The 228644-nt window shown below is 72.3% G+C and carries 205 protein-coding genes, 11 tRNA genes and 3 pseudogenes (2 of these 219 cut by a window edge); 127 read left to right on the top strand and 92 right to left on the bottom strand.

The features are described 5' to 3' along the window. The 6 genes and pseudogenes from AB0I72_RS14160 to AB0I72_RS14135 form a co-directional block, all read left to right on the top strand. Positions 1-672, top strand: the 3' portion of a protein-coding gene (locus AB0I72_RS14160) for a ScbA/BarX family gamma-butyrolactone biosynthesis protein (RefSeq protein ID WP_358567339.1). Its footprint begins 423 nt before the window's first position; 672 of the gene's 1095 nt are visible here — the last part of the coding sequence; its start codon lies off the left edge, out of view; it ends in the stop codon at positions 670-672. 48 nt (positions 673-720) lie between these two features. Then, the gene (locus AB0I72_RS14155; protein WP_358567336.1) at positions 721-1452 is read left to right on the top strand and encodes an HAD-IB family hydrolase; all 732 of its coding nucleotides are present in this window, start codon (positions 721-723) and stop codon (positions 1450-1452) included. Between the two features lie 78 nt (positions 1453-1530). After that, positions 1531-2619, top strand: a complete 1089-nt coding sequence (locus tag AB0I72_RS14150; RefSeq protein ID WP_358567334.1) for a cyclase family protein — start codon at positions 1531-1533, stop codon at positions 2617-2619. Between the two features lie 56 nt (positions 2620-2675). After that, positions 2676-3725, top strand: coding sequence for a beta-ketoacyl-ACP synthase III (locus AB0I72_RS14145; RefSeq protein WP_358567331.1), 1050 nt, complete (start codon positions 2676-2678; stop codon positions 3723-3725). Then, positions 3725-3895 (top strand): annotated as a pseudogene (locus AB0I72_RS14140) (methylmalonyl-CoA carboxyltransferase); the annotation flags it as partial. The gene AB0I72_RS14145 and the pseudogene AB0I72_RS14140, both read left to right, overlap by 1 nt. A gap of 8 nt (positions 3896-3903) precedes the next feature. After that, positions 3904-4128 (top strand): hypothetical protein, encoded by a 225-nt coding sequence (locus AB0I72_RS14135; RefSeq protein WP_358567329.1) that lies wholly within the window; start codon positions 3904-3906, stop codon positions 4126-4128. Between the two features lie 88 nt (positions 4129-4216). On the opposite strand, the pseudogene tnpA reads toward AB0I72_RS14135, so the two are convergent. The 4 genes and pseudogenes from tnpA to AB0I72_RS14115 form a co-directional block, all read right to left on the bottom strand. Continuing rightward, positions 4217-4573: pseudogene (gene tnpA, locus AB0I72_RS14130) on the bottom strand (IS200/IS605 family transposase); the annotation flags it as partial. Positions 4574-4715: 142 nt separating this feature from the next. Beyond that, complete coding sequence (locus AB0I72_RS14125) at positions 4716-5180, bottom strand: MarR family transcriptional regulator (RefSeq protein WP_358567326.1); 465 nt, start codon at positions 5178-5180, stop codon at positions 4716-4718. Positions 5181-5298: 118 nt separating this feature from the next. Further along, a complete protein-coding gene (locus AB0I72_RS14120) occupies positions 5299-6264 on the bottom strand; it encodes an aldo/keto reductase (protein WP_358567323.1) in 966 nt (321 codons plus the stop codon). Between the two features lie 107 nt (positions 6265-6371). Then, the gene (locus AB0I72_RS14115) at positions 6372-7580 is read right to left on the bottom strand and encodes an AMP-dependent synthetase (protein WP_358567320.1); all 1209 of its coding nucleotides are present in this window, start codon (positions 7578-7580) and stop codon (positions 6372-6374) included. A 589-nt stretch (positions 7581-8169) separates the two neighbouring features. On the opposite strand from AB0I72_RS14115, the gene AB0I72_RS14110 reads away from it, so the two are divergent. The 5 genes from AB0I72_RS14110 to AB0I72_RS14090 all read left to right on the top strand — a co-directional run bounded on the left by AB0I72_RS14110 (position 8170) and on the right by AB0I72_RS14090 (position 12909). Beyond that, positions 8170-9444: a glutamate-5-semialdehyde dehydrogenase gene (locus tag AB0I72_RS14110; protein ID WP_358567317.1), complete on the top strand. Its 1275-nt coding sequence runs from the start codon at positions 8170-8172 to the stop codon at positions 9442-9444. 301 nt (positions 9445-9745) lie between these two features. Further along, entirely contained in the window at positions 9746-10717 is a 972-nt protein-coding gene (locus AB0I72_RS14105) for a hypothetical protein (RefSeq protein ID WP_358567314.1), read from the top strand. Between the two features lie 163 nt (positions 10718-10880). Next, positions 10881-11645, top strand: a complete 765-nt coding sequence (locus AB0I72_RS14100; RefSeq protein ID WP_358567311.1) for an SDR family oxidoreductase — start codon at positions 10881-10883, stop codon at positions 11643-11645. After that, on the top strand, positions 11642-12469 hold the full coding sequence (locus AB0I72_RS14095; RefSeq protein WP_358567309.1) for an enoyl-CoA hydratase family protein: 828 nt from the start codon (positions 11642-11644) through the stop codon (positions 12467-12469). The genes AB0I72_RS14100 and AB0I72_RS14095 overlap by 4 nt, the downstream gene beginning before the upstream one ends. After that, a complete protein-coding gene (locus AB0I72_RS14090) occupies positions 12469-12909 on the top strand; it encodes a RidA family protein (RefSeq protein ID WP_358567306.1) in 441 nt (146 codons plus the stop codon). The genes AB0I72_RS14095 and AB0I72_RS14090 overlap by 1 nt, the downstream gene beginning before the upstream one ends. Here the strand turns inward: AB0I72_RS14090 and AB0I72_RS14085 are convergent, their stop codons facing one another. Continuing rightward, complete coding sequence (locus AB0I72_RS14085) at positions 12910-13794, bottom strand: PaaX family transcriptional regulator C-terminal domain-containing protein (RefSeq protein ID WP_358567303.1); 885 nt, start codon at positions 13792-13794, stop codon at positions 12910-12912. 161 nt (positions 13795-13955) lie between these two features. Here AB0I72_RS14085 and AB0I72_RS14080 point away from each other — a divergent pair, with 161 nt between their 5' ends. The 4 genes from AB0I72_RS14080 to AB0I72_RS14065 are packed head-to-tail and all read left to right on the top strand — an operon-like array spanning position 13956 to position 19933. After that, on the top strand, positions 13956-15122 hold the full coding sequence (locus AB0I72_RS14080; RefSeq protein WP_358567300.1) for an acyl-CoA dehydrogenase family protein: 1167 nt from the start codon (positions 13956-13958) through the stop codon (positions 15120-15122). A gap of 22 nt (positions 15123-15144) precedes the next feature. Further along, positions 15145-16770, top strand: a complete 1626-nt coding sequence (locus tag AB0I72_RS14075; RefSeq protein ID WP_358567297.1) for an AMP-binding protein — start codon at positions 15145-15147, stop codon at positions 16768-16770. Positions 16771-16820: 50 nt separating this feature from the next. Beyond that, the gene (locus AB0I72_RS14070) at positions 16821-19184 is read left to right on the top strand and encodes a bifunctional salicylyl-CoA 5-hydroxylase/oxidoreductase (RefSeq protein WP_358567294.1); all 2364 of its coding nucleotides are present in this window, start codon (positions 16821-16823) and stop codon (positions 19182-19184) included. A 20-nt stretch (positions 19185-19204) separates the two neighbouring features. Then, positions 19205-19933: an alpha/beta hydrolase gene (locus AB0I72_RS14065; protein ID WP_358567291.1), complete on the top strand. Its 729-nt coding sequence runs from the start codon at positions 19205-19207 to the stop codon at positions 19931-19933. Between the two features lie 12 nt (positions 19934-19945). On the opposite strand, the gene AB0I72_RS14060 is transcribed toward AB0I72_RS14065, so the two are convergent. Then, entirely contained in the window at positions 19946-21010 is a 1065-nt protein-coding gene (locus tag AB0I72_RS14060; RefSeq protein ID WP_358567288.1) for a M48 family metallopeptidase, read from the bottom strand. A gap of 290 nt (positions 21011-21300) precedes the next feature. Here AB0I72_RS14060 and nadD point away from each other — a divergent pair, with 290 nt between their 5' ends. The 4 genes from nadD (at position 21301) to AB0I72_RS14040 (ending at position 23089) form a co-directional block, all read left to right on the top strand. Further along, positions 21301-21873 carry a nicotinate-nucleotide adenylyltransferase gene (gene nadD, locus AB0I72_RS14055; protein ID WP_358567622.1) on the top strand — a complete coding sequence of 191 codons (573 nt, stop codon included), beginning with the start codon at positions 21301-21303 and terminating at the stop codon, positions 21871-21873. Between the two features lie 17 nt (positions 21874-21890). Beyond that, the gene (gene rsfS / locus AB0I72_RS14050; protein ID WP_358567285.1) at positions 21891-22283 is read left to right on the top strand and encodes a ribosome silencing factor; all 393 of its coding nucleotides are present in this window, start codon (positions 21891-21893) and stop codon (positions 22281-22283) included. Positions 22284-22310: 27 nt separating this feature from the next. After that, positions 22311-22937 (top strand): histidine phosphatase family protein, encoded by a 627-nt coding sequence (locus tag AB0I72_RS14045; RefSeq protein ID WP_358567282.1) that lies wholly within the window; start codon positions 22311-22313, stop codon positions 22935-22937. Between the two features lie 79 nt (positions 22938-23016). After that, positions 23017-23089, top strand: a tRNA-Ala gene (locus AB0I72_RS14040). A 206-nt stretch (positions 23090-23295) separates the two neighbouring features. Here the strand turns inward: AB0I72_RS14040 and AB0I72_RS14035 are convergent. Then, the gene (locus tag AB0I72_RS14035; RefSeq protein WP_358567279.1) at positions 23296-23946 is read right to left on the bottom strand and encodes a metalloregulator ArsR/SmtB family transcription factor; all 651 of its coding nucleotides are present in this window, start codon (positions 23944-23946) and stop codon (positions 23296-23298) included. A gap of 3 nt (positions 23947-23949) precedes the next feature. Further along, positions 23950-24807 (bottom strand): MBL fold metallo-hydrolase, encoded by an 858-nt coding sequence (locus AB0I72_RS14030; RefSeq protein WP_358567276.1) that lies wholly within the window; start codon positions 24805-24807, stop codon positions 23950-23952. 179 nt (positions 24808-24986) lie between these two features. Here AB0I72_RS14030 and AB0I72_RS14025 point away from each other — a divergent pair, with 179 nt between their 5' ends. Further along, a complete protein-coding gene (locus AB0I72_RS14025; protein ID WP_358567273.1) occupies positions 24987-25637 on the top strand; it encodes a dihydrofolate reductase family protein in 651 nt (216 codons plus the stop codon). 16 nt (positions 25638-25653) lie between these two features. On the opposite strand, the gene AB0I72_RS14020 is transcribed toward AB0I72_RS14025, so the two are convergent. Continuing rightward, entirely contained in the window at positions 25654-27282 is a 1629-nt protein-coding gene (locus AB0I72_RS14020; RefSeq protein ID WP_358567270.1) for an alpha-amylase family glycosyl hydrolase, read from the bottom strand. Positions 27283-27309: 27 nt separating this feature from the next. Next, complete coding sequence (locus tag AB0I72_RS14015; RefSeq protein WP_358567267.1) at positions 27310-28332, bottom strand: LacI family DNA-binding transcriptional regulator; 1023 nt, start codon at positions 28330-28332, stop codon at positions 27310-27312. A 216-nt stretch (positions 28333-28548) separates the two neighbouring features. On the opposite strand from AB0I72_RS14015, the gene AB0I72_RS14010 reads away from it, so the two are divergent. The 3 genes from AB0I72_RS14010 to AB0I72_RS14000 are packed head-to-tail and all read left to right on the top strand — an operon-like array spanning position 28549 to position 31659. After that, positions 28549-29859 (top strand): ABC transporter substrate-binding protein, encoded by a 1311-nt coding sequence (locus AB0I72_RS14010; protein ID WP_358567264.1) that lies wholly within the window; start codon positions 28549-28551, stop codon positions 29857-29859. Positions 29860-29914: 55 nt separating this feature from the next. Next, positions 29915-30763, top strand: a complete 849-nt coding sequence (locus tag AB0I72_RS14005; RefSeq protein ID WP_358567619.1) for a sugar ABC transporter permease — start codon at positions 29915-29917, stop codon at positions 30761-30763. Further along, positions 30760-31659, top strand: coding sequence for a carbohydrate ABC transporter permease (locus tag AB0I72_RS14000; protein WP_358567262.1), 900 nt, complete (start codon positions 30760-30762; stop codon positions 31657-31659). The genes AB0I72_RS14005 and AB0I72_RS14000 overlap by 4 nt, the downstream gene beginning before the upstream one ends. Before the next feature lie 79 nt (positions 31660-31738). Here AB0I72_RS14000 and AB0I72_RS13995 read toward each other — a convergent pair whose 3' ends face one another. Beyond that, on the bottom strand, positions 31739-33493 hold the full coding sequence (locus AB0I72_RS13995; protein ID WP_358567616.1) for an ABC transporter ATP-binding protein: 1755 nt from the start codon (positions 33491-33493) through the stop codon (positions 31739-31741). Positions 33494-33635: 142 nt separating this feature from the next. Between AB0I72_RS13995 and AB0I72_RS13990 the strand changes: the two genes are divergently transcribed. Continuing rightward, positions 33636-34223, top strand: a complete 588-nt coding sequence (locus tag AB0I72_RS13990) for a TetR family transcriptional regulator (RefSeq protein WP_358567259.1) — start codon at positions 33636-33638, stop codon at positions 34221-34223. Positions 34224-34265: 42 nt separating this feature from the next. Here AB0I72_RS13990 and AB0I72_RS13985 read toward each other — a convergent pair whose 3' ends face one another. Beyond that, positions 34266-34559 (bottom strand): co-chaperone GroES, encoded by a 294-nt coding sequence (locus tag AB0I72_RS13985; protein ID WP_017597826.1) that lies wholly within the window; start codon positions 34557-34559, stop codon positions 34266-34268. Between the two features lie 151 nt (positions 34560-34710). On the opposite strand from AB0I72_RS13985, the gene AB0I72_RS13980 reads away from it, so the two are divergent. Beyond that, positions 34711-34783 (top strand) — tRNA-Ala (locus AB0I72_RS13980). A gap of 378 nt (positions 34784-35161) precedes the next feature. Here AB0I72_RS13980 and AB0I72_RS13975 read toward each other — a convergent pair. Then, complete coding sequence (locus AB0I72_RS13975) at positions 35162-36139, bottom strand: LacI family DNA-binding transcriptional regulator (protein WP_358567256.1); 978 nt, start codon at positions 36137-36139, stop codon at positions 35162-35164. 212 nt (positions 36140-36351) lie between these two features. On the opposite strand from AB0I72_RS13975, the gene AB0I72_RS13970 reads away from it, so the two are divergent. Genes AB0I72_RS13970 through AB0I72_RS13955 form a run of 4 tightly spaced genes read left to right on the top strand, consistent with a single transcriptional unit; the run spans position 36352 to position 41515 of the window. Then, on the top strand, positions 36352-37995 hold the full coding sequence (locus tag AB0I72_RS13970) for an HAD family hydrolase (RefSeq protein ID WP_358567254.1): 1644 nt from the start codon (positions 36352-36354) through the stop codon (positions 37993-37995). A gap of 10 nt (positions 37996-38005) precedes the next feature. Continuing rightward, positions 38006-38938, top strand: a complete 933-nt coding sequence (locus tag AB0I72_RS13965; protein ID WP_358567251.1) for a cell division protein FtsQ — start codon at positions 38006-38008, stop codon at positions 38936-38938. Beyond that, a complete protein-coding gene (locus tag AB0I72_RS13960) occupies positions 38935-40692 on the top strand; it encodes an ATP-binding cassette domain-containing protein (protein WP_358567249.1) in 1758 nt (585 codons plus the stop codon). Before AB0I72_RS13965 ends, AB0I72_RS13960 begins: the two co-directional genes overlap by 4 nt. Continuing rightward, positions 40685-41515 carry an energy-coupling factor transporter transmembrane component T gene (locus AB0I72_RS13955; protein WP_358567247.1) on the top strand — a complete coding sequence of 277 codons (831 nt, stop codon included), beginning with the start codon at positions 40685-40687 and terminating at the stop codon, positions 41513-41515. The genes AB0I72_RS13960 and AB0I72_RS13955 overlap by 8 nt, the downstream gene beginning before the upstream one ends. 61 nt (positions 41516-41576) lie before the next feature. Here the strand turns inward: AB0I72_RS13955 and AB0I72_RS13950 are convergent, their stop codons facing one another. Then, positions 41577-42947, bottom strand: a complete 1371-nt coding sequence (locus tag AB0I72_RS13950; RefSeq protein WP_358567244.1) for a serine hydrolase domain-containing protein — start codon at positions 42945-42947, stop codon at positions 41577-41579. Between the two features lie 60 nt (positions 42948-43007). Further along, positions 43008-43490 carry a hypothetical protein gene (locus tag AB0I72_RS13945; RefSeq protein WP_358567241.1) on the bottom strand — a complete coding sequence of 161 codons (483 nt, stop codon included), beginning with the start codon at positions 43488-43490 and terminating at the stop codon, positions 43008-43010. A gap of 122 nt (positions 43491-43612) precedes the next feature. Here AB0I72_RS13945 and AB0I72_RS13940 point away from each other — a divergent pair. Next, positions 43613-43685, top strand: a tRNA-Ala gene (locus tag AB0I72_RS13940). Positions 43686-43966: 281 nt separating this feature from the next. Here the strand turns inward: AB0I72_RS13940 and AB0I72_RS13935 are convergent. After that, positions 43967-45172, bottom strand: coding sequence for a DUF418 domain-containing protein (locus AB0I72_RS13935; RefSeq protein ID WP_358567239.1), 1206 nt, complete (start codon positions 45170-45172; stop codon positions 43967-43969). A gap of 141 nt (positions 45173-45313) precedes the next feature. On the opposite strand from AB0I72_RS13935, the gene AB0I72_RS13930 reads away from it, so the two are divergent. Both AB0I72_RS13930 and AB0I72_RS13925 read left to right on the top strand, forming a co-directional pair. Then, positions 45314-45742: a hypothetical protein gene (locus AB0I72_RS13930; protein WP_358567236.1), complete on the top strand. Its 429-nt coding sequence runs from the start codon at positions 45314-45316 to the stop codon at positions 45740-45742. A gap of 91 nt (positions 45743-45833) precedes the next feature. After that, on the top strand, positions 45834-47915 hold the full coding sequence (locus AB0I72_RS13925; RefSeq protein WP_358567233.1) for an ATP-dependent DNA helicase: 2082 nt from the start codon (positions 45834-45836) through the stop codon (positions 47913-47915). A 205-nt stretch (positions 47916-48120) separates the two neighbouring features. On the opposite strand, the gene AB0I72_RS13920 is transcribed toward AB0I72_RS13925, so the two are convergent. Next, positions 48121-48645 (bottom strand): DUF6315 family protein, encoded by a 525-nt coding sequence (locus tag AB0I72_RS13920; RefSeq protein WP_358567230.1) that lies wholly within the window; start codon positions 48643-48645, stop codon positions 48121-48123. A gap of 155 nt (positions 48646-48800) precedes the next feature. Then, entirely contained in the window at positions 48801-49148 is a 348-nt protein-coding gene (locus AB0I72_RS13915) for a hypothetical protein (RefSeq protein WP_358567227.1), read from the bottom strand. A 215-nt stretch (positions 49149-49363) separates the two neighbouring features. On the opposite strand from AB0I72_RS13915, the gene AB0I72_RS13910 reads away from it, so the two are divergent. Then, entirely contained in the window at positions 49364-50899 is a 1536-nt protein-coding gene (locus tag AB0I72_RS13910; RefSeq protein WP_358567224.1) for a hypothetical protein, read from the top strand. Here AB0I72_RS13910 and AB0I72_RS13905 read toward each other — a convergent pair. Further along, entirely contained in the window at positions 50842-51633 is a 792-nt protein-coding gene (locus tag AB0I72_RS13905; RefSeq protein ID WP_358567221.1) for an aspartate/glutamate racemase family protein, read from the bottom strand. The genes AB0I72_RS13910 and AB0I72_RS13905 overlap by 58 nt on opposite strands. Before the next feature lie 235 nt (positions 51634-51868). Between AB0I72_RS13905 and AB0I72_RS13900 the strand changes: the two genes are divergently transcribed. The 5 genes from AB0I72_RS13900 (at position 51869) to AB0I72_RS13880 (ending at position 57718) form a co-directional block, all read left to right on the top strand. Further along, the gene (locus tag AB0I72_RS13900; RefSeq protein ID WP_358567218.1) at positions 51869-53314 is read left to right on the top strand and encodes an FAD-binding oxidoreductase; all 1446 of its coding nucleotides are present in this window, start codon (positions 51869-51871) and stop codon (positions 53312-53314) included. Between the two features lie 59 nt (positions 53315-53373). Continuing rightward, entirely contained in the window at positions 53374-54660 is a 1287-nt protein-coding gene (locus AB0I72_RS13895; protein ID WP_358567215.1) for a cyclopropane-fatty-acyl-phospholipid synthase family protein, read from the top strand. A gap of 126 nt (positions 54661-54786) precedes the next feature. Beyond that, a complete protein-coding gene (locus tag AB0I72_RS13890) occupies positions 54787-55275 on the top strand; it encodes a hypothetical protein (protein WP_358567212.1) in 489 nt (162 codons plus the stop codon). A gap of 143 nt (positions 55276-55418) precedes the next feature. Continuing rightward, positions 55419-56702 carry a sugar ABC transporter substrate-binding protein gene (locus AB0I72_RS13885; protein WP_358567209.1) on the top strand — a complete coding sequence of 428 codons (1284 nt, stop codon included), beginning with the start codon at positions 55419-55421 and terminating at the stop codon, positions 56700-56702. Positions 56703-56839: 137 nt separating this feature from the next. Then, complete coding sequence (locus AB0I72_RS13880; RefSeq protein ID WP_358567613.1) at positions 56840-57718, top strand: sugar ABC transporter permease; 879 nt, start codon at positions 56840-56842, stop codon at positions 57716-57718. Between the two features lie 41 nt (positions 57719-57759). Here the strand turns inward: AB0I72_RS13880 and AB0I72_RS13875 are convergent, their stop codons facing one another. Then, complete coding sequence (locus AB0I72_RS13875) at positions 57760-58047, bottom strand: hypothetical protein (RefSeq protein WP_358567207.1); 288 nt, start codon at positions 58045-58047, stop codon at positions 57760-57762. A 257-nt stretch (positions 58048-58304) separates the two neighbouring features. Here AB0I72_RS13875 and AB0I72_RS13870 point away from each other — a divergent pair, with 257 nt between their 5' ends. Next, complete coding sequence (locus AB0I72_RS13870; RefSeq protein ID WP_358567610.1) at positions 58305-59045, top strand: carbohydrate ABC transporter permease; 741 nt, start codon at positions 58305-58307, stop codon at positions 59043-59045. Positions 59046-59109: 64 nt separating this feature from the next. Here AB0I72_RS13870 and AB0I72_RS13865 read toward each other — a convergent pair whose 3' ends face one another. Next, positions 59110-60666: an AMP-binding protein gene (locus tag AB0I72_RS13865; protein ID WP_358567204.1), complete on the bottom strand. Its 1557-nt coding sequence runs from the start codon at positions 60664-60666 to the stop codon at positions 59110-59112. Positions 60667-61041: 375 nt separating this feature from the next. Between AB0I72_RS13865 and leuS the strand changes: the two genes are divergently transcribed. The 3 genes from leuS to AB0I72_RS13850 all read left to right on the top strand — a co-directional run bounded on the left by leuS (position 61042) and on the right by AB0I72_RS13850 (position 64876). Then, positions 61042-63537 carry a leucine--tRNA ligase gene (leuS, locus tag AB0I72_RS13860; RefSeq protein ID WP_358567201.1) on the top strand — a complete coding sequence of 832 codons (2496 nt, stop codon included), beginning with the start codon at positions 61042-61044 and terminating at the stop codon, positions 63535-63537. Between the two features lie 92 nt (positions 63538-63629). Next, positions 63630-64241: a hypothetical protein gene (locus tag AB0I72_RS13855; RefSeq protein WP_358567198.1), complete on the top strand. Its 612-nt coding sequence runs from the start codon at positions 63630-63632 to the stop codon at positions 64239-64241. After that, entirely contained in the window at positions 64238-64876 is a 639-nt protein-coding gene (locus tag AB0I72_RS13850; protein WP_358567195.1) for a hypothetical protein, read from the top strand. The genes AB0I72_RS13855 and AB0I72_RS13850 overlap by 4 nt, the downstream gene beginning before the upstream one ends. A gap of 5 nt (positions 64877-64881) precedes the next feature. On the opposite strand, the gene AB0I72_RS13845 is transcribed toward AB0I72_RS13850, so the two are convergent. Next, positions 64882-65955 (bottom strand): alpha/beta fold hydrolase, encoded by a 1074-nt coding sequence (locus tag AB0I72_RS13845; protein ID WP_358567192.1) that lies wholly within the window; start codon positions 65953-65955, stop codon positions 64882-64884. A gap of 63 nt (positions 65956-66018) precedes the next feature. Then, positions 66019-66693 carry a transcriptional repressor LexA gene (gene lexA / locus AB0I72_RS13840; protein WP_358567607.1) on the bottom strand — a complete coding sequence of 225 codons (675 nt, stop codon included), beginning with the start codon at positions 66691-66693 and terminating at the stop codon, positions 66019-66021. 678 nt (positions 66694-67371) lie between these two features. Between lexA and nrdR the strand changes: the two genes are divergently transcribed. The 5 genes from nrdR (at position 67372) to AB0I72_RS13815 (ending at position 72228) form a co-directional block, all read left to right on the top strand. Continuing rightward, a complete protein-coding gene (nrdR, locus tag AB0I72_RS13835) occupies positions 67372-67845 on the top strand; it encodes a transcriptional regulator NrdR (RefSeq protein ID WP_358567189.1) in 474 nt (157 codons plus the stop codon). A 35-nt stretch (positions 67846-67880) separates the two neighbouring features. Beyond that, on the top strand, positions 67881-70700 hold the full coding sequence (locus AB0I72_RS13830) for a vitamin B12-dependent ribonucleotide reductase (protein WP_358567186.1): 2820 nt from the start codon (positions 67881-67883) through the stop codon (positions 70698-70700). A gap of 112 nt (positions 70701-70812) precedes the next feature. Beyond that, positions 70813-71238, top strand: coding sequence for a hypothetical protein (locus tag AB0I72_RS13825; protein WP_358567183.1), 426 nt, complete (start codon positions 70813-70815; stop codon positions 71236-71238). Beyond that, entirely contained in the window at positions 71235-71654 is a 420-nt protein-coding gene (locus tag AB0I72_RS13820) for a PIN domain-containing protein (protein WP_358567180.1), read from the top strand. The genes AB0I72_RS13825 and AB0I72_RS13820 overlap by 4 nt, the downstream gene beginning before the upstream one ends. 139 nt (positions 71655-71793) lie before the next feature. After that, positions 71794-72228, top strand: a complete 435-nt coding sequence (locus AB0I72_RS13815; protein WP_358567177.1) for a CBS domain-containing protein — start codon at positions 71794-71796, stop codon at positions 72226-72228. 34 nt (positions 72229-72262) lie between these two features. On the opposite strand, the gene AB0I72_RS13810 is transcribed toward AB0I72_RS13815, so the two are convergent. Then, positions 72263-72568 carry a hypothetical protein gene (locus AB0I72_RS13810; RefSeq protein ID WP_358567174.1) on the bottom strand — a complete coding sequence of 102 codons (306 nt, stop codon included), beginning with the start codon at positions 72566-72568 and terminating at the stop codon, positions 72263-72265. 313 nt (positions 72569-72881) lie between these two features. Between AB0I72_RS13810 and AB0I72_RS13805 the strand changes: the two genes are divergently transcribed. Both AB0I72_RS13805 and AB0I72_RS13800 read left to right on the top strand, forming a co-directional pair. Then, positions 72882-74687: an SPFH domain-containing protein gene (locus AB0I72_RS13805; protein WP_358567171.1), complete on the top strand. Its 1806-nt coding sequence runs from the start codon at positions 72882-72884 to the stop codon at positions 74685-74687. Next, the gene (locus AB0I72_RS13800; protein WP_358567168.1) at positions 74688-76139 is read left to right on the top strand and encodes an SPFH domain-containing protein; all 1452 of its coding nucleotides are present in this window, start codon (positions 74688-74690) and stop codon (positions 76137-76139) included. It begins immediately after the preceding gene. Positions 76140-76235: 96 nt separating this feature from the next. Here the strand turns inward: AB0I72_RS13800 and AB0I72_RS13795 are convergent, their stop codons facing one another. The 3 genes from AB0I72_RS13795 to AB0I72_RS13785 all read right to left on the bottom strand — a co-directional run bounded on the left by AB0I72_RS13795 (position 76236) and on the right by AB0I72_RS13785 (position 77898). Continuing rightward, positions 76236-76427, bottom strand: coding sequence for a hypothetical protein (locus tag AB0I72_RS13795; RefSeq protein ID WP_358567165.1), 192 nt, complete (start codon positions 76425-76427; stop codon positions 76236-76238). A 166-nt stretch (positions 76428-76593) separates the two neighbouring features. Next, positions 76594-77253, bottom strand: coding sequence for a hypothetical protein (locus AB0I72_RS13790; RefSeq protein ID WP_358567162.1), 660 nt, complete (start codon positions 77251-77253; stop codon positions 76594-76596). A 69-nt stretch (positions 77254-77322) separates the two neighbouring features. Next, positions 77323-77898: a DoxX family protein gene (locus AB0I72_RS13785; protein WP_358567159.1), complete on the bottom strand. Its 576-nt coding sequence runs from the start codon at positions 77896-77898 to the stop codon at positions 77323-77325. Positions 77899-78049: 151 nt separating this feature from the next. On the opposite strand from AB0I72_RS13785, the gene AB0I72_RS13780 reads away from it, so the two are divergent. From AB0I72_RS13780 to AB0I72_RS13765, 4 genes are all read left to right on the top strand, one after another. Continuing rightward, entirely contained in the window at positions 78050-78784 is a 735-nt protein-coding gene (locus AB0I72_RS13780; protein WP_358567156.1) for a ribonuclease HII, read from the top strand. Between the two features lie 225 nt (positions 78785-79009). Then, the gene (locus AB0I72_RS13775) at positions 79010-81463 is read left to right on the top strand and encodes an AAA family ATPase (RefSeq protein ID WP_358567153.1); all 2454 of its coding nucleotides are present in this window, start codon (positions 79010-79012) and stop codon (positions 81461-81463) included. A 47-nt stretch (positions 81464-81510) separates the two neighbouring features. Beyond that, positions 81511-82251, top strand: a complete 741-nt coding sequence (locus tag AB0I72_RS13770; protein WP_358567150.1) for a nucleotidyltransferase family protein — start codon at positions 81511-81513, stop codon at positions 82249-82251. A 50-nt stretch (positions 82252-82301) separates the two neighbouring features. Further along, positions 82302-83099, top strand: a complete 798-nt coding sequence (locus AB0I72_RS13765) for a tyrosine-protein phosphatase (protein WP_358567147.1) — start codon at positions 82302-82304, stop codon at positions 83097-83099. Between the two features lie 25 nt (positions 83100-83124). On the opposite strand, the gene AB0I72_RS13760 is transcribed toward AB0I72_RS13765, so the two are convergent. Continuing rightward, positions 83125-84768 (bottom strand): hypothetical protein, encoded by a 1644-nt coding sequence (locus tag AB0I72_RS13760; RefSeq protein WP_358567604.1) that lies wholly within the window; start codon positions 84766-84768, stop codon positions 83125-83127. Between the two features lie 145 nt (positions 84769-84913). Beyond that, positions 84914-85186 carry a hypothetical protein gene (locus AB0I72_RS13755; protein WP_358567144.1) on the bottom strand — a complete coding sequence of 91 codons (273 nt, stop codon included), beginning with the start codon at positions 85184-85186 and terminating at the stop codon, positions 84914-84916. A 565-nt stretch (positions 85187-85751) separates the two neighbouring features. Between AB0I72_RS13755 and AB0I72_RS13750 the strand changes: the two genes are divergently transcribed. Both AB0I72_RS13750 and AB0I72_RS13745 read left to right on the top strand, forming a co-directional pair. Then, the gene (locus AB0I72_RS13750) at positions 85752-87809 is read left to right on the top strand and encodes a SpoIIE family protein phosphatase (protein WP_358567142.1); all 2058 of its coding nucleotides are present in this window, start codon (positions 85752-85754) and stop codon (positions 87807-87809) included. Positions 87810-88046: 237 nt separating this feature from the next. Continuing rightward, complete coding sequence (locus AB0I72_RS13745; RefSeq protein WP_358567139.1) at positions 88047-89720, top strand: RNA polymerase sigma factor; 1674 nt, start codon at positions 88047-88049, stop codon at positions 89718-89720. A 327-nt stretch (positions 89721-90047) separates the two neighbouring features. On the opposite strand, the gene yaaA is transcribed toward AB0I72_RS13745, so the two are convergent. Beyond that, positions 90048-90845, bottom strand: coding sequence for a peroxide stress protein YaaA (yaaA, locus tag AB0I72_RS13740; protein WP_358567136.1), 798 nt, complete (start codon positions 90843-90845; stop codon positions 90048-90050). 48 nt (positions 90846-90893) lie between these two features. On the opposite strand from yaaA, the gene AB0I72_RS13735 reads away from it, so the two are divergent. After that, positions 90894-91217: a hypothetical protein gene (locus AB0I72_RS13735; RefSeq protein ID WP_358567133.1), complete on the top strand. Its 324-nt coding sequence runs from the start codon at positions 90894-90896 to the stop codon at positions 91215-91217. Here the strand turns inward: AB0I72_RS13735 and AB0I72_RS13730 are convergent. Then, positions 91214-91438: a hypothetical protein gene (locus tag AB0I72_RS13730; RefSeq protein ID WP_358567130.1), complete on the bottom strand. Its 225-nt coding sequence runs from the start codon at positions 91436-91438 to the stop codon at positions 91214-91216. The two genes, AB0I72_RS13735 and AB0I72_RS13730, sit on opposite strands and share 4 nt — an antisense overlap. Before the next feature lie 459 nt (positions 91439-91897). Between AB0I72_RS13730 and AB0I72_RS13725 the strand changes: the two genes are divergently transcribed. Beyond that, positions 91898-94003 (top strand): DNA topoisomerase IV subunit B, encoded by a 2106-nt coding sequence (locus AB0I72_RS13725; RefSeq protein ID WP_358567127.1) that lies wholly within the window; start codon positions 91898-91900, stop codon positions 94001-94003. A 156-nt stretch (positions 94004-94159) separates the two neighbouring features. Then, positions 94160-94702: a dihydrofolate reductase family protein gene (locus tag AB0I72_RS13720; protein ID WP_358567124.1), complete on the top strand. Its 543-nt coding sequence runs from the start codon at positions 94160-94162 to the stop codon at positions 94700-94702. Positions 94703-94735: 33 nt separating this feature from the next. Here AB0I72_RS13720 and AB0I72_RS13715 read toward each other — a convergent pair whose 3' ends face one another. From AB0I72_RS13715 to AB0I72_RS13700, 4 genes are all read right to left on the bottom strand, one after another. Next, complete coding sequence (locus AB0I72_RS13715; RefSeq protein WP_358567121.1) at positions 94736-95881, bottom strand: PLP-dependent cysteine synthase family protein; 1146 nt, start codon at positions 95879-95881, stop codon at positions 94736-94738. Between the two features lie 128 nt (positions 95882-96009). After that, the gene (locus tag AB0I72_RS13710; protein ID WP_358567118.1) at positions 96010-96336 is read right to left on the bottom strand and encodes a hypothetical protein; all 327 of its coding nucleotides are present in this window, start codon (positions 96334-96336) and stop codon (positions 96010-96012) included. A gap of 213 nt (positions 96337-96549) precedes the next feature. Further along, positions 96550-97080 (bottom strand): carbonic anhydrase, encoded by a 531-nt coding sequence (locus AB0I72_RS13705; RefSeq protein ID WP_358567115.1) that lies wholly within the window; start codon positions 97078-97080, stop codon positions 96550-96552. 79 nt (positions 97081-97159) lie between these two features. Further along, entirely contained in the window at positions 97160-99646 is a 2487-nt protein-coding gene (locus AB0I72_RS13700) for a DNA topoisomerase IV subunit A (RefSeq protein WP_358567112.1), read from the bottom strand. Positions 99647-99914: 268 nt separating this feature from the next. On the opposite strand from AB0I72_RS13700, the gene AB0I72_RS13695 reads away from it, so the two are divergent. After that, positions 99915-102134, top strand: a complete 2220-nt coding sequence (locus AB0I72_RS13695) for a RecQ family ATP-dependent DNA helicase (RefSeq protein ID WP_358567109.1) — start codon at positions 99915-99917, stop codon at positions 102132-102134. A 133-nt stretch (positions 102135-102267) separates the two neighbouring features. Here AB0I72_RS13695 and AB0I72_RS13690 read toward each other — a convergent pair whose 3' ends face one another. After that, a complete protein-coding gene (locus tag AB0I72_RS13690; protein WP_358567106.1) occupies positions 102268-103203 on the bottom strand; it encodes a sugar kinase in 936 nt (311 codons plus the stop codon). Between the two features lie 249 nt (positions 103204-103452). Between AB0I72_RS13690 and AB0I72_RS13685 the strand changes: the two genes are divergently transcribed. The 4 genes from AB0I72_RS13685 (at position 103453) to AB0I72_RS13670 (ending at position 108675) form a co-directional block, all read left to right on the top strand. Next, a complete protein-coding gene (locus AB0I72_RS13685) occupies positions 103453-106170 on the top strand; it encodes a GNAT family N-acetyltransferase (protein WP_358567103.1) in 2718 nt (905 codons plus the stop codon). 86 nt (positions 106171-106256) lie between these two features. Beyond that, positions 106257-106832 carry a DUF5998 family protein gene (locus tag AB0I72_RS13680; RefSeq protein ID WP_358567602.1) on the top strand — a complete coding sequence of 192 codons (576 nt, stop codon included), beginning with the start codon at positions 106257-106259 and terminating at the stop codon, positions 106830-106832. Positions 106833-107064: 232 nt separating this feature from the next. Then, positions 107065-107886 carry an enoyl-CoA hydratase-related protein gene (locus AB0I72_RS13675; protein WP_358567100.1) on the top strand — a complete coding sequence of 274 codons (822 nt, stop codon included), beginning with the start codon at positions 107065-107067 and terminating at the stop codon, positions 107884-107886. Between the two features lie 135 nt (positions 107887-108021). Continuing rightward, on the top strand, positions 108022-108675 hold the full coding sequence (locus tag AB0I72_RS13670) for an MBL fold metallo-hydrolase (RefSeq protein WP_358567097.1): 654 nt from the start codon (positions 108022-108024) through the stop codon (positions 108673-108675). A 75-nt stretch (positions 108676-108750) separates the two neighbouring features. On the opposite strand, the gene AB0I72_RS13665 is transcribed toward AB0I72_RS13670, so the two are convergent. The 3 genes from AB0I72_RS13665 to AB0I72_RS13655 form a co-directional block, all read right to left on the bottom strand. Further along, positions 108751-110835, bottom strand: coding sequence for a CHAT domain-containing protein (locus AB0I72_RS13665; RefSeq protein WP_358567094.1), 2085 nt, complete (start codon positions 110833-110835; stop codon positions 108751-108753). 196 nt (positions 110836-111031) lie between these two features. After that, positions 111032-111454: a hypothetical protein gene (locus AB0I72_RS13660; protein ID WP_358567091.1), complete on the bottom strand. Its 423-nt coding sequence runs from the start codon at positions 111452-111454 to the stop codon at positions 111032-111034. After that, positions 111451-112014, bottom strand: coding sequence for a sigma-70 family RNA polymerase sigma factor (locus tag AB0I72_RS13655; RefSeq protein WP_358567088.1), 564 nt, complete (start codon positions 112012-112014; stop codon positions 111451-111453). The genes AB0I72_RS13660 and AB0I72_RS13655 overlap by 4 nt, the downstream gene beginning before the upstream one ends. A 311-nt stretch (positions 112015-112325) precedes the next feature. Between AB0I72_RS13655 and AB0I72_RS13650 the strand changes: the two genes are divergently transcribed. Then, entirely contained in the window at positions 112326-112820 is a 495-nt protein-coding gene (locus tag AB0I72_RS13650; RefSeq protein WP_358567085.1) for a DUF3145 domain-containing protein, read from the top strand. A gap of 230 nt (positions 112821-113050) precedes the next feature. On the opposite strand, the gene AB0I72_RS13645 is transcribed toward AB0I72_RS13650, so the two are convergent. The 4 genes from AB0I72_RS13645 to AB0I72_RS13630 all read right to left on the bottom strand — a co-directional run bounded on the left by AB0I72_RS13645 (position 113051) and on the right by AB0I72_RS13630 (position 116199). After that, entirely contained in the window at positions 113051-113521 is a 471-nt protein-coding gene (locus AB0I72_RS13645) for a DUF1707 domain-containing protein (RefSeq protein ID WP_358567599.1), read from the bottom strand. A gap of 127 nt (positions 113522-113648) precedes the next feature. Continuing rightward, positions 113649-114440, bottom strand: coding sequence for an inositol monophosphatase family protein (locus AB0I72_RS13640; protein ID WP_358567082.1), 792 nt, complete (start codon positions 114438-114440; stop codon positions 113649-113651). Next, positions 114437-115423 carry an ATP-grasp domain-containing protein gene (locus tag AB0I72_RS13635; RefSeq protein WP_358567597.1) on the bottom strand — a complete coding sequence of 329 codons (987 nt, stop codon included), beginning with the start codon at positions 115421-115423 and terminating at the stop codon, positions 114437-114439. The genes AB0I72_RS13640 and AB0I72_RS13635 overlap by 4 nt, the downstream gene beginning before the upstream one ends. A 245-nt stretch (positions 115424-115668) precedes the next feature. Continuing rightward, positions 115669-116199, bottom strand: a complete 531-nt coding sequence (locus AB0I72_RS13630) for a YbhB/YbcL family Raf kinase inhibitor-like protein (RefSeq protein ID WP_358567079.1) — start codon at positions 116197-116199, stop codon at positions 115669-115671. Positions 116200-116462: 263 nt separating this feature from the next. On the opposite strand from AB0I72_RS13630, the gene AB0I72_RS13625 reads away from it, so the two are divergent. Continuing rightward, on the top strand, positions 116463-117431 hold the full coding sequence (locus AB0I72_RS13625; RefSeq protein ID WP_358567076.1) for an LLM class F420-dependent oxidoreductase: 969 nt from the start codon (positions 116463-116465) through the stop codon (positions 117429-117431). Between the two features lie 24 nt (positions 117432-117455). Here AB0I72_RS13625 and AB0I72_RS13620 read toward each other — a convergent pair whose 3' ends face one another. Continuing rightward, complete coding sequence (locus AB0I72_RS13620; protein WP_358567073.1) at positions 117456-118667, bottom strand: helix-turn-helix domain-containing protein; 1212 nt, start codon at positions 118665-118667, stop codon at positions 117456-117458. 202 nt (positions 118668-118869) lie between these two features. Continuing rightward, a complete protein-coding gene (locus AB0I72_RS13615; protein WP_358567595.1) occupies positions 118870-119766 on the bottom strand; it encodes a LysR family transcriptional regulator ArgP in 897 nt (298 codons plus the stop codon). A gap of 72 nt (positions 119767-119838) precedes the next feature. Between AB0I72_RS13615 and AB0I72_RS13610 the strand changes: the two genes are divergently transcribed. Both AB0I72_RS13610 and AB0I72_RS13605 read left to right on the top strand, forming a co-directional pair. Further along, entirely contained in the window at positions 119839-120462 is a 624-nt protein-coding gene (locus AB0I72_RS13610) for a LysE/ArgO family amino acid transporter (RefSeq protein ID WP_358567070.1), read from the top strand. A 112-nt stretch (positions 120463-120574) separates the two neighbouring features. Continuing rightward, entirely contained in the window at positions 120575-121024 is a 450-nt protein-coding gene (locus AB0I72_RS13605) for a hypothetical protein (protein WP_358567068.1), read from the top strand. Positions 121025-121086: 62 nt separating this feature from the next. Here the strand turns inward: AB0I72_RS13605 and rpsN are convergent, their stop codons facing one another. The 5 genes from rpsN to AB0I72_RS13580 all read right to left on the bottom strand — a co-directional run bounded on the left by rpsN (position 121087) and on the right by AB0I72_RS13580 (position 123761). Next, on the bottom strand, positions 121087-121392 hold the full coding sequence (gene rpsN / locus AB0I72_RS13600) for a 30S ribosomal protein S14 (protein ID WP_358567065.1): 306 nt from the start codon (positions 121390-121392) through the stop codon (positions 121087-121089). A gap of 1 nt (position 121393) precedes the next feature. After that, entirely contained in the window at positions 121394-121630 is a 237-nt protein-coding gene (gene rpmB / locus AB0I72_RS13595) for a 50S ribosomal protein L28 (protein WP_358567062.1), read from the bottom strand. An 84-nt stretch (positions 121631-121714) separates the two neighbouring features. Continuing rightward, positions 121715-121975 carry a 30S ribosomal protein S18 gene (gene rpsR, locus AB0I72_RS13590; RefSeq protein ID WP_358567059.1) on the bottom strand — a complete coding sequence of 87 codons (261 nt, stop codon included), beginning with the start codon at positions 121973-121975 and terminating at the stop codon, positions 121715-121717. A gap of 13 nt (positions 121976-121988) precedes the next feature. After that, positions 121989-123083: a GTP-binding protein gene (locus tag AB0I72_RS13585; protein WP_358567593.1), complete on the bottom strand. Its 1095-nt coding sequence runs from the start codon at positions 123081-123083 to the stop codon at positions 121989-121991. Positions 123084-123338: 255 nt separating this feature from the next. Continuing rightward, on the bottom strand, positions 123339-123761 hold the full coding sequence (locus AB0I72_RS13580) for a CBS domain-containing protein (RefSeq protein ID WP_358567056.1): 423 nt from the start codon (positions 123759-123761) through the stop codon (positions 123339-123341). 256 nt (positions 123762-124017) lie between these two features. Here AB0I72_RS13580 and AB0I72_RS13575 point away from each other — a divergent pair, with 256 nt between their 5' ends. The 7 genes from AB0I72_RS13575 (at position 124018) to AB0I72_RS13545 (ending at position 131779) form a co-directional block, all read left to right on the top strand. Continuing rightward, complete coding sequence (locus AB0I72_RS13575; RefSeq protein ID WP_358567590.1) at positions 124018-125010, top strand: LacI family DNA-binding transcriptional regulator; 993 nt, start codon at positions 124018-124020, stop codon at positions 125008-125010. Between the two features lie 177 nt (positions 125011-125187). Then, complete coding sequence (locus tag AB0I72_RS13570) at positions 125188-126414, top strand: MFS transporter (protein WP_358567053.1); 1227 nt, start codon at positions 125188-125190, stop codon at positions 126412-126414. Beyond that, entirely contained in the window at positions 126411-126782 is a 372-nt protein-coding gene (locus AB0I72_RS13565) for a cyclophilin-like fold protein (RefSeq protein WP_358567051.1), read from the top strand. The genes AB0I72_RS13570 and AB0I72_RS13565 overlap by 4 nt, the downstream gene beginning before the upstream one ends. A 157-nt stretch (positions 126783-126939) precedes the next feature. Beyond that, positions 126940-127728 carry an SAM-dependent methyltransferase gene (locus tag AB0I72_RS13560; protein ID WP_358567048.1) on the top strand — a complete coding sequence of 263 codons (789 nt, stop codon included), beginning with the start codon at positions 126940-126942 and terminating at the stop codon, positions 127726-127728. Positions 127729-127959: 231 nt separating this feature from the next. Continuing rightward, complete coding sequence (locus tag AB0I72_RS13555) at positions 127960-128535, top strand: (2Fe-2S)-binding protein (RefSeq protein WP_358567045.1); 576 nt, start codon at positions 127960-127962, stop codon at positions 128533-128535. After that, positions 128535-129533 (top strand): xanthine dehydrogenase family protein subunit M, encoded by a 999-nt coding sequence (locus AB0I72_RS13550; protein WP_358567043.1) that lies wholly within the window; start codon positions 128535-128537, stop codon positions 129531-129533. Before AB0I72_RS13555 ends, AB0I72_RS13550 begins: the two co-directional genes overlap by 1 nt. Next, on the top strand, positions 129530-131779 hold the full coding sequence (locus tag AB0I72_RS13545) for a xanthine dehydrogenase family protein molybdopterin-binding subunit (RefSeq protein ID WP_358567040.1): 2250 nt from the start codon (positions 129530-129532) through the stop codon (positions 131777-131779). Before AB0I72_RS13550 ends, AB0I72_RS13545 begins: the two co-directional genes overlap by 4 nt. Positions 131780-131920: 141 nt before the next feature. On the opposite strand, the gene AB0I72_RS13540 is transcribed toward AB0I72_RS13545, so the two are convergent. The 5 genes from AB0I72_RS13540 to AB0I72_RS13520 form a co-directional block, all read right to left on the bottom strand. Then, on the bottom strand, positions 131921-133633 hold the full coding sequence (locus AB0I72_RS13540) for a dihydroxyacetone kinase family protein (protein WP_358567037.1): 1713 nt from the start codon (positions 133631-133633) through the stop codon (positions 131921-131923). Between the two features lie 75 nt (positions 133634-133708). After that, positions 133709-134332 carry a dihydroxyacetone kinase subunit DhaL gene (dhaL, locus tag AB0I72_RS13535; RefSeq protein WP_358567034.1) on the bottom strand — a complete coding sequence of 208 codons (624 nt, stop codon included), beginning with the start codon at positions 134330-134332 and terminating at the stop codon, positions 133709-133711. Between the two features lie 45 nt (positions 134333-134377). After that, the gene (gene dhaK / locus AB0I72_RS13530; protein WP_358567031.1) at positions 134378-135376 is read right to left on the bottom strand and encodes a dihydroxyacetone kinase subunit DhaK; all 999 of its coding nucleotides are present in this window, start codon (positions 135374-135376) and stop codon (positions 134378-134380) included. Beyond that, on the bottom strand, positions 135373-136131 hold the full coding sequence (locus AB0I72_RS13525; RefSeq protein WP_358567028.1) for an MIP/aquaporin family protein: 759 nt from the start codon (positions 136129-136131) through the stop codon (positions 135373-135375). Before AB0I72_RS13525 ends, dhaK begins: the two co-directional genes overlap by 4 nt. A gap of 241 nt (positions 136132-136372) precedes the next feature. Then, complete coding sequence (locus AB0I72_RS13520; RefSeq protein WP_358567025.1) at positions 136373-137152, bottom strand: IclR family transcriptional regulator; 780 nt, start codon at positions 137150-137152, stop codon at positions 136373-136375. Between the two features lie 56 nt (positions 137153-137208). Between AB0I72_RS13520 and dhaM the strand changes: the two genes are divergently transcribed. Beyond that, on the top strand, positions 137209-137601 hold the full coding sequence (dhaM, locus tag AB0I72_RS13515) for a dihydroxyacetone kinase phosphoryl donor subunit DhaM (protein WP_358567022.1): 393 nt from the start codon (positions 137209-137211) through the stop codon (positions 137599-137601). A gap of 479 nt (positions 137602-138080) precedes the next feature. On the opposite strand, the gene AB0I72_RS13510 is transcribed toward dhaM, so the two are convergent. The 3 genes from AB0I72_RS13510 to AB0I72_RS13500 all read right to left on the bottom strand — a co-directional run bounded on the left by AB0I72_RS13510 (position 138081) and on the right by AB0I72_RS13500 (position 138351). Continuing rightward, positions 138081-138154: transfer RNA gene (locus AB0I72_RS13510), tRNA-Val, on the bottom strand. A gap of 14 nt (positions 138155-138168) precedes the next feature. Beyond that, positions 138169-138239 (bottom strand) — tRNA-Cys (locus AB0I72_RS13505). A 39-nt stretch (positions 138240-138278) separates the two neighbouring features. Then, positions 138279-138351: transfer RNA gene (locus tag AB0I72_RS13500), tRNA-Gly, on the bottom strand. Between the two features lie 213 nt (positions 138352-138564). On the opposite strand from AB0I72_RS13500, the gene AB0I72_RS13495 reads away from it, so the two are divergent. Next, positions 138565-139761, top strand: coding sequence for a molybdopterin molybdotransferase MoeA (locus AB0I72_RS13495; RefSeq protein WP_358567019.1), 1197 nt, complete (start codon positions 138565-138567; stop codon positions 139759-139761). A 55-nt stretch (positions 139762-139816) separates the two neighbouring features. Here AB0I72_RS13495 and AB0I72_RS13490 read toward each other — a convergent pair whose 3' ends face one another. After that, positions 139817-141448, bottom strand: a complete 1632-nt coding sequence (locus AB0I72_RS13490; RefSeq protein ID WP_358567017.1) for an MFS transporter — start codon at positions 141446-141448, stop codon at positions 139817-139819. 173 nt (positions 141449-141621) lie between these two features. Between AB0I72_RS13490 and AB0I72_RS13485 the strand changes: the two genes are divergently transcribed. From AB0I72_RS13485 to AB0I72_RS13475, 3 genes are all read left to right on the top strand, one after another. After that, positions 141622-142173 (top strand): TetR/AcrR family transcriptional regulator, encoded by a 552-nt coding sequence (locus tag AB0I72_RS13485; RefSeq protein WP_358567014.1) that lies wholly within the window; start codon positions 141622-141624, stop codon positions 142171-142173. Positions 142174-142514: 341 nt separating this feature from the next. Beyond that, the gene (manA, locus tag AB0I72_RS13480) at positions 142515-143705 is read left to right on the top strand and encodes a mannose-6-phosphate isomerase, class I (protein ID WP_358567011.1); all 1191 of its coding nucleotides are present in this window, start codon (positions 142515-142517) and stop codon (positions 143703-143705) included. 110 nt (positions 143706-143815) lie between these two features. After that, positions 143816-144187: an FKBP-type peptidyl-prolyl cis-trans isomerase gene (locus tag AB0I72_RS13475; RefSeq protein WP_358567009.1), complete on the top strand. Its 372-nt coding sequence runs from the start codon at positions 143816-143818 to the stop codon at positions 144185-144187. A 102-nt stretch (positions 144188-144289) separates the two neighbouring features. Here AB0I72_RS13475 and AB0I72_RS13470 read toward each other — a convergent pair whose 3' ends face one another. Beyond that, positions 144290-145465, bottom strand: coding sequence for an acyl-CoA dehydrogenase family protein (locus AB0I72_RS13470; protein WP_358567006.1), 1176 nt, complete (start codon positions 145463-145465; stop codon positions 144290-144292). Between the two features lie 164 nt (positions 145466-145629). On the opposite strand from AB0I72_RS13470, the gene AB0I72_RS13465 reads away from it, so the two are divergent. The 3 genes from AB0I72_RS13465 (at position 145630) to AB0I72_RS13455 (ending at position 148750) form a co-directional block, all read left to right on the top strand. Further along, positions 145630-146265 (top strand): TetR/AcrR family transcriptional regulator C-terminal domain-containing protein, encoded by a 636-nt coding sequence (locus AB0I72_RS13465; RefSeq protein ID WP_358567003.1) that lies wholly within the window; start codon positions 145630-145632, stop codon positions 146263-146265. A gap of 122 nt (positions 146266-146387) precedes the next feature. Then, positions 146388-146834, top strand: coding sequence for a carboxymuconolactone decarboxylase family protein (locus tag AB0I72_RS13460; protein WP_358567000.1), 447 nt, complete (start codon positions 146388-146390; stop codon positions 146832-146834). Between the two features lie 107 nt (positions 146835-146941). Next, positions 146942-148750 (top strand): AMP-binding protein, encoded by a 1809-nt coding sequence (locus tag AB0I72_RS13455; protein ID WP_358566997.1) that lies wholly within the window; start codon positions 146942-146944, stop codon positions 148748-148750. A gap of 86 nt (positions 148751-148836) precedes the next feature. Here AB0I72_RS13455 and AB0I72_RS13450 read toward each other — a convergent pair whose 3' ends face one another. Together AB0I72_RS13450 and AB0I72_RS13445 are read right to left on the bottom strand one after the other, a co-directional pair. Beyond that, positions 148837-149349, bottom strand: coding sequence for a hypothetical protein (locus AB0I72_RS13450; RefSeq protein WP_358566994.1), 513 nt, complete (start codon positions 149347-149349; stop codon positions 148837-148839). A 209-nt stretch (positions 149350-149558) separates the two neighbouring features. Beyond that, positions 149559-150515 (bottom strand): SDR family NAD(P)-dependent oxidoreductase, encoded by a 957-nt coding sequence (locus AB0I72_RS13445; RefSeq protein WP_358566991.1) that lies wholly within the window; start codon positions 150513-150515, stop codon positions 149559-149561. A gap of 202 nt (positions 150516-150717) precedes the next feature. Between AB0I72_RS13445 and AB0I72_RS13440 the strand changes: the two genes are divergently transcribed. Both AB0I72_RS13440 and AB0I72_RS13435 read left to right on the top strand, forming a co-directional pair. Continuing rightward, the gene (locus AB0I72_RS13440; protein ID WP_358566988.1) at positions 150718-152082 is read left to right on the top strand and encodes a potassium transporter TrkG; all 1365 of its coding nucleotides are present in this window, start codon (positions 150718-150720) and stop codon (positions 152080-152082) included. Between the two features lie 118 nt (positions 152083-152200). Then, positions 152201-153088 carry a hypothetical protein gene (locus AB0I72_RS13435; RefSeq protein ID WP_358566985.1) on the top strand — a complete coding sequence of 296 codons (888 nt, stop codon included), beginning with the start codon at positions 152201-152203 and terminating at the stop codon, positions 153086-153088. Positions 153089-153181: 93 nt separating this feature from the next. On the opposite strand, the gene sph is transcribed toward AB0I72_RS13435, so the two are convergent. Next, positions 153182-154105, bottom strand: a complete 924-nt coding sequence (gene sph, locus AB0I72_RS13430) for a sphingomyelin phosphodiesterase (protein ID WP_358566982.1) — start codon at positions 154103-154105, stop codon at positions 153182-153184. Positions 154106-154359: 254 nt separating this feature from the next. Between sph and AB0I72_RS13425 the strand changes: the two genes are divergently transcribed. Both AB0I72_RS13425 and AB0I72_RS13420 read left to right on the top strand, forming a co-directional pair. Further along, complete coding sequence (locus AB0I72_RS13425; RefSeq protein WP_358566979.1) at positions 154360-156129, top strand: Na+/H+ antiporter NhaC family protein; 1770 nt, start codon at positions 154360-154362, stop codon at positions 156127-156129. Positions 156130-156195: 66 nt separating this feature from the next. Continuing rightward, on the top strand, positions 156196-157089 hold the full coding sequence (locus AB0I72_RS13420) for an alpha/beta hydrolase (RefSeq protein ID WP_358566976.1): 894 nt from the start codon (positions 156196-156198) through the stop codon (positions 157087-157089). Between the two features lie 220 nt (positions 157090-157309). On the opposite strand, the gene AB0I72_RS13415 is transcribed toward AB0I72_RS13420, so the two are convergent. The 5 genes from AB0I72_RS13415 to AB0I72_RS13395 form a co-directional block, all read right to left on the bottom strand. Next, a tRNA-Val gene (locus tag AB0I72_RS13415) sits at positions 157310-157383 on the bottom strand. A 21-nt stretch (positions 157384-157404) separates the two neighbouring features. Continuing rightward, positions 157405-157479, bottom strand: a tRNA-Cys gene (locus AB0I72_RS13410). Between the two features lie 46 nt (positions 157480-157525). Beyond that, positions 157526-157598 (bottom strand) — tRNA-Gly (locus AB0I72_RS13405). Positions 157599-157661: 63 nt separating this feature from the next. Further along, a tRNA-Gly gene (locus AB0I72_RS13400) sits at positions 157662-157734 on the bottom strand. Between the two features lie 166 nt (positions 157735-157900). After that, positions 157901-158332, bottom strand: coding sequence for a roadblock/LC7 domain-containing protein (locus AB0I72_RS13395; RefSeq protein ID WP_357759277.1), 432 nt, complete (start codon positions 158330-158332; stop codon positions 157901-157903). A gap of 391 nt (positions 158333-158723) precedes the next feature. Between AB0I72_RS13395 and AB0I72_RS13390 the strand changes: the two genes are divergently transcribed. Next, positions 158724-159566 (top strand): aminotransferase class IV, encoded by an 843-nt coding sequence (locus AB0I72_RS13390; protein WP_358566973.1) that lies wholly within the window; start codon positions 158724-158726, stop codon positions 159564-159566. Between the two features lie 70 nt (positions 159567-159636). On the opposite strand, the gene AB0I72_RS13385 is transcribed toward AB0I72_RS13390, so the two are convergent. Continuing rightward, positions 159637-160059 (bottom strand): SsgA family sporulation/cell division regulator, encoded by a 423-nt coding sequence (locus tag AB0I72_RS13385; RefSeq protein ID WP_358566970.1) that lies wholly within the window; start codon positions 160057-160059, stop codon positions 159637-159639. A 476-nt stretch (positions 160060-160535) separates the two neighbouring features. Between AB0I72_RS13385 and AB0I72_RS13380 the strand changes: the two genes are divergently transcribed. Beyond that, positions 160536-160609: transfer RNA gene (locus AB0I72_RS13380), tRNA-Val, on the top strand. Between the two features lie 154 nt (positions 160610-160763). Here the strand turns inward: AB0I72_RS13380 and AB0I72_RS13375 are convergent. Continuing rightward, positions 160764-161063: a PGPGW domain-containing protein gene (locus AB0I72_RS13375; RefSeq protein ID WP_358566967.1), complete on the bottom strand. Its 300-nt coding sequence runs from the start codon at positions 161061-161063 to the stop codon at positions 160764-160766. Positions 161064-161678: 615 nt separating this feature from the next. Here AB0I72_RS13375 and thrS point away from each other — a divergent pair. After that, positions 161679-163655 (top strand): threonine--tRNA ligase, encoded by a 1977-nt coding sequence (thrS, locus tag AB0I72_RS13370; protein WP_358566965.1) that lies wholly within the window; start codon positions 161679-161681, stop codon positions 163653-163655. A gap of 222 nt (positions 163656-163877) precedes the next feature. On the opposite strand, the gene AB0I72_RS13365 is transcribed toward thrS, so the two are convergent. The 5 genes from AB0I72_RS13365 to AB0I72_RS13345 all read right to left on the bottom strand — a co-directional run bounded on the left by AB0I72_RS13365 (position 163878) and on the right by AB0I72_RS13345 (position 170094). Then, positions 163878-164036: a hypothetical protein gene (locus tag AB0I72_RS13365; RefSeq protein ID WP_358566962.1), complete on the bottom strand. Its 159-nt coding sequence runs from the start codon at positions 164034-164036 to the stop codon at positions 163878-163880. 109 nt (positions 164037-164145) lie between these two features. Continuing rightward, on the bottom strand, positions 164146-164826 hold the full coding sequence (locus AB0I72_RS13360) for a hypothetical protein (protein ID WP_358566959.1): 681 nt from the start codon (positions 164824-164826) through the stop codon (positions 164146-164148). Between the two features lie 345 nt (positions 164827-165171). Then, positions 165172-166329, bottom strand: a complete 1158-nt coding sequence (locus AB0I72_RS13355; protein WP_358566956.1) for an acyl-CoA dehydrogenase family protein — start codon at positions 166327-166329, stop codon at positions 165172-165174. Next, complete coding sequence (locus AB0I72_RS13350) at positions 166326-168395, bottom strand: biotin carboxylase N-terminal domain-containing protein (protein WP_358567587.1); 2070 nt, start codon at positions 168393-168395, stop codon at positions 166326-166328. Before AB0I72_RS13350 ends, AB0I72_RS13355 begins: the two co-directional genes overlap by 4 nt. A gap of 88 nt (positions 168396-168483) precedes the next feature. Then, positions 168484-170094 carry a carboxyl transferase domain-containing protein gene (locus AB0I72_RS13345; protein ID WP_358567584.1) on the bottom strand — a complete coding sequence of 537 codons (1611 nt, stop codon included), beginning with the start codon at positions 170092-170094 and terminating at the stop codon, positions 168484-168486. 134 nt (positions 170095-170228) lie between these two features. On the opposite strand from AB0I72_RS13345, the gene AB0I72_RS13340 reads away from it, so the two are divergent. Then, the gene (locus tag AB0I72_RS13340) at positions 170229-170849 is read left to right on the top strand and encodes a TetR/AcrR family transcriptional regulator (protein ID WP_358566953.1); all 621 of its coding nucleotides are present in this window, start codon (positions 170229-170231) and stop codon (positions 170847-170849) included. 45 nt (positions 170850-170894) lie between these two features. Here AB0I72_RS13340 and AB0I72_RS13335 read toward each other — a convergent pair whose 3' ends face one another. Beyond that, a complete protein-coding gene (locus tag AB0I72_RS13335) occupies positions 170895-171920 on the bottom strand; it encodes an alpha/beta hydrolase (protein ID WP_358566950.1) in 1026 nt (341 codons plus the stop codon). An 87-nt stretch (positions 171921-172007) separates the two neighbouring features. Then, positions 172008-172427: a hypothetical protein gene (locus AB0I72_RS13330; RefSeq protein WP_358566947.1), complete on the bottom strand. Its 420-nt coding sequence runs from the start codon at positions 172425-172427 to the stop codon at positions 172008-172010. Positions 172428-172692: 265 nt separating this feature from the next. Here AB0I72_RS13330 and AB0I72_RS13325 point away from each other — a divergent pair, with 265 nt between their 5' ends. Further along, complete coding sequence (locus AB0I72_RS13325) at positions 172693-174069, top strand: NAD(P)/FAD-dependent oxidoreductase (RefSeq protein ID WP_358566944.1); 1377 nt, start codon at positions 172693-172695, stop codon at positions 174067-174069. A gap of 4 nt (positions 174070-174073) precedes the next feature. On the opposite strand, the gene AB0I72_RS13320 is transcribed toward AB0I72_RS13325, so the two are convergent. Then, on the bottom strand, positions 174074-174364 hold the full coding sequence (locus AB0I72_RS13320) for a metal-sensitive transcriptional regulator (RefSeq protein ID WP_358566941.1): 291 nt from the start codon (positions 174362-174364) through the stop codon (positions 174074-174076). 266 nt (positions 174365-174630) lie between these two features. On the opposite strand from AB0I72_RS13320, the gene AB0I72_RS13315 reads away from it, so the two are divergent. The 5 genes from AB0I72_RS13315 (at position 174631) to AB0I72_RS13295 (ending at position 180491) form a co-directional block, all read left to right on the top strand. Beyond that, on the top strand, positions 174631-175704 hold the full coding sequence (locus AB0I72_RS13315) for a hypothetical protein (protein WP_358566939.1): 1074 nt from the start codon (positions 174631-174633) through the stop codon (positions 175702-175704). 108 nt (positions 175705-175812) lie between these two features. Beyond that, positions 175813-176415, top strand: a complete 603-nt coding sequence (locus AB0I72_RS13310) for a DUF4126 domain-containing protein (RefSeq protein ID WP_358566936.1) — start codon at positions 175813-175815, stop codon at positions 176413-176415. 59 nt (positions 176416-176474) lie between these two features. Further along, positions 176475-177149, top strand: a complete 675-nt coding sequence (locus AB0I72_RS13305) for an HAD family hydrolase (RefSeq protein ID WP_358566933.1) — start codon at positions 176475-176477, stop codon at positions 177147-177149. A 212-nt stretch (positions 177150-177361) separates the two neighbouring features. Continuing rightward, on the top strand, positions 177362-179347 hold the full coding sequence (locus AB0I72_RS13300) for an acetoacetate--CoA ligase (RefSeq protein WP_358566930.1): 1986 nt from the start codon (positions 177362-177364) through the stop codon (positions 179345-179347). 10 nt (positions 179348-179357) lie between these two features. Further along, a complete protein-coding gene (locus tag AB0I72_RS13295; RefSeq protein ID WP_358566927.1) occupies positions 179358-180491 on the top strand; it encodes a heparan-alpha-glucosaminide N-acetyltransferase domain-containing protein in 1134 nt (377 codons plus the stop codon). A 982-nt stretch (positions 180492-181473) separates the two neighbouring features. Here AB0I72_RS13295 and AB0I72_RS13290 read toward each other — a convergent pair. Next, positions 181474-182169: a hypothetical protein gene (locus AB0I72_RS13290; protein WP_358566924.1), complete on the bottom strand. Its 696-nt coding sequence runs from the start codon at positions 182167-182169 to the stop codon at positions 181474-181476. Between the two features lie 618 nt (positions 182170-182787). On the opposite strand from AB0I72_RS13290, the gene deoC reads away from it, so the two are divergent. The 6 genes and pseudogenes from deoC (at position 182788) to AB0I72_RS13260 (ending at position 190017) form a co-directional block, all read left to right on the top strand. Then, positions 182788-183855 carry a deoxyribose-phosphate aldolase gene (gene deoC / locus AB0I72_RS13285; RefSeq protein ID WP_358566922.1) on the top strand — a complete coding sequence of 356 codons (1068 nt, stop codon included), beginning with the start codon at positions 182788-182790 and terminating at the stop codon, positions 183853-183855. A 4-nt stretch (positions 183856-183859) separates the two neighbouring features. Then, positions 183860-185290 carry an aldehyde dehydrogenase family protein gene (locus AB0I72_RS13280; protein ID WP_358566921.1) on the top strand — a complete coding sequence of 477 codons (1431 nt, stop codon included), beginning with the start codon at positions 183860-183862 and terminating at the stop codon, positions 185288-185290. Continuing rightward, positions 185283-186353, top strand: a complete 1071-nt coding sequence (locus AB0I72_RS13275; protein ID WP_358566919.1) for an aldehyde dehydrogenase family protein — start codon at positions 185283-185285, stop codon at positions 186351-186353. The genes AB0I72_RS13280 and AB0I72_RS13275 overlap by 8 nt, the downstream gene beginning before the upstream one ends. 256 nt (positions 186354-186609) lie before the next feature. After that, a pseudogene (locus tag AB0I72_RS13270) lies at positions 186610-187161 on the top strand (GNAT family N-acetyltransferase); the annotation flags it as partial. Between the two features lie 184 nt (positions 187162-187345). After that, positions 187346-188143: a purine-nucleoside phosphorylase gene (locus AB0I72_RS13265; RefSeq protein WP_358566917.1), complete on the top strand. Its 798-nt coding sequence runs from the start codon at positions 187346-187348 to the stop codon at positions 188141-188143. Between the two features lie 188 nt (positions 188144-188331). Continuing rightward, complete coding sequence (locus AB0I72_RS13260) at positions 188332-190017, top strand: phospho-sugar mutase (protein WP_358566915.1); 1686 nt, start codon at positions 188332-188334, stop codon at positions 190015-190017. 207 nt (positions 190018-190224) lie between these two features. On the opposite strand, the gene AB0I72_RS13255 is transcribed toward AB0I72_RS13260, so the two are convergent. Then, positions 190225-190716 carry an Lrp/AsnC family transcriptional regulator gene (locus AB0I72_RS13255; protein ID WP_358567581.1) on the bottom strand — a complete coding sequence of 164 codons (492 nt, stop codon included), beginning with the start codon at positions 190714-190716 and terminating at the stop codon, positions 190225-190227. 1016 nt (positions 190717-191732) lie between these two features. Between AB0I72_RS13255 and AB0I72_RS13250 the strand changes: the two genes are divergently transcribed. From AB0I72_RS13250 to AB0I72_RS13205, 10 genes are all read left to right on the top strand, one after another. Beyond that, positions 191733-192731, top strand: coding sequence for a thiamine pyrophosphate-dependent enzyme (locus AB0I72_RS13250; RefSeq protein ID WP_358566913.1), 999 nt, complete (start codon positions 191733-191735; stop codon positions 192729-192731). After that, positions 192728-193747 carry an alpha-ketoacid dehydrogenase subunit beta gene (locus AB0I72_RS13245; protein WP_358566911.1) on the top strand — a complete coding sequence of 340 codons (1020 nt, stop codon included), beginning with the start codon at positions 192728-192730 and terminating at the stop codon, positions 193745-193747. The genes AB0I72_RS13250 and AB0I72_RS13245 overlap by 4 nt, the downstream gene beginning before the upstream one ends. A gap of 6 nt (positions 193748-193753) precedes the next feature. Next, positions 193754-194098: a biotin/lipoyl-containing protein gene (locus tag AB0I72_RS13240; RefSeq protein WP_358566908.1), complete on the top strand. Its 345-nt coding sequence runs from the start codon at positions 193754-193756 to the stop codon at positions 194096-194098. A 139-nt stretch (positions 194099-194237) separates the two neighbouring features. Continuing rightward, complete coding sequence (locus AB0I72_RS13235) at positions 194238-194969, top strand: alpha/beta fold hydrolase (protein WP_358566905.1); 732 nt, start codon at positions 194238-194240, stop codon at positions 194967-194969. A 329-nt stretch (positions 194970-195298) separates the two neighbouring features. Next, positions 195299-196348 carry a BMP family ABC transporter substrate-binding protein gene (locus AB0I72_RS13230; RefSeq protein ID WP_358566902.1) on the top strand — a complete coding sequence of 350 codons (1050 nt, stop codon included), beginning with the start codon at positions 195299-195301 and terminating at the stop codon, positions 196346-196348. 162 nt (positions 196349-196510) lie between these two features. Further along, entirely contained in the window at positions 196511-198121 is a 1611-nt protein-coding gene (locus tag AB0I72_RS13225; RefSeq protein ID WP_358566899.1) for an ABC transporter ATP-binding protein, read from the top strand. After that, on the top strand, positions 198118-199674 hold the full coding sequence (locus tag AB0I72_RS13220; RefSeq protein ID WP_358566896.1) for an ABC transporter permease: 1557 nt from the start codon (positions 198118-198120) through the stop codon (positions 199672-199674). The genes AB0I72_RS13225 and AB0I72_RS13220 overlap by 4 nt, the downstream gene beginning before the upstream one ends. Beyond that, entirely contained in the window at positions 199671-200933 is a 1263-nt protein-coding gene (locus AB0I72_RS13215; RefSeq protein WP_358566893.1) for an ABC transporter permease, read from the top strand. Before AB0I72_RS13220 ends, AB0I72_RS13215 begins: the two co-directional genes overlap by 4 nt. After that, positions 200912-201343, top strand: coding sequence for a cytidine deaminase (locus AB0I72_RS13210; RefSeq protein WP_358566890.1), 432 nt, complete (start codon positions 200912-200914; stop codon positions 201341-201343). The genes AB0I72_RS13215 and AB0I72_RS13210 overlap by 22 nt, the downstream gene beginning before the upstream one ends. 83 nt (positions 201344-201426) lie before the next feature. Then, positions 201427-202716 (top strand): thymidine phosphorylase, encoded by a 1290-nt coding sequence (locus tag AB0I72_RS13205; protein ID WP_358566887.1) that lies wholly within the window; start codon positions 201427-201429, stop codon positions 202714-202716. 72 nt (positions 202717-202788) lie between these two features. Here AB0I72_RS13205 and AB0I72_RS13200 read toward each other — a convergent pair whose 3' ends face one another. Then, positions 202789-203208, bottom strand: coding sequence for a hypothetical protein (locus AB0I72_RS13200; protein WP_358566884.1), 420 nt, complete (start codon positions 203206-203208; stop codon positions 202789-202791). Next, positions 203205-203711, bottom strand: a complete 507-nt coding sequence (locus tag AB0I72_RS13195) for an ATP-binding protein (RefSeq protein WP_358566882.1) — start codon at positions 203709-203711, stop codon at positions 203205-203207. The genes AB0I72_RS13200 and AB0I72_RS13195 overlap by 4 nt, the downstream gene beginning before the upstream one ends. Positions 203712-203984: 273 nt before the next feature. Between AB0I72_RS13195 and AB0I72_RS13190 the strand changes: the two genes are divergently transcribed. From AB0I72_RS13190 to AB0I72_RS13180, 3 genes are read left to right on the top strand one after another with little or no spacing between them, the layout of a single operon-like run. Then, on the top strand, positions 203985-204848 hold the full coding sequence (locus AB0I72_RS13190; protein ID WP_358566879.1) for a helix-turn-helix transcriptional regulator: 864 nt from the start codon (positions 203985-203987) through the stop codon (positions 204846-204848). Continuing rightward, on the top strand, positions 204845-205051 hold the full coding sequence (locus tag AB0I72_RS13185) for a DUF397 domain-containing protein (RefSeq protein WP_358566877.1): 207 nt from the start codon (positions 204845-204847) through the stop codon (positions 205049-205051). Before AB0I72_RS13190 ends, AB0I72_RS13185 begins: the two co-directional genes overlap by 4 nt. 49 nt (positions 205052-205100) lie before the next feature. Then, positions 205101-205361, top strand: coding sequence for a DUF397 domain-containing protein (locus tag AB0I72_RS13180; RefSeq protein ID WP_358566874.1), 261 nt, complete (start codon positions 205101-205103; stop codon positions 205359-205361). Between the two features lie 76 nt (positions 205362-205437). Here AB0I72_RS13180 and AB0I72_RS13175 read toward each other — a convergent pair whose 3' ends face one another. The 3 genes from AB0I72_RS13175 to AB0I72_RS13165 are packed head-to-tail and all read right to left on the bottom strand — an operon-like array spanning position 205438 to position 207399. Then, positions 205438-206073 carry a DUF6879 family protein gene (locus tag AB0I72_RS13175; protein WP_358566871.1) on the bottom strand — a complete coding sequence of 212 codons (636 nt, stop codon included), beginning with the start codon at positions 206071-206073 and terminating at the stop codon, positions 205438-205440. Next, on the bottom strand, positions 206058-206888 hold the full coding sequence (locus tag AB0I72_RS13170; RefSeq protein ID WP_358566868.1) for a helix-turn-helix transcriptional regulator: 831 nt from the start codon (positions 206886-206888) through the stop codon (positions 206058-206060). Before AB0I72_RS13170 ends, AB0I72_RS13175 begins: the two co-directional genes overlap by 16 nt. Beyond that, positions 206872-207399 (bottom strand): DUF6879 family protein, encoded by a 528-nt coding sequence (locus tag AB0I72_RS13165; RefSeq protein ID WP_358566865.1) that lies wholly within the window; start codon positions 207397-207399, stop codon positions 206872-206874. The genes AB0I72_RS13170 and AB0I72_RS13165 overlap by 17 nt, the downstream gene beginning before the upstream one ends. Before the next feature lie 487 nt (positions 207400-207886). Here AB0I72_RS13165 and AB0I72_RS13160 point away from each other — a divergent pair, with 487 nt between their 5' ends. The 4 genes from AB0I72_RS13160 (at position 207887) to AB0I72_RS13145 (ending at position 211887) form a co-directional block, all read left to right on the top strand. Continuing rightward, positions 207887-208144: a hypothetical protein gene (locus AB0I72_RS13160; protein WP_358566862.1), complete on the top strand. Its 258-nt coding sequence runs from the start codon at positions 207887-207889 to the stop codon at positions 208142-208144. A 19-nt stretch (positions 208145-208163) separates the two neighbouring features. Further along, positions 208164-209123, top strand: a complete 960-nt coding sequence (tgmB, locus tag AB0I72_RS13155) for an ATP-grasp ribosomal peptide maturase (RefSeq protein WP_358566859.1) — start codon at positions 208164-208166, stop codon at positions 209121-209123. Next, entirely contained in the window at positions 209120-210277 is a 1158-nt protein-coding gene (locus tag AB0I72_RS13150) for a methyltransferase domain-containing protein (protein WP_358566856.1), read from the top strand. The genes tgmB and AB0I72_RS13150 overlap by 4 nt, the downstream gene beginning before the upstream one ends. 473 nt (positions 210278-210750) lie before the next feature. Further along, positions 210751-211887, top strand: a complete 1137-nt coding sequence (locus AB0I72_RS13145; protein WP_358566852.1) for a vanadium-dependent haloperoxidase — start codon at positions 210751-210753, stop codon at positions 211885-211887. A gap of 70 nt (positions 211888-211957) precedes the next feature. On the opposite strand, the gene AB0I72_RS13140 is transcribed toward AB0I72_RS13145, so the two are convergent. After that, positions 211958-213244 (bottom strand): DUF6596 domain-containing protein, encoded by a 1287-nt coding sequence (locus AB0I72_RS13140; RefSeq protein WP_358566849.1) that lies wholly within the window; start codon positions 213242-213244, stop codon positions 211958-211960. 19 nt (positions 213245-213263) lie between these two features. Next, complete coding sequence (locus AB0I72_RS13135) at positions 213264-213683, bottom strand: YciI family protein (protein ID WP_358566846.1); 420 nt, start codon at positions 213681-213683, stop codon at positions 213264-213266. A 223-nt stretch (positions 213684-213906) separates the two neighbouring features. Here AB0I72_RS13135 and AB0I72_RS13130 point away from each other — a divergent pair, with 223 nt between their 5' ends. Next, positions 213907-214668, top strand: coding sequence for an MBL fold metallo-hydrolase (locus tag AB0I72_RS13130; RefSeq protein ID WP_358566843.1), 762 nt, complete (start codon positions 213907-213909; stop codon positions 214666-214668). 22 nt (positions 214669-214690) lie between these two features. Here the strand turns inward: AB0I72_RS13130 and AB0I72_RS13125 are convergent, their stop codons facing one another. Continuing rightward, positions 214691-215230, bottom strand: coding sequence for a hypothetical protein (locus tag AB0I72_RS13125; RefSeq protein WP_358566841.1), 540 nt, complete (start codon positions 215228-215230; stop codon positions 214691-214693). 152 nt (positions 215231-215382) lie between these two features. Between AB0I72_RS13125 and AB0I72_RS13120 the strand changes: the two genes are divergently transcribed. From AB0I72_RS13120 to AB0I72_RS13095, 6 genes are all read left to right on the top strand, one after another. Next, positions 215383-217125: an acyclic terpene utilization AtuA family protein gene (locus tag AB0I72_RS13120; protein ID WP_358566838.1), complete on the top strand. Its 1743-nt coding sequence runs from the start codon at positions 215383-215385 to the stop codon at positions 217123-217125. 149 nt (positions 217126-217274) lie between these two features. After that, positions 217275-218810 (top strand): carboxyl transferase domain-containing protein, encoded by a 1536-nt coding sequence (locus AB0I72_RS13115; protein WP_358567578.1) that lies wholly within the window; start codon positions 217275-217277, stop codon positions 218808-218810. Positions 218811-218829: 19 nt separating this feature from the next. After that, the gene (locus AB0I72_RS13110) at positions 218830-220923 is read left to right on the top strand and encodes a biotin carboxylase N-terminal domain-containing protein (RefSeq protein WP_358566836.1); all 2094 of its coding nucleotides are present in this window, start codon (positions 218830-218832) and stop codon (positions 220921-220923) included. Beyond that, entirely contained in the window at positions 220920-222092 is a 1173-nt protein-coding gene (locus tag AB0I72_RS13105) for an acyl-CoA dehydrogenase family protein (protein ID WP_358566833.1), read from the top strand. The genes AB0I72_RS13110 and AB0I72_RS13105 overlap by 4 nt, the downstream gene beginning before the upstream one ends. Before the next feature lie 77 nt (positions 222093-222169). Beyond that, the gene (locus AB0I72_RS13100; protein ID WP_358566830.1) at positions 222170-222784 is read left to right on the top strand and encodes a TetR/AcrR family transcriptional regulator; all 615 of its coding nucleotides are present in this window, start codon (positions 222170-222172) and stop codon (positions 222782-222784) included. A gap of 106 nt (positions 222785-222890) precedes the next feature. Then, the gene (locus AB0I72_RS13095; RefSeq protein WP_358566827.1) at positions 222891-223463 is read left to right on the top strand and encodes a hypothetical protein; all 573 of its coding nucleotides are present in this window, start codon (positions 222891-222893) and stop codon (positions 223461-223463) included. A gap of 27 nt (positions 223464-223490) precedes the next feature. On the opposite strand, the gene AB0I72_RS13090 is transcribed toward AB0I72_RS13095, so the two are convergent. Next, entirely contained in the window at positions 223491-224813 is a 1323-nt protein-coding gene (locus tag AB0I72_RS13090; RefSeq protein ID WP_358566824.1) for a GH1 family beta-glucosidase, read from the bottom strand. 29 nt (positions 224814-224842) lie between these two features. Continuing rightward, positions 224843-226147, bottom strand: coding sequence for an MFS transporter (locus tag AB0I72_RS13085; protein WP_358566821.1), 1305 nt, complete (start codon positions 226145-226147; stop codon positions 224843-224845). A gap of 422 nt (positions 226148-226569) precedes the next feature. Here AB0I72_RS13085 and AB0I72_RS13080 point away from each other — a divergent pair, with 422 nt between their 5' ends. Continuing rightward, entirely contained in the window at positions 226570-227394 is an 825-nt protein-coding gene (locus tag AB0I72_RS13080; protein ID WP_358566818.1) for a glyoxalase, read from the top strand. A gap of 12 nt (positions 227395-227406) precedes the next feature. On the opposite strand, the gene AB0I72_RS13075 is transcribed toward AB0I72_RS13080, so the two are convergent. Continuing rightward, on the bottom strand, positions 227407-228006 hold the full coding sequence (locus AB0I72_RS13075; RefSeq protein WP_358566815.1) for a PadR family transcriptional regulator: 600 nt from the start codon (positions 228004-228006) through the stop codon (positions 227407-227409). Between the two features lie 14 nt (positions 228007-228020). After that, positions 228021-228644, bottom strand: the 3' portion of a protein-coding gene (locus AB0I72_RS13070) for an acyl-CoA dehydrogenase (protein ID WP_358566812.1). The gene runs 1347 nt beyond the window's last position; 624 of the gene's 1971 nt are visible here — the last part of the coding sequence; the start codon falls outside the window, past its right edge — the gene reads right to left on this strand; its stop codon occupies positions 228021-228023.

The raw sequence follows: 228644 nt of genomic DNA, 5'->3' as shown, positions 1-228644 counted from the left end.
GAGGACAAGCGGATCAAGGAGGGGCGCGTGGTCGGCTACGACGCCCGCTTCCGCCTCTTCGTCGACGACGCCGAGGTCGGCACCGCCGTCGTCGGACTGCGCTTCAAGTCGCCGGAGAGCTACCAGCGTCTGCGCTCCAGCAACCGCTCCGGCGCCCCGCTGCCCTCCACCGCGCGCTTCGAGTTCACCGTCCCCGGCGAGGTCCCCGCTCCCTACCTGGTCGGCCGGTCCGGGAACGAGAACGTCGTCCTGGCCGGGCTGCGCACGGACGCCGACGTCACCTCCGCCTCCATGCGCGTGCTCCCCGAGCACCCCAGCATGTTCGACCACGCCCAGGACCACATCCCGGGCATGGTCCTGGCCGAGGCCGCCCGGCAGATCGCGCTCAACGCCCTCCTGGAGGCCCAGGGCACCTCGCCCGCCAAGGCCTACGCCGCCGAGATCACCGCCACGTTCACCGCCTTCGGTGAGCTGGAGCCGCGCACCGACCTGCTGGCCCGCGTCCTGCCCGCGGGGGAGAACGCCCGGGACGGCGACGTCTACTACACCCAGGGCGGCACGGTCGAGTACCCGTCGGACCCCGCCGCGACGACCTCCGTCGAGGTGGACGTGCGCCAGGAGGACGTGTCCATCTGCCGCCTGGACGTCGGTCTCGTCCGCATCCCGTCCTGACCCCCGGCCCGCCGGAACGCACCCACCGCACAGTCAGGAGAAACACCCATGACGGCACCAGGCGACGTGCACGGCACGGGAGCCCGCACACCCGCCATCGCCTTCTTCGACGTGGACGAGACGCTCATCGGCCCCAAGAGCATGTTCTCGTTCCTGGAGTTCCGGTTCGCCAGTGACGGGCACGACCCCTCGGCCTACGAGCGGGCGGTGGCCGACCTGCGCGCGATGGCGGCGCGGGGAGCGCCCCGGCAGGACGTCAACCGGGCCTACTACCGGCTCATGGCCGGGGAGACCACCGACCGCCTGCGCGGTCTGGGGCGGGCGTGGTTCGAGACCACCTCGACCCGGGCCGGGTTCTGGCACCCGCCGGTCGTGGAGCGGCTGCGCCGCCACCGCGACCGGGGCGACCTCGTCGTCCTGCTGTCGGGCTCCTTCTTCGCCTGCCTGGAGCCGATCGCCGAGGCCGTCGGCGCGAACTGGGCCCTGGGCACCCGCCCCGTCGAGCGCGACGGGCGGACCACGGGCGAGGTCGTGGTCCCGATGATCGGCGCGACCAAGGGCACGGCCGCGCGCGCGGCCGCCGCCGTGCGCGGCGTCCCGCTCGCCGACTGCACCGCCTACGGCGACCACTCCAGCGACCTGTCCCTCCTGTCGGCGGTCGGCCACCCGGTGGTCGTCGGCGACGACGCGGCGCTCGGCGAACACGCCGACCGGCACGGCTGGGAGCGGATCAGGGACGCCTCGGCTCCCGCGGCGGCCGCCACGGCCGTCGCGGGCTGAGGGGCCGCCCGCCCCGGCCCGCGGGCGGCCCCATCCATCACCACCCGCATCCCCCGCATCCCCCAGAGGAGATCCACCATGTGTTCACCCGCCATGGTCATGGCAGCCATCCGCGGTGAGGGCCAGCATGTCTGCTCGCACCACCCCGCCCCCGCCACGGGCGACACCACCGCCGCCTCCACGGCGACCGACACCGTCACGACCGGCGAGCGCCCCGTCCAGCGAGGGCGCGTCGTCCGGAGCGCCACGCGCCCCGGGAGCCCCCGTGCCTCCTCCCGCCCCGGCCCGGAGGCTCCCGGCGAGCCCGTCCGGTCCGGCGGAGCCACCTCCCGCCGGGGCGCGCTGCGCGCCGCGCTGGCCGGAGGCCTGGGCGTGGCCGGCGCGGGCCTGGTCGCGGGCGAGGCGTCGGCCGCCGCGGCGCCCACGGGCCGGTACAACCCGATCCACCGCCTTCCCGCGATGATCGCCCGGGGCCGCGTCCGGATGAAGGACCTCACCCATGAGCTGCACGAGGACTTCCCCGTCTTCGCGGCCTTCGTCCGCGCGCCGGAGCAGGTCCAGGTGATGTTCGAGGACGAGGTCGGCTTCAACACCGCGGAGTGGACCTTCAACGAGCACTCGGGGACGCACATCGACGTGCCCGCCCACTGGCAGGACGGGATGCCCACCGTCGACGAGATCCGTCTGGAGGACCTGGTCGCGCCGCTCGCGGTGATCCGCATCGCCGACCGTGCCGCCGAGGACAACGTCACCGGGGTCACCGTCCGCGACATCCGGCGCTGGGAGCGCCGCCACGGCCGCCTGCCGGAGCGCGCGTTCGTCGCGATGGACAGCGGCTGGGCCGCCCGCGTCGGCAGCGCCGAGGACTTCCTCAACATCGACCCGGTCACCGGGGCCGCGCGGTTCCCCGGCTTCACCCCGGAGGCCGCCGACTTCCTGGTCGGCGAGCGCGGCGTCGTCGGGTTGGGCGTGGACACCCCCAGCCTCGACATCGGCGCGGACCCCGACCCGCAGACCCACCACATCCTCCTGACCTCGGGCCACTACGGCCTGGAGAACATGGCCGCACTCGACCAGGTGCCCGACTCGGGCGCCACGCTCATGGTCGGCGTACCTCGGCTGAAGGGCGGCTTCGGCGCTCCGGTCCGCGCCATGGCGCTGGTCTGACCGGGCGCCGCCACTCACGCGGCGCTCCAGAGTTCAGTACGTAAGGAGACAGCACGATGACGATCGCCATCCTTGGAACGGGCTCCTACCTGCCGGCCGAAGTGGTCGGCAACGACGAGATCGGACGCACGACCGGTGTGACCGACGAGTGGATCCGCCGCAAGACGGGGATCCGTGAGCGCAGGCGCGCCGCTCCCGGCGAGGCCACCTCCGACCTCGCCGCCGAGGCGGGCCGCCGGGCACTGGCCCAGGCGGGCGTCCCGGCGGAGCGGCTCAGCTACATCATCGTCGCCACGTCCACGCCGGACCACCCGCAGCCGGCGACGGCCAGCATCACCCAGCACCTGCTCGGCGCCGAGCGGGCGGCCGCCTTCGACGTGAACTCCGTGTGCAGCGGGTTCGTCTACGCCCTGTCCGTGGCCGAACACCTGCTGCGCCCCCAGGGCGACGCCTACGCCCTGGTCATCGGGGGTGACATCTACTCCCGCATCCTGGACTACAGCGACCGCAAGACCGCCACCCTGTTCGGTGACGGCGCCGGCGCCGTCGTGCTGGGCCCCGCCCGCGACCGCGACGGGGTCCTGGGCACCCGGCTGCTCACCGACGGGGACCACCACGAGCTGATCCGCGTTCCGGCGGGCGGGTCCCGCCTGCCCGCCTCCGCCGCCACGCTCGCCGGCCGCGACCACTTCTTCCAGATGGAGGGCCGGGGCGTGCGCGAGTACGTCACCCGGCGCCTGCCCGAGGTCATCCACCAGATGCTCGACGGCATGGGTGTGGACAGTGACGAGATCCGCCACTTCGTCCCGCACCAGGCCAACGGCGCGATGCTCAACGACATCTGGCCGTCCCTGGGCCTGGAGCGGGCCCACCTGCACCTGACCGTGGAGAGCCAGGGCAACACCGGATCGGGGTCGATCCCGGTCGCCCTGGACACCGTCCACCGCTCGGGCCTGCTCCAGCGCGACGACCTCGTCCTGCTCGCCGGGTTCGGCGGCGGGATGAGCGTCGGCCTCGCACTCGTGCGGTGGAGCCCGGTCCCCGTGCTGCGCCCGCTGGTGGAGGAGGTCGTCGCGGTCTCCGTCCCGACACCGGTGACCGTCTGATGGCGGTCACCGGGGACGCTCGCCAGCGTGTGAGCGAACCGCGGGGGCCGCACGAGCGGGTCCGCGAGGGCGACGAGCGCGCCACCCGGCGCCAGCACGACAAGGGCAAGCTCACCGTTCGCGAACGCATCGATCTCCTTTTCGACAAGGACACCTTCGTCGAGAGGGATGGTCCCGCGTGAGCGAGACGACGACCGAGGAGAACCTGGTGGCCGAGAACAGCCTGATCCTGGACGTCATACGGGGACGTCCGGCCCCGGACGAGGTGCGGGCCCTGTCCGCGGCGCTGCGCACGACCATCCGGGCACGACAGCGCCAGCGGGCGCGGCTCACCGTGTCGGTGCCGCGTCCGGGGGAGCCCGCCGGATCCTGGCGGACCGCTCCGGAGCGCCCCCGGACCTGACGGAGACCACGAGCGAGGAATCGGCCCGGACCCCGTGCGCGCGCGGGGCCCGGGTCTACTGGGCTTCTTGGCGAGAGTGTGCCCGCCTTCAGGCGGGTGGTGAATCGCCCCACCGTCCTTCGGGCTGCGGACCGGGGCGTCCCTGCGCCTCGATGTACCGCTCAACGATGGCCAGCGGTGCTCCGCCCACCGACCCGGCGAAGTAGGAGCCGGACCAGAACCGTCCGTGCATGATGTCGCGGTTCACCTGACCGGTGAACTCGGCACGCAGGTAACGGGACGAGACGCCCTTGAGACTGTTGACCAACCTGGAGACGGACACCTTCGGCGGATAGTGCACCAGCAGGTGTACGTGGTCGCGTTCACCGTTGAACTGCCTCAACTCCGCATCGAAACCGTCACACACCTGCGACATGATCTCCTCGCACCGGACCAGCATGGGTTCGAGACGAAGAGGAACGCGCCCCAGGACATTGTGGGTGCCAGGACGTGGAGCCTTCGGGGGTACCCGGGCGAGGAAGCGTCAACCACCGACGACCTGTAGACACAGGACGTCGGATTCTCCTGACTTCAGCCGGGAGAGGATGTCAATCCTCGTTCAGGTCCACCAGTTCGGTGCGGGCCTCGGCGGAGGCCTCGGCGCACCGGGCCAGGTAGCGCACGAACTCCTCCTCCTCGGCCTTGGTGAAGGCGTGGCTCAGCCGTGCCTCGACCCGGACCGCGGCCTCGTCGGCCCGCTTGAGCAACGCGTGGCCCGTCTCGGACAGCCGGGTCTCCAGGATGTGCGAGTGCAGCGGGTGGGGTTTGCGCTCGATGAGCTCCCGCCTGCTCAGCGTCGCGAGGACGGAGGACATCGTCTGCGGGGTCACCAGGCACCGTCGGGCCAGGATCGCACCCGACAGCCCGGGTTCCTCCGACAGCACGAGGAGGACCGTGTACTGCGGAACGGACAGGTTGAACTGACGCAGCACCGCGTGCTTGGCCGCGATCAGCTCCTGCTCGGCGCGTTTGAGGTGATGACCGATCCGCTGGTCCATGGGAAGCTGGGTCATCTGCGAATCGTATATCAGGGCGATTGTCCCTCCGTGCTCGTCGGTCCCTTCCGGAACCGGCACCGGGGCGGTACCCGGGACGGGCGGGTGCACACCCGCCCGCCCCGGGAGGGAGGGCTCAGTACCGCGCGCCCGCTGTGGTGGCGGCGATGGGGTCGAGTGCGTCCAGGTCGTCCGGGGTGAGGGCCAGTTCGGTGGCCTTCGCGTTCTCGTCCAGGCGGTCGCGCCGCTTGGTGCCCGGGATGGGCACGACGGGGAGTCCCCACGTCGAGGCCTGGGCGTGGACCCAGGCGAGCGCGACCTGTCCGAGGGTGGCGTCGTGGGCGTCGGCCACGCGCTGGACGGTGGCGAGCAGCTCCCGGTTGCGCGCCGTGTTCTCCTCGGAGAAGCGGGGGTTGCGGCGGCGGAAGTCGTCCTCGGCCAGCCCCTCGCGCGTGGTGTAGGCGCCGGTGAGGAAGCCCCGCCCGAGCGGGGAGTAGGGGACGAACCCGATCCCGAGCTCGCGGCAGGCGGCCAGGATCCCCTCGTCCTCCACGTGCCTGGTCCACAGGGAGTACTCGGTCTGCACGGCCGTGATGGGGTGGACGGCCTGGGCGGCGCGGATCTCCTCGGCGCCCACCTCGGACAGCCCCAGGTGGCGGACCTTGCCCGCGGCCACCAGCTCCGCCATCGCCCCGACGGTCTCCTCGATCGGAACGGAGGGGTCGCGCCGGTGCATGTAGTACAGGTCGATCGTGTCGATGCCGAGGCGGGCGAGGCTGGCGTCGCAGGCGGAACGGACGTACTCGGGGTCGCCGCGGTGCGTGCGCTCCCCGGTCTCCTGGTCACGGACGATGGCGAACTTGGTGGCGAGGACGACCTCGTCCCGCCGCTCCCGCACGACCTTGCCCACGAGCTCCTCGTTGGCGCCGTGGCCGTACATGTCGGCCGTGTCGAGGAAGCTGACGCCGATGTCGAGGGCGTGGTGCAGGGTCGCGACGGACTCCGCGTCGTCACCAGGTCCGTAGAACTCACTCATGCCCATGCAGCCGAGTCCCTGGACGGACACGGTGGGGCCGCTGGAGGTAAGCGGTGCGGTCCGCATACGCACTCCTGTGGTCGGGGATCTGACGACACGACTCAGGAGACCGCGGTGAGGCCCGTGGGGTCACGGCGGGCGGGGCGGACGGCCCAGGGTCCGCCCTCCTGAATCTACGTGATCAACCTACCATAAGAGTACTGATTAAATGCAGGTGTCGATGGGGCCACACATCTCTGTCCCTCCCTGACTACGACCGGCGGCGCGCTGCCGTCCGGGCGCGTGCACAGCAGCCGCTGGGCGAGGACGACCTCGAACACCTCCGGGGTCTCGTCGGTGATCTCGGACAGCGCCAGACACCCGGACACCACGTGGTGGCGGATCCACTCGCTGGTGTAGAGGTCCGCCTCGACCCCCGGCATCAGTCGGATCCGCAGGTGCAGTCGCTCGTCCTCCGTGTGCGGGTCCACCACCACGACCTGGGCCTCGTCCACCGAGTCCAGCTGGTGCGCGAGCGCGACCAGGTCGGTGGGGGAGACCAGGCGGGTGAGCGGACCCAGGGGCGCGTCGATACGGCTGTGCGTCCGGATCGCGGGACCGGGCAGGCCGCACTCGCAGTGCGCCCACTCCGCGGAGATGCCCGTGTCGTACCGGAGCAGGGGGATGACCGCCTTCTCGTGCGTGACGGTGACGAGCATCCGGCCGTCGGCGATCTCCGTGTACTGGTGCGGCAGCAGGTGGAGGGTGTCGTCGGAGCACGAGGGGCCGCTGTGCCCGATGATCCAGGTCTCGGCCGAACCGAAGAGCGCCCAGGTGCGCAGGTGGGGGAACTGGGCGCGGATCAGCGCGCGGGTGTCGGCGTCCATGGCCGGACCGCTCCAGACCACCTTGCGCAGGAAGGTCAGGTCGCGGCCGGCGGCGGCGCAGAACCGCAGCAGCCGCCGGACCGTGTCCAGCGTGGTGGCCAGGGCCGTCACGCCCTGCTGCTCGAACAGGTCGAGGTAGGGCCCCATCAACTTGTCGGTGGGAGCGTCCATGGACAGCGTCGGGACCCCGGCCCGCGTGGCCAGGGCGGTGTGCAGGTCGTGCGAGGCGCGCATGTGGAAGGGCGTGCTCAGGCTGGCGAGCAGGTCGCCGGGCTCGAACGGGTTGACGTGCGGCGCGATCTCGTCCAGGTACAGGTCGGCGGGAAGCGCCCCCATCCGCATGGTGGAGGTGGTCCCGCCCATGATGTGCAGGGAGGCGCGGTTCAGTGCCGTCGGGGCGTCGCGCATCAGGGCGTCGGTCGCCTCGCCCAGCTCGTCCCGGGTGAGCGTGGGCAGGTCCGCCAGGCTCGGCGGACGCCCGTGGCTCGCGTAGCGGCTGTACTTGTCACGGACCACCGGGATTTTGGAGAGCCTGGCCAAGGCATTGGACAGAGACCGGGTCTCATAACGTGATTCCTCTGCCCCGGAAGTAATTGTCATTCGCGTACTCGCATTCCTGGCTATTCCCAGGTGGCCGCCTTCGGCCGCCCGGAGTGGTTGCGGTGCCGTTAATGAACTAGAACCGCCGGGAATACTCCCGGAAGCTTCCTGCGGTGGCCGACGGGGGGTGGGGTCGGTGTCACACGCACAGTAAAGCAGGTTCGTGCGACAAGCGCCCAGAAGGAAGTCTCTTTCTTCGTGACCATGCGAATGCGTATAGTTATCCCTTCTTGTCGGAGGTGGTCCCCGGAACGGTTCAAGATCATTGTTGGGTCTGTGAGGTTAGTCACATGGTCTTTCAATACCCAGCAGGTAACACGGCAGAAATGGAATCACCCGCGGTCGTCACTTCGAACGGAAGATGAGGCGGGCGCGCGCCGACGTGTGGCGTCGCGGGGGCGGGTGACGCGGCGCATATACCCTGGAGACCAACAACCCCGGCGCCGGTCCCGCCCACGGTGACCGGAGCGCCGGGGCTGCCTCCCGAGCACGAGAGAGAACACCCATGAGTGACATCGAGCGCGAGGTCCACGCGGTAGCCGAACGCGCCAGGGACGCGGCGGTCGACCTCGCCCCGCTCAGCCGGGCCGTCAAGGACGCCGCACTCCTCGCCGTCGCCGACGCTCTCGTCAAGCGCGCCGACGAGATCACCTCCGCCAACGCCGAGGACGTGGAGCGCGCCCGCGCCGAGGGGATCTCCCCGGCCATGATCGACCGCCTCACGTTGACGCCCCAGCGGATCGAGGCCGTCGCCGACGCCGTGCGCCACATCGTCGAGCTGCCCGACCCGGTCGGCGAGTCGGTGCGCGGCGGGGTGTTGCCCAACGGGCTGGACCTGCGCCAGATCCGTGTGCCGCTCGGTGTCATCGGGATCATCTACGAGGGACGGCCCAACGTCACGGTCGACGCCGCCGCCCTCTGCCTGAAGAGCGGTAACGCCGCCCTGCTGCGCGGCTCCTCCTCCGCCTACGCCTCCAACACCGCCATCGTCGCGGTGCTGCGCGACGCCCTGGCGGGGACCGGCGTCCCGGTCGACGCGGTCCAGCTGGTGCCCGGCCGCACCCGCGAGTCCTCCACCGCGCTCATGCGGGCGCGCGGACTGGTCGACGTGCTGATCCCGCGCGGCGGCCGCTCGCTCATCCAGGCGGTCGTGCGCGACTCCACGGTCCCGGTCATCGAGACCGGCGAGGGGCTGTGCCACGTGTACGTGGACGCGACGGCCGACCTCGACAAGGCGGTCGCCATCGCCACCAACGCCAAGGCGCAGCGCTGCTCGGTGTGCAACTCGGCCGAGACGCTGCTGGTGCACGAGGCGGTCGCCGACGCGTACCTGCCGCGCGTGCTGGACTCCCTCGCCGAGGCCGGCGTCACGGTGCACGGCGACCCCCGCGTGCTCGCGGTCGCCGAGGAGAGCGGGACGTCCGCCACCGTGGTCGAGGCCACGGAGGAGGACTGGGCCACGGAGTACCTGTCGATGGACCTGGCGGTGCGGGTGGTCCCGACGATCGACGACGCGCTCGCGCACATCCGCCGGTACTCCACCCAGCACACGGAGGCCATCGTCACCGACTCCCTGGCCGCCTCCCGGTACTTCGTGTCCCGCGTCGACTCGGCCGCGGTGATGGTGAACGCCTCCACGCGTTTCACCGACGGAGGCGAGTTCGGTTTCGGCGCGGAGATCGGTATCTCCACCCAGAAGCTGCACGCCAGGGGTCCGATGGGCCTCACGGAGATGACGTCGACCAAGTACGTGGTGACCGGGGACGGACATCTGAAGTAGGAATCGTCGGACGTTCGCGCATGGGGGCCGCCGGTACGACGGGCGGCCCCCGGTGTGTGTCTGAAGAGGGTAAACGTCGCAAATGCACCACGCGCCACATACGTCACACGAGGGCGCTGTGAACTCTTGGTCTTCGTACGGTTTTCCCAGCCGCAACCTAGACAAACGCGATTATTCGCCTCAGAAGTATTCCCAAAGCGACTAGGGATCGATACGTTCGCTGGGTGTGTCCCGGCGCTCCGCCCACACCAGTACTCCGGAGTGCCGCCCCCACGGTCACAGACGAAAGGAACACCCCCGAATGAAGCTTCCGAGCAAGGCCGCCGCGCTCGCCACCGCCTCCCTCGCCGTCGGCGGGGTCGCGCTGGTCGCCACCCCCGCGCAGGCCGACCTGGTCACCCTCTGCTCGGGTCACGGCGGCGCGATCACCCTGCCGACCGACCTGGCGGTGCCCGAGGGTGAGAGCTGCTACCTGGACGGCACGGTCATCCAGGGCGACGTCACCGTCCGGGAGAACGCCAACCTGCACATCATCGGCGGCGAGATCGAGGGCGAGGTGACCGTCCAGGGCAACGGGTACTTCGACGCCTCCGGCACCGCCCTGGGCGACAGCGTCGTCAACAACGGCTCCTTCGGCACCCACCTGGAGGAGACCTCGGGCGGCGCCGGCGTGAGCGCGGTCCCGACCGAGGGCGGGAGCACCGACGGCTTCGTCTTCGTCGTGGACTCCTCGGTCGCGGGCCTGAGCACCGAGATCGGCGAGCTCTACGTCAGCGGCTCGCGGGTCGGCGGGGCGGTCACCGCCGAGGGTGTCGAGTACGTCGACATCTTCGACTCGGCCGTGCGCGGTGACCTGTCCGTCACCGACTCCGCCGGCGGCGGCATCCTGTGCGACAGCGAGGTGCTGGGCGCGGCCACCTACTCCGGCGGCGGCGGTCCGGTCGCGGTGGGCGCGGGCGAGCAGGAGGGCTTCTGCGAGTCGCTCAACTACGTCGACGGCGACCTCACCGTCACCGGCGTGACGGGCGGCGTGTACGTCGACAACAACATCGTCGGCGGCGACCTGAGCACCTCCGGCAACCAGCCCACGGCCCAGGTCGGCGACAACAACCGCGTCCGCGGTGACGTCCTGACCGAGCAGGTCGCGCTGCGCTCCTTCTCCGCCGCCGTGGCCGAGGAGTTCGAGGCCCACGAGGAGGAGCTGGTCGAGGAGGTCGAGGAGGCCCGCGCCGAGACCATCGACGAGGCCATGGCCGCCGGTCCCGCCTTCTAGGAGGGCGTGGCCCGACCGGGTGCGACCCGGACCTCCCAGCGGCGTCGACGTCCGTCGGCGCCGCTTCCCCGTGCACGGGGGTGGTTTCGGGGTGCTTCGTGCCGAAACATGGCTGTATATCGTCCTACTGACGACGGTCAAAGTTGGGTGATACAGTCCACGCATGGCTGACTCCGTGCGGCGTGTCGTGGTCACCGGTGGAGCGGGCGGCATCGGACGGGCGGTCGTGTGCGCGCTCGCCGCCGAGGGGTTCGAGGTGGTCGCCCTCGGCCGGGACTCCGGGCGGCTCGCCGCCCTGGAGCGGGAGAGCCGCGCGCACGGGCTCGACGTCCGCGCCCGCGTGTGCGACGTGACCGACGAGGACGCCGTCTCCGCGACCGCCGACGCCCTCGGACCCGTCTCGGTCCTGGTCAACAACGCGGGAACGGCGACCACCGCGCCCCTGCGCAGCACCGGGCTCGACCTGTGGGAGGGCCACCTGCGCACCAACGCCACCTCGGCCTTCCTGATGACCCGTGCGCTGCTGCCCGGCATGCTCGACCGCGACCACGGCCGACTGGTGTTCGTCGCCTCGACCGCGGCCCTGGCCGGGACCCGCTACACCGCCGCCTACACCGCGTCCAAGCACGCCATGATCGGGCTGGCCCGGGCCGTGGCCGCCGAGGTGGCCGGGACCGGGGTCACCAGCAACGCGGTGTGCCCGACGTTCGTGCGCGGACCCATGACCGAGCGCTCGGTGGCCTGGATCGTCGAGCGCACCGGCCGCGACCGCGCGCAGGCCGAGGCCGCCCTCGCCTCGGCCGCGCCGCTCGGGCGACTCCTGGAACCCGAGGAGGTGGCCGCCGCCGTGTCCTACTTCGTCAGCCCGATGGCGCGCGCGGTCAACGGCCAGTCCCTGACCATCGACGGAGGAGGAATCCACAGGTGAGTCCGTTCCGCGCGTCCGCCCCCCTGACCGAGGACTGGAACCACTTCGACGTCCACCGCGCCGACGGCGTGACCACCGTGACCCTCGACCGCCCCGACCGGCTCAACGCCCTGACCTTCGAGGCCTACGCCGACCTGCGGGACCTGGTGATCGAACTGCCGCACCGGGGCGACACCCGGGTCCTGGTCCTGCGCGGCCGGGGCCGGGGGTTCTGCTCGGGAGGGGACGTCCACGAGATCATCGGGCGCACCCTGGCCATGGACCCCGACGACCTGCTCGCCTTCACGCGGATGACGGGCGAGGTGGTCCGGGCGCTGCGCGAGTGCCCCGTCCCGGTCATCGCCGCCGTGCACGGCATCGCCGCCGGGGCCGGATCGGTCCTGGCCCTGGCCGCCGACTTCCGGGTGGTGGCGCGCTCGGCCCGGTTCGCCTTCCTGTTCACCAAGGTCGGTCTGGCCGGAGCGGACATGGGCGCCGCCTACCTGCTGCCGCGCGTCGTGGGCCTCGGCCGCGCCACCACACTCCTCATGCTCGGCGACACCGTCGGTGCGGAGGAGGCCGACCGCTACGGCCTGGTCAGCGAACTGGTCGACGACGACGGACTGGACGCGGCGGTGTCGGCGCTGGCCACCCGGCTGGCCGAGGGCCCCGCGTTCGCCTACGCCCAGACCAAGGCGCTGCTCTCGCGCGAGCTGGACATGAACCTGTCCGGCGCGGTCGAGCTGGAGGCGATGACCCAGGCACTGCTGATGAGGAGCGCCGACTACGCCGAGTTCCACGCGGCGTTCACCGGTCGGCGCGACCCCGAGTGGAAGGGCCGCTGATGGAGTCCGCGCACGTTCCCCCGACCCCCCACACCCTGGTCGACCCGCCCGCGCTGGGGTCGGGCTCCGGCTTCTCCCACGCCGTGGTCCCGGTTCCGGGCCGGACCGTGTACCTGGCCGGGCAGATCGCCTCCGGCCCGGACGGCACGGTGGCCGCCGAGGGGCTGGCCGCCCAGTTCGACCTCGCCCTGGCCAACGTCCTGACCGCCCTGGACGCGGCGGGCGGCTCCCCCGAGCACCTGGTCAACCTGGCCGTCTACACCACCGACGTGCCGGGCTACCGTGCCGCGGCCGGGGAGATCGGCCGCGCCTACCGGGCGCGGATGGGCCGCCACTACCCGGCCATGGCCCTCTTCGGCGTGACCGGGCTGTTCGACCCCGACGCCCTGGTCGAGCTGGTCGGGGTGGGGGTGGTCCCGCAGGCCCGGGTCGAACACTGACTATCCCCGGACGGTGGAACGGACGTACTCCAGACCGGGGCCGCGCAGCAGGGAGTGCAGGTCGAAGAAGACCCGCGCCGCCCTGCTGCCCGCCCACCGGTCCGGGAGCAGCTCCGGCGGCAGGCCGGGGTCGAGGTAGGGCATGCGCCGCCACGCGTCCACGGCGCGCAGGTGGTCGGCGAACGCCTCCGGTCCCGGCGCGGGCGCTCCCGCGCGGCCGCCGCGTCGCCACGCCTCCAGGACCGGCTCGTGTTCGGCCAGGAACCGCCGGTACATCTCCTGGAGCGCGGGCAGGTCCCACCAGCGCGCCACGGCCTCGGCCGGTGCGCCGAAGCCGAGGTGGTCGGCGTGGAAGAGCTCCGCGTGCGCCTCCAGACCCAGCTCGCGGAGCACGCGGCGGGCCTGGTCGGTCAGGTGCGCCGGGGCGATCCACACCCCCGCCGTGGCGGTGCCGAAACCGAGCCGGGTGAGCGCCGTGCGCAGGGCGTGGCGGCGGTCGCGTTCGGACTCGGGGACGGAGAAGACCACGAGCACCCACCCGTCGTCGGTCCGGGCGACCCGGTGGCCGAAGATGCGCTGGTCGCCCTCGGCGAGGACGCGGTGCCCCTCGTCGGACAGGCGGTACCCGGCGACGCCGCCGATGCGCTCGGAGACGAGCAGACCGCGCCGCTTGAGCCGGGAGACCGCCGAGCGTGCGGAGGGCGCGTCGACGCCGAGGCCGTCCATGAGCGCGATGAGGTCGGCGACACCGACCCACCCGCCGACGTCGCGGGCGTAGGTGCCGAAGAACGACACGATGAGCGAGCGCGGTCGCCGGTTGACCCGCACGTCGTCGGTCCCGGCCTCCGTCGTCGGCGTGTGTGTCCGCTCGTTGTTCTCCGTCACGCGGACACGATAGCTCCTTCTCTCGCATTCCTCCCATCACCCGCTCTCATCGGGTGACGCGTGCGCGATGGCGCACGAGTTCATATCGGACCCTTGACGGTCGTCATGATCCCTGTACATTCGGAACGTGGGTTCGATCACCGCGAGAGCCGAGGCCGCCCATGGGGTTCGCACTGAACGACGACGACCGGGAGTTCGCCCGCTGGGTGGGCGCGTGCGCCGCCGCGCTCGTCGCGCGGTCGCCCGCCGACCCGCTCGCGGAGCGGGGCCGGGTCGACCGCCCCCTGCTCCGCCGCCTCGCCGACCTCGGCCTCCTCCCCGCGCTCTTCCCCGGGACCCGCGACGACGGCCCCCTCCGCGAGGCCCCCGCCACCCGCCTGTGCCTGCTGCGCGAACACCTGGCCCGGGCGGACACCCACGCCGAGACCGCCCTCGCCCTCCAGGGGCTGGGCGCCTACCCCGTCCTCCAGTCGGGCACCGACCAGCAGCGCCGCCGCTGGCTGCCCGCCGTCGCCGCGGGGGAGGCCGTGGCCGCCTTCGCCCTCACCGAACCCGACGCGGGCTCCGACGCCGCCGCCCTCGCCCTGCGCGCCGAACCGGACGGCGACGGCTGGCGCCTGCACGGCGAGAAGACCTGGATCTCCAACGCCCCCGACGCCGACGTCTACACCGTCTTCGCCCGTACCACCCCCGGCGCCCGCGCCCGGGGCGTGACCGCCTTCCTCGTCCCCGCCGACCGCCCCGGCCTCACCGGGTCCCCGCTGGAGATGCTCGCCGAGCACGCCCTGGGCCACCTGGTCTTCGACGGCGTCCCCGTCGGGCCGGACGACGTGATCGGCCGTCCCGACGCGGGGTTCGCCGTCGCCATGCGCACCCTGGACCTGTTCCGCCCCAGCGTCGGCGCGTTCGCGGTCGGGATGGCCGACGCCGCCCTGACCGCCGCCCGTGAGCACACCCGCGACCGCCACGCCTTCGGCGCGCCGCTCGACCGCCTCCAGACCGTCGCCCACACCCTGGCCGAGATGGCCACCCGGACCGAGGCGGCCCGCCTCCTCGTCTACGCGGCGGCCGAGGAGTACGACACCGGCGGCGACGCGGTCACCCTCAAGGCCGCCATGGCCAAACTGCTGGCCACCGAGACCGCCCAGTACGTGGTGGACGCCGCGGTGCAACTGCACGGTGCGCGCGCACTGCGACGCGGCCACCCCATGGAACGCCTGTACCGGGAGGTCCGCGCGCCCCGCGTCTACGAGGGCGCCTCGGAGGTGCAGCGCCAGATCATCGCCCGCCACCTGCCCCCGATCCCGGGCGCCCCGTCCCCCTCGTAGGTCCCGACCGCGGAGGCCCGCCATGCCGCCGACCCTCTCACCCACCGGCCACGTCGACACCTTCACCCGCGACCACCTGCCGCCGCCCGACCAGTGGCCCGAACTCGTCCTCGACCCGACCGGACCGCGCTACCCCGACCGGCTCAACTGCGCCGAGGAACTCCTGGACGGCGCCATCGCGGCGCACGGCGCCGACCGGCCCTGCCTCGTCGGCGAACAGGAGACCCTCACCTACGGCGCGCTGCGCGACCGGGCCGACCGGGTGGCGCGCGTCCTGGTCGAGCAGACCGGCCTGGTCCCGGGCCAGCGCGTCCTGCTGCGCGGCCCCAACTCCCCGTGGCTGGCCGCCTGCTGGCTGGGCGTCCTGCGGGCCGGGGGAGTGGTCGTCACCGTCCTGCCGGTCCTGCGCGCGGACGAGCTGGCCACGATCATGCGCGCCAGCCGTGTCACCCACGCCCTGTGCGACGCCCGCTTCCTCGACGACCTGGCCACCGCCGCCGCCGGGATGGCCGCCACCCCGCGCGTGATCGCCTACGGGGGACCGGGCCCCGAGGACCTCACCGCCCGCGCCGCCGCCGCGCCGTCCGCCTTCGCCCCCGTGCGCGTGGCCGCCGACGACGCCTGCATGATCGCCTACACCTCCGGCACCACCGGCACGCCGAAGGGCTGCGTCCACTTCCACCGCGACGTGCTCGCCATCGCCGACACCTACTCCGCGCACGTGCTCCGACCCACCCCCGACGACGTGTTCTGCGGGAGCCCGCCGTTCGGCTTCACCTTCGGCCTCGGCGGACTGCTGGTCTTCCCCCTGCGGGCGGGGGCCTCCTCGGTCCTGCTGGAACGGCCGCGCCCCGAGTCCCTGCTCGACGCCGTCGCCGAGCACGGCGTCACCGTCCTGTTCACCGCGCCCACCGCCTACCGCGCCATGCTCGGGCGCCTGGACGGGCACGACCTGTCGCGGCTGCGGCGCTGCGTCTCCGCCGGGGAACACCTGCCCGCCGCCACCTGGCAAGCCTGGCACGAGGCGACCGGCCTGCGCATGCTCGACGGGATCGGCGCCACCGAGATGCTGCACATCTTCATCTCCTCCACCGACGAGCACACGCGCCCCGGCTCCACCGGCCGCCCCGTCCCCGGGTTCACCGCGGCCGTCCTGGACGACGACGGCCGCCCCGTCCCCGACGGCCGGCCCGGACACCTGGCCGTGCGCGGCCCGGTCGGCTGCCGCTACCTCGACGACGACCGCCAGCGCGACTACGTCCGCGACGGCTGGAACCTCACCGGGGACACGTACGTCCGCGACGCGGACGGCTACCTGTGGTACCGGGCGCGCAGCGACGACATGATCGTCACCGCCGGGTACAACGTCGCCCCGGCCGAGGTCGAGGAGGCCCTGCTCACCTCCCCGGACGTGGAGGAGACGGCGGTCGTGGGCGTGCCCGACCCGGACCGGGGCCAGATCGTGCGCGCCTACGTCGTGCTGCGCGACGGACTGGTCCCCGACGAGGACCGCGCCGAGCGGCTCCGCGAGCACGTGCGCTCGCGCATCTCCCCGTACAAGACCCCGCGCTCCATCGAGTTCCGCGCGGAGCTGCCCCGCACCGCGACCGGCAAGCTCCAGCGGTTCCGGCTGCGCGACGAGCGCTGACCGGGCGGCACCACCGACAGCGGCACCACACCGACAGGAAGGCGGACCGCATGCGCATCGCGTGTGTCGGGGCGGGCCCCGGCGGACTGTACTTCGCCGCACTGGCCAAGCAGCTCGACGCCGACCACGAGATCACCGTGTACGAACGCGATCCGGCCGACGCCACCTACGGCTTCGGGGTGGTGTTCTCCGACGAGACCCTCGGCGGGATCGCACACGCCGACCCGGCCGTGTACGCCGCGCTGACCGCCGAGTCCGCCCACTGGGACGACATCGACGTCCACCACCGGGGCGCCGTCGTCACCTCCGGCGGCCACGGCTTCTCCGCGATCGGCCGGCGCGCCCTCCTGCGGATCCTGCGCGCACGCTGCGCCGACCTCGGCGTGCGCGTGCTCACCGGCGCACCCGCCCCGCCCACCGCGGACCTGGCCGCCGCCCACGACCTGGTGGTGGCGGCCGACGGCGCCCACAGCCGGACCCGCACCGCGTACGCCGACGCCTTCGGCACCGCACTCGACCACGGACGCAACCGGTTCATGTGGCTGGGCACGGACCGGGTGTTCGACGCGTTCCGGTTCCACGTGCTGGAGACTCCGCACGGTGTGATGCAGCTGCACTGCTACCCCTACTCCGCCGAGGCCAGCACGTTCCTGGTGGAGACCCACGAGGACGTGTGGCGGGCGGCCGGGTTCGCCGACCTCGCCGAGGCGTGCGACCCCCGACCCGGCCACAGCGACACCGGGAGCATCGCCCGCTGCGCCGCGCTCTTCGCCGACGTCCTCGACGGCCACCGCCTGCTCCCCAACAACTCCCGCTGGCAGCGGTTCACCACCGTGCGCAACCGCTCCTGGCGCCACGGCAACGTCGTGCTGCTCGGCGACGCGGCGCACACCGCCCACTTCTCCATCGGCTCCGGCACCAAGCTCGCGATGGAGGACGCCCTGGCCCTGGCCGCCTGCCTGCGCGAGAACCCGGTCCTCCCCTCCGCCCTGGCCGCCTACGAGGACGAACGCCGCCCGGTCGTGGCCAGCGCCCAGCGCGCCGCCCAGGCCAGCATGGAGTGGTTCGAGGGGATCGCCCGCCACGTCGACCAGGAACCGGTGCGGTTCGCCTTCGACCTGCTCACCCGCAGCCGCAGGGTCACCTACGACAACCTGCGCCTGCGCGACCCCGCGTTCGTCGCGAGGGTCGACCGCTGGTTCGCGGGCCGCGTCGGCGCCGACCCCGCGCGGCCCCGCCCGCCCATGTTCCACCCCTTCCGCCTGGGCGGCCTGGAGCTGGCCAACCGCGTGGTGGTCTCGGCCATGGACGTGTACTCCGCCGTGGACGGCACCCCCCAGGACTTCCACCTGGTCCACCTCGGCGGCAAGGCGCTGGGCGGCGCGGGGCTCGTCATGACCGAGATGGTGTGCGTGTCCGCCGAGGGCCGCATCACACCCGGCTGCACCGGCCTGTACCGACCCGAACACGAGACCGCCTGGCGGCGCGTCACCGACTTCGTGCACGCCCACACGGGGGCGCGGATCGGCGTCCAGCTCGGCCACTCCGGACGCAAGGGCTCCACCCGCCGCATGTGGGAGGGCATGGACGAGCCGTTGCCCGAGGGCAACTGGCCGGTCGTCGCGCCCTCACCCGTCCCCTACCGCGAGGGCGTCAACCAGGTGCCGCGCGCACTCGACGCCGCCGCCATGGCCGCGATCCGCGACGAGTTCGTCGCCGCCGCGCACGCCGCCGACCGGGCCGGGTTCGACCTGCTGGAACTGCACTGCGCCCACGGGTACCTGCTGTCCAGCTTCCTGTCCCCGATCACCAACCGCCGCACCGACGCCTACGGAGGCGCGCTGACCGACCGGCTGCGCTACCCCCTGGAGGTGCTCACCGCCGTGCGCGCCGCATGGCCCGACCACAAACCGCTCACCGTGCGGATCTCCGCCACCGACTGGGTCGAGGGCGGCACCACCGCCGCCGACGCCGTGCGGGTCGCGCGGGCCCTCGCCGCCGCCGGGGCCGACGCCATCGACGTCTCCACCGGCCAGGTCACCCCCGACGAACGGCCCGCCCACGGCCGCGGCTACCAGGTGCCCTTCGCCGAGCGGATCCGCCGGGAGACCGGGATCCCCGTCATCGCGGTCGGGGCGATCTCCTCCCACGACGACGTCAACTCCACGATCCTGGCCGGGCGCGCCGACCTGTGCGCGCTCGGCCGCCCCCACCTGTACGACCCGCACTGGACGCTGCACGCGGCGGCCGAGCAGGGGTACGAGGGGCCCGGCGCCGCCTGGCCCGTCCCCTTCCGCGCGGGCAGCCGGAAACCGCCCACCGGCCGGACCGACGGTCCCCGGCCCAGACTCGACCTGCTACGTTCCCCGGGAACCGACGCCACCCGCCACCGGCGCTGGCGGCCCGGCCCGTGACGCCCGAGGAGGAGAGGCCCGTGCCGACGACCATGGACTACGGGGAGCACCCCAGTCAGACCGTCCACCGGTGGGCGCCCGCCGACGGCGCCGACCGGCCCGCGCCCGTCGCGGTGCTGCTGCACGGCGGATGGTGGCGCGACCGCCACGACACCCGTCTCATGGACCCGCTGGCCGAGGACCTGAGCGCGGCCGGGTGGGACGTGTGGAACGTCGAGTACCGGCGGACCGGCGCGGACGGCGGCGGCTGGCCGCGGACGGTGGACGACGTCGTCCACGCGCTGGAGCTGATCGCCGAGACCGTCCGCCGCGAGGACGGCGCGCTGGACGCCTCGCGGGTGGTGTCGATCGGCCACTCGGCGGGCGGCCACCTGGCCCTGCTCACCGCGCCGGACTCGCCGGTCACGTCCGTGGTCGCCCTCGCCCCGATCACCGACCTGCGGCGGTGCGCCGACGCCGGACTCGGGGAGGGCGCCGTCGCACCCTTCCTGGGGCCCGACCCGGACCCGGAGCTGTACGCGACCAGCTCTCCGGTCAGGCGGGTTCCGGTGGGCGTGCCCCACCTGGTCGTGCACGGCGACGCCGACGACCGCGTGCCGGTCGAGCACAGCCGCGACTACGTGGCGGCGGCCCGCGCGGCCGGGGCCGCGGTCGACTACCGCGAGGTGGCCGGAGCCGACCACTTCGCGGTCATCGACCCCGGGCACCCCGCGTGGAGCGCGGTCCGCGACCACCTGGACCGGATCTGACCCGCACCGGGGTCAGGACGAGCTGGAGGAGCTGGACGAACTGGACGAGTCCCGTGAGGACCCGCCCCGCCAGCGGTCGGCGACGGTGTCGAAGAGCTTCCCGCCCGCGCTGGCCGCGCTCCCGGCGACGTCGCGCAGGGTGCCCAGGAGCGGGTCCTCCGAGCGCTCCCACGCCTCCTTGTAGTGGTTGGCGGCGTTGCGGGCCTCCTGGCCGACGCTCGCGTCGCGGTCCGAGGCACGGCGCGGGTAGTCGCCCCCCAGGATGCGCTGGTAGGCGCCGCTCTCCACCCACCGGTGCAGCTCGGCCAGGCGCACCACCGCGAACGGGTGGGTCTGGCCGCTGAGGCTGAGCAGCTTGAGGAGGCTGTCGCGCGCGTCGCCGCCCCGCTCGTACTCGCGGGCCTGCTCCAGGAAGGAGTCGGGGTTCATCTCGGCGAGGGCGGAGCCGCCCGCCATCTTCATCAGGGCGCGCTTGCCCGCCTCGGGGTCCTGGCAGGCGAGGACGCCCGCGCGGTCACAGGAGAGCTCGGACTTGCGGTACCACTCCTCCAGGGCGGCCACGATGGCGCGCAGGCCGATGTAGCCCAGCGGGATCCACGCCACCCGGGTGGCGAGCTGGATGAGGGCCAGCAGCATCGTCCGGTACACGGCGTGGCCGCTGAGGATGTGGCCGACCTCATGGCCGACAACGAACCGCTGCTCCTCGGCGTCGAGCAGGTCGAACAGGCCCGTCGTCATGACGATGAACGGCTTCTGGCTGCCGATCGCCATGGCGTTGGGCCGGGGGTTCATCTGGATGTAGAGCTCGGGCACCTCGTCCAGGTCGAGGACGTAGGCGGCGTCGCGCACGTAGTCGTGCACGTGGGGGAACTGGGTCGGTCCGACGCGCACCGCGCTGGACAGGAACATCAGGCGCAGCGCCCGCTCGTTGAAGAGTCCGGACAAGCGCTTGAACACCTCGTCGAACCCGCGCAGCGAGCGCAGCGCGACCAGGGCGCCCCGGTCGGCGGGGTGCTCGTAGGCACGGGGTGAGATCTCGGAGAGCCGGACGCGTACGCGGTCTGGTGAGTTCGCCATACCGGCATGCTATGCGCCGGATCGGCGCTTGGCCACGGTTGGGGGCAATCGAGATATGACGCGATTCGCCGATCCTTCGCGAACGGTCGGGAAGGTTGCCGCGCCGCCGCTCGTTGATCCAGGGCGAAGGACATATCGGGTATCGAGGGCCGTCGGTGGTGCACCCCGTCGGCTACTCTCGGTGGGCCGATCCCGGCAACGACCACGACCACGGCGAAACGGAGCGCACAGTGGCGAACGAAGCGACCGGCGCGCCCAGACGGGCCGGAGCCGCCCCCACCAAGGTGGGCATCATGGGCGGCACGTTCGACCCCATCCACCACGGGCACCTCGTCGCCGCCAGTGAGGTGGCACACCTCTTCGACCTCGACGAGGTCGTGTTCGTCCCCACCGGCCAGCCCTGGCAGAAGGACCCCGACACCGTCACCCCGTCCGAGGACCGGTACCTCATGACGGTGATCGCCACCGCCGAGAACCCGCAGTTCCGGGTCGACCGCATCGAGATCGACCGCGCCGGGCCCACCTACACGCTGGACACCCTGCGCGAGATGCGCGCCGCCTACGGCCCCGACGTGGAGCTGTTCTTCATCACCGGCGCCGACGCGCTCGGCGCCATTCTGAGCTGGCACAACGTCGACGAACTGTTCGACCTCGCGCATTTCGTAGGCTGTAACCGACCCGGGCACCACCTCAGTGACTCCGGGCTGCCCGAGGGCAAGGTCTCGCTGGTGGAGGTTCCCGCGCTGGCCATCTCCTCGACCGAGTGCCGGGAGCGGGTCCGCAAGGGCGAACCGATCTGGTACCTGGTCCCCGACGGCATCGTCCGCTACATCAACAAGACCGGGCTCTACCGAGAGAGCTGAAAGGCAGCAAGCACAACGTGACAGCCACCGACAGGGCACTGGAGCTGGTCCGGGTCGCGGCCGAGGCCGCCTCCGACAAGCTCGCGCAGGAGATCATCGCCTACGACGTCAGCGACCAGCTCGTCATCACGGACGCCTTCGTGCTGTGCTCGGCGCCCAACGACCGCCAGGTCCGCGCGATCGTCGACGAGGTCGAGGACCAGCTCCGCCTCAGGGCCGGGGCCAAGCCGGTCCGGCGCGAGGGCGAGCGGGACGGCCGCTGGGTGCTGCTGGACTACGCGGACATCGTCGTGCACATCCAGCACGAGGAGGAACGCGGGTACTACGGCCTCGAGCGCCTGTGGAAGGACTGCCCCGAGATCAGTCTTCCCGAGAGCGCGCGCGGCGCCGAGCGCACGCCCGAACAGTAGCCGTCGAACGGGAAGAGACACCACCACGTGAGCGACACGACCCCCCGCGTGCTGTTCTGGCGGCACGGACGCACGGCCTGGAACGTCGAGAACCGCTTCCAGGGACAGACCGACATCGCACTCGACCGCGTCGGGCACGCCCAGGCCGAACGGGCGGGGAAGGTGCTCGCCACGCTCGACCCCGACGTCATCGTCGCCTCCGACCTGCGCAGGGCCGCCGACACGGCCGGGTACCTCAGCCGGGCCTGCGGGGTCGGGGTCGAGTACGACAAGGGCCTGCGCGAGCGCTACGGCGGCTCCTGGGAGGGGCTGACCGGTAAGGAGCTGTCCGCGCGCTGGCCGGAGCGGCACGCCCGGATGGACATCCCCGACGGCGAGCACATCTCCGAGGTCGGGGACCGGATGGCGGCGGCCGTCGACCGGGCGCTGGCCCGGACGCCGTCCGGCGGGCTGCTCGTCGTGGTGAGCCACGGCGCCGCCCTGCGCGTCGGGATCGCCAGGATGCTGGGGATCTCCGACGAGCAGCGGGAGGTGCTCGGCCCGCTGAGCAACTGCTGCTGGTCGGTGCTCCAGAACCGGCGGAGCGGATGGCGGCTGATGGAGCACAACGCGGCGAACCTACCGGAGCCCGTGGTGCTCAGCGACGACGCCTGAGTATTCGTTTCGACGAAATCGCCGGATTCCGCTATCGTTCTGGGAGTCGGCGGGTCACCCGCCCGCACGACTCCCACACGGGGCTATGGCGCAGTTGGTAGCGCGCCTCCATGGCATGGAGGAGGTCTGGGGTTCGAATCCCCATAGCTCCACGGACTCAGGACGACCCTGCTCGGGGGCCTTCGGCCGCCTCGCCGGGTCGTCCTTCGTGTTTACCGGGGGGAGACCCCCCGAACCCCCCGAGGTGACCCTCTGTGGTCGAGGCCGCGCTGATCGGCCGGGTGGGTGGAGCGATCTCTTACATCGCGAGGCTGCGCCTCGTGGGTTGTCGTTGGCTTGGGTAGGGCCTGCGGGGTCGTCAGCCCGTCCCCCGCTCGCGCTTCCAGCGGACGTAGCCGCCCCGCAGACTGCGCGCGCGGCGGCCCGTGGCGTTGACGAGGCGGACGGCGCGGGGCGACACGACGCAGTACGGGCCCTGGCAGTAGGCGACGATCGTGGTGTCCCAGGGCAGCTCGGCGATCCTCTCCTCCAGCTCCCGCGAGGGGACCGAGATCGCCCCGGGCACGTGCCCCTCCGCGAACTCCCGCGCCGACCGCAGGTCCACCACGACCGCCGCGCCGCGCCCGACCAGCTCCGCCAGCTCCTCGGCGGTGACGGCGCCCGAACCGCCCTCCTGCCCCAGGTGCCGCTCGACCTCCTCCCGCAGGTCGCCCATCCGCTGTTCGGCGAAGTCCTGGAAGTGCCCCAGGAACCGCGACACCTCGTCGTCCCGCAGCGCGTAGTGCATCCGGGTGCCCTCGCGCCGACTCGTCACCAGCCCCGCCGCGCGCAGCTGCTGGAGGTGCGATGACGTGTTCTTCAGGGGGAGCCCGCCCCGCCGTGCCAGTTCCTCGACCGTGCACTCGCCCTGGTCCAGCAGGTCGAGCAGCCGCAGGCGCACCGGCGCGGCGAGCGCCTTGCCCACCCGGGCGAGGTGTTCGTAGATCGGGGCTTCGGGAAAGTCGGTCATGCCCTAGTCATACTTCGGCAGGTCGCCGCGCAGGAAGGACACGTACCGGTCGGCGTCGCGCAGCAGGACCTCCTTGGCGTTCCCGCGCACGCTCAGGTCCCACCAGCCGCCGTGGATGGTGTCGAACTCCAGGTCGCGCACGGCGTCGACGACGCGGCGGACGAGCCGCTCGGGCAGCGGGAGCCGGTTGGGCGCGCTGTACAGGAAGGTCACGTGGTCGCGGCCGGGGGTGACCATGACGGTGTCCCCGGTGAAGAGGGCCCCGGCGCCGTCGGCCAGGTGCAGGACCGCGCTGCCGGGGAAGTGGCCGCCCGTCTGGACGAGGGTCAGGCCCGGCAGCGGGTTCAGCGTGCCGCTCCACCGGCGCACCCGCGCGCTGGGCCACGGAAGCCACGGCTCGTCCGCCTCGGGCAGGACGATCTCGGCGTCGAGGAGTTCGGCCCACTCGACGGCCGCGCCGTACATGTGCGGGTGGCTGGAGGCGACGACCGCGGCGCCGCCCCGCCGCTCCACCTCGGCCACGGCGTCGTCGTCGAGGAAGACCGGCGGGTCCCACAGCAGGTTCCCCGCCTCGGTCTCGATCAGGACGCCGCGGTGGCCCACGCCGATCCCGGGCTCCACGCCCAGCCCGGTGACGCGCTCCTGGACCGGGCGCGTCACGACCCGGAACCCCTCGGCGGCGAGTGTGGCGCGGGTGGCGAAGTCGGGGCCGGTCGGCGGGACGTACTGGCGCTCGTCCACGCAGATCGGGCAGGAGTCCGGCGCGCCGGGGGCGGGGGCGAACACGGCGCCGCAGGCGCGGCAGGCCCAGTAGTCCCTCGGGGTGACGCGCGCGACGCCGGAGGCCGGTTGGTCGGACATGACGTAGCTCCTCCGTCTATTAATCTAGTGATCTATAGAATAGTTGCGGAAACAGCACGCCACAAGGGCCCCGATCTCCGGAAGAAGTCTCCCCGCGAGTGTCGAGACCACCGTTCGCCGTTCGTCGTCGGTAGGAAGAGGGCGGTCAACGGATCGCGCGCAACCACCAGGGAGCGGACATGAGACTCAGCGTCAACACCTTCCTCACCCTCGACGGCGTCATGCAGGGACCCGGCGGAGCCCAGGAGGACACCAGCGGCGGGTTCACGCGCGGCGGGTGGCTCATGCCGTTCGCGGACGAGGACATGGGCCGCATCGTCGACGGGTGGTTCGCCCGGACCGAGGAACTCCTGCTCGGCCGCACGACCTTCGAGATGATGCGGCCCTACTGGTCGGCGGTCACCGACCGGCGGAACACGGTGGCGAAGATCCTCAACACCTACCCCAAGCACCTGGTCACGACCACGCTGACGGAGAAGGACGCCGACTGGGGCGACACCACCGTCATCGCCGACCGCGTCGAGGAGCGCGTCCGCGAGCTCAAGGAGCGCCCCGGCGGCGAACTCCAGGTCCACGGCAGCTGGCGGCTCGCCCAGACCCTGCACCGTGCCGGACTCGTCGACGTCTTCCGCCTGCTGGTCTTCCCCGTCGTGGTCGGTCAGGGCAAGCGCCTGTTCGACGAGGGTTCGGTTCCGACCGGCTTCCGGGTCGAGTCGGCCGAGACGACCGAGAACGGCCTGGTCTCCCTCAGCCTGGTCCCCGACCCCGACATCGACCTGTTCGGCGGCGGGGAGTTCGCGGTCGTCGACGGCAGGGAGACGGTCGTCTGAGCGGCCGGGGACCGGGTCACGCGCGCGGGCGGCGCAGCCACACGGCGCCGTCGCCCGGCAGGGTCCCGCCCAGGTCGGCGCTGGCCACCATCACCTCGCCCGGCGGCAGGTCCACCGGGTCGGGGCCGGTGTTGACCACGACCAGCACCTCCGGCCCGCGCCAGAACGCCAGCACCGCCCCGCGGTCCAGGTCCGGGTCCCAGGCCAGGGCCGGTTCGGCGGCGAAGTCGCCCCGTCGCGCCAGCGCCCGCCGGTACAGGGACAGCGTCGAGTCCGGGTCCCCCTCCTGGGCCTCGACCGACCAGCGCCCCCACCCCTCGGGCTGGGGCAGCCACGAGCCGCCCTCCCCGAACCCGTACGACGGCCCGCCCACCGTCCACGGCAGCGGCACCCGCGCTCCGTCCCGGCCCTTGTCGGTGTGGCCGCTGCGCCGCCAGCGCGGGTCCTCCAGCGCGTCGGGCGGCAGGTCGGCGACCTCGGGCAGCCCGAGCTCCTCGCCCTGGTACAGGTAGGCCGACCCGGGCAGCGCCAGCGCCAGCAGGGCCAGCGACCGGGCCCGGCGGGCGCCCAGGTCGAGGTCGGGGACCGGGTCGCGGCCGTCGGCCAGCAACCAGGCGCGCGGGTCGGTCCCCGGGGGCAGACCGAGGAGGGACACCCGCCGCACCAGGTCGTGGTTGTTGGTCACCCACGTCGGCACTGTGCCCACCGCGTCGGCGTCGGCGATCGACGCGTCGATCACGCGCCGGTAGGCGTCGGCGTCCCACGGCGTGAGCAGGAAGTCGAAGTTGAAGGTCTGGTCCAGCTCGTCGGGTCGGGTGTACCGGATCCGCCGCTCGGCGGGCAGCCACACCTCGCCGACCGTGGTCGGGGGCGGGTCGAACTCCGCCAGCACCCGCCGCCAGTCCCGGTAGACCTCGTGGACCCCGGGACGATCCATGAGCGGGTGGTCGGGGTTGGCGGCGATGTCCTCGTTCCGGCCGCCCTCCACCAGGACCAGGTCGCGCAGGGGTTCGGCCAGGTCCTTGACCAGCCCGTAGGCGACGTCGATCCGGAACCCGTCCACCCCGCGGCGGCTCCAGAACCGCAGGATGTCGCGGAACTCCTCGCGCACCCCGGGGTCGTTCCAGTTCAGGTCGGGCTGCTCGGGGGCGAAGAAGTGCAGGTACCACTGTCCGTCGGGCACCCGGGTCCAGGCCGGGCCGCCGAAGGTCGAGCGCCAGTTGGACGGCGGCAGGTCCCCGTTCGGCCCACGGCCGTCGCGGAAGACGTACCGGTCCCGTTCGGGCGACCCGGGCCCGGCCGCCAGGGCCGCGCGGAACCACGGGTGCGCCTCGGACGTGTGGTTGGGGACGAGGTCGATCACCACGCGCAGATCGCGCTCGTGCGCGGCCCGCACCATGGCGTCGAAGTCGTCCAGGCTCCCCAGGAGCGGGTCCACGTCCCGGAAGTCGGCGACGTCGTAGCCGCCGTCCGCCCACGGGGAGGGATGGAACGGGGTCAGCCAGATCCCGTCGGCGCCCAGGTCGCGGATGTGGTCGAGGCGGGCCGTGACTCCGGCGAGGTCGCCCACCCCGTCACCGTCGGAGTCGGCGAAGCTGCGCGGGTAGACCTGGTAGAGGACCGCGTCCCGCCACCACTGCTGCATGGGTTCTCCCTGTGTTCGAGCGTGCGTTCATGAGGACAGCCCACGCGCGCCCCTCGGGGCCGCGGTGGAGTGCCGCAGGATGATCTGGGTGGGCATCTCGATGTGCGTGTCGGGGCGTGCCGTGCCCGCCAGGATGTCGACCGCGAGCCGCCCCGCGGCCAGCCCCGTGTCGTACGGGGACTGGTCGACGGTCGTCAGGTCCAGGACCGAGGCGGCGTCGTGGTTGTCGAAGCCCATGAGCGAGATGGCGCCGGGCACCGGAACGCCCGACCGTCGCAGGGTGCGGTGGGCGCCCATCGCGATGCCGTCGAACTCGGCCAGGACGGCGGTGGGCGGCTCGGCCGCCGACAGCAGTTCGCCCATGGCCAGTTCCCCGCCCTCCTGGTCCGGGGAGCGGACGAGGCTCCACGGTTCGAGGCCCGCGCCGGCCATGGCCGCCCTGTGGCCGGCGAGTCGGTCCCGGGCGCTGCCGCTGAACCACTCCGGGGTCCGTGATCCGATGTAGGCGATCCGGGTGTGCCCCAGGTTGAGCAGGTGACGCGTGGCCGCCGCCGCGCCCTCGCGGTCGTCTATGAAGACACTGGCCCGCCCCGACACCTTCTGGCCGGTGAGCACCATGGGCACCCCGACGTCGTCCAGACGGCGGCACTCCTCCTCGGACAGGTCCATGGAGACCGTGACCACCGCGTCGGCGTTGCGGCGCAGCGGAAGCGCGCGCGTCCAGCCCCGGCGCGAGCGGACCTCGCCGACCTGGTAGACGAGCATGTCGAGATCGGCCGCGCCCAGGGCGTCGCCGAGCCCGGCCAGGACACCGCCGAAGAACCAGGGGCGCAGCGTGGGCGCGACCACCGCCACCCGGCCGGTGCGCCCAGTCACCAGGCCCGAGGCGTTGCGGGAGACGACGTAGGACAACTCGTCGGCCGAGTCCTGCACACGTTGACGAACCTGCGGGGCGACCCCCGGCGCGCCTCGCAGTACCCGCGAGACCGTCGACAGGGAGACCCCCGCGTGCTGGGCGACATCGCGCATGCTCGCGGGTCTGTTGGACATGCGGTCAACGGTAGAGAAAGTTGGGGCTGATGGCAACGTTTTCATGCTGTGGATCGCCTCCATACGCGGTTTTGTCGGTGATCGCGCACTTACGCGCGATCAGACTGTTGACTGGATCACATTCTTGATGGCATCGTTTTCGCACAGCCGAACGGCTGATCCACGACAAGCCCGACACCGCGCGACCGGCCCCGGTCGGCGCGAGAGGAGAGTGCCATGTCCGTCATCGCGTCGCGCCGGAGGGCGGTGGTCCGCGCCTGCGCCGCCGGGTTCGGAGTACTGGCCCTGACCTTGGCCACCGCGTGCGGGGAACCACCGGGCGAGGGAGGTGACGGCGCCGGGGGCGACACCGCGGGTCTGGCCGACGACCCGCAGTTCGTCTGGGCGGTGACGGGAGCCGACCGGCAGATCCACGAGGACGTCGCCCGGCTGTGGAACGAGGAGAACCCGGACCGGCAGGTCGACGTCTTCTTCCTGGCGCCCACCGCCGACGAGCAGCGCCAGGCCCTGTTCCAGGACCTCCAGAGCCAGGCCGGGGAGTTCGACGTCCTCGGACTCGACGTGATCTGGACCGGTGAGTTCGCCGAGTTCGGCTACATCGACAGCCTGGAGGAGCTGCGCCCGGAGGTCGAGGGCGCCAGCCTGGAGGGCGCGGTCGACAGTGCCCAGTGGCAGGAGGAGCTGTACGCCCTTCCCTACTCCTCCAACGGCGCGTTCCTCTACTACCGCACCGACCTCGTCGACGCGCCGCCCACCACCTGGGAGGAGCTCTACGAGACCGGCGCCGCGGCCGCGGAGGAGGCGGGCATCTCCGCCTACGTCGGCCAGGGCGACCAGTACGAGGGCTTCGTCGTCAACTTCCTGGAGCTGTACTGGTCGGCGGGCGGCGAGCTGTTCGACGACGCCCAGGCGAACAGCACCTTCCTGGAGGGCGACGCCGCCGAGACCGCGCTGGACTTCATGACCGAGGCCTACGAGACCGGCTTCTACGCCGAGGGTTTCGACTCGATGGTCGAGGACGACGCCCGCGCCCTCTTCCAGGCGGGTGAGGCGGTCTACATGCGCAACTGGCCCTACGCCGTGCCGCTGCTGGAGGGCGAGGGGGACGAGGAGAGCGCGGTCGCCGGGAACTTCGCGGTCGCCCCGCTGCCCACGTTCACCGGCGAGGGCACCACCAGCGCGCTGGGCGGGCTCAACAACGCGGTCAGCACGCTCAGCGACACCCCGGACCTGGCGCGCGAGTTCGTCCTGTGGACCGCCACCGACCCCGGGGCCCAGGCGATCCTGGCCGACAACAGTCTGCCCCCGACCCTGCTCAGCGCCTACGACGGCGTCGACGACCCCAACTTCGAGCTGCTCGGCGAGGTCCTCGCCCAGGCGCACGCGCGCCCGCCGGTGCCCGGATACAACGCGCTGTCCCTGGCCGTGCAGGACAACCTGCACCCCGCCTACCTCGGGCAGACGGACCCGGCCGAGGCGCTGGACGCCGTCGACCAGGCGGCCGAAGCCGCGCTCGAGCAAGAGTAGGGCCATGGCCACGACCCCGAGCGTCCGCACACGCCAGGGCCTGGGCGAGCGGGCGATGGGGCGGGTCTTCCTCGCCCCCTCGTTCGCCTTCATGGCCGTGATCGCGCTCTTCCCGGTCTTCTACGCGATCGGGATGAGCCTGTACGAGATCCGCGGGTTCCGGCGCGAGCCCGTCGGACTCGACAACTACGTCGGGGTGTTCCGCGACTCCGGCTTCTTCAACGCCGTGGGCAACACGCTGGTGTTCACCGTGGCGTCGGTGACGCTGGAGTTCGTCATCGGGATGGCGTTCGCCCTGATCATGCACCAGGCGTTCGTCGGCCGGGGGCTGACCCGGGCGGTCATCCTGGTGCCCTGGGTCATTCCCACCGCGGTCGCCGCCCAGGTGTGGCGGTACATGTTCGACCGCAACCCGGGCTTCGTGAACGCGGTGCTGGGCACCGACGTCAACTGGCTGCGCGACCCCGCGTGGACCATGGTCGGCATCATCAGCGCCGACGTGTGGAAGACCGCGCCGTTCGTGGCACTGCTGCTCCTGGCCGGACTCCAGACCATCCCGAAGGACTACTACGAGGCGGCCAGGGTCGACGGAGCGAACGCCCTCCAACGGTTCTGGTCCGTCACGCTGCCGCTGCTGCGTCCGGCGATCGTGGTCGCGCTGCTGTTCCGGACGGTGGACGCGCTGCGCATGTTCGACTTCGCGTACGTGTTCGCCGGGTACTCCAACTCGATCGCCACCCTGTCGGTGTACGCGCAGCGGTTCCTGGTCGCCGACCCGCGGCTGGGGTACGCCAGCGCGCTGTCCACGGTCACGTTCGTCGTGGTCATGCTCGTCGGACTGGGCTTCATCAGCAGGATGGGCCGCCACATGGTCGGCGACGCGGCGGGGAGGGAGAGGCGATGACGGCCCAGACGTCGGCCCCGCGGCGGTCGGGGCCCGCACGGCGCCGGGGCACGCCCCCGGCGGTGACCAACGCGCTCAGGCTGCTGGGGCTGCTCCTGGTGCTGGGCTGGTGTCTGTTCCCGTTCCTGTGGATGGCCATGACCAGCCTGCGCACGGGATCGGTGGCGCTGACCGACCCGAACATCCTCCGGGGGCCGTTCAACCTGGACAACTACCAGCAGGTGATCGACCAGGGGTTCCACTTCGCGCTGCGCAACTCGCTGATCGTGGCGGCCGCGACCACCGCGATCTGCATCCCCGTCGCCGCCCTGGCGGGGTACGCGCTAGCCCGGCTGCCGCTGGCGGGCAAGTTCCTCATCCTGGCGGCGACGCTGGTCGCCACGCTGTTCCCGCCGGTCGCGCTGGTCAACCCGCTGTACCAGATGTACCTGGAGCTCAACGACTGGACGGGGATCAACCTGCTCAACAGCTACGCGGGCATGGTGATCCCGTACGTGGCGCTGACCCTGCCGCTGTCCATCTTCATCCTCACCACGTTCTTCTCCGGCATCCCCAGGGAGATCGAGGAGTCGGCGAAGGTGGACGGGGCCACCCCGTTCCAGACCTTCCTGCGCGTGGTCGCGCCGCTGGCCGCCCCCGGCGTGGGCGCGGCGGCGATCCTCACCTTCGTCTACGCCACCAACGAGTTCCTGCTGGCCTTCTCGTTCGCCCCGAACGACCTCAACGTCCAGACCGTCCCGGTGTTCGTGGGCACCTTCGAGCGGGTCGGCTACGAGAACCCGATCGGGCAGATCATGGCGGCCTCCGTGCTGGTCTCCGTTCCGCTCATCCTCTTCGCCCTGGTCCTGCAACGGCGGATCGTCGCGGGCCTGACCTCGGGCGCGGTCAAGGGCTGAACGGGACGTGCGGGGGCGACGGGCGCGCCCCCGCACGGGCCCGCCCGCCCCCCGGGCGGCCTCCGGCCGCGGTGCCCGGTCACCCGGTCGGCGCGGCCTCGGGCACGCCGGGGCCGGGCTCCGGCACCTCGGCGATGCGCAGCGCCGCGACCAGCTCGCGGTACAGCGCGTCGTCCTCCAACAGCCCCCGGTGGGTGCCCTGGGCCCGCACGCGCCCGTCCTCCATCACGATGATGCGGTCGGCGCCGATCACCGTCGACAGCCGGTGCGCGATGGTCACCACCGCGGCCCGGTCGGCGTGGCGGCGCACGCTGTCGGTGACGGCCGCCTCGGTGATCGCGTCCACCTGCGAGGTCGCCTCGTCCAGCAGCAGCACGTCCGCCGAGCACAGCAGGGCGCGGGCGAGGGCGACGCGCTGGCGCTCGCCCCCGGAGAACGAGGTCGCGTCCAACGGGGTGTCCAGGCCCTCCTCCAGGGCGTCGACCCGGTCCGCCAGCCGCACCTCGCGCAGCACCCGCCGGATGTCGACCTCGTCCGCGTCCGGGCGGCCGAACACCAGGTTCTCGCGCAGGGTCCCGGGCACCACCGGGGTGTCCTGCTCCACGTAGGCGAAGCGCTCGCGCACCTGGTCCGGGCTCAGCTCGGGGTAGGACCGGCCGTCGAGCAGGATCCGGCCGTCCTCGGGCTCCAGGAACCGCAGCAGGAGGGAGAACACGGTGGTCTTCCCCGCGCCCGACGGGCCGACGATCGCGGTGTGCCCCCGTCGCGGCACCGTGATGTCCACCGCGTCGAGCGCGGCCCGCGTGCCGGGCGCGTAGCGGGCGGTGACCCCGCGCAGTTCGACGACCGCGTCGCCGGGGGCGCCGGGGAGCACGGGCGCGCTCGCGGGGGTGACCGCGTCCGGTTCGAGCGGGATGTCGGTCACCTCGCGGATCCGGCGCGCCGCGGCGACGCCCGACTGGAGGGCCGTCACGCTCTGGGAGAGCTCCGACACCGGCCCCATCAGGGTGAACGCGTAGAGCAGGAAGGCGACCAGGGTCGAGACCTCGATCGCTCCGTCGGTGGCGCGCACGGCGCCCAGTCCCAGGATGGCGATGATCGCGAGCTGCACACCGCTGAAGGCCACCGTCATCGCGACGGCCTGGTGGCGCACCGCGCGGACGCTGTGCCGGGCCGATTCCTCGGCGTCGCGCACGACGCGGGTTCCGATCCGCTCCTCGGCACGGCTCGCCTTGACCGTGCGCATCGCGCGCAGCGCGCCCTCCAGGACGCCGCCCATGGCTCCGAGCGAGGCCTGGGCGCGTTCCTCGTGCCGCGCGATGGCGGGCATCAGGGTCAGGAACAGCACCGCCACGACGAGGACGGCGACGACGGTGGTCCCCAGCAGGACCGGGTCGAGCAGGGCCATCATGACGAGCGTGCCGACCAGCAGCACCGTGCCGTTGACGACGGAGACCAGGCTGCGCCCGACGGCCTCGTTGAGGAGCACGGTGTCGGAGGTGACGCGGGTGACCAACTCGCCGGGGGGCCGCCTGGTCAGGGGCAGCAGCGCGGCGCGGAAGTAGCGCTGGACGATCGAGGTCCGGGCGTCCAGGACGATGCGCTCGGCCATCGTGCCCAGCAGGATCCAGTGCCACAGGCCCAGGACCGCCCCCACCACGAACAGGCCGAGGAGGAGGGCGACCGGCGTGGCCAGATCCCCCGCGTCGGCGACGGTGTCCAGGACCAGCTTGATCACCATGGGGCTGGCCAGTTCCAGGGCGGAGCCGAAGAGGGCCAGGACCAGGCCGAGGACGAGTGTCCCCCGGTGCGGGCGCACGAACGACCAGAGCACGCGTAGCTGGGCGAATCGGGGCGTGCCCTCGTCCGTCGAAGAGCGGGCATCAGAGTCCGGTAGTTGATCAGTCATGCTCTGAATTAGGTCATAGATGACCGATTATCGTCAACTGATTATCCATCGGTCTAGGATGGTGGGCATGGCGAACAGGGCTTCTGCGATGGACGAGACGAGGACACGCGCGCGCACCCGCCGGGCGATCCTCGAAGCGGCGGTCGAGGTCCTGGGGGACAACTCCGCGGCGCCGCTGTCGGAGGTGGCCAGAACCGCCGGGGTGGCGCGGAGCACGCTGCAGCGCTACTTCCCCGAGCGCTCCGATCTCACGTGTGCTCTGGGGGAGTACGTCGAGGAGCTGATCAACGAGGCCACCGAGCGGGCGCGCACCACCGACGGCACCGCCATCGAGGCCTTCTCCCGGCTGGTCGCGGAGTACTTCGGGGTGCGCAAGGCGATCCTGGCCGCCTTCGGGGACCAGGACGCCGTACGGGCGCCGGCCGACTACGAGAGCGGGCCCGCCGACCTCGCCCTCTTCGACCTCATCGAACGCGGGCACGAGGACGGCACGATCGATCCCAGGATCACGCCCCTGTGGGCGCAGCAGTTGCTGTGGTCGGGGTTGTACGCCGGGGCGGTCTACGTCGACGTGGCCCGCGTACCGGCCTTCGAGGCGCTCAACATGTGTCTGTTGTCCCTGGTCAAGGCGGTGTCGGACGACAGGCGGGGCTAATCCCACGCCCCGCCGAGCGTGCCCGCGCGGCGGGGCGTGGGATCACAGGTAGAGACCGGTCCCGCGCTCGGGGGACTCGTTGGCCACGGCGTGCACGTCGCGTTCGCGCAGGATGACGTAGCGCTCGCCGTTCAGTTCGACCTCACCCTGGTCCTCGGGGTCGAACAGCACACGGTCGCCGGTCTTGACGTGGCGGGCGCCCGTACCGGCGCCGCAGACCTCACCCCACGCGAGCCTGGTCGCCAGCTTCACCGTGTCCGGGATGACCAGACCGGCGCTGCTGCGCCGCTCGCTCTTGTCCGGGACCGCCCTCACCAACAGGCGATCGTGGAGCATCTGGATTTCAAGCTTTGAATCGGGCACCACTCCAGGGTATTCGGCCCCGGCCGGGAGTACTCCCCGCTCAGGGCCGGGCGATGGCTCAACCCACTCCCGGACTCCGGTAGAGTATTGCCAACGCCGAGCGGGGGAACCGCCCGGCACACCAGGGGCTATGGCGCAGTTGGTAGCGCGCCTCCATGGCATGGAGGAGGTCTGGGGTTCGAATCCCCATAGCTCCACTCGACGCCGAGACGACCCTGCTCGCGCGTGACCGCGCTCGCCGGGTCGTCTCGTCGTTTCTTCTGGGGGGCGACCCCCAGACCCCCGATGCTCCGGAACGACCTTGCTCGGGGGACTTCGTCCGCCTCGCCGGGTCGTTCCGTCGTTTCTTCTGGGGGGCGACCCCCAGACCCCCGGTGTGCCGCTCGGCCTGCGGCCGTCGCGCTTCGCGGCACGGCCCTACGTCGGTGTGGGCGCGGGTCGTATGAGGGCCGCGTGACCGCGCTCGCCGGGTCGTCTCGTCGTTTCTTCTGGGGGGCGACCCCCAGACCCCCGATGTGCCGCTCGGCCTGCGGCCGTCGCGCTTCGCGGCACGGCCCCGCGTCGGTCGCTCGGGCTCATCCCTCGGTCGCGGGGCGGGCGGTCGACGCGCGGATCACGAGGCTCGGCGTGAGGACCTCGTGGCGGTCCTCGGTCCGTCCGGACAGGCGCTCCACCACCATCTCCACCGCCAGACCCCCCATCACCAGGCGGGGCTGGTCCACGCTGGTCAGGCGCGGCCGCACGGTGTCGGCGAGGGCCGTGTTGTCGTACCCCACGACCGACAGCTCCTCCGGGACCGCGATCCCCTCCGCGTGCGCCCGGTCCAGGACCGCGAGGGCGGCCAGGTCGTTGACCGCGAAGACCGCCGTCGGCCGGGCGGCCAACAGCGCCTCGGCGGCGCGCTCTCCTCCGCGCGGGTCGTCACCGATCTCCCGCACCGCCACGCGGCGGTCCAGGCCGAGGGCGCCCATCGCCTCCCCGTACCCCTCCCTGCGGGTGCGCGAGGCGGGGCTTCGGGAACCCGACAGGTGGGCGATCCGCTCGTGGCCCAGCTCCGCCAGATGCCGGACCGCCGCCTCCGCCCCGGCACGGTCGTCGTTGGTCACGGTGTCCACGCCCCCGGTGAACCGTTCGGGCCGACCCACCATCACCACCGGGGCCCGGCGGGCGGCGTCGGCCAACGCGTCCGGCTCCACCCAGGAGCTCACCACCACGACGCCGTCCACGTTGAGCCGCAGCAGCGCGTCCAACTGGTGCGCCAGCCGTGCCCGGTCGCGGCGCCCGTGCGCCATCAGGACGGTGAAACCCCCGGTGTCCGCCGCCTCCTCGACCCCGGCCACGACCTCGGTGTGGTACGGGTTCGCCAGGTCGGTCAGGAGCACTCCGAGGATCATCGTGCGCCCCTGCACCAGGCCGCGGGCGAGGGTGTTGGAGCGGTAGCCCAGCCGTTCGGCGGCCGCCAGGATGCGCGCGCCGGTCGCCTCGCTCACCCCCGCGTCACCGCGCAGCGCCAGGGACACCAATGACTTGGACACCCCCGCCTCAGCGGCCACGTCCACGATGGTGGGCCGTCGTCCGCGCCGGGGCGGTCCGCTTGCGCCTGTGGTCGTCACCCCGCCATTGTGCCGCGTCCGCAGCAGGTTGATCACTCGAATATGGAACGTTCCAGATTCGTTTCCCTCCGAGCCATCCACAGGATCCGCGGAGGCGTCGGCCCGTGCCTAGGGTCACCGGTGAACCGACCCCGACCCGGCAGGAGACCTCCGTGGTTCAACCTCCCCTGGCACTGCGCCGGCGTCCCGACGCCCTGCTCCTGGACTTCGGCGGAGTGGTCTTCCAGACGCGCAAGCACCCCGACGGCCGTGCCGCGGCCGCCCGACACCTGCACGGCGTCCTCGCCCGCGCCGGACACGACGTGGACGTGGAGCTGTTGCGCGGTTCACTCGACGCGGGGTTCGCCGCGCTCAAGGACTGGAAGAACGCGGCCGGACGGCGCCGCGCCCCCGCCGAACTCGACCACCGCACGATCTGGGTGGACTTCCTCGCCTCCGACCTGGACGAACGGGTCCGTGAGGTGCTGGCGGGCGACGCCGCCGGACTCCTGGCCGCCCTGGCCCCGCTGATCTCCGAGCACGAGGTGCGTCCGGGCGTGCGCGCCCTCCTCGCCGCCGCCCGCGACATCGGAGTGCGTGTGGGCATGGTCTCCAACGCCCACTCCGGCCGCTTCCACCGCGAACTCGTGCGCGCCGCCGGACTACAGGACCACTTCGGCGTGCAGGTCTACTCCGACGAGGTCGGCATCCGCAAACCCCACCCGGAGATGATCCGCCTCGCCGCCCGGGCACTCGGGACGACCCCCGAACACTGCTGGTACGTCGGAGACACCCAGGATCGGGACGTGGTCGCCGGACGGCGCGCGGGCGCGGGCGCGGTGGTCCTCACCCGCCACCACCACACCGACACCCCGCCCTACCCCGTCCGGGAACGGGCGGACGCCGTCCTCGACACCCCGGAGGGTCTGGTCGCACCCCTGCGGGCCAGTCGTGCGGGGGTCGGGACCTCCTCCGCGGTGTCCGCCTCCGTGTCCCCCGCCGCCGAGCGCGACCCGCGTCGCCTCCCCGGCGGCCTCCTCCTGGACCAGGGCGGGGTCATCGCCTCGTCCACGCCCACCCCCGACGTCCTGTACGCGTTCGCGGCCAGCGTCGCCGAACGGTTCGCCCGGTCCGGGTACGCGACCACCGCCGACGCCGTCGTCTCCCTGGTCCGCACCGGGCATGAGCGCTACCGGGCCTGGAAGGCCGGACACCCGGTCACGGGGCCCATCCCCGAGATCACCCAGCGGGAGTTCTGGCGCGACATGGTCGGTCGCGAACTGCCCGACCACGCCCGCGCGCTGCTCCTGGCCGAGTCGGCCCAGCTCACCCTGGAGTACGCGCGGTCCAAGAGTCACGCCGTCATGCGTCCGGGCGTGCGCGAGGTCCTGGAGTTCTGCGCCGACCGCGCGGTCCCGGTCGCGATCGTGTCCAACACCGTGTGCGGTCGGGCCGCGCGGGAGGAACTCGACCGCTTCGGCATCGCCCACCTCGTCGGCGCGCACGTGTACTCCGACGAACTCGGCCGCCGCAAGCCCGACCCCGCGACCGTCCACGCCGCCGTCACCGCTCTGGGCGTGGCCCCGGCCGACTGCTGGTTCGTCGGCGACAAGCCCTGGCGGGACACCGCGGTGGCCCTCGCCGCAGGGGTCGCCGGCGCGGTGATCGTGCGCGGCGGATCGGCCACCGACGACGAGATCGACGCCGCGCTCGCCGGACCGTCCGACCAGCGTCCCACCCACGTCATCGACGAGATGGACGACCTCCTCGGCCTCTGGGCCGACGACCCCCTGCCCCTCACCCCCTCCGGCACCTGAAAGGCGCACCATGGCCGAGTCCCCCCGCACCGCCGCGAGCCCCGACGTCCGGGACCGCTTCAGTCCCCCCACGCTCAACCCCGGCCAGAAGCTCATGGTCTTCGTGCTCTCGATGACGCTCTTCGGGCTCGCGAACATCGTCACCGAGGTCATCCCCGAGATCCAGGTCGGCCCCGTCGAGCTGGGGGTGTCCTACCTGGCCTTCGTCCCCGTGCTCATGGTCGCCCTCTTCCACCCGCTGTACGCGGCGCTGGGCGCACCCCTCGGCGAGATCGTCTTCGCCGACCTCCTCATGGGCGACTTCTCCGGGATCGGGGAGCTGGAGGGCTACCTCCAGATGTTCCTGGCCCTCTACATCGCGGGCTGCCTGGTCCGCGACCCCGGTCGGAGGTGGCAGCTCGCGCTGGCCGGTGTGGTCACTGTCGTCGTGGACAAGCTGCTCTCCGCCACCGTGGACGTCGCCAAGGTGTGGGCCGGTGTCGCGGAGGCGGACTCCGTGCCCGGGCTGCCCGAGTCCGTCGTCGTCCTGGAGAGTGTCGATTTCGTGGTCGCGCTCCTCATCAGCGGCATCCTCTTCGGCGCTCTGCCCGCCATGGCCCTCGGCCCCCGGCTGCACGGACGGATCGAACCGCTGCTCGGCCTGGCGCCGCGCGACCCCCGGCACCGGATCCCGCTGGCGGAGCGCGGCACCGGTGCGTTCCTGCTGCTCGCCGTCGTTCTGTCCTTCGTGGCGATGATCGCCGCGTTCACCAACGAGATCATGGACAACTTCGGTGTGTGGGAGCCCGACTTCGTCGAACGGTACGGCGCCCGGTTCCTGTGGGTCGGCGCGTCGGCCGCGCTGATCGTGCTCGTGGGACTGGTCGTCACGGTTCGGTTCGTCGTGCACTCGCGCAGGGAGCGTGCCGCCCAGGACCACGGCCCCCGGGAGCCGCGGTCGTGACCTCCACCGAAGCCGTGACCGCACCGGGCCCCGGCGACCCGTCCGCCCCCGCGGTGGAGGTGCGCGACCTCACGTTCCGCTACCCGGGAGCCGACCGCGACACCCTGCGCGGGGTGGATCTGCGGATCGAACGCGGCGACTTCACCGCCGTGGTCGGCGGCAACGGGTCCGGCAAGACCACCCTGTGCAAGTCGTTCAACGGACTGGTCCCGCACTACTGGTCGGGGATCTTCGAAGGGCGGGTCAGGGTCCTGGGCCGCGACACCCGGGAGTCGTCCGTCGCCGCCCTGTCCCACATCGTCGGCTACATCTACCAGGACTTCGGCAACCAGCTGGTGCGACCCACCGTGCGCGACGAGGTCGCCTTCGGCCCGGTGAACTTCGGTCTTGCGGACCATCGCGAGCGCACCGACGAGGCCATGGAGCTGCTCGGCGTCGCCCACCTCGCCGACCGGTTCACCTGGCAGCTCTCCGGAGGCCAGCAGCACCTGGTCGCCCTGGCCAGCGTGATGGCGATGCGCCCGGGAGTGGTCGTCGTGGACGAACCGGTCGCCGAACTCGACCCGGCCCGGGCGGAGGGGATCTACCAGGCCCTCGGCGAACTCAACCGCCGCCTCGGCACCACGGTCGTGGTGATCGAGCACCACGCCGAGTACGTGGCGCGGTACGCCCGCTCGGTCGTGCTCATGTCCGACGGCGCGCCCGTCTGGCACCTGCCGACCCGGGAGGCGATGGACCGCGTGGAGGAGTTGGACCGCCACGGCATCCCCGCACCCCAGGTGGTGCGGGTGGCGCGCGGACTCGATCCGGCCGCACCGACTCCGCTGACCGTGGCGGAGGCCGTCGACCAGCTGCGCGGCCACATCCCGGACGCGCGTCCCCCGGCCCGGGACGCGGCGCGCGTTTCGGCTCCCGGGGAGACGGTCGCGGAACTGGCCGAGGTGCGGTTCGGCTACCGCGAGGTCGGCGGGGGACTGCGCGTCGTCCTGGACGGTCTCGACCTCACCCTGCGCGACGGGGAGCGCGTCGCCCTCGTCGGCGGCAACGGCGCGGGCAAATCCACGCTGTTGCGCCTGCTCACCGGACTGAAGGTGCCGCGAGAGGGGAGCGTACGGGTCGGCGGGACCGACACCCGCACCGTGCGCCCGAGCGTTCTGGCGGACCGGGTGTGCCTCCTGTACCAGCGCCCCGAACGGATGTTCCTCAAGGACAGCGTGTACGAGGACGTGGCCATGTTCCCGAGGGGACGCGGCCTGGCCGACGCCGACGCCCTGGTCGCCGCGGTCCTCGACCGGGTCGGGCTGGCCGACCTCGCCCAGCGGGACGGCCGTCTGCTCTCCGGCGGCCAGCAGCGCCGGGCGACCCTGGCGATCGGGCTGGCGACGCGTCCGTCCCTGCTCCTGCTGGACGAGCCCACGTCGAGTCTGGACACCGCCAGCCGCGAAGCGGTCGTCGCCATGCTGGACGCGCTCGCCGACACCATCCGCTGCACGGTCGTGGCCACCCATGACATGCACCTGGTCGCCGAGTGGGCCGGGCGGGTCCTCGTCCTCGACGGCGGTCGTGTGGTGGCCGACACCACCCCGGCGGCGCTGTTCGCGGACAGCGCTCTCATGGACGCGGTGGGTCTGGTGGCGCCCCAGGTCACACGGCTGGGCCTGGCCCTGGGGATGCGGCCGCCGCCGTTGTCGGCGCCCGAGCTGCTCGACCGGCTGGGCGGCGCACCGGTGGAGGAGGCGGGCGAACGTGCGTAGGGAACGCGACCGGCTCTCGGTGGAATGGGTCAAACTCGAACTGCTGCGGACCGCCTACGCCACCCGGGGCGGGCTGCTGGCCGGACGGGACCCCTGGGTGGTGATCGGCTGGTATCTGCTGCTGGCCGTGGTGCCGTGGTTCACGCACAACGTCACGGTGCTCGTCGGGCTGTTCGCGGTGTGCGCGGCGGCCGTCGTGCTCAGCCGGGTCGGGCCGCTGATCCTGGGCCTGTTCCTCGTCGGGTTCGCCCTGGAGAGCCTCTACGTCCTGTTCGCGGCGTGGCTCTTCGGGGGCGACATGAGCACCGTGCTCGCCCTGGTCGAGATCACCCTCAAGCTGGCGACCGTGAGCCTGGCCAGCATGGCGGCGTTCGTCTCGCTCGACCCGGAGAAGCTCTCCGACGCCCTGCTGAGCCTGCACGCTCCAGGCATGGTGAGCTTCGGGGTCAGCTACGGCTACCGGATGCTGCCCGTGCTGATGGAGGAGTTCCACACCGTCGTCGACGGCTACCGGCTGCGCGCGGCGCCGCTGCCCTCCAGGGGGTTCCTCGGCTGGCGGGTGGTCGTGCGGACGGCCACCACGCTCGTCGCCGCGTTCTACCCCCTCATGCTGAACACGGCCAAGCGGACGCGCACCACCGTCGAAGCCCTGGACGCCCGCGGCTTCACCTACGCGGCGGAGCATCCCGCCGGGCGGGACATCCGCCTCGCCCACCTGCGGGCGGACCGGTGGGACGCGGTGTTGATCGGGGTCACCCTCGCCCTGGTGATCGCCTGCTTCGCCGTCGGCCGGGCCTTCCCCCTCCTGAGCACGGCAGCCTAGGCGGGGGCCGTGGCGCCGTCGGGTGGAACGCCCCACCCGGCGGCGCCCGGCGCCGCCGGGCTCAGACGGCCCTGGGCGTCGCACGCATCCCGACGTAGACGCACGGCGTCCCGTCGGTCAGGTGCGAGAACACCACCGGGACGGCGTCCGGGCCGAACGAACCCCCGGTCGCCGCGAACACCGTGTCCGTCACGGGGACCAGCTCGCCCTCCAGCGGCGGGGAGAGATCCTTCATACCGTCGACGAACTCGTACCGGATCCGCGCGCCGTCGCCGTGTCGGAGGACCGTGGTGACCACGCCCTCACGCAGATAGGTGCCGACCAGGGGCGAGACGTCCACCGACGGCGGGTGGACCGGCGGGCCGAACGGCTCGGGCATCCGTACGTCGGCCAGGTCGGCCAGCAACTCGCCGAACAGGTCGTGGTAGAGCCCGTTGACCCCGCCACCGTTGGCGAGCAGGACGACGGCCACGCCCGCGTGCGGCACGACCCGCAGGAACGAGTGCTGGGCGACCGCGCTGCCGTCGTGGCCGAACCCGGCGACGCCGTTCCAGTCGTAGAGCGTCCAGCCCAGGCCCCACGCGTCGGCGGACACGGTCCACTTGTCGGGGCTGTCGACCACCCGGTTCCGCATCGCGGAGACCGCGTCCTCCGAGAGCACCCGTGTGCCGTCGGGTGCGACACCGCCCTCCAGGTGCATGCGGGCGAGACGTGCGACGTCGCCCGCGGCGACGATGACGCGGCCGTACGGTCCGGCCGAGCGCGGCATCAGGTCCCACGCGGGGGCGGGGCTCGGGCGCTGGCCGGGCTCGCCCAGGTGACCCATCGCCGCACGGAACCGCAGCGCCTCCTCGGGCAGGGTCATCGAGCGCTCCAGCCCGAGCGGGGCGAAGAGCAGTTCCGACAGCGCCTGGTCCCAGGTCATGCCGGTCACGACCTCGATCACCCGGCCCAGGACGGCGTAACCGACGCTGCTGTAGGACAGGGCCGTTCCGGGCGGGCAGTCCAGCGCGACGTCGGCGGCCGCGCGGACGTACCGCGCCAGGCAGTCGTCGCCTCGCCCGGAATCGTAGGTGAAATCGCAGGTCAGACCGCTGGTGTGGCTGAGCAGTCGGCGAATCGTGATCGCCTCGGTGGCGGCGGGATCCGGTGTGGCGAAGTCCGGCAGGATCTCGACGACGGCCGTGTCCAGGTTCAGCCGACCCTCGTCGACCAGTCGCATCACCACCGTCGCGGTGTAGACCTTCGCCAACGATCCGGACAGGAAGACGGAGTCGGTCGTCGCCTCGACACCGGTGCCGCCGTGCAGCACGCCGCTCGCGAGTTCGTGGATCTCTCCGTCCGCGAGGACGGCCAGGGACGCGCCGGGAACGAGGTGTTGCTCACGAAGGGCGTCGAGGCGGTTCTGCCAGTGGGCGTGGTCGAAGTGCATGGTGGTCCTTCGTCGTTGAGGGGTACACGGCCGTGCGGGCCGCCGATCGGGGGCGTGCCGTCAGGGCCTGCGGTCACCGCGCAGGGTCGCCAGCCGCTCCCGCCATTCGGCGGCCAGCGCGGGCATCCGTTCGCCGAGGAACTCGGTGAACTCCACCAGCTCCTCCATCCGGGCCCGGCGCTCGGCGGACTCGCCGCTCATCGCCTCCAGGCCGCGGCGGGCCAGCGCTCCGAGGGCGTCGTACTCGGCGGGGTCGTCGATCAGGCGCAGCCAGATCTGCGGGTCGAGCCGCACGCGATCGACGCGCTCTCCGGCGGCTCGCGACCGCTGGACCCAGGACCAGTCCTCCAGGGTGCTGATCGCGCTCGTGACCGCGGTGCGGCTGGCGTGCAGGGCCTCGCTCAGTTCGGCGATGGTCTGCTGCGCCGGATCGCACAGCAGCAGCCAGCCGACCACCCGTCCGGTCATCGGCGGCATGCCGTACTGCCGTGCGAAGTGGCGGCCGGTCTCGTCGGCGAGGGAGAGTTCCCAGTCATCGGTCATGTCCGCAGAATAATGAGATGACCGAGATAACGCAAATAAGTGTCATCTCAGGCATGTCCGGGTCGACGCTCCGGTCAGTCCACCCCTCCCCGTCCGGTAGACTCTTCACCGTTGCTTCACCAGGGGCTATGGCGCAGTTGGTAGCGCGCCTCCATGGCATGGAGGAGGTCTGGGGTTCGAATCCCCATAGCTCCACGGACTCAGGACGACCCTGCTCGGGGGCCTTCGGCCGCCTCGCCGGGTCGTCCGTCGTGTTTACCGGGGGGAGACCCCCCGAACCCCCCGAGGTGACCCCCCGTGGTCGAGGCCGCGCTGATCGGCGGGGCGTTCTCTCACGACGCGGGGCTGCGCCCCGTGGGTTGTCGTTGGCTTGGGTAGGGCCTGCGGGGTCGGTTGCTTCGCAACCTTCCCCGCGGGCCTTCGTCTTTCGGGGCGACCCCCGGTGTGCCGCTCGGCCTCGTCGGCCCTTCCGTGCCCTACTTCGCCGCGCCCCGGTAGACGAGCGCGCGCAGGAGCGCGTCCACCGGCCCCCGTCGGCCGGTGCGGTCCATCCACGCCGCGACGCCGACGGCGAGCAGCCACACCGCGAACGCCGTGCACAGCGCGCCGAAGGAACCCACCCGCGCGCCCAACCCGCCCAGGTCCGGATGCAGGATCACGGCCACCAGCACCGAATTGGCCAGGTAGAAGGTCAGCGACCGCTGCCCGACGGCGGCGACGGCCCGGACGACCGGCCCCCGTCGACCGCCCAGCCGGAGCCCGAGCAGACCGAACACCGCCGCGTACCCCGCCCCGCCGAAGACACCGGTGAGCACCTGGAGCGCGAGCAGCAGTCCGGTGGAGACCGCGCCCGGGGACAGGACGCCCACGGTGACCAGGGCGGCGGGCGACGCGCCCAGCACGGAGACCGTGGTCCCGACCACGGCGACACGGGTCAGCAGCACCCGGTGCGCCGCGGGGTCGTCCAGGAGTCTGCGGCGACCGGCCCAGAAGCCGAGCACCACGAGCAGCAGCAGCGGGTAGGCGAACGCGATGAACAACGGGGTGAACGGCACCCCGAACAGTCGGTCCGCCCAATCGCCCGCCGTGGTGTAACCCGGCAGCCCCCACCGCGCGGCCTCCTCGTCCCGCTCGCCGGACGCGACCCCGAGCATGCCCACGGTCACCGTCAGGACGTAGACCGGGGCCAGGATCGCGACCGCGCGGGTGATCGCGCGGTCGGAGCGGAACAGCAGCCAGCCCAGGACGAGCCCGGCCAGGCCGTAGGAGGCCAGGATCTCCCCGGGGAAGACCAGGAACGCGTGCACCGAGCCGAACAGGAGGAGGTACAGGCTGCGCCGCCGCGTCAGCCGCCGCGCCTCGCGCTCGCCCATCCCGGCGTTGAGTTGGCGGGCGACGAGCCAGCCCATGCCGTAGCCGTAGAGGATCGCGAACATCGGGAACGCGCGGTTGTCCAGGACGAGCACGGTCAGGAACCGCGACGCGTCGTCCAGGAACGAGGACTCCTCGGCCGCGGCGCCGAAGGACACCCCCGCGTAGACCCCGGCATAGGCCATGGCGATCAGCGACAGCATCGCCCCCCGTGCCAGGTCGGGTGCGAGTTCGCGCTCGGCCGCGGGGGTGGTGCCGCCGGTCGCCGTCGGTGTGGGTCGGGACATCGTGTCGCCCTTCGTGTCGTTCACGGTTCGGCCCGACCCTAGGATCCGTCGAGGTCAGACTCTGTCCTGGACTCCGGGGCGGGTGGACCGGCCAACCGAGGAACCGGGGCGTCGCCGCGCGCGTCCAAACAGACAAATCCCCATACTCGACACATTCGGGGTGCTATGCGCAGTCTGTGGAACCTGATCCCCCTTCCCGCCTTCCTCCGTCGCGACGAACCGGTCGCGTCCGTCCCCTGTCCCCGCTGCGCACCCGCCACCTCCGCTCCAAACGTTCCCCGGCCCGCGGGCCGGCCGTTCACCGCCGCCGAGTGGGACCGGGTGGTCCGGAGCGCGGTGATCGACAAGATCGACGACGTCCTGAGCGAGAGCTACACCCTCCTCGCCGGCCACACCCTGGGCGAGCCCGCCGACTCCCCGGACCTGGCGCGGATCCGCCGCATCCGCACGGCCCTGGCCGCGCTCGCCGAGGACCTGGGGCCGCGCGCGCGTACGGCGCGGCCGGGTGAGCGCGACTGGATCGAGTCCGAACTCCTGCCGACGGTGCTGAGCGCGGAGACCGAGATCGGCCGCCTGTTCGCCGGGCTGCGCTGAGCGCGTCCCGACCCGGAGCTTCGCGGGACGCCGGGCGACGGGGCCTGTGGACAACGCTCCGGCTGTCGCCCGCGGCCGGTACTGTCGATCCGTGGCAGATCTTCCCGACGTTCCCAACCTGCTCGACGCGGCCGTCGACGCCCTGGGCGGCAGCCCCCGCGAGGGCCAGTCGACCATGGCCGCCGCCGTCGCCGAGGCGGTCGACCGGCGCGAGCACCTCGTGGTCCAGGCCGGAACCGGCACCGGCAAGTCCCTGGCCTACCTCGTGCCCGCGATCAGGCACGCGATGGCCTCGGAGACCACCGTCGTCGTCTCCACCGCCACCATCGCGCTCCAGAACCAGCTCATCGACCGCGACCTGCCACGCCTGGCCGCCGCGCTCGCGCCGCTGCTGCCGCGCGAGCCCACCTTCGCGGTGCTCAAGGGGCGCCGCAACTACCTCTGCCGCAACCGCCTCAACGCCGCCGACGACGAGGCCGAGGACGCCGAGCTCTTCGACCCCCGCCAGCTCTCCTCGCTCGGTCGTCAGGTCGCCCGTCTGCACGAGTGGGCCGAGGACACCGTCACCGGCGACCGCGACGAACTCGTCCCCGGCGTCAGCGACCTCGCCTGGCGCCAGGTGTCGGTGGGCGGCAACGAGTGCGTCGGCGCCCGGGTCTGCGCCTTCGGCCAGGAGTGCTTCGCCGAGTTCGCCCGTGAGGCCGCCCAGGGCGTGGACGTCGTGGTCACCAACCACGCCATGCTCGCCATCGACATGACCCAGGGCGGCCACATCCTGCCCGAGCACGACACGATCATGATCGACGAGGCGCACGAGCTCGTCGACCGGGCCACCTCCGTGGCCACCGAGAGCCTCACCGAGCGCGCCGTCAGCACCGCCGCCAAGCGCGCCGGACGCCTCGTCGAACCCGGGATCGGCGAGCGTCTCGCCGAGTGCGCCGACGGCCTCGGACTGATGCTCGCCGACGCGCCCGACGGCCGTCTCGACCACATCGACGACGGCCTCGGGGGCGCCGTCGCCGCCGTCCGCGACGCCGCGTCCGCCTGTGTCAACGCCATCGGCCCCTCCTCCGGCGAGCTCGACCCCGACACCGCCTCCGACCGCCGCCTGGCCCTGTCCGCCCTCGGGGAGGTCCACGACGCCGCCGTGAGCGTCCTGGAGTCCTTCGAGCCCGCCCTGCGCGACCGCACCGACGTCGTCTGGCTCACCCGGAGCCCGTCCCGGCCGCCCTCCCTCAACGTGGCCCCGCTCGGGGTGGGCGGGCTGCTCCGCGAGAAGCTCTTCGGCGACCGCACGGTCGTGCTCACCTCGGCCACGCTCACCCTCGGCGGATCCTTCGCCGCCCTGGCCCGCCAGTGGGGCCTGGGCCGCGAGGCCACCGAGGAGGCCGCCGAACGCGCCGCCGCCGGGAGGACCGAGCCCGCACCGGACCAGGCCCCCGACCCCGACGACGACGGACCGCACCGCGCCGCCGGAGAGCCCCGCTGGCGCGCCCTCGACGTCGGCTCGCCCTTCGACCACGCGCGCAGCGGCATCCTCTACGTGGCCACCCACCTGCCACCGCCGGGCCGGGACGGTCTGGCCGACGCCTACCTGGACGAGATCGCCGAGCTGATCGAGGCCGCCGACGGTCGCGCGCTCGGCCTGTTCTCCTCCATGCGCGCCGCGCAGAGGGCCGCCGAGGAGCTGCGCGAACGCCTGGACCACCCGATCCTGTGCCAGGGGGAGGACTCCACCGGCCAGCTGGTCCGCCGGTTCGCCGAGGAGGAGAGGGCCTGCCTGTTCGGCACCCTGTCGCTGTGGCAGGGCGTCGACGTGCCCGGACCCTCGCTGCAACTGGTGATCGTCGACCGGATCCCGTTCCCCCGCCCCGACGACCCGCTGGCCTCGGCCCGCCAGCGTTCGGTCGCCGCGCACGGCGGCAACGGGTTCCTCTCGGTGGCCGCCACGCACGCCGCGCTGCTGCTCGCCCAGGGCACCGGTCGCCTTCTGCGCTCCACCGACGACCGCGGCGTCATCGCCGTGCTCGACCCGCGACTGGCCACCGCGCGCTACGGGGGGTTCCTGCGCGCGTCGCTGCCGCCGTACTGGGGGACCACCGATCCCACGGTGGCCAGGTCGGCGCTGCGCCGACTGTCCGGGACGACGGAGGCGGCGCCCGCGGCGGGCTGACCCCGTCCGGGGCGGGGGTCACGGAGGAGGGGGCCGTTCGGGTGCGGTCGGGGGTCCACGGGCGAGTCACCGCGCCGGCGGCCGTCCGAAGACGGCACGGCGGGTGTCGGTCAGTGGGCGGCGCTGCGGCCGGAGGGGAGACGGCCCACCCGTCGCGGGTGGTGCCCCGGGGGCGGCGGGGGAGACCGGCGGGCGGGGGCACGGCCTACCGGCGGTCCCGGAAGCCGAAGAGGCGGATCGCGTAGCCGGGGGAGTCGTCCTCGGGCTCCTGGATGTACCAGCGGTCGTCGTGCTCGCCGACCAGGAGTTCGTTCCACATCATGTCGATGAGCTTGAGCCGGGACACCACCGAGGCCCCGGGGTCCAGCACGATCGAGTAGGTCTGGTCGGTGAGCCGCTGCGTCACCATTCCCACGGACTGGCCGTCCCAGATCGCGGGGACGGGGGCGTGGCCGACCTCCACCCCGCACAGGCGCAGCTGCTCGACCTCCTCGTCCAGCGCCTCGGCGGCCAGGGCGCCGTCCAGCCGGAGCGCGTCCTCGAGTTCGTCGCGGTCCTCGTCAGCGCGCAGGTAGGCGTGGTAGGTGCGGTAGCCGCACGGGCGGCACTTGCGCCAGACGACGCAGCGGGCCACGCCGTAGGCCGACTGGGCCTCGCCCACGCTCTGGTAGTCGCTCACCTCGCGGATCATGCCGCACTCGCAACACAAGGCAGTGAGATCCTGCTTCATCAGAGTCCCCCCTCCCAGGCGAGTATGCGATGGATGACGCCCGTTAGGGAACCCGTTCGGCGAGGAAGTCGCGGCAAGGTGTCGTCATCAATGCCCAAAATGACCAGGTCGGGGGTTTCGACCGGACCCGGGTCGGAAGGTCGTCGTGTCCGATCTCATTCGTCCAGGGAGAGCCCGCGCTTGTTGCGGGCGCTCCAGTCCCGCATCCGCTGCGGGTATCCGACGATCTGGACGTCGTAGGCGGGGGTCGCCAGCCGCCCGGCCACCTTGCGGATCACGTCGGGTGAGCCGCACCGGCGGCGGATCCACTCACCGTCGGTGGCCACCGCCACGGCCGTGGTCTGGGTGGCGAAGGTCTCGGGTTCGACGAAGAACTCCACCCCGACCCGGCTCTTGGCGAACTCGATCAACGCCTTGATGTCATCGTCCTCGGCGGCCCGGTCGAAACGGGCCTTTCCCTTGCGGTTGGCCTTGCGCAGTCCGAAGCGGTCTCGCCATCCCATCGGCGCTCATGTCCTCACGTGTCCAGCGGGCGGATCGGCCCCGGTGTCCCGCCCGGAGCCAGGGGACATCGCGGCTCGGCCCGATTCTAGTCCCGCGACCGACCACCGGTGGGGCGCGGATACCCCGGAGCGCACCGGTTTCACGCGTTTTCCGGACAGGGGTGTCACCACGCTGCTACTTTCTGTTCGCACACGGCGTGATAGGGGGAGTCATGATGCCGATGTGGTCATGGGCGGGGGAGGCCGCGCGTCACCTGCGGGCGGTCGGCCAGGTCGACCTCGCCGAGGCGGTCACGAGCCTGCCGCAGCTGTGCGAGTCGGGGGAGGCGGTCCGGGTCGAGGCCGTCGCCCGCTCGGCCCTGCGCACGGCCCGACGACTGGTCTCGGAGTCGGGCGGCGACCGCGCCGAGGTCCCGGGGGTGCTCGGCCCGCCGACCCTGCTCTACCTCGCGCACTGGCCCCTGGCGGTGCGGGTGGGCGCCCTCGCGGAGGGGCGGCGCGCCCTGGAGCAGGCCACGGCGGCGGCCGACGGCGTGCCCGATCCGCGCGCGCACGGACCGCTGCCGGTCTCCGCACTGGAGACGCTCGTACGCTGCCACGCCAACATCGACGCGGACGGCACCACCGCCGAGCGCGGCGAACTGCTCTCCTCCCGGCGCCTGGCCGGATGGGAGCAGTCGCCCGCCTGGCCCTCCTTCTGCCTGGCCCGGGCCCAGCTGCTCATCGACGAGGGGAGGCCCGACCGCGCCGAGGCCGATCTGCGCCGCTACGAGCACACCGCCACCGGGCCCGCCCTGCTCGGCGCGGAGGGCGTGTTCACCCTCGTCCGCGCCCTACGCCACCAGGACAAGCACACCGACGCCCTGGAGGCGCTGGACCGGTTGGAGGCCGAGATCGCGCTGGCGCCGGACACCCACGGCGGACGCCGCGTCACCCTGCGCCGCCTGGCCCGCTTCGAACGCGCGCGGCTGCTGTCCTGGCTGGCCCGCCTGGGCCTGTACCCGTCCCGCGACGCCATCGTGCCCCTGCCCACCGTGGAGGAGGCAGAGGCGCACCCGAGCCTGCGGCCCGCCTGGGTGGAGGCCGTGGAGAACCTCGTGTGCCAGGGCGCGGTCCGCAACGACTGGCGGCTGGGCGTGCGCGTCACCACCTGGTCGCGCTACTTCGAGCGGGTCGGGGCGCCGCGCCGGGGCGCCGAACTGGCCCTGGCCGCCGCACGGCTGGCCGCGGGCCGGGGCGCGCACTGGGTGGCCACCTGCTCGACCCGGCGCGCCGAGCGCCTCATCGGGGAGTTGCGCGCCACCGAGGAGATCACCGGCGACCTCGACGAGGTCCGCACCATGGTCGCGGCCATGCCCCCGGTCCAGCCCCTGGCGCCCGCCGACCGGATCCTGGAGTACCTGCGCGCCCAGCCCGCCGAGCAGGTCGACCCCGAACAGCAGGCCGAACAGGTCAACGCGGCGCTGGCGGCCGTTCCACACGACACCCCGCTGCTGTCCGCGCTGGGACAGGTGGGCCGCACTCTCATGCTCTCCGACGCGGCCACCGAACCGCAGTGGCGCCACGTCCGGGCGCGCCCCGGCGACCAGCGGGCGGCCCTGTCACTGCTGGAGACGCTGATGCACGACAACGACACCGCCGGGGTGCGCGACCTGGTCCGCACCCTCGCGGCGGGCACGCCGCACGCGGACGACTACCGGACCGCCCCGGAGGTCGGGGCCGCGGCGGCCAGCGTGCGGCCCGCAGGGTAGGCCAGCGCCGCGGCGGGCAGCCTGGCGGGGCGCCCGCTGGCGAGCACGGTCACCCGCCCCCGCCGATCGCCGGGCGGTACGTCGCCGATCCGGCGCAGCGTCTGCGCGGCCACCGCGCCGGCCGCGGTGAACGTGCGCACCGCCGGTCCCAGCGCGGCCGTGACGCGCTCGTCCACGAGGTCGTAGTGCGTGCAGCCCAGGACCACCCCGCGCACGTCGTCGGGGGTGCGCTCGGCCGCGTGGGCCACGGCCTCGTCGATCAGGCGCGGGTCGGCCGACTCCACCGCCTCGGCCAGACCCACGCAGGCCACCGGGGTGGCCTCGACGTCGGCGGCGAAGGTCTCGATGAGTCGGCGCTGGTAGGCGCTGTGGGTGGTGGCGGTCGTCGACCAGACGGCGATCGGCCCCCCGGCCGCCGCCGCGGGCTTGATCGGCGGAACCGTCCCGATCACCGGGACGTGCGGCTCGAACTCGGCGCGCAGGTCGGCCAGCCCGTGCACGGAGGCGGTGTTGCACGGCACGACCACCGCGTCCAGACCCTCCTCACCCGCGGTCTCGCGGGCCGCGCGCGCCCCCGCCAGTGCGCGCCCGATCACCTGCGCGGGCGTGCGGGGGCCCCACGGCATGTGGTCGGGGTCCATGGACAGCACGAGGTCGGCGTCCGGCCTGGCCGCGTGCAGGGCGGCCGCGGTGGACAGCATCCCGATGCCGGAGTCTACGAGAGCGATGCGCACGGCAGCCGATTCTAGTCGCGACCGTGCCGCGGACCGCCCCCGCGTGGCCCATGCCACACTCGGGCGGTGCGCGCACTCCGCGCAGGTCGGCGGTTTCCGTCGGCGACACGTTCGGAAATGGGGTGGCACCGAAGCATTACTCGTAGGTAGAACTGAGGGCATCGACCCGATCCCCGCGCGCGGGCCCGGGTCGGGACGACACCGTGCGGCACGCGCCGAGACCGGAAGCGGGAACATGGCGACTCGACAGCAGGGGACGGACAGGGCCACCGGGGAACGGTCGGGGCTGGCGGCGCACATCGCGGCGGTTCAGCGCCTGCGTCGCGAGTACCGGGCACTGCCCGCGGACGCCCCCGTGCGACTGGCCAAGCCCACCTCCAACCTCTTCCGCTTCCGGGAACCGACCACCGCCCCACCGCTGGACGTGTCGGCCTTCTCCGGCGTCCTCTCGATCGACCCGGTGGAACGCCTGGCCGACGTCGGCGGGATGACCACCTACGAGGACCTCGTCGCCGCGACCCTCCCGCACGGGCTGATGCCGCTGGTCGTCCCGCAGCTGCGCACCATCACCCTCGGCGGCGCCGTCACCGGCCTCGGCATCGAGTCCTCCTCCTTCCGCAACGGACTCCCGCACGAGTCGGTCCAGGAGATGGAGATCCTCACCGGCGGCGGCGACGTCGTCACCGCCACCCGCGACAACGAGCACGCCGACCTGTTCCACGGCTTCCCCAACTCCTACGGCACCCTCGGCTACGGCCTGCGCCTGCGCGTCGAACTGGAGCCCGTCTCCCCCTACGTGCACCTGCGCCACCTGCGGTTCCACGACGCGGCCGAGGCCATGGACGCCCTCGCGCGGATCTGCGCCGACGCCGAACACGACGGCCAGCCCGTCGACTTCGTGGACGGCGTCGCCTTCGGCCCCGACGAGCTCTACCTCTCCCTGGCCCGCTTCACCGACCAGGCGCCCTGGGCCAGCGACTACACCGGCACCGACATCTACTACCGGTCCATCCAGCGCCACGCGGGCCACGGCCCCGGCGACTACCTCACCATCCACGACTACCTGTGGCGGTGGGACACCGACTGGTTCTGGTGCTCGCGCGCCTTCGGCACCCAGCACCCCCTCGTCCGGCCGCTGTGGCCGCGCTCCCTCAAGCGCTCCGACGTCTACCGCGGGCTCGTCGCCTGGGACCGGCGCACCGACTTCTCCCGCCTGCTCAACCACTACCGGGGGAGGCGTCCCCAGGAGCCGCTCATCCAGGACGTCGAGGTCGGAGTGGAGCGCGGCGCGGAGTTCCTGGAGTTCTTCCACGCCGAGATCGGCATGACCCCCGTGTGGATGTGCCCCCTGCGGCTGCGCGAACCCCGGCCGGCCGGGGCGGGCGAGGGCGATCACGTCTGGCCGCTCTACCCCCTCGACAACGACCGGCTCTACGTGAACTTCGGCTTCTGGGGGCTGGTCGACATGAAGCCCCGCCAGCGCCGCGCCCACCACAACCGCCTGGTGGAGGAGGAGGTCGCGCGGCTCGGCGGCCACAAGTCGCTGTACTCGGACTCCTTCTACCCCGAGGACGAGTTCTGGCGCCTCTACAACGGTCCCGCCTACTCCCGTCTCAAGGAGTCCTACGACCCCGGAGGACGGTTGCTCGACCTGTACGCCAAGTGCGTACGCAACCGCTGACACCGCACACACCGGGCGGTCCCCTCCAGGGGCGCGCCCGGGAGAGGGAGGACGAGAACATGCGGCTTGCCGAGATCTTCGAGCGGGTCGTCGGCCCCGACGCGCCCATCCGCTTCACCGCCTACGACGGCAGTTCCGCCGGGGCCCCCGACTCCGACGTCGCCCTCCACGTGCGCACGCCGGTCGCCGTCAACTACCTGGCCCAGTCGCCGAACGCGGTCGGCCTCACCCGCGCCTACGTCTCCGGCCATCTGGACGTCGAGGGCGACATGTACACCGTCCTGCGGCGCATGTCCGACTTCGTCCTCGCCGAGGGGGTCAACCTGTCGCTCGGCGACCTGGCCGCCGTCGTCCGGTCGGTCGGCTGGGTCAAGTTCGTCAACCGCGTGGCCCCGCCGCCGCAGGAGATGCGCCGGGGCAGGCTCGCGGGCCTGGGCTGGCGGCACTCCAAGAGCCGCGACGCCGAGGTCATCCACCACCACTACGACGTGTCCAACGACTTCTACGAACTCGTGCTGGGCCCGTCCATGACCTACACCTGCGCCGTCTTCGACGACGAGGACGGCGCGCTGGACCGTGTCGGGCGTTTCGACGGCGCTCTGGAGAGCGCCCAGTTCCGCAAGTACGAGCTGGTGTCCCGCAAACTCGGCCTGGAGCGGGGCATGCGCCTGCTCGACGTCGGCTGCGGATGGGGCGGCATGGTCATGCACGCCGCCCGCGAGTACGGGGTCAAGGTGCTGGGCGTCACCCTGTCCAAGGAGCAGGCCGACTGGGCGGCCAAGCGGATCGCCCAGGAGGGTCTGTCGGAGCTGGCCGAGGTCCGGCACATGGACTACCGGGACGTGCCCGACGCCAGCTACGACCGGATCAGCTCGATCGGGCTGACCGAGCACGTCGGCGCGCGCAACCTGGACGCCTACTTCGCGTCGCTGCACGCCAAGCTCGTCCCCGGCGGGCGTCTGCTCAACCACTGCATCACCCGGCCGCGCAACGACCTCAAGGCCCTGGACCCCAAGGGCGTCATCAACCGGTACGTGTTCCCCGACGGCGAGCTGGAGGGGCCGGGCGTCATCCAGACCGCGATGAACGACGCCGGGTTCGAGATCCGCCACCAGGAGAACCTGCGCGAGCACTACGCGCTCACCCTCCGCCACTGGGGCGCCAACCTCGAACGGAACTGGGGCGAGGCCGTCGCGCTGGTCGGCGAGGGGACCGCCCGTGTCTGGCGCCTGTACATGGCCGGATGCGTGCTCGGCTTCGAGCGCGACGTCGTCCAGCTGCACCAGATCCTCGGCGTCCGACTGGACGGCACCGACGCCCACATGCCACTGCGTCCCGCGTTCTGACCGCTCCGGACGTCCCCTCCTGTTCGCCGGGAGGGGACACCGGCCCGTCAGGCGCCCGCGGCCGATCGGGTGACGGCATGATGGAAGCCGTCACACCGGCCCGACGCACCGTGAAGGGACCAGCCAGTGTCCTCCGACGAGAACGCGCCCCAGAGCGACGAGTCGCCCGCGCCCGACCTGCCCGACCACGTCAAGCACACCGCGATCGCGCTCGTGGGCGCCTACGCCGACCGCAACCGTGACGAACTGGAGGAGGCGGTCCCCGGGGCGGCCGAGGACGTCGACGACGTCCTGTCGGAACTCAAGGTCATCGCCGCCTTCCTGAGCCGCCGCGTCCAGCAGACCGGTGTGGTGTGGAAGCCCGCCGACTCGCGTGAGGCCGTCGCCCGAACGGTCGCCGAGATGCTCCCGCCCGAGCTGGAGTTCGCCGTGAGCACCACCTGGGAGGCGCACTCCGTGGGCGAGGAGGAGGCCGCCGAGCGGATCTCCCAGGGCGACCCCATGGTCTTCGTGCACATGCTCGCCGCGTTCAGCGCCGCCATCGGGCTGGCCGTGTACCGGCGGCCCGAGCTGGTGTCCACGCTTCGCCAGGTGACCGGGCTCGCCGACGACTGACGGTGGTCGGGTCTACCCGCCGCGCCACCGTCTCCTCACGACTCAGCCACAAGGGCGCGTTGTTTACTTCACATGGGGAGCTTCATTACGTAGGTTTCCTACCATCCCCCAGGGGACCCTCGAATGGAACGGGAGGCGCGCCGATGGCACGCAGACGGATCCACACTCACGTTCACCTCCCCGCCGCCGCCCTGGTCCTGGCCCTCACCGCGACCGCCTGCGGCGCCGGCACGGGCGGTGACTCCGCGACCGACCCCCTGGTCGTCTGGATCATGGAGGGCACCAACCCCGACGAGACCGCCTACTTCGAGGCGGCCAACACGGTGTTCACGGAGCGGACGGGCGTCGAGGTCGAGGTCGAGTTCGTGCCGTGGAGCGACGCGCAGAACAAGATCTCCACGGCCATCGCCGGAGGCACGGTGCCCGACGTGGTCGAGCTCGGCACCACCTTCATCCCCGAGTTCGCCGACTCCGGCGCCCTGTACGACCTGTCGGACCACATCGACGACCCCTACGTGTACACCCAGAGCATGCTCCGCATGGGCCGGATCGACGACCGGATCCACGGCGTGCCCTGGTACGCGGCCATCCGCGCCATCGTCTACCGCGCCGACCTCTTCGAGGAGCACGGCCAGGAGGTCCCGCAGGACTGGGCCGAGCTGCGTGAGACCGCCATCGCGCTCTCCGAGGCGGAGGAGGACATGATCGCCTTCCCCGTCCCGGGCGACGCCCAGTACTCGGTCATGCCGTGGATCTGGGGCGGCGGCGGTGAGCTCGCGGTGCAGCGGCCCGACGGCACGTGGGTGTCGGAGATCGACAGCGAGGGCGGTCGCGCCGGGATGTCCTTCTTCACCGGCCTCGCCCTGGAGGACGGGGTGTCCACCACGGGCGCGGTGAACTGGAACGAGATCGACGTCATGGAGGCCCTGGCCGAGGAGCGCGCCGTCATGGCGCTCTCCGGCAGCGCCAACCCCAAGGCGATCCTGGAGTCCAACCCCGACCTGGAGGGTCGCCTCGGCGCCTTCCCGATCCCGGGCAGGGAGGGCGGCTACACCGACTCCTTCGCGGGCGGCTCCCTGCTGTCCGTGTTCGCGGGGACCGGTCAGGAGGAGACGGCGTGGGAGTACGTCGCCCACCTGACCGGAGACGAGTTCTCCATCCGCTGGTCGGAGGAGACCGGGTTCTTCCCGGGGCGCGCGACCGCGGTGAGCGCCTTCGCCGAGTCCGAGGACCCGCTGGTGCGGCCGTTCGCCGTCCAGCTCGAGGCGGCCAGCCGCAGCACCCCCGTCACCCCGGCCTGGGGGCGGGTGGAGGCCGAGAAGGTCATCGTCGCCATGCAGCAGGACATCCTCAACGGTGACGCCACCGTGGAGGAGGCCACCGCGCACGCGGCCGACCAGATCGAACGCATCCTCAACGGGGACTGAACGTGGGCACACCGGTCGAACTCAGCGGGGCGCGGCGGGGGACCGAGCCGGTCGGCCGCGCGGCGGGCCCGGCTCCGGAGCGGCCGCGAAGGCGCCGCCGGGCGCCGCTCCTCAGCGGGGGCGCGCGGCGGGCGCTCCTGCCGTGGGCGCTGCTCGCACCCGGCCTGACGGTCATCGGGCTGCTCCTGCTGTTCCCCCTCGGGCGCGTCGTGTGGCTGTCCTTCCGGGACTTCCACCTGCGCAACCTGGTCTCCGGCACCTCCGAGTCCGTCGGCCTGGCCCACTACGCGGCGCTGCTGGGCGACCCGTACCTGTGGCGGGTCGTGCTGCCCAACACGGTGGGGTTCGCCCTGGTCGCGGTGGTCGCGACGGTGGTACTGGGCACGCTCGTGGCGCTGCTGCTGTCCACCCTGCGACCGCTCACCCGGGTCATCGTCGTCTCGTGCGTCATGGTGGCCTGGGCGATGCCCGCGGTGAGCGGCACGTACGTGTGGATCTGGATCTTCGACGTCGACGACGGCGTCGTCGCCGAGGCGCTGACGTCCCTCGGCGTCCTGGGCCCGGACGGGTACAACTGGTTCGCCGACCGCCTGTTCTTCTACGCCATCGTCGCCCTCAACGTGGTGCACAGCGGGTTCCCGTTCGTCGCGGTCACGGTGCTGGCGGGGCTGCTGACGGTCCCGCGGGACCTGCACGAGGCGGCGATGATCGACGGAGCGGGCCCCTGGCGGCGGTTCTGGAACGTCACCTTCCCCGTGCTGCGCCCGGTGTTCGCCGTGGTGACCGTCCTGTCCACGATCTGGGACGTCAAGGTGTTCGCGCAGGTCTACCTCATGCCCGGCGGGGACGTCGGTGGTTCGGAGATGCTCAACCTCGGCGTGTGGGCCTACGTGCGCTCCTTCGGCCACAACGACTACGGGATGGGGTCGGCGGTCGCGGTCCTGCTCACCCTGCTCCTGCTGGCGGTCACGGTGCTGTACCTGCGCGCCCTGTTCAGGGAGGACGAGCTGCGGTGACGGGGAGGAGGGCACCACGGGCGCGTTCCGGGCGCGCCCGGTCAGGCGAGTCCCTCGATGAGCTTCTCGCGGACCCGCCGCCAGTCCACGGCGGCCAGGGGACGGCTGTCCAGGTCCTCCAGGACCGCGTCCATCGTGCGCAGGTCGTAGTCCCCGAGCGGGCGGCCGTCGTCGTGGCTCCGGTTCACGAGGTTGTTGACGTACACGAACAGACGCTGGCCGCTCGGGTCGGCCAACGCGTGGCGCACGGCGCGGTCGCGAAAGCGCGCGTCGTGCGGGATCCAGCTGATGACGACCTCGGTGGGGGAGGGCCCGGCGGATTCGTTCACGGCGTCACGCCACCGTTTCCGACGACCACGTCGACACGGCCATCACCCCTCAACCGTCATCGGGGCGCCGTCGGCGCCCCCGCACGAACAGGGCAGGATTCTAGCCGCCCCCCTTCGTCGGCCCACCACCCGACCGGGTCCGGTGACGGACACCCGTGAGAGGAGCTTCGTTGCACACGAGCGCGGCCGTCCGGAGCGCGGCCAGGGCCGTCGGGGTGACGGTCCTGCTGGTCTTCACCCTGTTCCCCGTCTACTTCATGCTGGTCAGCGCGTTCTCCGACCGGAGCACCTCCGGGACCGGCGCGCTGCTGCCCACCGATCCCACGTTCGACAACTTCACCTACGTGATGACCGAGGGCCACTTCTCCCTCTACCTGCGCAACTCCCTGGCGGTCGCGGGCATCACCGTGGCGGGGGCGTGCCTGCTGGCGCTGCTGGCCTCGGTGGCGGTCGCGCGGTTCCGGTTCCGCTTCCGGACCACGGTGCTGGTGCTCATCCTCGTGGTGCAGATGGTGCCGCTGGAGGCCCTGGTCATCCCGTTGTTCCTCCAGGTGCGAGACCTGCGGATGCTCAACACCGTGCTGGGGCTGGGCGTGGTGTACGTGGCGCTGGCGCTCCCGTTGGCGGTGTGGATGATGCGCGGCTTCGTGGCGGCGGTTCCCCGTGAGGTCGAGGAGGCCGCCTACATCGACGGCGCTTCGTGGCCGCGCATGTTCTGGTCGGTGCTCTTCCCGCTGGTCGCCCCGGGGCTGGTGGCCACGGCCGTCTTCTCCTTCATCGTGGCGTGGAACGAGTTCGTGCTGGCCCTGACCTTCATGCAGCGGAGCGACGGGTACACGGTCGCGGTGGGACTGCGCCAGTTCTTCGGCCAGTACGCCAACGAGTGGGGGCACGTCATGGCCGCGTCCACCATCATCACGGTCCCGGTGATGGTCTTCTTCGTCCTCGTGCAGCGCTGGCTGGTCGCCGGGCTGGTCCAGGGGGCCGTGAAGGGGTGAGGCGCCCCGGGGGCGGCGCGCCGCCCCTCCACCCGGGCGCGGAACGGGGAGGGGCGGCCGCGGGTCACCTGAGCTCGCGCTTGAGGATCTTGCCGGTGGCGGTCATCGGCAGCTCCGTGCGGAACTCGATCTGGCGGGGGTACTTGTACGCGGCGAGGCGTTCCTTGGCCCAGTCGACCAGCTCCTGCTCGGTGAGGGTGGCGTCGGCCTCGCGGATCACGAACGCCTTGGCCTCCTCGCCGTGCGTGTCGTGGGGGACGCCCACGACGGCGGCCAGGCTGACCCCGGGGTGGGTCATCAGGACCTCCTCGATCTCCCGCGGGTAGACGTTGTAGCCGCCGCGGATGATCATGTCCTTGGACCGGTCGACGACGAAGTAGAAGCCGTCCTCGTCGCGGCGGGCGATGTCACCGGTGCGGAACCAGCCGTCCCGGATGACCTCGGCGTTGGCCTCGGGGCGGTTGTGGTAGCCCTTCATCACGCAGTGGCCGCGCACGGCGATCTCGCCCTCGTCCTCGGCGTCGTTCCACTCGGGGTCGATCAGCTTCATCTCCACGCCCCACACGGGCAGGCCGATCGAGCCGGTCTTGGCCCGGACCCGGGGGTTGTTGAAGGAGACGACGGGGGAGGTCTCGGACAGGCCGTAGCCCTCCTTGATCTCCACGCCGAAGGTCTTGGCGAAGTCCTCGGCGAGCTGGCCGGGCAGGGAGGAGCCGCCGGAGCAGGCGTCGACGATGTCGCCCGCGATCTTCTCCAGGTCGTAGGTGCCGGGTTCGGCGGCCTGGACCGCGTTGAGCAGACCCCAGTACATGGTGGGCACCCCGGCGAATCCGGTGACGCCCTCCTTCTCCATGGTTCTGAGCGCCTCGTCGGGGTCGAAGCGCGGCATGAGGACCAGTGTCCCGTGCCGGTACAGGCCGGCGTTGAGCATGACCGTCTGGCCGAAGATGTGGAAGAGCGGCAGGACGATGAGGGCGATGTCGCGGCCGTCGGGGTGGGCGTTGACCAGTTCGGCGGAGATGATCGCGTTCGTCATCAGGTTGTGGTGGGACAGCTGGGCGCCCTTGGGCTGACCCGTGGTGCCGCTGGTGTAGATGATGACGGCGGTGTCGTCGGCGTTGGCCTGGACCGTCTCGAACGTGCCGGGCTGGCCGTCGAGCGCCTTCCACAGGGTCTCGGCGCCCTCGATGGTGGACTCGGTGGCGCCGGCGGAGGCGGGGAGGTCGATGTAGATCTCGCAGGAGTCGACCTGGTGGAAGGCGTCGAAGGCGCGCTCGCCGAGGGGGAGTTCGGGGGTGCCGGTGAAGGCGAAGATCGCCTTGGCCCCGGAGTCCTCCAGGTGGTAGGCGATCTCGCGCGGGGTGAGGAGCACGTTGAGGGGGACGACGACGGCTCCGGCCTTGAGGGCGCCGAAGTAGACGAAGGGGAAGTAGGGAAGGTTGGGGCTGGCGAGCGCGACCCGGTCCCCGGGGCGGACACCGCGGGCCACCAGGAGGTTGGCGACCTGGTTGGCGATCATGTCGGTCAGGGCGTAGTTGAGGCGCAGATCGCCGAAGACCAGGCATTCCTTGTCGGGAACCGATCGGGCGCCGTCCTCCAGAAGCACGGACAGGTTGAGCATGGGGGCCTCCCGCTACGTGGTGAGTGGCGGACCTCAGGTGTGGTCTGGATCTCGTGGTCCGCGTCACGTGACGGCAGAGTAACAAACCAGCTGGTCGGTTTGGGGGTGTGGGTCGAATTGAAACCTAACGGTGTTCGGAAGAGTGGTCCGGGCCTCTCGCCCGCGCCCCGGCGTCGGCGTCGGGACACGGAGCCGGGGTGGAGCCGGGTGCGCGCCCGGCTCCGGGCCCGCGCCGTGGGCTGTCCACGGCGTGGATCACGGGTCTGCGGGCGGGGGCGCGTACCGCTAACCTGGGAACTGCACGAGTGGACGCCGGCCCGACCCGGCGCGTCCGCGTGCGACCCATGTGAGAGACCGGCTAAGGAACTTGCAGCGATGACAGCGGTAGACGGCGACCAGAAGACGGGCGACACCTACGACGCCCGCGCCCTCCAGGACAAGTGGCAGGCGCGCTGGGCCGCTGAACTCCCGTTCCAGGCCAGCGAGGACCCGGCCGACACCCGGCCGCGCAGCTACGTGGTCGACATGTTCGCCTACCCCTCCGGCGACCTGCACATGGGGCACGCCGAGGCCTACGCCATCGGCGACGTCATCGGCCGCTACCGGTTCCAGCGCGGCGACAACGTCCTGCACCCCATCGGGTGGGACTCCTTCGGCCTGCCCGCCGAGAACGCGGCGATCAAGAACGACTCCCACCCGGCCGAGTGGACCTACGCCAACATCGAGACGCAGGCGGCCTCGTTCCGCCGGTACGGCATCGGCGTCGACTGGTCGCGGCGCCTGCACACCAGCGACCCCGAGTACTACAAGTGGAACCAGTGGCTGTTCCTGCGGTTCTTCGAGCGCGGGCTGGCCTACCGCAAGGACGGCCAGGTCAACTGGTGCCCGAAGGACCAGACCGTGCTGGCCAACGAGCAGGTCGTCCAGGGCCGGTGCGAGCGGTGCGGCGCCGACGTCGTCCGCCGCAGCCTGAACCAGTGGTACTTCAAGATCACCGACTACGCCCAGCGCCTGCTGGACGACATGGACCAGCTGGACGGCGGCCGCTGGCCGGACGAGATCCTGGCCATGCAGCGCAACTGGATCGGCCGCTCCGTCGGCGCCGACGTCCACTTCGCCATCGAGGGCCGCGACGCACCGGTCACCGTGTTCACCACACGGCCCGACACCCTGTACGGGGCCACGTTCTTCGTCGTGGCCGCCGACGCCGACCTGGCCGACGAGCTGTGCGCGCCCGAGCAGCGCGCCGCCTTCGACGCCTACCGCGCCGAGGTCGCCAAGCTGTCCGACATCGAGCGCCAGGCTACCGAGCGCCCCAAGACCGGTGTGTTCCTCGGCCGGTACGCGATCAACCCGGTCAACGGGCAGCGCATGCCGGTCTGGGCCGCGGACTACGTGCTGGCCGACTACGGCCACGGCGCGATCATGGCCGTGCCCGCGCACGACCAGCGCGACCTCGACTTCGCCCTGGCCTTCGACCTGCCCGTCAGGGTGGTCGTGGAGACCGGTGAGTCCGACCCGGCCGAGACCGGTGTGGCCACCGCGGGAGAGGGCACCCTGCGCGACTCCGGGCCGCTGGACGGTCTGAGCAAGACCGACGCGATCGACCGCATCATCGAGGTGCTGGCCGAGCGCGGCACGGGTGACGCCGCCATCAACTACCGCCTGCGCGACTGGCTGCTGTCCCGCCAGCGCTACTGGGGCACGCCGATCCCGATCATCCACTGCCCCTCCTGCGGTGAGGTGCCGGTCCCCGACGACCAGCTGCCGGTCACGCTGCCCGAGCTCAAGGGCGCCGAGCTGGCGCCGCGGGGCGTGTCGCCGCTGGCCGCCGCCACCGAGTGGGTCGAGGTGGGGTGCCCCTCCTGCGGCGGCCCCGCCAACCGCGACACCGACACCATGGACACGTTCGTCGACTCGTCCTGGTACTTCCTGCGCTACTGCTCCCCGCGCCTGGACACCGCGCCGTTCGACACCGAGGCGGTCAACACGTGGGGCCCCGTCGACCACTACATCGGCGGTAAGGAGCACGCGACCCTGCACCTGCTGTACGCGCGCTTCTTCACCAAGGTCCTGCACGACCTGGGCATGCTCTCCTTCACCGAGCCGTTCCGCCGTCTGACCAACCAGGGCCAGGTCATCAACGAGGGCCGGGCGATGTCCAAGTCCCTGGGCAACGGCGTGGACCTGGGCAAGGAGATCGAGGCCTACGGCGTCGACGCGGTCCGCCTGACCATGCTCTTCGCCAGCCCGCCCGAGGAGGACGTGGACTGGGCGGACGTGTCCTGCACCGCCGCGCAGAAGTTCCTCAACCGCGCGTTCCGCGTGATGGTCGAGGCGGGCGCGGCCAGCTCGCCGGGGACCGACGCCGCCGGTGGGCACATCGAGCTGCGCCGGATCACCCACCGCACCATCGACCAGATCACCGCCCTGGTCGAGGCCCGCAGGTTCAACGTGGCCATCGCGCGCACCATGGAGCTGGTCTCGGCCACGCGTCGGGCGATCGACTCCGGCCCGGGCGCGGCCGACCCCGCCGTGCGCGAGGCGGCCGAGTTCGTGGCCGTCGCGCTGTCGCTGTTCGCGCCGTACGTGGCCGAGGAGGGCTGGGAGCGGCTGGGGCACGTGGGCTCGGTCGCCGTCGGCAACTGGCCCGAGGCCGATCCGGAGCTGCTGGTCCAGGAGTCCGTGACCTGCGTGGTGCAGGTGCAGAGCAAGGTCCGCGACAAGCTGTCCGTGGCGCCCGACATCGACCCGGCGGAGCTGGAGCGGCTGGCGCTGGCCTCGGAGAAGGCCCAGAACTTCATCGGCGACAAGCAGATCCGCAAGGTGATCGTGCGCGCGCCGAAACTGGTGAACATCGTCGTCGGCTGATCCGGCGACGGAGGCGGCGGTCGCGTTCGGCGGCCGCCGCCTCCGTGTGACGCGCCGGAGCGAGCGACGACCGACAGGGAGGCGGTGGGCGGGTGTCCCCATCGGGTAGGGCGGGCGGTCCGCTGGTACGGGGCGCCGTCATCGTGGGCGGCGCGGCGGTGCTCGCCGCCGCCGCGATCGGCGGCGGGCTGGTCCTGGCGGGCGGTGACCCCGACGTCCCCGGGGAGGACGACGTCCACGCCTCGGCGCCCGACTGCGCCGTGGTCCCCGAGGACGCGGTGACCGAGGCGCTGCCCGACGCGGTGGCCGAGTCCGCCGAGTCCGGGCCTCGGCCGGGCGGTCACACCACCGTGTGCGCGTGGACCTCGCTGGGCCGCGCCGACACCCCCGGGACGCTGCGAGTGGAGTTCTCCGCGCTGTTCACCGACACGTCGGGCGAGGAGCCGGTCTCGGGCGTCCAGCACGCCGAGGGCGCTCTGGCGGCGGTCGTCCCGCGCGGCGGCGAGGAGGTCGTGCTCGGGTCGGACGTCGCGGCGCACCTGTGGGCGGAGCGGGCGCCGGGCACCGCCGACCTGGCTTTCCAGACCGACAACCTGCTGGTCCGGGTGGTCTACTCCGGTGTCTCCGGAGACGGACCGGTGGAGCGGGAGGACGCGCGCGAGGCGGCGGTGCGCCTCGCCGAGCGACTCGTGGAGGCCCTGTGAACCCCGAACACCCCCGTCCGGTCGTCCCCTCGGCCCAACCCCAGAGCCGGGGCTGCGCGGTGGTCGGCGTGGTCGCGCTGACCCTGGTCGTCGTCCTGGTCGTGGCGGGCGGGGTGTGGTTCGTCGTCAACCGCGACACCCTGGAGTCGGGTGACTTCGACGCCGCGCCCGCGTGCGCGGTCGGGGAGACCGACGCGCTCGACGAGCTGGTGCCCGCCCACACGCTGGAGCTGGAGCAGCCGGTGGGGAGCCAGCAGGACTCGTTCGGCACCGGATGGCAGTGCCGGTGGTCCACCCCCGAGGGGCCGGGCGAGGCGGTTCCGTCCTTCGCGACCCTGGTGATGGTGGCCGCGCCCAACCCCGGCGGGATCCAGACGGCCGCCGACAACCTGCGGAACACGACCGTGAACCAGGGCGCCACCCGCGTCGAGGGCGTCGGCGACGAGGCGTTCTGGTGGACGGACGAGTCGGACTTCCCGTTCGCCTGCGTGGGCGCGCGGGTGTCCAACCTGTACGTGGAGACCTGCTACGGGGCGGCGGCGGACTACGCCGTCACGCGCGCGGTCGAGCCGGAGCGCGGCCTGGAGACGGCCGAGGAGCTCGCGCGGGCCGTGCTCGCCGACCTGCCCTCCTGACCCACCTACCAGGCCTCGTCCAGGAACTCCTCCAGGGCGGGGGCGACCTCGGGGGCGAAGGGGCGGTCGGCGTCGAGGACGGCGGCGCCCGGCCGGTCCCGGAACTCGCGGAACACGTGGTCGGCGTCGGGGACGTCGACACGGTCGGCGTCGGCGAAGCCGGTCATCAGCCGGTCGACGTCCGAACGGGGGATCTGTGCGTCCTCCTCGCCCCACAGCACCAGTACCGGGGTGCCCTCGGGGACGTCCTCGGCCAGGTCGACGGGGTCGAAGGCGTCGATCCAGCCGAGGAAGGCCGCGTTCTGCTCGGAGTAGACGGTCCCCAGCAGCGGTGACAGGTCGTCGGGCAGATTCCGTCCGCCGCGCAGGGCGGCCCGCCCGGCCCGCGCGTCGGAGAGCACGGTGACGCTGTCGGTCTCACCGATCTGGCCCCGGGCCTCGCCGACACGGATCCGCTCGGTCAACTGGCGGTCGATGAGATCGAGGTAGCGGGTGCCGGGCGGGGCGGCCAGAACCAGGGCGGGTGACGTGCCCAGGAGGTCGTGCGCGCGCAGGGCGAACAACGCGCCCTCGCTGTGCCCGACGACGACCGTGCGGTCGGGGTCGACCCCGGGCTGGGCGAGGAGCTCCTCGTAGGCGGCCACGAGCTGGCGGTCGAAGACCTCGGGGTCGATCGACGCGTCCGGATCCAGGTCGCCCAGGCCGGTCTCACCGCTGCCGAGCTTGTCGTAGCGGAGCGAGGCCACCCCGGCGTCGGCCAGCACGCGGGCGAGGTTCAGGTTGGTGTCCGCGTCGGGTCGGGTCTGGGCGTTGCCGTCCCGGTCGGTGGGCCCGCTGCCGGAGACGATGAGGGCGGCGGGAACGGCGCCCGCGGTGCCGGTGGGGGCCGTGAACGTCCCGAACACCTCCGTGCCGTCCACGGTGAAGGACAGGTCCCGCGCCGAGCCGCTGACCCCGGGTGGGGGAACCGAGGGGTCCTCGCCGGAGCAGGCGGTGACGAGCAGGAGTCCGGTGGTCGCGCCGACGGCCGCGAGCGCGCGCCAGCGAACGGTCACGGGAGAGGAGGTGGGTGTGGACACGTCCCTCAGCGTAGCGGCCCGGTCCGGGAGCCCGGCGCCGTCCCGGACCGGCCCGGCGTCGCCTCAGACCCGGCGCATGACGGCGACGACCTTGCCCAGGATGGTGGCGTTGTCACCGTTGATGGGCTCGTAGGCGTCGTTGCGCGGCATGAGCCACACGTGACCGTCGTCCTCGCGGCGCAGCACCTTGACCGTGGCCTCGTCGTCGAGCAGGGCGGCCACGATGTCTCCGTTGTTGGCCTCCGGCTGCTGCCGGACGACCACCATGTCGCCGTCGGTGATGGCGGCGTCGGTCATCGAGTCACCGACCACGGTGAGCATGAACAGCCGCCCCTCGCCGACCAGCTGACGCGGCAGGGACAGCACGTCCTCCACGGACTCCTCCGCGAGGATCGGTCCGCCCGCGGCGATCCGGCCGACCAGCGGCACGGCGGCGGCCCGAGCGGCGTCCGCGGTGAACTCCGCCGGGTCCGCCTTGGCGCCGGACGCGCGGCCGGGCGTGCGCAGTTCGACCGCGCGCGGGCGGTTCTGGTCGCGGTGCAGGTACCCCTTGCGCTGGAGCACCTTGAGCTGGTGCGCGACGCTGGAGGGACTGGACAGGCCGACCGCGTCGCCGATTTCCCTTATCGAGGGCGGGAAACCGCGCTCCCGTACGTATCGCTGGATACAGTTCAGCACGCTCTGCTGACGCGCCGTGAGCTTGGGGGCGTCGGGCTTCGGCCCGCCCGTGTCGCCCACGGGCGAGAGGACGGTGGTGCTTCCGGGATTCTCCTCCGGCACGGCCGGGCCTCCTCGGCGTTCGGTTCGGTCAGGGCCTGCTTGTGTGACTGGCCTCCTCCGGTCCGCGCCAGCGCCGACCCGCGGGTCCACGTGCCGACGAGACCGGAGTGAAATCAACGTCAACATTAGTCGTTGCAGACGGTGATATCAAACAAGCGTTCGAGGCCGTGGATAAATGCCCGCGTGTTTTCGCGGTCAATTACCGGCCTCCACTTACGTGTACACGTGTACTCCCGCCGCTGTCCTCGGAATGGACGAACACGTCGGCGCCGGTGTCGGTGTGGGTCTCGTCTCCCCGGGGCCGTCCGCGTCGCGAACCCCCTGTGCGCACGGCCGTCGAGCGCGCCGCGAGCCCTTCGGCGCGGCGGTCGGGGGCCGGTCGGCGGTATCCTGGGAACCGGATTTCGGGCGGACCCGTGGGCCTTCCGCGGACCGTCCGCCGAACCCCCCTCCACTCCCTCGTGATCACTGACGGCGGCGCCTCGTCCGCGGCGGGGACACACTCCGGACAGGTTGCGGTACGCCGCGTGGCGGTTTAGGTTCAACCACAACATCTGGGAGTGGCAGAGGGGTCAATTCCCAGAACTTGTGGTTAAGTGGACGTGCGGGTCGTCGTGAGGAAGCAGGTGAACAGGGATGCATTGTCCGTTCTGCCGCCATCCGGACACCCGGGTGATCGACAGCAGGTCCACCGACGACGGCGCGGCCATCAGGCGCCGCCGGTCCTGCCCGGTGTGTGAGCGCAGGTTCACCACGCAGGAGACCGTCCTGTTGATGGTCGCCAAGCGGTCCGGGGTCACCGAACCGTTCAGCCGCACCAAGGTCATCGCCGGAGTGCGCCGCGCCTGCCAGGGCCGCCCGGTCTCCGAGGACGCGCTCGCCAAGCTCGGCCAGCGCGTCGAGGAGGAGATCCGCGGCCGGGGCCTGGCCGAGGTCCCCGCCCACGAGATCGGGCTGGCCATCCTCGGCCCCATGCGCGAACTGGACGAGGTCGCCTACCTGCACTTCGCCAGCGTCTACCGCGGGTTCGAGAGTCTCGCCGACTTCGAGGCCGAGATCGCCAGCCTGCGCCAGGACCACCAGGTCGACTCGGGGTCGACCAGCGAGTAACACCCTCCAGACGCATGCTCGGGGGAGATGCCGTCATGACGGAGAGCACCGGCGGGAGGTCCGGACGCGAAGGGCTCCGGATCGAGCGCGTCCACACCACACCCGGCGTCCATCCCTACGACACCCTCGCATGGGAACGCCGCGACGTCGTCATGACCAACTGGCGTGACGGGACGGTCAACTTCGAGCAGCGCGGTGTGGAGTTCCCCACCTCCTGGTCGATGAACGCCACGCAGATCGTGGCGAGCAAGTACTTCCGCGGCGTCCTCGGCGCCCCGGAGCGCGAGTGGAGCCTGAGGCAGCTCGTCGACCGGGTCGTCGGCGTCTACACCGACACCGGACGCGCCCACGGCTACTTCGGGGACGACGCGGACGCCGAGGTCTTCGACCACGAGCTCAAGTACGCCCTCGTCCACCAGCTCTTCAGCTTCAACTCCCCGGTCTGGTTCAACGTCGGCACGACCTCGGCGCAGCAGGTCAGCGCGTGCTTCATCCTCTCCGTCGAGGACACCATGGAGTCGATCCTCGACTGGTACAAGGAGGAGGGGATCATCTTCAAGGGCGGCTCCGGCGCGGGCGTGAACCTGTCGCGGATCCGCTCCAGCCGGGAGCCGCTCTCGTCCGGCGGCATGGCCTCGGGGCCCGTGTCCTTCATGCGCGGCGCCGACGCCTCCGCCGGAACCATCAAGTCCGGCGGCGCCACCCGCCGGGCGGCCAAGATGGTCGTCCTGGACGTGGACCACCCGGACATCGAGGAGTTCGTCGAGACCAAGGCGCGCGAGGAGCACAAGGTCCGCGCCCTGCGCGACGCGGGGTTCGACGTGGATCTCGGCGGCGCCGACACGTTCAGCGTCCAGTACCAGAACGCCAACAACTCGGTGCGGGTCTGCGACGCCTTCATGCGCGCGGTGGAGACCGGCTCGGAGTTCGGCCTGACCTCCCGCACCACGGGCGAGGTCGTCGCCACCGTCGACGCCAGGGACCTGTTCCACCGCATGGCCAGGGCCGCGTGGGAGTGCGCCGACCCCGGGATCCAGTACGACGGCACCGTCCAGGACTGGCACACCAACCCCGGCGGCGGCCGTATCAGCGCCAGCAATCCCTGCTCGGAGTACATGTCCCTGGACGACTCCTCGTGCAACCTGGCCTCGATCAACCTGCTGAAGTTCCTGCGCGAGGACGGCTCCTTCGACGTGGAGTCCTTCGTCCGGCTCACCGAGCTGGTGGTCACGGCGATGGACATCTCCGTCACCTTCGCTGACTTCCCCACCGAGACGATCGCCCGGACCACCCGCGCCCACCGCCAGCTCGGCATCGGCTACGCCAACCTCGGCGCCCTGCTGATGGCCACCGGCCACGCCTACGACTCCGACGGCGGTCGCGCCGTCGCCGCGGCGGTCACCTCCCTGATGACCGGGGCCGCCTACCGCCGCAGCGCCGAACTGGCCGCCGTGGTCGGCCCGTACGAGGGGTACGCGCGCGACGAGCGGGCCCACCGCCGGGTCATGCGCAAGCACATCGCCGCCAACGACGACCTGCGCGCCGTCGGCGCCCTGGAGGGGCCCGTCCACGAGGCGGCCACCCGCGAGTGGGCCGAGTGCCTGCGCCTCGGCGAGCGGGACGGGTGGCGCAACGCGCAGGCGAGCCTGCTCGCTCCCACCGGCACGATCGGGTTCATGCTCGACTGCGACACCACCGGGGTCGAGCCCGACTTCTCGCTGGTCAAGTTCAAGAAGCTGGTCGGCGGCGGCTCCATGCAGATCGTCAACCGGGCCGTCCCGCGCGCCCTGCGCACCCTCGGCTACCGGGACGAGCAGATCGAGGCGATCGTCGAGTACGTCGCCGAGCACGGCCACGTGGAGGACGCTCCCGGTCTGCGCCCCGAGCACCACGAGGTGTTCGACTGCGCGATGGGCCGCCGCCACATCGAGCCGATGGGCCACCTGCGCATGATGGCCGCGGTGCAGCCCTTCCTGTCCGGGGCGATCTCCAAGACGGTCAACGTCCCGGAGGAGGCCACCGTCGCCGACTTCGAGCACCTCTACTTCGAGGGCTGGCGGATGGGTCTCAAGGCCCTCGCCGTGTACCGCGACAACTGCAAGGTCGGCCAGCCGCTGTCGACCGGCGCCGCCGGGGGCGAGGAGAAGGGGGCCGACGCGGCGCCGCGCGTGGAGGCGGTCCGCCCGGTCCGCCGTCGCCTGCCCAAGAAGCGCCCGAGCGAGACCACGTCGTTCGCCGTGGGCGGCGCGGAGGGCTACATCACCGCGGGCTCCTATCCGGACGGCGGGCTGGGCGAGGTGTTCCTGAAACTCGGCAAGCAGGGGTCCACCCTGGCCGGGGTGATGGACGCCTTCTCCATCGCGGTCTCCATCGCCCTCCAGTACGGCGTCCCGCTGGAGACCTACGTGCAGAAGTTCACGAACATGCGCTTCGAACCGGCGGGCATGACCGACGACCCCGACATCCCCATGGCGCAGTCGGTGGTGGACTACATCTTCCGGCGCCTGGCCCTGGACCACCTGTCCCACGACGAACGCGCCGCGCTGGGCGTGCTCTCGGCGGACGAACGCGCGGCACGGGTCGCGGGTGGGGATCCGACCCAGGTCGCGGCCGAGGTGGAGTCCTATGCCCAGTCGGCCCCGACCCAGGACGCCGAGGGCCCGGACGCCGGGAGCCCGGGCGCGGCGCGGGAGGAGGCCCCGCCGAGGGAGCCGCACTCCAGCACGGAGCTGTTGGAGCTGCGGCAGGGGTTCGTCGCGGACGCGCCGCTGTGCATGACCTGCGGCACCAAGATGCGGCCGTCGGGCAGCTGCTACGCCTGCGAGGGCTGCGGCGCCACGAGCGGGTGCAGCTGATACCGGGAGCAACGCCGTGTGACCTGGGTGGCGATCTGGTGCGGTCACCGACTTCTGGTGTATTCACGGAAAACGGGGGAATCCTCATCCCACCGCTGGTAGCATCCTGGCCATGGTCACAGGGAGTGTCATGACGAAGCCCGAGAGTGGTACGAAGCTGGACAAGGCGCAGGCTCTCGCCCTGCTGGAGACCCTGTCCAGAGCGGGCTACCTCAGAGAGAGGGGGCACGGCGACCCCAGTCCTGACGCGATGGCGGAGGCCCTGGCCATGGAGACGGAGGACGTCGACGTGGAAGCCCTGATGGAGACGAGGGGACGGGCGCGCAAGGTCAGCGTCTCCATGCCGGAGGGGCTGACCGCGGCCGTCCAGCAGCGGGTCGGCAGGGGTGAGTTCAGCCGCTACGTCACCGAGGCGGTCGCCTACCGCTTCGAACAGGATCGTCTCGCGGAACTCAGTGACTATCTGGAAGAGCTGTACGGCCCAGTGCCTGACGAGCTCCTGGCTGAAGCGGAGGCGGAGTGGCCCGACGCAGGATGACCGTCCGCGGCACCCTGGTACTGGACAGCGAGGGATTGTCCCAGCTGGCTGGTGGTTCGCCCCGTGCCCTGGCCAGGTTGAAGGCCGCTCGTGCCCGAGGCGCGCACGTGGTCGTCAGCGCGATCACGCTGACCGAGGTCCTTCGTGGGAAGGCGACCGACGCGCACGTACATCGGGTCCTCTCCAGCGTGACCGTGCGCCCGGTGTCTCGGGACGTGGCGCGCGAAGCCGGTGAGCTCCTCGGGGAGACCGGGTTGTCGGGTCACTCGTGTGCGATCGACGCGGTGGTCGCGGCGACCGCGCTTCGGGAGGAACGGCCGGTGGTGGTCTTGACCAGTGACCCAGATGACCTCAAACAGCTGGTCGAAGAGCCAGCGCGGCCCAAGCAACAACGGGTCGTGGTGGTGACCTTGTGAGAACTCCTGGGGTGGGGGTGGTTCGATCATCCCCACCCCGTGCACGGAGAGCACGCGGATGGTCCAGACCTGTGGTTGGCTGCCCCGGGGAACGGGTAATCCTTCGGGACCGAGCGCCCTTCAGCGGAAGGTGGTCCCCATGCTGATCGCCGCGATCCTCCGGTCCAAGGGGCCGGAGGTGGTCAGGGTCGCCCCCGGCGCGACCATCGCGTTCCTCCTCACCGAACTCGCCCGCCACGACATCGGCGCCGTCGTCGTCGCCGAGGACGACCGCGTCGTCGGCATCGTCTCCGAGCGCGACGTCGTTCGCGCCCTCCAACGCAGCGGCCCCGAACTCCTCTCCGACCCCGTCTCGGCCATCATGACCAGGGACGTCTTCACCTGCACCACCGAGGACACCGTCGAGGACGTCAGCGAGGCGATGACGCTGCGGCGGTTCCGGCACGTCCCCGTCCTCTCCGGGGGCAGGCTCGCGGGCCTCGTCAGCATCGGCGACGTCGTCAAGAGCCGCCTGAGCGTGCTGGAGGACGATCGCGCCGCGCTGGAGGCCTACATCCAGGGGCGCCGCGCCTGACCAGGTGGGGAAGGGCGGTCGGGTGAGGGGTGGCCTACTCCCCGCACCGGTCCCCGACCGCGACGGCCACGGCCGCGGTCGCCGCGGTCACCCCCAGCACGGCGGGCCAGGAGCCGACCTTCCTGGCCAGCGGGTGCGCCAGACCGAACGCCCCCACGTACACCCCGGTCAGCGCGATCGCGGTGCCCAGTCCCGAACGCCGACGCCACGTCTCGAACGCCGCCGCGCCGAAGGCCGCCAGCACCACCCCGCCCAGCGGGCGGTTCCCGGTGGCGCGGGCGGTCGCGTAGCCGCCGATCAGCCCTGCGGTGGTCAGCGCGGCACTGGGAACTGCGGTCATCGGGGTCGCTCCTCCTCGTCGCGGCCGCTTTTCGGCCCGTCCTGCGCACGACGTTAGCCCCCGTCCCCAGGCCACCGCCAACCGGCACGCACACGGGGACACCGCGACGGGATCGGCGTCTGGCCCGTCCGCCGCGTCGCGGCGGGTCACGCTCAGGACACGACCGATGGGTTTCGGGTCGAAGCCGTGCCACAGTTGTCCCTGTCCTTTATCGCCGCTCCCGTCCTCACACCAGCTCCCACCTGGAACCGGCCGGGGGTACGCCGCGTCGAACCCGATAGTTCCCCGTCTCCGCAGCAAGGAGTCCACGCCCATGTCGTTCGCGCAGACCGTGCGCGGCGCCGCCGGCGCCATCGCCCAGGGAGGCGATCCGCGTCAGGCGATGGCCAGCGCCGTCCAACAGGTCTCGGACCAGGCCCAGTCCGACGGAGGGGGTGGCCTGGACCCCCGTGACTTCATCGCCGCCCGCGAGCAGGGCGAGTCCGTCGGCACCCGGATCGAGCAGAAGACCACCTCGCTCAACAACGCGGGGGAGGCGCTCAACCACAGCTACATCGAGCGCGACCGGGGCGGCGCCGTGCACGTCATCTGCCCCATGGTGATCCCGCGTGGCCGCACGTTCCTCACCATGCTTCCCGCGATCCTGCTCGTGGTCCTCGGCCTCCTCGGCGGCGTCGCCGTCCTCGTCCCGTGGTCGCTGGCCGGGGGCAACCCCCTGCTCAACCCCCTCTTCGGCATCCACTACTGGATCATCACCGCGGCCGTCACGGCCTTCATGTGGTGGCGCCAGGGCATGGTGATGGTCCCCGAGGGCTGCGAGGCGATCGTCACGCGCTTCGGCAAGCGCGAGGACAACTTCAAGCCCGGGCGCGTCACCCTGTTCAACCCCTGGAAGCGCGTCTCCTACATCGTCAACACCACGCGCGAGTACCCCTTCAACGCCCCCATCCGCTCGGCCCCCACCAAGAGCGGGGTCCAGGCCTCGGTGGACCTGTTCGTCCAGTTCCGCATCGAGGACGCGACCAGCTTCGTCTACACCCTGGGCGGCGTGCAGGGCTTCCAGGAGAAGCTCAACAACGCGATCAGCGAGACCACCCGCAGCCTCATCTACGAGCAGCAGGCCTCGGCGATCTACGACATGGTCGGTGAGAGCACGCACGCCCTGCTCGACCAGCTGAACAAGCAGTTCGGCGGGATCGTTGTCCTGACCAGCGCCAACATCACCCACGCCGAGCCCTCCAGCCAGGAGTACCGGATGGACCTGGCGGCGCCGGAGATGGTCCGCGTCGCCAAGGACGCCTACACCTTCGAGTACGAGCTCCAGCTGCGCAAGGAGCAGAACGAGGGCGACCTGAACAAGGAGCTGGCGACCCTCAACGAGACCCTCTCCGCGATCCAGGCGGACATCGCCCAGTACCAGGCGCAGATGGACACCGCGCTGGAGCGCGAGACCAACCGGGCGCGCGCCCTGGCCCGCCAGCGCTTCGTCGAGGCCGAGTCCGAGGCCAACGCCAACGCGGCCCTGCTCCAGGCCCAGGCCCTGGACATCCGCGCGGTCAGCGCCGCCGAGGCCCCCGAGATCCTCAACTACCGCTTCCGCGAGAACCTCCTGGACAAGCTGGAGGCGGTCGCCGACAGCCTGCCGCAGGTCCTGCGGATCGGTTCGGGCGACACCGCCTCCGTCGACTACCTGCGGATCGCCCAGGAGATCATCGGCCAGACCGACACCGCCCTGTTCTCCCAGGCGGACATGGAGGCCATCCGCGCCCGCCTGGGCGAGATCTCCGCCCGGATCGCCGAGCGCGAGCAGGAGATCAGCTCCCTCGTCGAGGACGCCGACGGGGCGCGCCGCCAGCCCGAGGGCGAGGACCCCGGCCAGGACCTGGTCGAGGAGATCCGCCAGTCGGTCTCGGAGGAGGCCATCGACGAGCGCCTCGCCGAGACCTCGCAGGAACCCGACGCGGCCGCCGGGCCCACCGCGGCCCCCGCCGCCCAGCCCGCTCCGGCTCCCACCGCGGACCCGCGGTACCAGCAGTACCAGCAGCCCCAGGCGCCGCCCCCGCCTCCGTGGTCGCAGCGCGGCCCCGAGGACCACGGCCCGAACCAGGGAGGTTTTTAGATGAGCCAGCCCGTGAACACCGGCGCCGGGTCCAGCATCAAGGAGTCGCTCGCCTCCTGGGGTGACCTGGCCGGTCTGCTGCGCGGCGGCGACCAGGGCGCCCTCGTCCCCGTCGTCATCCCCCGCGACACCCGGGGCCTGCGCTGGACCGTGCTGGTCTGGTTCGGCCTCTTCTCCCTGTGCTCGGCGCTGATGATGGCGATCAACGCCGTCCTCAGCGGCGGCCTGGTCGGCTACACCCTGCTGGCGGTCCCCACCATGCTGGTCGGCCTGCTCAGCATCGTGGGCGCGGGTCTGTGGTGGTGGCGCGGCTCGATCATCGAGATCGAGGAGGGCACCCACGGGATCCTCACGCGGTACGGCGCGATCGTCCGGGCGATCGGTCCGGGCCGCCACTACCTGTGGCACCCCTGGTCGCGGGTGGACTTCGTGGTGGACACCCGCACGGAGATCCCCTACACGGCGCCGGTCCTGGCCTGCCCGACCCGCGAGAACGTGCCGCTGAAGTCGATCGAGTTCTTCCTCAAGTTCCAGATCATCGACCCGATCCGGTTCGTGACGATCATCGGCGCCAGCAACTTCGACCTGGTGCTCTCCAGCGCGGTGCAGGACGCGATCCGCCAGCGCAGCCGCCTGGTCAACACCGAGTCCGCCTACGACCTGCGCGGCTCCAACGTCGAGGACATGCGCCGCCTGCTCAACTCCCAGCTGGAGAAGTACGGCGTGCGCATCACCGGCTGCAACATCCCCGACGTGCAGCTGCCCAACCAGTACCAGCAGCACCTGGCCACCCGGGAGCGGGTCGCCAAGGAGCTCGTCGCCTACGAGCAGGAGTGGGAGCTGACGCGCAAGCGCCGCATCGACACCCTGCTCATGGACATCGAGCGCTCCAAGAAGACGCGCGACGCCAAGATCGTCGAGGTCAACGCCGCACTGAACAAGGCGCGCAAGGACGTCGCGCAGATGCTGGAGGAACAGGAGACCGAGGCGCAGCGGGTGCGCTACGAGATCGAGACCCGCGGCCGCGCCGACCTGGTCGCCGCCGAGAACGAGGCCACGGCGCAGCGGCGTCTGGCCACCGCCTACCGGGACAACCGGGCGGTGCTGGAGTACGAGCTGGCGCGCCGCCGCCTGGACGTGGGCGCCGCGCTCGCCGAGCGGGCGCCGCGGCCGGTCGTGGTGCAGACCGAGGCGGGCTCGGGCGACTCCTCGGCGCTGTCCACGCTGCTCACCGCGCAGCTGCTGCCGCAGGTGCTCGACGGAGCGGCGTCGGCCCACCGTGGCGCCTCCGCCGCGGCGTCGGCGGGCGCCCAGGAGATGGTGGAGTCCGCCCAGGGCGCGATCGCGGCCGCCGCCGACCGTCAGCAGCGGATGGCGGACGATTACCAGCGCCAGCAGGACGTGGCGATGCGCCAGCAGTTCGAGCGCGGCGAGGGGTACGGCCGCCGCTGACCCTCGGCGCCGGAGCCGGCGGGGACCCGCGACCACGGTGGTCGCGGGTCCCCGTATGTGCGCACGTGTCTCCCCGTGGGACGCGGGGGTTCCGGCTCAACCCGTGACGGAGAGGGAGGCGTACGCCGTCCCGATGTCGATGCCGTTGCGGACGGCGATCTCGACGAGGTCCTCCACCTCGCCCGCCAGGGTGCTGGCGAGGTCGTCGTCACCGGTGGCGTGCGCCCGGCGCAGCGCGGTGATCGCGTCGTGGATCCGCAGGTGGAGGGTCAGGGCGAACTCGCGCATGGGGCGACTCCTCGGGGTCGGTGCTGCGGTGGGGAGAGGTCAGGGGACCCTTCCCAGGGGGCGACACCTGTCTACCGGCCGAAGGTGAGAGCCGGGTTGGAGCGCGCCAGCGGAGGGCAAAGCGGTCGGAAAGGCCGACGCCCGGCCGGCGATCCGGTCCGCGCGGTCAGTGGCTCACCCACGCGTACCAGTCGCCGGACACGTGCTCGTAGACGCGGGACCCCTGCCCGGGGACGAACACCCCCACGGGGATGTCCTCGGTGCTGTGCGCCAGCCCGGCGGAGGGGTCCAGGACACCGGCGCCCTGGACCGTGAAGTGCGTGATGTCCCCGGAGACCGAGACCTCGGTCAGCGGGTAGGCCCCGGTCCAGGAGCCGTCGCGGGCGACCCTCTCCCCGTCGTCGACCTCCTCGCCCAGCTCCAGCAACTGGTCGGTCGACGCGGCCATCCGCAGGTGGAGCGGGATGTCGGCGCCGGACACGCCCAGCGCCACGGCGGCGATCAGCGGCGCGGAGATCCACCGCAGCCAGTAGTAGCGGATCATCGGCCGGGCGACGGCGAGGGCGATGCCCAGCCGCAGCGCGCCCATCGCGGCCAGCAGCAGGCCGCAGACCAGTCCGATCGTGAAGGTGGGCAGGTGCCCGGCGGGCACGCTGTCCTCGAAGACCAGGACGAGCCCGACGACGCCGCAGGCGGGGATGTACAGCCGTCCGGGCGGGCGCGAGGCCCAGCTGATCAGCCGCTGGCCGAGCGTCGGCTGTTCGGCGATCTCGATCAGCTTGGCCACGGACCCGTGGGGGTCCGAACCGGTACCTGCGGCGGACATACGTTCCCCTCCGTGGAATCCGCGTGTGCGACGGACCGCCGGGCACGCCGAAAGGCCGTGTCGGCCGCGTCACAGTCGAGACGGCCGCCGAAACGCGGCCTCACCCACAGGATAGAGCAGTGGCGGAGCGTGTTCGGGGAGACGGCGAGAAAAGGCGGGCACCCGTGCGGTCGCTGGCTCGACCGCGCGCACCGTCCTCGGGCGGCGGCCGACGGTGCCCGGGGAGAGCACCAGATGGTCCCAGGACCACCGCCCGCCGCTCACGGCCATGAGCACGCACACCGCTGTGACCAGCACCGTCGTGGGCCAGGACCCGAACGGCGCCAGGTCCGCCGGTCCTCCGCCGTCGGCGGCGAGCGCGCCGAGGATCGCCGCCGCGGCGAGCAGGGGGCCGGTCAACCACGTGAGCAGGCCCACGGCGAACGCGACCGACAGCGCCACCAGCAGCACGGGCAGGGCGGGGGCCAGGACGCCCGCCACCGCGGCCCCCGGGTCGGGCAGCCGCGCGGACACCGCGTCGGTCCGCCCGCGCATGTCCAGGCCGTGTTCGACGAACATCCACCCGACGCCGACGCGGGTGAGGGCGGAGACGACGTCGTACAGCCGTCCCCGGGAGATCCTGGGTCGGCTCCTGGCGGCCCGCATGTGCACCCCTGTGGTCCGATCGTGGTGGTGCTGACAAGCGGAAACTACCGAAGGTAGCCGCGCCTGGCGTGTTGTCACGCACGGTGAGTCGCCACATGGCCCGTCCCCCGACCCCGGGCGGCGTCCACGGAACACGCCCTAAGGTGGGGGCGTGACCACGACATCCACGAGCGCCAGCCCGCCCGCCGCCCCCACGTTCGAGGTGGAGGACGAACTCCGCGCCCACGGCGCCCGCGTCGTGGCCGGGATGGACGAGGTCGGACGCGGCGCGTGGGCCGGTCCGCTCCTGGTGTGCGCCGCCGTGCCCGGCGAGGGCGCCCCGCCCGCCGGGCTCACCGACTCCAAACGCCTCACCCCCAAGCGCCGCCGGGAACTCGCCGCACAGCTGGAGCCCTGGGTCGCCGACCACGCCTTCGGCTGGTCCGAGCCCGCCGAGATCGACGAGGTGGGCATGACCGAGGCGCTGCACCGCGCCGCCCGACGCGCCCTCGACGGCCTGACGGCGCGCCCCGACGCGGTCATCCTCGACGGCCGACACGACTTCATCGGCCGCCCCTGGCGGGTGCGGACCCAGGTCAAGGGCGACCTGACCTGTGTGAGCGTGGCCGCCGCGGCGGTCCTGGCCAAGGTGCGCCGGGACGCGTTCATGGCCGCACTCGACGCCGACCACCCCGGCTACGGGTTCGACCGCGCAGCCGGGTACCCCTCACCCGCGCACCGCGCGACGCTCGCCGAGTCCGGACCCACCCCGCACCACCGGATGAGCTGGTCCTACCTCGACGCTCTGCCCCGCTGGAAGCACCTGCGCAGGCACCGGGCGGCACCCGTCACCACCGCTGCCGACGGCGGAACCGGTGACGAGGGCGAACAGCTGTCCCTGCTCTGACCGCCCGCGGCCCGTGGCCGCCCCGCGAGGGGGGAAACGGCGCCCCACGCGGTTCCGGGGTCCACGGGCCGCGACACGCCGCCCCGCACTGGACATCCACACCACTTCGGGCAAGGCTGGTTCCGTAGCCATGCCGCACACGTCGGTCCCCCCGACACCACCCGGCCCGGCCGTCACGGTCAGGAGAGCCGACCTCCCACGCACCCCCAGGCAGGAAGGGTATGGATGACGCGCGAGACGCACTCCACCGCCGCCGCGGAACCGGGACGCGCGTCCGGGATCACCCGTCTGCGGGCCCGGTACCACCGTGTCCCCCTCGCCAGACGGCTGGTGGCCGCGCTGGTCGTGGTCACGGTGGTCGCCGTCGTCGCCCTGGTGGCGAACCTCCCCGTCCTGGGCGCGCTCGCCGCCGCACTCGCCCTCCTCCTGCTCGTCGCCGCGTTCATGCGCTCGCTGGACGCGTTCGTCACGGTGATGGTGTGCGTCGTGTGGCTGACGGTCACCTTCCCGCTCTTCCAGATCCCGCTCGCCGGCGAGCCCGTCACCCTCCTGCTCGTGCCGGTTCCCCCGCTCGTCGTCCTCGCCGCGGGCCGGGTCCGCGAGTTCCCCGTGTGGCACACGTCCGCGCTGGCGCTGACCGCGGGCCTGGTCGCCGGGTACTCCCTCGCCCTGGTCGGGATGGTGGTTCCGGCCCTGTCCGCGGCGTGGGGCGTCGCGCTGCTCTACGCCGCCGCCGGGGCCTGCCTGGTGTGGCGGCTGACCGCCTCCCGCCAGATCATCAGGGAGAGCGACGACGCCCGCGCGACCTCGACCTCTGCCCCCCGCCCGCCCTCGGGCGCCGCCCGTACCACCCGGGTCCGGCCCGAGCCCGCGCGCGGTCGCGCCGACGACGCCCCGCGCCCGACGCGCGGCCGGAGCGCCACCGCCGACGACGCCGAGCCCGTCCCCGTCGACCAGGCCCTGGCCGAACTGGAGGCGATGATCGGCCTCGAACCGGTCAAGCAGCAGGTCCGGGGGCTGGCCGCCTCGATCGAGGCCGCCCGGCTGCGCGCCGACGCCGGGTTCCCGGTCGAGCGGCCCCTGCGGCATCTGGTCTTCTCCGGGCCGCCCGGCACCGGCAAGACCAGCGTCGCCCGCACCCTCGCCACGATCTTCCACTCCTTCGGCCTGCTGCCCACCGCCCGCGTCGTCGAGGCCCAGCGCGCCGACCTGGTGGGGGAGTACCTGGGCGCCACGGCGATCCGGACCAACGAGCTGATCGACCGCGCCCTGGGCGGGGTGCTCTTCATCGACGAGGCCTACTCCCTGGTCAACGAGGGCGACGGCCAGCCCGACCGGTTCGGCAACGAGGCCGTGCAGACCCTGCTCAAGCGCGCCGAGGACGACCGCGACCGGCTCGTGATCGTCCTGGCCGGGTACGAGCAGGAGATGGACGCCTTCCTGGCCTCCAACCCCGGCCTGGCCTCGCGCTTCGCCACCCGCATCACCTTCCCCAGCTACTCCGCCGACGAGCTCTTCCGCATCGCCGAGACCCTCGTGGCCCAGCGCGGCGACAGCCTCGACCCGGGCGCGGCCACGGCGCTGCGGCGCGGGTTCGACCAGGCGGTCCGGATCGAGGCGGTGGACGAACTCGGCAACGGCCGCTTCGCCCGCTCGGTCGTGGAGAAGGCCGCCCAGGCCCGCGACGTGCGCGTGGTGACCTCGGGCGTACGGGGCGAGGAACCGGCGCCGCGCCCCGAGGCCGCGGACCTCATCACGGTCCGCGCCGCCGACGTGGACACGGCCTACGCCGAGCTCACCTCCCACCTGCCGGGTTTCGGCGAGGCGCCCGGCATCGAGGAGGCGATGGCGGAACTGGACGCCATGATCGGCCTGGAACCGGTCAAGGAGCAGGTCCGATCGATCGTCGCCCAGCTGCGCGTCGCCAAGCTCCGCGAGGAACAGGGGCTGCTCAACCAGGCGCCGATGCGGCACTTCGTCTTCACCGGACCGCCCGGCACCGGCAAGACCACGGTCGCGCGCGTGCTCGGTCGGGTCTTCTCCGCGCTGGGGCTGCTCGGGCGGGCCGAGGTGGTCGAGGCCCAGCGCGCCGACCTGGTCGGCGAGCACCTGGGCGCCACCGCGATCCGGACCAACCGGCTGGTCGACCGCGCCCTGGGCGGGGTGCTGTTCGTCGACGAGGCCTACTCCCTGGTCAACCCCGGGTACAGCGGCGGCGACGCGTTCGGGACCGAGGCCGTGCAGACCCTGCTCAAGCGCGCCGAGGACGACCGCGACCGGCTCGTCGTCGTACTGGCCGGGTACCCCGACGAGATGGAGCGCTTCCTCGCCTCGAACTCCGGGCTCTCCTCCCGGTTCAACGTGCGCGTGCGCTTCCCCTCCTACACCGCCGACGAGCTGACCGCGATCGCCGAGGCCGTCGCGGCGCGCACCGGCGACGCCTTCGACGACACCGCGCGCGAGGATCTGCGCAGCATCTTCGCGCACGTGTGCGCGACGGGGTGGATCGACGAACTCGGCAACGGGCGCTTCGCCCGCTCGCTGTTCGAGAGGGCGTGCTCCCACCGCGACCTGCGGGTCTCCCAGGAGGTCGGCGAGGCCGCGACCGCGGCCCAGCTCACCGTGGTCACCAGCGCGGACGTCCGGCTGGCCTACGCGGACGCGACGCAGCAGGCCTGAGGGACGCGCACCCGGAGGTCGGGTCCGCGACTGCTAGGGTCCGACCCATGACCGCGACACCCTCACCTTCCGCGCCTCCCGTCACCCAGGCGCTCATCCTCGCCGGCGGCCAGGCCACGCGACTGCGGCCCTACACCGACACCCGCCCCAAGGCCATGGTCGAGGTGGCCGGACGGCCGATCATCGACTACCAGCTGGAGTGGCTCGCCTCGCACGGCGTCGAGCGGGTCGTCGTCTCCTGCGGCTACAAGGCCGAGGTCCTGCGCGACCACCTGGCGGCCCGCACCGGGGGCCCGGAGATCGCCCTCCTGGTGGAGGACGAACCGCTCGGCAGGGGCGGCGCCCTGCGCTACGCCGCCACCGGCCTGCGCGACCCGGAGGCGCCCTACTTCGCGCTCAACGGGGACGTGCTCACCTGGTTCCCGCTGGACGAGATGACCGCCCGCCACCGCGAGCGCGGCGGCCTGGCCACGTTGGCCCTCGCCCAGTTCCGCACCACGTGGGGCATCGTCGACGTCGACGACCAGGACCGGATCGAGGGCTTCACCCAGAGCCCGCTGCTGCCGGTGTGGATCAACGCGGGCGTGTACCTGTTCGAGCCCGGGATCACCCCCCTGCTGCCGACCAAGGGCGACCACGAGTCCTCCACCTTCCCCGACCTGGCCAAGGAGGGCCGTCTGACCGCCTACCGCATCGACGGGTTCTGGCGCGGGGTCGACACCGCCAAGGACGTCAAGGAGGCGGGCGAGGCGATCGCCGCCATGCGCGAGGCCGATCGGGAACGTTAGGTCGATCTTCTCCGGAACGTCGGGCGCCTGCTGATCCGGTGCTGGGGCGGATGGGTATCGTCACGAGCGTGACAAAAGACGGATTCCTCCTCCCCAGCGCCCCCAACTTCCGTGACCTCGGCGGACACCGCACCACCTCGGGACACACCGTCCGCACCGGGGTCCTCTTCCGTTCCGACGCCCTGCACTCGGTGGCCGACGAGGATCTGCCCGTCTACCACGGCCTGGGCATCCGCCAGCTGATCGACCTGCGCACGGCCCACGAGCGCGAGCGCCTGCCCGACGTCACCCCCGACGGGGCGGAGTACGCCGCTGTGGCCGTCCAGGACCCCGACGCGGCCGGGGCCAACTTCGCCGACGTGCTCGCCGACCCCGAGTCCGCCCGCGCCATGTTCGGGGACGGCGCGGCCGAGCGCTTCATGCACGCCGTCTACCGGGAGCTGGTCACCGACGCCACGGCCCTGGACGGCTACCGCGACCTGGTCGAACGCGCCGCCACCGGCCCCACGGCCCTGGTCTTCCACTGCAGCGCGGGCAAGGACCGCACGGGGTGGGGCGCGGCGCTGCTGCTGCGCCTGCTGGGGGTGGACCACGAGACGATCGTCGCCGACTACCTGGTGAGCAACGGGCGCCAGGAGAGCACCGACCGGTGGATGCGCCGCCTGTCGGCGAACAGCGGGCTCGACTGGGCGGACCTGGTGCCCATGACGCGCGTCCGCACGGAGTACCTGGACACCGCGCTGTCCCACATCGACGAGGTGTACGGGTCCTTCGACGACTACGTCGCCGAGGGGATCAAGGTGTCCGACGGCACGGTCGAGCGCCTGCGGGAGCGGATGCTGTACTGACGCGCTCGGTCGGGGCCGCCGCCGTTCAGAGCGCGTCGAGGCGGCGGCGCAGGTCCGTCTCGTCGGAGGCCGCCTCCAGCTGGGCGTTGAGCGCGGCCAGCACGGAGGTCCGGTCGACGCCCCGGTCCAACAGGCGTCTGGCGGCCCGCCACAGGTGGGCGGGCCGTCCGTGCCACAGCCTCTCGGCGAGCCGTTCGTGCCGGTCCAGCTCCCGCTCGCGTTCGGGATCCGTGCGCGTCACCGGTCGGTACCAGTGGTCCTGGCCGGTGGAGTGACGGCCGCTGTGCGGTGTGGCCGCCTCGTACTCGCCGTAGTGGTCGAGCCGCAGCAGCGCCCGCCGACCGCGCGGGGTGGCGGGGTCGAACTCGTCCGGCGCGCCCGTGACGATCTCGCTGGCCAGCAGCGGGAAGGCGAACATCCGCCGCGCGAGCGCGGCGAAGTCACCGTCCGGGAGCAGGCGGCGCACCGCCTCCTGGCGCAGGCCCAGCGGGCGCGCGGGGTCGCGGTAGGTGCGTACGAACGCGCTGGTGCACTCCCACACGGCGTCGAGGGTGGCGCCCACGGCCACCTCCGGCAGCCGTGGGACCGTTCCCGGTCCCTCGGGGGCCTCGACCGACGCCTCCGGCGCGACCCGCCCGGCCCAACGCACCCACGCCGCCAGGACGTGCGGCATCGCCTCCTGTTCCTCGGGCAGCAGCACGACGCGTCCGGGCAGCCACCGCAGCAGGAACGACTCCACCTTGCGGGGGCTGACGCGCAGCGGCCGACCGGCGTCCACGTCGCAGCCGTGCGCGATGATGTGGTCGACGCACCGGCTGGCGGCGTAGGAGTCCGAGAGCCCCGCCGCCTCGTCCGAGGCCAGGAAGCGGGCGGCGAGCACGGCGCGGTCGTCGCGCCGCCACACCGGGACCGGGGCGGCGTCCGCGCCCGTCGCGGGCAACGTCCGGATCCGGGCGCGGACCAGAGCGTAGTGGGCGGCCAGGGAACCGCCGGTGAGGTCGGCGGCGGTCAGTCCCACGGCCTGCACGGTGGGGCCCGCTCCGGGGTCGCTGGACGCGCCGCCCACGACCAGGTCGGTCCGCTCCAGGGCGCGGGTGATCAGGCCACGGGCGGTTCCGAGTCCGATCGGGGCGAACCGGGTGAAGTCATCCTTCTCCGCCCGCTCCCGGCACTGGTCGAGCAGCTGGTCGACCTTGGCGGTGACCCACACGTCGCGCAGCAGGCCCCCGCCGTTGTGGTCGACGACCAGGATCAGGGCGTGCTCGGGCGGTGGCGTACCGGTGCCGTCGGACCGGCCGAACACGCAGACGATGTCGTCGGTGTCCCCGAAGCGGTCACCGTGGACGTGGGCGGACAGCGGGGTGACCGCGCCGAGTTTGGAGGCCCATTCGGGCACCTGGAGGCCGCGCTCCCGGAGCGCGATCACTCCCTGTTCGGCCAAGTGCCGCTGCGGGTGCGAGGTGCCCAGAGCGGCGACCGCCGCCAGCACGCCCAGCCCGGCCGGGGTGCCGGAGGCGGTGGCGTGCGCGACCAGGCCCTCGCCGAGCAGCCGTTCGACGTCCACGCCCGGGACGCGCTCACCCCACCACGTCCCGAGCAGTTCGCTGAAGGCCAGTTCGGCGTCCAGGGGCTCGCGCATGGCGAGCAGAGCTCGGGCCGCGCGCAGCATCTCGTCGAAGACGGCGCCGGGCACGGGCTCGGGTCCGGGGGGAGGCGTGGGGTTGGACACCACCTGAGGGTATGCCAGCGCCGCCTGGGCGCGGTCCCGCCCGTGGGCGACGGCCCGTGGGCCCGGCGGCGGACCGCGGGTGCGGTCAGCGCGGCCGGGGGACGACCCCGTGCCCGGGGCCGTGGTGACCGCGCACCGCGCTGAGCTGGGACGGCGGCACGGAGTTGACCATGGCCTCCAGGTGCTCCCGGGCGACCCTCTCGACCAGGTGCGGGGTGACCGCGATCCCCAGGTGCTCGACGCAGTTCCACGTGTCGCTGACACAGCGCTCGACACAACGATGGGACAGCCCGCTGAACTCGTCGTGGAGCCTCGCCGAGATCCGCCTGAGATCCTGGACCGGGAAGGTCTGGAGCATTCTCGCTCACACCCCTTGCTGGAAGATGGCCTGGACGGTGACCTCCACCCATTCCACTTGTTCTGGACGGACTGTCAACCCCCGTTCCGGTGCGCTGTTGTCAAAACCTCGAGGAGACGGCGTTTACTCTGGTCTCGTCATCAACGCAGGTCAACGGTACAAAATGGACTTTTCCTCCATATAACAGTCTGGTTTCGGAATGTGAGGTGGAAACCGGTCACGTGTGTCGGGCATCGGTAATGGTGGCAAAACACGGTCGGAAAACCGCCGGTTGACCGTCCGGCGGCCGACGGGTGGCCCGTTGATGACCTTCCGTCCCCGTGGTACTCAGTCCACAGGGCCCGTTGCGTGAGGACGGGTGTGTCTTATGCTTGGGCGGTGACAGCGGCCGAGAGGAGTCCTGGAGTGTGACTCCCGGGGGCCGCGAGCCCCCGTACGTCATTCGCGACTGGCCCCGGACACGCGCCGTGGCCGGTTCACGTGCTTCACGGGAGTCATGCGGTCCAGGCAGCGTCCCCAGCGAAACACGGGTGGGGAGTCCGACGGTTCCGGAGGTGTCGAGCAGGTGAGCGCCGAGACGTCCATTCCGCCACCCCGTATCGAGGGGGCGGAACTGCCAGACGCGGTCAAATCGCTCCTCACCGACGCCCCCGTCGGATTCGCCCTGGTCGACTCCGACGAGCGTCTGACCACCGTCAACCAGCGCCTCGCCGCGCTGTTCGGCGCCGCCCCGGCCCAGTGCCTCGGCCGGACCCCCGCCGAGCTGCTGGAGGAGGCCGGCGACCCGGCCGGAGCCGCCGCGCAGCGGGCGGCGCTGCGCGCCGTCCGGGCCGGGGGCGACACCGTCCGGGAACGGTTCCGCGCGCCCAGGGGGCAGGTCTGGGACCTCACCTGGTTCCCGGTGACCGATCCCGACACCGACGAGGAGCGGGTCGGTCTCATCGCGGCGCCCGAGCACGAGGCCGCCGTCGCCCGGCGGGACGAGCGGCGGCTGCGCGCCCTGCTCCAGGTGGGCCAGCAGATCGTCTGGGCGGCCGGGCCCGGCGGTGAGATGCACGAGGACTGCCCCCAGTGGCGGTCGCTCACCGGACAGGAACCCGAGGCCTACCTGGGACGGGGGTGGCTCGGCGCGGTCCATCCCGACGACCGCACCCGGGTCGAGCGCGCCTGGGACGACGCCGTGCTCGACGTGACCCCCTTCGACGCCATGTTCCGCGTGCGCACCCGCTCGGGCGGTTACGACCATTACCGGGCGCGCGCCAACCCCATCAAGGACGGGACCGAAACCGTCGAGTGGATCGGCACGTTCGTCGACGTCACCACCGAACGCGAGGCCGACGAACTTCGCCAGCGGCTCAACCAGCAGCTGAGCGAGGCGGCCATGCGCACCGCCCGGCTCCAGAAGGCCACCTCCGACCTCGCCGAGGCGCTCACCGTCGACGACGTCGTCAACGCCATGACCGAGATCGGACGCTCCGGGGTGGGCGCCGACCGCGCCCACGTGGTCCTGTTCGACCGCGACCGCCTCCGCCTGCGGACCATGGCCGTCGAGCACACCCACCCGCTGCCCAGGGCCTCCTTCTCGCTCGAACACCCCGACCCCGCCGCCCGCGCCGTGGCCGACCAGGCCCCGTGCCTGGCCGCCAACCCGGCCGAGCTGCGCGCCCTGTTCGAGGACGCGCCCGAAGCCGACGAGCTGGTCGGGACCACGCCGGAACGCTCCTGGGTCGCCCTGCCGATGAGCATCGCGGGCCGCACCATCGGCGCCCTGCGCCTGGCCTTCACCGCGCCCCGCGAGGTCACCGACGAGGAACGCGTGTTCCTGGAGGCCCTCGCCGGGCAGTGCGCCCTGGCCGTCGGCCGCGCCCAGCTCTACGAGCGCGAGCACGACACCGCCCAGGCCCTCCAGCACAGCCTCCTGCCCGAGGAGCTGCCGGAGGTGCGGGGCGTGCGGCTGGCCGCCTACTACCGCTCGGGCTCCCAGCACGTGCAGGTCGGCGGCGACTGGTACGACGCCTTCCCGCTGCCGGACGGCCGCGTCGCCGGGGTGCTCGGCGACGTCATGGGCAAGGGGATTCCGGCCGCCGCCGGGATGAGCCGGATCCGCAACGCGCTGCGCGCCCTGGCCTTCAACATGCCCGAACCCGCCGACGTCCTCACCGGGCTCGACCGGATGTTCGCCGCCACCGAGGGGATGGACCAGGTGACCACCCTGGTCTACTTCGTGTTGGACCCGGTCACCGGGCAGCTCGACCTCAGCAACGCGGGGCACCTGCCACCGCTCGTGGTCGCGGGAAGCGCCGGCCCCTCCCTGCTCGAGGGCGAGCCCGACACGCCGCTGGGCGTCACCGCTCCCAGGGGTCACCACAAATTCTTCGTGCAACCCGGTAACACCGTGGCCCTCTACTCCGATGGTCTGGTTGAGAACCGCAAACGGTCCGTCGCCTCCGGACTCGACGAGTTGGTCCGCGTGGCCGCCTCGGCGCCACCCGAGGCGGTGGGCGACCCACAGCAGATGCTGGAGTACCTTGTTGAGAGCATGCTCGAAGGGTACGAGCAGGACGACGACGTCACACTGCTCGCCGTTCAGCTTCCGGTGATCGACTCCGCGTCGGAGCGGTAGACCGTACGAACAAGTCCATTGCCTTGCCTACAGTGAAGAAGCCGTTCCGCCCCGCGACGCGGGGGTGATCCTCCAGGGGGATGACCTCCAGGAGCGCATACGCTTGATAGACAAACGGCTTCCCCGCCCCAGTGGGGACGATCCCAGGCCGCAGGTGGGAGAGGGCGCGCGCCCGGTCCCGGCCAGGCGGACCACCGGGTCCGACAATCTCGCCACACGTCCGTTCGAGAGGTGTTTGTGTCATCTGCCAGTTCGACTCGCTCGAAGCAGTCCGAGTCACTGCAAGAGCCCGTCATTCAGCAGCTGATCGAGCGTGGGCGGTCCCAGGGCTTTCTTGAGCCCGAGGACGTGCGCCGTGCCTTCGAAGAGGCCGAAATCCCGATGTCGCAGGCGCAGTCCGTGCTCCGCAGCCTCGCCAAGGAGGGCGTGACCGTGCTCGTACCCGAGTCGGCCTCCTCGCGGCGCAAGGCGCCCCGGCGCAAGACGGCGACCACGCGGTCCACCTCGACCAGGTCCACCAAGTCCACCGCCGCGTCCACGGCCACGCGGTCGGCCAAGCCCGCGCGCGCCGCGGCCGCCCAGGAGCAGCCGGAGACGGTCACCGCGGTCGTCGACTCGGGCGACCCCGACGACTCCTCCACCGGGAGCGGCGCCGCCAGGAAGCCCGCGGCCAAGAAGCCGACCGCCGCCAAGAAGGCGGCGCCGAAGAAGGCCGCGCCGAAGAAGGCGACGACCACCAAGAAGGCCGCCGCCAAGAAGACGGCCAAGAAGGACCTGGAGCTCGCGCCCGCCGCCGAGTTCGAGGAAGAGGAGGGTCTGGACGACCTCGAGCACACCGGCGCCGAGCTGGAGCTGGTCGAGGACACGCCGGACAAGGACGTCAAGCCCGTCAAGCCCGAGGCGGTCGGCGCGCCCACCGCTCCCAAGTCCGAGGACGAGTCCTTCGTCCTGTACGACGATGACGACGACGCGCCCGCCGCCCAGGTGGTCGCGGCCGGTGCCACCGCGGACCCGGTCAAGGACTACCTGAAGCAGATCGGCAAGGTGCCGCTGCTCAACGCCGAGCAGGAGGTCGAGCTCGCCAAGCGCATCGAGGCCGGCCTGTTCGCCGAGGAGAAGCTCGCCGAGGAGGGCGACGTCCTCACCTTCGAGCTGCGCGACGAGCTGGAGTGGATCGCCGAGGACGGCGGCCGCGCCAAGAAGCACCTGCTCGAGGCGAACCTGCGGCTCGTGGTGTCGCTGGCCAAGCGCTACACCGGGCGCGGGATGCTGTTCCTGGACCTGATCCAGGAGGGCAACCTCGGTCTGATCCGCGCGGTGGAGAAGTTCGACTACACCAAGGGCTTCAAGTTCTCGACCTACGCCACCTGGTGGATCCGTCAGGCGATCACCCGCGCGATGGCCGACCAGGCGCGCACCATCCGCATCCCGGTGCACATGGTCGAGGTCATCAACAAGCTGGCCCGCGTGCAGCGCCAGATGCTCCAGGACCTGGGCCGCGAGCCCACCCCGGAGGAGCTGGCCAAGGAGCTGGACATGACCCCCGAGAAGGTGGTCGAGGTCCAGAAGTACGGCCGCGAGCCGATCTCCCTGCACACCCCGCTGGGCGAGGACGGCGACAGCGAGTTCGGTGACCTCATCGAGGACTCCGAGGCGATCCAGCCGGGCGAGGCGGTCAGCTTCACGCTCCTCCAGGAGCAGCTGCACTCGGTGCTCGACACCCTGTCCGAGCGCGAGGCCGGCGTGGTCTCGATGCGCTTCGGTCTCACCGACGGCCAGCCGAAGACTTTAGACGAGATCGGCAAGGTCTACGGGGTCACCCGCGAGCGTATCCGGCAGATCGAGAGCAAGACGATGTCGAAGCTCCGTCACCCGTCGCGTTCGCAGGTGCTCCGTGACTACCTGGATTAGGGCGTGTCCGCGGCACACGCCCTAGGTCGGTCCGGGCAGTGACGATCTGAGAGGCCGCTCCCGGTGCGCCGCCCCGATCCCTCGGGACGGCGCACCGGCTCGCTGACGCCCCGCCGCCCGCGGGTGTGGCGACCCCCGCGTGTCCTCGGGCGCGTGGGGCGAGTTCCCCCATGTGTTCCAGGGTGTGTCGACGTCCATCCGACGGCAGCCATGCTGTCACCCGGGGTGTAGGTGCGGGATAAAGCTGCGGGATACGGCCTTGTGCACGGGGGAGGGGACCGACCGTCGCGGTCGGTCCCCTCCCCCGTTCTCGCCGGGCGGCCCCGGTCAGTCCCGGATGACGACGTCCATGGTGCGGGCGGTCCCCGGCTTGGCCGCTGGCTGGAGCTCCACCGTGTGCCCGAGGTCGCGCAGGGCGCTCACCAGCGCGTCCGGGGTGGCGGCGTCCACCCCCTCGGTCAGCAGCACGCGTGCGATGTCGCCGCGCGCGGCCTTGGCCATGTGGCTGACCACGGAGCGGCGAGTCTGGCCGTCCACCACCCGTTCGCGCAGGACCCGGACCGCGACCGTGCGCTCGGCGGCCGCGCCCTTCGGCCTGAACGCGGCGGCGTAGGCGGCCGAACGGCAGTCGACGATCAGCCGCTCCTCGGCCAGCTCGCCCAGCGGGCCGTTCACGGCGCGCCGCCAGTACGCGCCCAACCCGCCCAGCGGGGGCAGCTTGACCCCCATCGACAGGCGGTAGGGCGGCAGCCGGTCCTCGGGGCCGACCACGCCCCACAGGCCCGAGAAGACCAGGACCCGCTCTCGCACGCGCCCGGCCGCGGGGGAGTCGAGCAGTGAGGGCAGCCCCAACCGGTCGTAGAGCACGCCCGTGTACAGGTCGGCGGCGCGCAGCGTGGGGGCGGTGGCCAGGTCCAGGTTGCGCTTGAGGGCGTCCGCCTGACCGGCGGACAGCCCCAGCACCTCCAGGGCCGTGTCCTCGGGGCCCGAGCACACCTCGGCCAGCGCCGCCGCGACCTCCTCACGGGCCCCGGTCAGCTCGGGGAGGGTCAGCGAGGACGGGTCCAGTCGCGGCCCCTCCCCGGAGGTGGCCTTGCCCTCGGAGGGCGGCAGCATGATGAGCATGGTGGACTTTCCTGGTACTGCGGGTGGAGAGCCGGGTGCGGCCCTGCCATGGTACGGGGTGGCGGCTGGTGTCGTCGGACCATCGGAACCGTCGAGGGGGTCGTGGAGGGGCGGCACCGGATCATGGACCGCGTCCCCGAGATGGCGTACGCGGTGGAGACCGGCGGCACGGCCCGGGGCTGCGCGTCCCTCGCGGACGGCTGGGTGGGGCGCTACGCCATGCTCACCGCGCCGGAGGCGTCGGTCGGGGGCCTCCACCCCGCCGCGCGGCGGCTCCCGGGCGGTGTCGGGCACGCGACGAAGGGCGGCGGCCCCTTCCGGGTCCGCCGCCGTACGCCTGGATTCCGTGTGAAGTTGTCGTCCCGTGGCTAACGCTCGTCGGCGGTGGCCTTGCTCGCGGTCAGCTTGTCCGTCTCGTCGTGGATGTCCGAGGCGATCTTGCGGAGGGACTCGTCGTGCTTACGCATGTGGTGCGCGCAGAAGAGAAGCTCGCCGCCGGAGTTCAGGAGCACCCGGACGTACGCCTGTGCACCACAACGGTCGCAACGGTCGGCAGCCGTCAGCTGCTGGGTGGGGGCAAGGGTTCCAGTCACTTCGCCATCCTCAATACTCGGCGTTAGTCACCTCTGACAACATCTAACCGGCCATGGACGTTCCCAACCGGCTCGGGTGTACGCCGACAGCGGAATCCGCCCGGTTGGTTCCTTGGGGGACCGATGTGGGGGTTTTGTGGTCCGCTGTCGCTTCCCTGCCTTCCTGATACCCCCTGTGGGGCTCCGGCATCCCCAGAAAGCGGGAGTATCCAGGTCGCATCCACAGGAGGTGGTAGTCTCGCGCGGGGCAGCACCCGTCGCCGCGTTCCTGCGGCCCCGCACGGGCGGCCCCCGGCGACGACGCCGGCCGCCGCTCGGGCGGCCCACGACCCCGCCACCCCACGACGTGGAATCCGGCCGGCACGCCGTGGCCTGCCCCCTATCGTCGGTGCGGCGCGGTACAAAGGGCACGCACCGCATCAGAGCTCCGATGGCCCTCAAGACGCAGGAGATGTCCGAGTGACCGCCTTGACCGCAGCCGTCCACGACCCCGAGGATTACTCCGCTCGGCACCTGTCGGTCCTGGAGGGCCTGGAGGCGGTACGCAAACGGCCGGGCATGTACATCGGATCCACCGACAGCCGCGGCCTCACCCACTGCATGTGGGAGATCATCGACAACTCCGTCGACGAGGCGCTGGGCGGCTTCTGCACCCGGATCGACGTCACGCTCCACACCGACGGATCGGTCTCGGTCAGCGACGACGGCCGCGGCATCCCCGTCGACGCCGAGCCCAAGTCCGGCCTGTCCGGCGTCGAGCTGGTCATGACCAAGCTGCACGCGGGCGGCAAGTTCGGCTCGGGCTCCTACACCGCCTCGGGCGGCCTGCACGGCGTCGGCGCCTCCGTCGTCAACGCCCTGTCCTCCCGGGTGGACGTCGAGGTCGACCGCCAGGGCCGCACCCACGCGATCAGCTTCCGCCGGGGCATCGCGGGCCGCTTCGCCGGGGCCGGACCGGACGCCGAGTTCACCCCGGTCTCCGGCCTGGAGCAGGTCCGCAAGGTCGCCGCCAAGATCACCGGGACCCGGATCCGGTTCTGGCCGGACATGCAGATCTTCCTCAAGGACGCGGAGATCGCCCGTGAGTCCCTCCTCGACCGCGCCCGCCAGACCGCCTTCCTCGTCCCCGGACTGACCATCGCCGTGCGCGACGAGCGCGCCGACGGCGAGCCCGCCTACACCGAGGAGTTCCGCTTCGACGGCGGGATCGGCGAGTTCTGCACCTTCCTCGCCCCCGACGAGCCGGTCAGCGACGTCCTGCGGATCCAGGGCACGGGCACCTTCACCGAGACCGTTCCCGTCCTGGACGACGCCGGGCACATGGTCCCCGCCGACGTCGAGCGCCGCCTGGACGTGGACGTCGCCCTGCGCTGGGGCACCGGCTACGACACCACCGTGCGATCGTTCGTCAACGTCATCGCCACGCCCAAGGGCGGCACGCACATCACCGGCTTCGAACGCGCCCTGGTCCGGGTGATCAACGACCAGCTGCGCGCGACCAAGCTGCTCAAGAACAGCGACGACCCCGTCACCAAGGACGACACGCAGGAGGGCCTGACCGCGGTCGTCACCGTCCGCCTGCCCGAGCCGCAGTTCGAGGGGCAGACGAAGGAGATCCTCGGCACCTCGGCCGCCTCCCGGATCGTCTCCCAGGTGGTCGGAAAGGAGCTGCGGGCCTTCCTCACCTCCACGAAGAAGACGGAGAAAGCCAGGGCGCGCACGGTCCTGGAGAAGGTGGTCGGGGCGGCCAAGGCCCGGCTCGCGGCCCGTCAGCAGCGTGAGACGCAGCGCCGCAAGAACGCGCTGGAGAACTCCGCGCTGCCCGCCAAGCTCGTGGACTGCCGCAGCGAGGGCCTGGACCGCAGCGAACTGTTCATCGTCGAGGGCGACTCCGCGCTGGGCACCGCCAAGCTGGCCCGCGACTCGGAGTTCCAGGCGCTGCTGCCGATTCGGGGCAAGATCCTCAACGTGCAGAAGTCGTCGGTCTCCGACATGCTCAAGAACGCGGAGTGCGCCGCGATCCTCCAGGTGGTCGGCGCCGGGTCGGGCCGGACGTTCGACATCGACGCCGCGCGGTACGGCCGGATCATCCTCATGGCCGACGCCGACGTGGACGGCGCGCACATCCGCTGTCTGCTGCTCACGCTCATCTACCGGTACATGCGGCCGATGCTGGAGGCGGGCCGGGTCTTCGCCGCCGTGCCGCCGCTGCACCGCATCGAGCTGACCAACACCAGGCGCAAGCGCGGCGCGCGTCCCGAGGACCGCTACATCTACACCTACTCCGACGCCGAACTGGCGCGCACCCTGCTCGACCTGGAGAAGCGGAAGATCTCCTGGAAGGAGCCGGTCCAGCGGTACAAGGGCCTGGGCGAGATGGACGCCGACCAGCTGGCCGAGACCACCATGGACCCGCGTCGGCGGACCCTGCGCCGGATCCGGGTGGAGCAGGCCGAGGAGGCCGCCGCCGTGTTCAACCTGCTCATGGGCAACGAGGTGGCGCCGCGCCGGAAGTTCATCCAGGAGGGCGCCCAGGAGCTGGACGTCGCCCGCATCGACGCCTGACGCCCGCGGGGCGTCCCCGGCGGCCCGGCCAGCACATCCGGATGCCGGTTGTTCGCGTTGGGCCACCGCGGATACGCGTGCGACTTCTGCCCTCGCCCTTCCTGCCGACCGAGCTATGATTCTGCTTCGGGCCTCCAAAATCCTTGGAGAAGACGCATGAGTGATGTGGGCACCGGCACCGGCAAAGTGGTCGTGAACAGGGCGATGTCACTGGACGGCTTCATCGCCGGTCCTGGCCACGCGATGGACTGGATCTCCGAGTACCTGACTGCGGACGCGGTCCCGGAGGTCATGGCGGCCACGGGCGCCATGCTCATCGGCCGGGGCACCTACGAGGTCGCCAAACGTATGGCCGACCAGGACACCACCTACGACGGGGGAGCACAGTTCGTCCTCACCCACGAGCCTCCCGACGAGCCGGACCCTACCGTCACATTCCTCACCTGTGGACTTGAGGAAGCCGTTGCCACGGCACGCAGCGCCGCGGGCGGTAAGAACCTGGAGATCCTCGGTGCCGACCTGGCCGCCCAGTGCCTGCGGCGCGGACTCGTCGACGAGATCCTGGTGTACGTCCTACCGGTGCTGCTCGGCGACGGCGTCCGCTTCTCGCCCCCGAGCCTCGGCAGGATCGACCTGGAGCCTTTCAGCAACACCCAGTCGGGCGCCGTCACGACGCTCCGCTTCCGCGTGCGAAAGTAGGCGCGGCCCCCGCGAACCCTCACCACATACCGTCTAGGGCGTCGGCGGTTCCCAGTCCCCGGTGCCGAGCAGCCGGTCGATGGCCGCCCGGTACGGCGCGGGGTCCAGTTCCCGCTCGGCCACCCACGCGTCGTCGTAGTAGCTGTGCTGGTAGCGCTCGCCGCCGTCGCAGATCAGGGTGACCACGCTGCCCCTGCGCCCCTCACGGAGCATCCGGGCCACCAGGTGCCACACGCCCCACAGGTTGGTGCCGGTGGAGCCGCCCGCGCACAGACCGGTGACGTCGTGCAGGTGGCGCGTCGCGGCGATGCTCGCGGCGTCGGGGACCGGCATCATCAGGTCGATCACCGACGGGACGAAACTCGGCTCCATGCGGGGGCGGCCGATGCCCTCGATCCGCGACGGCATCCCCGTGGCGTAGTCGGCGGCACCGGTCACCCAGCCCGGGAAGAACGCCGAGTTCTCCGGGTCCACGACCGCCAGGCGGGTGCCGAGGCGGCGGTAGCGCAGGTAGCGGCCGATGGTGGCGGACGTGCCTCCCGTGCCCGCGCCGACCACGATCCACTCGGGGCACGGGTAGCGTTCCATGGAGAGCTGCTCGAAGATCGACTCGGCGATGTTGTTGTTGCCCCGCCAGTCCGTCGCGCGCTCGGCGTACGTGAACTGGTCCATGTAGTGGCCGCCGGTCTCGCGGGCGAGCCGCTCGGCCTCGGTGTACATGTCGGGCGGGGAGTCGACGAAGTGGCAGCGGCCCCCGTACCGCTCGATCAGGGCGATCTTCTCCGGGCTCGTCCGGCGTGGGAGGACCGTGACGAAGTCCAGCCCGATCAGCCGCGCGAAGTAGGCCTCGGACACGGCGGTCGAGCCTGAGCTCGCCTCCACGATCGTGGTGTCCTCGGTGATCCAGCCGTTGGCCAGTCCGTAGAGGAACAGCGAGCGCGCCAGGCGGTGCTTCAGGCTGCCGGTGGGGTGCACCGACTCGTCCTTGAGGTACAGGTCGATGCCCCACTCCGGCGGCAGCGGGAACACGTGCAGGTGGGTGTCGGCCGAGCGGTTGGCGTCGGCGACCACCTTGCGGACCGCCTCGTCGGCCCAGGCCCGGGCACGCTCGCTGGTGCGGTCCACGCACGCGGAGCGGTCTGAGGGGCCGGGGCCGTCGGCTGCTGAGGGACGTGGCATGTGCAGCAGCGTAGCCGCTGACGGTGAGCGTCGGGACCCGGACCGCGGCGGTCCGGGACGCCGTCACCCGGAGCGCCCGTGCCGGACGGGCGCTCGGGGAGGGTGCGCGGCGGAGCGGCCCGGAGCGGTCAGTCGAGGGATCCGCCGGACATCGCGGCGTGCATGCGCCGGTAGGTCGCGGCCTCCTCGTGGCGGCTCTGGCGTTCCAGGGTGCGCGCGAGCGCGATGTGCGCCCAGTTGTCGACCGGGTCCAGTTCGATGATCCTGCGGAAGGTCCGTTCGGCCTTGTTGAGCTGTGCGGAGAAGAAGTAGGCGCGGCCGAGCAGTTCCAGGAGGGAGCGGCTGTTCGGCTCGTGTTCGACGATGGGCTCCAGGGTGCGGGCGGCGTAGATCGGGTCGCCCAGCTCCATGAACATACGTGCGCGGTTGAAGGTCTCGTAGGTGTTCTCTTCCACGGTGCTCCTCTCGACGGCGCTGCCGTCCCGGATCACAACGGCCACCGGAGTGACCGCATTCCCAGGCGAGACACGGGGGTGGGAGGGGATCGGCGCGCACTCGTGGAACACCGCACCGCACCCGCCCCCATAGATAGGGATCCCCGGACCGCGCGGTGCGCACACACGCGGGCCCGGTCACCGGTGTCCGGCGACCGGGCCCGCGCGGCGGTCTCAGAGGTCGACGGGGTTGACCCGGCCCGAGTCCACGTCGTAGACCGCGCCCGCCACGGGCAGGCCCGCGGGCAGCAGGGGGTGGTGGCGGATCCGCTCCAGGTCGTGCCTGAGCGCGCCGAGCTGGTCGCTGTTGGTGTGGAACTCCAGGCTGCGGGTGTCCACCCCGTACTCCTCCTGGATGAGGTCGTGCACCACGTCGTCGTTCTCCACCGAGGCCATCTTGCAGCGCGTGTGCGGCAGGACCAGGACCCGCTCCACGCCCAGCAGGTACACGGCCAGGACGAGCGTGCGCAGGGTGTCGTCGGTCACCCGGGCGCCCGCGTTGCGCAGGATCTTGGCGTCGCCGGGCTTGAGGCCCAACATGTCCAGGGGCTCGATCCTGGAGTCCATGCAGGTCACCAGAGCCAGCCCTCGGGCGGCCATGGGCTTGAGGCCCTCGAGGGCGAACTGGGCCGCGTAGTCGTCGTTGGCGGCGAACACGTCGTCGAAGGCGCCCGGTGCGCGGGTGGGGTCGACGGACTCACTCACGTGGGTTCACTCCCTGTCTCCATGGTCATGGGCCGTGTACATGGAACCAGGCCCGTGTACACGGCACGTTGCAACACGCTCAAACGCTCTGTCCGGGGGCGGTGAGTCCCACGTCGGTGCGACCGGTGCCCACCGTGGTGATCGCGCGCGGCAGGGTCTCCCCGGATCCGTCGCGGCGGTCGGTGGTGTCGGGCAGACGCACCGGCTTGCCGTCCTCCCGGGCGGCGCGGGCGGGCGCCCGGCCGATCCAGCCGAACAGCAGCGTGTCCTCCCCCTTGAGGTAGCGATGGCAGCGTACCCCGCCGGTCGCGCGGCCCTTCGAAGGATAGGCCTCGAACGGTGTGACCTTGGCCGATCCGGCCTGGGTGCCCTCCAGGGCGTTGCTGGAGCCCGAGACGGTCACGACGACCGAGTCCTCGGGGGAGGGAACGGCGCCGAACCACAGGACGCGCGCCTCCTCCGACAGGCGGATGCCCGCCACACCGCCCGCCGGACGGCCCTGCGGGCGCACGGCGTTCGCGGAGAACCGCAGCAACTGGGCCTCGGAGGTGACGAACGCGAGGTCCTCCTCGCCGGTGGACAGCTGCGCGGCGCCGACCAGGCGGTCGTCGTCCTTGAGCGTGATGACCTCGAAGTCGTCCTTGTTGGGCGGGTAGTCGGGGGCCACCCGCTTGACCACGCCGCCCCGGGTGCCCACCACGAAGCCCGCGCCCGAGGGGTTCATCGAGACCACCGAGACCACCCGTTCGTCCCCGTCGAGCTGGACGAACTCGGACACGTGCAACCCCGATGCCAGGGGCGGGCGCTCCGCGCCCTCGTCGGGGAGTTCGGGCAGTTCGACCACCGGGACGCGGATCATCCGGCCCAGGTCGGTGACCAGGCCGACGTCCGACCGCGAGGTGGTGGGCACCGACGTGGCGATCGCGTCGTGCTTGGTGCGCAGCCCCTCGTACATCGGCGGCGGGGTGGCGCCCCGGCTGCGGCCGACGGTGCCGTCCACGCCGAGCAGGACGTGGCAGGGCTGGTCGGCCATCTCCAGGGGGATCACCGCGCCCCGGGCGGCGCCGTCGCTCTCGCGCAGCTGGGTGCGGCGCGGCGTGGCGAACTTCTTGGAGACCTCGGCGAGCTCCTTGGACACCACGCGGCGCAGCTTCTTGTCCGACTCCAGGATGGACGTGAGCTCGTCGACCTCCTTGTTGAGCTGGTCGCGCTCGGTCTCCAGCTCCAACCGGTCGAAGCGGGTCAGGCGGCGCAGCGGGGTGTCGAGGATGTAGCGTGCCTGGACCTCGGACAGGTCGTAGGCGCCCATGAGCGACTCGCGGGCGGCGGCGGTGTCGTCGGCCGCGCGGATCAGGGCGATCACGCGGTCGATGTCGAGCAGTGCGACGAGCAGGCCGTCGACCAGGTGCAGGCGCTCCTGGCGCTTGCGGCGGCGGAACTCGCTGCGGCGGCGGACCACGTCGAGGCGGTGGTTGACGTACACCTCGAGCAGCTCGCGCAGGCCGAGGGTCTGCGGCTGGCCGTCGACCAGGGCGACGTTGTTGATGCCGAAGGACTCCTCCATCGGCGTGAGCCGGTAGAGCTCCTCCAGGACCGCCTCGGGGTTGAAGCCGTTCTTCAGCTCGATGACCAGGCGCAGACCCTGGTTGCGGTCGGTGAGGTCCTTGAGGTCGGAGATGCCCTGGAGCTTCTTGGACTGCACCAGCTCCTTGATGCGGCTGACGACCTTCTCCGGGCCCACGCTGTAGGGCAGCTCCGTGACGACCAGGCCGGTGCGGCGCGCGGAGACCTTCTCGATGGAGACGGTGGCCCGCGTCTTGAACGTGCCCCGGCCCTTGCGGTAGGCGTCGCGGACGCCGTCCAGGCCGACGATGGTGCCGCCGGTGGGCAGGTCGGGCCCGGGGACGAACTCGGTGAGCTCCTCCAGGGTCGCGTCGGGGTGGGCGATCAGGTGGCGCGCGGCGGTGACGACCTCGCCCAGGTTGTGCGGGGCCATGTTGGTGGCCATGCCGACCGCGATGCCCGAGGCTCCGTTGACCAGGAGGTTGGGGAACGCCGCGGGGAGCACCTCCGGCTCGGTCTCCTGGCCGTCGTAGTTCGGCTTGAAGTCGACGACGTCCTCGTCGATGGACGCGACCAGGAGTTCGGCGCTGCGCTCCAGGCGAGCCTCGGTGTAGCGCATGGCCGCCGGGGCGTCGTCGCCGCCGAGCGACCCGAAGTTGCCGTGCCCGTCGACCAGCGGGACGCGCATGGCGAAGGGCTGGCTGAGACGGACCAGGGCGTCGTAGATGGCGCTGTCGCCGTGGGGGTGCAGTCGGCCCATGACCTCGCCGACGACGCGGGCGCACTTGACGTGTCCGCGGTCGGGGCGGAGCCCCATCTCGTTCATCTGGTAGAGGATCCGGCGCTGCACCGGCTTCATGCCGTCGCGGGCGTCGGGCAGCGCGCGCTGGTAGATGACCGAGTACGCGTACTCCAGGAAGCTGCCGCGCATCTCCTCGGAGACGTCGATGTCGATGATCTTCTCGGCGAGATCCTCGGGGGGACGGGAAGTTGTACGGGCCATGACCGTAATTCTGGCCTGTTCCAGAGACTGAAACGTACGCAGGCCGGTGGTTGGCGCGGTGTGACCCGTGCGACTGAGGGAGTTTTGGGCACGCGTGTCGGGGTTTCCGCCCGCGCACGCGGCGCGGGCGGAAACCCCCGTCCGTCCTGGCGGGCCTCCTGTGGGCGGCTCAGCGGTCTCTGTGGAACGGGTCGGAGGGGCGGACCCGGGGACATCGGACCTGTGGACAACCGCTCCGACCCCCCTCCGCTCTGGTACCAAGGAACGCATGGCGACATCTGCTGGCGGCGCCCACGCCACCGCGACCCACCCGGACGACTCCACCGCCCACGACGACCCCCACGACCACGGGCCGACGCCCGGCGGCGCCCTGCGCGAGGCCGCCGAACGGCATCTGCGCGCGCTCGCCGGGGAGTCGGCGCGGCTGCGCGAGGACCAGTGGACCGCCATCCACGCCCTGGTCGCCGAGCACCGCAGAGCCCTGGTCGTCCAGCGCACCGGCTGGGGCAAGTCCGCGGTCTACTTCGTGGCCACGGCCCTGCGCCGGGCCGAGGGGGCGGGCCCCACCGTCATCGTCTCCCCGCTGCTGGCGCTGATGCGCAACCAGATCGCCGCCGCCGAACGCGCCGGGATCCGCGCGCGGACCGTCAACAGCGCCAACACCACCGCGTGGGAGACCGTCTACGCCGACGTGGCGGCCGGCGAGGTGGACGTGCTCCTGGTCAGCCCCGAGCGGCTCAACAACCCCGAGTTCCGCGACCGGGTCCTGCCCGAGCTCGCCGCCGGGGCGGGGCTGGTGGTCGTCGACGAGGCGCACTGCGTCTCGGACTGGGGGCACGACTTCCGCCCCGACTACCGCAGGATCCGATCCCTCCTGCACGACCTGCCCGACGGGATCCCCGTCCTGGCCACCACCGCCACGGCCAACGCGCGGGTCACCCGCGACGTCGCCGAACAGCTCCAGGCCGGGGACGCCCGCCAGGACACCCTCGTCCTGCGCGGCTCCCTGGAACGCGAGAGCCTGCGGCTGGCCGTGGTGAACCTGCCCGACCCCACCGCCCGGCTCAGCTGGCTGGCCGAGCACCTGCCCCGGATCCAGGGTTCGGGCATCGTCTACACCCTCACCGTCAGCGCCGCGCTGGAGACCGCCCGGTTCCTGTCCGAGCAGGGGCTGGACGTGCGGGCCTACACCGGGCAGACCGACCCGGACGAGCGCCGTCGGGCCGAGGACGACCTGCTGGCCAACCGGGTCAAGGCCCTGGTGGCCACGAGCGCGCTCGGGATGGGGTTCGACAAGCCCGACCTCGGGTTCGTCGTCCACCTGGGGGCGCCCCAGTCACCGATCTCCTACTACCAGCAGGTCGGGCGCGCGGGGCGAGGCGTGGAGCGGGCCGAGGTGGTCCTGCTGCCCGGCCGCGAGGACCGGCAGATCTGGGCGTACTTCGCCGGGCTGTCCTTCCCCCCGGAGGACACCGTGCGGGAGACCCTCGACGTCCTGGCCGCCGAGGGGGCGCCGATGTCCGTCGCCCGCCTGGAGACCCGGGTGGACCTGCGGCGCACCCGGCTGGAGCAGATGCTCAAGGTCCTGGACGTGGACGGCGCGGTCCGGCGGGTCCGCGGGGGCTGGGCCGCCACCGGGCGGTCCTGGGAGTACGACGCCGAACGGTACGCCGCCGTCGCGGCGGCGCGTGAACGCGAGCAGCGGGCCATGCTCGACTACCTGTCCACCGACACCTGCCGGATGGAGTTCCTGCGCCGCCAGCTCGACGACGCCGCGGCCGAGCCGTGCGGCCGGTGCGACGTGTGCACGGGGGAGCACTGGCCCACGGAGGTCGACCCCGCGCGGCGCGAGGCCGCCGCCGACCACCTCGACCGGCCCGGGACCCCGGTCTCCCCCCGGCGCCAGTGGCCCACCGGCATGGACGCGCTGGGGGTGCGCCTGTCCGGGCGGATCGCCGAGGGATCGCGCGCGGGCGAGGGGCGGGCGCTGGCCCGGTTCACCGACGTCGGCTGGGGTACCGAGCTGCGCCGGATCCTCGCCGAGGACGCCGCCGACGAGCTGGTGAGCGATCGGGTGCTCCAGGGGGTCGTCCGGGTGCTCGCCGCCTGGGGGTGGCGGACCCGCCCGGTCGGTGTGGTCGTGATGCCCTCGCGCACCCGGCCGACGATGATCGCCGACCTGGCGCGACGGCTGTGCGACCTCGGACGCCTGGCCCCGGTCGGCGCGCTGGGGTATCGCTCGGAGGCCGGGCCGGGCCCGCGTCGGCACAACAGCGCGCTGCGGCTGCACCAGGTGCACTCGGAGCTGGTCCTGGGCGACGAGGTGGCCGCGCGGCTGGCCGAACTCCAGGCGAGATCGCCGGGACCGGTGCTGCTGGTCGACGACTACACCGACACCGGGTGGAGCCTGACGGTGGGCGCGGCGCTCCTGCGCCGGGCCGGTGCCCCGGAGGTGCTGCCCCTGACCCTGGCCACGATGGGCGGCTGACCGACCCCGGAGGGGGTCGTGCACGGGGACGCTTCCGGGCCGAGGTGAACCAGCGTGGTGAATCGTTGAGCACGGAGGGCACGCCGTCCCCGAACCCCGGGTGCGGCCCCGGGCGTCGGTGAACCGCGGGGCGTCAGCGCAGCCGCTGCCCGCGCGGGGCGCCGCGCCGGACCGGCTGCCCGTCGCCCAGGTCGGGGCGGGCGCCCGGCTGGTGCAGGGCGCGTGCCGCGAGCCGGTGCCCCCGGCCCAGGGCCTCCTTGGGGTGGCGGCCCGCCAGCCACTCGGGCAGGAACCCGGCGATGAACGCGTCACCGGCGCCGACCGACCCCGGCTTCGGGTCGACCGGTTCGGCGGGCGCGGACACCACGCCCTCGCGGGTCTTGGACGCCCACAGACCACCCTCCTCGCCGAGCTTGAGCACGACGTTCGGGTAGTGGGCGGTCAGCACCTTGACGGCGGCCTCCGGCTCGTCCCTGCCGGAGAGCACCCTGGCCTGGTCGAGGTTGGCGAAGAGCAGCCGCGCGCCCTGCGTCCACTCCAGGAAGTTCTCCGCGCCGGCGCGCTCCAGCGGCGCGTGGGAACCGCCGTCCACCGAGATGGACATGCCGCTCTCGCGGGCCATGCGCAGCGCCACCCGGGCGGCACGCCGCGAGTCGGCGTTGATCAGGGTGTACCCGGACACGTGCAGGTGGGAGTCGGGCGCGAACACGTCGCGCGGCAGGTCCTCCGGCTGGAGCCGGGCGTTGGCGCCCGGGTCGCTCAGCATCGTCCGGTCGCCGCGGTGCGTGATCATGACCACGCACGTTCCGGTGGGTCGTTCCGGGTCCATCACCATGCGCGAGTCCAGGCCGTACCCCATGAGCTCCATCTCACGGGTCCGGCCGGTGATGTCGGAGCCCCGGCGTCCCACGAACGTGGTGTCGACGCCCTCCACGGCCAGCCACGAGGCGATGTTCGCCCCGGAACCGCCGCCGTACATGACCACGGACGCAGGCGTGTCGCTGCCGCGGGCCAGGGGGTGGAACGCCTGCGCGACGGCATCGGTCATGAGGTCACCGATTACGACCACTCGTGTCATTTCGCCAGCCACCACCGAGTTATGAGAATCCGTGCCCGCACGACGTTAACAGGTTAACGATCGGCGGCGTGTAACGAAGTGACGGCGCCACGGGTACGTGACCGGGTACGGGAGGTGCCGCTTCGCGTCCGGGCCGCGCCTCGCCGCGGCCGCCGGACGCGCATCCCGGCACCCGGGCATTTCGGTCCTCCCGCATGGACTTTCCCCGGATTCGACCGAATGTCGTCTAGTCTCGCTGTCGTGCAGTCCTACCCGAACCACTGGGAAGCCGACGTCGTCCTCACCGACGGAGGCACCGCGCACCTGCGCCCCATCACCCCCGACGACGCCGACCTGCTCAGGGAGTTCCACTCCCGTCTGTCCCCGGAGACGATCTACTACCGGTTCTTCGCTCCCTATCCCCGGCTCTCCGACCGCGACGTGCGGCGCTTCACCACCGTCGACTACGAGGACCGCGTCGCGCTGGTGGCCACCATCTCCGACGCCCTCGTGGCCGTCGTGCGCTACGACAAGGTCGCCCCGGAGGAGGCCGAGGTCGCCTTCGTCGTTGAGGACGCCCACCAGGGCCGCGGCCTGGCCTCGGTCCTGCTGGAGCACATCGGCGCCGCCGCGCGCGAACGCGGGGTGCGCCGCTTCATCGCCGACGTCCTCCCCGAGAACCGGCGGATGATCAACGTCTTCCGCGAGGCCGGGTACACCGCGCAGCAGACCTTCGACGAGGGCGTCATCCGGCTCACCCTGGACCTCCAGCCCACCGACGACGCCAGGGAGGTCATGCAGGCCCGCGAGCAGCGCGCCGAGTCGCGTTCGATCGCCCGTCTGCTCTTCCCGGAGTCCGTGGCCGTGATCGGCGCCAGCCGGACCGCGCACACCATCGGCCAGACCGCGCTGCGCAACCTCCTCACCGGGGAGTTCCAGGGCCCCGTCTACCCGGTCCACCCCGAGGCCAAGGCGGTCGTGGGCGTACGCGCCTACCCGTCCGTGCTCGACATCCCCGACCAGGTCGACCTCGCCGTCGTCGCGGTGCGGGCCGAGGCCGTGACCGAGGTCGTCGAGCAGTGCGCCGAGAAGGGCGTGCACGGGCTCGTCGTGGTCAGCTCCGGGTTCGGCGAGGTCGGTCCCGAGGGGCGCGCCCGGCAGGACGAACTCGTGCGCACCGCACGCGCCGCCGGGATGCGCGTCGTCGGCCCCAACTGCCTCGGCATCGCCAACAGCGACCCGGCGGTCTCGCTCAACGCCACCCTCTCCCCGGACCTGCCTCCGCGCGGCCCCATCGGCTTCTTCTCCCAGTCGGGCGCCCTCGGCCGCGCCATCCTCCAGCGTGTCGCCGAGCGCGGCATGGGCCTGTCCACGTTCGTCTCGGCGGGCAACCGCGCCGACGTGTCCGGTAACGACCTGGTCCAGTACTGGCAGGAGGACCCCGCCACCGAGGTGGTGCTCCAGTACCTGGAATCGCTCGGCAACCCGCGCAAGTTCACCCGTCTGGCCCGCCGCCTGGCCAAGCAGAAGCCGGTCGTGGCCGTGCGCAGCGGCGGGTCGGCCCAGACCACCCCGACCGGGCACGCCGCCGGTGGGCTCGCCCTGCCCGACTACGCGGTCACGTCGCTGTTCCAGCAGGCGGGCGTGGTGCGGGTCGACGACATCACCCAGATGTTCGACGCCGCCCAGGTGTTCGCCTACCAGCCCCTGCCCGACGGGCCCCGGGTCGGCGTCATCGGCAACTCCGACTCCCTGGAGCTCCTGGTCAAGGACGCCGCCGTGCGCCAGGGGCTCAAGCCGCACGAGCCCGTCAACCTGGGGCCGCAGGCCACCGCGGAGGACTTCGACCTCGCCCTGGAGACCGCCCTGGCGGCCGAGGACGTGCACTCGGTCGTGGTCGTCTTCGTCCCCGCCCTGCAACCCATCGGCGACGACGTCGCCCGCGTGCTGCGGGCCCGCTCCCTGGGCTCGGACAAGCCGGTGGTCGCCACCTACCTCGCCCGGCAGGGCATCCCCGAGGAACTGCGCCACGTCGGCGAGCGCGGCGAGACCCTGCGCGGATCGGTGCCCTCCTACCCCTCGCCGGAGGACGCGGTGCGCGCGCTCGCCCACGCCACCCGGTACGCCCAGTGGCGCAACCGCAAGCCCGGCCGCCACCCCGAACTGCCCGACATCGACCGCGCCCGCGCCCGCGCCGCCATCACCCGCGCGCTCAAGGGCGCGCCCGCGGAGAACTCCGTGGCGTGGTTCGGCGGTGAACGCCGCTACGACGAGGAGACGGCGATCTCCAGCGCCGACGCGCGGGAGCTCCTGGCCTGCTACGGCATCGCCGCCTACCCGGACATCCCGGTCACCTCCGCCGACGAGGCCGTGGTGGCCGCCGGAGAACTCGGCTACCCCGTCGTGGTGAAGGCCGACGCCCCCGACCTGCGGGTCCGCGCGGGAGGCACGTTCGTCCGCGCCGACCTGCGCACCCCGGACGACGTGCGCAGCGCCTTCCTGTCCCTGCACGACCGGTTCGGCGCGGAGGCGGGGCTGGTCGTCCAGCGCATGGCCGCGCCCGGTGTGCCCACGGTGATCCGCGCGGGCGACAACCAGTCCTTCGGCTCGGTCGTCTCCTTCGGCCTGGCCGACGTGACCGCCGAACTGCTCGACGACCGCGCGTTCCGGCTCGCGCCCCTCACGGACATGGACGCCGCCGACCTCATCCACGCCGTGCGCGCGGCGCCCCTGCTGTTCGGGCTGCCCGCCGGCGCCACCTCGCTGGCCGAGCAGCCCAACGTGGAGGCGCTGGAGGAGCTGCTGATCCGGGTCTCGCGGTTGGTGGAGGCGTTCCCGGAGATCGGCTACGTGGACCTGGACCCGGTCCTGGTGAACGCCACCGGAGCGCACGTGCTCGGAGCGCGCATGTGGTTGCGCGAGGCCCCCGAGGTCCGGCCGGACGCCGGCCCCCGCCGCCTGGGAGGGGTGACCTTCTGATCATGGGCTGGCCCGCGCGTTGGCCGTCCCGGTCGCGAGGTGTCGCCCGGAGAGGGCAGGATAGGGGTATGAGGAAATCACGTGCCGTGTCCACCGACTGGCGGATGGAGATCGAGCGGAGCGGGTACTATCCCGCGCTGGTGATCGACGCCGTCGCCACCGCCCTGGGGGACGAGGACGCCGAGGCCTTCATCGTCCACCACGAGGCGACGTTCGACCCGGCGATGGAGATGCGGCGGCACATCACCGTGATGCTGCTGACCGCGACGCGGCTCGTGGTGTGCCACACGGACGAGCACCCGCCCACCGAGCCCGGCGGCGCCTCGCACGCGTCGACCACCACGGACAGCATCCAGATCGGCAACGTCCAGTCGGTCGCGCTCACCCGGGTGGTCGCCAACCCCGCCCAGTACACGCCCGGCAGCCTGCCCAGTGAGCTGGTGCTGAGCGTCAACCTGTCGGTGAACTGGGGGACGGCCGCCCACATCGACCTCGAACCGGCCGCGTGCGCCGACGAGACCTGCGAACTCGACCACGGCTACACCGGCGCGATCACCGCGGAGCCCCTCACCCTGCGCGTGAGCGAGGCCGCCGACGGCGCCGCGGCGGTCGCGGCGATGATGCGCTTCGCCGACGCCCTCTCGGCGGTGACGGCCCGGTAGCCGTCAGGAGCGAGGAGCGTACCGGGTTCCGTGGGAGCGTGGAACACCGGCGTGACGGGGACTTAACGAACACGGTGCCGACAGGCGTGGTGCCGTGACGATCCGGCCGTCTAAGGTTGGACCGGATTCGTGCATACCGCCACAAGCGAGACGTGCCAGGCCACAAGCCCGGTACGGGCGCGCCGTGTCCTCACGACCCGCGCGCGATCTCACGGAGAAAGGTCAGTCTGCGATGACGCAGCACCCGTCCCCGACGTCCCCGGACGACGCCCCCCTGGTACGCCTGACCGTCGACCGCGCCATCGCCACGGTCACCCTCGACTCCCCCCGCAACCGCAACGCGCTGTCCGCCCGGCTCCGCTCCGAGTTTTCCAAGGCCCTGTCCGACGCGATGGCCGACGACGACGTGCGCTGCGTCGTGCTCACCGGGACCGGCCCGGTCTTCTGCGCGGGCGCGGACCTGAAGGAGGTCGGCGCCGCGCTCCGGGGCGAGCCGGTCGAACCCGCGCCGGAGCTGCCCGCGATCTTCGAGCAGATCATGGGCGCCCCCAAACCCGTCGTCGCGGTGCTGAACGGCGCCGCCCGCGCGGGCGGGATCGGACTGGTGGCCGCGGCCGACATCGCCCTGGCGCCCAAGAGCGCGACCTTCGCCTTCACCGAGGTGCGCATCGGGGTCGTCCCCGCGATCATCTCCGTCCCGGTGTCCGCGCGCATGCACTCGCGCCAGCTCAGCCGCTACTTCCTCACCGGGGAGCTGTTCGACGCCTCCGCCGCGGCCAAGGCGGGCCTGATCACGCAGGCCGTCCCGGACCGGGAGATGGCGCACGCCGTGGACGCCGTCCTCCAGGGCATCCGGGGTTCGGCGCCGCGCGCCCTGTCGCGCACCAAGCAGCTCCTCGACGAACTCGGCTCCGGCGCCCTGGCCGCCTCCGAGCGCCGGGCCGAGGCCTTCGCCCGGATGGGTGAGCTGTCCGCCGAGTTCTTCGCCGGTGAGGACGCCGCCGAGGGCCGGGCCGCCTTCTTCGACAAGCGCCCGCCCCGCTGGGCCCAGTAGCCCTGGCTCCGAGGGCCTTCGCCGCCCGCGACCCCCGTGCCCGGACGGGACCAGAGGTCGGACGCCCCGTGATCCGGGTGTCCGACCCGTGTCGCCCGGGTACACGGCCGTCGTCGCACGGGCCACAATGGAGAGGTGAGCTACTCCGGAGATACCAGGGTCGGCGGCCCCGCCGACCTACGCCAGCTACCGCATCTGACGATCGCCAAACTCGCCGTCGGCCCCATGGACAACAACGCCTACCTGCTGCGTTGCACCGCCACGGGCGAGGGACTCCTCATCGACGCCGCCGCCGAGGCCGACCGCATCCTCGACCTCATCGGTGAGCGGGGACTGGCCCGCGTGGTCACGACCCACCGCCACCAGGACCACTGGCAGGCCCTCGCCGAGGTCGTCGGCCAGACGGGCGCCCGCACGGTCGCCCACCCCGCCGACGGGGAGGACCTCCCCGTGTCGGTGGACGAACCCGTCCAGCACGGGACGCGCGTGCCGGTCGGCGAGTGCTTCCTGACCGTGATCCACCTGCGCGGGCACACACCCGGGTCGATCGCGTTGCGCTACGACGACCCCGAGGGGCACACCCACCTGTTCACCGGTGACAGCCTCTTCCCCGGCGGGGTCGGTCGCACGTGGAGCGACGAGGACTTCCGCTCGCTGTTCGCCGACGTCGAGGAACGCGTGTTCGGCGAGTTGGACGACGACACCTGGATCTACCCGGGGCACGGCCGCGACACGACGCTGGGCGCCGAACGCCCGAAGCTGCCGGAGTGGCGCGAGCGCGGCTGGTAGCCGCCCGCCCCGATCCCCGACCGCGCGCCGGTCCGCCCCCGACCGGACGCGACCGGACGCGGACGGCGACCCCGTTCAGGCGCCGAAGCAGCAGAAACCGGCCCGTCCGAGGTGGAGCGCCACCGCCTCGGACACCGGGACCCCCTCCGCGACGGCGCGGTGGAAGCGCACCATGGCCCCCTCCGCCTCGGCGTCCCGTACGGGGACCGGGCTGGCCACCACCGTGCGCACGCCGCGCGCGTGCAGGGCGCCGACGAACCCCGACGGCGTTCCGGTGACACCGCCGAAGCCGCGCCCGTTCCAGCAGGTGGAGAGCGCCACCAGGCCGGGTGCGGCGGTGAGTCCGCCCAGGTCCCGGGCGAGGAGGGGCCCGTCCACGAGGTCGATCGACGCGAGGAGGGGAACGCGGTCGGGCACGTGGCCGTGACCGGCGAGATGGACGACGTCGGAGTCGGCGAACCCCTCCACCACCTCCGACCATCGGGCCCCGTCCCCGCTCAGCACCCGGGCCCGCGGGTACACGCGCGACAGCGCGGCCACCTCCCGGCGAGCGCCCTCGGGCGCGGGGGCGGCCACGAGCAGCACGCGCCCGGTCGCCGGGCGCGGGGAGTCGGTGCGCCCCGGCCACCACCGGTCGGCGCGCTCCACCCAGAACCGGGCGGTGGGCACGAGGTTGACCGCACGCCCGCACAGCGCGGGCAGCATCCCCCACGGCGGGTCGCCCAGGCGCGGGTCGGCGGCCAGCACGAGCGGCCGGTCCCCGACCAGCGGCAGGAGCGGGGCCAGGAGGACTCGCGAGACCTCGGCCGCGGCCGCCCGCACGGCCGCCGCGCGGGAGCGGCACGCGGGTTCGGGCAGCGTGTGCGTGAAACGCGCCAGCGCTCGGACGGCGCGCGCGACCGGCCCCAGGAGGCGGGCGTGGACCCGCCCGGCCACCGCGACGAGCGCGACGGCGTCACCTCCGGCCCACGTCAGGTGGATGAACGCCCGATCGGCCCCGAGCCGGGCGAGGAGCTTCCCGGTCACCGGCGCCGGACCGGACGATGCGGTGGGCTCCGCCGCGGAGGCGGCGCGGCACGCACGCCATCGGGCCGCCTCCCACAGCCGCGCGTGGCGCGCCGTGGACGGTCCCCGCCCCAGGGCCAGGGCGGCGCGGTAGTGCCCGGCGAGCGCGTTCAGCGTCGGGGTGTCGGGTTCGCGGGGCCCCGGCACACGCGGCACGGCCCAGGTCCGGGTCAGCTCCGCCCACTCCAACGCGGTCGCGGCCGTCCCCGCGCGCAGGGCGCTCTCCAGGCCGGCGCGGACGACGTGGGGATCGTGGGCCGCGGCGCCCAGCCACCGGCCGGGCGCGGGCACGGCGGCGTGCGCGGCACCGCCCGCCAGGACGTCCAGGGCCCGACGCGAGGCGGGGCACCCGGGGTGGGCCGCGGCGCCGGGGAGCCGGATTCGCAGGCGGTCCCTGGCCCGGCTGACGGGCCCCGCGTCCGCGACCGCGCGCCCGGGCGGACCGGGGGCCAGGGCGACGCGTTCGAGGCGGGTCGCCAGCCGGAACCACAGCGAGCCCCGCCCGAACGTGCCGCGCACGCGCCGGGTGAGCTCGGCGGCGCGTCGGCGGTCGCCCTCCAGGAACCGCAGTTTGGCCTCCACGAGCAGGGCGGTGGCGGTCGCCGAGCCGCTCTCCGTGCACGGGCCCTCGTCCAGCGCGGCCGCCGCCTCCTCGACCAGCCCCTCCGACAGCAGCGCCTCGGCCAGGTCCACGTGCAGGGCCTCGCTCCGCTCGGGCGGCAGTTCGGGCAGCAGGGAGAGGAAGGTGTCGATGGCGGTGACCGTGTCGCCCCGGTAGAGCGCGAGGCACCCCTGGTTCTGGCGGGCGATCATGCCCAGGAGCGGGAGCCCGTGCTCGCGGGTCAGCGCGTGCGCCTCGGCGAGGTGGTCGCCGGCCTGGTCGAACCTGCCGCACATGGTCTGGGCCAGTCCCAGGTTGACCAGCACCCCGGGCACGACGGGCGCGACCTCGGCGACGGGGTGGCCGCGCAGGCGGCGGTGGGTGTCGTCGAGGAGGTCGGCCGTGGTCTCGAACAGACCGCTGCGGGCCAACCGCACCCCGCGCCTGACCCGGGCCAGGAGGAGACGGCCGGATGGTGGGACGGGTGGGGTCACGTGCCCGCCTTTCGCGAGGAGAACGCTCGGTCCACAGATAGCAGCGGCCGGGCGCGCGCGGCAGTCCTCGGCGTCGATCCGCGGACGTCGCCCGGGTGCGAACACGGACGAAGGGTGCGAAGGCGGGTGCGTCGGGCCGGGTTCGTGAGCGCTCCGAACCCGCATTCGGCGTGTCCCGATCTGTGGCGGCCGGTGCTCAGACGGTGAACCAGTCGGTGACCACCGGCGGTCGGCCGTCCCGGCGCAGGGCCAGGCTGAGCGGTCCGCGCGCGAGGTCGGGGGCGAGGAAGCGCCCGTCCGCGCCGACGCGCAGGCGGACGGTCGCGGCCGGGCGGCGCAGGTCGACGGTCACGAACCCGAAGTCCCCGCCGACCAGACCCGACAGCGACCGGCGGGGACCGTCGGCGCGGACGCGCAGGTCCAGGACGAGGCCGTCGTGGTCGAACCTCAGGGTGGTCAGCAGGATGCCTCCGTCGGCACGGGAGTCCTCGACGACGGGCGGCGTCTGGGCCGTCAGGGCGGCCAGGTCCGCGCCGTCGTCGCGACGGTCGAAGGCGGCCAGGGCCGCAGCGCGCCCGTCCACGGCCCACGGTGGGCGGGGGTCGGCGTGTTCGCTCACTGCTGGTCCTCCAGGATGCGGCGGAGTCGGCGCTGGACACGGCGGCGCTGGTTCGCGGCGACGCGCGGGGTGCTCGGGTCGTGCGGGGCGTCCTCCAGCAGGCTCAGGGCCACGAGGCGGTCCTGGGGGTCGAGGTGGCGGATCGCGCGGTACAGCCCCTCGACGCGTTCCCGGTCCAGGTACTGCGATTCGAGATCGGGAGCGTCGGGGAGCGGAAGTCGCGTGAGGGAGTCCGGGTCGACGGGGCTCTGCCGGGCGCCGTGGCGGCGCTGCCGGGCGCAGACGTCGTTGGTGACCCGGCGCAGCCAGGCACGGAGCCGTTCGGGGGAGCGGAGTCGGGGCAGGTGCTGGTTGAGGGTGAGCCAGACGGTCTGGACCGCGTCCTCGCGGTCGGGAGCGGACAGGCGGTAGGAGCGGGCGATCGCGTTGACGAGCGGCAGGTGGCGGTCGACGATGCCCTCCCAGGCCCGGGCGTCCCCGGCGCGGGCGCGGTGGACCAGGTCGGCGTCCGTGTGGTCGGGGAGGGCGGAACCCGGGCCCGAAGTGGCCGGAACCGGCAACGCGGAGGAGGTTTCACGCCCGGTATCGGTCGGAGGTACGGTTCCCCGACAGGGAGAAGGCCTGCTCGTTCCCTCGTACGGCTGGTCTGGCACACCCGCCCCCATTATGATCAGACTCCCTGTCCGCTCTGGGGCTCACGCTAGTCTCTGGGTGTCCCGTGTGCGGTGGGAACACTGCAAATGCCGGCGTTACCGCTGGTTCCCAGGGTGCCCTTGGGGCACAATGGGGCAAAGGTATTCAGGCGGGTCTGCAACCTTCTCGTGGATACGAGGGCGTCGGGGAAGCGCACTCGTTCGTATCAGGAGGTTCGGTGTCCGCACGTGGCGTCTTGTACGTCCACTCAGCGCCCGCGGCGCTGTGCCCACACGTCGAGTGGGCGGTCGCGGGCGTCGTCGGCGTGCCCGTGAAACTCGACTGGGTCGCCCAGCCGGCCGCCCCCGGCCACCACCGCGCCGAACTCAACTGGCAGGGCAAGCCGGGGACCGCGGGCGAGGTGGCCTCGGCGCTGAACTCGTGGCAGCGCCTGCGCTTCGAGGTGACCGAGGAGGGGTCGCCGGGGTGTGACGGCGTGCGGTACAGCTACACGCCGTCCCTGGGCATGTTCACCGCGATCACCAGCGCGGCGGGGGAGGTGCTCGTCCCCGAGGGCCGTCTGCGCGAGGCGATGGCGCGCGCCGCGGCGGGCGGCACGGACCTGGCCGCCGAGCTCGAACGCCTCATGGGGCGGTCGTGGGACGAGGAGCTGGAGCCGTTCCGGTACGCGGGCGACGGCGCGCCGGTCCGCTGGCTGCACGCGGTGGGCTGAGGCCGCGTCCGGGCATGCGGACGGGGGCGGGCCCGGGGTCCCCCCGCTTTCCAGCCTTCCGGGTCGCGCGCGGCCGCACAAGGTGCTTCCGTCGGCCTGTGGACGGCGCAGCGGTCCCGGACCGTCGTTCCGACGAGCCCTCCCCGCGGTTCCGGGTCGTATCGCCGACCGGCTGGTCCCGTGATCCCGGGCCGTCTCCCCGACCAGCCGTCCCCGGGTTCCGAGTCGTCTCAGCGTGACCCCCGCGGTCCCTCCCCGCTGGGCCAGATCGTGGCCGCCAGCAGCACGGCCCCCCAGATGCCCAGCGGCACCAACGGCCAGTACGGCACCAGTTCGCCCACCATCACGCTCACCACCGCCCACACGCCCGTGAGGATGACCGCGACACCCGTCCACCACCGCCACTCGTCCCCCCACCCGTACGCGGACACCGACGGGGCGAGCTCGCCGGTGGGGGAACGGCGCTCCCGGTCGGGCGCCGGGCGGGGGCCCGGGACGCCGTCCCCGCCCCGCGGGAGGTCCGCGGTCAGCGACCACAGCTCCCCGACCAGGACCGAGGACAGGGCCAGGCCCACCCGGCGGTCGTACTCGTCGAACCCCAGACGGCCCTCCACGAACGCGTCGGTGAGGTGGTCGACCGTCCGGTCGCGTTCGGCGTCCGAGGCGCGCATCCGGTGCAGCGGCAGACGTCGGCCCTCCAACATCCCACCCCCCACAGGCGCGGTTGGTGACCACACCCTACGCGTCGCTCCGGGCCCAGGGAAGGGCATCCGCGGACCCGTTCGCGACCACCGTGGGCGGTCCGTTGACACTCGTTGTCGTCGCAGGTCAGGGCGCTAACCAGCGGCTGACGGCGCGGCCCGTCGCGGGGTCGGCGGCGCCCACCAGCCCCGTGTGCTCGTAGCTCCCCCGATAGCCGAACCCGGCGCCGTCCAACCGCGTCACCGACCCGCCCACCTCCTCCAGCACGAGCGCGGGCGCCGCCACGTCCCAGTCCCGCACCGGAACGTCCTTGACGAACAGGTGCGCCGTCCCCTCGGCGATCCGGCACAGCTTCAGCGAGATGCTGCCGCTCTCCAGGTACCCGTGGTATCCGAAGCGGTCGCGGACCCGCCGGGCGATCCCCTCGGGCTCGGGGGTGTTGTCCGTGAGCACCCCCGTCCCGGGCGGCGGCGCCGCGCACCGCTCCAGGGGGAGCCCGTCGCGCCGCGCCCCCCCACCCCGGACGGCCGTGAACAGCGTGCCCGTCTCCGGGGCGTACACGGCCGCCGCCTCCGGGCGTCCGCCGACCACCAGCGCGGCCTGCGTGACGTAGCCGGGGAACCCGTGGGCGTAGCTGGCGGTCCCGTCGATGGGGTCGATCAGCCAGTAGCGCGGCGGCCGCTCGCTGACCAGTGACACGGGGTCCTCCTCGCTGACCACCGGGACCGACCCGTCGACCGCCGTCAGCCGTTCGGCCAGCGCCCGGTGCGCCAGGGCGTCCGCGCGCGCCTTGAACTGGCTCCCCTCCCAGACGCCGCCGAGCGCCGAGGGGTCGGTGCGCCACTCCCGGAGCAGCGCGCCGACCTCGGTCACCGCCCCCGCCGCCGCCGCCTCCGACCACGCGTGGACGTCGTTCACCGGGCCACCAGCTCGCTCGCGGGGGAGATCCCGTGCGCGGTGAACTCCTCCTCGGTGAGGAACTCGTCCGTCCACCGGCGCACCATGGCCACGCCCTCGCGCCAGGCGTCGGTCAGCCGCGGCCCGCCCGCGACCGCCTGTCGCAGGAGCCCGGCGATCTCGTCGACACCGGCCGCCGCCGTCAGGGCCGCCGTGGAGGAGAACCGCGGATTGATCTCGAAGATCCGGGGCCGCCCCTCCCCGTCGAGGCGCAGCTGCACGTTGAACGGCCCGTCGGCGCGCAGGGCCTCCTGCACGCTCCGACAGGCCCGCGCGACCGCCGACGCGCGCCGCGTCACCGCGAACCGCGTGACCCCCCGTTTGAGGACCACCTCCTTGGGCACGACGGCCTGCACCTCCCCGTCGCGCCACACCACCACCGACACCGTGAACTCGGGGCCGGTGACGCGCTCCTGGACGATCAGCTCCTCGGGCGCGTACCCGCTCTCCGCGACCGCGCGCGGCAGGTCGTCCCGGGAGCCGGCGACCGCCACGCCACGGCTGCCCCGGCCGCTGCGGGGCTTGACCACGAACCCGCCCGGCGCGTCGGCGTCCTCGGGCGGCCCGTCCGCGGCCGACCAGGTGCGGGGCACGCCGATCCCGGCCGCGTCCAGCCGTCGCATGAGCACCGCCTTGTCGAGGCAGGCGGTGACGAAGTCCGCGCGGGGCAGCAGCACGGCCACCCCGTCGTCGGCGAGCGCGGCGACGCTCACCAGTTCCTCGTCCACCAGGGGCACCACCGCGACCGCGCCCTCCCGCGCGCACAGCTCCCGCATCCGGGGCAGGAACGCGGCGCTGCCGCCGCCGGGGACCAGGTACCCCCGGTCGGCCAGGTACAGCCCCGGCGCCTCGGGATCCACGTCGGTGGCGATCACCCGGAAACCCGACGCGCGCAGGTGGAGGATGGTTCCGGGGGTCGGGGCCGAGCCCGCCGTCGTCACCACGACCGTCGGTCGCGTCGCTGTTCGCTGGGGCACCGCGCATCCCTCCCGTGGGTGTGGGGACGGTCGGGGGACCGTGCGCCGAGCCTAGACGCCCGCGGCCGGTCGGGCCCCGGAAATGGCCGAATCCGGCTGCCGCGTCAACCGAACGGGCCTCTCGCGCGTGTACCCCACGCCCCGGGAGGGAGAGGGGCGGGGGCGGGTGCGCGGCCTGGCCGCGCACCCGCCCCCGAGGACCTCGCGCGGCCTCAGCCGCGCTCGTACACGGGCGTGATCACGGCACGCGCCAGGGAGTGCGCGAACAGGTTGAACCCGACGACGGCGGGACTGGTCGAGGCGTCCACGCCCAGGCGGGGGACGTCCACCGCGTGGACCGCGAACATGTACCGGTGCGGGCCGTGCCCGGGAGGCGGCGCGGCGCCGACGTAGCGGTGGCTCCCGGCGTCGTTGCGCACGGTCACGGCGGATTCCGGCAGGCCGGAACCGTCGCCGGCGCCCGTCGCCAACTCGGTCACGTCGACCGGGATGTCGCACACCGACCAGTGCCAGAAACCGCTCGCGGTCGGCGCGTCCGGGTCGAAGCAGGTGACGGCGAAGCTGCGCGTCCCCTCGGGGAAGCCGCTCCAGGACAGGTGCGGCGAGGCGTCCGCACCGCCCGCTCCCATGATTCCGCTGACCTGGGGCATGGGCATGGTCTTCCCGTCGGCGACGTCGTCGCTGGTCAGGGTGAACGACGGCAGCTCGGGCAGGAAGTCGTAGGGGGAGGGTGGCGTGGCCACGGTCGGGGGCCTCCTTAGCTCGCGTGGGGTGTGCTCCTGGGTGCCCGCCGGGCGCGCCGCCGCGCTGACCGGCACGGGGTTCCCCGCTCCGCCGGGCCCTACGAACATACGCCCCGCCGGGTCCCCGCGTCGCGGCCCCGACCGGCCGTGTCGCTCGGAACCACGGTTCCCGGACCCCCCGACATACCGACCGCGCGGTATGGTCGGGGGCGACAGCGGACACGAACCGGATTCGGTATCCGGTCCACCGACAGGGAGTCGCCATGACCAGTCGCTGGGGCATCACCATCCCCCTGGAAGGGGTCCCCCTCCTGGAGCAGCGGTCCGTCATCGAACAGTTGCCCGACCTCGGCTACACCGACGCCTGGTCGGCCGAGGCCAACGGCGCCGACGCCTTCACCCCCCTCGCCCTGGCCAGCACCTGGGCCCCGAGCCTGCGCCTGGGCACGGCCATCGTCCCCGTGTACACGCGCGGCCCGGCCACGCTGGCGATGAGCGCGGCCGCGCTGGCCTCCGCCGCGCCCGGCCGCTTCGCCCTGGGCATCGGCACCTCCTCCGACGTCATCGTCGAGCGGTGGAACGCCATCCCCTTCGAGGAGCCCTACAAGCGGATCCGCGACACCCTCCGTTTCCTGCGCACCGCGCTGACCGGCGCGAAGGTCAAGGCCGACTACGACACCTTCGCCGTCCGGGGGTTCACCCTCGCCACGGTCCCCGAACACACCCCGCCGCTGCTCGTCGCGGCGCTGCGCCCGGGCATGCTGCGGCTGGCGGGCCGCGAGGGCGACGGCGCGATCGTCAACTGGCTCTCCGCCGAGGACGTGCGCACGGTCTTCCCCCACGTGCGCGACGCCGCCGGGGACGGCCGGGAGCCCGAGGTGGTCGCCCGGATCTTCGCGATCCCCGACACCGACCCGGACACCGCCCGGGGCATCGGCCGCTGGGCCGTCTCCGCCTACCTCAACGTGCCCGTCTACCGGGCCTTCCACGAGTGGCTGGGGCGCGAGGAGCTCACCCCCATGTGGAAGGCGTGGCAGGAGGGCGACCGCCGGGGCGCGCTGGAGGCCATCCCCGACTCGGTGGTGGACGCACTGGTCGTGCACGGACCGGCCGAGTACTGCCGTGAGCGGATCCGCGCCTACGTCGACGCCGGGGTGACCACCCCCGTCATCGCTCCCCTCGTCCCCGGCGACCCCGTGGCCGCCGTCCGCGCGCTCGCCCCGAAGGACTGACGTCCGCGGTCCCGTCGTCCGCGGTCAGGACGACTCCAGCGGTCCCAGCAGACGGCGGGCCCGCAGCACCAGCTCCAGCTCGAACCGGGCGTCGGGCTCGCGCATGCGCGGTCCGAACAGCTCGTTCAACCGGCGGATCCGGTACCGGACCGTCTGCGGGTGCACCCGCAACCGCTCGGCCGCCTCGTTGGCGTTGAACCCCGACTCCAGCCAGGCCAGCAGGGTGTCCGCCATCCGGTCGCGCTGGGGCGCCCGCAGCCGCGCCATCGGGGCCAACCGCTCGCGCGCCAGCTCCGCCACCAGAGCCGTGTCGCGTGCCAACAGCAGCGTCGACAGGTGGTCGCCCCACCGCACGACGCCCCCGCCCGGCACCACCCCCGCGCGCACCAGGTCCGCCAGCTGCCGGGCCCGCGTCAGCGACACGGGCGCCTCCTCCGGGACCACGCTCGGCCCCAGGACGGCCGTGCACCCGCGCAGCGCTCGCTCCAGCAGACGCGGCCGTCCGGGCCCGTCCGGATCGGGGACCACGGCGTGGGGGTCGTCCCGTTCCGTGTCGACCAGGACGTCGGACGGCGGGGCCGGTACCCCCGCCTTCCCCTCGGGCAGCAGGAGAGCGACGGCCATCCGCTCGGGGATCCGCCAGCGCGCGGCCCGGGCGAGCGACGGCACCGACGCGGGGTCCACCCCGTCCAGCAACGCCTCCAACAGGAGCGCACGGGCGCGTTTCCTCTGGTCCCCCTCGGCCCGGTGCACCTCGGCGTGCCCCTCGGCGGCGGCCGTGGTGAGCTCCTCCTGGAAGGCGAACAGCGCCTCGCCCAGGACCACCACGTCCTTCCGGGTGAACGCGTCCGTGATCGCCAACCGCCGCCACGCGATCGCCGCCGCCGTGCGCATCCCGGCGTGCAGACGCTCCAGCGTCCGTCCGCCGCGGGCCTCGTCGGCCCCGAACGCGCGGAACGCCTCGGTGACGCCGGTCGGCGCGCCGGTCGGGGTGTGAAGGGGGCGGTCGCCCTCCACCCGCTCGATGAACGCGTACGCCGCCGACGCGATCAGCTCGCGCCACGCCTCGGCGTCGCCCGGCTCCAGGGGCGGGCCGTGGGCCTCCGCGCGGCGCTGGACCGCCTCGACCGTGCTGCGCGTCAGGCCCTGGACCAGGGGGCGCAACCGCGCGCCCACGTCCGGGGGGAACCCGGAGTACGGCTCCGTCGGAGTCTCCTCCCACAGCGGATACGACATGTCACCTCCGGCGCGGCCGCACGGCGAAGCCGGTCGCGGCACGCCCGCGCGTGCTCCGTGCGCCAGAAAGTCCCCATCGTGGACGCGGCCCGCCGGATCCCGGCGACCGTCGTCCCATCCCACCAGAGCGTCGCTTCGCGGACAACCCCGGACGGGCCGGGCGCCGGTCGGCCATGACGGCCGCGCGGCGGCGGCCACCCGGCTACAGCGGGTGCAGCCGGGTGGCCGCCGCCGCGCGCACCCTCTCCGACACCCGGTCCAGCAGGGGCGACCGCAGGTTCCAGCGCTGCCAGTACAGCCGCACGTCCACCGGACGGTCGGGGGCGAGCTCGACCAGCCGCCCCTCCGCGATCGCCTCCCGGCACTGCCGCTCGGGCACCACGCCCCATCCGAGCCCGAGCAGGATGGTCTGGGCGAAGTCGGTCGAGGCCGGGATGAAGTGGCGCGGCGCCTCGGGCGCGCGCCCCGTCAGCTCCCGCAGGAACTGGTCCTGCAGCTCGTCCTTGCGGTCGAAGTTCACCACGGGGGCCGTCGGGAGCCGGTCCAGGTCGACGGGGTCGCCGAGGTGCCTCGCGGCGAACGCCGGACCGCACACCGCGAGGTAGCGCATGACCCCGAGCCCCTCGACCGTGCAGCCCTGGACCGCCTCCGGGGTGGAGGTCACCGCGGCCATCACCGCTCCCGAGCGCAGCAGCGACGTGGTGTGCTCCTCGTCCTCGCGGTGGATGTCGAACACCGCGCCCAGATCCTCGGGCGGCTCCGCGAGCGCCTCCAGGAACCACGTGGACAGACTGTCGGCGTTGACGGCGAGCGGCACCGACACCCGTCCGCCCTCACCCTCACCGGCCCGCAGTTCGGCGAGCACGTCCCCGTCCAGCAGCACCACCTGGCGGGCGTAGCGCAGGACCACGTCGCCCGCCGGCGTGGTCGTGACCGGGTTGGTGCGCCGCACGAGGACCTTGCCCGCGGTCTGCTCCATCGTCCGGATCCGCTGGGAGACCGCCGACGCGGTCACGTGCAGCCGCCGGGCGGCCGCCTCGAAGGTGCCCTCGTCCACGAGAGCGGTGAGTGTGCGCAGGTGGTCGAACTGGAAGGGCATCATAAGCCTTTCTTAAGTGATCTAAGAAAGTTTAGCTTTACTACAGATGCCCGCGCTCCTAACGTTCCGAACGTGAACGCATCCCTGCTCGCGGCGGTGCTCGGTCTGGGGACCGGGCTCGCCCTCATCGTGGCCATCGGCGCCCAGAACGCCTACGTCCTCCGGCTCGGCATCGACGGCCGTCCCCGCACGGTCCTGGCCGTGGTCCTGGTCTGCGCCCTGTCGGACGCCGTCCTCATCACCGCCGGGGTCCTCGGCGTCGGCGCCGTCATCGAGGCCATGCCCTCCGCGCTGGTGCTCGTACGCTTCCTCGGCGCCGGGTTCCTCGTGGTGTACGGTCTGCTCGCCGCGCGCAGGGTCGTGCGGCCCGGAGCGCTCGCCGCCGACGGGGCGTCCCGCTCGCACCGGCTCGGCCCCGCGGTCGCCACGGCCCTCGCCCTGACCTGGCTCAACCCGCACGTGTACCTGGACACGGTCGTCTTCCTGGGCTCCGTCGCCAACCAGCAGGACGGGGAGGCGCGCTGGTGGTGGGCGCGCGGCGCGGTGACCGGCAGTTTCCTGTGGTTCTTCGCCCTGGGCTTCGGCGCCCGACTCCTGCGCCCGGTGTTCGCCCGGCCGGGCGCCTGGCGCGTGCTCGACGGGGTGATCGCCGTCGTCATGCTGACGCTCGGCGTCCGGATCGCCGTCGGGGGATAGTGTCCGCGGCACCCGCCCTACGTCGAGGGGCGACGCGGAACCCGCTTCCCGACGTAGCGGAACGCGCTCGGGAAACGATGTGCGGGCGGGGGCCGGTTCCTATGTTGGTGCCATGACCGATCAGAAGAGGGCCGCCCTCGGCCTGTCGTTCCCCGTGCTCGTTCTCCTGGCCCTGCTCGCGGTGCCCCGGGTGGTCCTGCACGACCTGTCCGTCATCGAGCCGGGCACCCTCGTCAACTGGCTGCTCGTCTTCGTGCCGCCGCTGGTGTGGATCGCCGTGGTCCTGGTCCGGCGGGTGCCCAACCCGTTCGTGACCCTGCTGGTGGTCGGGATCGTCTACGGCGTGTTCCTGGCACTCGGACACCAGCTGCTCTGGAACCAGTCGTTCGGCGACGAGCAGCCCACCCTCGGCGGCAACCTCTCGGACCTGGCGCCCGGCGTCCAGGCCGTCATCATCCGGGGGTTCTCGGTGATCAGCAGCCTGGTGACCGGGACGGTCGTCGGCGCGGTGTCCGGCCTGGTCGCCCTGGTGGCGCAGCGCCTCCTGCGCGTGCGGACCTGACCGCCCGACGCCGCTCCGGGACCCGTCCACCCCGGGCCCCGGAGCCGGTGAGCGGGGGCTTCCTACCAGCTCGACGTGGTCACGCCCGGCAGTTCTCCCCGGTGGGCGGCCTCGCGGAACCGGATCCGGGAGAGCCCGAACTTGCGCAGGTAGCCGCGCGGGCGTCCGTCCACCGAGTCCCGGTTGCGCACCCGCGTCGCGCTGGCGTCGCGGGGCTGGCGCCGGAGTTCGCGCACGGCGGCCTCGCGTTCGGCCGGACCGGTCCCCGGGGCGGCGATGATCCGCTTGAGCTCGGCCCTCCGCTCGGCGTAGCGGGCCACGACCTTCTTCCGGTGTTCGTTCCGGGCGATCTTGCTCCTCTTGGCCATCTCAGACCCTCTCCCCGCGCGCCCGGATCTGGGCGACCACCCGCTCGATGCCGCGGGCGTCGATGACCCGCATGCCCTTGGCGCTGACCCGCAGCCGCACGTAGCGGTTCTCGCTGGGCAGCCAGTACCGCTTGGTCTGGATGTTGGGGTCGAACCGGCGGCGGGTGCGCCGGTGGGAGTGCGAGACGGCGTTCCCGAAGCTCGGGGCCCGGCCCGTCACCTGGCAGACACGTGACACGGTGTTCCTCCTGTGGATGCTCGTTCAGGGGTTCCTGGACCCGGTCAGGGGTTCCTGGACCCGGTCAGGGGTTCCTGGACCCGGTCAGGGGTTCCTGGACGTGGGGGTGTTGGACGGGTAGGGGAGCAGGGCCATCTCTCGGGCGTTCTTGACCGCGGCGGTGATCAGCCGCTGCTGCCGGGAGGTCACCCTCGTGACCCGGCGGCTGCGGATCTTGCCCTTCTCGGAGATGAACTTCCGCAGCAGGGCGACGTCCTTGTAGTCGACGTGGTCGGCGTCGCCGAGGGGGTTGGCGAACCTGCGGGACGTGGGCCGTCCGCCCGACCGTCGGGGCCTGGCGCTCATCGGGGTTCCTCTCTCACAGTGCGTCGGCGAAGGGGTCGTTCTGGAGCGGCCGACCGGCCTCCTCCTCGGTGATCAGGCAGGAGTCCAGGAGCGCGACCAACCCCTGGGCGTCCATGTCGATCCCGGTGAAGGCGAGGTGCTGGCCGCGGTCGCCCACGACCGGGTCCCAGTCCAGGCGGGCGGAGGCGCGCCGGGTCTCGGAGACCATCTCCACGGCGGCCCCGGGCAGGGCGTCCAGCCACGGGCCGCCGCTCTCCAGGACCAGGGCGTCGCTGTGGGCGTCCCAGACCAGGAGGGTGTCGGGGCGGCTGGCCAGCCAGATCCGGCCCCGGCTGCGCAGGCTGGACGAGACCAGCCGCTCCAGGGCCTCGTGCGTGCGTTCCGGGTGCAGCGGACGCCGCCGGGACCAGGTCACGGTGGTCACCCGGCCGTCCGTGCGCGGGCAGTACTGGGCCCAGGCCGGGTTGGTGCGGTTGGCGGCGGCCTCGGGATCGAACCGGCCGAGCGTCAGCTCGGCCAGGGCCGCGCCCGGCGGGACCACGGCGGCGGCCGGGTTGAACTGCTCCAGCAGCGACCGTGCCTCGTCCCGGTGGCGGGTGCCGTGCAGCGCGATCGCGGCGGGGTACTCGATCTGGTGCGACAGGACCTCGGCGACGGTGCGGTCGTCCTCCACCGCGATGTCCAACGCACGGTCGCGCAGGTCGTCGTGGGTGGCCAGGTCGGGCAGGAGGCGGTCGGCGTCCACCGCGGCGACGACCGCGGCCAGCTCCAACTCCCGTCGGGCGGCGATGAGTTCGGCCACCTGCCGGGGTTCGACCACGTCCCAGGCCTCCACGACGCACAGGGCGTACTCGCCCTCGGCGGCCAGTCGCAGCAGGACGGGCACGAGGTCCTCGCGCAGGGTGCACGACGCGCACAGGTGGTCGAGGTGGACCGGGGCGTGGTCGACGGGACCCCAGCGGTCACGGGTGACGCGGTGGACGTTCCCCTCGCTGATCTCCCCGAGGTCGTGGTGGACCGCCACCGACCTCGGCACCGCGGCGAGCAGCGCGTCCACCGTCCGTCCGCGCGCCGCGCGGTGCAGCCCGGCGACCACGACCACCCGCATGGGGCTTGTCGGCTCCATCGTGGCCGACCTCCGTTCTTTGAATGGAAACGATAATCATTATCGTAACGCATGCGCGGCGGAGGTCGGAGCACGCGGGCGTGGGCGCGGAGTCAGAGCGAGGGACCTACGGGGGAGCGGGGACGCGCGGACCGCCACGCCCCGGGCCGTCCCCCGTGGGCGACCCGGAAGACGTGGCGGCCGTCTCATCGCGGGAGGACGCGCGGCCCGGGCCGGGCCGCGGCCCCCGGCGGGAGCTCAGCGGTTCGCCTGGGCGGAGCTGATGTCGGCCAGCGCGGAGTGCTCGTCGACCGCCTGGGCCAGGTCGCCGATCGAGATGATCCCCACGAGGGCGTCCTCGTCCACGACGGGCAGGCGGCGCACCGCCTTGGACCGCATCATGTCCACGGCCTCCGAGACACGGCACTGCGACGGCACCGTCGCCACGTGCTCGGTGCACGTCGCGCCCGCGGTCATGGCGTCGGCGTCGCCCCCCGCCGCCAGACAGCGCACGACGATGTCGCGGTCGGTGAGGATGCCCATGAGCGAGCCGTCCTCCCGGGTCACGACCACGTCGCCGACGTTGTTGTCCCGCATGATCCGGGACGCCGCGCGCAGGGTGGCGTCCGGCCCGACCGTGCGGGCGGGGCTGGTCATCAGTTCGGAGATGGTCTTGGCCATGATCCTTCTCCCTCCGTTCGGTGTGTGCCCTGCACTGGACACGTAGCCGTTCCCGAGTGGGTCAAACGTGCGGGGGTCGGTTGTTCGCGCTGGTCGGAGCCGGTGGCCGTGCCCAGTCGCCAGACCGGTCGGGCGCCGCTGGAGATGGCACTAGCATCGGCAGCACCGAGGCGCCGGACGGTGAGGGGGCGAGATGGCGGAATCCGGGAGCGCGGGCGGCGCGCGGTCGGGCGGGGTCCCGGCCCGGCGGCCGACGATGGCCGACGTCGCCGCCCGTGTCGGGGTGTCGCGCCAACTCGTGTCCCTGGTGATGAGCGACCGGCCCGGCCCCAGCGCGCGGACGCGGCAGCGGGTCCTGCGGGCGGCCGAGGAGGTCGGCTACCGCGCGGACAGGACGGCCCGGCTGCTGCGCCGCGCCCGCAGCCGCCAGATCGGGGTGCTCTTCACCATGGAGCACCCGCTCGACGTCCACCTGGTCGAGGCCGTCTACCCCGCCGCCGCCGAGCTGGACTACGGGGTCGTGCTCAGCGCGCTGCTCTCGACCAGGGGCGAGCGCGAGTCCATCGACGACCTGCTCGGCCTGCGCTGCGAGGCCCTCATCCTCATCGGGTTGTCCGCGGCGGCCCCGGCCCACCTGGCCACGATCGCCGCGCAGGTCCCGGTGGTGGAGATCGGCCAGCGCACGGGGGGCGAGGGCACCGACAGCGTGCGCACCGCCGACGCCGACGGGGCGCGCCAGGCGGTGGACCACCTGGTCGGGCAGGGACACCGCGCCATCGCGCACGTCGACGCGGGCGAGCTGCCGGGCGCGCCCGAACGCAGGCGGGGCTACACGGACGCGATGCGCGCGCACGGCCTCGGCGGCCACGTCGAGGTCATCGGCGGCGACTACTCCGAGGAGTCCGGGGCGCGGGCGGCGCGCGCACTCCTGACGCGGGACCGGCCGCCCACCGCCGTGGTCGCGAGCAACGACCGCTGCGCGCTCGGGTTGGTGGAGACGCTCGTCCGGGCGGGCGTGCGGGTGCCCGAGGACGTGGCGGTGGTCGGCTACGACGACAGCCGGACCGCCCGCCTGTCCTTCCTCGACCTGACCTCCGTCCGCCAGGACGCGGGGCGGATGGCCGGGCTCGCGGTGGCGTGCGCGGCCGAGCGGCTCGACGAGGGACGTACCACGAACAGGCACGTCGTCCTGGAACCCACACTCGTGGTCCGGGGGAGCACCGGGCCGCCGAGGTCCGACGCGGACTGACCCGGGCCCGCCGCGAGCGAGATCACACGCCGTGCGGGTTGGGTCGGCCCCGGGGAGCTGGGATCCTGGAATTGGCACGTGCTAAACGTGTCTGACCACGGCGTTCGGCCGTACCCTCCACAACCCTCCTCCATCGGGTTCCCTCCCCGCTCCACCGTCGTGAAAGGGGGCACACCCATGCCTCTGGCTCTGCTCGCCCTGGCCGTCGGGGCGTTCGCCATCGGGACCACGGAGTTCGTCATCATGGGCCTGCTGCCCGAGGTGGCCGCGGACCTGGACGTGCCGGTCTCGACCGCCGGATACCTGATCTCCGCGTACGCCGGGGGCGTGGTGGTCGGCGCCCCGCTGCTCACGGCGCTCAGCACGCGCGTGCCGCGCAAGACCGTGCTCCTGCTCTTCATGGGGCTCTTCCTGGTCGGCAACCTCGCCACCGTCCTCGCCCCCTCCTACGGCGCGGTGTTCGCCGCCCGTGTCCTGGCGGGCCTGCCGCACGGGGCCTTCTTCGGGGTGGGCGCCCTGGTCGCCGCGTACACCGCCCGTCCCGACCGCAAGGCGACCGCGGTGGCGCGCATGTTCCTCGGCCTGACCGTCGCCAACATCGTGGGCGTGCCCGCGGGCACCTTCCTGGGGCAGCTCCTGGGGTGGCGGGCGGCCTTCCTCGCGGTGGCGGTCATCGCCGCTCTGGCGCTCGTCGGGATCGCCGCCTTCGTCCCCCGCGTGCCCCGGGCCGCGATCGGCGGGGGCGGGCTCCGCCGCGAACTGTCCGCCCTGGGCGGGCGGCAGGTGGTCCTCGGGCTCACCACGGCCGTCTTCGGGTTCGCAGGGGTGTTCGCCGTCTACAGCTACATCACGCCGATGATGACCGAACTCGCCGGGATGGCGCCGGGGGGCGTGCCGTTCATCCTCGCGCTCTTCGGCACCGGGATGACGCTCGGCTCACTGTTCATCGGTCCGCTGGCCGACCGGGCGCTGCGGCCGACGATCCACTGGTCGCTCGTCGCGCTCGCGGTCGTGCTCGCCGCGTTCGTCGTCACCGTGCACAACCCCTGGACCGCGGCGGTCACCGTCGTGGCGTTGGGCGCGGCCGGCTCCGCGGTGGTGACGCCGCTCCAGGTGCTGGTGATGAACGAGGCCTCGGCGGCGCCCTCGCTGGCCTCGGCCTCCAACCACTCGGCGTTCAACCTCGCCAACGCGGGCGGCGCCTGGCTGGGCGGACTGGGGATCAGCCTGGGGCTGGGGTACACGTCGCCCGCCGTGATCGGCTCGGTCCTGGCCCTCGTCGGTCTCGGGATCGCGGTGACCGCCACGCGACTGGCTAGATTCCGTGATGCGGAATCAAATATCTGCATTACGGATACCCCGGTGGAGCTCACGGCATCGGAGCGCGATACACAGGTCACATGAGGATCAGCATCTCCTGGACCGGCGGTTCGGTGACCGCCACGCTCGACGACACCCCCACCTCCACGGCGCTCTGGGACGCCCTGCCGATCGAGGCGTCCGCCAACACCTGGGGCGACGAGGTCTACTTCGGCGTCCCCGTCGAGGTCGACCGGGAGGACGACGCCACCGACACCGTCGACCCCGGCACGGTCTGCTACTGGCTGGCGGGTTCCGCCCTCGCCCTGCCCTTCGGCCGTACACCCCTCTCCATCGGACCGGAGAGCAGGCTCGCCAGCGCGGCCAACGTGCTCGGCCGGATCGACGGCGACCACCGTGCGCTCGCGGCGGTCGGGGACGGCGACACGGTGCGGGTCGACCGGGCCGCCTGAGAGCCCGCACGTCGGCCCGGGGGCGCGGTCGCACACACCCCCGGGCCGACGTGCGTCCGCGTCGGAAAGCCCGACGTGGCGGGGGATCCGGCTTGCACGGCGTGGTCCGGGGCACGAGAATGCAGCCCCGACCACTCCCTCCTCGCGGAAGGCGCCCATGACGGACACTCCCCCCATCGACACGAGCGCGGCCCACTCGGCACGCGTCTGGAACTACTGGTTGGGCGGAAAGGACAACTACCCCGTCGACCGTGAACTGGGGGCGCGGATCGAGCAGGCGTTCCCCGAGATCGTCGAGATCGCCCGGGCCGAACGGGAGTTCCTCATCCGGGTGATCACCCACCTGGCGCGGGAGCACGGGGTCCGCCAGTTCCTGGACATCGGCACCGGGCTGCCCACGGTGAACAACACGCACGAGGTCGCCCAGTCCGTCGCGCCGGACGCCAGGGTGGTCTACGTCGACAACGACCCCATGGTGCTCGCCCACGCACGGGCCCTGCTCACCGGCGTCGTCCCCGGGAGCACCCACTACATCGACGCCGACCTGCGCGAACCCGGGCCGCTCCTCGACCAGGTGCGCGAACACCTGGACTTCGAGCAGCCGATCGCGCTGACCATCCTGGGCACCCTCGGCCACCAGCCGATCGAGGAGCGCACCTACGAGATCGTGCGCGCCTACCGGGACGCGCTCCCCTCGGGCAGCTTCTTCGCCATGTGCGACAGCACGAACACGGGACAGGCGATCGTCGAGGCCACGGAGGCCTGGAACAAGGGCGCGGCCGTTCCGTACCACCTGCGCAGCGTCAAGGAGATCGAGGCCTTCTTCGACGGACTGGAGCTCCTGGAGCCGGGTGTGTGCTCGATCCCGTTCTGGCGTCCGGACCCGACCGAGGTGGGTGTGAGCCGCGAGATCGCCCAGTTCGGCGGTGTGGGCCGCAAGCCCTGACCCGATCCCACGGTCCGACCGCGACCGTCCGACCGACACGGGGTCCGCTCCCCACCGGGGCGGACCCCAGCGGATCTTTGCGGGATATTGCCATCCGCTGGGGGGCGTCCACACACGCGGGGCACGTCGGGTTGAGAGCATCCTCAGGAGTCATCCGTGGCGCCACGGCACCAGCGTGACCAGGGGGATCGCAATGAGCACGCACAGCACACCGCTCCCGAGGGGGCTCCGATGAACCCGCGCACCAACCGGACGGGAACCGTCACACCGAGCATCCCGGAGCAGGCCAGGGGGGTCCGGCCGAGGGGGGCCGAGATCGGGCCGGAACCGGTCGACATCACCCTGACCGTCAACGGGACGCCGCGCCCGCTGCGCGTCGAGCCCCGCGTGAGCCTGCTCGACGCGCTGCGCGAGCGCCTCGACGTCACCGGCGCCAAGAAGGGCTGTGACCAGGGCGCCTGCGGCGCCTGCACCGTCCTGGTCGACGGCCGTCGCGTGCTGTCCTGCCTGACCCTCGCCGTCGCGTGCGAGGGGCGGGAGATCACCACCGTCGAGGGCCTGGCCGACGGTGACCGGCTCCACCCGATGCAGCGGGCCTTCGCCGACCACGACGCCTTCCAGTGCGGCTACTGCACGCCCGGCCAGCTGATGTCGGCGGTCGCCCTCATCGAGGAGGGGCACGCCTCCGACGACGCGGAGATCGCCGAGTGGATGAGCGGCAACATCTGCCGCTGCGGCGCCTACGCCAACATCCGGTCCGCCATCCGGCAGGTGCGCGACGGCGACACCCGGGAAGGCGGTCGGTGATGCGTTCCTTCGCGTACAAGCGCGTGTCCGACATCGCCTCGGCCATCGCCGAGGTCGGCGGCGACCCCGGAAGCGAGTTCCTGGCGGGCGGCACCACCGAGGTCGACATGCTCCGGATCCGGGTCGCCCGGCCGCGCCGCGTGGTCGACATCAACGACCTGCCCATCGCCGCGATCGAGCAGCTCTCCGACGGCGGGATACGGATCGGCGGACTGGCCAGGATGAGCGACGTGGCCGCGCACCCCGCCGTGCGCGAGCGCTTCCCCGTCATCGTCCAGGCCCTGGAGAAGGGCGCGTCGGCACAGCTGCGCAACATGGCCACCATGGGCGGCAACCTCATGCAGAAAGTGCGCTGCTCCTACTTCCGCGACGTGCACCAGGCGTGCAACAGGCGCGACCCCGGGACCGGCTGCGCGGCGATCGGCGGGTTCAACCGCACCCACGCCGTCCTGGGCACCAGCGAGCACTGCGTCGCCACGCACCCCTCCGACGTCGCGGTGGCCCTGACCGCGTTGGACGCGATCATCCACCTCCAGGGTCCCGACGGCGCGCGGACCGTCGCCTTCGACGACTTCTTCCCGCTCCCCGGGGACACGCCCGAACGCGAGCACCCGATCTCGCACGGCGAGCTGATCACCGCCATCGAGGTGCCCGCCGACACCGCGGCCCGCACCTCGCACTACCTCAAGGTGCGGGACCGGGAGTCCTACGAGTTCGCGCTCGCCGCCGCCGCGGTGATCCTGCGCGTGGAGGGCGGGATCGTCACCGAGGCCCGGATCGGCCTGGGCGGGGTCGCGACCAAGCCCTGGCGCGCCCGACGCGCCGAGGCCCACCTCACCGGCGCCCCGGCACGAGCGGAGGCGTTCGAGGACGCGGCCGCCGCGGAGATGGCCGACGCCGTGCCCCAGAGCATGAACGCCTTCAAGATCACCCTCGCCCAGCGGACCATGGTGCGGGCACTGAACACGGTGGCGGCCGGGCGGGGAGGGAACGCATGAGCACCGGACCCCAGATCGGACGGGACGTCGACCGGGTCGACGCCCACGCCAAGGTCACCGGAACCGCCCGCTACTCCGCCGAGCACCGCCCGCCGGGCACGACGTACGCGGTCCTGGTCGGCGCGCGGATCACGCACGGACGCGTCACCGGCATCGACACGTCCGCGGCCCTGGCCGTCGACGGTGTGCTGGCCGTGCTCACCCATCGCGAGCTGCCGCGCATCGCCACGACGCCGGTCGTGGTCCCGTCGCTGGCGGGCACCAGCGCGCACGGACAGAGTCTGTTCCCGATGCAGGACGACCGCGTGCACTACGCGGGCCAGCCCGTGGCGATGGTCGTCGCGGACACCCTCGAACGGGCCGAGCACGCCGCCGAGCTGATCGAGGTGGACTACGCCGAGGAACCCTCGGTCACCACGATCGAGCAGGGCCGCGACGACGCCTTCGAACCGGAGCGGATCTTCGGCGGGATCGTCCCGGGCCGCACCGAGCGCGGTGACGCGGACCAGGGGCTGCGCGAGGCGGACGTGGTCCTCGAACGCGTCTTCCACCTCGCGGCCAACCACCACAACCCGATCGAGACCTGCGCGGCGACCGCCGTGTGGGAGGACGCCAGGCTCACGCTGTACGACACCACCCAGGGACCCACGGCGACCCGCCTCAGCGTCGCCGAGCTGCTGGGGATCCCGCCGTCGGACATCCGGGTGGTCAGCGAGTTCGTCGGCGGGAGCTTCGGTTCCAAGGCGATGATCTGGTCGCACCCGACCCTGGCGGCGATGGCGGCCCAGTACGTGCGCGCACCGGTCACGCTGTCGCTGACCCGGGAGCAGATGTTCACGGGCTCCGGGCACCGCGAGGAACAGGAGCACACCCTGACCCTGGGCGCCCGCCAGGACGGGACGCTGACCGCGCTCCGCCACCGGAAGCTGTCGCCGACCTCGCCCCACGACGACTGGGCCGAGCCGTCGATCAGCCCCGTCTCGCGGCTGTACGCCTGCCCGAACTTCCAGGGCGTGTACAACCTGATCCGGGCCAACACCATGACGCCGACCTTCATGCGCGCGCCCGGTGAGGCCTCGGGCGCCTTCGTGGTGGAGACCATGATGGACGAGCTCGCCTACGAGCTCGGCATCGACCCGATCGAGCTGCGGCTGCGCAACCACGCCGACACCGACCCGGAGACCGGCCAGCCGTGGTCCAGCAAGGGCCTGCGGGAGTGCTACGAGCGCGGCGCCGAGCTGTTCGGGTGGGCCCTGCGCGACCCGATCCCGCGGTCGCGCCGGGACGGGAACTGGCTCGTGGGCTCGGGTATGGCCAGCGCGCTCTACCCGGTCTACACGCCGATGAGCCCGCAGCGCGCCCGAGCGCGCGTGTACGCGGACGGGCGGGCGGTCATCGAGACCGGTTCGTCCGACTTCGGCACCGGCGTGGGCACCATCATGGGGCAGGTGGCCGCCGACGCCCTGGGGATGGTGACCGAGGCGGTCTCCGTCCGCTACGGCGACACCGACCTGCCCAACACCGTGGCCGCGGTCGGCTCGGCCGGTTCCGGTGCGGTGAGCGCCGCCGTGCACACCGCCGCGACGGCGCTGCGAGAGCAGTTGATCGCGCAGGCGGTGGCGGACCCGGAGTCGCCGTTGCACGGGGTCGACCCGAGCCGGGTCGAGGTGTCCGAGGGACGGATGTTCCTGAGCGGGACGCCGGCGAACGGCGAGTCCTACACCGACCTGCTGCGGCGGCACATGACGTTCGACGCCGAGGCGCTGGGGGAGTGGGAGCCGCCCGGACAGGACACCGGGTACGGGATGGCCACCTTCGGCGCCCAGTTCGCGGAGGTGGGCGTGGACCCCGACCTCGGGCTGGTCCGGGTACGCCGCCTGACGGGTGTGTTCGCCCCGGGGCGGGTGCTCAACCGCAAGACCGCGCGCAGCCAGTTGACGGGCGGCATGCTCTGGGGCGTGGGTCAGGCGCTGCTGGAGGCCACCCACATGGAGCCGCGGCAGGGGCGCTGGGCCAACGCGAGCCTGGCGGAGTACCTGGTGCCGGTGAACGCCGACGCGCCGGACGTCGAGGTGGAGATGATCGAGGTCGAGGACCGGGTCGTCAACCCGCTCGGGGTCAAGGGCGTCGGCGAGGTCGGCCAGGTCGGGGTCGCGGCGGCGATCGCCAACGCGGTGTTCCACGCGACCGGACAGCGGTTCCACGACCTGCCGATCACGGTCGAGTCGGTGATGGCCAGGATCTGACCGGAGACGGGCGGGGGCCGGAGCGAGGCGCTCCGGCCCCCGTGTCGTCGCTCGGGACGGGCGTCAGCCCTCTGCCGTGCCGGGCGATCAGGGGATGCCGCGTCCGGACGGGCCGTCCACATCATCGCGGACGGCCCTGGGTCAGTTGGCGGCGAACCGACCCAGGTCGGGCAGGCGGGTGGCCGCGTCCGGCTCGTAGACACCCGAGAGGGCGGTGAACAGCAGGGCCACTCCCAGGGCGCCGGGGTCGGGGACCCCGACGGCGCGCTCGCCCACGTAGCTGGCGCGACCGCGCCGGGGGGTGAGGTCCGCCGTGCCGGCGGCGCCCCGGGCGGCGGCTTCGGCGGCAGCGGTGAAGGGGTCGTCGGCCGAGTCCCGCGCGGCGGTGTCGAGTGCGTCGACGGCGGGCGCGAGCGCGTCCACGAGAGTGCAGTCACCGACGTCGGCGCCGCCGACGCGGTGCACGGCGGCGAGACCGGCGGCGGCCGCGGCGGCGGCGGACCGCGCGTCGGGCGCGTGGTCGTCCGGCCAGGACACGGCCGTGAGCTGCTGGAAGAGGAGGCCGAAGAGCGGGCCGCTGGTGCCGCCCACGTCGTTGAGGAACGCCTCGGCCAGCGCGGTCATGCCGTCGGTTCCCGCGTCGTTCAGCGCGAGTGCCCGTCGCACACCGCCGGCGAGGTTGTCGCCGAAGTCGCCGTCGCCGACGCGCTGGTCGAGCGCGGTGAGGTCGTCGTGGAACCGGGAGACGACCTCGGAGAAGCGGTCGAGGACGGCTCGGGTGGACGCCGCCTGGGAAGGGGCGGGCGCCGGGGCCGCGGCCGCCCGGGCGACGGCGGCCGCCTCGCTGCCGGCCGTCAGGGTGCGGGAGGGGAGCACGAGCGGCGTGTCGGTGGGGGCCGTCCACAGCTCGACCCACTCCGGTTCCATGCGGGTGAGGGTGATCGAGAAGCCGGCCATGTCCAGGGCCGCGGTGAAGGTGCCGGGCACGACGGCCAGCGGGTCCACGCCGCGCGCGGTCAGCTCCTCGTGCAGCAGCGAGCCGATGGCGTGCAGCTCCAGGCCGGTCGTGGCCCCCAGGCCGTTGACGACGGCCAGCACCCGCTCCTGGCCGGCGGGCAGCGCCGCGAGCAGGTCGTCGGTCATGCGACGCACGAGTTCGTCGACGGGGCGGTGCTCGATGGTGCCCGTGCCGCGCTCGCCGTGGATCCCGACCCCGTACTCGAGGGTCCCGGAGTCCAGGGCGAAGGCCGGTTCACCGGTCGCGGGCGAGGTCTGCGCCCGGGCGGCGACCGCCAGACTGCGCGAGCGCGCCACGATCCTCGCGCCCAGGGCGGCCAGGTCGTCGAGCTTGGCGCCCTGGTCGGCGCGGGCGCCGAGCAGCTTCTCCAGGACCACGGTCGCGCCGGTGCCGCGTCGACCGGTCGCGGTGTCCTCGTTGTCGGTGGCCAGGTCGTCGTCCACCAGGACGGTGGCGACGGGGACGCCGTCGTGGCGCAGGCGTTCCGCGGCGATCTGGAAGTTGATCACGTCGCCGGTGTAGTTCTTGATGATGAGCAGGACGCCGCCGCTCTTGGCGACGGACGCGCAGGCCGCGTAGATCTGCCGGTTGTGCGGAGAGGCGAAGACCTGGCCCGGGCAGACGGCGTCCAGGCCTCCGGGCCCGAGCAGGCCGGTGTGCAGCGGCTCGTGTCCGGAGCCGCCGCCCGACACCAGGGCGACGGTGCGGCCCGGGTCGCTCGACCGCGCGCGCAGGAACAGGGGGTCGTGGTGGACCTCGATGAGGCCGGGGTGGGCCAGGGCGAGCCCGCGTGCGGCGCTCGCGACGGGGTCGGTGGGCGGGAGGAAGTACGTCATCGTGGGTGCTCCGTTCTGATGTGCGGTTGGCGGGCCGTCGGCGTCAGTGCGGTGGACGCCGCGGGCGGCGGTCGGTCACCGGGCCGCCGTGTCGGCCAGGGCGCGGAAGATCAGGGCCGTCGAGGTGGCGCCCGGGTCCTGGTGGCCGACGCTGCGGGCGCCGAGGTAGGAGGCCCGGCCCTTGCGCGCCTGCAACGGGGTCGTGGCGCGCATGCCCTCCTCCGCGGCGTCCGCGGCGGCCGAGGCCGCCCCGGCGAAGCCGTCCCCCTGGCGGGACCGCTCCTCGAAGGCGACGACCGCCGGCGCGTAGGCGTCGATCATCGTCTTGTCACCGGGGGCGGCCGCGCCCAGCAGCCGGATGCTCTTCAGCCCGGCGGCGAGTGCGGCGGCGAACGTCCGCTGGTCGGCGACGGGAACGTCCAGAGCCTTGCCCACGGCTCGGAACGCGCCGCCGTACAGCGGCCCCGCGGAACCCCCGATGCTGGAGATGAGGGTGCTGCCGGTCTTGGTGAACACGACCCCGACGGTGTCCGCGGCGAGGTCCGCCACGGCGTCGGCGGCGGCGCTGAACCCCCGGTCCAGGTTGGTCCCGTGGTCGGCGTCGCCGATCGCCGAGTCGAGCTGGGTCAGGTGGTCCTTGTTCTGGCCCACGGCGACGGCGATGGCCCGCACCCACGCGCGGGCGAGGTCGATGTCCATGGGGTCTCCGTTCGGTGATCGGTGAAAACAGGGCGGTGGTGGGGCTCAGACCCCCCAGCGCAGCGCCGGGGTGTTCACGGGTGCGTCCCACAGGGACAGCATCTCGGCGTCCGCCGCGCAGACGGTGATGGAGACGCCCGCCATGTCCAGGCTGGTGACGTAGTCGCCGACCAGGCTCCGGGCGATGGTCGCGCCCTTCTCGGCGAGCACGGCCGCCACCTCGTTGAAGACCACGTACAGCTCGATGAGCGGTGTCGCGCCCAGACCGTTGACCATGACGATCGTCCCCTCGCCGGTGACGGGCGGCAGATCGTCGAGGATGGCGTCCATGCAGGTGGCCACGGTGTCCTTGGCGGAGCGGAACCTCTCGCGTCGCCGGCCGGGCTCGCCGTGGATGCCGACGCCGATCTCGATCTCGTCCTCGCCCAGCTCGAAGCCGGGCCTGCCCGCGGCCGGCGGGGTGCACGCGCTCAGCGCCACGGCGAACGACCTGGTCGCGGCGTTCACCCGTTCCGCCATGTCCACCACCGACGGAAGGTCCGCGCCCCGCTCGGCCAGGGCACCGGCGATCTTCTCGACGAAGACCGTGGCGCCCGTGCCGCGCCGTCCCGCGGTCCGGGCGGAGTCCCGCACCGCGACGTCGTCGTCGACCGTCACGGTCGCCACCGCGATGCCCTCGTCGGCGGCGAGGTCCGCCGCCATCCGGAAGTTGAGGCGGTCTCCGGTGTAGTTCTTCACGACGAACAGCACTCCCGCGCCGCCGTCGACCCGCTCGGCCGCGGCCAGCAGCTGGTCCGGGACGGGGGAGGTGAACACCTCGCCGGGACACGCGGCGTCCAGCATCCCGGGGCCGACGAACCCGCCGTGCAACGGCTCGTGGCCCGAGCCGCCGCCGGAGACGAGGGCCACCTTCCCGGTCGTCGGACCGCCCGCCCGGGTGATCGTCCGTGCCCCGACGTCGACCGACAGGTCCGGATGCGCGGCCGCGACTCCCGCCAGGGCGTCGTCGAGGACGCGCTCCGGTGCGTTGATGAGCTTCTTCACGACGCCGCTCCTTCGGGGACGGGCTCGGACGCCCGCGTCGCGGACGCCGAGGCACGGGCCTTCAGGAGTGTGTGGACGACGCCGGCGGCGATGGCGCCCACCACCTCGGCGCCCAGGTAGACGGGCAGCTGGGACCAGTGGACCGAGCCGCCGAACAGTTCGCCGGTGATCATCGGGCCGAGCGTCCTGGCCGGGTTGATGGAGCTTCCGGTGATGGGCGCCACCGGGATGATGACGGCGAACACCGCGAGTCCGATGGCCAGTCCGGCGAAGCCCCCGGGCGCACGCCGGTCGACGGCGCCGAAGACCACCGCTGCGAGGATGAACGTCCCCACCGCCTCGGCGAGGAAGGCCTGCCCCGCACCGACCTCCGACCCGTAGGCGGCGATGCCGAGGCCGAGGTCGACCGCCTGTCGTCCCAGCACCCCCACGATCGCGAGTGCGCCGACCACGGCCCCGCAGATCTGGGCCGCGACGTACCCGGGAACGTATCGCCAGGGTATGTTCCCGGTGGCGGCCATCGCCAGGGTGATGGCCGGGTTGATGTGGCAGCCCGAGATGTGGCCGATGGCGTAGACCATCCCGATGACGGCCGTGGCGAAGGCCAGCGAGATCACGCCCAGCTGCGCCATGGTGAAGGGGGCGTCGCCGCCGACGATGGCGGTCGCGGGTACGGACCCGACGCCGACGAACACCAACACGGCGGTGCCCAGCATCTCGGCGAGGAGCTTCTGTGGGTGGGAGTTCTCTTCCATGGGACGGCGACCGGTACCGGTGACGGTTCGGACGCTTCACCTCCTCCGCGTGACGCGGACTGCGACAGGGGGACGCGGGGCACGTCCTTCGGGGGACACCCGGCGGCCACAGGGGAACGGAATGATGAACACCTTAACCGTGATGTTCATCATGGATGAACGCTGTTCACGAAATTAAGGCCGTGTTTCCCGCGTGTCAAGGGGTTCGGCGCCAGGACCGACGCGGGTCCGCGGCGGTGCGCTACCGCACGCCGGGGGTGTAGGCGGCCCGGCGCGGGGCTCCCAGGTCACGGGAGAGATTGCGGGCCGTCTCGCGCACGGCCACGGCGAACTCCTGCCGCGTCGCCTCGGCCAGCACGCGCTCCACCGGTCCCACGACGCCGATCGCGCCCACCGCGGCGCCGGAGCGGTCGAAGACCGGCGAGGCGATCCCCGCGTCCCCGATGGCCGACTCCTGCTCCTCGACGGCGTAGCCCGTCGTGGCGGCGTCCCCCAGTTGGCGCTCCAGTTCCTCCCGGGAGGTCACGCTGGCGCCGGTGAGCACCGCGAGCTCCCCCTCCAGCAGGCGCCCCCGCTCGGCCGCGGGCAGTGCCGCGGCGACGGCCTTGCCCAAGGCGCACGTGTTCCACGGAATGCTCGCGCCCACCTCGAGGATCTGCACCGCGCCCTCGGGGCGGAACGCGTGGTGCACGACCAGCACGTGGTCACCCGTGAGGACGCCCACCCACACGGCCTCCCCGGTCCGCTTGGCCAGCGCGTCCGACCAGGTCAACGAGCGCGTCCGGAGTTCGTGTCCATCCAGGTAGGCGTTGCCCAGCTGTACGAGGTTCGGGCCCAGCCGGTACTTCGAGCCGTCTCTGTCCTGCGAGACCAGCCCTTCGGCCTCCAGCGTGCGCAGCAGCGCGTGCACCGTGGGCTTGGCGACGCCCAGTCGGTCGGCGAGTTCGGTCACGCCCAGGCGGGGCCCGCCGGAGGCGAGCTCCCGCAGGATCTGCGCTGCTCTGTGAACGGCCTGGACCATCGAGATCTCCCATTCAGTATTGCTGAACAGCGTTCCGATATCTAACATGACTGTTCATGAACGTACCCGTCGGCATCGTACTCGTGTCCCACAGCGCCGAACTCGCGGCGGGCCTGCGCCTGTTGATGCGGCAGATCGGCTCCGACTCCGTTCCCGTCGCCACCGCGGCCGGCTCCGGTGACGGAGGGATCGGCACCAGCTACGACCTCGTCCTCTCCGCCGTCGAGGACGCCGACCGGGGCCGCGGTGTCCTGGTCCTCCCCGACCTCGGCAGCTCCGTCCTGACCGCCCGCGCCGTCCTGGCCGACCACCCCCGGCGCGACGTCGTCATCGCCGACGCCCCCTTCGTCGAAGGAGCCGTCGCCGCCGTGGTCACCGCCGCGTCCGGTGCCGACCTGAGAACCGTCGCCGACTCCGCGGAGGGGGCCCGCCATGTCCGCAAGCTCTGACGCCCCGTAGCCGCCGCGAGGCGCGCGTGGCGCGCCCCACCGCCCTCCTCGCCCGTCCGGCGGGCCGCCGCGGTGGGGGCGCGAAGAAGAACGGGCTCCGGGGGGAGCCCGCTCGTGACGTCGATCTTTCAGGTGTCGCCCGACCCGGGGTGATGCTGGTGGACCCCGGGCGAACCAACGACGACCCGTGGGGCGAAGCCCCCATCGGGGGTCTGGGGGTGGTTCCCCGGAAGAGACGACGAAGCGACCCGGCAGGCGCGGTCACGCGCGAGCAGGGCCGTCTCGAAGGCGAGTGGACCCTACGCAAGCCAACTACGACCCCCGGGGCGCAGCCCCGCGATGCAAGAAATCGCTGCGCTCACCCCGCCGATCTGCGCGACCTCGGCCGCAGGGGGGTGCCTCGGGGGGTCTCCCCCCGGTAAGCACGACGGACGACCCGGCAGGCGCGGTCACGCGCGAGCAGGGTCGTCCTGAGTCCGTGGGCGATACAGGATTCGAACCTGTGACCTCTACCGTGTCAAGGTAGCGCTCTAACCAACTGAGCTAACCGCCCGTGTGAAGCATGGGAGGTGGAGACGGGATTTGAACCCGTGTAGACGGCTTTGCAGGCCGCTGCCTCGCCTCTCGGCCACTCCACCGAGACACGCGGGGCGCCGTGACGACCCGCGTCTCCTCCGAGCGGACGACGGGATTCGAACCCGCGACCCTCACCTTGGCAAGGTGATGCTCTACCAACTGAGCCACGTCCGCTTGCCGCTCGGCTCGGCCCCGTTCTCCGTGGCCCCCGCCGTGCTGCTGGTAAGAACTCTAGCGGAAAGTCGGCAGACGGCAAATCGGCCCAGCGCGTGGCCGGTGCGCTCCGCCTCGGCCGCGCCCGCATCGCCGTGTGAGCGGTGGTTAACGCTCACGTCATGCCGAGAGGTGAACAATGGAGGGAACCTGCGCGAACGACGGGGAGGCGGCATGGACGGGACCGGGGGCGTCCCCAGCGACGGAGACCCGGGGCACGGCGCACAGCGGTCGTGGCCGGAGGCCAGGGAGGCGGCGCGTCGGCTCGGCCGCGCACTCGCCCTCCCCTCGCGCGAGGTCCCCCTGGAGGAGGCCTTGGGCGCCGTCCTCGGCGACGACGTGCGCGCCCTGGTCGGCCTGCCCGCCTACGACGCGTCCGCCATGGACGGGTTCGCGGTGGCGGGGGAGGGGCCCTGGCGGCTGGTCGGCACCCAGCTGGCCGGGGCGCCGACCGCGCACACGGGGCTGCGTCCCGGCGAGGCCGTCGAGATCGCCACCGGCGCCCACGTGCCCAAGGGCACCGAGGCGGTCCTTCCCTACGAGCGGGCGACGGTCGCGGAGGGCCGTGTCGAGGGCGACGCCGCACCGGGGCGGCACGTGCGTTGGTCGGGCGAGGAGACCGCCCCGGGCGAGACCGTTCTCACCCGGGGAACCGCGGTCACCCCCGCCGCGCTCGGCCTGGCCGCCAGCCTCGGCCACGAGACCCTGCCCGTCCGCCAGCCCCGGGTGGCCGTCATCGTCACCGGTGACGAGATCGCCGACTCCGGGCTGCCCGGGGAGGGCACCGTGCGCGACGCCATCGGGCCGGTGCTGCCGGGGCTCGCACGGTGGGCGGGCGCACGGGTCACGCGGGTGCGCCGCCTGGGCGACGACAGAGAGGCGCTGCGCGCGGCCGTCGCCGGGGAGGACGCCGACGTGGTCGCCGTGTGCGGCTCGTCGTCCAAGGGGCCCGCCGACCACTTCCGCGCGGTCCTGGACGACGTCCGCGCCACGGTGGCGGTGGACGGCGTCTCCTGCCGCCCGGGCCACCCCCAGGTGCTGGCGCACGCCGGCGGCACCGCGTTCGTGGGTCTGCCGGGCAACCCCGGAGCGGCCCTCGTCGCCGCCCTCACACTCCTGGTTCCCCTGGTCAGTGCCATGGCCGAACGCCCGGACCCGAGCGTGGACGCCGCCCGGGCGGTTCTGGGGGGCGACGTCCGCCCGCACCACCGTGACACCCGTCTCGTGCCCGTGCGCGTGGCGGAGGGGCACGCCCGCCCGGTGGGCCACGACCGGCCGGGCAGCCTGCGCGGAGCCGCGCTCGCCGACGCCTACGCCGTGGTGCCCCCGGGCTGGGACGGCTCCGACGTGGAGCTCGTCCACCTGCCGTGAACCCGGACACACGTGGGCCCCGGGGAGGGTTCCCCGGGGCCCACGATCGTGTCGACTATCCGCGCGTCCGCTCCTCGGACCGCTCACGCGGTTCCGGGGCCGACCCGTCGTCGCCGCCCTGCCGCGTCGCCACGGCCGGGGCGGTCTCCTTGCGCAGGAGCACCCACGCCTGGACGGCGGCGGCCAGCACGATCAGCGCGGCGACGGCACTCGTCACGTGCATGCCGCTGGTGAACGCGGTCCGCGCCGCGGCCATGAGGTCGGCGCCGGCCGTGCCGCCCAGGCCGGCGGCGGCGTCGGCCGCCCCTCCCAGGGTCTCGAACGCCCGCTCCATGGCGTGCGCGGGGACGCCCTCGACGCTGGTCAGCGAGGACTGGTAGAACCCGGTCAGCACGCTGCCCAGGACCGCGACGCCGAGCGCGCCGCCCAGTTCGTAGGCCGTCTCGGAGATCGCCGAGGCCGCACCGGCCCGCTGCGGCGGGGCGGCCGACATGATGGCCCCGTTGGTCAGGGTCTCGGCGAACCCGGCGCCGGTGGCGATCAGTCCGAAGCCCACGGCCACGACCGCCACACCGGCCGCCGCGTCGTGCTCGGAGGTGAACACCAGCACCGCGAACCCGGCCGCGGTCACCACGAGGGCCGAACCGATCACCGCCGCCAGGCTCAGCCGACGCGCGGCCCGCACGGCGACGAAGCTCGCCAGCACCGACAGCACCAGCCCCGGCAGCAGCACGTACCCGGCGTGCATCGGCGACACCCCCAGCACCAGCTGGAGGTACTGCGTCAGGAAGAACAACGACGCGACCAGCGAGAACACGATCATCAGGTTCGTGACGACGGCCACGCTGAACACGCGTGACCGGAACAGCTCCACGTCGATCAGCGGGTCCTTCAGGACCAGCTGTCGCCGGACGAACACGGCGCCGAGGACCAGGCCGACCACCAGGGACACGGCCGGAACGACCGCGAGACCCTCCGTGGCCAGCTTCTTGATCCCGTACACGGCGGGCAGCATCGTGGCCATCGACAGCACCACGCTGGGCAGATCCATCCGGCCCGGCCGCGGGTCGCGCGACTCGCGGACCAGGAACGGCACGAGCGCCAGGATCAGCGCCATCACCGGCAGGTTGATGAGGAAGACCGAGCCCCAGAAGAAGTGCTCCAGCAGCCACCCGCCCAGGATCGGGCCGAGCGCGGCGCCGGCCGAGAAGCCCGACGCCCAGATGGCGATGGCCAGCAGCCGCTGCCGCGCGTCGAGGAAGGTGTTGCGCAGCAGGGACAGCGTCGAGGGCATCAGCGACGCGCCCGCGACGCCCAGCAGTGCGCGGGCCACGACGAGCACCTCGGCGTTGGGCGCGAACGCCGCCGCCAGGGACGCGGCGCCGAAGGCCGCGGAGCCGACCAGGAGCAGCCGGCGGCGGCCGACGCGGTCCCCGAGGGACCCCATGGTGATCAGCAGTCCGGCCAGGATGAAGCCGTAGATGTCGATGATCCACAGCAGCTGGCCGGCGCTCGGCCGCAGTTCCTCGCTCAACTGGGGAACCGCGAACCCGAGCACGGTCATGTCGACGGAGATCAGGATGACGGGCAGGACCAGAACGGCGAGCGCGGCCCACTCACGCGGGCCCGCGAGCGCGGGGGCGGCCCCTCGGGGGCCGAGCGTGGGGATGGGGCGGGCGGAACTCATCTTTCCTCGTTACGTCTCGCTGGTGGCGCGCCGCACGGACGTGAGGGCGCGGTGCCGCCGGGCGGGAACGGGATTCCGGGCCGGCGGGGGAGGGTGGTCGACGGGAGGACACACTCCGCGACTCTTGAACCGTCCAGACGGTACAGTACCGTCCAGCCGGTACAGTGTCAATCGTGAACGCATCGAACACCCGCGACCGCATCCTCGACGCCCTCCAGGACATCCTCATCAACGAGGGCTACTCCGCCGTGACCCTGGAGGCGGTCGCCCGCGCCGCCTCGGTCTCCAAGGGCGGGCTGCTCTACCACTTCCCGTCCAAGACCGCCCTGCTCACGGGCCTGATCGACCGGCTGAGCGCGCTGGCCGAGGAGGAGTTTCGCGAGGCCCGGGAGGGCGACGAGGGCGTGGTCCGCGTCTTCCTGCGCACCTCACTGCCGCAGAGCCCGGAGGAGCGCGAGCTGTACTGGGCGGTCATCGCCGCCCTGCGCGGCCAGGAGGACCTGTCCGAGGAGGCCGCGGGCCTCGTCCAGCGCCTCTTCACGCGGTGGGGTGAGCTTCTGCACGAGGAACTCACCGACCCCGTCCTGGCCGAGATCATCCTCCGTGCGGGCGACGGCCTGTACATGGCGGCGATCGCCGGTCTCCCCCAACCCGATCCCGAGCTCCGCCAGCGGATGTTCGACCGGCTGGTCGAGGCCTCCGACAGGGTGCGCCGCCCGCGCTGACCAGCCGCGCGGTCGTGTGTTCGAAGCCCCTGCCCGGGAATGACCACCCACATGGGCCCACCGACCGCCTCCGCGTCGCGACCGTCCCCGGCCCGTGCCGGGGAGGTGACCCTGTGGTGCTGTTCACAGCGCCGCGATCGTGGTTTACTTCCCAGTAACTTCGTGGCCGCCGTCGGGCCCCGCGGTCGTCGGGTGCCCGCCTACCTGGCGAGGTGAAGTGTGCACTACCTCAGTGAGTGGGGTGCGCCAGGTCGACCCGGGCGCCGTGCTTCGCGAGACTGGTCCCACCTCGCCGGAGTGTCCACGGGGTGAGAACACGCAGACGGGAAGGCGGGGAGCCGATGCACAGGCTCACCAACCAGGTACGACCGTACGCCTGGGGTGCGCGAACCGCGATTCCGCGGCTCCTGGGCGCCGAGCCCGACGGCACACCCCAGGCGGAGCTGTGGCTGGGCGCCCACCACGGCGCGCCCAGTACCGTGCACTGCGACGACGGCTCCAGACCCCTGCCGCGCCTGATCGCCGACGACCCCCACCGGGTCCTCGGCCGCGCCACCGCCGAACGCTTCGGCCCCCGCCTCCCCTTCCTCCTCAAGTTCCTGGCCGCCGAGGCGCCCCTGTCCCTCCAGGTGCATCCCGACGCCGAGCGCGCGCGGTCGGGCTTCGCCGCCGAGGAGCGCGCGGGCATCCCCGTCGACGCGCCGCACCGCAACTACCGCGACCCCCACCACAAACCCGAACTCCTCCTGGCCCTGGAGCCGTTCGAGGCCCTGTGCGGCTTCCGCGAACCCGCCGCCGCCCGCGCCGACCTGGCGGGCCTGGACTGCGCGCTCGCCCGCCTCCTGCGCGACGACCTCCGCGCCCCCGACACCCACGAGGCCCTGCGCCGCGCCCTCACCCGCCTGCTCACCCTGCCCGAGGCGGACCGCGAGCGGCTGATCGGCGAGTTCGTCGCCGAGTGGGCCGCGTCCGGCGGCCGCGGCGCCCACGCGCGGGTCCTCACCGATCTGGCCGACCGGTACCCCGGCGACCCCGGCGCCGTGGCGGCCCTGCTGCTCAACCGGATCACCCTCTGGCCCGGTCAGGCGCTCTTCCTGCCCGCCGGGAACATGCACGCCTACCTGCGGGGCACGGCCGTGGAGGTCATGGCCAGCTCGGACAACGTGCTGCGGGCCGGGCTCACCCGCAAGCACGTCGACGCCCCCGAACTGCTCGACGTGGTGGACTTCTCCGTCCTGCCGATCCCCTACGCCCGGCCCCGCCTCCTGGACGGGCGCCGCGAGTTCCGCCCGCCCGCCCCCGAGTTCGCGCTCCACGAGATCGGCCCCGGCCGCGTGGCCGCCCACCTGCCCGGCGAGGGTCCGACCGTGGTCCTCGCGCTGCGGGGCGAGGTGGAACTGGTCGCCGAGGTCGGTCAGGGCGTCACGCTCCAGCGCGGCGAGTCGGTGTTCGTACGGGCCGGCAGCGGGCCGATCAAGGTCGAGGGGCACGGCCACGTCGTCGCCGCCTCCACCGGGAGCCGGGACCGCTGACACCCCGTGCGGCCCGTCCGTCACGGGACACCCGCCACGCGGCACTCGCGCGCGCCGATACCCTGGGCCTTTCTGTTCACTTTCACTGTGACGACACGAGGGGTACCACCATGGCGCTTGAGCGTCCGGAGATCGACATGCCCGACGGCCCGCCGCCCGCGGAGCTGGAGATCACCGACATCACCATCGGGGAGGGCGCGCAGGCCGGTCACGGCAGCAACGTCGACGTCCACTACGTCGGCGTCGCCCACTCCACGGGCGAGGAGTTCGACGCCAGCTGGAACCGCGGCCAGACGCTGGGCTTCAGGCTCGGCGCCGGTCGGGTCATCCCCGGCTGGGAGCAGGGTGTGCTCGGCATGCGCGAGGGCGGCCGCCGCAAGCTGGTCATCCCGCCGCACCTGGCCTACGGCTCCAGCGGCGTGGGCCCCATCAAGCCGAACGAGACGCTGATCTTCGTCGTCGACCTGGTGGCCGTCAAGTAGGACGCCGGGTTCGGATCGCCGCGCCCGCGCGGTGACCGGACCCGCCGACGGGGCCCGGACCGCGCGTGGAGGCGCGCCCCGGGCCCCGTCCCGTTCCCGCGCCTACCCCAGGGTCGCGCCCACCGTGACGTGGCCCTTGAGCAGGTCGCGGGCGATCGTGCGGCGCTGGATCTCGTCGGTGCCCTCGAAGATCCGCAGCAGCCGCAGGTCGCGGTACCAGCGTTCGATCGGCAGCTCGCGCGTGTAGCCCATGCCGCCGTGGATCTGTAGGACGCGGTCGACGATCTCGTTGGCCTTCACACCGCCGAAGAGCTTGGCGACGGACTGCGCGTGCCGTGCGTCGCGGCCCGCGGAGACCTGCCAGGCGGCGTGCAGGACGAGCAGCCGCAGCGCCTCGATCTCGGTCTGGGAGTCGGCGATCATCCACTGGATCGCCTGCCGGTCGGCGAGGGGCGCGCCGAAGGTCTCCCGGGTCCTGGCGTGGTCGATCGCCATGGTCAGCAGGCGTTCGCAGCCGCCCAGGGCGCGGGCGGGCAGCAGGTAGCGGCCCTTGCCGATCCACTGCATCGCCAACGCGAAGCCGTGCCCCTCCTCGCCGAGGACGTTCGCGTGCGGGACACGCACGTCCTGGAAGACCAGGGCGGCGGGACGGCGCTCGCCCATGGTGTCGATGGGCTCGGAGGTCCAGCCCATGTCGCGGTCGACGAGGAAGCAGGTCACCCCGCCGTCCGCGCCCCTGTCGGGGTCGGTGACGGCGAAGACCATCGCGAAGTCGGCCTCGTCGCCGCCGGTGATGAAGGTCTTCTCGCCGTTGATCACCCAGGTGTCGCCGTCGCGGACCGCGCGGGCGCGGATGGCCTTGGCGTCCGACCCCGCGCCCGGCTCGGTGATGGCGAAGCAGGACCGGCGCTCACCCTCGATCGTGGGGAGCAGGTAGCGCTGTCTCTGCTCGTCGTCGGCGTGGTACAGGATGTTGTCCGCCTCGCCGCCGAAGCGGAACGAGACGAAGGAGCGGCCCAGCTCGATCTCGATGATCGCGGCCGTGACCGGGTCCAGTCCCATCCCTCCGTACTCCACGGGGGTCTCCACGCCCCAGAAGTCGGACGCGCGGGCCAGCGCACGCAGGCCGTCGCGTTCCTCCGCGGTGAGGCCGGGGACGTGCCCCTCGCGCTCACGGCGCAGGACCTCGTTCTCCAGGGGCATGAGTTCCCGCTCCACGAAGGTCCTGACCCAGTCGCGGACGGCACGCTGTTCGTCGCTCAGTGAGAAGTCGATCACGGCCTGCTCCCCATAACCTAACGGTGTTCGGTTATGGGGAGCGTACGACCATTCCCGCCCGGTGTGCAAGGGGTCGTACCGCCACTGTTCGCCCGGGGGGCGTGCGATGATCGGGCAGCGGCGGGCGGAGCGTCCGTCGCGGGAGTGAGGAAGGGGAGCCGTCCGTGGCCCGACCCAAGACGCCGATCCTGAGCAGGGGGGCCATCCGCGCCGCCGCCCTGGCCCTCATCGACCGGGAGGGGCTGGAGGGGCTGTCCATGCGCAAGCTCGCCGAGGAGCTCGACGTGCGGGCCGCGTCCCTGTACAGCCACTACCGGACCAAGGAGGAGCTGCTCGGCGAGGTGGCCGACGACGTGGTCTCCGGGATCGACGTCTCCGGCTTCGAGAAGGAGGACTGGCGCGCGGGGATCACCACGTGGGCCCGTTCCTACCGCGCCGCCCTCGCCGCGCACCCCAACCTGGTGCCGGTGATCGCCGCCGGTCCCGGGCGCCGTGAGGAGGCGCTGCGCCGGGCGGACGCGGTCCACGGGGGGCTCGTGCGCGCGGGCTGGCCGCCGCGCTACGCCACGATGATCGGCGCCTCGACCAAGTACCTCGTGGTGGGCGCCGCCACGCAGTCCTTCGCGCGCGGATTCGACGCCGACGTGCGGGTGTACCGCGACCGCTACCCGAACCTGTCCCAGGCGCACCGCCTCCCGGACCACGCGGCCGAGATCGACGAGGCGAGCTTCGAGCTGGCGCTGTCCGCGTTCCTCGACGGCCTCACCCCCCTCTTCGGGCGCGTCCGCGTGCGGGCCTGAGGGGCGCCCCGGACACGCGACGGCGCCGGGCGACCGGTGCCCGCGCCCCGCCCGTTGGTAGCGTGGGCGCGGACACCCCCCCGCCGACAGGGGCGGGGGACCGTCGTCGTCGAGGGGGACCCATGGCAGGGAAGCGTGTCGTCTGGTCCAAGAAGCTGCCCGAGGTGTACGGCAAGCTCGACGAGGTCGACAAGGTGGTCGGCGAGCACGTCGACCTCACCCTGCTGGAGCTGCTGAAGCTGCGCTCCTCGATCCTCAACGGCTGCGCGTTCTGCGTCGACCTGCACACGCAAAGGGCGCTCGACGCGGGGGAGACCCACCAGCGGCTCTTCCAGGTGTCCACCTGGCACGAGGCCGGAGCGGTCTTCACCGACGCCGAGCGCGCGGTCCTGGCCCTGACCGACGAGATGACGCGCATGGGCGAGGGCGGTGTGTCCGACGCCGCCTACGACGCCGTGGCCGAGCACTTCTCCGACGAACAGGTCGCCGCGCTCATGACGGCCATCGCGATGATCAACCTCTACAACCGTCTGGCGGTCACCAGCGGCCTGCACCCGCGCAAGCGTTGAGCCGCGGGTGGACACCCCCTCGCGGAGCGCCCGCGCCCGTGTGACAGTGGGACCGACGAAGTCGGTTCCCCTCCCGGCGTCGCCGGGACGACCTCCGGGAGTGCCGCATGACCTCCGACGTGGCCGGTGACACCCAGACGATCTGCTCCCTCCTCCAGCGCAACGCCCACGACCATCACCACCTCCCCGCCCTGTCCTGGCGCGACCCCGGTACCTCGGACTGGTCGACCCTGACCTGGTCGGGGGTCCGCGACCGCGTCGCCGCCCTCGCCGGGCGCCTGGCCGCCCTCGGCGTCGAACCCGGCGACCACGTCCTGCTCATGATGGGCAACCGCCCCGAACACTGGCTCTGCGACCTCGCCCTGGCCCACCTCGGCGCCGTCACCACCAGCGTCTACGACACCTCCGCCGCCAACCAGACCGCCTACATCGCCCGCCACTGCGGCGCCCGGCTCGCCGTGGTCGGCGACGCCGCCACCGCCGCGACCGCGTGGGAGGGGCTGCTGGCGGCCGACGACGCCCCGCTCGCGCGGCTCGTCGTCGTGGACGGCGCCGACCCCGACCGGGGCCACACCCCGCTCACCGACCCCTCCGCCGCGCCGGTGCCGGACGCCGTCGATCGCTGGCGCGACCTGACCCCCGACCACCTGCTGACCGTCATGTACACCTCCGGGACCACCGGCGACCCCAAGGGCGTCGCCGTGACCCACCGCTGCGTCCTCGCCAACGCGACGGCCCTGGACGGGATCGTCGACACGCCCGAACACGCCGCCCACATCTGCTACCTGCCACTCGCGCACATCGCCGAGCGGATGCTCGGGCTGTACCTGCCCCTGTTGCGCGCCTCCCACGTGTGGATGTGCGAGGACCCGGCGACCCTGCCCGCCGTCCTCCGGAAGGTGCGCCCGACCCAGTTCTTCGGGGTGCCGCGCGTGTGGGAGAAGCTGACCTCGGCGATCCGCGCCGGCCTGTCCCGGCTGCCGGACGAGCGCCGCGCGGCCGTGGAGAGGGCGCGGGCCGTGGCCGCCGAGCACGCGGCCCACCTCGAACGGGGCGGGAAGGTCCCCGCCGACCTGGGTGAACGCTTCGAGCGGGTGCGCTCCCGGGTCCTGGCACCGATCCTCGCCCAGGTGGGCCTGGACCGCCTGACCTGGGCGTCGTGCGCCTCCGCCCCGATGCCCGTCGAGGTGCTGCGCTTCTGGGCGGGGCTGGGGGTGTGCGTCATGGACGCCTGGGGGCTGACCGAGACCACGGGCGTCGCCACCGTCAACAGCTTCCGCACCGGCTTCCGGGTGGGGTCGGTCGGCCGCCCGGTCCCCGGGACGCGGATCCGGCTCGGCGCGGACGGCGAGGTGTTCGTCCGGGGGGACTCCCTCTTCCGCGGCTACCTCGGCGCGGACGGAGACGTCGTCCCGGCCACGGACGGGGACGGGTGGTTCGCCACGGGCGACGTCGGCGCTCTGGACCAGGACGGGTACCTGTGGATCACCGACCGCAAGAAGGAGCTGATCATCACCTCCGGCGGCAAGAACGTGTCGCCCGCCCTGGTGGAGAACGCCCTCAAGGAGCACCCCCTGGTCGGGCAGGCGCTCGCGTACGGAGACGGCCGCCCCTACCTGGTCGCCCTGCTCGTCCTGGACGCGGAGACCGCCCCGGCCTGGGCGGAGGCGCACGGGATCGACACCGGGGGCGGTGTGCGCGCGCTGGCCGGGCGTCCGGAGGTGGTCGCGGAGGCGGCGCGCGCGGTCGAGGCGGCCAACGAACGGCTCAGCCGTCCCGAGCGGGTCCGGCGCCACCTGCTGCTGGCGGAGGAGTGGGCTCCGCAGACGGGGGAGCTGACCCCGACCCTCAAACTCCGGCGCCGGGTGGTGGTCGCGCGCCACCGCGACGCGCTGGACCGGCTCTACGGCGACTGACGCCCGTCCGCACGCGCCCGCCGACCGCCCCCTACACGCGCGACGGCCCGCCCGCGCTCGTACGCGGGCGGGCGGAGGGTGCTCGGTCAGCCGGTGGTCTGCTCGCGGCCGCTGGCCTTCTCGGCCGACCCCTGCGCCGCCTTCGCGCCGCGCGGGGCCTCGTGCGCGGCCTGGTAGCCGCTGCGGTAGGCGGCCTCCTGCCGCTCGTGCTCCATCATCTCGCGCTCGGACGGCCAACCGGCGGTCATGCCGTAGATCACCAGCACGTTGACGGCGATCGCGATGATCGACCACATCGGCATGGCGACGAGGAAGACCAGCTGGGCGAGGATGTTCAGCGAGGCGAGGACGACGCCGAACACCCGGGCCCAGGTGCTGCCCGACAGCACGGCGAGGCCGGCGACGACGAGGACGGCGCCCCACAGCGCGAGGAGGGCGCCCCAGGCCCCGTACTCCCACACGAGCATGCCGGCTTCCGTGACCGCGTAGAAACCGGGGGTCATGAGCGCGACCACGCCCTGCACGATGTTGACGGCGCCGATGACGATCATGAGTGTCGCGACGAAGAACTGCCAGCCGTTGGCGGATGTCGTCCGCATGGCGTGCTCCTAACCGGCCGTGCCGGGCGGATGTCGGGCCCCGGGCACGGCTCAACGGGTGTCACAGCCGGGCGCGCACGACGCGTGCCCCCGATCATCATCGGACAGGGTCGGTCACGGGGACTCCCGCGTCCGTCACCGATCCGGCAAAGTCGCTCCGGCCGCGTCCCCGGTGGTCGCGGCCCGCGGACGTTCCGTCCCGTCCCGGCTCAGGCGAACGCGTCGACCCCCGTCAGCTCGGCGGAGAAGGCCCAGAGCCGCTCGGCCTGCCCGGGGTCGAGAGCGTGGTCCCTCACCCCGGGGCGGGTGTCGTCGGTCCCGGCGGGCACCGAGACGTCGCAGTCCTCGCAGTACGCGCCGCCCATCCCGGCCAGCTTCGGCGAGGTGGCCGCCCACACCTGGGTGGCGGCGCCCTGTTCGGGGGTCTTGAACACGGGATCGACCGTGTTCCCCTCCTCGTCGACCCACCCGGCCGCGACCATCTCCTCCGTGGTCATGTGCCGCTGCAGCGGCGTGATGATCGCCCCCGGGTGCAGGGAGAAGGCCCGGACCCCGGAGGGCGCGCCCAGCCGGTCGAGCTGGACGGCGAAGAGCACGTTGGCCGTCTTGGCCTGGCCGTAGGCCTTCCAGCGGTCGTAGCCCCGCGCGAACCAGGGGTCGTCCCAGCGGATCGGCGAGGTGTGGTGGCCGGCCGAGGACACCGACACGACCCGGCCGCCGCCGTCGGCGAGGGCGGGCCACAGGCGGTTGGCGAGGGCGAAGTGTCCGAGGTGGTTGACGGCGAACTGGTACTCCCAGCCCGGTCCGGCCGTCCACTGGGGACAGGCCATGACACCGGCGTTGGCGATGAGGACGTCGATGGCGCGGCCGGTGGCCAGGAACCGGTCGGAGAAGGCGCGCACGCTCTCCAGGTCGGCCAGGTCCAGGGCGTCGACCTCGACGCCGTCGATCCCCTCCACCGCCGCCTGGGCGGACTCCGGCCTGCGGGCGGGCACCACGACCCGGGCGCCCGCCCCGGCCAGCGCCCTGGTCGTCTCCAGTCCGATGCCGGAGTACCCGCCGGTCACCACGGCGGTCCGGCCGGAGAGGTCGATTCCCTCCAGCACCTCCTCCGCCGTGCTGCGCGCGCCGAACCCGGATCCGATCGTCTGCTGTGGTGTCGTCATGCCGAGAACGGTAGGACCTGGAGTGCGCTCCAGGTCAAGGCGTACCGACCGACCCGCGCCGCCGCGGCTGGGCGTACCATCGTCCGAGCGTGTGTGGCGTCGGCGCCACCCAAGGGGAACTCGGAGGCCAGGCGTGGGGGAGGCGCGGGAGGGGCGGGGGCGGTCGCGTCCCTCCCCCACCGGCAGGAGACTGGCCACCAGGATGAACCGGCGCCTCCAGGGGTTGTCCGGCTGGGCGAAGCCGCCCCAGCTGACCGCGGGGGCGTTCGCCCTGGCCATCCTGGTCGGCACGGCCCTGCTGTCGCTGCCGATCGCCACGCAGACGGGGGAGGCGACCCCGTTCGTCGAAGCGCTGTTCACGGCGACGTCGGCGGTCTGCGTGACGGGGCTGGTGGTCGTCGACACCTCCGGACACTGGTCCACGTTCGGCGAGGTCGTGATCCTCGCGCTGATCCAGGTCGGCGGTTTCGGCATCATGGCGCTGGCCACGGTGCTGACGCTGGTGGTCGGCCGGAAACTGGGTCTGCGCATGGCCGTGCGCACCCGGTCGGAGGCCAAGGCCCTGACCCTGGGCGACGTGCGGCAGCTGACGACGGGCATCCTCCTGGTGACGGTCGTGGCCGAGGCGATTCTCGCCGCCGCCCTCACGGCGCGCTGGTGGCTCGGCTACGGGGAGTCCCTGGGCCACGCCGCCTACCTCGGGGTCTTCCACTCGGTGTCGTCCTTCAACAACGCCGGGTTCGCCCTGTTCTCCGACAGCCTGGAGGGGTACGCGGTCGACCCGTGGATCTGCGTGCCCGTGGCGCTCGCGGTCGTCGCGGGCGGTCTGGGCTTCCCCGTCTGGCTGGAGCTGTGGCGTTTCTCCCGTCGCGCGGGGGAGCCGTCGCGGTGGGTGTGGTCGCTGCACGCCAGGATCACGCTGACCACCACCGCCGTGCTCCTGGCGGTCGGGTTCGTCTCCTTCCTCGCCCTGGAGTGGCGCAACCCGGCGACCATGGGCGGGCTCGATCCGCCGGCGAAGCTGCTCGCGGCGTTCTTCCAGGCGGTCATGCCCCGCACGGCCGGGTTCAACAGCCTCCCCTTCGGTGCGATGAACACCTCGACCCTGCTGGTCACCGACGTCCTGATGTTCATCGGGGGCGGCAGCGCCGGAACCGCGGGGGGCATCAAGGTGACCACCTTCGCGCTGCTGGCCTTCGTGGTCTACACCAACGTGCGCGGGGAGCCGAGCGTGCACGTGGCCGGGCGCCGACTGGGCGCGGGCGTCGCCGAGCAGGCCATCACGGTGGTGCTGCTCTCCCTCGGGTTGGTCATGACCTCCACCCTGGCGCTGATGATCCTCACCCCGTTCACGCTGGACCAGATCCTGTTCGAGGTGACGTCGGCGTTCGGCACGGTCGGGCTGTCCACGGGCATCACGGCGGAGCTGCCGCCGGCGGGCGAGATGCTGCTCGTGCTGCTCATGTTCGCGGGCCGCATCGGTCCGATCACGCTCGCCTCGGCCCTGGCGCTGCGCCGTCACCCGCGTCGCTACGATCTCCCCGAGGAGCGCCCGATCGTCGGCTAGGCGGGTCGTCCCGGGTTGTCCACAGGGCGCGTACCGGCTCCGTTGACCCCCATACCTTCCGGTCGGTATTTTTCCTTCCGGTGCGGCCCAGCCCGTGCCGAGAGGAGAAACGCGTTCCATGAACCACCACGACACCGCCGGGGGGTCGGTGAGCGCGGGCGAGGCCCGACGCGCCTGGCAGGCCCTGGAGCCCTACCACTCCATGATCTACTTCTCGCCCGAGGCCAAGGCGGCCTACGAGGAGCTGGGCCTGAAGGCCTGGGCGGCCTACTTCGGCCCCCGCGCGGCCGCGATGGGGCCGGTGTCGGCCGAGGTCGTGGCCGCCACCTTCTACAACTTCAACCCCGAGGCCGTCCGCGCGGTCGTCCCCCAGCTCTGGGACTCGGCTCCGCCCGAGCGGCTGCTCGCCGCGCGCCACGCGGCCGTCGACGCGACCGTGCGCCGCGTTCTGGGCGACACGGTGGACTCGCCCGAGACGGCGCGCGCGGCCGAACTCGCCCGCCGCGCCGCGGAGGCCGTGGCGGACGACGTCAGCGGCCGTCCGCTCTACGCCGCCCACGCCGCCCTGCCCTGGCCCGAGGAACCGCACATGGTCCTGTGGCACGCGCAGACGCGGTTGCGCGAGTACCGCGGCGACGGCCACACCGCCGCGCTCGTCATGGCGGGCCTGAGCGGGTTGGAGGCGCTGGTCTCGCACGCGGTGACCGGGACCGCTCCGCCGACGAAGCTGCTGAAGGCCACCCGGGCGTGGTCGGACGAGGAGTGGGACGCGGCCACCGACCGGCTGCGGGAGCGGGGCTGGTTCACCGACGAGCCGGACCCGGCGCTGACCCCCGAGGGGCGGCGGCGCAGGGACGAGATCGAGGAGGCCACCGACCGTCTCGCGCTCGCACCCTACGCGGCCCTGGGCGCGGACGGCTGCGCGGAGCTGGCCGAGCTCGCCGCGCCGCTGTCCCGGTCGCTGAGCGAGGAGCTCATGCCCTGGAGGGTGGCCGAGCGGTCCTGACCCCGGATCGGCCGACGGCGCGCCGACGGTGCGCCCGCACGGCGGGGGCACGCCCCGGACCTTCCGGTGCGTGCCCCTCGGGAACGGTGGGCGCTAGCCGCCGAAGACGGGGTAGTGGTCGGAGTAGTCCTCGTAGGTGTAGGACCGGCCCCACGACCAGACCGTCCACGGCTCGCTGTGCACGTCACGGGTCTCGTTGACGTAGGACGTGGGAGCGGCGGCGTTGCGGATCGGCAGGACGTGGTCGAGGTGCTCCGGCGACCAGTCCGGGTAGTTGTACTCGGCGATGGAGTTGGTCTCGGTGTCCCAGGAGAAGGGTGCGCCCGCGTGGGTCGGCTCGACGGCGTCGAGCCGCTTGAGCGCGTGGTCCCACTCCTGGCCGCCGCCGACGATGTTGAGGTCGCCCGCGAGGTAGACGGGTTCGTCGTCGGGGAGGGTGGCGTCGACGAAGTCGCGGATCTGCCCCAGTTGGTGGGTGCGGATCTCCTCGTCCTGGCCCTCGGAGCACGCGCCGTCCTCGGACTGCATGTGGGTGCCCAGGACGTGCAGGGGGCCGTCCGGGGTGTCGAGCTCCACGTAGGCGAAGCCCTTGTTGGCGAACCAGTCGGACCCGCAGGAGCGGGTGAAGATGTGCTGCTCCTGGCGGGTGATCGGCCAGGTGCTGTGGATGCTCACCCCGCCGTTGGTCGTGGTGTGGGGCCGGTATCCGGTCGTCGCGTCCCAACCGTCGCGCGAGCGTCCGACCACGGGGGTGCCGTGCGGGTACTCCTGGGCGATCCCCGCGCGCAGGATCGCGGCGGAGGAGTTGTCGAAGAGCTCCTGGAGGACGACCACGTCCTGTCCGGACACGACGCCGTCCTGGACGATGAGGTCGGCTCGGATCGACTGGCCCCAGTTCGGGTACAGCGCCGTGGGCAGGAGGTACGCGTTGTAGGTGGCGATACGGGGTGCCCGTCCGTCGTCGGCCGAGACGGGGGCGGCCGTGACGAGGAGGGGGATGAGTGCGGCGAGAATCATGGGGGCGATACGTCTGTACACGAGGGCACAGCCTGACCATCCCAGGACGCTAACCGGGCACCAGCGGGTTACTTGTCGGTAGCGAACACGTGCACGTTGGGCGCGTCAGGTAAAAATCAGCCCCGAACCGCACGACTCGCGCGGCCGTTCGGTGATCACCGCGCCACGGTGGGCGACATTCTTCTCAGGAGTCCCTGACTTCTCAGGAGTCCCTGAGAACACTCGGGCCACGTCGCCCACCAGAAGGAACGGCCATGACGCGGATCAGACCGACCACGGAGGATGACGACCGGAAGGCCCGCGCGCCGCGCCCCGGGAGATGGCGGAGCCGGGGCGGAGCCCTGGCGTTCGCGGTCGTCGCGGTGGTCGCCCTGGGCGCGTTCGTCTCCGCGGCGGGCGTCGCTCCCGGGCTCGCCGACACCACGCAGGAGGCGGACGGTCTGGGGACGGGGCGCTGGTGGTCGATCCTGCCGCCGGTGCTGGCGATCGGGCTGGCGCTGGCGACCCGCCAGATCCTGCCCGCCCTGTTCGCGGGCATCTGGCTGGGGGCCTGGCTCCTGGAGGGGCTGTCGCCGATCGGGCTCCTGACCTCGCTGCTCGACTCGGCGGGCGTGTACACGGTCGAGGCGCTCGCCGACCCCGACCACGTCATGATCGTGGTGTTCACGCTGATGATCGGCGGCCTGGTGGGGGTGATCCGCAAGAACGGCGGCACCGACGGCATCGTGCGCGTGGTGACCCGCTGGGCGCGCACCCCGCGCGGGGGACAGACCGCCACCGCGGGGCTGGGCGTGGCCGTCTTCTTCGACGACTACGCCAACACGTTGGTCGTGGGCAACACGATGCGCCCGATCCTGGACCGGTTGAACGTGTCCCGGGAGAAGCTGTCGTACATCGTCGACTCCACGGCCGCGCCGGTGGCCACGCTGGCGCTGCTGTCCACGTGGATCGGCTTCCAGGTGGTGCTGATCGACGACGCCGTCGCCGGGACCGGACTGGCGATGAACGGCTTTACGGTCTTCGTCGAGTCCCTGCGGTACGCGCTGTACCCGATCCTGGCGATCGTCCTCGTCTTCGCGGTCGCCCTCACCGGCCGCGACTTCGGGCCGATGCTGGCCGCCGAGCGCCGGGCGCGCGCCACGGGCGAGGTCCTGCGGGAGGGGTCGCACCTCGGCATCGGGGAGGGCGGGATCGACGATCTCGCCCCCGCCGAGGAGGCGCCGCGCAGGCTGGTCAACGCGCTGATCCCGATCCTGGTCCTGGTCGTCACCACGGTCGTCGGACTGCTCGCGACGGGCGAGGGGGAGACCGTCATCGAGGTGGTCGGTGACGGGGACCCGTTCTCGTCGCTGCTGTGGGGCTCGCTGCTGGGTCTGATCGTCGCGGCCGCGATGAGCATGGGGCAGCGGATCCTCACGATGGGCGAGATCGTCGACGCCTGGTTCGCGGGCGTCAAGTCCGTCTTGTACGTGGTCATCATCCTGACGCTGGCCTGGGCGCTGTCCGCCCTCACCGCCCAGCTGGGCACCGCCGAGTTCATCGCGGGCACGCTCGGCGAGGCGATCCCGCTCTTCCTCCTCCCCGCCCTGCTGTTCGTCATCGCCGCCGCGGTCGCCTTCGCCACCGGCACGAGCTGGGGAACCATGGGCATCCTGACCCCGCTGGCGGTCCCGCTGGCCTGGGCCGCCCTGGAGGCCAACGGGCTGGCCGCGCCCGACGGCCACCCCATCCTGTTCGCCTCGGTCTCGACGATCCTGGCCGGGTCGGTGTGGGGCGACCACTGTTCGCCGATCTCCGACACCACGGTCATATCCTCCCTCGCCTCCCAGTGCGACGTCATCGACCACGTGCGCACGCAGCTGCCGTACGCGCTCTTCGTGGCGGCGGTGGTGATCGTCCTGGGGCTGCTGCCCGTCGGACTCGGCCTGCCCTGGTGGGCGGCGCTCGCCGTGTGCGGGGTGGCGGTCGTGGTGGGGCTGAGGTTCATCGGGCGACGTGTCGAGGCGACACAAACTAATGGCTAGTTTTCCATTGACCCATTAGCTCGCAATCCACTAGAACGGAGGCACACCGACACGGAGGACACCCCCATGCCCACGAACACCACCGCCGCACCCGCGCCCATCGCCCGGACCGCACACCGGTTCGTCGACGTCCGGGGAGTGCGGGTCTTCTACCGGGAGTCGCTGCCGGAGCGGTCGGACGCCCCCGTCCTGCTGCTGCTCCACGGATTCCCGTCCGCCTCACACCAGTACCGGCGGCTGATCGACGCCCTGGGCACGCGGTACCGGATGATCGCCCCGGACTACCCCGGTTTCGGGCACACCGAGGTGCCGGACGGGCGGTTCACCTACTCCTTCGACGCGCTCGCCGACACCGTCGAGGGCTTCGTCGACCGCCTCGGGCTCACCCGGTTCACGATGTACCTGTTCGACTTCGGCGCGCCGGTGGGCTTCCGACTCGCGCTGCGGAGGCCCGAACGCGTCGCCGGGCTCATCGTGCAGAACGGCAACGCCTACGAGGAGGGGCTGTCCGACGCGGCCCGCGCGTTCACCGCGCTGACCCCGGACACCCCGGGCGCGGAACGGACCATCCGCGACCTGTTCACCCTGCCCGCGACCCGGGCCCAGTACGAGGGCGGCACCGGATCGCCGGAACTGGTCGCCCCGGAGGGCTGGCTGCTCGACCAGCACTTCCTGGACCTGCCCGAGCGGCAGGAGGCCCAGCTCGCGCTGGCCTACGACTACCGGAGCAACATCGCGGCCTATCCCCGCTGGCAGGCGTGGCTGCGCGATCACACCCCGCCCACGCTGATCACCTGGGGCGCGAACGACCCCTTCTTCCCCGCGCCCGGCGCCCACGCCTACCTGCGCGACGTGCCCGACGCCGAGCTGCACCTGTTCGACACCGGCCACTTCGCGCTGGAGGAGAGGCTGCCGGAGATCGCGCCGCTGGTCGCCGACTTCCTCGACCGTACGGCGTAGTCGCCCGCGGTCGGCGACGGAACGGGTCGCCCCGAGCCGGGGAGGGGATCCGCTGCCGTCCTCCCGGGGACATGACGAGACGACCCGGCGAGCGCGGTCACGCGCGAGCAGGGCCGTCTCAGAGTTGAGTTGCGGGGGTCTGGGGGTCGTCCTCCAGAGGAAATGACGAGACGACCCGGCGAGCGCGGTCACGCGCGAGCAGAGTCGTCTCAAAGTCGAGTGGGCGATACAGGATTCGAACCTGTGACCTCTACCGTGTCAAGGTAGCGCTCTAACCAACTGAGCTAACCGCCCTCATCTGGGGGATGAGGTCCATGGAGCCGGAGACGGGAATCGAACCCGTGTGCAGGGATTTGCAGTCCCTTACCTCAACCACTCGGACACTCCGGCAAAGAAGGGCACGAGGGCCTTGCTCCGACCCGTGCGGGCCTCCTCGAGCGGACGACGGGATTCGAACCCGCGACCCTCACCTTGGCAAGGTGATGCTCTACCAACTGAGCCACGTCCGCGTGTGGTCCGGGCTGGGCCCGGACCGGTGCGGTTCACCCCGAAGGGGAACCACACCCTTTCCGAGCGGACGACGGGATTCGAACCCGCGACCCTCACCTTGGCAAGGTGATGCTCTACCAACTGAGCCACGTCCGCGCGGCGAGCTCCTCCGGTCCGGCCGGTCCTGCCGACCGCCCCGCTCGCTGCGAGAAGAACTCTAGCGGATTCCCGGCCAAGCGCGAAATCGAGTATCCCCAGGCGTGCTCACGCCCCGCCGAGGCAGGACCCGCGCCCCTGTCCCGCCCCCGTCCGACGGCGCTCCCTACTTCTCCACGTGCGCGGGCGTGGACGGCATGTCGGGACGCGGCGGCGCCGAGAGGTACTGGCCGACCCTCTCGATCACCTTGTTCATCTCGTAGGCGATGAGGCCGACGTCGCTGTCGGCGTCCGACATCAACGCCATGCAGGCTCCCTCGCCCGCGGCGGCCACGAAGAGGAAGGCGCGGTCCATCTCGATGATGCTCTGGCGGATGCCGCCGGCGGAGAACTGCTTGCTCGCCCCGCCCGCGAGGCTGTGCAGCCCCGAGGCGATCGCGGACAGGTGCTCCGCCGCCGGACGATCCAGCCCACTGGAGGTGGCCATGAGGAGTCCGTCGGTGGACAGGACGATCGCGTGCTGCGTACCGGAGGCGCGGGTGAGGAGATCGTCCAGCAGCCAGCTGAGTTCTCCACGTGCAGTGCTCGGTGGGGTCATGGCTCTCTTTTGCTCTGTCAGTCGGTCGGGCGTGACGGGGACTCGCGCACGGGGCGCGGCTGACGTGCCCGGTTGGGGGTGGCGTTCGACAGCGCGCGCCGGTCCCGCATAAGCGTTGCCCAGATGATAGTCATTCGTAACTTATCTGTCTGGACCAAAGAGCGTGACCGGGGTGGGCCGGAGCGGTGAGCCGGTACCTGTGACCAGTGGTGATGGCGTGTGTGCGGCGGTTTCGAAAGTAGACCGGCGGCCGGTGCCGGACACGGGGCTTGCCAACGTGCGGCCCGCGCGGGTACGGGGACGGGGGAGCCCGCGACGCAGGTCGGACGGGGGTGGCAGGATCGACGGTGTGTCACCGCCCGCTCGGGCGTACGAGGACTTGGGGGTAGGGATGAAGGTGTGGATCGCGGGTGCCGGGTTCGGCCCCGGCGCGGTCGTGGACGAGCGCGAGGCGCTCATTCCCGTGTTCGACCACGGGATCACGGTCGGCGACGGTGTCTTCGAGACCGTCCGCGCCCAGGAGGGGCGCCCGTTCGCGCTCACCCGCCACCTGCGCAGGCTGGCCCGCTCGGCGGTGGGCCTCGGTCTGGCCGAGCCGGACCTGGACCTGATCGCGGACGGCGTGGGCCGGGCGCTGGCGGCCAACCCCGAGATCGCCGACGCCCGGGTGCGGATCACCGTCACCGACGGGACCGGGCCGCTGGGTTCGGACCGCGTCGCGGGTGAGCAGACGGCGATCGTCGCCGTCAGTCCGTTCCCCGCGATCGCGCCCACGACGGACGTCGCGCTCGCCCCCTGGCCGCGGAACGAGTTCGGCGCCCTGGCGGGCCTGAAGACCACCTCCTACGCCGACAACGTGCGCGCGCTCGCGTACGCGAAGGACAGGGGCGCCTCCGAGGCCGTCTTCCGCAACGTGAGCGGCAACCTGTGCGAGGGCACCGGCAGCAACGTCTTCGTGGTCCTGGACGGCAGGCTGGTCACCCCGCCGCTGTCCGCCGGGCCCCTGGCGGGGATCACGCGCGAACTCGTCCTGGAGTGGTTCGGCGGAGAGGAGGAGGACGTGCCCATGGACCGTCTCCCCGAGATCTCCGAGGCCTTCCTGACGTCCACCGGGCGCGACGTCCAGGCGATCCTGCGCGTCGACGGGCGCGAGATCTCCAGCGGGCCCGGACCGGTCACCACGAAGGCGCGCTCGGCGTTCCTGGAGCGCGCCGCGGCCGACATCGACCCCTGAGGGGCCGCGGACACGACTGGGGGGACGGCGCGGCCGCGCCGTCCCCCCAGTCGTATGGGGCGGAGGAGGGTCAGGAGCTCAGGTGCCGCTGGATCTCCTCGTCCAGGTCCACGAACGTGGGCTCCTGGCCGGCGGGCACGATCTCGTAGGTCCGGTGGAGGAACTCGGCCAGCGGCGAGACCTGGGTGTCGAACTCGGCCTGCCCGAAGGGGGAGGAGAGCGAGATGCTCACGGTCCGGTCCCCGTTGTCGTCCTTGGAGGGCCACACGCGGACGTCGCCCTCGCCCACCGGGCGCACGATGCCGACGGTGAGGAGCTCGCGGGCGAAGATCCACTCGACGGGGTCGTCCTCGCCGGTGTGGAAGGCGACTCGGATCGCGTACGGGTCGTCCGCGCTGTAGTCGAGTCGCGCGACCAGGGGAACCGAGGTGCGTTCGGGGACCACGAGCCGCAGGCCCAGCTCGGCGGTGGCAGTGGTGTCGCTACTGTTCATGTTCGCCAAACCTTTTCTCGTCCGGCCCTGCTGTTGCGGCGCGGGTCGGTTGCCGTCTCACTCGCTCCAACGCGGCCGTCCGCGGACTATGACGAGAGTACGGAGACTTTCTTGGTCGGGTGGGACCGGAGGCCGCGCTGTCCGCTCTGTGGGGCCAGCGTGCCGCATGGCGGCTGCCCGATCCTTCGTCACTGTAATGACCAGGGGAAACCAAAGATTTCCCAATGTCGGGTGGCCCACGTCACGTCAGGGTAATGAGATGGGGGTCCTCGTGGGTTCCACGGGGGCGGGATCTCCTTCCCGGAACGGGGATCGGCGCCGCGTCGTACCAGCGTCGCGTACACGTCGGGGCTTGAATGTGGCCTCCGTCACACACCTTGGTTCGGTGGGGGCGCCGGGCACGCGGGGCGACCACCCCCGAAGATGCGCTAGAGTCTTTCTTGTCCGGCCGACAGGGCGGACGGGGCAGCAGCTCAGGGCGATTAGCTCAGTTGGCTAGAGCGCGTCGTTCACACCGACGAGGTCACTGGTTCGAGTCCAGTATCGCCCACACGCCGAAGGGACCGGCTCCGTGTCAGACGGGGCCGGTCCCTTCTTTCGTGTGACCGTCCCTTGACTCACTTCTTTGCCGTCACCGGGCCCTCCCCTGACCCGTGGGCCCGTGGTCCACGGCGCTCGTGAGCCGCGACGCGCGCGGTCGGTGGCTAGTCGGGGTCCGGGGTGACGAGGCCCTTCCTCGCCGCACGGCGGGCGCGCAGGCGGCGCAGGAGCTCCTCCCTGACGCGGTTGCCGTACCGCTCGGCTCGGCGGAACCACGTGCGCGCCGGGCGCAGCAGGCGGTGGGCCCAGTGGAACTCGGTGCTGAGGATGAACAGGCCGAGGATGACCGAGGCGGCTCCCGGTCCGGGGGCCACCATCATGGCGAGCCCGGCCACGATCACGAGAACGCCGACCGTGGTGATGACGACGCGCCAGGTGAGGTGGAGGGCCGGGTGCGCGTGCATGTGTCGCCGAAAGAGTCGGAACCGCGCCCGCAGCCGTCGCCAACGGCGAACTCGAGCAGGGATGGGGGATGTCTCCGGGGCCGGCGGACCGTGGGAAGGGCTCGGTGACATGCGCTCACAGTATTCGGTCGGAGTGAGTGGGCGGATTCGGATCGGGCAGGGGCGGCGATCGGCTGTCAGCTGATTGTCACCGATCTCGGGGACGGGATCAATGCTCCACAGGGGGCCCGTCACGGATCCCGGGAATATCGTGACGATCCATGACAGATTCGGTGGGGATCGGTCATTGGCTGCCTTCCTCCGCCTTCGTACGGGTGCGTCCGGACGTGGTCGCCGGTATCCGAAATCACGTGACCGAATCCTCCACCAGGACCCCCGACCTCGTCCGCGGACCGGGGTGAGGTCGGTGCTCTCCGGCCCCGCGGCCGAGGGCGCGGTCCGGCCCGAAACCCACCGTGCCAGCGCGCACGGGGCGTCGCCAGAGGCCCCCGTCGGCCTGTGGACAACGCGAAGCGCCGCCCACGCGGAGCCGATACCATCGGACGCGAAACGCCTGGCCGCCCCCACGAGGCGGCGTCGGCGCAGATCACCAACCACGTATCCCTAGGAGTCACCGTGTCCGCCGCGCCTGAGCTGCACATCACCCTCGCCGGAACCCCGCGTGCGGTGGCGGCCACGACCACGGCGGGGGAGGCCCTGGAGGCCGACGGCAGGACCGTCATCGCGGCCATGGTCAACGGCGAGCCGCGCGACCTCACCCGGGAGCTGGCCGACGGCGACGTGGTCGAGCCCATCGCCATCGACTCCGAGGAGGGGCGGGCGATCCTGCGCCACTCCACCGCGCACATCCTCGCCCAGGCGGTCCAGGAGCTCTTCCCCGAGGCCAAGCTGGGTATCGGTCCGCCCGTGGAGAACGGCTTCTACTACGACTTCGACGTCGCCGAACCCTTCACCCCGGCCGATCTGAAGAGCATCGAGAAGAAGATGCAGCAGATCGTCAAGCAGGGGCAGCGCTTCGACCGCCGGGTCGTCTCCGACGAGGAGGCCCGCGCGGAACTGGTCACCGAGCCGTACAAGCTCGAACTGATCGACATCAAGGGCAGCGACGCGGCCCAGGCCGCCGAGGGCGCGGGCGTCGAGGTCGGCTCGGGCGAGCTCACCATCTACGACAACATCCACCCGCGCACGGGGGAGCAGTGCTGGAAGGACCTGTGCCGTGGGCCGCACCTGCCCACCACCAAGGTCGTCCCGGCGTTCAAGCTCATGCGCACCGCCGCCGCCTACTGGCGCGGCAAGGAGACCAACCCCCAGCTCCAGCGGGTCTACGGCACCGCCTGGGAGTCCAAGGACGCGCTCAAGGCCTACCTGACCTTCCTGGAGGAGGCGGAGAAGCGCGACCACCGCAAGCTCGGGGCCGAGCTGGACCTGTTCTCCATCCCCGACGAGATCGGGTCGGGCCTGGCAGTCTTCCACCCCAAGGGCGGGGTCATCCGCCGGGTGATGGAGGACTACTCGCGCCAGCGGCACGAACGGGGCGGCTACGAGTTCGTCTACTCGCCGCACGCCACCAAGAGCGCTCTGTTCGAGAAGTCGGGGCACCTGGACTGGTACGCGGACGGCATGTACCCCCCCATGCAGCTCGACGGCGGTCAGGACTACTACCTGAAGCCGATGAACTGCCCCATGCACAACCTGATCTTCGACGCGCGCGGGCGTTCCTACCGTGAACTGCCGCTGCGCCTGTTCGAGTTCGGGACCGTCTACCGGTACGAGAAGTCCGGTGTGGTGCACGGCCTCACCCGCGCCCGGGGCTTCACCCAGGACGACGCGCACATCTACTGCACCAAGGAGCAGATGGCGGACGAGCTCGACTCGCTGCTGACCTTCGTGCTGGACCTGCTGCGCGACTACGGTCTCGACGACTTCTACCTGGAGCTGTCCACCAAGGACCCGGAGAAGTACATCGGCGACGACCACGTCTGGGCCGAGGCCACCGACACCCTGCGCCAGGCCGCCGAGAAGCAGGGTCTGGAACTGGTCATGGACCCGGGCGGCGCCGCGTTCTACGGCCCGAAGATCTCGGTGCAGGCCAAGGACGCCATCGGCCGGACCTGGCAGATGTCCACCATCCAGCTGGACTTCAACCTGCCCGAGCGGTTCGACCTGGAGTACACCGCCGCGGACGGCACCCGCCAGCGCCCGGTGATGATCCACCGCGCCCTGTTCGGCTCCATCGAGCGGTTCTTCGCCGTGCTGCTGGAGCACTACGCGGGCGCCTTCCCGGCCTGGCTGGCCCCGGTCCAGGCGGTCGGCATCCCGATCGCCGACGAGCACGTCCCGTACCTGCGCGAGGTCGAGGCCAAGCTGCGGGCGGAGGGCATCCGGATCGAGGTGGACGCCAGCGACGACCGGATGCAGAAGAAGATCCGCAACGCCCAGAAGCAGAAGGTGCCCTTCATGCTGCTGGCCGGAGACGAGGACATCAGCAAGAACGCGGTGTCCTTCCGCTACCGCGACGGGTCGCAGAACAACGGTGTGCCGGTCGACGAGGCGGTCGCCGAGATCGTGGCCGCCGTGCGCGAGCGGCGGTAGGGCGTAGCGACGAGAGATCGGTGACGCGGGAGGCGGGTGGGCCGCCGATCGCGCAGGTGAACGCCCACCCGGACCGACCCGGGTGGGCGTTCGCCGTTCTCGGAGGCCGCCCCCGGGAGGCCGACCGGCGACGCGCGTCGGGGGTGGGTGCGTGCCCGAGGGAATCGTGCCCGAGGTTTTCCGCCGCGCCGTCGCCTGCCTCATCCGAGGCGGGCCCCCGTCCTAGCGGTCGTTCCGGGGCGCCAGCGGCTCGGCGTCGCGGAACAGCTCCTCGCGCGAGATGCTGTGCGTGGCGTTGGGGTCCGGCGCGGTCTGTTCCTCGTCGTCGTCCCGGAAGAGCTCCGCCCGAGAGATGCTGTGCGTGGCGTTGGGATCGCTCATGGGGGTGGTACTCCTTGTGCGTTGGGGCAAGCCGGATTTTATCCCGCCTTCACGCGCGGTACGGCGTGTTCCGGCCCACGTACACACTGGTGACGTGACCCGGCGAGGGTCAGCGCCCGGTCGTGCGTCCGTTCCACGCCGTCGACGGCACGCGATCCACGAGCTCGACGAGGTAGTCGGCGGCGGTGAGCGCCCGATCGGGGTCCAGTCGCATGGGCGCCCAGGTCAGGACGTGGTCGCCGGAGAAGCGCACGGGCAGGGAGCGGGACCGGGCGTCGGCCAGCAGCCACTTCCTGGTGGCCGGATCGAGCACCGATCGGGTGAAGGCCGAGTCGCTGCCCGTGGTCTGGAAGGCGGCGTCGAACACCGTGTCGACGCGGTCGGGGTCGCCCCCGGTCGCGGATCGGGGTTCCACGCGCCGACGGATCTCCAGTTCGGCGTTGGGCCCCGGAGTGCGTACGGCCACGATCCGGTAGGTGTGCCGGGAGCGGCCGGTACCCCGCCGGTCGGCCGCCGTCGCCGGGTGCGTGTACTCGAACGCGGTCACCAGGTACGCCCCGCGCCGCCCGGTGAGCACGTGCTGGGACCGCGCGTGCTGGCCGTGGACCGTGCAGGGCAGCACCGTGTCCTCCAACGGGCGCGGATGATTGTCGGTGTAGTGCCATCCGTGCGCGCGCGCCCAGGCCCGCAGCGCGGCCGCACGGTCCTTGCGGAAATGCGCGGCGACCGTGATCGCTCCGGCCGACACCACGACGGCCACCAGTGCGACCAGCGACAGAGCGCCTTCCATCCGGTGTCTCCTCCGGCTGGGGAACGTGGGACGACCTCGTACCCGTGGCGGGGGCCGCTGGACGCGGATCGGGCGTGGGAGCCGGTCGGGCCCCACTGGCCGTTCGGGTCCATTCTGTGCCGATTGCGGGGGCTTGTCACCCCTCCCGGTCGCCCCCGCCGCCCCGGGGCCTTCCCCGTGACCGGAACCGGCCACGGGCTGCGCTCGGCCCGGGCACGCCCCGCTCGGAGGACCGCATCCGCCGCGCGGTGGACGAACGGTTCCGGCCCCCGGATCAGCCGAACGGAACATAGACGGAACAGACCCCCGGAATCGCTGGTTCCGGGGGCCTCTTCTTGCCCTCGATCAGGCGGGAAGCCCCAGCTCACGGGCGATGAGCATCTTCTGCACCTCGCTGGTGCCCTCGCCGATCTCCAGGATCTTGGCGTCGCGGTAGAACCGCCCCACCGGGTACTCGTTCATGAACCCGTACCCGCCGAACACCTGCGTGGCGTCGCGCGCGTTGTCCATGGCCGCGTTGGAGGCCACCAGCTTGGCGATCGCCGCCTCCTTCTTGAACGGCTCGCCCGCCAGCATCCGCGACGCGGCGTCGTAGTAGGCCAGCCGCGCCGTGTGCGCCCGCGCCTCCATCTCCGCGATCTTGAACTGGATCGCCTGGTACTCCCCGATGTGGTGCCCGAACGCGCTCCGCTCGTGGGCGTAGCGCACGCTCTCGTCCACGCACCCCTGCGCCAGTCCCACCGACAGTGCGGCGATCGCGATCCGCCCCTCGTCGAGGATCCGCAGGAACTGCGCGTACCCGCGCCCGCGCTCGCCCACGAGGTTGGCCTCGGGCACCCGGCACCCCTCGAACACCAGCTCGTTGGTGTCGGAGGCGTTCCACCCCACCTTCGAGTACTTCTGTCCCACCGAGAACCCCGGCGTCCCCGCGGGGACCAGGATGGTCGAGATCTCCGGCTTCCCGTTCTCGCGCCGACCCGTCACCGCCGTCACCGTCACCAGCGCGGTGATGTCGGTCCCGGAGTTGGTGATGAACGACTTGGTCCCGTCGATCACCCACTCCCCGTCCTCCAGCCGCGCCGTGGTCTTGGTCGCGCCCGCGTCCGAGCCCCCGTCCGGCTCGGTCAGCCCGAACGCGCCCAGCGCCTCGCCCGCGCACAGCCTCGGCAGGTAGGTCTTGCGCTGCTCCTCGGTGCCGAACCGGAAGATCGGCATCGCGCCCAGCGACACCCCCGCCTCCAACGTGATGGCCACCGACGAGTCCACCCGGGCCAGCTCCTCCAGGGCCAGGCACAGGGCGAAGTAGTCCCCGCCCATGCCCCCGTACTCCTCCGGGAACGGCAGCCCGAACAGCCCCATCCGCCCCATCTTGGCGATGATCTCGTACGGGAAGGCGTTCCGCTCGTAGAAGTCGCCGATGACGGGCGCGACCTCGCTGCGGGCGAACTCCTCGACGGCGGCCCGCAGGTCCTCGTGCTCAGTCGACAGTTCATGGCGGTTCATGGTGTGGTCTCCTCGCTGGTGGCGGGGGCGGGATCGGACGGGTCGGCGGCGGTGGCCCCCGCCCCGTCGGGCTCGACGGTGACCAGGACGGCGTCCATCGGCACGGACGCGCCCGGGCGGACCGCCACGTCGGTGACGGTCCCGTCGATCGGGGAGGGCACGGAGTGCTCCATCTTCATGGCCTCGACGACGGCCAGCGGCGTGCCCGCGGCGACGCGCTGACCGACCTCGACCGGGACGGCGAGCACCGTCCCCGGCATCGGGCTGCGCACGGTGCCGTCGGCGGCGGACTCGTCGTCGCGCAGCGCGGCGGCCACGGGCTCCTCGTGCAGCGTCCAGGCGACGCCGTCGGCGCCCAGCCAGCGGTGGGCGGTGGCCGGATCGTGGGCGCGCGTGTAGGAGCGCACCCGGCCCGCGTGGGTCACGGTCAGCCGCCGTCCGTCGGGCGAGCGGCGGGCACGGGCGGCGACGGCGCCCCCGCGTCGCCCGCCATCGCCCGTGGGGGGCGCTCCACCCCCCTCGACGGACGGCTCCGGCGCGGCCCCCTCCTGGTCCACGCGGACCTCGTACGATCCCGGCGCCACACGGCGCACGTACACGACCGCGGAGTCGTGTCGCGGCGCGCGCAGCCGCCACCGCGTCCAGGCGGGACCGCCCATCCGCCATCCGTCGGGGACGGCGAACCGGTCGGCCGTCGCGGCGGGCTCCAGGTCCAGCTGGTGGTCCAGGGCGGCGGCCGCGTACACCTCCTCCGGCACACGGTCCGGTGCGGGCTCGGGCGGGGTGGACGCGATCAGGTCGGTGCTCAGGTCCCCGGCGACCACGCGCGGGTGCCGCAGCAGGCGCCGCAGGTAGGCGGTGTTGGTGACGCAGCCGAGCAGCAGGTACCCGGCCAGGGCCGCGTCCATCCGGCGCAGCGCCTCGGCGCGGTCGGGCCCCCACGTGATCACCTTGGCGAGCATGGGGTCGAAGGCGGAGGTCACCTCGCCGCCCTCGGCGATCCCCGAGTCCACCCGAACCCCGTGGCCGGAGGGCTCGGACAGGGCCAGGATCGGCCCGCCGCTGGGCAGGAAGCCCCGGTCGGCGTCCTCGGCGTAGATCCGCGCCTCCACCGCGTGCCCCTCGAAGCCCACGTCGTCCTGGCCGAACGGGAGCGGGTCGCCCAGGGCCACACGCACCTGGAGCTCGACGAGGTCGACGCCGCGCGCGCCGTCGATCGTCACGACCTCCTCGGTGACCGGGTGCTCCACCTGGAGACGGGTGTTCATCTCCAGGAACGAGAAGGACAGCTCGCCGTCGTCGCCGGCCTCGGCGATGAACTCGACCGTCCCCGCTCCCCTGTACCCGCACGCCTTGGCGGCGGCGACCGCCGCCTGACCCATGCGCTCGCGCTGGGCGTCGGTCAGCAGCGGCGAGGGCGCCTCCTCGACCACCTTCTGGTGGCGGCGCTGCAGACTGCACTCGCGTTCACCCAGGTGGACGACGGTGCCGTGGCCGTCGGCCAGGACCTGGACCTCGATGTGCCGGGGGCGCTGGACGAGGCGTTCGACGAGCAGCGTCGCGTCCCCGAACGACGCCAGCGCCTCCCGGCGCGCGGCCGCGGCGTCGGCGACCAGCGTGTCGGGGGAGTGGACCGCCCGCATGCCCTTGCCGCCCCCGCCCGCGGAGGGCTTGATGAGCAGCGGGTAGCCGGTGGACTCGGCGGCCGCTAGCAGTTCGTCGTCGGGCATCGGGCGTCCGGGCTTCTCGGTGAAGCCGCCCAGGACGGGCACCCCGGCGGCGGCCACGGTGTCCTTGGCGCGGATCTTGTCGCCCATCGCCTCGATCGCCTCGGCGGGCGGTCCGACGAACACCAGGCCCGCGTCCGCGCAGGCCCGGGCGAAGTCGGCGTTCTCCGACAGGAACCCGTAGCCGGGGTGGACCATGGTCGCCCCGGACTCCAGCGCGGCGGCGACGATCGCGGAGGCGTTCAGGTAGCCGTCGACCCGCAGGGCCCGGTCGGCGGCCAGGGCGTGCGGCGCGTCGGTGTCGGCGTCGGTGTACACCGCCACCGACCCGATCCCCATCCGCCGCAGCGTGCGCAGGATTCTCAGGGCGATCTCGCCCCGGTTGGCGACGAGAACCGTCGGTACAGAGGTCGTGGTCACGGGTTCCTCACATCCGGAAGACGCCGTAGCCCACCGGCTCCAGGGGCGCGTGGCGGGCGGCGGACAGGGCCATGGCGAGCACCTCACGGGTGTCGACGGGGTCGATGACGCCGTCGTCCCACAGGCGCGCGGTGGAGTAGTAGGGGCTGCCCTGCTCCTCGTACTGGTCGCGGATGGGCGCCTTGAACGCCTCCTCGTCCTCGGCCGACCACTCCTCGCCGCGCGCGGTCAGCTGGTCGCGGCGGACGGTGGAGAGCACGGACGCGGCCTGTTCGCCACCCATCACGGAGATCCGGGCGTTGGGCCACATCCACAGGAAGCGGGGGGAGTAGGCCCGCCCGCACATGCTGTAGTTGCCCGCGCCGAACGATCCGCCGATGACCACGGTGAACTTCGGGACGCGAGCACAGGCCACGGCGGTGACCATCTTCGCGCCGTGCTTGGCGATCCCGCCCGCCTCGTAGTCGCGGCCGACCATGAACCCGGAGATGTTCTGGAGGAAGACCAGGGGGATGCCGCGCCGGTCGCACAGTTCGATGAAGTGCGCGCCCTTGAGCGCCGACTCGGCGAACAGGATGCCGTTGTTGGCCACGATGCCGACGGGGTGTCCGTGCAGGTGCGCGAACCCGGTGACCAGGGTCGTGCCGTACTCCGCCTTGAACTCGGTGAACTCGCTGCCGTCGACGATCCGGCCGATGACCTCGCGCACGTCGTAGGGGGTGCGGGTGTCGGACGGGACGACCCCGTACATCTCCTCCGGGTCCAGCGCGGGCGGGCGCGGCTCGCGCGTCTGCCACGCCGGGGGTTCGGGCGGGCCCAGGGTGTCGGCGACGCGCCGCACGAGGGTGAGGGCGTGGGCGTCGTCGTCGGCGAGGTGGTCGGTGACGCCGGAGACCCGCGAGTGCAGGTCGCCTCCGCCCAGTTCCTCGGCCGTGACGACCTCGCCGGTGGCGGCCTTGACCAGGGGCGGGCCGCCCAGGAAGATCGTCCCCTGCTCGCGGACGATGACCGCCTCGTCGCTCATCGCGGGGACGTAGGCGCCCCCGGCGGTGCACGAGCCGAGCACGGCCGCGATCTGCGGGATGCCGAGCCTGGACATGGTGGCCTGGTTGTAGAAGATCCGCCCGAAGTGCTCGCGGTCGGGGAACACCTCGTCCTGCATGGGCAGGAACGCGCCGCCGGAGTCGGCGAGGTAGACGCACGGCAGCCGGTTGTGCAGCGCCACCTCCTGCGCGCGCAGGTGCTTCTTGACCGTCATCGGGTAGTAGCTGCCGCCCTTGACCGTGGCGTCGTTGGCGACCACGACCACCGGGCGTCCGGCCACCCGGCCGACCCCCGCGATCATCCCGGCTCCGGGAGCGTCCTGTCCGTCCTTCCCGTAGAGCCCGTAGGCCGCCAGCGGGGCGATCTCCAGGAACGGGGAGCCGGGGTCGAGGAGGAGGTCGACCCGGTCGCGCGGCAGGAGTTTGCCGCGTTCGACGTGGCGGGCGCGGGTCTTCTCGGGGCCGCCCAGGGCCGCGGTGGCGATCCGCTCCCGCAGCTCCTGGGCGAGGGCGCGGTTCGCCGCGTCGTTGGCGGCGAACGCTGGCCCGGCGGTGTCGACCGCCGAACCGAGCACGGATGCCCTGCTCATGGTGTCCTCTCGTGGAGGGATGTTAATGCTCACTAACGCTTGTGATGTTAGTAACTACTAACATAGGTGTCCAGAGCCGGGGCGGCGCGCCGTCCCGGAGTCGACGAGAGGCGGGGTGGATGGGGCCGAAGCCGACGATCGAACGCCGGACCGCGATCCTGGGCGCGGCGGCCGAACTCTTCGCCGCGCACGGCTACCGCGGTGTGACCATCGACGAACTCGGCCGGGCCGTGGGCACCAGCGGACCCGCGCTGTACCGGCACTTCCCGGGCAAGGAGGCTCTGCTCGGCGAGGTCCTCGTCGACGTCAGCGAGCGGCTGGCCCACCGGGGCGCCGGCCTCGTGGCGCGCGCCGCCGGCCCCGAGGAGGCCCTGGAGCTGCTGCTGCGCGGCCACATCGCCTTCGCCCTGGACGAACCCGCCCTCATCACCGTCCACGACCGGGAGTTGGGCAACCTCACCGAGGCGGACCGCCGCCGGGTGCGCCGACTGCAGCGCGGCTATGTGGAGACGTGGGTCGACGTCCTGGCGGCCCTGCGCCCCACGGCCTCGCGGGTCACCCTGCGCGCCGCGGTCCACGCCGTCTTCGGTCTGCTCAACTCGACCCCGCACAGCCGGGGCGACCTGCCGCGCGACCGGATGGCGGAGCTGCTGCTGGCCATGGGCTCGGCCGCGCTCACCGTGCCCGAACCCCCGTTGCCGGAGACCGCTCGCCCCTCCGCGTTCGGGGAGAGCGCATGAGGCGGGGCCGTGGGGAACGCGTTCCCCACGGCCCCGCCGAGTCCGTCACGATCCCATCGGCCGGGAGGGCGCCGCCCGGCGGCTCTCGGCGCGCTGCCGCGGCACGGCGGCCGTGGTCTCCAGCACCTCGCCGAGGAAGTGCGCGGCGAGCACGAGCGCACCCCGGTTGGCCTGGGTGTCGCGCAGGGCGTCCACCATCATGAAGTCCTGGATCATGCCCTGGAAGCGCACCGCCGTCACCGCGACCCCCGCCTCGCGCAGCTTGTCGGCGTAGGCCTCGCCCTCGTCCCGCAGCACGTTCGCCTCGGTGGTGATGACCAGCGCGGGCGGCAGGTCGCGCAGCTGGTCGACCGACGCGCGCAGCGGCGACGCGGTGATCTCGGCGCGCTGCCCCGGATCCTGGGTGTACTGGTCCCAGAACCACATCATCTGGTCGCGCGTCAGGAGGTAGCCGGTGGCGAACTCGCGGTAGGAGTCGCGGTCGAAGTCGGCGTCGGTCACCGGGTAGAACAGCGCCTGCCCGCGCAGGCGCACGTCGCCGCGCTCCTTGGCCATGAGGGTCAGCGCGGTCGCCATGGTGCCGCCCACGCCGTCACCGCAGACGGCGATCCGCTGGGCGTCCAGCCCCTTGTCGGCGCCGTGGCGCGTCACCCACCGCGCGACGGTGTAGATCTGCTCGATCGCGGTGGGGTACTTCGCCTCGGGCGAGCGGTCGTACTCGGGGAAGGCCACCGCGGCCCCGGTGCGGGTGGCCAGCTCCCGGACGAGGCGGTCGTGGGTGCGGGAGCTGCCGTAGACCCACCCGAACCCGTGGAGGTACAGGATCACGGGGAGCACGCCGGTGGCGCCCTCCGGCCGGACGATGCGGACCGACACCTGGCCGGTCGGACCGCCCGAGATCGTGGCCCACTCGGAGACGACGTCGGGTTTCATCACCCCGTAGCCGCTCTGCTCCCTCTCCAGGACCTCGCGACCCTCGCTCACCGGAAGCTGCTCGATGTACGGCTCCCTGTGATGGGCCTCCGCGAACTCGCGTGCCGCGCTCTCGAGCACGATTCTCTTGTCTGCCATCGCTGTGTCCCCCGTGGAGATGTCGTCGGTGTCGTGCGACACCCCCCGGGGCGGTCGGCCCCGGGGGGTGTGCGAGGTGGCGGAGGCCTAGAGCACGCCGTTGCCCGGGGTGGTGACGCCCCCCACCGGGTCGGTGACCCCCGCGATCGACTCGGTCGCGCCCTGGACGGCACCGAGGTCGACCGCCTGAAGGGTCCCGAGCGGGTCGGCCGTCGCGAGCAGCTGCTCGATGATCGCCAGCGCGTCGGGGTTGCTCAGCAGCCGGACCACGTCCGGGTTGGACAGGAGCTCGGCGACCGCCGGGTCCTGGAGCAGGGCCGTGGCCTCGGGCGGCAGCTCGGGGATGTTCCCGGTCGCTTCCTCCACGGTCTCGGTCACCCCCTCGGTGGCTTCCTCCACGGTCGCCACCGGGTCGTCCGGAGGCTGTGCGAGGGCGCTTCCGACCCCGGTGACGGTCAGCCCTCCGGCGAGCGCCGAGGCGGCGGCGATCTTCGTGAACGCACGCATACGCGTTCCCTGCTCCTTTCGGTTTCACGTGACAACGCATTCTGTAGTCGCATTGCCACACACAGTTATCTAGTGTCCGTCTTGTGTGGTCATGCGTGGGTTACGTGGCTCTGAAGGGCCCGTATGGCTTTCGCGGTCGCGGACAACCGCAGCCAAAGCCACGCAAACCTCTCGTGTGGGAACCCGCCGGAGTGCCGTACGGGCACCCCCGGACGGGTACGCCGCGTTCGCTGGCGACCGGACGCGAAGAAGGAACGGTGAACAGATGTCTCGGCCTCGCATCGTGGTGGTCGGAGCGGGTTTCGGTGGGATCCACGCCCTGCGCCACCTCGAACGTCGGATTCCGAGGGGGATGGCCGACATCGCCCTCGTCGCACCGCACGACTACATGCTCTACAGCCCGCTGCTGCCCCAGGTGGCGTCCGGACTGCTCACACCCCAGTCGGTCGCGATGTCGGTGCACCGGCTCACCCGCGACACCAGGCTCGTGCCCGGTCACGCGGTGGGGGTCGACACCCAGGACAGGACCGTCGTCGTGCGCCGTTCGAGCGGCGAGCTCACACCCTGCCCCTACGACCGCCTCGTCCTCGCGCCGGGCGGGCTCACCCGCTCCTTCGACATCCCCGGACTGACCGAACACGCCTACGGGGCCAAGACCCTCGCAGAGGCCGTGCTCCTGCGCGACCACGTCCTCTCCCAGCTGGAACTGGCCAACGACAGCCGCGACCCGATCGAGCGCGAGGAGCGGTGCCGGTTCATCGTGGTCGGGGGCGGCTACACCGGCGTGGAGACCGCGGCCTCGTTGCTGCGGCTCACCGAGGAGACGGCCCGGCGCTACCCCGAGCTGCGCTCCGCGATCCACTGGCACCTCGTCGACATCGCACCCGCGGTCCTGCCCGAGCTGGGCGAGCGGCTCGGCCGCAAGGCGCTCGACATGCTGCGGGGCATGGGGATCGAGGTCAAGCTCAAGGTGAGCGTCCGCGAGGTCGGACCCGACAAGGTGGTGCTGACCGACGGGCGGGTCCTGCCCTGCCGCACGCTCATCTGGACGGCGGGCGTCGCGCCGAGCCCGCTCATGGAGACCCTCGACAAGCCGACCCGGCGCGGGCGGCTGGAGGTCGGCGCCGACCTGCGCGTCCCGGGGCTGGACGAGGTGTTCGCGCTCGGCGACGCGGCGTCCGTACCCGACCTGGCCGCCGGGGAGGGCGGCTACTGCCCCCCGACCGCCCAGTACGCGAGCCGCCAGGCGGCCACCGTCGCCGACAACGTGGTCGCCTCCATCCTGGGGCGGCCGATGAACGAGTTCCGACACCGCGACATGGGTCTGGTCGTGGACCTGAGCGGCAGGGAGGCGTTGGCCCGGGTGCTCAGGTTCGACCTGAGCGGTCTGCCCGCGCTGGCGGCCACCCGCGGCTACCACCTGGCGGCCGTGCCGTCCACCCCGGCCCGGGCGCGGATCGTGGCCAACTGGGCGATCCGCGCGTTCACCGGGGGCGAGGTCTCACGGCTGGGATTCGCCGATGACGGCAGGCCGTCGTCGTTCGTGGACAAGGAGGCGGTGGACTACCTGGACGCGGACGGCTCCCGCAAGGAGGGCGCCCGGCTGATGGAGAACCTGCGCGCCCGTTACGGCGACGACTGAGGGGTCAGGACCGGACGAGGCGGGCGATCGCGTCGGAGGCCTCGCGGACCTTCTCGTCGGCCTCGTCGCCGCCGCTGGCGACGGCGTGGGCGACGCAGTGCTTGAGGTGCTCGTCGAGCATGGCCAGGGCGAAGGAGCGGAGCGCCTTGTTGACCGCCGAGGTCTGGGTCAGGATGTCGATGCAGTACTGGTCGTCCTCGACCATGCGCTGGAGGCCGCGGATCTGACCCTCGATGCGGCGCAGTCGGTTGATGTGACTCTGCTTGTCGTTGCTGTAGCCGTGCGTTGCCGCCATGTCGCCGTTTCCGTGTCGTCCCTGTTCAGATGCGATCATCATACCCCCACGTGGTATTCAACGACGTGGGTCCGGTGGTGCGTTCCTCCGCTGTGCAGCCCTTGAAGTTTGCACGATCTTGGCGCGTGTCGTCGCCTCGCCCCGGAGGGCGGGGTGCGCCCGATGGCTACCGTTGGACGGTCTGGCCAGGTGCGACTTCATAGGGTGATGAATTGAATACGATTCGTGATGCTCTGGTGGGAAGGGCCCGGACGGGCGCGGTGGCCGTGGCATCCGTGCTGACGGCGTCCGGGGTGGTCGTCGGCGCCACGGTCGACATGCGGGGCGCCGAGGCCCAGCCCGCGACCCCTCACGCGTCGAGCACGTGGGCCCGGCTCACGCTGGATCCGGCCGTCTACGGCGCCGGGGCCGTCTCCGGTACCCGTGGTGTGGTCGAGGTCAGCGGCGCCGACGACTCGGCGGAGTGGAACACCGCCACGGCCCCGGCGTCGGAGATCGCGCCGAACGTCCCCTCCGCGACGGGGACGGCCGCCGTCGCGACCACGCTGGACCCGTCGACCGCCCGGGCGCGGGCGGACGGGGCGTTCACGGAGCTGTCGGTCCCGGAGCCGGTGGGAACGTCGGGTCCGGCCCAGGTCATCGTGAACGAGGGGACCCCCGGCACCGGCGGACTGACCACGGTCCTGGACGTCGCCACCTGGCAGAACAGCGTCACCTGCGCCTTTCCCCACGACCCCATCTTTCTGACGAGCGCGGTCGCCGCCACGGTCTTCGGGCAGTCGGTCCCGGTGTCCCAGGCGTCGCAGACGACCGCCCTCGACTTCGCGGGTGACTACGGCCCGGGCACCTCGGGCGTCCGGGTCCTCGTGACCACCCAGCAGATCCAGGAGGCCGTGGGGAGCCGGGGCCACGCCGAGCTCGACCTGTCGGCCACCGCCCAGACGCTCGACGAGTCCGGGGAACCCGTCGGATCGACGGTGACGCTGTTCGACCTGGTCCTGGGCGATGTGACGATGGACTGCGCCCCGCTCGACCCGTCCCCGAGCCCGGAACCGTCCCCGGATCCCACGCCAACGCCCGAACCCACCCCGAATCCGTCACCGACGCCCGAGCCGTATGACTTCCACCGCCTCTCGCACGAAGAGGGCCAGACGGCGTTCGACTCCGAACGGACCGGCGGTGCGTTCGACATCCACGGCGACGCCATCATCGAGGAGGGCGGTGTCTCCGATCGCCTGGCGCTCACCGGCAGCGGGATCGCCGCCATGGTGATCGCCGGTCTGGTCGTCGTCGCGACCGGCGTCACCGCGCTGATCGCGGCCCGTAGGCGCCGAGCCTGACCGGGGCGAAACCCAGGGCCGCGCGCGTGCGTCAACACGTGTACACCGGCGTCACGAGGGGGCGTGCCACGGCACGTCCCCTCCGTCATGGAGACACGAAGGAGACGCATGATCGCCACCCTCACCGGCCTGGGGCTGTCCTCGGCGGCGGGCCTGAACGCCTACATCCCCCTCCTCGTGGTCGGCCTCCTCGCGCGCTTCACCGACCTCGTCCCCCTCGGTTCCACGTGGTCGTGGCTGGAGCACCCCGTCACCCTCATCTGCCTCACGGTGCTCCTGGCGGTCGAGTTGGTCGCCGACAAGGTCCCCGTCCTCGACAGCCTCAACGACGCCGTCCAGACCGTGGTCCGCCCCTCCTCCGGCGGCATCACCTTCGGCGCGGGCGCCGCCTCCGTCGAGCTGTCCGACCTGTCCGCCACCGCCGCCGGAGACGGCGTCGACTGGAGCTCGGTCCTGGCGGGCGTGGTGGTCGCCCTCGTCCTCCACGTCCTCAAGGCCGCGTCCCGCCCGGTGGTGAACACCCTGACCGGCGGGGTCGGCGGCCCGGTCGTCTCCGTGGTCGAGGACGTCGTCAGCGTCGCCACCGCGATCCTCGCCGTCCTCGTCCCGATCCTGGTCCTCGTCGTGTTCCCGCTCCTGGTCCTGACCGGGGTCTGGGCGGTCCGGCGCAGGCGTCGCCAGGCGCGCGACGCCGCATCGAACACGGCCTGACCGGCGGCGTGGCGAACGACGCATTCCGGTTCGGTCCGGGTGCCCATAAGGTGCTCTCAATGGCTGAGACGACTTTTGACCGACGCGACATCACCCACATCGTCTGGGACTGGAACGGCACCCTCCTGGACGACAACCACGCCAACCTCGCCGCGGTGAACGCCGTGTGCGCCCGGTTCGGCCGCGCGCCGGTGGAGATGGAGTACTGGCGCTCCGTGTTCCGGCGGCCCCTCATCCCCTGCTACGAGGACCTCCTGGGCCGTCCCTTCGAGGACGGCGAGTGGGAGGAGGCCGAGGTGCTCTACGACCGCAGCTACCTCGAACACCTGCCCGGCTGCGCGCTGGCCGGCGGCGTGCCGGACGTGCTGCACGAGTGGACGGGCGCGGGCGGCACCCAGTCGCTGCTGTCCATGGCCTCCCACGACCACCTCGTCCCGCTCATCGCCGAGCGCGGGCTCGACGGGCACTTCACCCGGGTCGACGGACGCCGGTTCGCGACCGTGAAGGACTCCAAGGCCGAGCACCTCGTCCACCACCTCGACGAGCAGGGGATCGACCCCGCCAAGGTCGTGCTCGTCGGGGACATCGACGACGACGCGCGCGCGGCCCACGAGGCGGGCGCCAACGCGCTGCTCGTCGCCAGCGGGCTCATGGCCCGTGAGCGCCTGGAGGCGACCGGAGCCCCGGTGGTCGACTCCCCGCTCGCCGCCGTCGCGGCCCTGCGCGGAGTCTGACCCACCGTTACGTCAGGTCATCCCATCACACGGTCTCTCCATTCGTGTCAACGTGGCGGTCCCACCCCCCGCCCACCCCGCGAGGGTGGACCCTGCACACCGCGCACACGCCCGACGTGACCTGCGTTCCCTAGGCCGAGGGCGGGTCGGGGCCGCCGCCACCCGGTGGTGTTATATGGGTCTCACATCCATGCGACTGGGAAGGCTGGCCAATGACGGAGAGCAGCGTGCCCCGTGTGCTCTGGGAGCCGGACGAGGCCACGGTCGGCTCCTCGAACATCGTCGCGTTCGCCCGCTGGGCCGCGGAACACAAGGGGGTGCGCGGCACGTCCGCCCCCGAGACGTTCGACTACGACGCACTGTGGCGCTGGTCGGTCACCGACATCGAGGACTTCTGGGCGGCGATCTGGGAGTACTACGGCGTCCGCTCCGAGACCCCCCACGAGACCGTCCTGCCCGAGCGGGTCATGCCGGGCGCGCGCTGGTTCCCCGGCGCCACCCTCAACTACGCCCGGCACATCTTCGAGGGCCGCGACGACGACGCGATCGCGATCCGCCACGCCACCGAACTGCGCCCCCTCGGCGAGTGGACGTGGGGCGAACTGCGCCGACGCACCGCCGCGATCGCCGCCGGACTCCGGGCGCGCGGCGTCGGGCCGGGCGACCGGGTGGTCGCCTACCTGCCCAACCTGCCCGAGACCGTCGCGGCCTTCTACGCGGTCGCCTCGCTCGGCGCGGTGTGGTCGTCGTGCTCGCCCGACTTCGGCGTGCGGAGCGTCATCGACCGGTTCGCGCAGATCGAGCCGAAGGTGCTCCTGGCCGTGGACGGCTACCGGTACGGGGGCAAGGACTTCGACCGGCGTCCCGTCGTCGCGGAGCTGCGCGAGGCCCTGCCCACCGTCGAGCACACCGTGCTGCTCGACTACCTCGCCCCCGGCGCCGAGCTGGAGGGTGCCGAGCCCTGGAGCGCCCTGGAAGAGGACGCGTCCGAGCTGGAGTTCACCCCCGTCCCCTTCGACCACCCCCTCTGGGTGCTCTACTCCTCCGGCACCACCGGGCTGCCCAAGGCCATCGTGCACGGCCACGGCGGCATCCTCCTCGAACAGCTCAAGAACCTCCACCTCCACCTCGACGCCCGTGAGGACGACCGGGTCTTCTGGTTCACCACCACCGGCTGGATGATGTGGAACTTCCTGGCCAGCGTCCTGCTGACGAAGGCCTCCATCGTCCTGTACGACGGCAGCCCCGCCGCGCCCGGCCTGGACACGCTCTGGGACCTGGCCGAGCGTGCGGGCATCACGATCTTCGGCACCAGCGCGGGCTTCCTGTCGTCCTGCATGAAGGAGGGCGTGCGTCCCCGACGTGGACGCGGCCTGTCCGCCCTCCGCGCGATCGGCTCCACCGGCTCCCCGCTCAGCCCGGAGGCGTTCTCGTGGGTGTACGACGAGTTCGGCGACGGCCTGTGGCTGTTCTCCACCAGCGGCGGCACGGACGTGTGCAGCTGCCTGGTGGGCGGAACCCCCACCCTGCCCGTCTACGAGGGTGAGATCCAGTCCCGCGGCCTGGGCATGGCCGTGGCCTCCTGGGATCCGGACGGCAAGGAACTCGTCGGAGAGGTGGGGGAGCTGGTGGTCACCCAGCCCGCCCCGTCGATGCCGGTGTACTTCTGGGGCGACCCCGACGGAGAGCGCCTGCGGGACAGCTACTTCTCCGTCTACCCGGGGATCTGGCGGCACGGCGACTGGATCGAGATCACCGACCGGGGCACCGCGATCATCTACGGCCGGTCGGACTCGACCATCAACCGCGGCGGCGTGCGCATGGGGACCAGCGAGATCTACCGCGCCGTCCTCGCCCTCGACGAGATCGTCGACGCGCTCGTCGTGGACGTGCCCCAGAAGGACGGATCGTCGAAGATCGAGCTGTTCACCGTCCTGCGGCCCGGCGCCGACCTGGAGGGCGACCTGCCCAGGGAGATCGCGCGGCGGGTGCGCACCGACTGCTCGCCCCGGCACGTGCCCGACCGGGTACGCGCGATCAGCGCCGTCCCCCGTACCCTGTCCGGCAAGGTCCTGGAGGTTCCGGTCAAGCGGATCCTGATGGGGGAGAGTCCCGAACGGGTCGTGAGCCGGGACTCCCTGGCCAATCCCGAAGCGCTCGACTACTTCACCCGACTGTCCGAACAGCGGGGGACATAGCCTGACGAACGTGGCACAGAACCTATCTGACGACAGCCCCAGAGCCACGGTCTCCCGCCCCCGGATCGACGGCGTCGACGCCGCCCGGGCGCTCGCCGTGTTCGGCATGTTCACCGTGCACCTGGGTGTGGCCTCCATCGGGCTGTTGCCCGAGGACGGGGCCACCGCCCTGCACACCCTCGTGCGCGGCAACTCGTCCGCGCTCTTCGCTCTCCTGGCCGGTCTCTCCCTCGCGTTCATGACCGGCCGCGGCGACGCGCCCGCGGTCCGAATCATCACCCGCGCCGTGGTGATCGGCCTGCTGGGCGTCTTCCTCGACCTGATGTCCGTGCCCGTCGCGATCATCCTCACCTACTACGCGGGCTTCTTCCTCCTCGCACTGCCCTTCGCGCGGCTGCGCGCCGGAGCCCTGTGGGCCGTGGCGGGCGTGCTCGCCGTCGCGGGTCCGGCGGTCTCCTTCGCCCTGCGCTCCGCCATGGGCGTGCCCGAACCCCGCCTGTCCTCCCTCGGTTCGGTGACGGAGTTCTTCCTCACCGGCTACTACCCGGCGATCACGTTCATGGCCTTCGTGTACGCGGGCATGGCGGTCGGGCGGATGGACCTGACGGCGACCGCCGTGCGCCTCCGCCTGCTCGCGCTGGGCGCGGGCCTCAGCGTGTTCGCCTACGGGGGCTCCTGGCTCCTGCTCACGTCGGTCGATCCCGCCCTGCGGGCCGGGATCGAGAACGAGATGTACTCCGTCTCGGGACAGGTCCCCACGGACAGCTGGTGGTGGCTCGCCGTGGGCACGCCGCACACCGGGACGACCTTCGAGATCGCGCAGGCGGTGGGTCAGGCGCTGATCGTCCTGGTGGCCTGCGTGTGGCTGGCCGAGCGCGCCCGCTGGCTGATGTACCCGCTCTCCTCCGTCGGCCGGATGCCGCTGACCGTGTACTCGGGGCACCTGTTCGCGATCGCCGTCGTCATGGGCCTGTCGACCCAGGGGTGGCGGAGCCCGTGGCTGCTGGAGGGGTTCGTCCTGGGTGCGATCGGGTTCGCCGTCCTGTGGCGGGTCGCGGTGGGCCGCGGCCCCCTGGAGTCCCTCCTGGGCGCGATCGCCGACGGGGTGACCGCAACCGTGGAAGAGGCCCGAGCCCGCAACTGACCACCCAGCCGCAGGCGGAAACGTGACCGCCCCGCTTACCGAAGGGGGTTGGGGTGACCGCCCCCGGTCGCCCAGCCGCAGGGGGGTTGGTCGGAAACCGTGACCGCCCCGACTCGCCAAAGGGGGGTTGGGTCGACCGGTTCTCGGGTCCGTAGGGGGTTGGGGTTGGTCTCGTGCTATCCCGGTCACCACTGGGGGTGTGGCTCGACCCGGAGGGCGTGTTCGCGTAGCGAATTCGTTCCGGAGGGCGAGGTCCCTCACCTATGGTCACCCTCTGCCCTCCACAGATATGCAGGACACGGCCACCACGTGGAAACGTGATTCCGAAGTGATGACACCCCCGGCCCCAGGAGCGGGGGGTGGACGGTTCAGGGACCACCGGCCCCAGGCCCCACACAAGTCCACACGCCGGTCACCGGAGGGGGCTGGGGACACGTGACCGTCCCGGCCACCACAGGGGGGTGGGGACGGCATGACCGCTACGGCACCACAGGGGGCTGGGGACACCCGACCACCCCGGCCACCCCAGGGGGTTCACGGAAGCCTCCCCGCCCGCCCCACCACAGGGGGTCGGACGGACACCCGACCGCTACGGCACCCCAGGAGGCTGGGGACGGCACGACCACTACAGCACCACAGGGGGCTAGGGACACCTGACCGCCCCGGTCACCCCAGGGGTTCACGGAAGCCTCCCCGCCCGCCCCACCACAGGGGGTCGGACGGACACCCGACCGGCTACAGCACCCCAGGGGGCTGGGGACACCCGACCACCCCAGTCACCCCAGGAGTTACGGAAAGCCTCCCTGTCCGGCTCAGCCCCTCGAACGCCCGCCGACGCTCATCTCTCCCGCCACCCGGGGCTGCTCTCCCTCGCCACCCGAGTCTGCTCCCCCCGCCACCCGGGGCTGCTCTCCCTCGCCACCCGGGGCCGCTCTCCCTCACTACCCGAGTCTGCTCCCCCCGCCACCCGGGGCCGCTCCCCCTACCTGGGGCCGCTCTCCCGGTTCTCCCGGTCTGGGCGGGTGATGTGCTCCGCCGTGCGGTCCCGGTGGGCGAGCGAGTTCGTGGTGGTGCGGGTGTTCTGTTGGATCAACCGCCGCGCGTCGTCGGCGGCCGACCGCGCCACCTCCGGGCGCGCGACCGGTCGGGCGACCTCGGCGTCCTCGGGCAGACCGATGTCCATCGGCAGCCCGGCGCGGCTGATCACCCGCAGCTGCGCCGATTCCTGGGACTTCGAGGGGCGGATGTCGCCGTTCGGGGTGCGCCAGGCCTTCAGCCGGGTACGCAGCCACTCGGTGTCCTGGGGGCCCTGCTGCCACGGCACATGGTCGGGGCGATGGGTCAGAGCGTGCCGGACGTCGGCGAGCGTCCACCCGGCCGAGAAGTACCGGGCGGTCTCCTCGCGCAGCGCGGCGAAGTCGACCCGGCGCAGCGACGGATCCTCGCGCCGCAGCCACTCGCACGCCTCGTGAACGTCGTGCGGGGTGTGCCGAGGGCGGTTGAGCGGGTCCTTCTGGGGGCCGCGCAGCAGCGCGTCGTCGACGGTCACGATCACCTCGCCCCGACGCGTGTCCCAGATGCTGACCTCCTCGCGCGCCCAGCCCTGGGACTCCACCAGGGCCGCCGCCAGCTTGCGCAGGTCGACCTGGTCATCACTGCTGATCCGGAACTCCGCCATGCCCACAGGGTAGTCAGCCTCCCGGAGGGGCAGCACGGTGGACGGACGGGGTCATGTCTGCCTCCAGTCCGGCAGCGCGGCAGTACGGCCGTCCAGCATGCCGACAGTACGCCGTCCGACGGCGCGCAGTCCGTCAGTCCGACAGCACGCCGTCCGACGGCACGCCGTTTGCCCGCCCGGAATGCGGGAAAAGTCCAGCCTGGACCGACCGACCCTCCTCAACCTCCCGGAGGGCGAAGTCCGGCCCGGACCGACCGACCCCCCTCACCCCCTCACCCTCAACCCCCCGGAGGGCACAGTCCGGTCTAGACCGGACATCTTCATCACCTCTGGAGCCACCCAGATCAGAGGGCGATTTATGGGGGTTTTCGCGGCCAAGTTGGATGAACATCCCAATAGTCCACCCTTGTCTGATTGGATGCTCCTCCAACCTTCGGCGGCGCGGTCGACACGGGTACTGACGGCCGTCCACCCCAGGGTTAGGGTGACTGCCTGACGGCCCGGACGGTGCTCTCGAACGGCATCCTCGTACCGTGCCGAAGCGGCCGTTTCCGCTGGCCACAGCGGAGCAAGCCGCGTCAGAACCCATCACGTTCCATCACGCTGATCGAGCTGTAGGTGCCCGTGCCCCACACCGCATTCGCGCCCGAGGCCACGACCAACCGCGCGCTCCGGGTCTTCCTGCACGGACTCCCGGGCGTCGACGAGGTCGGTGCGCGCTCTCGCGCTCAGGACCTGTCCACCCGGTCCATCAAGACCACCGCCAAACGGGAGGCCATCGACCTGGCCATCCGGATGGTGGACCTGACCACCCTGGAGGGCGCCGACACGCCTGGCAAGGTGCGCGCCCTGTGCGCCAAGGCCGCCCTCCCCGACCCCACCGACCGTACCGTGCCCCAGGTGGGGGCCGTGTGCGTCTACCCCGACCGGGTCGCCACCGCGGTCGAGGCCCTGCGCGGCATCGGTGCCACCACCGGAACCGCCACCGCCACCACTGGCACCAACACCACCAACTCCACCGCCACCACCGGCACCACCTCCACCGGCACCAACACCACCACCACCTCCACCGCCACCCGAACCGGCATCGGCGTCGCCTCCGTCGCCACCGCCTTCCCGGCCGGGCGCGCGCCCCTGGAGGTCAAGCTCGCCGACACGCGCCGCGCCGTCGAGGACGGCGCCACCGAGATCGACATGGTCATCGACCGCGGCGCCTTCCTCTCCGGCGACTACCTGAAGGTGTACGACGAGATCGTCGCGGTCAAGGAGGCCTGCGGTACCGCGCACCTGAAGGTCATCCTGGAGACCGGCGAACTGGTCACCTACGACAACGTGCGCCGCGCCTCCCACCTGGCGATCCGCGCCGGCGCCGACTTCATCAAGACCTCGACCGGCAAGGTGTCCCCGGCGGCCACGCCTCCCGTGGTCCTCGTCATGCTGGAGGCCGTGCGCGACCACCACGCCGCCACCGGCACACGCGTCGGCGTCAAGCCCGCGGGCGGCATCCGCACCGCCAAGGACGCCATCCGCCAACTGGTGATGGTCAACGAGGTCGCCGGTCCCGACTGGCTGACCCCGGACCTCTTCCGCATCGGTGCCTCCAGCCTGCTGAACGACCTGCTCATGCAGCGCACCAGGCTCAGCACCGGCACCTACCCGGGCCCCGACTACTACACGCTGGACTAGAGCCGTGATCTTCGACTACGCGCCCGCACCGGAGTCCCGCTCCGTCGTCCGTCTGCGCGAGACCTACGACCTGTTCATCGACGGTGAGTTCACCCCCGGGAAGGACGGGGACCAGATGTCCACCGTCAACCCGGCCGACGAGACCGAGCTCGCCCGTTTCACCGTCGCGGGCGCGTCCGACGTCGACCGTGCCGTCGCCGCCGCCCGCCGCGCGTACGACACCGTGTGGAGCCGGATGTCCGGCGCCGAACGCGGCAAGTACCTCTTCCGGATCGCCCGGGTGATCCAGGAGCGTTCCCGTGAGCTGGCCGTCCTGGAGTCCCTGGACAACGGCAAGCCGATCAAGGAGACCCGCGACGTCGACCTGCCCCTCGTCGCCGCGCACTTCTTCTACTACGCGGGCTGGGCCGACAAGCTCGCCCACGCCGGACTGGGGCCCGACCCGCGCCCGCTCGGTGTGGCCGCCCAGGTCATCCCGTGGAACTTCCCGCTGCTCATGCTGGCGTGGAAGATCGCCCCGGCGCTGGCCACCGGCAACACCGTCGTCCTCAAGCCCGCCGAGACCACGCCGCTGACCGCGCTCGTCTTCGCGGAGATCTGCCAGGAGGCGGACCTGCCGCCGGGTGTGGTCAACATCGTCACCGGCGCGGGTGAGACCGGCCGCGCCCTCGTGGAGCACCCCGGCACCGACAAGGTCGCCTTCACCGGCTCCACCGAGGTCGGCCGCCAGATCGCGCGCTCGGTCGCCGGCACCGACAAGCGCCTGACCCTCGAACTGGGCGGCAAGGGCGCCAACATCGTCTACGACGACGCCGCCGTCGACCAGGCGGTCGAGGGCATCGTCTCCGGCATCTTCTTCAACCAGGGCCACGTGTGCTGCGCGGGTTCGCGCCTCCTCGTCCAGGAGTCGATCGCCGACGAGCTGCTGCCCCGACTCAAGGACCGGATCGCCAAGCTCCGCCTCGGCGACCCGCTCGACAAGAACACCGACATCGGCGCGATCAACTCCGCCGCCCAGCTGGAGCGGATCCGGGAGCTGACCGACTCGGGCGCGGAAGAGGGAGTCGAACGCTGGTCGCCGTCCTGCGACCTGCCGTCGTCCGGCTACTGGTTCGCCCCCACGGTCCTCACCGGCGTCAGCCAGGCACACCGGGTCGCCCGCGAGGAGATCTTCGGCCCCGTGCTGTCCGTGCTCACCTTCCGGACCCCGGAGGAGGCGGTGACCAAGGCCAACAACACCCCCTACGGGCTGTCGGCGGGGGTGTGGACCGAGAAGGGCTCGCGCATGCTGTGGACGGCTGAGCGCCTGCGCGCGGGCGTCATCTGGTCCAACACGTTCAACAAGTTCGACCCGACCAGCCCCTTCGGCGGCTACAAGGAGTCGGGCTACGGCCGCGAGGGCGGGCGGCACGGATTGGAGGCCTACCTTGGCTAAGAAGGCTCAACAGTCCCAGCAGGCCGGGCAGGCCAAGCAGGCGAAGCAGGCCAAGCAGGCCAAGCAGAGCAAAATCGGCCAGGGCGGAAAGGGCCGGTCCGACGCGGCCCGGCCTGAAGCGCCCCAGCCCGACACCGCCCGGCCCGACACGGCCCAGCCCGACACGCCTCGACCCGACACGGCGCCGCCCGCGCGCCTGGCGGTCCGCAAGACGTACAAGCTCTACCTGGGCGGGGCGTTCCCGCGTTCGGAATCGGGCAGGTGCTACCCCGTGATCTCCGCCGACGGCGACCACCTCGCCAACGCCTCCCTCGCCTCCCGCAAGGACGCCCGCGAGGCGGTCGTGGCCGCGCGCAAGGCGTTCGGCGGCTGGTCGTCGCGGACGGCCTACAACCGCGGGCAGATCCTCTACCGCGTCGCCGAGGTCCTGGAGGGCCGCCGCGACCAGTTCGTCGCGGGCGCCGAGCGTGCCCAGGGCCTGTCCCGGGCAGCCGCCGACCAGGTGGTCTCGGCCGCGATCGACCGGTGGGTCTACTACGCGGGCTGGACCGACAAGGTCGCCCAGGTGCTGGGCGGGTCCAACCCGGTCTCCGGCCCGTACTACAACCACTCCGCCCCCGAGCCCACCGGCGTGGTGGCGGTGTTCGCACCGCAGGACGCCCCGCTGCTCGGGCTGACCTCCGTGCTGGCCCCGGTCATCGCGACCGGCAACACCGCGGTCGTGGTCGCCTCCGAGGGTGCGCCTCTGGCGGCGGTCGACCTGGCCGAGGTGCTGGCCACCTCGGACGTGCCCGGCGGCGTGGTCAACCTGCTCACCGGACGGGTGCCGGAGATCGGCCCCCACCTCGCCTCGCACGCCGACGTCAACGCCCTCGACCTCACCGGCGCCGGAGCGCTGGCGGCGGAGTTCGAGGAGGCCGCGGCCAGCACCCTCACCCGGGTGCTGCGTCCCGGTCCCGGCTCCGACGGGGGAGAGGACGTCTGGCTCGACCCCGACCCCGGCACCGCGCGCATGACGCCGTTCCTGGAGACCAAGACGGTCTGGCACCCGATCGGGGTGTGACCCAGGATGCAACACTGTCGGATCGGGACCCGGCCGGGTCCCGATCCGACACGGCGAACGAGGAGCGATCGTGGTGACTGACACACAGGCCGAGCCCCCAGCTCGGTCCGGAACCCCGGCCCCGGACACGACCAGGCCGGACATCCCGGGCTCGACCCGGTCCGACCTCTCGGCCCCGGACACGGCGCCGTCCAGAGCCCCGGACACGACCCCGCCCGACCTCCCGGCCCCGGACACGAACCCGGGCACGGCACGCGTGGTCGGCCTGCGCCTGGTCCGGCTCGACCGGAACACGGCGGAGGTCTCCGTCCTGCGCCAGGTGGTGCTCCGCCACCGCCTGGCTCCCGGCCAGGCTCGGTTCACCGGACTCCCGGTGGAGACCCTGCCGCGCGCCGACGCCGACCCCGCGCGCGTCCCGTTCGCCGTCGTGCGCACCGGCGTCGACCTCACCGATCCCGACACGGCTCGCGACGCCTGCGCCGGTTTCGGGATCATCGACCGCGTCGGCCACCTGCGCGACCTCGTCGACACGCCGGAGCGCGCCGCGCTGCTCCGCGCCTTCTACGTCACCCCCGAGTACCAGGGCCTCGGCGTGGGCCGTACCGCCTGCTCCGCGCCTCTGCTGGACCTGCTCGTGGCCGGGGTCGCTCCCCGCGCCGCCGACATCGTGCTGTGCGTCAACGCGGCCAACGAGGCCGGCCTGCGCACCTACCGGTCGGCCGGATTCACGTCCACGGGCCGCCGCTACCTCGGCGGCCCCAACGGCCCGCAGATCGTGATGTCCCGGCCCGTGCACACGGGAGCCCACGTCCCGCCGCATACCGGTGTGACCGTTCCGCCGCGCCCGGAAACCCACCTCCCACCGCACACCGGTGCGGCCGTCCCACCGCTGACGGCAGACGACGGCCCACCGCGTTCAGAAGTCCATGTCCCACCGCGCACCGGAGCGCCCGTCCCGCCGCGACTGCGGCCCGAACGATCGGAGTAGTCCCGTGACCCGCACACCCCAGGCCATCGCCGAGGAAGCCGCGACCGAACTGCGCTCGCGCACCGGAGTGGACAGCTACGACATCGCCCTGGTCATGGGCTCGGGCTGGGCGTCCGCCGCCGACCTGCTCGGCGAGGCCACCCACGAGATGGCCACCGCCGACCTGCCCGGCTTCCTGCCGCCCGCCGTCGAGGGCCACAGCGGCACCCTGCGCGGGATCCGCGACGGGGACCGGAACCTGCTCGCCTTCCTGGGCCGCACCCACCTGTACGAGGGCCACGGCACCGACGTCGTCGTGCACAACGTGCGCACCGCGGTCGCCGCCGGGGCGAAGACGATCGTGCTCACCAACGCCGCCGGCGCGATCAACCGCGACTACTCCGTCGGCTCTCCGGTGCTCATCGCCGACCACCTGAACCTGACGGCGCGCTCGCCGCTGACCGGCGCCGACTTCGTCGACCTCAGCGAGACCTACGACCCCAAGCTGCGCGCCGCGGCCCGTGAGGTCGACCCCGACCTGCCCGAGGGCGTCTACGCGGCCATGCCCGGTCCGCACTTCGAGACCCCGGCCGAGATCCGCATGCTCCGCGCCATGGGCGCCGACCTCGTGGGCATGTCCACGGTCATGGAGGCCATCGCCGCCCGCGCCGCCGGTGCCCGGGTCCTGGGGATGTCCCTGGTCACCAATGTCGCCGCGGGGCTGGAGGGCGCCAACCTGGACCACGAGGACGTGCTGGCCACCGGGCGCGACGCCGCCGGTACGGTCGGCCGCCTGCTCGCCGACATCGTCGCCCAGCTGTAGCGACGGGGAACACGTACGACCGCCGAAACCTCAGACAGGGCTGGCACCGTCGCCCAACTGTGGCGACGGGGAGCACCGCATGACCGCAGACACCGCCGACACCGCCGACACCGCCGACACCGCCGAGACCGCTGAGACGGCTGAGACCGCCGACATCGTCGCCCAGCCGTAGGGACGGGGAGCACCGCATGACCGCCGAGATCGCCGACACCGCCGACACCGTCGCCCGCGCTCGCCAGTGGCTGGCCGAGGATCCCGACCCCGCCACGCGCGAGGAGTTGGGCGCCCTGTTGGCCCGGGCCGAGTCCGGTGACGCCGCCGCGCTGGACGACCTCGACGACCGCTTCTCCACGCGACTGGAGTTCGGCACCGCCGGACTGCGCGGCGAGCTGGGGGCCGGGCCCAACCGCATGAACCGGGCCGTGGTCATGCGCGCGGCCGCCGGGATCGCGGCGTGGCTGGCCGAGGGGAGCCACGTGGTCATCGGGTACGACGCCCGCCACGGTTCCACGGACTTCGCCGAGGCGAGCGCGGCGGTGCTCACCGGGGCGGGGCACCGGGTGTCGGTGCTGCCGGGGCCCCTGCCCACGCCCGTCCTGGCCTTCTCCGTGCGCGACCTGCACGCCGACGCCGGGATCATGGTCACCGCGAGCCACAACCCGCCGCGGGACAACGGGTACAAGGTCTACGTCGGCGGGACCGGACCCCACGCGGGCGCCCAGATCGTCGCCCCGGTGGACGCCGAGATCTCCGCGGCCATCGACGCGGTCGGCCCGCTCGGCGACCTGCCGCTGGGCCGGGACTGGACGGTCCTGGGGGAGGAGGCGGTCGAGCGCTACCTGGCCGCGGTCACCGCGCTCCCCCTGGGCGGGGACCGCGACCTGGCCATCGCCTACACGCCCATGCACGGCGTGGGCGGCGAGGTGCTGCTGGCGGCCATGGAACGGGCGGGGTTCGCCCGCCCGTCCGTGGTCGACGCCCAGTTCGCCCCCGACCCCGACTTCCCGACCGTGCGGTTCCCCAATCCCGAGGAACCCGGGGCCATGGACCTGGCGGTGGCCGCGGGCCGGGACACGGGGGCGGACCTGGTGCTGGCCAACGACCCCGACGCCGACCGGCTCGCCGTCGCCGTTCCCGGCCACGGGCTGCTGACCGGCAACGAGGTCGGCGGGCTGCTGGCCGAGTACGTGCTCGACCACACCACCGGGGCCGACCGCGTCGTGGCGACCTCGATCGTCTCCTCCAGTCTGCTGGGCAAGATCGCCCGCGACCGGGGGGTTCGGTACGAGGAGACCCTCACCGGGTTCAAGTGGTTGGCCCGGGCCGGGGGGCCGGGAGAGCGGCCGGTCCTGTCCTACGAGGAGGCGCTGGGGTACTGCGTCGGCGGCGACGACGGCCGTCCCGTGGCTGACAAGGACGGCATCGGCGCGGCACTCGTGATGGCGGCGCTCGCGGCCACGGCCAAGCGCGACGGTCGCACGCTGGTGGACCTGTTGGACGACCAGGCGCGCCGCTACGGACTTCACCTGAGCGACCAGCTCTCGGTGCGGGTCGAGGATCTGTCGGTGATCTCGGCGGCGATGCGGCGGCTGCGCGCCGAGCCGCCCGCCGAGTTCGGTCCCCTGAAGGTGTCGGGGGTCGACGACTTCTCCGGGGGGTACGAGGGGCTTCCGCCGACCGACGCCCTGCGCTTCCGGTTGGAGGGCGGCGTCTGGGGGCGGGTGACGTTGCGGCCTTCGGGAACCGAGCCCAAGCTCAAGGCCTACGTCGAGGTGGTCCTGGATGTGGACGGCGATGTCGCTGCCGCCCGTGCGAGGGGATCGGCGCTGCTCGCGGAGCTCGTGGCCGCGGTCGCCGAGGTGGTCGCGGGCTGAGCGGGTTCCTCCGCTCCCGCCCGGGGGATGCTTCCCGCCTGAGGGGCACTTCCCTGCCGAGTGGCGCTTCCCGCCCGGGGGATGCCTTCCGCCCGAGCAGCGCTTCCCTGCCGAGCAGCACTTCCCTGCCGAGTGGCGCTTCCCGACCGAGGGATGCTTCCCGCCTGAGAAGCACCTCCCTTCCGAGTGGCGCTCCTCGTCCGAGAGTCACTCGCTCTCGGGCGGCTCCACGACGGGGCGGTGCACGACCTCGTCGATCACGGTGAGCGTCTGGGTGGCGGTCACACCGGGGAGGGACTGGAGACGGGTGAGGATGAGGTCGCGCAGCTGGTTGGTGTTGGCGACGCGGACGAGGAGGACGATGTCCGCCGACCCCACCACGTACCAGCAGTACTCGATCTCGGGGTAGGAGGACAGGATCTCGCGGTTGGCGCGCCAGTCCGGCTGGCTGCCGGAGATGAGGACGAGCGCGGTGACGCCGAGCCCCATCTTGGAGTGGTCGGTCACCACGGAGTAGCCGCGGATGACGCCCTCGTCGGTGAGCCGCTTGATCCGGTTGTAGGCCGTGGCCCTGGAGACGTTGGCCAGTGCGGCGATCTCGGTGATCCCGGTCCGTGCGTCCTTGGCGAGGGCGCTCAGGATGGTCTGGTCGGTGGAGTCCGGCCGGCGGCCGCCCCTGCGTTGGTCGCCCATCGCCATGTGGGTGCTCCTCATGTGCTCTTGTGTCAGTGTTCGCCGCTTCCGTCAACTTTGACCGGGGCTAACGAACTACCAGGTAAACATCGTTCTCGTCCATTGGGATCTCAGTCCGCGAGATTGGGCGACCGAGGCTGGGCGCCGTCCTCCCGGGAGGGCGATAACCGAGAGGAACGTTCCGGGGGAACCTCTCGCGGGCCCCACGGGGCATGCCCTCGGGGCTGGGGAAGTCCGACTGTACTCAAGGTGGAAGACATCGCTTGGCCGGGGGTTTCCCTGACCCGCGAGTAACTACACCGGCCTCCGGCAAACGTGACAGAACTTCTCCCGAAGTGCGCCTTTATGTTGCTGTTTGTCGTGTTGAATCCGCCCTCCCGCGGCACGTTGTCCACATGTGGCCAGGGGGCTCGGCGGCGGTTCGGTGATCACTCCGGGTGACGATCTCCGTGCGTCAGGTGTTGCCTGTCTCACACCGTGACACGGTCGAGCGATGGTGTCGGGCCCGTCCGCCGCTCCGTGGCGTGGGTCCCGTTCTGAGTCCTGCCTGAGTCCTGTTCGTGGTGTTTCGCGCGGTGTGTCGTTTTCTCACGAGGCCTGGCATCCAGATTAGACGTTCGCGAACATTGAAACCCAAGTCGTGCTCATGTGTATCAACTACGCGTGCGTATCTAGCGAATCTGTCGAGTTGTCCGGAGAATCATGATCAGGATCGTGACCACCCGAGCCCTGGACGCGTCATCACGCGCGGGGCCACGTTGGGAGCCGCTCGCATGCCCGCCCGTCGCCCACCATCGCCCCAGGAGCCGCTTCGCGGGAGAAACGGGGCCGCCGCCCAGCCGTCGTCCTCCCCCATCCCCGAGGGACGGCCTTCGGCCGGGGCCGCTCCGCTCAGTGGGGCCACTCCGCTCAGCGAAGCCGCCCCGCTCAGTGGGGCCGCCCCGCGCCCAGCCCCTCCCACCGACGAGCCGGAGGGCCGGGGACCCGTTACCCAGGGACCCATCCCCCAGGGATCCATCACCGTGGACCACCTCCCGCCCGACCTCGCCCGCGCGCTCTACCGCGACATGCGGACCGCCCGTGACCTGGACGCCGAGGCCGTCGCACTCCAGCGCCAGGGCGTCTTCCCGGCCTACGTGTCCGTGCGCGGGCAGGAGGCCGCCCAGGTCGCCAGCGCCGCCGCGCTGGACTCGGACCGGGACTTCGTCTTCCCCACCTACCGCGAGATGGCCTCCGCCCTGGCCTACGGCGTGGAGATGGTCGGCTACATGGCCACCCACCGCGCCCTGTGGCACGGCGGCCTCTACGACGTCATGGCCTCCCGCTTCGGCGCGATCAACGCCGTGGTCGGCGGGCCCGTCCCGCACGCGGTCGGCTGGGCCGTCGGCGAACGGCTGCGCGGTGACGACGGTGTCGCCCTGGCCTACTTCGGCGACGGGGCCAGCTCCGAGGGCGACGTCCACGAGGCGATGAACTTCGCCGGGGTCATGGCCGCCCCCGTCGTCTTCTTCTGCCAGAACAACCAGTGGGCGCTGTCGGTCCCCAACCACCGCCAGATCGCGGGCGGCTCGGTCTCCGCGCGCGCCGCGGGCTACGGCATGCCCGGTGTGCTCGTCGACGGCAACGACGCGGGCGCCGTGTACCAGGCCACCGCCGACGCCGTCGCACGCGCCCGCCGCGGTGAGGGCCCCACCCTGATCGAGGCGCTCACCTACCGCGTCGAGCCGCACTCCACCTCCGACGACCCCGGCCGTTACCGCGACGAGGCCGACGCCGAGCGGTGGCGCCGCCGCGACCCGCTCGACCTGCTGCGGGCGGCCCTGGTCGAGGCCGGGCACGCCGACGAGGACGAGCTCGCCGAGGTGGACGCCGCCGCCCGCGCCCGTGCCGAGGCCATCCGCGACGGCGTGGCCACCGCGCCCGAACCGGACGGTTCCGAGCTGTTCACGCACGTCTTCCGGGAGACCACCGACGAGCTGACCCGGCAGCGCCGTGTCTGGCAGGAAGAGGTCGAACTATGACCGAGCTGATCGAACGGACCGACGCCCCGGCGAAGGCCACCCCCGTCGAGCTGTCCATGCAGCAGGCGATCAACCGCGCCCTGCGGGTCCTGCTCGCCGAGGACCCCGACGTCCTCGTCTTCGGTGAGGACGTCGGCGCCCTGGGCGGCGTCTTCCGCGTCACCGACGGCCTCCAGAGGGAGTTCGGCGAGCAGCGTGTCTTCGACACCCCCCTGGCCGAGTCCGCGATCATGGGCATGGCGGTCGGCCTGGCCATGAACGGTTGGCGCCCGGTGCCCGAGCTCCAGTTCGACGGCTTCGCGTACCCGGCCATCGACCAGATCGTCAACCAGGTCGCCCGGATGAACTACCGGACCCGGGGGGCCGCACCCATGCCGATCACCCTGCGCCTGCCCTCCTTCGGCGGCATCCAGGCGCCCGAGCACCACGGCGAGAGCCTGGAGGCGCTCTTCGCGCACACGCCCGGGCTCAAGGTGGCCGCCCCCTCCGACGCGGGCGACGCCTACACCCTGCTGCTCCAGTCCGTGCGCTCGGACGACCCTGTCGTGTTCATGGAGCCCAAGGCCCGCTACTGGGACCGCAAGCCCGTCCAGCTCCTGGAGCCCTCCACCCCCATCGGAACCAGTCGCATCGTCCGCCCCGGCCGCCACGCCACGCTCATCGCCTGGGGCGCCATGGTGCACCGCTGCCTCCAGGTCGCCGAGCTCGCGGCCGAGGACGGCGTGGACCTGGAGGTGCTGGACCTGCGCTGGCTCAAGCCGATCGACGCCGCCGGGCTGGCCGCCTCGGTCGCGCGCACCAAGCGCGCCGTCGTGGTCCACGAGGCGCCGCTCACCGCCGGACTGGGCGCGGAGGTGGCCACCCTGGTCACCGAGAACTGCTTCCGCGACCTGGCCGCCCCCGTCCAGCGCGTCACCGGATTCGACGTGCCCTACCCCGCGGGTCCCCTGGAGCCGCAGTACCTGCCGACCATCGACCGCGTCCTGCTCGCGGTGCAACGGACCCTGGAGTACTAGACGACCATGGCTGAGGACAACACCACCTTCACCCTTCCCGACCTCGGCGAGGGACTGGTCGAGGCCACCGTCCTGGAGTGGCAGGTCGCCGTCGGCGACCAGGTCGAGCGCAACGCGCCGCTGGTGGAGGTCGAGACCACCAAGTCCGCCGTCGTCATCCCCTCGCCGACCGCGGGCCGGGTGGTCACCCTGCACGCGGAGGAGAACGAGGTCGTCCCGGTGGGCGCTCCCCTGGTCACGTTCGCCGTCACCTTGAGTGACGACGCACCCCAGGCGGGGATCGTCGGAAAGGTGCCTGCGGAGGAGGCCAGGCCCGCGCGCCGCGTGCGGCTGAAGCCGCCGACGGACTGAGGACCCGCACGTCACGAGGGCCCGTTCGGATGTCGACACAAACGCACTCAGGTTTTCGGCCTGATCGTTTATAGGAACATCTGATTGGGCCCTCGATTTTTCCTGGGTGAAACACCAAGGTCGAAAACGAGGGAAGACCATGACCGCGAATCTGGCCGACGACGTGACAATGCGCTACGTGGATTTGCCCGCGAGCGATCCGGCGGACGCAGTACCAGTCCTTCTTCTCCACGGATTCGGTACGAACTTCGGCATGAATTGGCGCGCCGCCGGATGGCCGCAGGCGCTCGACGGCGCCGGACTGCGCGTCCTGGGGCCGGACCTGCGCGGCCACGGCGGCAGCGACAAGCCGCTCGACGAGGCCTCCTACCTGCCCGAACGCTTCACCGGGGACCTGCTCGGCCTGCTCGACGAGCTGGCGTTCGACCGGGTCGACGTGGTCGGCTACTCCATGGGCTCCCGCCTCGCCTGGGACCTGGCCCTGACCGCCCCCGACCGGGTGCGCCGCGCCGTCCTGGGCGGGTTCGGGCCGGTCAACGCCTTCGCCGAGGCCGACCTGTCCTCTCCCGGCGCCGGCGACACCCCCTTCGACCACGTCTTCCGGACGGTCGCCGCCCTCCCGGGCAACGACGCGACCGCGCTGGCCGCCTGCGCCCGAGGTCAGGCCGCCCGCCCCTTCGCCGCCGAGCCCCGGCCCGTCGGCGTGCCCCTCCTGCTCGTCTCCGGCGCCCGGGATACGCTCGCGACGGGAGCCGAGGACCTCGCGGCCCGCTGCGGCGGAGCGCACGTCGAGATCCCGGGGCGGGACCACGCCAACGCGGTGTCCTCGCGGATCTTCAAGCAGGCCGTGGTGGACTTCCTGGTTGGGTAGTCCGGTCTAGACCGGTTGGCCCCGCAGGTGCCGCGCCGCACCGCCCGCGGGGTCGCGTGACGCTCGGTGTCCGGTCGGGAGCGGGGCGTCAAAAAGGCCCTCCCCGCTGGAGAATCAGAGGTCGGATAAGGAGGAACGGGAATCCGGTCGGCGCCGCACGGCGCCGGATCGGCAAGTGTCAAGTCAGCCGCCGCGTCACTCAGCTCTCGCCTTTATAACAACTCAGTCCGTCCGTCACGTGTACTTTCCGCCAGCGGATATTGTCCGGCAACAGAAGTCAGGTCGGTTCGCGTGAATGCGGGCCGGAGGGCGAAGGGGAGAGTTACCAAGTGAAGCGCAGCAACGCGGTCAGATTCGCCGCCGCAGCGGCGGCGGGTGCGCTGGCCCTCACCGCGTGTGACAACGCGACCGACACCGCCGACGAGGGTTCCGGCGGTGAGGCGACCTCCGACGTCCGCGTGGGCCTCGCCTACGACGTCGGCGGTCGTGGCGACCGCTCGTTCAACGACTCGGCCTACCGCGGTCTGACCCAGGCCGCGGACTCGCTGGGCGTGGAGACGCGCGACTTCGAGCCCGCCGACGGCGAGCCCGAGTCCGCCAAGGAGGAGCGCCTGGCCACCATGGCCGAGGAGGGCTTCGACGTCGTCATCGCCGTCGGGTTCGCCTACGCCGAGTCCGTCCAGGCGGTCGCCGAGGAGTACCCGGACGTCCACTTCGCCATCGTGGACTCCGAGATCGACGGCGTCCACAACGTCACCAGCCTGGTCTTCGCCGAGGAGCAGGCCTCCTTCCTGGCCGGCGCCGCCGCGGCGCTGGCCACCGAGGAGGACCACGTCGGCTTCATCGGCGGTGTCGAGACCCCGCTGATCCACAAGTTCCAGGCCGGGTTCGAGGCCGGTGTCGCGCAGGTCGACGACTCCATCGAGGTCGAGGTCGACTACATCAGCCAGCCGCCGGACTTCAGCGGCTTCAGCGACCCCGCCGCGGGCCGCGAGACCGCCCAGGCCCAGTACGACCGCGGCGCGGACGTCATCTACCACGCCGCCGGCGCCTCCGGCAACGGTGTCCTCCAGGCGGCCGTGGAGAACGACTTCCTGTTCATCGGCGTCGACAGCGACCAGTACGAGAACGCCGAGGACGACCAGAAGCCGTACGTGCTCACCTCCGCCATCAAGCAGGTGGACGTGGCCGTGTTCGAGCTGATCGCGGACGCCGTCGAGGGCGACGTCCAGGGCGGCATCCAGCGCTTCGACCTCGCCTCGGGCGGCGTGGACTACACGAAGTCCAACGAGGAGCTCATCGAGCCGCTGGTCGAGGACCTGGACGGGTACCGGCAGCAGATCATCGACGGCGAGATCGAGGTCCCGACCGAGCCGTAACCAGGCCGCGTCACGGGCCCGTCCCGTGGCACCGCACCGGAGGCGGCACCGGCGCGCGGAGGACCCGCGCCCGGTGCCGCTGCCGGTTGCCGCTTCGCGACGACGGCGTTCGGGGGCCGACACCCGGCCCCGCGCCCCGCCGCCAGTTTCACGAGGAGACAGATGAGCAGCACGTCATCGGGCGGCGGGTCGACCCACACCCCCGCCGTCGAGCTGCACGGGATCACCAAGCGTTTTCCCGGAGTCGTGGCCAACCACGACATCGACATCACCGTGGCTCCCGGTACCGTGCACGCCATCGTCGGCGAGAACGGTGCGGGCAAGTCCACGCTGATGAAGACCCTGTACGGGATGCACCGCCCCGACGAGGGCACGATCCACGTCAGGGGCAGGGAGGTCCGCTTCCACTCGCCCTCCGACGCCATCCGCCACGGCATCGGCATGGTGCACCAGCACTTCATGCTCGCGGACAACCTCACCGTCCTGGAGAACGTGGTCCTGGGCGCCGAACGCCGCCACGGCATCGGCAAACGGGCCCGCGCCGCGATCCAGAAGCTGTCCGCCCAGTACGGCCTGGGGATCGACCCCGACCGCCTGATGGAGGACCTGGGCGTCGGCGACCGCCAGCGCGTGGAGATCCTCAAGGTGCTCTACCGCGGCGCCCAGACGATCATCCTCGACGAGCCCACGGCCGTCCTGGTCCCGCAGGAGGTCGACGAGCTCTTCGACAACCTGCGCGAGCTCAAGCGCGAGGGTCTGACCGTCATCTTCATCTCGCACAAGCTCGACGAGGTGCTGTCCGTCGCCGACGACATCACCGTGATCCGCCGCGGAACCACGGTGGCCACCGCCGACCCGAGCACCACCACCGCCCGGGAACTGGCCACGCTCATGGTCGGCGGCGAACTGCCCGTGCCCGAGCTGCGCGAGTCCACCGTCACCGACCACGTCGTGCTCTCGCTCGACGGGGTCACCGTCCGCTCCGCCGAGGGCCGTCCGGTCGTGGACGACGTCAGCGTCGACATCCACCAGGGCGAGATCGTCGGCATCGCCGGTGTCGAGGGCAACGGCCAGTCCGAGCTGATCGAGGCGATCATGGGCATGCGCCACCTCGCCTCGGGCCGCATCCACCTGGAGAGCCAGGACGTCACCGGCTGGTCGACGCTGCGCATCCGCGAGGCGGGGGTCGGCTACATCCCCGAGGACCGCCACCGGCACGGCGTGCTGCTGGAGTCCCCCCTGTGGGAGAACCGCATCCTGGGTCACCAGACCAAGGAGCCCAGCGTGCGCGGTCCCTGGATCAACAGGGTGGGGGCGCGCGCCGACTCCGAGCGCATCGTCGCCGAGTACGACGTGCGCACGCCGGGCATCGACGTCATCGCCGACGCCCTGTCCGGCGGCAACCAGCAGAAGTTCATCATCGGCCGGGAGATGAGCGGGTCGCCGCGCTTCCTGGTCGCCGCGCACCCCACGCGCGGTGTGGACGTGGGCGCCCAGTCGGCCATCTGGGAGCAGCTGCGCGAGGCCCGTGCCGCCGGTCTCGCGGTGCTGCTGATCTCCGCCGACCTGGACGAGCTGATCGGCATGTCCGACACCATCCACGTGATCCTGCGCGGCCGCCTGGTCGCGCAGGCCGACCCGACCACCGTCACCCCCGAACAGCTGGGCTCGGCCATGACCGGCGCCGGGCTGCGCGCGGGCGGCGGTTCCACGGAGAGTGACAGCGGTGCTGAGGGAACTGACCGTGCCGACGAGGACGGGGGCGAGTCGTGAAGACCTCTTCTGACAACCGACGCCCGCTCCCCGGACCCGCGGCCTTCGCCATCGCGGTGGTGCTGGGCGCGGGGGTCACGTTCGCCCTCGACCTGGCGCTGCTGTGGTGGGCGGCGCTGATCATCGGCGTCACCGCGGCCTTCGCCTTCGTGGCCGTGACCGCGCGGATCGTTCCGCCCGAGCCCCGGGTCGCGGCGGCGGGCACGGAGGAGAAGGGCACCACCCTGCACAACACCCTGGTGGTGCCGACGGCCCTGGTGCTGTCGGTCGTCGCCGGGCTGCTGTCGGCGTGGCTGCTGGACCTCCAGCTGATCGAGCCGGTCGCCGCCGCCGTCGGCGCCGTCATCGGCTCCGCCCTGACCTTCCTGCTGTTCCACCGCCTGTCGGCGCTGCTGGCGCTGTCCTTCGCCGCGGTGTTCGCCGCCGGGCTGATCGCGATCGCGGTGACCGCGCTCGTCCTGGTCCTCAGCGGCATCGCGCCGATGGCGACGTTCTCCCGCATGCTGGAGTACGGCACCCGCCCGGACAGCATGGTGCAGATCATCAACGACAGCACCACCTACTACCTGGCCGCGGTGGCCGTGGCGATCGGCTTCAAGATGAAGCTGTTCAACATCGGCGTCGACGGCCAGTACCGCCTGGCGGCCCTGCTGTCGGCCGCGGTGGGCGGCTACCTCATCCTGCCGCCGCCGTTCAGCCAGATCCTCATGATCGTGGTGGCCGTGGCCGTGGGCGGCGCCTGGGCCGGCATCGCCGGGTACCTCAAGGTCGCCCGCGGCGTGTCCGAGGTGATCTCCACGATCATGCTCAACGCGATCGCCACCGGCATCACCGCCTACCTGCTGAGCACCGACCGCCTCGCGGTCCAGATCAGCACCAACAACATCGGCACCCCGCCGCTGCCCGAGTCGTCGTGGGTTCCCGGGATCCCGGCGGGCTTCCTCGGCTCGGACCGGGAGATCTTCGGCCTGGTGTTCCTGGCCGTCGCGGTCGGCGTCGGCTACTCGGTGATGCTCAACCGCACCCGCTTCGGCTTCGAGCTGCGGGCCACCGGCCAGTCGCAGTCGGCGGCCGAGGCCAGCGGCATCAACGTCAAGAAGATGGTGTTCCTGTCCATGCTCTTCTCGGGCATGGTCGCGGGACTGGTGGGCCTGCCCCAGCTGCTCGGGAACGCGCACTACTACGCGCTGGACTTCCCCACCGGCATCGGCTTCATCGGCATCGCCATCGCCCTGCTGGGTCGCAACCACCCGGTGGGGATCGTCTTCGCCGCCCTGTTCTGGTCGTTCCTGACCCAGGCGGCGAACATCCTGCCCTTCGACAACATCCCGCAGGAGATCGCGGTCATCGCGCAGGCCACCATCGTGCTCACGGTCGTCGTGGTCTACGAGGTCGTGCACCGGTGGGGCCGTCGTTACCAGCAGCAGCAGATCGGCAAGCAGCTCGGCGCCACGACCGTGGTCGCCGAACCCGTGGGCGCCGCGCCCACCTCCGGCGGTGAGGGCGGGACCGGCCCGAAGACCGACGGCGAACGCGGCGGGGAGGCACAGTGAGCCAGGAACTCAACGTCACGGAGGCGGTGCACGAGTCGCCGTTCCGTCCCAGGGGATGGGCCAGGTGGCGCTTCCTCACCCTGACCTGCGCGGTGTTCGTGGCCCTGTCCGGGCTGCGGGTCATCACGGGCCAGGACATGCTCACCGACGCGGGCACGATCAACACCACGCTCGCCTTCGCGGTGCCGATCGGCCTGGCCGGTCTGGGCGGTCTGTGGGCGGAGCGCTCCGGCATCATCAACATCGGCCTCGAGGGCATGATGATCCTGGGGACCTGGTTCGGGGCCTACTTCGCGTGGTCCTTCGACAACCCCTGGATCGGCCTGATGGCGGGTGTCATCGGCGGCATGCTGGGCGGTCTGCTGCACGCGGTGGCGACGGTGACCTTCGCGGTCGACCACATCGTCTCCGGTGTCGCGATCAACATCCTCGCGCTCGGCGCGATGCGGTACATGTCGATCCTGCTCTACTCGGACGTGCCCGGCGCGGGCGCGGCCCAGTCGCCGACCACGCCGTCCTTCCCGACTCTGAACCTGCCGTGGCTGCCGGGAGCGCTGGAGCCCGTCGCCGACAGCGGGATCTTCCTGGTCGGCGACCTGGCGTCGCTGGTGATCGGACTGACCACGCGGATGTCGGCGCTGACCCTCATCGCGCTGCTGATGATCCCGGTGACCTACCTGGTGCTGTGGCGGAGCAGGTTCGGGCTGCGGCTGCGCTCGGTCGGTGAGAACCCCGACGCCGCGGAGTCCCTGGGCGTGCCGGTGTACAGCTTCAAGTACATCGCCGTGGTCATCTCGGGCGGCCTGGCGGGCATGGGCGGTGTGTTCCTCGCGATCGTCGCGTCCAACATCTACCAGGAGGGGCAGACCGGCGGCCGCGGGTACATCGGTCTGGCCGCGATGATCTTCGGCAACTGGCGGCCGGGCGGCCTGGCCATGGGCGCCGGACTGTTCGGCTACACCGACGCACTCCAGGTGCGCGGCGGCGGCGCGGCGATCCACGCCCTGCTGCTGCTCCTGGCGGTGGCGCTGCTGGCGGTCGCGGTCTGGCAGGTGCGCAGTGACCGCAAGGGCCTGGCCATCGCCGGCGCCGTGGCCGGTCTGCTGCTGCTCGTGTGGTACTTCACCACCGACTCCCTGCCCCGCGAGCTGGCGACCTACAGCCCGCACATCGCGACGCTGCTCGTGCTGTCGCTGGCCTCGCAGAGTCTGCGGCCACCCGCGGGCATCGGCAAGCAGTGGAGGGCGAGCCGGTCATGACGGACGCACCCCTGGACCCGGAGTCCGTCGACTGGGCGGCGCTGCGCGCGGTCGCCCGGCAGGCCATGGGCCACGCCTACGCGCCCTACTCGCAGTACCCGGTGGGTGCGGCTGCCCTGGTCGACGACGGCCGGGTCGTCAGCGGCTGCAACGTGGAGAACGCCTCCTACGGGCTCGCGCTGTGCGCCGAGTGCGGTCTGGTCAGCGCGCTGCACGCCTCCGGCGGGGGCCGCCTGACCGCGTTCAGCTGCGTGGACGGCCGGGGGGAGACCCTCATGCCGTGCGGGCGCTGCCGACAGCTGCTGTACGAGCACGGCGGGCCGCACCTGCTGGTCGACACCCCCGAGGGGGTCCTGACCATGGACCAGGTGCTCCCGCAGGCCTTCGGGCCGCACGACCTTGTGAAGTGACCGGGACGTCTCCCCGGCGCCGGACCTCCGGTGCCGGGGAGACGCCTTTTCAGCCGCGGTTCCGCGAAGAAGGGGAACACGACATGGACGTCATCGAGATCATCAGGGCCAAGCGGGACGGCGCGGAGCTCACGTCCGAGCAGATCGACTGGGTGATCGACGCCTACACCCGGGGCGAGATCGCCGAGGAGCAGATGTCCGCGCTGGCCATGGCGGTCTTCCTGCGCGGGATGAACCGCGGGGAGGTGAGCCGGTGGACCGAGGCGATGCTCGCGTCCGGCGACCGGCTGGACTTCTCCGACCTCGCGCGGCCCACCACGGACAAGCACTCGACCGGCGGCGTGGGGGACAAGATCACGCTGCCGCTGACCCCGACCGTGGCCGCGTGCGGGGCGGCCGTGCCGCAGCTGTCCGGGCGCGGGCTCGGGCACACGGGCGGCACGCTCGACAAGCTGGAGTCGATCCCGGGGTGGCGGGCCTCGCTCAGCACCGACGAGATGCGCGCGGTGCTCTCCTCGACGGGCGGCGTCATCTGCGCGGCCGGGCCCGGGCTCGCGCCCGCCGACCGGAAGCTGTACGCGCTGCGCGACGTGACCGGGACCGTGGAGTCGATCCCGATGATCTCCGCGTCGATCATGAGCAAGAAGCTCGCCGAGGGGACGGGTTCGCTCGTCCTGGACGTCAAGGTGGGTTCCGGCGCGTTCATGAAGGACGTCGACTCGGCCCGGGAACTGGCGCGCACGATGGTGGACATCGGTAACGACCACGGGGTGCGCACGGTCGCGCTGCTCACCGACATGGAGACGCCGCTGGGCCGTCAGGTCGGCAACGCGCTGGAGGTGGCCGAGGCGGTCGAGGTGCTCTCCGGCGGCGGTCCGGCCGACGTGGTGGAGCTGACCGTGGCGCTGGCCCGGGAGATGCTGGCCGCCGCCGGGCTCAGGCCCGGGGAGGACGGGGTCAAGGACCCGGCCGAGGCGCTCAGGGACGGGAGCGCGCTGGCGTCGTGGAAGGAGATCATCCGGGCGCAGGGCGGCGACCCGGACGCGCCGCTGCCGGTGGCCGCCGAGACACGGGTGGTGCTCGCGCCCGCGTCGGGGACGCTCACCCGGCTGGACGCCTATCCGGTGGGGCTGGCCGCGTGGCGGCTCGGCGCCGGTCGCGCCCGCAAGGAGGACGCGGTGTCCTTCGGCGCGGGCGTGACGCTGCACGCCAAGCCGGGGGAGACGGTCACGGCGGGCGAGCCGCTGTTCACCCTGCACGCGGACGAGGCCGAGCGGTTCGAGCGGGCGGCCGAGGCCCTGGAGGGGGCGTTCGAGATCGAGCCGGACGCGGAGTACGAGCCGCGGCCCCTGGTGATCGAGCGGGTGGCCTGACCTTCCGCTGACACGGCGAAGGGCCGCACCGGATGTTTGGGTTCCGGTGCGGCCCTTCGTGCGTGTGGGGGGTTACAGGAGACCCGCGACGAGGTGGTGGACGCCCGCTCCGGCCAGGGTTCCGGCCAGGGCGGTCAGGGCGTGGACCGCCAGGAGCGGGAGGAGGCGTCTGGGCGGCTTGCGGTGACGGCTGCGACGGCGGGGGAGGGGCGGACGGTTGGGGGACCCGGGGCGGGGGTCGTGGTCGGGGGCGCTGCGCGGGCGGGGGATCGGGAGCGGCGCCGGAGGGTTCGGCGGGCGTCGGCGCGGTTCGTCCATCCAGGCGGGGAGGACGCCGTGCTCCCGCCGGTAGCGGACACGGGGGTTGTCGCGCATCTGCGCCAGGAGGAGCCGCTGCCGGTCGGCGGGGGCGGCGGTGGCGGCGGTCGGCCGGGCGAACCGACGGCCGTGCGGGGCGTCCAGGACGGCGCGGATGCGGTCGGTGTCGGTCATCGGTCCGCCTCAGCGCTCGGGTAGGCGAACTCGGCCCAGAGGGCGGTGGACAGGAGGGAGCCGTCCGGCGTGTCCACGGCTCGCGAGGTGCCCCACTCGGTGGCCAGGCGGTGGATGAGGAGGAGGCCCCGGCCGCGCTCGGCCAGCGGGCAGCCGTGCGGGGTGCGCGGGGCGGGGATGCGCGGGTCGCGTTTTGGTCCGTCGTCGATGAGCGAGAGCCGCAGGGTGGTCTCGTGCCTGGTCACGACGGGCGTGGACAGGAAGCGCATGACCCGTCCGCCCGGGTGGCCGGAGCGCGAGTGGTCGCAGGCGTTCGCGAAGGCTTCGCTGGCGCAGAGGGTGATGTCGTCGGCCAGGTCGGGCGTGATCCCGGCCAGGGTGGCGAGGTCGTCCCGGAGGTCGGCGCGCAGCCGGGCGGCCATGGAGGCCAGGCCGGGGTAGGTGCGGGCCGCCCAGCGTCGCCCTGGGTAGGCGGGGATGGGTGTTTGCGGCATGATGGCCATGTTGGTTCTTCCTCGCGGTAGGGATCGAAGTACTGACCGTGCTCCGGGGGTGCTGAGAACACCCGCCGGAGCCTTGTCGTGTGCGGCCACGGTGGTTGGTGCCCACGCCGGAGGCAGCGCTGTGCCGCGTCCCCCGGAAACTCGGAGAACCGTTGCCGCTACGTCTAGGGTGATGCACGAGACCCAGAAAATCCATGTGTTGCAAAAAAGTGGTCACGTATATCCGATAAGTCTTGTTTGCATCCACTGGGATAATGGGGAGAGATCCACGACATGAGCGAGGAGACAGCCGTGGCCCAGGGCTCACCCGTCCGGCGTCGTCATCTGGTCAGTCAGCTCAAACGGCTTCGAGCCCAAGCGAAGCTGTCACAGAATGAGGTCTCGAAGCGGATGGGGTGGGACCCCGGCAAGATCATCCGGATAGAGACGGGCAGGTTCATCCGCCTGAACTCCGCTGACGTCTCCGAGCTGTGCCGACTCTACGGATCTACGGACGAACTGCGCGAGGACCTGGTGGAGATCGCCAAGGCGTCGCGCAAACAGAAGCCCTGGTGGTTCCAGTACCAGGACGTTGGAGTAGGGGCGTTCTACGGTCTGGAACACGAAGCCGCGAAGATCCAGGAGTACACGGTCGGGCTGATTCCCGGACTGCTCCAACATCAGGACTACATCGAGGCCATGATGGGGAGGGGGTTCGTCCCGGATGAGGCGGAACGGACGCGGCGTGTCGAGGCTCGTCGTCAGCGCCGCGCGAACGTGTTGGAGCGTGCGGAACCCCCACGGATCTGGATGATTCTGGATGAGTCGTGTCTGCGTTGCGTCATCGGTGGACCGGGAGCGATGGCCACCCAGCTCGATTACCTCGTTGCCCTCGCCGACCGCCCATCGATCAATCTCCAGGTGCTGCCCGCGTCCGTCGGCATGTCCAGGAACTACGGCTTCTCCCTGCTGACCTTCGACGAGAGCGACCGGGCGCTGTTCGTGGACGTTCCGCCGAACGGAATGTTCTTCGAGGACCAGGTGGACATTCTGGAGCACGAGATAGCGTTTGATCAGCTACAGGCGTCCGCGCTCTCCACGGCGGAGTCGCGGAGCTTCCTCCAGGCGCTGTTCACTGACTACAAGAGGCAGTCATGACCCCGAGCACGACCACAGTCGAGACCTTCGTCCCCACCAGCCCCTGGCACAAGGCGAGCTACACGAACGATCGGGGGGCGTGCGTGGAGGTCTCGGAGGGTCCGGTGACCGGTGTCCGGGACACGAAGCACCGTGATCTGGGCGCTTTGTTCTTCGGTCCCGACGAGTGGGCCGCATTCGTCGATGCGGCGCGCTCCCGATGACCGACGTGGCGCTTCGCCACTTACCTGAGCAGAGACAAGGAATGATCCTGTGAATGCATCATGCTCCGTGCCCCCAGGCACACTCTTTCGAAAGTCCAGCTACTCCCAGAGTGAAGCCGCCTGCGTAGAGGTGGCCGACTGGACGAGCGGGTCCGCCTGGCACACGGCCACGTACAGCGCTGACCAGACCGCGTGCGTCGAAGTCTCGGAGGGGCTGATCACCGGTCTGCGTGACTCGAAGCACCGCGATCTGGGAGCGCTGTTCTTCGGTGCCGTGGAGTGGCAGGCCTTCCTCGACGCCGCCAAGTAGCAGAGCCGAGGGGCGGTCGGTGCCGCCCCTCGGTCGCGAGGGTCGGAGTCCTGATCAGACCTGGTCGCGCAGTCAGTCACTTGGTGGCGGTACGCCCGACCTGGGGTTCGAGGCCGACCGAGGTCAGATACTGGCGAAGAGGGATGGCGTGGGCTCTCGTGAGGTCGCGCCAGCGCGCGTGATCGCGAACGGTGTCCGGATCCCGAGTCACCTCGATGTGTGTCAGTGCGCCGGACTCGTCGTAGACCATGATCGCGGTTCGTTCGTCGTCGAAGAGCCAGAAGTCGATGGTGGGAACGCCGAGTTCGTCAGCCAGGCCGCGGGGCAGGATGCGGACGTCTTCCCCGTCTTCGACGTTCGATGGATAGGCGCAGGTCATCTCGAAACGGACGTACTCGGTCAGCGGTTCCGTCACCACGTGTACCCGGCCGATCGTGGCTCCTCGCTTCCTGATGGTGCGTACACGAGCCGTCCACCGAGCGCGCCAGGTCGAGTCTTGAGGCTGACCTGCGCGGAATCGCGCTAGCGGCTCACGTTCGCTCGGTGAGTCGTAGAAGTCCAGAGTCTCCAGTCGAAAGACCTGGTGCTGGAAATCATCGAAGGTGTCCTGGAACTCGGACATCATCAATCTGGTCATTCGCGTGCTCCATGGCTTCGGGTTCGTGATGGAGGAGTCGGAGGCATCCATCCGGTGGATCATGGCGACTGGCACGCCCACTCCTGGAGTTGGTCGCGAGCGGAGTCCCCGAACACCGCGTGCTCCTCGTACATGGCGAACAGTTCCCGGTAGGCCGCCACGTCGCGCGGGTCGCGAAAGGCCAGGCGGCCGGTGAAGATCTCCACCGTCGCGAGTCGGTCGTCGTACACGGTGAACGTGTTCATCGGGCCGCGTGGGAGTACCGTGCCGTGCGGGATCACGCCCACGCGCACGGCGTCGAACCGGGATACCTCGATCAGGTGCTCCAGTTGTTCAGCCATCCCCCGTGGCGGCAGGATCGCCCATCGGGCCGCCTGTTCGGTGAGGAGGAAGGTGAACGAACGCGCCCCGGCACGGAGGATCTTCTGCCGGGCGATCTTCTTCGCCACGGTGGTCGAGACGTCACCCGGTGCGTGGGTCAGGCTGGCCCTGATGTACTCCGGGGTCGCCAGCAGTCCGGTGATTATCGTCGGCAGGAAGTAGCGGGCTTCGCTGGCCGAAGTCTCCAGCGCAGCCAATTCCTCTTGTTGCGACTCCAGTCCTTTACGCCACAGCGCTCGGGTTTCCAGCCACTCGGTGTTCGCCTTCCTCGCTAGGGCAAAGACCTCGTGAGATTGGTCTGCTGTCACCCCCAACGCAGTCAACATGCGGTCCAGATCGATCATCGTCGGGGTGAGCCGACCGTTCTCGATCTTGCTGATCTTGCTCTGGGACATGGCGCAGCGCCGGGCCAGTCGCTCTCCTGAGAGACCGACCGCCCGGCGCAGTTCCCGAAGTTCCTGACCGAGGTTCCTTCGGGCCGCCGCGAGTTCGTCAGGTTCTAGCGCCACCCTGAGACTCTACGTACGTCGCGAACGGAACGCTCGCCTCGATGGCGATCCGCTTCCACTCCTGATAAGTGGCGGGATCGTCGTCGAGCAGTTCACGGTTGATCTGGGTGCCGTCGGGGCGGTAGTTGAGGCGGACGATCCGGGCCTCATCGAACATCCAGAAGTCGAAGTCCGGCAAGCCCAGATCCGTTTCGGTCAGGTCCAGGACACGGATGTCCTCACCGGCCGCGATGTTGCCCGGGATGCCCCAGGCGAACTGGTAGCGCTGGTAGTCCGTCAGGGGCTGTCGGACGATCCGGACTCGTCCGACGTACTTCCCAGCCGTGCGGTACCCCCGTACCCTTTCGTGCCACCTGGCGTTGTGCCCATCGGGTTTGGGCTCACCGCGAAGGAAGCGGGCGAAGCTGTCCGCCTCCCCCGGCATGGTGTAGGTGGGTTGTACCTCCAGACGCCACGCCTCCGATTCGAAGCTGTCGAAGAACGCGTTCCACTTCTCACCATCCAAGAGCACGGAATGCCTCCTGAAGAACGTGGCGGGGAATCTCCACGAGGGACTCCCCTCGGGGCGGAGTGAATCCGGTGTAGGTGTCACCTTGGACAACGATGCTACCGCTGTCTGACAGGTAGACGTTGGGGCAGTCGTGGCTGTCGCAAGCGCTGCCATCGCCACCACCCGTGAGGCGGATCAGTCCGGGTTTGGGGGTCATCTACGCTCCCAGGCGTGTTCCGAAGGGGATGCCAAGCTATCGCCCTCACGCACGCGCGTCCAGTGTCTCCAAGGAATATTCCCGAAGTGGAATAGATCGGCCTGAGTGTAAACCCGAATCATCGCTCCGGTGGGTGTGATTATTCGATTTCGGGAATGACTCTGCCCTTTGCTTCGCCGGGTTCGTATGATCTCCATGTCCGATCCGAGGAATCACGAAATTCGTGAATCGGACTTTTCTATCGGAAGTCATCCGTTCTCGCACGCAGAAGAGCTAAGGAGATCAGCAACGATGCCTCGCACAGTAGTCACCGACATCATCTCCCCGGTCGGCGGTGTGTCCCAGCCGTTCGGCCTCACCCGCTGTACCGCGCCTGCCCCGGAGGCCAGCTACGACGTCTCGGGGATCGACTACGACACGGACTCCCAGATGTCCGTGCGCGACGGATCCCCCTTGATCGAGCAGCCGATCCTGGGAACGGCCGTGCAGTGCACGGTCACCACCACAGAGGACATGCAGACGTGGACCGACCAGATCGAAGACGAGTAGACACACGCGGAGGCCACCCGTGACCGTCCTGGTCCTGACACGACGGCTGGATCCCACCGCCGACCTGGTGATCCGCGAACTCCACCGGTGCGACGTGCCGGTTCTCCGATGTGACCCTGGGGACTTCCCGGCATCGACCGAACTGGAGGCACACGTCTCGGAAGCCGGAACGGTCACGGGGCTGCTCCGTCTGGAGCAGCGGGAGGTGCTCCTGGAAGAGATCACCTCCGTGTACTACCGGCGCCCTACCCCACACCGGGCACACCCTTCCCTGCCGAGTGGGGAGCGGCGTTGGTCCGAGCGCGAGGCAGTGGCTGGTTTCGGCGGGGTGCTGACGGCGCTTGGTCGCCCCTGGGTGAATCACCCGAATCGGAATGCGGCCGCCGCGCACAAGCCTCACCAACTGGCCGCGGCCGCACGGGCGGGGCTGTCCGTACCGGAAAGCCTGATCACCAACATCACCGACGCCGCCCGCCACTTCACCTGTGCACGGAGGGAGACGGTCTACAAGTCGATGACGGGCGCACCCGACACGGGTGGAGGGACGGGACCGAACACCGCGCTGTACACCACACGTGTCACCGAGGAGGAGATCACCCCGGGAGTTGCCGCTACGGCCCATCTCTTCCAGACGTGGGTGGACAAGGCGTACGAGGTGCGGATCACCGTCGTCGGCCCCAGGCTCTTCGCCGCGCGCATCGACGCGGGAAGTGCTCGCGCACACACCGACTGGAGATCGGACTACCGCAGCCTCAGCTACCGCCTGGTTGAGCCACCGAGACACGTCGCCGTGGCGGTGCGTCGCCTGATGTCCGACCTCCACCTGACGTACGGCGCACTCGACTTCGTCGTCACACCCGAGGGCCGCTGGGTGTTCCTGGAGCTGAATCCGAACGGGCAGTGGGGCTGGATTCAGCTCGCCACCGGCCAACCCATCGCCGCCGCGATCGCACACGAACTACAGGAGAGCAGTACATGACCCGCTCACGCACGCCGAGCTCGAATCAGGTCCCCCACGCGGACCGGCTGGCCGAGGAACTGCTCGCCAAGGGCAGCCTGCGATCCCCCGCATGGCGGCACGCCTTCGCCACCGTGCCCCGCCACCTCTTCGTCCCGGAGTTCCACGTGCGGACGGAGGAGGGCACGGTCTCCTACACCGACCGGACCCCGGGCTGGCTGGAGGCGGTCTACAGCGACAGCACCCTCATCACCCGCTTCTCCCCGGAAGGGCTGGCCGTCAGTTCCTCCACCGAACCCTCCCTGATGGCGCTGATGCTCGAACACCTCCAGGTGGAGGACGGCATGCGGGTCCTGGAGGTCGGCGCCGGGACCGGCTACAACGCGGGCCTGTTGAGCGAACGCGTCGGGTCGGCGCTGGTGACGTCGATCGACCGCGACCCGGAACTGGTCGAACGGGCTCACGTGTCCCTGGCCGCAGCGGGGTACGGGCCCACCGTCGCCGTGGCCGACGGCGCGCACGGCTACCCGCCGAACGCGCCCTACGATCGCATCCTGGCCACCTGCGGACTCGGCCGCGTCCCCGCGCCGTGGCTGGAGCAACTGACCGGGAGCGGCCTGATCCTGGCCAATGTCGGCCTGGGCCTGGCGCGACTCCACAGGAGAGGGGACGGGACCGCACACGGCCGCTTCCTCCCCGACGCCGCTGGTTTCATGCGGCTGCGTTCACCGTCGACGCCGGGTGTGCCGACACCGCAGGAAGTGCTCCGTGCGACCCGGGGTGAACCCGATCGGGTGCGCGAGGCGGGCGAGATCCCCGGCCTGGACGACCACGCGATGTCGGAGTTCCTGCTGTCCCTGTTCCTGCCGTTCGGCACCCGTGTGGTGCGGCACCAGGCCGACCGGGAGGTGCACTGCGTGCTCGACGCCGCCTCGGGCGCGTGGGCGCGCGCCGAGGTCGACGAACACGGGCGGGCGGTCGTCGCCGAACAGGGAGACACGGGCGTCTGGGACGCCTTCACCGAGCTGCTGGGCGGTTGGGACGACGCGGGCCGTCCGGGGATCGGCCGGTACGGGCTCACCGTGTCGGCGGAGGGGCGGCACCTGCTGTGGCTCGACCGGCCGGAGGGCGGGCGTCGGTGGGATCTCGACCCCGCCCGGACATCCGGGCGGTGAGACACGGGCGTGCGGCGCGCCTCCGGTCGCGGCCCCGTACCTGGCGCCATCGACTCCTTGGTTTCCCGGGGCGAGCCCGAGGACCCAAGGGCGGTCGATGATCGCGTCAAGCATCGGCAGCTGAATGGTTTTCCTCTCCGCGTTCCGAGGTCTCGTCGGTATGAGTGGTACGCGAAACACATCCGTGCCTCCGGGACTCCCGTGTTCGCGTCAGTCCGCGACCCGAAACACCCGGGCGGCGTTCGTGCGACCATGGACGGGAAACGCGAGATATGCCCGAATTCACCAGGCGGAGCGGCATCAAGGCGATAGCGGGTGCCGCGGTCGGCGCCGCTGTCCTCCCTGCGGCGTCGAGGGCGGCGGCCGCTGAGAAGTCGATCGCGGACCATGTCCTTTATTGGAACAAGGTCCTCACCGGTGCGTTTCGTCAAACGCACGGAGGGCCGGGGCCGATCTCCCGTGCGGGGGCGATGATGAATGCGGCGATATACGATCTCGTCGGTTCCTTCGAGTCCTATGGAAGGATTTATCTGACCGACACGAGTGACCTCATCGGCGGCAGGGAAGGGGCGCTGAACCCCGCGATCGACCACGCCGCGCACAGGACGCTGGAGGCCCTCTTCCCCCGTCTGGACTTCTCCGACGACCTGCGCGCCGCCCTGGGAGCGCACCGCGGCGGCTCACGCGACCACACGCTGGGCCGGTGGGCCGGACGCCGGACGGCGGCCGCCATCCTCCGCCATCGCAGGGACGACGGCTGGGACCGCACCGTCGAGTACGTGCCGGTCCTGAAGCCGGGCCACTGGCGGCCGGACCCGAGCGTTCCCGTCGTCGAGCCGCACTGGGGCAGGGTCCGGCCGTTCGTGTTGGAGCGCGGCTCACAGCTGCGCCCGGAGCCCTGGGGCGGGTACGCGAGCACGAGGGAGCGCCTGGCCAGCGAGCGGTACGCCGAGGAGGTGGAGCTGGTCCGGACACTCGGCGGCGCCGACTCGACCGAGCGCACGCCCGACCAGGCCGAGATGGCCCGGTTCTGGGCCAACGACCTCGACGGCACCTACAAGCTCGGCCAGATGTACGAGCACACCGGCATCCTGGTCCGGACGCACAGGCCGTACGCCTCCACCGTCGACACCGCCCGGCTCTTCGCCCTCCAGGCGGTGGCGATCGCGGAGGTGATCATCACGGCCTGGGACTCCAAGTACGAGACCGAGGTCGACCACTGGCGTCCCCACCACGCCATCCGGATGGCGGACACCGACGGCAACCCCCAGACCTCGCCCGATCCGGACTGGCAGCCGTTGTCCGCCGACACCAAGGGCCGTCACTTCGCCCCCAACCACCCCTCGTACCTGTCCGGCCACGCGTCCGTGGCGGGTGCCTGGGCCGGGGCGCTCTCCCACCACTTCGGCACCGCCGATCTCGACTACACGGCCACGACCGACGACCCGCACGCCGTGGGGGTGACCCGCCATCTGCCGAGCATCACCGCGGCAGCCCAGGAGGTGGCGGACAGCCGCCTCTACGCCGGGTGCCACTACCGCCTGACCAACGAGCGCTCCCTGGAACACGGCTACGAGGTGGCCGAACACGTCGCCCGTGCCCTGGGGTGATCCGATCCCCGGCTTGAGGGGGCGACGGCCGCACCGGACCCCGGTCCGGTGCGGCGACGCCCGCGCCGGATCACCCCAGACTGGCGAGCTTGCCCTCCAGGACGGTCCGCTCCTGGTCGTTGCCGCACAGCGTCACCGCGTGCTCCAGCTCGGTGCGGGCCTCGTCGGTCCGCCCCAGGCGGGTGAGCAGCTCCCCGCGCACGGTCGGCAGCAGGTGCGTCCTCGCCAACGATCCGTCCGCCGCCAGCGCGTCCACGATCGCCAGCGCCGCGGCCGGTCCCCGGGCCATCGACACCGCCACCGCCCGGTTGAGGTCGACCACCGGCGACGGAGCGATCCTCCCGAGCGCCTCGTAGACGACCACGATCCGTTCCCAGTCCGTCTCCCCGACCGACGGGGCGACCGCGTGGCACTCCGCGATCGCCGCCTGCAACCCGTACGCGCCCAGGCCCCGGCCGCACCGCTCCGCGCCTGCCAGGGCGGCGCGCCCCCGCCGGATCGCGTCGCGGTCCCACCGGCGCCGGTCCTGGTCCTCCAGCAGCACCGGCCGTCCCTCCGCGTCGGTGCGGGCCGGGAAACGCGCGGCCGTCAGCTCCAGGAGCGCCAGCAGACCGTGCGCCTCCGGCTCGTCCGGGACCAGCCGGGCCAGCACCCGCGCCAGGCGCAGGGCCTCGGAGGCGAGGTCGAACCGGATCAGCTGGTCGCCGGAGCTCACCGTGGACCCCTCGGTGAAGATCACGTAGACCACGTTGAGGACCGATCCGAGCCGCGCGGCGCGCTCCTTCGCCGAAGGGAGACCGAACGGCACCCGCGCCGCCCCGAGGGTCTTCTTCGCCCGCGTGATCCGGGCCTGCACGGTCGCGGTCGGCAGCAGGAACGCCCTGGCGATCTGGTCGCTGGTCAGACCGCCGACCACGCGCAGCGTGAGCGCCACGCGCGCCTCCCGCGACAGCACCGGGTGGCAGGCGGTGAACATCAGCGCGAGCACGTCGTCGTCGATCTGGTCCGGATCCCACAGCACGTCCTGGTCGTCCCCGCTCGCTGGGGCGGTCGCGCCCCCGGACGCGATGCCGCCCTCGTCCAGGTCCCGGGCGAGGGCGGCGTAGCGCTCGTCGCGGGCGGCGCGCCGACGGAAGCCGTCGATCGCGCGCCGCCTGCCGACGGTCAGCAACCACCCCGCGGGGTTGCCGGGCACGCCCTCGCGCGGCCAGGTCACCAGCGCCTCGGCCAGTGCCTCCTGGGCCAGGTCCTCGGCCAGCGCGAAGTCCCCGGTGTAGCGCGCGAGGGCGCCGACGATCCGCGCGGACTCGATCCGCCAGACGGCGGCGACGGCCTCGCGGCCCGTGGGGTCGGTCATTTCTCGTCCGTTCGTCCGCTCAGAGCTGGCCGGTGGCCTCGCGCCACGCCCGCTCCTTCTTGATCCACTCGTTGTCCTGCGGGAACTCGTCGATCGTGGTGACCCGGCGGACCTCGGTCTTGAAACCGGGGCCGCCGCCCGGCATCCGCTTGGCCCACTCGACGGCCTCCTCCTTGGAGGCCACGTTGAGGATGTAGAACCCGCCGAACAGCTCCTTGGTCTCCCCGTACGGGCCGTCGGTGACCACGGGCGGCTCCGAGGAGGAGTCCACGACCACGCCCTCGGAGGGGTCGGCGAGGCCCTCCGCGGCGAGCAGGACACCGGCGCGGATCAGTTCGTCGTTGAACTTGCCGACCGTCTCCAGCATCTCGGTGAGGTCGAAGTCCCCCATGTTCTCCATGGCCTCGTCCGTCGCGCGCATGATCAGCATGTACTTCATGTCTTCGTACTCCTTGGGATGTCCGGGCTCCTCCGTGGAACCCTTGCATGCGTAGGTCGAACCGGGATGACGCGGATCGACACGGTCGTCGAACTTTTTGTCGAACTTTTCTCGGCGGCCCTCGCGGCGTGCGGAGGGCCTTCCTCGACACGGGCGGTGCTGCTACGTTCGCGGGGGGCCGCGCGCCCCGTCCAGGACTGCCGGAGCCGGAGACGGGAGAGTCGTGTCAACACATGCGGGCGGTGTCGTCAAGGCCGCGGACGGCGTCTACTTCGTCGGAGGCTCCCACGTCAACTGGGTGATCCTGGAGGAGGGCGACGACCTCACGCTCATCGACGCGGGCTATCCGGGCTACGCCGACGCCGTCGAGGGGTCGATCCGCCACATCGGCCACCGCCCCGAGGACGTGCGCGCCGTCCTGGTCACCCACGCCCACGTCGACCACATCGGTTCCCTGCCGCGCTTCACCGCGCGCTACGGGACCCCGGTGTACATGGACGCCCGCGAGGTGCCGCACGCCGCCCGCGAGTACCTCCAGCAGGCCACCCCGGCGACGATCCTGCCGCACCTGTGGCGTTCCGGCGTGGCCTCGTGGACCCTGCACGTCGTGCGGTCGGGCGGCACCAGCAAGGAGCCCGTGCGCGCCCTGCCGTTCCCGAACGAGGGGCCGCTCGACCTGCCGGGCCGCCCCGTTCCCGTGCCGACCCCCGGCCACACCTCCGGACACAGCTGCTACCACCTGCCCTCGGCGGGCGCCGTGGTCACCGGGGACACCCTGTGCACCGGCCACGCGATCTCCCGGTTCGAGGGTCCGCAGACGCTCCCGTCGCTCTTCCACCACGACCGCGAGCGGATGATGGGCGCGCTCGACACGATCGCCGGGCTGGACGCCGACATCGTTCTGCCCGGACACGGCTCGCTGGCGCGTGTGCCCGTGGCCGAGGCGGTCGTGACCGCCCGCGCCAACGCCGCCCGCACCTGGTGAGGGTCGCCCGGCGGGGGGATCGTCAGCCCGTGGCGGGCAGGCTCGCGTAGGTGGCGACGGAGACCAGGACGAACAGGGCGCCGACGAGGACCGTGGCGGCCGACGCCCAGCGCGCGGCGGCCCTCGTGTGCGCGCCGCTGCGGAACAGTGACACGGCGCCGGCGAGGATGGCCAGCGCGCTGAGACCGCCCGCGACCATGACCTCGGCGCCGAGGAGGGGCAGCTGACCGGCGTCGTCCAGTCCCGCGTCGGTGAGGACGAACCAGCCGAAGAGCTCGAAGAGCCGCGAGTTGAAGATGACGGGCGAGAGGAGCAGCAGCCCGATCACACTGAAACTCTCGGCGGAGAAGACCCCGCCCATCGTGGAGGACGGCGGTACGGGCGTTCCCCTGAGGAAGATCTCACTCGCGTCCTCGACGCTCGCCGCGTCCACGTCCGACGCGTCGGACGTGTCGTCCGCCGCCGTCGTGGTGGTCGTCGGCTCGGCCGTGTCGACGACGGTGTCCTTCGCCTCGTCGGCGCCGTCCGTGCTGGGCTTCTTGTCATCCTGGGAGGTGCTCACCGCGCCAAACTACCCCGCGCGTCCCCCTCTCCGGAGGCTTCATAACGCACACTCCGTGGCCACTTTCGGCCATCTGGTGAGCAATGGGACGATCCGGAGAAAAACAATCATGTGTGCTTGTTTTTTTGTGTGTGCGGTGTCACCCTCGATCCATGACTGCGACACCAGCGCCCCCGCTGCGCGTCGGAAACGCCTCCGGTTTCTACGGCGACCGTTTCTCCGCCGTCCGCGACATGCTCACCGGCGGCCCCCTGGACGTCCTCACCGGGGACTACCTGGCCGAGCTGACCATGGCGATCCTCGGCCGCGACCAGCTCGCGGACCCCGGCCGCGGCTACGCCAGGACCTTCCTGAGCCAGATGCGCGCGTGCCTGTCCCTGGTCATGGAGCGCCGGATCCGGGTGGTCGCCAACGCGGGCGGCCTCAACCCGCGCGGCCTTGCCGACCGGCTCACCGAACTCGCCGACCAGCTCGGTCTGGAGCCGCGCATCGCCGTCGTCACCGGTGACGACCTCCTCCACCGCGCCGAGGAGCTGGGCCTGGGCAGCCCGCTCACCGCCAACGCCTACCTCGGCGCCTTCGGCATCGCCGCCTGCCTGGACGCGGGCGCCGACATCGTGGTCACCGGCCGCGTCACCGACGCCTCCCTCGCCGTCGGCCCCGCCATCGCCCACCACGGCTGGACCCGCGACGACCTCGACGCCCTGGCCGGGGCGACCGTCGCCGGACACGTCATCGAGTGCGGCGCCCAGGCCACCGGCGGCAACTACGCCTTCGCCGCCGACCTGCGACGCGACGGCCACGACCTCGACCGCCCCGGCTTCCCCCTCGCCGAGATCCACGCCGACGGCAGCGCCGTCATCACCAAGCACCCCGACTCCGGCGGCGCCGTCACCACCGGCACCGTCACCGCCCAGCTCGTCTACGAGATCGCCGGACCCCGCTACGCCGGACCCGACGTCACCGCGCGACTGGACACCGTCCGCCTCGACCAGGAGGGCCCCGACCGCGTCCGGATCAGCGGTGTACGCGGGGAGGCGCCGCCCCCCGACCTCAAGGTGGGCCTGACCGGCCTCACCGGGTTCCGAGGCGAGGTCGAGTTCCTCGTCACCGGCCTGGACGCCGAGGACAAGGCCGCGCTCGCCGAACGCCAGATGCGCACCGCCCTCGCCTTCCGCAGACCCGGGGACCTGCGCTTCGAGTTCACGCCCGCGCGCGACCCGCACGCCGCCGACCAGGAGGCCGCCACCGCCCGCCTGCGCGTCGTGGCCCGCGACCACGACCCCGCCACGGTCGGCCGGTCCTTCGGAGCCACCGCCGTCGAACTGGCCCTGGCCAGCTACGCCGGGTTCCACCTGTCCGCTCCGCCCCGGGAGGCCCGCCCCGACGGGGTCGCCATCACCCACGCCCTCGTCCCCGCGACCGAGGTGGAGCACACCGTCATCCTCCCCGACGGCGCCACCGCCGTGATCCCGCCGCCGAAGGCCACGCGCGACCTCGCCGCCCTCCCCGAACCCCCGTTCCCCGACCCCCCGCCGACCGGCCCGGCCACCCCCGCGCCGCTCGGACTGGTCCTCGGCGCCCGCAGCGGGGACAAGGGCGCCGACGCCAACCTGGGCGTGTGGGCGCGCACCGACGCGGGCTGGCGGTGGCTCGTCCACACCCTCACCGTCGACCTCCTGCGCCGACTGCTCCCCGAGACCGCCGACCTCAGGATCACCCGCCACCCCCTGCCGAACCTGCGCGCGGTGAACTTCTGGATCGAGGGCCTGCTCGCCCCCGGTACCGCGCGCCGCGAGGGTCTCGACCCCCAGGCCAAGGGGCTGGGGGAGTGGCTGCGGGCCCAGCGGGTGCCCCTGCCCGAGCCGCTGCTGGAGGAGGTGGCGCGGTCATGAGTTCCCGCCCGTCGCCCACTGCCACCGTCCGCCCGTCGCCCTCCACCGCCCCCACGCCGCCCACCACCCCCGATCGGCGGTCCTCGGCCGCGGTACTCCCCACCCGCCTGGACACCGCGGGACCCGCCTACGCCGAGGCGCGCGCGTCGATGCTCGCCGCCCTCGCCGAGATCGACGCCGAACACGCCAGGGCCGTGGCCGGGGGCGGGCAGCGCTACGTGGAGCGGCACCGGTCACGGGGCGGCCTGCTCGCCCGCGAACGGATCGAACTCCTCCTGGACGAGGGCAGCCCCTTCCTCGAACTCTCCCCCCTGGCCGCCTGGGGCAGCGACTTCCACGTCGGGGCCAGCGTCGTCACGGGCGTCGGGGTCGTGTCCGGCACCGAGTGCGTCATCGTGGCCAACGACCCCACCGTGCGCGGCGGGTCCAGCAACCCGTGGACGCTGCGCAAGTCGGCCCGCGCGGCGGAGATCGCCGAACACAACCGCATGCCGCTGATCAACCTCGTGGAGTCCGGCGGCGCCGACCTGCCCACCCAGAAGGAGATCTTCGTCCCCGGCGGACGCACCTTCCGCGACCTGACCCGCCTGTCCGCCGCCGGGGTGCCCACGATCGCCCTCGTCTTCGGCAACTCCACCGCCGGGGGCGCGTACGTCCCGGGCATGTGCGACCACGTCGTCATGGTGCGCGAGCGCTCGAAGGTCTTCCTCGGCGGCCCGCCGCTGGTCAAGGCCGCCACGGGGGAGGAGAGCGACGACGAGTCCCTGGGCGGAGCGCGCATGCACGCCGAGGTGTCCGGACTCGCCGACCACCTCGCCGAGGATGAACGCGACGCCCTGCGCATCGGCCGCCGTATCGTCGCCCGCCTCAACCGGCGCAAACCGGGCGCGCCTCCCGCCGCGCCCGCCGCCGAGCCCCTCTATCCGGCCGAGGAACTGCTCGGCGTCATGCCGCCCGACCTCAAGGTCCCGGTCGACCCCCGCGAGGTCATCGCCCGGATCGTCGACGGCTCGGAGTTCGACGAGTTCAAACCCGCCTACGGCTCCGGCCTGGTCACCGGCTGGGCCGCCGTGCACGGCTACCCGGTCGGCGTCCTGGCCAACGACCACGGCGTCCTGTTCAGCGCCGAGGCGCAGAAGGCCGCCCAGTTCATCCAGCTCGCCAACCGGGCCGACACGCCCCTGGTCTTCCTGCACAACACCACCGGCTACATGGTCGGCCGCGAGTACGAGCAGGGCGGCATCATCAAGCACGGCTCCATGATGATCAACGCCGTCTCCAACAGCACCGTCCCGCACTTCTCCGTGCTCATCGGCGCCTCCTACGGCGCAGGGCACTACGGTATGTGCGGACGCGCCTACGACCCCCGGTTCCTGTTCGCCTGGCCCAGCGCCCGGTCGGCCGTCATGGGGCCGCGCCAGCTGGCCGAGGTGCTCTCGATCGTCGCCCGCCAGTCCGCCGCCCGGAAGGGACAGCCCTACGACGAGGACCAGGACGCCGCGATGCGGGAGATGGTCGAGCGCCAGATCGAGGCCGAGTCCCTGCCCCTGTTCCTGTCCGGTCGGGTCTACGACGACGGCGTCATCGACCCCCGCGACACCCGCACCGTCCTGGGACTGTGCCTGTCCTTCGCGCACAACGCCCCCGTCCGGGGCACCGACCGCTTCGGCGTCTTCCGGATGTGACCCCGAGAGGAGACCCGACGTGCACCGCCCCGAACCGCCGCCGTCCCCGGCCGTCCCCGCCGCCACCCCCGTGTCCGCCCTCCTGGTCGCCAACCGCGGCGAGATCGCCCGCCGCGTCCTGCGCACCTGCCGCGCCCTGGGGATCGCCACCGTCGCCGTCCACGCCGACACCCCCGCCGAGGCCGCCGCCGCGCACGTGGCCGAGGCCGACGCCGCCGTCCGCCTGCCCGTCCCCGACGGCGCCGGACCGGCCGCCGCCTACCTCGACCCCGGCGCCCTGGTCGACGCCGCCCTGACCGCCGGCGCCGACGCCGTCCACCCCGGCTACGGCTTCCTGTCCGAGAGCGCCGACCTCGCCCGCGCCGTCGTCGACGCCGGACTCACCTGGGTCGGCCCGCCCCCCGACGCCATCGCCGCCATGGGCTCCAAGACCCGCGCCAAGCACATCGCACGCGAGGCCGGGGTCCCCGTCGCCGCCGCCCTGGACCCCGACGAGGTCACCGCCGACCACCTGCCCGTCCTGGTCAAGGCCGCCGCCGGGGGAGGCGGACGCGGCATGCGCGTCGTCCGCGACCTCGCGGACCTGCCCGACGCCGCCGCCTCCGCCCGCGCCGAGGCCGCCGCCGCGTTCGGCGACCCGGCCGTCTTCTGCGAGCCCTACGTCGACCACGGCCGCCACGTCGAGGTGCAGATCCTCGCCGACGCCCACGGCGCCGTGTGGGCCCTGGGCGAACGCGACTGCTCGGTCCAGCGCCGCCACCAGAAGGTGATCGAGGAGGCCCCCGCCCCCGGACTCCCCGACCCCCTGCGCGTCCGCCTGCACGAGGCCGCCCGCGTCATGGCCCGCGCGATCGGCTACGTCGGCGCCGGGACCGCCGAGTTCCTCGTCCCCGTCCGCGACGACGGGCCCGACGACCCCGTCTTCCTGGAGATGAACACCCGCCTCCAGGTCGAACACCCCGTCACCGAGTGCGTCACCGGACTCGACCTGGTCGAGTGGCAGATCCGCGTGGCCGAGGGCGAGCCCCTGCCCGACTCCGGCCCGCCCGCCCCGCGCGGCCACGCGATCGAGGCCCGCCTGTACGCCGAGGACCCGCGCCGGGACTGGCGGCCCCAGACCGGGACCCTGCGCGCCTTCGACGTGCCCGCCGCCACCGCCGCCTTCGCCCCGCTCACCGCGCCCGGCGTGCGCCTGGACAGCGGCGTCGAGCCCGGCGACACCGTCGGCACCGACTTCGACCCCCTGCTCGCCAAGGTCATCGCCCTGGGCCGCGACCGCCGCGACGCCCTGCGCCGCCTGTCCGCCGCCCTGGCCACCGCGCGCGTGCACGGCGTGGGCACCAACCGCGACCTGCTCGTCCGCGTCCTGCGCCACCCCGACTTCACCGGTGCCGACCACCCCGACCCGTCCCGCCGGGCGCGCCTGACCACCGGCCTGTTGGACGGGGACCGGCTCACCGCGCTCTCCCGACCGCTCGCGGACACCGACACCGCACGCCTCGCCGCCCTGGCCGCCAGCCTGTCCGCCGCCGAGGCCGCCCGCGCCTCGACCCCCGTCCCGGCGGGCGTCCCGGCCCACTGGCGCAACCTCCCCTCGCGCCCGCACACCCGCCAGCACCTGCGCGCCGGGGGCGACGGGACCCCGATCACCACCGCCTACCGCACGACCCGCGGCGTCCACACGACCGACGAGCCGGGGGTGCGCGTCCTGTCCGCCGCCCCCGACCTGGTGCTGCTGGAGGTCGACGGGCTACGCCGCCCCTTCACCGTCCACGGCTACGACGGCGACCCCGACGTCCACGTCGAGTCCCCCCTCGGATCGGTCACCCTCATCCCCGTCGACCCCCTGCCGGCCCCCGAGGCCGCCGTCGACCCGGGCGCCCTGCCCGCGCCCATGCCGGGCACGGTCACCGCCGTGGACGTGGCCGTGGGGGAGAAGGTGCGCGCGGGACAGACCCTGCTGCGTCTGGAAGCCATGAAGATGGAGCACCGCGTCACCGCTCCCGCCGCCGGTGCCGTCCGGGACCTCCCGGTCGCGACGGGACAGCGGGTGCCCGCCGGGGCGCCCCTCGCCGTACTCGACTACCAGGACCACGAAGGGACGCACACGTGACCGGGGCCATGACCTTCGACGAACCGTCCGAACGCCGCGAACTGCGCGCCGCCGTCGCCGCGCTCGCGGACAAGTACGGGTCGGACTACTACAGATCCCGCGCCCGGGAGGGCGCCTACCTCACCGAGCTGTGGGAGGAGGCGGGCCGCCTCGGCTACCTGGGCGTCAACATCCCCGAGGAGTACGGGGGCGGGGGTGGCGGCATCGGTGACCTGGCCGCCGTCCTGGAGGAGTTCGCCGCCGCCGGGTGCCCCACCCTGATGATGGTGGTCTCCCCGGCCATCTGCGGCACCGTCCTGTCCCGCTTCGGCACCCCCGACCAGCGCGACCGGTGGCTGCCCGGCCTGGCCACCGGCGAGACGATCATGGCGTTCGCGATCACCGAACCCGACGCCGGTTCCAACTCCCACCGCATCACCACCACCGCCCGCCGCGACGGCGACGGCTGGGTGCTCGACGGCCGCAAGACGTTCATCTCCGGGGTGGACGTGGCCGACGCGGTGCTGATCGTCGCTCGGATCGAGGACGAGGCGACCGGCCGCCTGAGCGCGGCGCTGTTCGTCGTGCCCACCGACACCCCGGGGTTCGAGGCCCGCCCGATCGAGATGGACCTGGTCAGCCCCGACCACCAGTTCCAGCTGTTCATGGACGACGTCCGGCTGCCCGCCGACGCCCTGGTCGGGGACCCCGAGGCGGGGCTGCTCCAGCTCTTCGCCGGGCTCAACCCCGAGCGGATCATGGCGGCCTCGATGGCCACCGGAAGCGCCCTGCACGCCCTGGGCAAGGCGGTCTCCTACGCCAGGGAGCGCACGGTGTGGCGGGACACCCCCATCGGGGCCCACCAGGGGCTGGCGCACCCGCTCGCGCAGGTCAAGATCGAGACGGAGCAGGCCAGGCTGATGACCCAGCACGCCGCGCTCCGCTACGATTCCGGCGACGACGCGGGGGCCGGGGAGGCGGCCAACATGGCCAAGTACGCCGCCGCCGAGGCGTGCGTGCGATCGGTCGACCAGGCGGTGCAGACCCTCGGCGGGAACGGCCTGGCCAGCGAGTACGGTCTGGGCGCGGCCGTCGTCGCCGCGCGCCTGGCCCGGATCGCCCCGGTCAGCCGGGAGATGGTGCTCAACTACGTGGCCCAGCAGTCCCTCGGCCTGCCCAAGTCGTACTGAACGGATCGACCGTGCGGGCGCGCCGCCCCCTGTCCGGGGTGCGGCGCGCCCGCACACCGCAGTTGAGGGGGCGCGACGTGGGCACCGAGCTCGACCGGGAGCCACGACAAGAACGCAGCAGGGCCACCCGCGCGCGGCTGCTGGACGCGGCCGTGCGCTGCCTGGCCGAGCGCGGTGTGGCGGGGGCGACGGTCGGCGCGGTCGCCGAGGCGGCCGGGGTGTCCCGGGGCGCGGCGCAGCACCACTTTCCCACCCGGGACGACCTGTTCCTGGCCGCGCTGGGTCGGATGGTCGACAGCCGCGGCGAGGAGCTGCGCCGGGGGGCCGAGGCCGTCCCCGAGGGGCCCGACCGCACCGAGGCGGTCGTCCAGATGGTGGTGGCCGCGTTCAGCGGCGAGGACTTCCACGCCGCGCTCCAGCTGTGGACCGGGGCGGCCAGCGACCCCGCGCTGCGTGACCGGATCATCCCGATGGAGGAACGGATGGGACGCCGGATCCACCGGGCGGCCGTGGAGCTCCTGGGGGCGGACGAGTCGGTTCCGGGGGTGCGGGAGGCGGTCCAGGCGACCCTGGACCTGGCGCGCGGGCTCGGCCTGGCCAACCTGCTCAGCGACGACAGCGCACGTCGGCGGGGGATCGTGCGCCAGTGGGCGCGGATGCTCGACCAGGCGCTGGGGCGGGATCACGGGTGAACGCCCGGCTCCGCGCGGTGTGCACGCGCTCACGGGTGTCTATGATCGGAAGCGGTCGGATGCGACCCGACTCGGGGACATACGGGAACGAGACCGGACGGACGGTGTGACGGTGGGTGCGGAAACGGGCCGGGACCTGCCCGGCCTGGCCAGGCAGGCGGTGGACGCGTTCGCGGAGAGCGCCGCGCGGGGCAGGGACCGCGACGCCCTGATGGACTCCGCGTTCGCCGCGCTCTTCGAGCTGTACCGGGCCACCACGGCGGCCGAACGCGGCTCCCCGGCGGGGCAGAACTTCAACGCCACCCTGGCCGAGCTGCTGGTCAGCGGGAACAACCCCGCCCGGATCAGCCTGTACGTGGTGCGCACCCAGACGGCGGCGGAGAACGGTCGGCACGAGGGGTACCGGCCCGCGTGCTGGCGGCGGTCGATGCTCCAGATCCTCGGCGACGCCTTCGTCCCGTGGGACCGGTTCCTGCGCCCGGGGGACCTGGAGGCCGTCCCGCGCATCGACGACGCCCTGGTCGAGGTCGCGGCCGACGCCAGCCCGGTCAGCGGCGAGGAGGTGCCCGCGTGGGTGCCGGAGTCGCACTGGTGGTGGTGGGAACCGGCCCGCCAGGCCCAGGCCGCCGACGTCGAACGGGCGGACAGCGGTCCGCTCGACGCCGTCGTGGGCGAGTGACCCGGTAGCCCGCTCGTCCGGCGGACCCTACGCCGTGCGGTACGCGATGAGGTCGCGGTACCACCGGAAGGACTCCTTGGGACGGCGTTCCTGCGTCGCGTGGTCCACGTGCACCAGCCCGAACCGTTGGTGGTAGCCCTCCGCCCACTCGAAGTTGTCGGTGAGCGTCCACACGAAGTACCCGCGCACGTTCGCGCCGCGCGCCCGGGCCCGGTCCACGGCAGCGATGTGGTCGCGCAGGTAGGCGATCCGCTCGGGGTCGGGCACGCGGCCGTCCGGGGTGACGGCGTCCGCCCGCGAGCACCCGTTCTCGGTCACGTACAGCGGCGGCAGCGCGTCCCCGTACCGCTCACCCAGCAGAACGATCAGCCGCTCCAGCCCCTCAGGCACCACCGGCCAGCCGAACGCGGTGGTCGGCGCCCCCGTGATCTCCGCGAAGTCGAACGGCAGCCCCGCCCCCTCGGCGGGCGCGGCGACGCGGGTCGGGTTGTAGTAGTTCACGCCCAGACCGTCCGCGCTGTCCGCGATCAGGTCCAGGTCCCCGTCGCGCACGCCCGGCGCCTGATCCACCCCGAAGGCCGACAGGTCCGGGTAGCCGCCGGAGAGCAGGGGATCGGTGAACAGCCGGTTGTGCAGGGTGTCGTAGGCGTCGGCCGCCGCGCGATCGGCCGTGGAATCGGACGCGGGGTCGACGGGGGAGTAGTTGTTGGTGAGCAGCGCCTCCAGACCCCGCGAACGCAACTCCCGCGCGGCCAGCCCGTGCGCCAGCAGCTGGTGGTGGGCGACCGCCAAGACGTCCGGCACGTCCATGGCCCTGCCCGGGGCGTGGATCCCGAACGCGTGCCCGTAGGCCATGTGCACGACCGGCTCGTTCAACGTGATCCAGCGCCGCACCCGATCGCCCAGCGCGTCGGCGGTGGCGGCGGCGTAGGCGGCGAACGCCTCGGCGGTGTCGCGGTTCGACCAGCCGCCCGCCTCCTCCAGCTCCACCGGCAGGTCCCAGTGGAACAGGGTCGGCAGCGGCTCGATCCCCCGTTCCAGCAGCGCGTCCACCAACCGGTCGTAGAAGGCCAGGCCGGGTTCGTTCACGGGGCCGCGGCCGTGCGGGACCACGCGCGGCCAGGAGACCGAGAACCGGTAGGCGGTCACGCCGAGCCGGTCCAGCAGCTCCACGTCCTCGGCCCACCGGTGGTAGTGGTCGCACGCCTCGGCCGGGGTGTGCCCGTCGCGGACGGCGCCGGGGCGCAGGTGGAAGGCGTCCCAGATCGACGGGGTGCGCCCGTCCTCCGTCAGGGCGCCCTCGACCTGGAGCGCGGCGGAGGCGACCCCCCACAGGAACGGTGACGGCACGGTGGTGTCCTCTCGGGTCTGGGGCCGCCTCACGCGACCCCGCGGATCTTCCAGACGAACGCGGCGCCCAGCACGGTGAGCACGCCGCACACGGTGTACAGCACCGGGTAGCCGCCCAGGTGCACGACGATCGGACCGGCCAGCGCGGGGGCGATCACCTGGGGCCCGGCGCTGGCGATGTTGACGATGCCCAGGTCCTTGGCCCGCCCGTCGGCACTCGGCAGGACCTGGGTGACCAGGGCGTTGTCCACGGCCAGGAACACTCCGAACCCCACCCCGAGCACCACCGCGCTCACCAGGCTCATCGACCACGTGGGGAAGGCGGCGAGCAGGAACGCGGGCACCGCCATCACCCCGCCGGACAGCGCGACCATGCCCCGGCGGCGGCCGATCCGGTCCGAGACCAGCCCCGCCGCCACGGTCGTCGCCACGACCGCCACCGTGTAGACGGCGATGAGGACCAGCAGCCCGTCCGCCGCCGACGAGCCGGGGAAGAGCTCCTCGTAGCCCACCCCGTCGCGCAGGAAGTACAGCAGGTAGAGCGTGAACACGGCGTTCCCGGTCTGCATGAGGAACCGGGTCAGCCAGGCCCAGCTGAAGTCGGGGTGGTGGCGCGGGGAGACCCACAGGCCCCGGACGAGATCGCCCCACGGCGGGCGGGCCGAGCGCGGAAGCGGAGGATCGGGGGCCAGGAGGGCGAACGGCAGCGCGCAGGCGAGCAGGAGCACGCCGATCAGCGTGTACCCGGGCGCGGTGCCGCTGACCACCGTGGTCACCAGCAGCACCGCGACCACCACCCCGGCCGACTGGGGGACGCCGATCCAGCCCGAGACCGCGCCGCGCTGGCGCACCGGCACGTGGTCGGGGACGGCGGCGAGCAGGGTCGCGTTCAGGCAGGCCAGCGCGCCCTGGACGAACGACCAGCCGACGAGCACGCCGACCGCGCTCTCCTGCCGCCCGAGTGCGACCAGCCCGATCGCGCCGAGCACCGCGCCCGCGACGATCCACGGTCGGCGCCGCCCGAACCGCCCGGTGGTGCGGTCCGACAGCGCCCCGGCCAGCGGGGTCGCGGCCATGGCGATCGCCGCGCCGACCCCGGTCACCCAGGCGAGCACGGCCTCCTTGGCGTCGGGGGCGATGAGGCCGACCTGTTCGGGGAGCAGGACCTGGAGCGGGCCGAAGAAGCCCATCCACATGCCGAGGTTGGCCAGGCAGATCCCCGTGATCCAGGGGGCGCGCACCGGCCGGGTGGGCTCGGCCAGCGCGGCGGGCACGGGGGAGCGACCGTCGGGCGGAGGGTCGGGGGAGGGGGATCGCGCGGGGGGTGTGCGCACGGACGACCTACCTAACGTGAATTTCCCTCATGTTATGAGGATCACCTGCGCCGCGGAAGTCCCCGCGTGCGGAAGCTCCGCGCGGGCGCCCCGCTGGAGCCGCCCGGCGTGCGCGGGTCGGTGCGGCGGCGAAGGCGGGAGGTATCAGTAATCAAGTTTGACTAGTGAGGCTCATCCCGCCTACGCTCGCCGAGTAGTCAAGATTGATGAGTTGGGGGACGGTCATGGTCGAACGCGGCGGGACGACGGGAGACGAGTTCGTGAGGGTGCCGGGCGCCCCACGGGAAGGTGCCTCCGCTCGGCGGATGTCCGAAGGAGACACGGTGGCCGAGGGCGGTGGTGCTGTCCTGGGCCAGGGTGGGAGAGCGTCCGACGTCGAACGGGGCGGTACGTCGGCTCAGCGGTTCTCCGGGGGAGGAGTGATGACCGAAGGCGGCGGTTCGACGGAGGGCCGGGGCGCGACGGCGTCCAGCCCCGAGCGCGGGAGCCGTCCCGAGCGGCGATCGCCCGGCGTGCGCGCCAACGAGACGGTCGTCCCGGTGCTGCACTGCGTCGACCCGGAGGCGACGATCGCCTTCTTCCGTGCGATCGGCTTCGAGGTCACCTACGACCAGCGCAGGCCCTACCTCTACCTCGCGCTGCGCTGGAGCGGCTTCGACCTGCACTTCGGCCGCCCGCCGAAGGGCCTCGACCCCTCGATGGAGCACACCGGCGGGTGCCTGGTCATGGTCGACGACGTCGCCGCCTACCACGCCGCCATCACCGAGGGCATGCGCCGGACCTACGGCAAGGTCCTCGGCCGCGGCCTTCCCCGCGTCACCCGCTACCGACCGGGCGCGAGCCGCTTCACCCTCATGGATCCCTCCGGCAACTCCCTCATCTTCATCCAGCGTGGCGAGCCCGAGGAGGTGGAGTACGGCGGTTCACCGGACCTTCCCGCGTTCGCCCGGGCCCTGGACAGCGCCCGGATCCTGCGCGACTCCAAGACCGACGACCTGGCGGCGTCCCGGCAGATCACGTCGGCGCTGCGCAGGCGCGGGGACCAGGCCACCGACGTCGAACGCGCCACGGCCCTGGCGATGCTGGTCGAGCTCTCCACCGCTCTGGGCGACCACGAGAAGGCGGCGAAGCTGCTCGACGAGCTGCGCGGGATCGCCCTCACCGAGGAGGAGCGGCGCGTGGTCGAGGCGGAGCTGCGCCATGCGGACGACCTGCGTCGCTGGCTCGGCGAGGACACGGGAGAGTAGGGGGCCGATCGGCTACGCGTCCCCGGCCAGCAGCCCCTCGAACGGCGCGCCGCCCTCGCCCGCGAAGGTGTGCGCGCCGCCCTCGATCCGCCGGATCAGCGCGCGGGTCCACGCGGCGTCGGACTCCGCCGTGTGCGTCCACAGGTCCATGATCTCCCCGATGTGGCCGTCCCTCTCGGGCCCGCGCTCCGGGTCGTAGTGGTCGAGGACACCTCCACGCCAGGACTCCAGACCGGCGACGCGGCGGCGCAGCAGTCCGAGCACCTCCTCGCGCGGCAGGTCCACCATGAACCCGAGCGCCGCCGACAGCACGTCCAGCCGTTCGTCGTGGCTGGACAGCGCAGCACGCAGCAGTGCGAGGTACTCGTCCACGCCGCGCGCGGTGATCTCGTACTCCGTGCGCGGCGGCCCGCCGGCGGTGGACGGCGCGACCTCGTGCGAGACCAGCAGCCCCTGCCTGGCCGACTGCTTGAGCGCGTGGTAGACCGACCCCGGCTTGGCCGTCGACCACTCGTGCGCGCCCCAGTGCTCCAGGTCGGCGCGCACCTGGTAGCCGTGGGCGCGGCTGTGCAGCCGGACCGCGCCCAGCACCAGCAGCCTGATCGCCGACACGCTCCCGCCCCCGTTCAGGCCCGACTCGGCGCGGGGTCGCCCTGGCGCGCGTGCTCGGCGCCCAGGGCGATCGGCGCGCCCAACCACGCGTCACGCAGACCGAAGGCGTTCACCAGCGTCACGGCGTAGGGGCGCAGTCCCCGGCACAGGTCGTTGACCGCCTGGCTGACCGCCTTGGCCCGGTTCGTGGACAGGCGCTCGTGCTCCAGGAACCAGGCGCGTTCCTCCTCGACGACCGACAGCACGTACAGGTCGCACACCCGGTTGAGCAGCTTGGCGGTCGCCTGGTCGCCGCAGCGGTCGATCCCCGCCACGAACGCCTCCAGCACCACCCGGTCCATGTGCGCCCGCCCCGCCGCCAGGACGTGGTCCTGGGCCCGGTTGAACACCTCGAAGGCGTCGCTGCCGTCACGCCGTGCCCTGCGCAGCCGCCGTGCCAGCCCCTCGATCACGTGCTTCTCGCGGTCCTCCAGCAGCTCCAGCTGCCAGCCCCGGTTGTACAGGTCGGCCTCCTCGCCGCGCCCGGGGGCGGCGGCGATCAGCCGGTCGATCAGCGGTTTGGCCGCCGTGCGCTCGATGACGCCCTCGAACACCCGCCCCGCCATGAACCGGACGAGCCCCAGCTGGTCCAGGTCGCC

The organism is Nocardiopsis sp. NPDC049922 (assembly GCF_040660275.1).
Classification (GTDB): Bacteria; Actinomycetota; Actinomycetes; order Streptosporangiales; family Streptosporangiaceae; genus Nocardiopsis.
The sequence above is the reverse complement of the archived record's forward strand: the minus strand, read 5'-3'. Positions and strand labels throughout refer to the sequence as shown.

Coding starts and splice junctions, on each gene's coding strand:
- AB0I72_RS14155 (WP_358567336.1), top strand. CDS start 721: ATGACGGCACCAGGCGACGTGCACGGCACGGGAGCCCGCACACCCGCC.
- AB0I72_RS14150 (WP_358567334.1), top strand. CDS start 1,531: ATGTGTTCACCCGCCATGGTCATGGCAGCCATCCGCGGTGAGGGCCAG.
- AB0I72_RS14145 (WP_358567331.1), top strand. CDS start 2,676: ATGACGATCGCCATCCTTGGAACGGGCTCCTACCTGCCGGCCGAAGTG.
- AB0I72_RS14125 (WP_358567326.1), bottom strand. CDS start 5,180: ATGACCCAGCTTCCCATGGACCAGCGGATCGGTCATCACCTCAAACGC.
- AB0I72_RS14120 (WP_358567323.1), bottom strand. CDS start 6,264: ATGCGGACCGCACCGCTTACCTCCAGCGGCCCCACCGTGTCCGTCCAG.
- AB0I72_RS14110 (WP_358567317.1), top strand. CDS start 8,170: ATGAGTGACATCGAGCGCGAGGTCCACGCGGTAGCCGAACGCGCCAGG.
- AB0I72_RS14105 (WP_358567314.1), top strand. CDS start 9,746: ATGAAGCTTCCGAGCAAGGCCGCCGCGCTCGCCACCGCCTCCCTCGCC.
- AB0I72_RS14100 (WP_358567311.1), top strand. CDS start 10,881: ATGGCTGACTCCGTGCGGCGTGTCGTGGTCACCGGTGGAGCGGGCGGC.
- AB0I72_RS14090 (WP_358567306.1), top strand. CDS start 12,469: ATGGAGTCCGCGCACGTTCCCCCGACCCCCCACACCCTGGTCGACCCG.
- AB0I72_RS14080 (WP_358567300.1), top strand. CDS start 13,956: ATGGGGTTCGCACTGAACGACGACGACCGGGAGTTCGCCCGCTGGGTG.
- AB0I72_RS14075 (WP_358567297.1), top strand. CDS start 15,145: ATGCCGCCGACCCTCTCACCCACCGGCCACGTCGACACCTTCACCCGC.
- AB0I72_RS14070 (WP_358567294.1), top strand. CDS start 16,821: ATGCGCATCGCGTGTGTCGGGGCGGGCCCCGGCGGACTGTACTTCGCC.
- AB0I72_RS14060 (WP_358567288.1), bottom strand. CDS start 21,010: ATGGCGAACTCACCAGACCGCGTACGCGTCCGGCTCTCCGAGATCTCA.
- AB0I72_RS14035 (WP_358567279.1), bottom strand. CDS start 23,946: ATGACCGACTTTCCCGAAGCCCCGATCTACGAACACCTCGCCCGGGTG.
- AB0I72_RS14030 (WP_358567276.1), bottom strand. CDS start 24,807: ATGTCCGACCAACCGGCCTCCGGCGTCGCGCGCGTCACCCCGAGGGAC.
- AB0I72_RS14025 (WP_358567273.1), top strand. CDS start 24,987: ATGAGACTCAGCGTCAACACCTTCCTCACCCTCGACGGCGTCATGCAG.
- AB0I72_RS14020 (WP_358567270.1), bottom strand. CDS start 27,282: ATGCAGCAGTGGTGGCGGGACGCGGTCCTCTACCAGGTCTACCCGCGC.
- AB0I72_RS14015 (WP_358567267.1), bottom strand. CDS start 28,332: ATGTCCAACAGACCCGCGAGCATGCGCGATGTCGCCCAGCACGCGGGG.
- AB0I72_RS14010 (WP_358567264.1), top strand. CDS start 28,549: ATGTCCGTCATCGCGTCGCGCCGGAGGGCGGTGGTCCGCGCCTGCGCC.
- AB0I72_RS14005 (WP_358567619.1), top strand. CDS start 29,915: ATGGGGCGGGTCTTCCTCGCCCCCTCGTTCGCCTTCATGGCCGTGATC.
- AB0I72_RS14000 (WP_358567262.1), top strand. CDS start 30,760: ATGACGGCCCAGACGTCGGCCCCGCGGCGGTCGGGGCCCGCACGGCGC.
- AB0I72_RS13990 (WP_358567259.1), top strand. CDS start 33,636: ATGGCGAACAGGGCTTCTGCGATGGACGAGACGAGGACACGCGCGCGC.
- AB0I72_RS13985 (WP_017597826.1), bottom strand. CDS start 34,559: ATGCTCCACGATCGCCTGTTGGTGAGGGCGGTCCCGGACAAGAGCGAG.
- AB0I72_RS13965 (WP_358567251.1), top strand. CDS start 38,006: ATGGCCGAGTCCCCCCGCACCGCCGCGAGCCCCGACGTCCGGGACCGC.
- AB0I72_RS13950 (WP_358567244.1), bottom strand. CDS start 42,947: ATGCACTTCGACCACGCCCACTGGCAGAACCGCCTCGACGCCCTTCGT.
- AB0I72_RS13945 (WP_358567241.1), bottom strand. CDS start 43,490: ATGACCGATGACTGGGAACTCTCCCTCGCCGACGAGACCGGCCGCCAC.
- AB0I72_RS13930 (WP_358567236.1), top strand. CDS start 45,314: ATGCGCAGTCTGTGGAACCTGATCCCCCTTCCCGCCTTCCTCCGTCGC.
- AB0I72_RS13920 (WP_358567230.1), bottom strand. CDS start 48,645: ATGAAGCAGGATCTCACTGCCTTGTGTTGCGAGTGCGGCATGATCCGC.
- AB0I72_RS13915 (WP_358567227.1), bottom strand. CDS start 49,148: ATGGGATGGCGAGACCGCTTCGGACTGCGCAAGGCCAACCGCAAGGGA.
- AB0I72_RS13910 (WP_358567224.1), top strand. CDS start 49,364: ATGCCGATGTGGTCATGGGCGGGGGAGGCCGCGCGTCACCTGCGGGCG.
- AB0I72_RS13900 (WP_358567218.1), top strand. CDS start 51,869: ATGGCGACTCGACAGCAGGGGACGGACAGGGCCACCGGGGAACGGTCG.
- AB0I72_RS13895 (WP_358567215.1), top strand. CDS start 53,374: ATGCGGCTTGCCGAGATCTTCGAGCGGGTCGTCGGCCCCGACGCGCCC.
- AB0I72_RS13885 (WP_358567209.1), top strand. CDS start 55,419: ATGGCACGCAGACGGATCCACACTCACGTTCACCTCCCCGCCGCCGCC.
- AB0I72_RS13870 (WP_358567610.1), top strand. CDS start 58,305: ATGCTGGTCAGCGCGTTCTCCGACCGGAGCACCTCCGGGACCGGCGCG.
- AB0I72_RS13865 (WP_358567204.1), bottom strand. CDS start 60,666: ATGCTCAACCTGTCCGTGCTTCTGGAGGACGGCGCCCGATCGGTTCCC.
- leuS (WP_358567201.1), top strand. CDS start 61,042: ATGACAGCGGTAGACGGCGACCAGAAGACGGGCGACACCTACGACGCC.
- nrdR (WP_358567189.1), top strand. CDS start 67,372: ATGCATTGTCCGTTCTGCCGCCATCCGGACACCCGGGTGATCGACAGC.
- AB0I72_RS13830 (WP_358567186.1), top strand. CDS start 67,881: ATGACGGAGAGCACCGGCGGGAGGTCCGGACGCGAAGGGCTCCGGATC.
- AB0I72_RS13825 (WP_358567183.1), top strand. CDS start 70,813: ATGGTCACAGGGAGTGTCATGACGAAGCCCGAGAGTGGTACGAAGCTG.
- AB0I72_RS13820 (WP_358567180.1), top strand. CDS start 71,235: ATGACCGTCCGCGGCACCCTGGTACTGGACAGCGAGGGATTGTCCCAG.
- AB0I72_RS13815 (WP_358567177.1), top strand. CDS start 71,794: ATGCTGATCGCCGCGATCCTCCGGTCCAAGGGGCCGGAGGTGGTCAGG.
- AB0I72_RS13810 (WP_358567174.1), bottom strand. CDS start 72,568: ATGACCGCAGTTCCCAGTGCCGCGCTGACCACCGCAGGGCTGATCGGC.
- AB0I72_RS13805 (WP_358567171.1), top strand. CDS start 72,882: ATGTCGTTCGCGCAGACCGTGCGCGGCGCCGCCGGCGCCATCGCCCAG.
- AB0I72_RS13800 (WP_358567168.1), top strand. CDS start 74,688: ATGAGCCAGCCCGTGAACACCGGCGCCGGGTCCAGCATCAAGGAGTCG.
- AB0I72_RS13795 (WP_358567165.1), bottom strand. CDS start 76,427: ATGCGCGAGTTCGCCCTGACCCTCCACCTGCGGATCCACGACGCGATC.
- AB0I72_RS13790 (WP_358567162.1), bottom strand. CDS start 77,253: ATGTCCGCCGCAGGTACCGGTTCGGACCCCCACGGGTCCGTGGCCAAG.
- AB0I72_RS13785 (WP_358567159.1), bottom strand. CDS start 77,898: ATGCGGGCCGCCAGGAGCCGACCCAGGATCTCCCGGGGACGGCTGTAC.
- AB0I72_RS13775 (WP_358567153.1), top strand. CDS start 79,010: ATGACGCGCGAGACGCACTCCACCGCCGCCGCGGAACCGGGACGCGCG.
- AB0I72_RS13770 (WP_358567150.1), top strand. CDS start 81,511: ATGACCGCGACACCCTCACCTTCCGCGCCTCCCGTCACCCAGGCGCTC.
- AB0I72_RS13765 (WP_358567147.1), top strand. CDS start 82,302: ATGGGTATCGTCACGAGCGTGACAAAAGACGGATTCCTCCTCCCCAGC.
- AB0I72_RS13760 (WP_358567604.1), bottom strand. CDS start 84,768: ATGCTGCGCGCGGCCCGAGCTCTGCTCGCCATGCGCGAGCCCCTGGAC.
- AB0I72_RS13755 (WP_358567144.1), bottom strand. CDS start 85,186: ATGCTCCAGACCTTCCCGGTCCAGGATCTCAGGCGGATCTCGGCGAGG.
- yaaA (WP_358567136.1), bottom strand. CDS start 90,845: ATGCTCATCATGCTGCCGCCCTCCGAGGGCAAGGCCACCTCCGGGGAG.
- AB0I72_RS13735 (WP_358567133.1), top strand. CDS start 90,894: ATGGTACGGGGTGGCGGCTGGTGTCGTCGGACCATCGGAACCGTCGAG.
- AB0I72_RS13720 (WP_358567124.1), top strand. CDS start 94,160: ATGAGTGATGTGGGCACCGGCACCGGCAAAGTGGTCGTGAACAGGGCG.
- AB0I72_RS13715 (WP_358567121.1), bottom strand. CDS start 95,881: ATGCCACGTCCCTCAGCAGCCGACGGCCCCGGCCCCTCAGACCGCTCC.
- AB0I72_RS13700 (WP_358567112.1), bottom strand. CDS start 99,646: ATGGCCCGTACAACTTCCCGTCCCCCCGAGGATCTCGCCGAGAAGATC.
- AB0I72_RS13695 (WP_358567109.1), top strand. CDS start 99,915: ATGGCGACATCTGCTGGCGGCGCCCACGCCACCGCGACCCACCCGGAC.
- AB0I72_RS13675 (WP_358567100.1), top strand. CDS start 107,065: ATGACGCAGCACCCGTCCCCGACGTCCCCGGACGACGCCCCCCTGGTA.
- AB0I72_RS13625 (WP_358567076.1), top strand. CDS start 116,463: ATGACCAGTCGCTGGGGCATCACCATCCCCCTGGAAGGGGTCCCCCTC.
- AB0I72_RS13620 (WP_358567073.1), bottom strand. CDS start 118,667: ATGTCGTATCCGCTGTGGGAGGAGACTCCGACGGAGCCGTACTCCGGG.
- AB0I72_RS13615 (WP_358567595.1), bottom strand. CDS start 119,766: ATGCCCTTCCAGTTCGACCACCTGCGCACACTCACCGCTCTCGTGGAC.
- AB0I72_RS13605 (WP_358567068.1), top strand. CDS start 120,575: ATGACCGATCAGAAGAGGGCCGCCCTCGGCCTGTCGTTCCCCGTGCTC.
- rpsN (WP_358567065.1), bottom strand. CDS start 121,392: ATGGCCAAGAGGAGCAAGATCGCCCGGAACGAACACCGGAAGAAGGTC.
- rpsR (WP_358567059.1), bottom strand. CDS start 121,975: ATGAGCGCCAGGCCCCGACGGTCGGGCGGACGGCCCACGTCCCGCAGG.
- AB0I72_RS13585 (WP_358567593.1), bottom strand. CDS start 123,083: ATGCGGGTGGTCGTGGTCGCCGGGCTGCACCGCGCGGCGCGCGGACGG.
- AB0I72_RS13580 (WP_358567056.1), bottom strand. CDS start 123,761: ATGGCCAAGACCATCTCCGAACTGATGACCAGCCCCGCCCGCACGGTC.
- AB0I72_RS13575 (WP_358567590.1), top strand. CDS start 124,018: ATGGCCGACGTCGCCGCCCGTGTCGGGGTGTCGCGCCAACTCGTGTCC.
- AB0I72_RS13570 (WP_358567053.1), top strand. CDS start 125,188: ATGCCTCTGGCTCTGCTCGCCCTGGCCGTCGGGGCGTTCGCCATCGGG.
- AB0I72_RS13565 (WP_358567051.1), top strand. CDS start 126,411: ATGAGGATCAGCATCTCCTGGACCGGCGGTTCGGTGACCGCCACGCTC.
- AB0I72_RS13560 (WP_358567048.1), top strand. CDS start 126,940: ATGACGGACACTCCCCCCATCGACACGAGCGCGGCCCACTCGGCACGC.
- AB0I72_RS13555 (WP_358567045.1), top strand. CDS start 127,960: ATGAACCCGCGCACCAACCGGACGGGAACCGTCACACCGAGCATCCCG.
- AB0I72_RS13550 (WP_358567043.1), top strand. CDS start 128,535: ATGCGTTCCTTCGCGTACAAGCGCGTGTCCGACATCGCCTCGGCCATC.
- AB0I72_RS13545 (WP_358567040.1), top strand. CDS start 129,530: ATGAGCACCGGACCCCAGATCGGACGGGACGTCGACCGGGTCGACGCC.
- AB0I72_RS13540 (WP_358567037.1), bottom strand. CDS start 133,633: ATGACGTACTTCCTCCCGCCCACCGACCCCGTCGCGAGCGCCGCACGC.
- dhaL (WP_358567034.1), bottom strand. CDS start 134,332: ATGGACATCGACCTCGCCCGCGCGTGGGTGCGGGCCATCGCCGTCGCC.
- AB0I72_RS13525 (WP_358567028.1), bottom strand. CDS start 136,131: ATGGAAGAGAACTCCCACCCACAGAAGCTCCTCGCCGAGATGCTGGGC.
- AB0I72_RS13520 (WP_358567025.1), bottom strand. CDS start 137,152: ATGGTCCAGGCCGTTCACAGAGCAGCGCAGATCCTGCGGGAGCTCGCC.
- dhaM (WP_358567022.1), top strand. CDS start 137,209: ATGAACGTACCCGTCGGCATCGTACTCGTGTCCCACAGCGCCGAACTC.
- AB0I72_RS13495 (WP_358567019.1), top strand. CDS start 138,565: ATGGACGGGACCGGGGGCGTCCCCAGCGACGGAGACCCGGGGCACGGC.
- AB0I72_RS13490 (WP_358567017.1), bottom strand. CDS start 141,448: ATGAGTTCCGCCCGCCCCATCCCCACGCTCGGCCCCCGAGGGGCCGCC.
- manA (WP_358567011.1), top strand. CDS start 142,515: ATGCACAGGCTCACCAACCAGGTACGACCGTACGCCTGGGGTGCGCGA.
- AB0I72_RS13475 (WP_358567009.1), top strand. CDS start 143,816: ATGGCGCTTGAGCGTCCGGAGATCGACATGCCCGACGGCCCGCCGCCC.
- AB0I72_RS13460 (WP_358567000.1), top strand. CDS start 146,388: ATGGCAGGGAAGCGTGTCGTCTGGTCCAAGAAGCTGCCCGAGGTGTAC.
- AB0I72_RS13455 (WP_358566997.1), top strand. CDS start 146,942: ATGACCTCCGACGTGGCCGGTGACACCCAGACGATCTGCTCCCTCCTC.
- AB0I72_RS13450 (WP_358566994.1), bottom strand. CDS start 149,349: ATGCGGACGACATCCGCCAACGGCTGGCAGTTCTTCGTCGCGACACTC.
- AB0I72_RS13445 (WP_358566991.1), bottom strand. CDS start 150,515: ATGACGACACCACAGCAGACGATCGGATCCGGGTTCGGCGCGCGCAGC.
- AB0I72_RS13440 (WP_358566988.1), top strand. CDS start 150,718: ATGAACCGGCGCCTCCAGGGGTTGTCCGGCTGGGCGAAGCCGCCCCAG.
- AB0I72_RS13435 (WP_358566985.1), top strand. CDS start 152,201: ATGAACCACCACGACACCGCCGGGGGGTCGGTGAGCGCGGGCGAGGCC.
- sph (WP_358566982.1), bottom strand. CDS start 154,105: ATGATTCTCGCCGCACTCATCCCCCTCCTCGTCACGGCCGCCCCCGTC.
- AB0I72_RS13425 (WP_358566979.1), top strand. CDS start 154,360: ATGACGCGGATCAGACCGACCACGGAGGATGACGACCGGAAGGCCCGC.
- AB0I72_RS13420 (WP_358566976.1), top strand. CDS start 156,196: ATGCCCACGAACACCACCGCCGCACCCGCGCCCATCGCCCGGACCGCA.
- AB0I72_RS13395 (WP_357759277.1), bottom strand. CDS start 158,332: ATGACCCCACCGAGCACTGCACGTGGAGAACTCAGCTGGCTGCTGGAC.
- AB0I72_RS13390 (WP_358566973.1), top strand. CDS start 158,724: ATGAAGGTGTGGATCGCGGGTGCCGGGTTCGGCCCCGGCGCGGTCGTG.
- AB0I72_RS13385 (WP_358566970.1), bottom strand. CDS start 160,059: ATGAACAGTAGCGACACCACTGCCACCGCCGAGCTGGGCCTGCGGCTC.
- AB0I72_RS13375 (WP_358566967.1), bottom strand. CDS start 161,063: ATGCACGCGCACCCGGCCCTCCACCTCACCTGGCGCGTCGTCATCACC.
- AB0I72_RS13365 (WP_358566962.1), bottom strand. CDS start 164,036: ATGAGCGATCCCAACGCCACGCACAGCATCTCTCGGGCGGAGCTCTTC.
- AB0I72_RS13360 (WP_358566959.1), bottom strand. CDS start 164,826: ATGGAAGGCGCTCTGTCGCTGGTCGCACTGGTGGCCGTCGTGGTGTCG.
- AB0I72_RS13355 (WP_358566956.1), bottom strand. CDS start 166,329: ATGAACCGCCATGAACTGTCGACTGAGCACGAGGACCTGCGGGCCGCC.
- AB0I72_RS13350 (WP_358567587.1), bottom strand. CDS start 168,395: ATGGGGATCGGGTCGGTGGCGGTGTACACCGACGCCGACACCGACGCG.
- AB0I72_RS13340 (WP_358566953.1), top strand. CDS start 170,229: ATGGGGCCGAAGCCGACGATCGAACGCCGGACCGCGATCCTGGGCGCG.
- AB0I72_RS13335 (WP_358566950.1), bottom strand. CDS start 171,920: ATGGCAGACAAGAGAATCGTGCTCGAGAGCGCGGCACGCGAGTTCGCG.
- AB0I72_RS13330 (WP_358566947.1), bottom strand. CDS start 172,427: ATGCGTGCGTTCACGAAGATCGCCGCCGCCTCGGCGCTCGCCGGAGGG.
- AB0I72_RS13325 (WP_358566944.1), top strand. CDS start 172,693: ATGTCTCGGCCTCGCATCGTGGTGGTCGGAGCGGGTTTCGGTGGGATC.
- AB0I72_RS13320 (WP_358566941.1), bottom strand. CDS start 174,364: ATGGCGGCAACGCACGGCTACAGCAACGACAAGCAGAGTCACATCAAC.
- AB0I72_RS13310 (WP_358566936.1), top strand. CDS start 175,813: ATGATCGCCACCCTCACCGGCCTGGGGCTGTCCTCGGCGGCGGGCCTG.
- AB0I72_RS13305 (WP_358566933.1), top strand. CDS start 176,475: ATGGCTGAGACGACTTTTGACCGACGCGACATCACCCACATCGTCTGG.
- AB0I72_RS13300 (WP_358566930.1), top strand. CDS start 177,362: ATGACGGAGAGCAGCGTGCCCCGTGTGCTCTGGGAGCCGGACGAGGCC.
- AB0I72_RS13290 (WP_358566924.1), bottom strand. CDS start 182,169: ATGGCGGAGTTCCGGATCAGCAGTGATGACCAGGTCGACCTGCGCAAG.
- AB0I72_RS13260 (WP_358566915.1), top strand. CDS start 188,332: ATGACCGCCGAGATCGCCGACACCGCCGACACCGTCGCCCGCGCTCGC.
- AB0I72_RS13255 (WP_358567581.1), bottom strand. CDS start 190,716: ATGGCGATGGGCGACCAACGCAGGGGCGGCCGCCGGCCGGACTCCACC.
- AB0I72_RS13245 (WP_358566911.1), top strand. CDS start 192,728: ATGACCGAGCTGATCGAACGGACCGACGCCCCGGCGAAGGCCACCCCC.
- AB0I72_RS13240 (WP_358566908.1), top strand. CDS start 193,754: ATGGCTGAGGACAACACCACCTTCACCCTTCCCGACCTCGGCGAGGGA.
- AB0I72_RS13235 (WP_358566905.1), top strand. CDS start 194,238: ATGACCGCGAATCTGGCCGACGACGTGACAATGCGCTACGTGGATTTG.
- AB0I72_RS13225 (WP_358566899.1), top strand. CDS start 196,511: ATGAGCAGCACGTCATCGGGCGGCGGGTCGACCCACACCCCCGCCGTC.
- AB0I72_RS13205 (WP_358566887.1), top strand. CDS start 201,427: ATGGACGTCATCGAGATCATCAGGGCCAAGCGGGACGGCGCGGAGCTC.
- AB0I72_RS13200 (WP_358566884.1), bottom strand. CDS start 203,208: ATGACCGACACCGACCGCATCCGCGCCGTCCTGGACGCCCCGCACGGC.
- AB0I72_RS13195 (WP_358566882.1), bottom strand. CDS start 203,711: ATGGCCATCATGCCGCAAACACCCATCCCCGCCTACCCAGGGCGACGC.
- AB0I72_RS13190 (WP_358566879.1), top strand. CDS start 203,985: ATGAGCGAGGAGACAGCCGTGGCCCAGGGCTCACCCGTCCGGCGTCGT.
- AB0I72_RS13185 (WP_358566877.1), top strand. CDS start 204,845: ATGACCCCGAGCACGACCACAGTCGAGACCTTCGTCCCCACCAGCCCC.
- AB0I72_RS13160 (WP_358566862.1), top strand. CDS start 207,887: ATGCCTCGCACAGTAGTCACCGACATCATCTCCCCGGTCGGCGGTGTG.
- AB0I72_RS13150 (WP_358566856.1), top strand. CDS start 209,120: ATGACCCGCTCACGCACGCCGAGCTCGAATCAGGTCCCCCACGCGGAC.
- AB0I72_RS13145 (WP_358566852.1), top strand. CDS start 210,751: ATGAATGCGGCGATATACGATCTCGTCGGTTCCTTCGAGTCCTATGGA.
- AB0I72_RS13140 (WP_358566849.1), bottom strand. CDS start 213,244: ATGACCGACCCCACGGGCCGCGAGGCCGTCGCCGCCGTCTGGCGGATC.
- AB0I72_RS13135 (WP_358566846.1), bottom strand. CDS start 213,683: ATGAAGTACATGCTGATCATGCGCGCGACGGACGAGGCCATGGAGAAC.
- AB0I72_RS13120 (WP_358566838.1), top strand. CDS start 215,383: ATGACTGCGACACCAGCGCCCCCGCTGCGCGTCGGAAACGCCTCCGGT.
- AB0I72_RS13115 (WP_358567578.1), top strand. CDS start 217,275: ATGCTCGCCGCCCTCGCCGAGATCGACGCCGAACACGCCAGGGCCGTG.
- AB0I72_RS13080 (WP_358566818.1), top strand. CDS start 226,570: ATGACCGAAGGCGGCGGTTCGACGGAGGGCCGGGGCGCGACGGCGTCC.